The following is a 230,686-nucleotide window of genomic DNA, read 5'->3' as shown; positions in this document are numbered from 1 at the left end:
TACCAGATCAGGTAGAGGGCCATGACCTTGCCCCACTGGAGCCGGAAGCGCTTGTCGAGCAGCAGGATCACGACCACGCCGACGACGTTCCAGATGATCTCGTAGAGGAACGTCGGGTGGAACAGGGTGCCGTCGGGCAGGCCCTTCGGGAACGCCGGGTTCGTGGACTCGATCTGCAGGCCCCACGGCAGGCTCGTCGGCATGCCGAAGAGCTCGTGGTTGAAGTAGTTGCCGAGCCGTCCGAACGCCTGGGCGAGCAGGACGCCCGGCGCGATCGCGTCGATGAGCGTCGAGAAGCGCAGCCCCACCTGGCGGCAGCCGATCCAGGCGCCGAGGGAGCCGAGGATCAGGGCGCCGAAGATCGCGAGGCCGCCCTCCCAGATGTAGAGGAACGACCACGGGTCGCGCCCGGGACCGAAGTAGTCGCTGACGTGCGTGAACACGTGGAACAGGCGGCCACCGATGATGCCGGCCGGCACCGCCCAGATGGCGATGTCGATGATGATCCAGCGTTCGACGCCCCGGGCGTTCAGGCGACGGTTCGCCAGCACGACCGCCGCGACGATGCCGAGCAGGATGCAGATGGCGTAGGCGTGGATGCGGAAGTCGAGCGGCAGCGACCACCCGAAGACGTCGCGCAGCCAGGCGGTCAGGTCGAAGTACTGCCACGCGGTGCTCGGGCTCGGGATGCTCAGGAGGGGCATGGAGGTGCTGTCGCCTTTCGGTGCTGGACGGCCGCGGTGCCGCTGGAGGGTCGGCCCCGCTCACTGTAGCGCGGGAACCGCGCCCGCCAGGAACGCGGACGCCCGTCCTGTGGGAACTGTGGCGTGGATGCGACGGGAGGCGCGGTGCGGGTGACCGACCCCGGTCACCTGCACCGCGCCTCCCGTCCGCGCGCTGGCTGTGTCAGCGGCGCCGAGCGCCGGTGGTCAGGTCGGCCGCGCGGTCCGCGACCCCCTGGACGCCGAGGTCGGCGAGGGCACGGACGAAGGCGGAGCCGACGATCGCGCCGTCGGCGTACTCGAGCACCTCGGCCACCTGATCGGCCGTCGAGATCCCGAGGCCGACGCAGGTGCGCTCCACGCCGGCGTCGCGCAGACGCGACACCACCGTGCGGGCCGCGGTGTCGACGCCGACGCGCGCGCCGGTGACGCCCATCGTCGACACCGCGTAGACGAACCCGCGGCTCGACCGGACGGCCTGCTGCATCCGCGTGTCCGTCGAGGACGGCGCCGCGAGGAACACCCGGTCGAGACCGGTCCGCTCGGAGGCGTCGATCCAGGCACGCCCCTCGTCGGGGATGAGATCCGGGGTGATGAGGCCGGAGGCGCCGGCCGACACGAGGTCGTCGGCGAACCGGTCGACGCCGTAGCGGAGCACCGGGTTCCAGTACGTCATCACGAGGACCGGCACGTCGACCCGGTCGGTGATCCGGTCGACGGCGTCGAAGACCTGCGCGACCCGGAAGCCGTTCGCCAGGCTCTCCTCCGCAGCGCGCTGGATGACCGGACCGTCCATGACCGGGTCCGAGTAGGGCAGGCCGAGCTCGATGACGTCGACGCCGTTCTCGGCGAGGGCGACGGCCGCGTCGACGCTCGTCTGCAGGTCCGGGAAGCCGGCGGGCAGGTAGCCGACGACGGCGCCGGCGCGCTCGGCGTTGGCGGTGTCGATGGTCGCGGCGACCGATCGGGTCGATCCGGGGTTCGTCACAGCTGCACCGCGCTCTCGTCGAGGATCCCGAAGTAGCGGCTGGCGGACGCCACGTCCTTGTCGCCGCGTCCGGACAGGGACACGAGCACGACGCCGTCGGGTCCGAGCTCCTTGCCGAGCTTGATCGCGCCCGCGAGGGCGTGCGCCGACTCGATGGCGGGCAGGATGCCCTCGGTCCGACCGAGCAGACGGAAGGCCTCCATCGCCTCGGCGTCGGTGATCGGCTCGTACTGCGCACGGCCGATCGACGCCAGGTAGGCGTGCTCCGGGCCGACGCTCGGGTAGTCGAGCCCGGCGGAGATGCTGTGGCTCTCGATCGTCTGGCCGTCCTCGTCCTGCATGAGGTACGACATGGTGCCCTGCAGGACACCGGTGCGGCCGAGCGAGATGCTCGCCGCGTGACGACCGGTCTCGAGACCGTCGCCGCCCGCCTCGTAGCCGTGCAGGCGGACGGACTCGTCGTCGAGGAACGCCTCGAAGATGCCCATCGCGTTCGACCCGCCGCCGACGCACGCGGCGACCGCGTCGGGCAGCCGACCGATGCGGTCGAGGACCTGCTGGCGCGCCTCTTCCCCGATCACCTTGTGGAACTCGCGCACCATCTCCGGGAACGGGTGCGGGCCCGCGACGGTCCCGAGCAGGTAGTGCGTCGAGTCGACGTTCGCCACCCAGTCGCGGAGCGCGTCGTTGATGGCGTCCTTGAGCGTGCGCGACCCGGTCTCGACCGGGATCACCTCGGCGCCCAGCAGCCGCATGCGCGCCACGTTCAGCGCCTGGCGCTCGGTGTCGACGGCGCCCATGTAGACGACGCAGTCCATGCCGAACAGCGCGGCGGCGGTGGCGGTGGCGACGCCGTGCTGACCGGCGCCGGTCTCCGCGATGAGGCGAGTCTTGCCGAGGCGCTTGGCGACCAGGGCCTGCCCGAGCACGTTGTTGATCTTGTGCGAGCCGGTGTGGTTCAGGTCCTCGCGCTTGAGGATGATGCGCGCACCACCCGCGTGCTTCGCGAAGCGCGGCGCCTCGGTGATGATCGACGGCCGGCCGGTGTAGTCGCGCTGGAGCTCGTCGAGCTCCTGGCGGAACGCCGGATCGGCCCAGGCCTCGCGGAAGGCGGTCTCGAGTTCGTCGAGCGCGAGCACGAGCGACTCGGGGACGAATCGTCCGCCGAAGTCGCCGAAGTACGGGCCCTGCAGGTCACGGAGTGAGGTCACGGTGGGTCTCCCGGGATGTGCGGCCGTGCCCGGTGCGGGACGGCCGGTGGGGACGGGTCGGTCAGGAGCGCGGGCGGCCGAGGCCGTCCGCTGCGGCGATGAACGACGCGAGGGTGGCGGCAGGGTCGGCGCCCGTGACGAGCGCCTCCCCGACCAGGACGACGTCGGCACCCGCTGCGCGGTAGTGGGCGACGTCGGCGGGACCGGCCACGGCCGACTCGGCGACGCGCACGACCCCGTCGGGGATGCGGTCGGCGAGCGAGCCGAACAGGTCCCGGTCCAGCGAGAAGTCGGTGAGGTCGCGGGCGTTCACGCCGAGGATGCGGGCTCCGGCGTCGAGGCCGCGCGCGACCTCGTCACCCGAGTGCGCCTCCACGAGGACGCGCATGCCGAGCTGCTCGGCGAGCTCGTGCAGCTCGACGAGCTGCCGCTGCTCGAGCGCGGCCACGATGAGGAGCACGAGGTCCGCACCGGCAGCGCGGGCCTCGAGCACCTGGTACGGGTCCGCGATGAAGTCCTTGCGGAGCACCGGCAAGGCGACGCGCGCCTTGACGGCCTCGAGGTCGGCGAGGCTCCCGAGGAACTTCCGTCCCTCGGTGAGCACGCTGATCGTCGAGGCTCCGCCACGCTCGTAGTCGGCGGCCAGGGACGCGGGGTCCTCGATCGCGGCCATCGACCCGCGCGACGGGCTCGCGCGCTTGACCTCGGCCAGGACCTTCACCCGGTCACCGGGGGCCAGGAACTCCAGGGCGTCGAGCGGCGAGGCCACCCGGTCGAGGTCGCGTTCGACGTCGGAGACCGGGCGGTCGAGGCGACGCGTGGCGGCGTCCTCGAGCGCGCCCGCGACGAGGGTCTCGAGCACGTTCGGCACGACTACTCCGCGTGGTGCTTGGCGACGTACTTCGGGCCGTCGACCCCGTAGCCGGCGCGCTTCATGACCGCGCCCACGACGAGCCCGATCACCACGACGGCGGCCGAGGCCCAGACGCCCCACGCCATGTCGAACCAGAAGAACAGCGTCCCGGCCGCGAACCCGATCAGCATGATCACGACGGCGGTCCAGGCGGCGGGCGAGTGGCCTTCGCCGAGTTCTGCGGGCTCAGTGTTGCTCACGGTGCTCCTCGTTCTGCTCCGGCACCGTCGTCCGATCGGCGCCGGTCCGATCCTACCGTGTCGGCCGTGGGCGACTCCCCCAGCGCGCCGTCCGGACCGCCGGTGCCCCCGCGCGGCCGGGCAGCGCCCGGCCCGGTGTCGACGGTGCCCGGCGCGGTCGGGTCGGCACCGGCGCTCAGGTCGTCCCAGTCGGTGATCGCGTCGCGGTGCTGCGGCGCGGCGGCCCGTGCGTCCGCCGCCGCTCCCGCCGTCGCGGCAGCGTACTTGCGCGTCGGGCCCGGCCACGACCGCTGCACGACGAACACGAGCACTCCGAGGAGCACGGCGAGCACCCCGCCCGCGATGCCGACCGCCGGCCAGACCGTCACGTCGACGCGCTCGACCACCTGGCGCACCGCCGCGGTGTCGCTGACGCCGGCGACCTCGCCGACGGCGCCCTTCGACGCGCCCACCGGGTCGGTCAGTGCTCCCACACCGGTCGCGACGACCGCGATGCCGAGCAGCACCTCGACCGCGGCGAGCACGACGCGGAGCACCCGTCCGGCGATCGTCAGCGCCAGGAAGAGCGCCAGGCTCGCGATGGCGAGGGCCGTGTACTGCGGCACCACCGCGGCACCGTCGGCGACGACGCGCGGCACGACCGCCGTCCCCGCGTGCAGGTGCACGGTGAACCAGGTCTGCGTCCACGCGAGCATGACGATGCCCGCGACCGCCAGACCGGCGACGACGACGAGCGGACGGGACCGCGAGCGCTTCACGACCGGACCTCGCGCATGCGGTTGGCGGTGGCGACGGCCCGCAGCGGGGCGGCCGCCTTGTTGACGGCCTCGACGTGCTCGGTGTGCGGGTCCGAGTCGGCGACGAGACCGGCCCCGGCCTGCACCCGTGCGACGCCGTCCTTGATCAGGGCGGTGCGGATCGCGATGGCGAGGTCGGCGTCGCCGGCGAAGTCGAAGTACCCGACCACACCCGCGTACGCGCCGCGCTTCGCCGGCTCGAGCTCGTCGATGATCTCGAGCGCGCGCGGCTTCGGCGCCCCGGACAGCGTGCCCGCCGGGAACGTCGCCCGGAACACGTCGATCGCCGATGCGCCGGGACGGACCGAGCCCTCGACGCTCGACACCAGGTGCATGATGTGGCTGAACCGCTCGACGGTCATGAACTCGGTGACCGCGACGGTCCCGGGACGGCAGACCTTCTGCAGGTCGTTGCGCGCGAGGTCGACGAGCATGAGGTGCTCCGCGCGCTCCTTCGGGTCGGCGAGCAGCTCCTCGCCCAGGCGGACGTCCTCGACCGGGGTGCCGCCACGGGGCCGCGACCCGGCGATCGGGTGCGTGATCGCCCGACCGTCCTGCACCTTCACGAGCGCCTCGGGCGACGCGCCGACGATCCAGAACCGCTCGTCGTCGGTGTCCGCGAGCGCGAGGAAGTACATGTACGGGCTCGGGTTCAGGGTCCGCAGCACCCGGTAGACGTCGAGCGGGTCGGCCGTGACGTCGTGGTCGAACCGCTGCGAGATGACGACCTGGAAGACGTCACCGTCGCGGATGAAGTCCTTCGACCGGGTGACCGCCGCCATGTAGTCGTCGGGCGTGGTCCGGTGCCGGGGCGTCGGCTCGGCGATCTCGAACGCCTCGGCGACGGTCGCGGCGCTCGGCTGCACGAGGTCGGCCTGCATGCGGTCGAGCCGCGCCTGGGAGTCGTGCCACATCGTGTCGGACTCGTCCGTGCCGTCGTTGAGCACGCTCGCGACGAGCAGGACGAGGCCCGTGCGGTGGTCGAGCGCGGCGAGTTCGGAGACGAAGGCGAGCGCCTGGCCCGGCACGTCGAAGTCCGCGGGCGGCACGCTCGGCAGGTGCTCGAGCTGGCGCACGGCCTCCCACCCGATGAAGCCGACGGTCCCGCCGACGAGCGGCGGCGTCCCCGGCACGCGGGGGGTCGCCCAGCGCTCGTGCAGACGGGCGAGCACCTCGAGCGGGGCGCCGTCGAGCGAGTCGACGGCGCGGGACGCCGGGATCCCGGTGTCGATCCAGGCGGCGCGGTCGCCCTCCTGCGTCAGCACGCCGAAGCTCCGGACGCCGACGAACGACCACCGCGACCACAGGCCGCCCTGACCGGCGGACTCGAGCAGGAACGACCCCGGACGACCGTCCGCGAGCTTGCGGTAGACGCCGACCGGCGTCTCGCTGTCCGCGTAGAGGGCGCGGACGACGGGGACGACCCGGTGGTCGGCCAGCAGGCCGTCGAACTCCGGACGGGAGGTCGTGCGCGGCTCCTCGGAACGGGTCGCGGTGCTCATCGGGTCCCCTCCACCACTGCGGTCGCGTCCGCGGTGGCGGTCGCGTCCGGCGCCGCGCCGGGTGCGGACGCGGTGACGGGGTCGAGCGGGTCCACGTCGAAGCAGCGGTGTGCCCCGGTGTGGCACGCGGCGCCGACCTGGTGCACGGTGACGAGCAGGGTGTCGTCGTCGCAGTCGAGCGCCGCCCCGCGGACGTACTGGGCGTGCCCGGAGGTGTCACCCTTGCGCCAGTACTCCTGCCGGGAGCGCGACCAGAAGGTCACCCGTCCCTCGGTGAGGGTGCGGCGGAGGGCTTCCCGGTCCATCCAGCCGAGCATGAGGACGTCCTTCGTGGACTCCTCCTGCACGATGGCGGGGAGCAAGCCGTCCGCACCGAACCGCGCGCGGTCGAGGACCGCGTCCGTGCTGGTGCTGGTGCTGTCGGTCATGAGGCTCCTAGCCTACGGCGGACGGTCAGCGGACCGGGTGCCCGGCCGCGCGCAGCGCGTCCTTGACGTCCCCGATGGTCATCTCGCCCCGGTGGAAGACGCTCGCGGCGAGGACCGCGTCCGCACCCGACTCGACGGCCGGGGCGAAGTGCTCGACGCGCCCCGCGCCTCCCGACCCGATGACCGGGACCGGGGACACGGCGCGCACCGCGGCGATGAGCTCGAGGTCGAACCCCTCCTTCGTGCCGTCCGCGTCGATCGAGTTGACGAGCAGCTCGCCGGCGCCGCGCTCGACGCCCTCGCGCGCCCAGGCGATCGCGTCCAGGTCGGACTCCGTGCGCCCGCCGTGCGTGGTGACGACGAAGCCCGAGGGCATCCGGTCGCTGCGCTTGACGTCGAGCGACAGGACGACCGCCTGCGCCCCGAAGCGGTCCGCGATCTCGCCGACCAGGGCCGGGCGCGCGATCGCGGCGCTGTTCACACCGATCTTGTCCGCACCGCACTGCTGCAGGCGCGAGACGTCGTCGACGCTCCGGACGCCGCCGCCGACGGTGAGCGGGATGAAGACCTGCTCGGCCGTGCGCGTGACGGTGTCGTACATGGTGGCGCGGTTCTCGACCGTGGCACCGACGTCGAGGAAGGTCAGTTCGTCCGCACCCTGCTCGTAGTACCGGGCGGCCAGCTCGACCGGGTCGCCGGCGTCCTGCAGGTCGAGGAAGTTGACGCCCTTCACGACCCGGCCACCCGACACGTCGAGGCACGGGACGACCCGGACGGACACGCCGCCGGCGATCCCGGCGGCTCCCGTCGTCGGGGTGCTCACAGGCGTGCTGCGTGGATCGGGCTGACCAGGATCGCGCGGGCGCCCAGGTCGTACAGCGCGTCCATGATGAGGTTGGCGTCCTCGCGCGGGATCATCACGCGGACCGCCGACCAGTCGCGGCCGTGCAGCGGCGAGACCGTCGGCGACTCGATGCCCGACGCCACTGCGGTGGCCTGCTCGAGCAGGTCCGTCGGGATGTCGTAGTCGAGCATCACGTAGCCGCGGGCGACGAGCACGCCCTGCAGCCGGCGACGGAGGACGTCGATGCCGGGGATGGTCTCGTCGGTCGAGACGAGCAGTGCCGTCGACTCGAGGATGACCGGGCCGAAGATCTCGAGGCCCGCCGCGCGGAGGGTGCTGCCCGTCGAGACGACGTCGGCGACCGCGTCGGCCACGCCGAGCCGGACCGCGCTCTCCACGGCGCCGTCGAGCTTGACGAGCTCCGCGGTGACCCCGTGCCGGGCGAGGAACTCCCCCACCAGACCCGGGTAGCTCGTCGCCACGCGCACGCCGTCGAGGTCCTGCAGCTCGGTGAACCGGCCGGGCGTGCCGGCGAAGCGGAACGTCGAGTCGGCGAACCCGAGCGCGTCGACCTCGTGCGCCGCGGACCCGGAGTCGAGCAGCAGGTCGCGGCCGGTGATGCCGACGTCGAGCGCACCCGACCCGACGTACGTCGCGATGTCGCGCGGCCGGAGGAAGAAGAACTCGACGCCGTTGCGCTCGTCGAGCAGGTGGAGCGCCTTCGGGTCACGGCGACCGGCGTACCCGGCCTCCCGGAGCATCTCGGAGGCGGTCTCGGACAGCGAGCCCTTGTTGGGCACGGCGATGCGGAGCATCAGGGGGTCTGCTTCCTGTTGGAGGTCGGTGACGGCTGCGGGTCGCGACGGCGCCGGAGCGCGCGTGGCGGGTGCCTACAGATGTCGCCAGACGTCCGCCGGGGTGAGCCCCTTGGCGACCATGAGCACCTGGAGGTGGTAGATCAGCTGCGAGATCTCCTCCGAGGTGCGCTCGTCGCCCTCGTACTCGGCCGCCATCCAGACCTCGGCGGCCTCCTCCACGATCTTCTTGCCGATCTGGTGCACGCCGGCGTCCAGTTCGGCGACGGTGCCGGAGCCCTCGGGGCGCGTGCGCGCCTTCTCGGTCAGCTCTGCGAACAGGTCGTCGAACGTCTTCACGGGGACCAGGCTACCGTCCTGCTCGGGTCCGGCGGACGCACCGTCCGGACGGGAGGCACTGCCCGACCCCGCCTCGTCGGCCGGGTCGGTCGTCGGTCGGCCTGCGACGCCGGTCACGCGCGGGCCGCCGCGGCCGCCTCGCGCAGGTCCGCGATGCGCTGCGCCGGCTCCCCGCCGTACACGGCGGAGCCGGCCACGAGCGTGTCGGCGCCGCTCCGCACGGCCTCGGGCACGGTGTCGACCGCGATACCGCCGTCGACCTCGAGCCAGACGTCGAGGCCCGAGGCGTCCACGGCGGCGCGGGCATCGGCGAGCTTGGGCATCACGGACGGCATGAACGACTGGCCGCCGAAGCCCGGCTCCACCGTCATGAGCAGGATCATGTCGTAGGCGTCGAGGTGGTGCAGGACCTGCGTGATCGGCGTGCCGGGCTTCACGGCCACGGCGGCGCGGGCACCGTTCGACCGGATCGCGGCGGCCGTCGCCACCGGGTCGTCGGCGGCCTCGAAGTGGAAGGTGACGCTCGAGGCACCGGTCTCGGCGTACTTCGGCGCCTGCGTGTCGGCGTCCGTGATCATGAGGTGCACGTCGAGCGGCACCGGCGAGACCTCCTGCAGGCGCTGCACGATCGGCAGGCCCAGCGTGAGGTTCGGCACGAAGTGGTTGTCCATCACGTCGACGTGCACCAGGTCGGCGCTCTCGATGCGGTGCAGCTCCCGCTCGAGGTTCGCGAAGTCGGCGGACAGGATGCTCGGCGAGATGCGGATCGTCACCCGGCAACCCTACCGATCCGTCCCCTCGCAGGACGCAACGGACGCGGGTCAGGCGGTCCGGCGGAACAGCGCGACGAACATCGCGTCCGTGCCGATCCGGTGCGGCCACAGCTGCACCGTCCGACCGTCGGCGACCTGCGGGTCCCGCGCCGCGACCGCGCGGACGACGCCGGCGGTGTCGAGCTGCTCGAGCACGTCGCCGTGCCGCGCCATCAGGGCGTCGACCTGGCCGCGGGTCTCGGCGAGGTGCGGCGAGCACGTGACGTACGCGAGCGTGCCGCCCGGCGCGAGTGCCCGGACGGCGGCGTCGAGCAGCTCCGCCTGCAGCGCCGCGAGCTCGGGGACGTCCTCCGGCTGCTTCCGCCAGCGTGCCTCCGGTCGTCGGCGCAGCGCCCCGAGCCCGGTGCAGGGGGCGTCGAGCAGGATGCGGTCGAAGCGCGCGTCGCCGGGCCCGCCGAACCGGCGGCCGTCGCCCTCGACGACGGACACGACGTCGTCGCCCGCCACGGTGGCGAGTGCCTTCCGCACGAGGCCGGCCCGGGCGGGCACGAGTTCGTTGGCGACGAGCGTCGCGCCGGCCTGCGCGGCCTCGGCCGCGAGCAGGGCCGCCTTGCCGCCGGGTCCGGCGCACATGTCGAGCCACCGCTCCCCCGCACGCACGTCGGACGAGCGGGTGAGCGCGAGGGCCGCCAGCTGCGAACCCTCGTCCTGCACGCGGAGTCGACCCGCGGCGACGCCCGGCACGCGTGCGGGGTCGCCGGCCGTCCCGCGGATGCCCACCGGCGAGACCGGCCGGTCGTCCGGCTCGTCGTCGGCGGCCCGGACGGGAGGCTCCTCCCCCGCCGCGTCGTCGGCGCGCGTGTCGTCGGAGTCCGTGTCGTCGGCGTCCGTGTCGCCCGCGGTCGGGTCCGGCGGCCGCACCGCGGTCCGCAGGTCGTCGTCCGTCGCGAGCCCGGGCAGCGCCACGAGCTGCACGCGCGGCGCGACGTTGTCGGCGGCGAGCAGCGCGGCGAGCTCGTCGCGCGAGCGTTCGGCGGCCAGGGCGTCCCGGAGCGCCGCCACGACCCACGCCGGGTGCGACCACCGGGTCGCGAGCAGGGCGTCGCCGCCGCGGCCCGCCGTGACGAGGGGGTCCCACTCGTCGTCGGTCTTCGCGGCGACCTTGCGCAGGACGGCGTTCACGAAGCCGGTGGCCCGGCGGGCGCCGACCTCACGGGTGAGCTCGACGGTCGCCGACACCGCGGCGTGCGTCGGCGTCCGCATGCCGAGGAGCTGGTGCACGCCGAGACGCATGACGTCGAGCACGTCGGACTCGATGTCGTCGACCCGTCGGCCGGACGCGACGCCGACGATCGCGTCGTACCGGCCGAGCATCCGGATCGAGCCGTAGGTGAGCTCGGTCGCGAACGCGGCGTCGCGGGCGGACAGGCCGGCGCGGCGGATGCGGGTCGGCAGGAGCAGGTTCGCGTAGGCGTCGTCCACCTGCACGGCACGGAGGACGTCGAAGGCGACCCGACGCGCGCTCACCGTCCGCGGGCCGCGCTGGCGGTCGTCGGGGCGCCGGACGTGCGTGCCGCTCACGAGAGGACCTTCCCGTCGAGCGGACCGAGCCCGCGGGCCCAGGCCGCGGCGTCCATCGGCTTCTTCCCCGCGGGTTGCACCTCGAGCAGGGCCAGGGGCTCGTCGGCGGTGCCGACGACCAGGCGTCCGTCGACCAGGCCGAGCGCGCCCGGGGCGAGGGGCGGGGCGGAGGAGGGCGTGCCTCCCGACCGACTGCTGCGGAGCAGCTTCACCCGCAGGTCGCCGAGGTGGGCGTACGCGCCGGGCTCGGGGGTGACCCCGCGCAGGTGCGCGTGGACGGCCACCGCGGGTCGGTCGAAGCCGACGTGCCCGTCGGCGATGGTCGTCTTCGGCGCGGTGGTCGGCTCGCCGACCTGGTCCGTGGCGACCGCGGTGCCGTCCGCGAGTGCGTCGACCACGCGCAGGACGGTGCCGGATCCGGTCTCGGCCATCGCGGCGAGGACCTCGCCTGCGGTGGCCTCGGGGTCGATGTCGAACGGGTCGCTGGCGTACACCGGGCCGGCGTCGAGGGCCTCGACGAGCTGGAACACCGTCGCGGCCGTGCGGGTGTCGCCGGCCATCACGGCGCGCTGCACGGGTGCGGCGCCGCGGTACGCGGGCAGGGCGGAGAAGTGCAGGTTGACCCAGCCGAGCCGGGGGGCGTCGAGGGCCGGGCGGCGCAGGAGCGCACCGTAGGCGACGATCACGCCGAGGTCCGCCCGCAGGTCGACCAGCTGCCGGGTCACAACGTCGTCGACGCGGGTGGCCTCGACGACGGGCAGACCGAGTTCCTCGGCTACCTGCGCCACCGGGGTCGGCGTGAGCACGCGCTTCCGGCCCTGCGGGGTCGGCGGACGGGTGAGCACGGCCGCGATCTCGTGGTCCGAGGCCGCGAGACGTCGGAGGGTGGGGACGGCCGCAGCGGGGCTGCCGGCGACGACGAGGCGCATGGGTTCCATCGTCCCACGGTCCGCGCTGTCCGACCGACGCGCCGGTCGTGCGGCTGCGGACGGACCGCGAGGCTCCTGCGTACCGTCTGTGACATGAGTGACGTCACCACCTCCACCAACCGCTACGCCGGGTCGTCGATCCAGAAGGTCGCGCTCGTCGTGGGCATCGTCTTCCTGCTCGTCGGCATCGCCGGGTTCGTCCCGGGCCTGACCACCGGTGAGCTCGGCGGCGCGGGACACGCGTCGATGGGGATGCTGCTCGGCATCTTCCAGGTCTCGGTGCTGCACAACATCGTCCACCTGCTCTTCGGTGTCGTCGGGCTGCTCGCGGCCTCGCGTGCCTCCGGGTCGCGCATGTACCTCGTGCTCGGCGGCGTCGTCTACTTCGTGCTCTGGGTCTACGGCCTGTTCACGGCCGGCACGATGTCCGGCGCGAACTTCGTGCCGCTGAACTGGGCGGACAACTGGCTGCACCTCGTGCTCGCGATCGGCATGGTCGCCCTCGGCGTCGTGTTCCCGCGGGAGCGCCGTCGGCCCGTCGGCGCCTGACCGCCGGTCCCCCTCCGCGACACGCAACGTGGGCGGTTCCCCGCAGCGCAGTACCGCTGCGAGGGACCGCCCACGTTGCGTCCTGCGAGACACGCGCTCGCGGCGGTCAGACCTCGGTGAAGGGTTCCGCGTCGTCGAGCCGCACGCGGAGCGTCGGTGCCGCCCGGCGACGGTTGCCCCCGGGGAGCACCCGTCGCGTCGACGAGCGCCGGATCACCTCGGCCTTGAGCGTCGCCGCGACCTCGGCCCCGTGCGCGTAGGGGAACCGCACGATGGCCCGGACGGTACCCGGCGTCGGGTCGTCCGGCACCGGCACGGGTCCGAGCACGTCGCCGACCGTCGCGTCGCCGAGCGCCTCGACCGCGGCGGTCACGGCCTCGTCCGTGCCGGTCAGCGTCGCAACCCGGATCGCCGGCGGGAATTGCAGGGCACGGCGGTCGACGAGCTCGTCGTGCGCGGGACCGTCCAGCCGCCAGAGCGCCATCGCCGTGGCCAGCTTCCCGCCGATGCCGACGAGGTACACCTCGGCCCCGGGTGCGCCCTTCGCGGCGGCACCGGTCCAGAAGCGGAGGACGTCCTCCTGCACGCGGAGGCCCTCGCGCGCCAGCATCCGCTCGCCGTCGAGCAGGAGCACGCAGGCGTAGCCGCCCGGCACGTCGGGCTCGGCCCCACGGGTGGCGACCACGACGGACGGCCGCGCCGGCACCTCGTCGAGCGGTCGTGTCCCGTCGGCGACGACGATCCGCGTGCCCGGGAAGGCCCGGCCGAGCTCGTCCGCGGTTCTTTGGGCGCCCTGGCCCACCGGCTTCACGGTGCCGTTGCCGCACGTCGGGCAGCGGAAGCCGACCGCGAGGGCACCGCAGAACCGGCACTGCGGCGTCGCGCCCCGGTGCGGCTGGCCGAGCGGTCCCCCGCAGATCCGGCAGTGCGCGCGCTCCCCGCACTCGGCGCAGACCAGGCCGGTCCCGAAGCCGGGGCTCGCGACCTGCACGAGGACGGGGCCGTGCTGGCTGGCCTCGCGCGCGGCGCGCCACGCGGTGCTCGGGATGCGGGCCTGCGCGGCGAAGCCCTCGGCGCCGCTCTGCTGCACGGTCGGGATCACCTTCGGCGTCGGGACGCGGTACGGCGTCACGTCGTCCAACCACTGCAGCTCGACCAGGCGCTGCACGTCCGTGCTGCGGGCGTGCGAGACGAACAGGAGCGCCGCGCCCGACTGGGCGGCGCGGACGAGGGCCACGTCGCGGGTGTGCACGTAGGGCGCACGGGGCTCGACGAACGACGCGTCCCCGTCGTCCCACACCGCGATGAGCCCGAGGTCGGTCGCCGGGGCGTACATCGCGGTGCGGTTGCCGATCGCGACGACCGCGTGCGAGCGGGCCTGCAGCAGCGCCTTCGCCCGTGCGCCGTTCGTCTGCTTGGCGTCGAAGCGCACGACCCGCTCGGCGGGCAGCACGGCGAGGAGCGCCCGCTCGAGGTCGGTGACGTCGCGGAAGTCGGGGACGGCGACCACGGCGGACTGCTCCGTGGCGACGGCGCGTGCCGCCGCCTGCGCGATCGTGGCCGCCCAGCCGGGGACCCACACCGGGGCGGTGACGTCGGCGGGACCGGCGGCGCCGGCGGCGCTCGATCCCGGCGCCGGGGTGAGCGCCACCGGGTGCGGCACGGCGGCGACCGCAGCGCGACCGTGGTCGGCGACCAGGGCCTCCAGGACGCCCTGGGCGTACCCCGTGACGGGCGGCGCGCCGACCGCCGGGGGCGACCACCCGGGGTCGCGGGCGAGCCAGGCCTTCTCGGCGCGCACCTGGCGCGGCGGGACGGCGAGCCGCAGCACGTCGGATGCGACCCCCGCGGCGCGGTCGGCGACCGCCCGCGCGAGCGTCCAGACCTCCGGCGCGAGCACCGGCACCGGCGAGACGACCTGCTCGACCTGGCTGAGTTCGCCGGGCCAGTCCCCCTCGGAGACGACCTCGACGACGTACGCGTCGGACATCCGGGCGCCGGTGCGCAGCGGCACCTTGACGCGCACCCCCGGCACGCAGTCGTCCTCGAGCTCGGCCGGCACCCGGTAGTCGAACAGACGGTCCAACTGCGGGAGCGGCGAGTCGAGGACGACGCGCGCGACGGTGGTCACGCGGTGTGCCTAGACGGCGGCGGCGACGAGTCCTGCGGCGGCGCGGAGTTCCTCGACGCGGTCGAGCTGCTCCCAGGTGAAGCCGGGGAGCTCACGGCCGAAGTGCCCGTACGCGGCGGTCTGGGCGTAGCGCGGCTTGAGCAGGTCGAGATCGCGGATGATCGCGGCCGGACGCAGGTCGAACACCTCGGTGATCGCCGCCTCGATGGTGGCGTCGTCGACGTGGCCGGTGCCGAACGACTCGACGTAGAGCCCGACGGGCTTCGCGCGGCCGATGGCGTACGCCACCTGCACCTCGAGCCGGTCCGCGAGTCCCGCGGCGACGGCGTTCTTCGCGACCCAGCGCAGGGCGTAGGCCGCCGAACGGTCGACCTTCGACGGGTCCTTGCCGCTGAACGCGCCGCCGCCGTGCCGGGAGGCACCGCCGTAGGTGTCGACGATGACCTTGCGACCGGTGAGGCCGGCGTCGCCCTGCGGGCCGCCGATCTCGAAGCGGCCGGTCGGGTTCACGATGACGTCGACGTGCGACGAGTCGAGGTCGACCAGGTCGAGCACCGGGCGGATGACGTGCTCGGTGATCTGCGCGGTGAGCTCGTCGAGCGTGACCGCCGGCGAGTGCTGCGTGGAGAGCACGACGGTCTCGACCGTCTTCGGCACGACGCCGTCGTAGCCGACCGTGACCTGCGTCTTGCCGTCCGGACGGAGGAAGTCGAGCACACCCGTCTTGCGGACCTCGGCGAGCCGCTCCGCCAGGCGGTGGGCGAGCCAGATCGCGACGGGCATGTACTCGGGCGTCTCGTTCGTCGCGAAGCCGAACATGATGCCCTGGTCACCGGCACCCTGGCGGTCGAGCGGGTCGACCCCGGCACCCGAACGGCTGTCGAGCGACTCGTCGACGCCCTGAGCGATGTCCGGCGACTGCGCGCCGATCGACACCTCGACCCCGCACGTGCGGCCGTCGAAGGAGACCTCCGACGAGTTGTAGCCGATGCCCGTGATGACGTCGCGCACGAGCTTCGGGATCTCGACGTAGCCGGAGGTCGTGACCTCGCCGGCGACGTGCACCAGACCCGTCGTCACCATGGTCTCGACGGCGACCCGCGCGTGCGGGTCGGCCGCGAGCAGGGCGTCGAGGATGGTGTCCGAGATCTGGTCGCAGATCTTGTCGGGGTGCCCCTCCGTCACCGACTCGGACGTGAAGAGGCGCAGGTTGGTGCTCGTCACCGCGGTCAGTCGGTGGGCTGCTGCTGCTTGGTGACGGTCAGCTTGTCCTCGTTGATCTCGTGCAGAGCAACGGACAGCGGCTTGTCGTCGATCGTCGAGTCGACGAGCGGGCCGACGTTGTCGAAGAGCGACCCCTCGTGCAGGTCGGCGTAGTAGTCGTTGATCTGACGAGCACGCTTCGAGGCGAAGATGACGAGCGCGTACTTCGACTCCACCTTGGCGAGCAGGTCGTCGATGGGCGGGTCGATGATGCCCTGGGGGTTGGCCATGGGGTCCTCCTCGGTCGGCGGGCGTCGGGGCGCGCGGGTGCGCGCGACGCGGGAGCACCCGTCAGGGCGCAGAGAACAAGTCTACGACCTCGCGTGCCGCGGTGCCGACATCGGAGTTCACGATCCGCACGTCGAACTCGTCCTGCGCGGCGAGTTCCACCTTCGCCGTCTCGAGACGACGCGCCTGCTCCTCGGCGGACTCGGTGCCGCGGCCGATGAGCCGGCGGACGAGTTCGTCCCAGGTCGGGGGCAGCAGGAAGACCAGGACGGCCTCGGGCATGGCGTCGCGGACCTGGCGTGCGCCCTGCAGGTCGATCTCGAGCATCACCTTGTCGCCGGCGTCGAGCGCGCGGTCGATCGGCGGACGCGGCGTGCCGTACCGGTACGAGTTGTGCACGACCGCCCACTCGAGGAGCTCGCGGTCACGGATCATCCGGTCGAACTCGGCGTCGTCGACGAAGTAGTAGTGCACGCCGTCGACCTCACCCGGACGGGGCTTCCGGGTCGTCGCCGACACGCTGAGGTTGACGTCCGGGTACTGCTCGCGGATGTGCGCACTGACGGTGCCCTTGCCGACCGCGGTCGGTCCGGCGAGGACGACGAGCTTCGACGCGCCGCGCTTCCGGCCGCGGGCGGCGAGCCAGTCGGCCAGCGCGGTCCGCTGGCGGCTGCCGAGCCCACCGAGGCGCTTCGACGGCGCGATCCGCAGCTCGCCCATGACCGCCTCGGCACGCGCCGGGCCGATGCCGGAGATGCTCGTGAGCAGGTCGCGGACCCGCAGGGACTTCTCCGCCGGCAGGTCGGCGTCGGTCCAGGCCGCACGCGCGACCTCGAGGGCGCTGCGCTCCCCCGAGGCGACCTGCGCCTTCACGGCGGCGCGGGCGCGACGCGCGGCGACCGCGGCCCGGGCGGCGGCGACGCGGTCGACCTCCGGTGGGTTGCGGTGCGCCGGCAGGTCGCTGCGGTCCGGGACACCGGCAGCGTCGTCAGCGGGTCCGGGGGTCGTCCCGTCCGTCACGCGGCGGCTCCCAGCGCGGCGCGGATGCGGTCCGCGCGGTCCTGCACGAGGGCGGCGACGCCGTCGGGTCCGTCGGTGAGCAACCCGCGCGACTCGTTGACGAGCACCTGCTCGGCGCGCGAGCCGTACCGGGACCGCAGGTCCTCGATCCGGGCCCCCTGGGCGCCGAAGCCCGGAGCGAGCACCGGGGCGGAGCCGATGGCCGCCGCGTCGATGCCGAAGTCGTTCAGGTCGAGGGTGGCGCCGAGCACGAGCCCGACGTCTCCCAGCGGCTGCTCGCCGCCGGTCCGGTTGTCGTCTGCCACGTCCAAGACGATACCCGCCGCGACGGACCGCCCCGCACGCGGCCCCTCCGCGAGCACGGCGGTCTGCAGCACGCGCGCCTCGGGGTTGCTCGTCGCCGCCAGGACGAAGACACCGGCACGGTTGTCGCGCGCGACGTCGACCGTGCCCGCGAGCGAGCCGTAGCCGAGGTAGGGCGACACGGTCATCGCGTCGGCCCGGAACGGCCCGTCGCGGTCGAGCCACGCCAGGGCGTAGTCGTCACCGGTCGACCCGATGTCGCCGCGCTTGACGTCGGCGACGGTCAGGAGGCCCGCATCGCGCGCCCGACGCAGGGTCGCGTCGAGCGCACGGTAGCCGGCCACCCCCGCTGCCTCGAAGAACGCGATCTGCGGCTTCACGATCGCGGCCCGACCGGCGGCCGCGTCCACGAGGACCGCACCGAACGCCGTCAGGCCGGCTTCGTCGCGGCCCAGCCCCCACGCCGCCAGGGTGGCGGCGTGGGGGTCGATGCCGACGCACAGGGGGGAACGCTCCCCCATGGCGGCGGCGAGCCGGACGCCGAAGGAGGGCACGCCTCCCGACTGGGCCGTCGACACGTCGACGGTCACCAGGTGGCGCGCTCGAGCGCGTAGTCCTGCAGACTGCGCACCGAGTGGGCCGTGCCGATCGTCTCGATGGCCGCGACCGCCGCGCCGAGCTGCGCGATGGTCGTGAACAGCGGCTTGTCCGCCGCGACCGTCGCCGCACGGATCTCGTAGCCGTCGGCGCGGCCGGCGGCACCCGAGGGCGTGTTGATGACGATGTCGACCGCGTCGCGTGCGAGCAGGTCGACGACGCTCTCGCCGCCCTCGCTGTACTTGCCGACGAGCGTGACCTCGATGCCGTTTCGCCGGAGCACCTCGGCGGTGCCCTCGGTCGCGGTGATCGTGAAGCCGAGCTGCTGCAGCCGGTGCACGGGCAGGACGACCTGGCGCTTGTCGGTGTCCGCGACGCTCACGAAGACCGTGCCGCTCGTCGGCAGCCCGCCGTACGCGGCGTCCTGCGACTTGAGGAACGCGCGCGGGAAGTCACGGTCGATGCCCATGACCTCGCCGGTGGAACGCATCTCCGGGCTGAGCACCGAGTCGACGACCTGGCCGTCGTGCGTGCGGAAGCGGCGGAAGGGCAGCACGGCCTCCTTCACCGCGACCGGCGCCTGCGGGGGCACCGAGGAGCCGTCGCGCTCGGGCAGCAGGCCCTCGCCGACGAGCGCGTCGATCGACGTGCCGGTCATGATGCGGGACGCGGCCTTGGCGAGCGGGATGCCGAGGGCCTTCGACACGAACGGGACCGTGCGGCTGGCGCGCGGGTTCGCCTCGAGGACGTAGAGCACGCCGGCCCCGATGGCGAACTGCACGTTGAGCAGCCCGCGGACGCCGATGCCACGGGCGATCCGCTCGGTCGCCTCGACGACCCCGCGGATCTCCGCCCTGCCGAGTCCGACCGGGGGCAGGGTGCACGCCGAGTCGCCGGAGTGGATGCCGGCCTCCTCGATGTGCTCCATGATGCCGCCGATGTAGAGCCGGTCGCCGTCGAACAGGGCGTCGACGTCGATCTCCACGGCGTCGTCGAGGAACCGGTCCACGAGCAGCGGCAGGTCCGGGCCGATGATCGCCTGGTCGGCCATCCGGTCGAAGTAGTCGGCGAGGGCGGTCGGGTCGTACACGATCTCCATGCCGCGGCCGCCGAGCACGAACGACGGGCGGACGAGGACCGGGTAGCCGATCTCCTCGGCAACCGCGGTCGCGCTGGCGAGGTCGTGGGCGGTGCCGTTGCGGGGCGCGAGCAGCCCGGCCTGCTCGAGGATCGCGGCGAACTGCCCACGCTCCTCGGCGGAGTCGATCGCGCTCGGGCTGGTGCCGAGGATCGGGATGCCGGCCGCCTCGAGCGGCTTCGCCAGGCCCAGGGCGGTCTGGCCGCCGAGCTGGACGACGACGCCGACGAGCTCGCCGGACGCGGCCTCGGCCTCGATGACCTCGAGGACGTCCTCGGTGGTGAGCGGCTCGAAGTAGAGCCGGTCCGAGGTGTCGTAGTCGGTCGACACCGTCTCGGGGTTGCAGTTGATCATGATCGTCTCGAACCCGGCGTCGCTCAGCGCGAACGACGCGTGCACGCAGGAGTAGTCGAACTCGACGCCCTGGCCGATGCGGTTCGGACCGGAGCCGAGGATGACAACCTTCCTGCGGTCGCTCGGGGCGACCTCGGTCTCGGTGTCGTACGACGAGTAGTGGTACGGCGTCAGGGCCGGGAACTCGCCGGCGCAGGTGTCGACCGTCTTGAAGACCGGGCGGATGCCTGCGGTGTGCCGCGCGTCGCGGGCCTCCTGCTCGGAGATCCCGCGCAGCGAGGCGATCTGCGCGTCGCTGAAGCCGTGCTCCTTCGCCCAGCGCAGCGTGTCCGCGTCGAGCGTCTCGGCGGCGGCCACCTCGGACGCGACCTCGTTGATGAGCACGATCTGGTCGATGAACCACGGGTCGATCTTCGTGGCCTCGAAGACCTCGTCCGCCGTGGCGCCGGCGACCAGGGCCTGCTGCACGGTCACGATGCGGCCGTCGGTCGGCACCTGGGCCTCGGTCAGCAGGGCGTCCTTGTCGAGCTCCGCCGCCGGGGTGTCCCAGTGGAAGCTCGATCCGCGCTTCTCGAGGCTCCGCAGGGACTTCTGCAGCGCCGTCGCGTAGTTGCGACCGATGGCCATCGCCTCGCCGACGCTCTTCATCGTCGTGGTCAGGGTGGCGTCGGCAGCCGGGAACTTCTCGAACGCGAAGCGCGGGGTCTTCACGACGACGTAGTCGAGCGTCGGCTCGAAGCTCGCGGGCGTGACGCGCGTGATGTCGTTCTCGATCTCGTCGAGGCGGTACCCGATCGCGAGCTTCGCGGCGATCTTGGCGATCGGGAAGCCCGTCGCCTTCGAGGCGAGCGCCGACGAGCGGGACACGCGCGGGTTCATCTCGATGACGATCAGGCGGCCGTTCGACGGGTCGACGGCGAACTGGATGTTGCAGCCGCCGGTGTCGACGCCGACGCGACGGATGATGTCGATGCCGATGTTCCGCATGTTCTGGTACTCGCGGTCGGTCAGCGTCAGCGCGGGTGCGACGGTGATCGAGTCACCGGTGTGCACGCCCACGGGGTCGACGTTCTCGATCGAGCAGATGACGACCGTGTTGTCGAAGTTGTCGCGCATGAGCTCGAGCTCGTACTCCTTCCAGCCGAGGATCGACTCCTCGAGGAGCACCTCGGTGGTCGGGCTCGACTGCAGGCCGTCGCCGACGAAGCGGACCAGCTCCTCCTCGTTGTAGGCGAAGCCGGAACCGAGGCCGCCCATCGTGAAGGAGGGCCGGACGACGAGCGGGTAGCCGAGGTCCTGCGCGTACTCCTTGGCCTCCTCGAGCGTGTGCGCGATGTGGCTGCGGGCGACGTCCGCACCGGACTCGAGGACGAGCTCCTTGAAGAGCTGGCGGTCCTCACCGCGCTGGATGGCGTCGACCTTCGCGCCGATGAGCTCGACGTCGTACTTCGCGAGGATGCCCTCGGCGTCGAGCTTGATCGCGGCGTTGAGCGCCGTCTGCCCGCCGAGCGTCGGCAGGACCGCGTCCGGACGCTCGATCTTGATGATCTCCTCGAGCGAGGCGCTCGTGATCGGCTCGATGTACGTCGCGTCGGCGAAGTCCGGGTCGGTCATGATCGTCGCCGGGTTCGGGTTGACGAGGATCACGCGGACGCCCTCGGCGCGGAGGACGCGGCACGCCTGGGTGCCGGAGTAGTCGAACTCGGCGGCCTGCCCGATGACGATCGGGCCGGAGCCGATGACGAGGACGGAGTTGATGTCTGCGCGCTTCGGCATCAGTTGGCTCCCTTGGTGATGTCGGCGGCCGGGGTGGTCGCGGTGGCGGTCGCGGGGTCGAGCGGCTCGCCGGCTCGGCGCTCGCGCACGAGGTCCGCGAACCGGTCGAACAGGTACATCGAGTCGTGCGGGCCGGCCGCCGCCTCTGGGTGGTACTGCACGCTGAAGGCAGGTACGTCGAGCGCGCGCAGGCCCTCGACGACCTGGTCGTTCAGCGAGTAGTGCGAGACCTCGACGCGGCCGAAGCCGGCCGGGGACTCGACGACCTCGCCCAGGGGCGCGTCGACCGCGAAGCCGTGGTTCTGGCTGGTGATCTCGACCTTGCCGGTGGCGGTGTCGAGCACCGGCTGGTTGATGCCGCGGTGGCCGAACGGCAGCTTGTAGGTGCCGAAGCCGAGCGCGCGGCCGAGCAGCTGGTTGCCGAAGCAGATGCCGAAGAACGGACGTCCGGTCTTCAGGGAGTCCTGCAGGAGCGAGACCTGCGCGTCGGAGGCGGCGGGGTCGCCGGGGCCGTTCGAGTAGAAGAGCGCGTCCGGGTCGAGCTCCTGCAGCGCCTCGGGCGTGATGTCCTGCGGCACGACGTGCACCTCGAACCCGCGCTCGGCGAGGTACCGGGTGGTCGACGCCTTCACGCCGAGGTCGAGCACGGCCAGCCGGCCGATCTGCTCGCCGACGGCGGGGACCACGTACGTCTCGGGCGTCGAGACGATCGACGAGAAGCTCGCACCGGCCATGCCCGCCTGGTCGCGCACCAGCTGCTCCTGCTCGGCGGCCGGCAGGGCCGCGTCGGCACCGCTGAACACGCCGCCCTTCATCGCACCCGCGTCGCGGATCCGGCGGGTCAACGCCCGGGTGTCGATGCCGGAGATGCCGACGATGCCGTCGCGCACGAGGTGGTCGTCGAGCGTCGCGTTCGCACGGTGGTTCGACACGACGCGGCTGGGGTCGCGCACGACGTAGCCCGCGACCCAGATGCGTCGCGACTCGGGGTCCTCGTCGTTGACCCCCGTGTTGCCGATGTGCGGCGCGGTCTGCACCACGATCTGCCCGGCGTAGGACGGGTCGGTCAGCGTCTCCTGGTAGCCGGTCATGCCCGTGGCGAAGACGACCTCGCCCAGGGTGCGGCCTCGGGCGCCGTACGCCCAACCGTCGTACCGGGTGCCGTCCTCGAGGACCAGTACGGCCCGTTCGCGTGTCATCAGTTCGTCCCTTCGCCCGCGGTGTGCGGGGGTTCGTGCGTCGTCGTCAGTCCCTGCAGGGCGGCGAGTGCTGCTGCGCCGCCCTGCGGGAACCGGAAGTAGGTGTCGAGGTCCGTCGCTCCTGCGGCGCCGGTCGCCGTCCATCGCAGACGGACCAGTCCCCCGGGCTCGACCACCCGGTCGATGGCCGTCGTCGCGCGGTCGGCACCGCGGACGGCGTCGGCCGCGATCCAGCGGTCGTCGGTACCGGCGTGGTGCAGCACCACCCCGGTGTCGTGGACGGTCACGCCGCCGCGGCCCCGGAACCCGAGTCCGCCCGCCGTGATCCGTTCGAGCGGCTGGTCGGCGCGGGTCGTCGCGACGGTGAACCCGTCCCACGAACCGGCCGCCGGTCCGAGCCCGGACGGGACCGGGACGGGAGGCACGGTGTCCGCCTGTCTCCTGGCCCGCGTCCGCCAGGTGCGCGCCATCGCGACGAACAGCAGTGCGACGAGGGCGAGGATGACCGCGCCCTCGAGCCACCGCAGTGCGTCGCCGGTCATGCGACCGCCGTCCGGGCCGCCGTGGCGTTCGCGGCGACGGTGTGCGCGTCGACCAGCGCACCGTCGACGAGCGTCGGGTACCCCTGGTGGAAGGTCGCGACGACCCGGCCGGGCAGGCGCATGCCGAGGTACGGCGAGTTCTGCGACTGGCCGTGCAGGTCGTCGACCGAGAACTCGCGCACGGCGGCGGGGTCGTACAGCGTCAGCTCGGCGGGGGCGCCCGCGACGACGCCGCGACCGTGGCCCTCGACCTGCCCGATGCGCGCGGGTGCCTCGGACAGCACGCGGGCGACGTCGGTCCAGCCCAGCTGCCCGCTGTCGACCACCGCGGCGTGCACGACGCTCAGCGCCGACTCGAGCCCGACCATGCCGTTCGCGGCGGCCGGCCACTCGCAGCACTTCGCCTCGGCGGTGTGCGGGGCGTGGTCGGTCGCGACGATGTCGATCGTCCCGTCGGCGAGGGCCGCGCGCAGGGCGTCGACGTCCTCGCGCGAGCGCAGCGGCGGGTTCACCTTGTACCGGGCGTCGTAGCCGGGGGCGCCGTCGACTCCCGCGATGAGGTCCTCGGTGAGCACGAGGTGGTGCGGCGTGACCTCGGCGGTGACGTCGATCCCGCGGGACTTCGCCCACCGGATGACCTCGACGCTGCCGGCGGTCGAGACGTGGCAGACGTGCAACCGCGCCCCGACGTGGTCGGCGAGCAGGACGTCACGGGCGATGATCGCCTCCTCCGCGACGGCCGGCCAACCCGCCAGACCGAGTTCCGACGACAGCCGGCCCTCGTTCATCTGCGCGCCGACGGTCAGTCGGGGCTCCTGCGCGTGCTGCGCGAGCACCCCGCCGAAGCCCTTGATGTACTCGAGCGCCCGGCGCATGAGCAGCGGGTCGGCGACGCAGGACCCGTCGTCCGAGAACACCCGCACCTTCGCACGGCTGGTCGCCATCGCGCCGATCTCGGACAGGTGCGTTCCCTGCAGCCCCTGCGAGACCGCGCCGATGGGTCGGACCGTGACGTACCCGGCGTCGTCCCCGAGCGCCTGCACCTGCTCGACGACCCCGGCCGTGTCGGCGACGGGCGAGGAGTTCGCCATCGCGTTCACGGCGGTGAAGCCGCCGGCGGCCGCGGCGCGTGAGCCGGTGAGCACCGTCTCCGACTCCTCGGCGCCGGGCTCGCGCAGGTGGGTGTGGAGGTCCACGAGACCGGGCAGGGCGATCAGCCCGTCCGCGTCGACGACCGTGGCGCCGGCCACGTCGAGACCGGACCCGACCGCTTCGATGCGCCGTCCCTCCAGGCGGATGTCGGCACGCGTGCCGTCGACCAGCTGCGCGCCGCGGATGAGGTGGGCGGTCATGCGACGGACTCCTTCGGTTCGTGCTCGCCGGTCAGGGCGAGGTAGAGCACGGCCATGCGGACCGACACGCCGTTCGCGACCTGCTCGACCACCGTCGAGCGGGGGTCGTCGGCGGCCACGCCGGCGATCTCGAGCCCGCGGTTCATCGGCCCGGGGTGCATGATCAGCGTGCGCTCGGACAGCGCGGCCGCGCGGGCGGCGGTCAGCCCGAAGTGCCGCGTGTACTCGCGGGGGTTCGGGAAGAAGGCGTCGTTCATCCGCTCCTGCTGGATGCGGAGGAGCATCACGACGTCCGGGTCCTCGGCGAGGGCCGCGTCGAGGTCGTGGTGCACGGCGGCCCCGAACGGCCGGTCGACGGCGGGCAGCAGCGTGGGCGGCGCGGCGAAGGTGACCTCGGCGCCGAGCGTGCGGAGCAGCCACGCGTTGCTCCGTGCGACGCGGCTGTGCAGGACGTCGCCGACGATCGTCACGCGCACGCCGTCGAGGCCCTGCCCGCGGCTGGCGCCCCCGTGCAACCGGCGGCGCATCGTGAAGGCGTCGAGCAGCGCCTGCGTCGGGTGCTCGTGCGTGCCGTCGCCGGCGTTCACCACGGGGACGTCGATCCAGTCCGCCTCCGCGAGGACCCGCGGGGCCCCCGACGCCGGGTGGCGCATCACGATGCCGTCGATGCCCATCGCGCCCAGGGTCTGCACGGTGTCCTTGAGCGACTCGCCCTTCGAGACGCTCGACCCCTTCGCGGCGAAGTTGATGACGTCCGCGGAGAGGCGCTTCGCGGCGGCCTCGAACGAGATGCGGGTGCGGGTGGAGTCCTCGAAGAAGAGGTTCACGACGGTCTTGCCGCGGAGCGCCGGGAGCTTCCGGACCTCGCGGGTGTTGACCTCGGCCATCTCCTCGGCGACGTCGAGGATGCGGATCGCCTCGGTGCGGGAGAGGTCGGCGGTGGAGAGGAGGTGGCGCATCAGGCGTGACCTCCCTGCTGCCGCTCGGGCTGGTCGGGCCGCTCGGCCTGGTCGGGCTGCTCGGGCCGCTCGGCCTGGTCGGGCTGCTCGGGCCGCTCGGCCTGGTCGGGCTGCTCGATCACGACCTCGTCGGCGCCGTCCGTCTCCGTCAGCCGGAGGGTGACCCGCTCGTCGGACGCGGTCGGCAGGTTCTTGCCGACGTGGTCGGCGCGGATCGGCAGCTGCCGGTGGCCGCGGTCGACGAGCACCGCGAGCCGGACCGCCCGCGGGCGCCCGATGCCCTGCAGGGCGTCGAGGGCAGCCCGGACCGTCCGCCCGGAGTAGAGCACGTCGTCGACGAGCACGACGACCTTGCCGTCGATGCCGCTCGTCGGGATGGTCGTGCGGTGCGGCGCACGACCGATGCCGTGGCCGAGGTCGTCCCGGTGCATCGTCACGTCGAGCGTGCCGAGCCGCTGGTCGCGGTCCACGGTCCACTCGGGTTCGATGTCGGCCAGGACGCGGTCGAGCCGCTCGGCCAGGACGGTACCCCGTGTCGGGATGCCCAGGAGCACGAGGTCCGAGGCCCCGTGGTTGGTCTCGAGGATCTCGTGCGCGATGCGTGTCAGAGCACGCGTGATGTCGGGCTGTTGCAGGACCGTTCTGGTTCCCACGCCGACCTCCTTCCCCGCCTCACCGGACGGACTTAAAGGACGCTGACGTGGTCAACCCTACCGGGACTCCTGGTCCCCTGCGACCGTCCGACCGGACGGTGCGGCGCCGTGGTCGGCAGCCTTCGACGAAGGAGCGCGGCCTCCGGCGACGGCACCGAGGACCCCGTTCACGAAGCCGGCCGAGTCGTCCGTCGAGAGCGACTGGGCGAGCTCCACCGCCTCGGCGATCGCGACCGCGTCCGGGACCTCCGGGTTGTACCGGAGCTCCCAGACGCCCATCCGCAGGATGCAGCGGTCGAGCACGGGCATGCGTGCGATGGACCAGCCCTGCGCGTGCTCGACGATGACCCGGTCGATCGCCGCACGGTCGTCGTCGACACCGGTGACGATCTGTCGCGCGTAGTCCCAGCTCGAGGCGCGCTCGGGCTGGTCGAGGTGACGGACCGTCTCCGTGGCGAGGACGTCCGCGATCGGCAGCTCGCGGACCTCCGCCACGTACAGCATGTCGAGGGCGCGCTTGCGGGCCTTCGAACGAGCACTCATCCGGCGTCGCCTAGTTGTTGACGCGGCCGAGGAAGCTGCCGTCGCGCGTGTCGATCTTCACGGTGGTGCCGTTCTCCAGGTAGAGCGGGACCTGGATGCGGTGACCGGTCGCGATGATGGTCGCGTCCTTCGTGCCACCCGAGGAGCGGTCGCCCTGGAGGCCCGGCTCGGTCTCGACCTCGGTGACGATCGACGTGGGCAGCTCGATGTAGAGCGGGTTGCCCTCGTTCATCGCGATGGTGACCATCGCCGACTCGAGCAGGAAGTTCTTGGCGTCGCCGACGACGGTCTCCGAGACGGGGACCTGGTCGTACGTGTCGGTGTCCATGAACACGTAGGACTCGCCGTCCTGGTACAGGTACTGGTAGTCGCGGCGGTCGACGGTCGCGGTGTCGATCTTCGCGCCGGCGTTGAAGGTGCGGTCGACGACCTTGCCCGAGACGACGTTCTTCAGCTTCGTGCGGACGAACGCGCCGCCCTTGCCCGGCTTGACGTGCTGGAACTCGACGACCGACCAGAGCTGCCCGTCGATGATGAGAACGGCGCCGTTCTTGATGTCAGTGGTACTCGCCATGGGTCTTCCGTTCGATGGTGTTGTGAAGGTCTCCCGGACGTGCGTCCGGTCCCGGCATCGGCGGGGAGGTGCCCCGGGCCGACGCCCCGTCGAGTGTAGCGGACCGGCGGCAGCGGGCCCGGCGGGAGCGCGCCCGGCGGGAGCGCGCCCGGCGGGAGCAGACCCGGCGGCACCACCGCACGGCCGCCCCGGCGTCCAGGCGCCGACCGGGTCAGCGTCGTCGCCGCGCCCACCAGGCGTCGACGGCCGCCCAGACGAGGAGCACCACGGCCGTCCCGCCGAGGATCCCCCCGGCGGCGCCGGTCGACAGCACCGCGGTCGGCCGGACCGGTGCCGCCAGGTACACGATCGCCAGCACGCCGGCGCCGGAACCGAGCAGGACGAGCAGCACGCGGCGGACCAGGCCGGACACGACCTCGCGGTCGCGGCGGTCCGAGAACAACCGGATGGCGACCGTGAGCTTGCCGGTCTCGATCGCCTCGCCGATCCGGTCGATCCGCCGCGGGAGCTTCCGGACGGTCGACACCACGCCGAAGAGTTCCCGCAGCGCGAGGTCCCGGACGGCCCGGGGCCGGAGCTGGTCCCGGATCTGCCGTCGGGCCAGGTCGCGGGACTCCTCGAGCAGGTCGAAGGACGGCGCGAGGCTCCGGAGGGTCCCCTCGAAGATCGCCAGCGCGCGTGCGGCGGCGACGAAGTCCGGCGGGGGCTTCAGCCGGTACCGGCCGAACACCGCGACGGCGTCGTCCACGGTCTCGACGCCGATGCGCGCGCCCGGGCCGAGCTCGTCGGCCACGAACGCCGCGATGTCGCGCCGGAAGTCCGGCTCGTCCTCGACGTCGCGCACGGGAGCCATCCGCATCACCGCGTCGGCGATCCGCTCGGTGTCGTCCTGGATGTACCCGGCGAGCAGGTCCTGCACCGTCGAGCGCAGGCCGGGGTCGAGGCGCCCGACCGACCCGAAGTCGATGAGCGCCGGCCGACCGTCGGGCAGCAGCACGACGTTCCCCGGGTGCAGGTCGGCGTGGTAGATCCCGTCGAACACGACCTGCCGGAGGAACGCGTCGAGCACCGCCCGCATCGGCGTGTCGAGGTCCTGCCCGGTCCCCGCGGCGCGGAGGGCGCTGAGCGTCTCCCCCTCGAGGAACTCCATCACCATCACCCGGCGTCCGGACAGCTCGCGGTGCGGCTCGGGGAACGCGACCGCGTCGGGTCGCGCGCTCCGGATCTGCGCGGCTCGGAGCGCCGTGAGGTTCCGCATCTCGGCCGTGAAGTCGACCTGACGGACGAGGTCGTCGGCGTACTGCCGGGCGACGTCGGTGACGCCGACCTGCCGTGCCTCGGTGCTGGTCCGTGCCAGGAACCGGACGACACGGAGCGCGATGTCGACGTCGCGGCGCACCGCCACGTCGATGCCGGGTCGCTGCACCTTGACCGCCACCACGGAGCCGTCGCGCAGGGTCGCGCGGTGGACCTGCGCGATGGACGCGGCCGCGACCGGCTCCGGGTCGAACGTCGCGAAGACCTCGTCGACCGGCGCGCCGAGCTCCTCCTCGAGCAACGCCACGACCGCCGCGGGGTCGGCCGGCCGGACGCTGCGCTGCAGGTCGACGAGCCCGTCGGTCCACTCCTCGGGCAGCAGGTCGTCCCGCGTGGAGAGCAGCTGGCCCATCTTCACGAAGCCGCCGCCGGCCTCCTCGAGCGCCATGCGCAGGTGGTCCGCCTGCCTGCGGCGCAGGTCCGCGGTCTCCGGGTCCCGCGAGAAGTCGAGTCGGCGGAAGGGCAGGAGTTCGTGGCGACGGGCGATGGCGAGCAGCTCGGCGAAGCGGCGGGCTCGGGAGCGCAGGCTGCCGGCGTCGACGTCCTGCCGGCCGAGGTCGCTCAGGCGGGGCGGGGTGGGCACCGGACCAGTCTGCTCCCCCGGCCTGCGGGGCACCCCGCTCCTGCACAGCCGGGAGGCGCGGGCTGCGTTCCACAGGTCGGCCCGCCGCGTGCAGGCGGTCGCGTCCAGCGCGCCACGCTCGTGGCATGGACACAGCACTGATCACCGCGACCATCGCCGCGGCCGCCGCGATCTTCGCGGCGGTGATGACCTGGAACGCGGCGAAGCGGACTCGACAGTCGAGTGAACGGACCCACGCCTGGACCCGGATCGTCTGGGCAGCACAACTCCATCCCGGCGACCGCGGATACGACATCTCGCGGTCTGTGCTCAGGAGCATCGCGACCCTACGGTGGGCACCGGAGGACGATCGCGAGTTGGCCAGCGAGCTGTCCCAGGCCGTCGAACCCGTCGAACCCGTCAAACCGGAGGAGTACCCGTGAAGTTCCGACGACCGATCATCGTCCCGACCGACGAACACGCCCGTCGCGCCTTCCGCAACGGCGCGACCCTCGAGGAGTGGGCCGAGTTCCGCCGCACCAACATCATCACCGTGTCCATGCACGTGAAGTGGTGGTGGCGCCGAACCCTGCGCAAGCTGCGGTGACCCTGCGCGAGCTCCGGCGACCCGGGCGGCGGTACCGGCTAGACGCCGACCTCCTGGTACGCCGTGAAGAGCAGGTGGTCCTCCGGCCCCTCGAGCGTGACCGGCTTGCCGACACCGTCGAGGATGATGAAGCGGAGCATGCCGGCACGCGCCTTCTTGTCCCGGCGCATGGTGGCGAGCAGGCCATCCCAGCGGCCGAGCCCGTAGGTGGTGGGCAGCTCGAGCGACTCGAGGATCGAGCGGTGCCGGTCCACGGTCGCGTCGTCCAGGTGCCCGCTGAGCCGTGCGAGCTCCGCCGCGAAGACCATCCCGACGGAGACCGCCGCGCCGTGCCGCCACTGGTAGCGCTCGGCGTGCTCGATGGCGTGGCCGAGCGTGTGGCCGTAGTTCAGGATCTCGCGGCGGCCCTGCTCGGTGAAGTCGTCCGCGACGACCTCGGCCTTCAGGGCGATCGCGAGCTCCACCACACGCCGGAACTCGGGTGTCGTCGGGTCGGTCACCCGGGTGACGTCGGCCTCGATCACGTCGAGGATCTCCGGCACGGCGATGAACCCCGCCTTGACGATCTCGGCGAACCCGGTCAGCACGTCGTTCCGGGGCAGGGTGCGGACCAGGTCGAGGTCGGCCACGACGGCGCGCGGGTGGTGGAACGCCCCGACGAGGTTCTTCCCCTCGTTGGTGTTGATCCCGGTCTTCCCGCCCACGCTGGCGTCGACCATGCCGAGCACGCTGGTCGGGATCGCCACGAAGGCGACGCCGCGCAACCACGTGGCGGCGACGAACCCGGCGAGGTCGGTGACGGCGCCGCCACCGAGCCCGATGACGGCGTCGGTACGGGTGAAGTCGGCCTGGCCCATGACCTGCCAGCAGAACGCGGCGACCTCGACGCGCTTCGCGGCCTCGGCGTCCGGCACCTCGGCGATGAGCGCGTCGAGACCGGCCTCGACGAGGACGGCCCGCAGGTCGTTCGCCCGCGCGCCGAGGGTCGGGGCGTGCACGATGAGGACCTTCGCCACGCGGGGCCCGAGCAGCGCCGGGACCGAGCCGAGCAGACCGTTCCCGACGGCCACGACGTACCCGTCCTCGCCGCCGACGCGGATCTCGGTGGTGCCCTCGGGCAGGTTCGACGCGGTCACGGTGTCCCTCCGGTGGTGGTGCCCCGGGCGGTGCCGGTGGCGCTGGTGGCCTGCTGACCCGTGACCCAGGCGACGACGTCGCGGACCACCTGCGACATGGGTCGACGCGAGGTGTCGAAGGTCGCGTGCGCGAGTTCGGCGTAGGTGGCGGCACGCTCGTCGGCGATGGTCTGCCAGGCGTCGAGCCCGCCCTGCGCGAGCAGCGGACGGTCGCTCCCCGCGATCCGGGCGGCGACGGCCTCGGGCGACACCGTCAGCAGGACGATCCGGGCGCCGACGAGCGCCGCCCGCGTCTCCGGGTGGGTCACCGCTCCCCCGCCGACGGCGATGACGCCTGCCGTGGCGAGGGCGGACCGGACGGCCGCCGCCTCGAGCTCGCGGAACGCGGGTTCGCCCCGCTCGGCGAAGATGCCGGGGATCGGGCCGTGCTCGCGGGCGATGACGCGGTCGGTGTCGGTGAACGGCACGCCCAGCGCCTTCGCGACCCGCTTGCCGACGCTCGACTTCCCGGCGCCCATCGGGCCGATCACGACGACGGGGGCGTCGACGCCCACGCCGTCGGCGGACGTCGCCCCGCCGGCACCGCTCACGACGCGGTGGACGGCTCGGTCGCGTCGGTCCGACGGGAGCGCAGCGTCTCCGGGATGGACGCGAGGTACGCGTCGAGGTTGCGCTTCGTCTCGACGAGGCTGTCCCCACCGAACTTCTCGAGCACGGCGTCCGCGAGCACGAGGGCGACCATCGCCTCGGCGACCACGCCGGCTGCCGGCACGGCGCACACGTCGCTGCGCTGGTGGTGCGCGGAGGCGTCCTCGCCCGTGGCGACGTCGATGGTGTGCAGGGCGTGCGGCACGGTCGCGATCGGCTTCATGCCCGCACGGACCCGCAGGACGGTGCCCGTCGACATCCCGCCCTCGGTCCCACCGGCGCGGTCACTGGTCCGGACGATCTCGCCGTCCTCGCGGTACAGCTCGTCGTGGGCGGCCGACCCCCGGCGTCCGGCGGTCGCGAAGCCGTCGCCGACCTCGACGCCCTTGATGGCCTGGATGCCCATGATCGCGGCGGCGAGCCGTGCGTCGAGGCGACGGTCCCACTGCACGTGCGAGCCCAGCCCCGGCGGGACGCCGTAGAAGAGCACCTCGACGACGCCGCCGAGCGTGTCGCCGTCCTTCTTCGCTGCCTCGACCTCGGTGACCATGCGCGCCGAGGTCTCGGGGTCGGCGCAGCGCAGCTGGTCCTCGTCGAGCCGGTCGACGTCCTCGGGCAGCGGCAGCTCGGTGCCGTCGGGCACCCGCACGGTGCCGACCTGCAGCGTGTGCGCCACGGAACGGATGCCGAGCTCGGCGAGGAACGACTTCGCGACCGCGCCGAGGGCCACCCGTGCGGCGGTCTCCCGGGCGGAGGCGCGCTCGAGGATCGGGCGGGCCTCGTCGAACCCGTACTTCTGCATGCCGACCAGGTCGGCGTGGCCGGGCCGGGGGCGGGTGAGCGGCGCGCTCCGACCGCGGGACATCTCGGTCGACTCGACGGGCTCGGGGTTCATCACCTCGACCCACTTCGGCCACTCGGTGTTGCCGATGCGGATCGCGATCGGGCTGCCCAGGGAGTACCCGTGCCGGACACCGCCGGAGACGTGCAGCTCGTCCTGCTCGAACTTCATGCGGGAGCCGCGTCCGTAGCCGAGCTTGCGTCGAGCGAGGTCGGTGCGGATGGACTCGAACGAGACCGGGACGCCGGCCGGCAGGCCCTCGAGCATCGCGACGAGTTCGGGTCCGTGGGACTCACCAGCGGTCAACCAACGAAGCATGTCGACCATCCTCCCACAGCGTCACGCCGTGCGACGCGGGTCGGCTACTGGTAGTCGGGGTGGGCGCGGAGCCAGGCCTGGAACTGCGCGACGGCAACCTGGTGCTGCGCGTACGTGTCCGAGAACACCGTCTCGCCCGTCTCCAGGTTCACGGTGACGAAGTACAGCCACTTCCCGGTGGCCTCCTGCGTGACCGCCTTGATGGCCACGTCGCCCGGGTTCGAGATCGGCGCCGGCGGCAGCCCCTTGTGCACGTAGGTGTTGTACTCGTTCCCCGCGTCCGCACGCTCGGCGTCGGTCGTCGTCACGGTGTGCGTGTTCCCGGTGCCGTAGGCGACCGTCGCGTCGGACTGCAGCGGCATGTCGATGTCGAGCCGGTTCTGGAACACCCGCGCGACCTTCGGGTAGTCGGCCGCCAGACCCGCCTCCTTCTGCACGAGCGAGGCGAAGACGACGACACGCTCCTGGTCGGCCTCGGCGACACCGGCGGCGGCCAGGCGCTCCTTCATCGTGTCGACCATCGACTGGAAGTACTGCTTCGCCGTCCAGCCCGGGTTGATCGGGTAGGTCGCGGGGAAGAGCCACCCCTCGAGCGTCGTCACGTTGGCCGGCAGGCCGTACGCGCCGACGTCCTTCGCGGCCGCCGAGACCTCTGCCTCGGACAGCCCGGCCTTCGAGACCATGCCCGCCTCGATGTCCTTCAACGCGGTCCCCTCGGGGATGACGATCGAGGCCTGGACGCGGTTGTCGCGGTCCTTGAGCGCCGCGAGCGCGGCCTTCGAGCTCATCTCCTTCTTCAGCGCGTAGGAACCGGGCTGGAACTGCACGTCCGGCGAGGTGAGCAGGAGCTTGTAGAACACCTGCGAGCTCTTCACCACGCCGCTGCGCTGCAGGGTCTTCGCGACGTCCTCGCCGATGTCGCCCTGCTTGATCGTGATCGTGACCTTGCCCGAACCGGACCCCGGGTAGTCGTCCGGTTCCTGCGACCCGCCGAACGCGCCGGCGAGCTGCTGGATCTTGGGCGCCGCGAACGCGTACGCGCCGACGCCTGCCGCGAGCACGAGCGCGACGATCACGATGCCCGCGACGAGCGGACCGCGACGACGCCGCGGCCGCGGCTCACGCGGCGGACGGGAGGACCGCCCGCCGCCGCCACGCCGCCCGCGTCCGCCGTCTCCCGCGCCGCCACCGCCGTGGCTGCGTCCGTCGGACCCGTCGCCGTCCCGGACACCGCCGCCCGCCGCTGCGTCGCGGGGGATCTCGCCGGTCAGGAGCGCCTGGACCTCGGGGTGGAGCTCGTCGTGGTCGACGGCGACCGGCGCGTCGGCGGGCGAGGACGGACGCTCTCGGCGTCCGGTCGCGGTCGGCTCTGCCGCGGTCGCACGGTCCGCGGTCGGCTCTGCCGCGGTCGCACGGTCCGCCGTCGCACGGGCGGCCGCTTCCTCGGCCGCGGCTGCTTCGGCGGCACGGGCGGCCCTGCGGGACTGCGGGCGCTCGTCCGCGGGCGGACCGTCGGGGTCGCGGCGTCGCCGCTCGGCGTCGTTGCCGGGCGCGATGATCGCGTTCCAGTCCAGGTCGTCTGCCACGGGATCCTCGGTCTCTCGGGTCGGGGGCTCCACCTGTGCCCCGTCGGTCCGGGAACGACGGTCTCGCGACCCGCTCCGGGGCCGGTCGGTCAGGGGAGCGTGGCGCCGGGTGCGGCGCTGGACGCTCGCTCGTGGTCGAGCGCGTGTTGCAAGATGATAACAGCGGCCGCTTGGTCGATCACGGCCCGGGACTTCTTCGTGTTCCGACCCGCCTGGTGCAGCCCGCGCTGCGCCGTCACCGTCGAGAGCCGCTCGTCGACCAGCCGGACGGGTCGGTGCGCGGCCAGGCGCTCGGCGAAGGCCCGGGCGTCCGCCGTCGAGGGGGTGTCGTCGCCCGACATCGACAGCGGCAGCCCGACGACGAGCTCGAGCACGTCGTACTCCTCGGCGAGCTCGAGGATCCGGCGCACGTCGGTGGCCTCGGCGCGGGGCACCGTCTCGACCGGGGTGGCCAGCAGGCCGTCCCGGTCGCAGACGGCGACCCCGATCCGGGCGCGCCCGACGTCGATGCCGAGCCGGCGCCCCGGGCGGATGCCCACGGTCAGCCCGCCAGGCGCGCCGTCACGGCACGCAGTGCCGCCGGGAGCGCGGCCGCGTCGGTCCCGCCGCCCTGGGCGAGGTCCGGCTTGCCACCGCCGCCGCCGCCGAGGACACCGGCCGCCTCCTTCGCGAGCGGCCCGGCCTGCACGCCGGCGGCCCGAGCGGCGTCGTTGGTCGCGACGATGACGACCGGCTTGCCGCCGATGACCGAGCCGAGCACGACGACCGCGGCGCCGTCGCCGAGCTGTCCACGCACACCGGTGGCGAGCGAGCGAAGGTCGTCGCCGGACTGCAGGCCGTCGACGGTCTCCGCGACGACGGTCGTCGTGCCCACGGTCGACGCCTGCCGGGCGATGGTCGGCACCCGCTGCTGCAGGTTGGCCGACTCGAACTCGGCGATGCGCTTCTGGGCGGTGCGGAGGTCCTCCATCAGGCCCTGCACGCGCGTCGGCAGGTCTTCACGCGGCGCCTTCAGCGCACTCGAGAGCTGCGAGACGATGGTCCGCTCGACCGCCAGGTCGCGGAATCCCTCGAGCCCGACGAGGGCCTCGACGCGGCGGTTCGTCGAGCCGACGCTGGACTCCCCCACCAGGTTGACGAGCCCGACCTGCGCGCTCGTGGCGACGTGGGTGCCACCGCACAGCTCGCGCGACCACGGGCCACCGATGTCGACCATGCGGACCTCGGCGCCGTACTTCTCGCCGAACAGGGCCTGCGCACCGAGCGCCTTCGCCTCGTCGAGCGGCAGCACGCGGGTCTGCACGGCCAGGTCGGAGCGGATCGCGGCGTTCACGACCTCCTCGATCTCGGACCGGGTCGCGCCGGACACCGGCTGCGACCACGAGAAGTCGAGCCGCATGTAGCCCGACTTGTTGTAGGAGCCGGCCTGCAGCGCCTCCGGGCCGAGCACGTCGCGCAGGGCCGCGTTGACGAGGTGCGTGGCGGAGTGCGCCTGCGTGGCGCCGCGGCGGTACTCCGCGTCGACCACCGTCGTGGCGGCGTCACCGACCCCGACCTCGCCCGAGCGCACCTGGACCGTGTGGCTCCACAGCCCGGCGACCGGGCGCTGCACGTCGAGGACCTCGAGGTCGAAGCCGTTGCCGACGATCGAGCCCTGGTCGGCGTCCTGGCCGCCGGACTCGGCGTACAGCGACGTCTCACCGAGGATCACCTCGGCGATGTCGCCGACGACCGCACGGTCCACGCTGACGCCGTCGACGATGATGCCGAGGACCGCGGACTCCGCCTCGAGTGCGTCGTAGCCGAGGAACACGGTCTCGCCCGCGGCGCGGAAGGCGCTGTAGACGCTGAGGTCGGCGAGGGCGGTCTTCTTGCTCTTCGCGTCCGCCTTGGCGCGGGCGCGCTGCTCGGACATGAGCGTCTCGAAGGCACCGCGGTCCACCTGGACCCCGGCCTCCTCCGCCATCTCCATGGTGAGGTCGATCGGGAAGCCGAACGTGTCGTGGAGCAGGAACGCCGTGTCGCCGCCGATCGACGGGGCGCCGTCCTGCTTGGCGCGCTCGACCGCGACGTCGAGGATCGTCGTGCCCTGCGCGAGCGTGCGGAGGAAGGTCTCCTCCTCCGCGTAGACGATCCGGGCGATCCGGTCGTACTGCTCGGCGACCTCGGGGTACGCGCCCTGCATCGCGTCGCGGGAGGCGGGGAACAGCTCCGGGAAGGTGGCGCCCTCGACACCGAGCAGTCGCATCGCCCGGACGGTGCGCCGGAGCAGACGGCGGAGGATGTAGCCGCGGCCCTCGTTGGACGGGGTCACGCCGTCGGCGACGAGCATGAGCGAGGACCGCACGTGGTCGGCGATCACCCGCATGCGGACGTCGTCCTCGTGCACGGCGCCGTACTCGCGACCCGAGATCGCCGCGGCGCGGTCGAGGACCGGACGGACCTGGTCGATCTCGTACATGTTGTCGACGCCCTGCTTGATGAACGCGACGCGCTCGAGCCCCATGCCGGTGTCGATGTTCTGGTTGGGCAGGTCGCCGGTGATGTCGAAGTCGACCTTCGACCGCACGTTCTGGATCTGGTACTGCATGAAGACCAGGTTCCAGATCTCCACGTAGCGGTCGTCGTCGGTCGCCGGGCCGCCGTCGATGCCGTACGCGGGGCCACGGTCGAAGAAGATCTCCGAGCAGGGGCCGGCGGGGCCGGGCTGTCCGGTGGACCAGTAGTTGGTGTCCTTGCCGAGGCGCTGGATGCGCTCGTCGGGGAGCGAGGAGTGCGCCTTCCAGAACGCGATCGCCTCGTCGTCGTCCTCGTACACGGTGACCCACAGGTCGTCGGGCGAGAACCCGAGTCCGCCGTCCGACTCGGGGGTGGTGAGGAGCTCCCAGGCGTACTGGATCGCCTGCTCCTTGAAGTAGTCACCGAACGAGAAGTTGCCGTTCATCTGGAAGAACGTGCCGTGCCGCGGGGTCTTGCCGACCTCTTCGATGTCGTTGGTGCGGATGCACTTCTGCACGCTGGTCGCCCGGGGGTACGGCGACGGGACGAGCCCGGTGAGGTACGGGATGAAGGGGACCATGCCGGCGACCGTGAAGAGGAGCGACGGGTCGTCGGAGACGAGGGACGCGGACGGGACGACGGTGTGTCCGCGGTCACCGAAGAACTGGAGCCAACGGCGGCGGATCTCTGCGGTCTGCATGGTGCTTCCTGATTCAGGTCGGCGGGAGTGCGTGGAGCGTGGGTGACGCGGTGGTCAGCTGTCGGTGCGGAGTTCGGCCTCGCGCGAGCGGTACCCGTCGGCGACCGCGCCGGTGAAGGCCTTCGTCCGGTCGTTGACGTCCGCGAAGAAGCGTGCCCCGCCCGGGGTGTTCGCGATCCGGTGCGCTGCGGCGAAGCCGATCACGATGCCGACGGCGACGAAGAACAGCTGCTTCACGGTGCCTCCCCTGCTCGCGCACGCTGGCGGTGCGTGCCCAGACGAGTGTAGTGGCGCGACGACTCCGGGAACGCGGAACGGCGGGCCGCCCTCCTGAGAGGACGACCCGCCGTTCGGGGTGATCGGACGATCAGCGAGCTGCGTAGTACTCGACGACGAGCTGCACTTCACAGGTCACGGGGACCTCGGCGCGCTTCGGGCGACGGACCAGGCGGGCCTGGAGCTTCTCGATCTCGACCTCGAGGTAGCCCGGGACCTTCGGCAGGACCTCGAGGTGACCACCGGCGGCGGCGACCTGGAGGGGCTCGAGGGACTCGGAGCGCTGCTTGACGTGGATCATCTGGCCCTCCTTCACGCGGAAGGAGGGGCGGTCGACGAGCTTGCCGTCGACCAGGATGTGACGGTGCACGATCAGCTGGCGCGCCTGCGCGGTGGTGCGGGCGAAGCCGGCACGGAGCACGAGGGCGTCGAGGCGCTGCTCGAGGAGCTCGACCAGGTTCTCACCGGTCAGGCCCTTCGTCTTGCGGGCCTCTTCGAAGACGATGCGGAGCTGCTTCTCGCGGATGCCGTACTGGGCGCGCAGACGCTGCTTCTCACGGAGACGGACGGCGTAGTCGCTGTCCGCACGACGGCGGGTGCGGCCGTGCTCACCGGGGCCGTAGGGGCGCTTCTCGAGGTAGCGGGCCGCCTTCGGCGTCAGCGGGATGCCGAGCGCGCGCGAGAGGCGGGTCTTGCTGCGGGTGCGTGACTTGGTAGACACAGGGTCCTTTTCTCTGTCTGAACTGAATGACTCGACGGGCACCGTGCGCACGAGTACGCGCGGTCCCGGCGACGGGATCCAGAGGGATGAGCCTGTGGGATCGGACGGCTACAGTCCGAACCTCTGCCCCCGTCCCACCGGAGTGGGACTGTGTCCTCGGCGCAGCCGCACACGAGGACCAGGACGTAGGCTCGGCAATGGTAGCAGGATCTCGGGTGGGGACCTACTCGCCGCGGGTGATCTTCCGGAGCCGCTCGACCCGCGGGCCGAGCTCGCGCTCGAAGCCGTTGCCGGTCGGGGCGTAGTACTCGGTGCCCTCGAGCACGTCGGGCAGGTACTGCTGCCGCGCCACGCCGTGCTCGGCGTCGTGCGAGTACACGTAGCCCTTGCCGTGGCCGAGGCGCTTGGCTCCCGGGTAGTGCGCGTCCCGCAGGTGCGTCGGCACCACGCCCATCCGCCCGGCACGGACGTCGGCGATCGCGGTGTTCACGCCGTTGTACGCGGCGTTCGACTTCGGCGCCGTCGCCAGGTACACCACGGCCTCCGCCAGGGGGATGCGCCCCTCGGGCATCCCGATGAGCTGCACGGCCTGCGCCGCCGCGACCGCGATCGGCAGGGCCTGCGGATCGGCCATCCCGATGTCCTCCGACGCCGAGATGATGATCCGCCTCGCGATGAACCGCGGGTCCTCGCCGGCCTCGATCATGCGCGCGAGGTAGTGCAGCGCCGCGTCGACGTCGCTCCCCCGCACGGACTTGATGAACGCGCTGATGACGTCGTAGTGCTCGTCGCCCTGCCGGTCGTAGCGCAGCAGGGCGCGGTCCACGGCCGCGGCGACCGTGTCCGCGTCGACCAGCGGAACCGTCTCGACGCCGTCGAGCGGCGCGTCGCCGTCCTCGTCGTCGTCCTCCGGGTCGCCGGCGCTGGCGGCGACGGCCGACGACGCGGCGGCCTCGAGGGCGGTGAGTGCGCGGCGGGCGTCCCCGGAGGAGAGCCGGACGATCGCCGAGCGTGCGTCGTCGCCGAGCACCACGGACCCGCCGAGGCCGCGGGGGTCCTCGACCGCGCGGTCGACGAGCATGCCGAGGTCCTCGTCGGTCAGGGGCTGCAGGGTGAGCAGGAGCGAGCGGGACAGCAGCGGCGAGATGACGGAGAACGACGGGTTCTCGGTCGTCGCCGCGATGAGGATCACCCAGCCGTTCTCGACGCCCGGCAGCAGGGCGTCCTGCTGGGCCTTGCTGAAGCGGTGGATCTCGTCGAGGAAGAGCACCGTGGTCGACCCGTAGAGGTCGCGGTGGGTGAGTGCCTTCTCCATCACCTCGCGCACGTCCTTCACACCGGCGGTGACGGCGGAGAGCTCGACGAACTCGCGACCGGACTGCCGCGCGATGGCCTGCGCGAGCGTCGTCTTGCCGGTGCCGGGCGGTCCCCAGAGGATCACGGAGACCCCGCCGGGGTTCTCGCGCGTCCCCGTGGCGAGCTGCACGAGCGGACTCCCCCGGCCGAGCAGGTGCTGCTGCCCGGCGACCTCGTCGAGGCTGGTCGGACGCATCCGCACCGCGAGCGGGACGGAACCCTGCGCCAGCCCGGCGCGACCGCCGGTGGTGGGCGCACGCATGCCCGATCTGTCCGCTGCCATGTGTCGATCGTAGGCCGACCCACCGACCTGCCGCGTGCCTCCCGGCCGGGCGCACGACCGGTTCCGCTACGCTCGTCGGCACAGTCGACGAGAGGTCCGATCAGCACCGTGGCACCGAAGAACCAGGCGCGTGACAACCGTGAGGCGCGTGAGCGTCTCCGTCTGTACCAGGCCCGTCAGGGCCTGCACGAGCGGCAGCGTCGCCGTCGTCGGCGGGACGACGTGGTCGGGGTCGGTGTGCTCGTGCTCGTCGCCGCCCTCGCGACCGGGTCGCAGTTGGCGTTCGCCGGTGCGCAGGCCCCCCGCGACACCGATGCGTCCGCGTCGGCCACCTCGACGCCCACGCCCTCCGCCAGCGCCACGGCCGGCAACACGGGAGAGGTGCCGAGCAAGGACATCGCCGATGGGAAGCGCTGGACCGGCACGCTCACCCTGAACGAGGACGTCCGACTGGGGATCGAGCTCGACGGCGCGGCGGCCCCGCAGGCGGCGAGCGTCGAGATCGACCTCATCCGCAAGCAGTTCTACCGGGACACCACCTGCCACCGGCTCGCCGACAGCAAGGGCTTCCGGTTCCTCCAGTGCGGCTCGGCGAACGGCGACGGCACGGGCGACGCCGGGTTCGAGTACGGGCCGCTCGAGAACGTGCCGAGCGACGGGGAGTACCCGGCGGGCACGCTGGCGATCGCCCGAGGCGCGTCGCCGTACTCACAGTCCACCCAGTTCTTCATCGTCTACGGGGACACCACCCTCGACGGGTCGACCGGCGGGTACACCGTCGTCGGCAAGGTCACCAGCGGACTCGACGACCTCGAGTCGCGGATCACCTCGAAGGGCATCCGGTCGGCGGGCTCGGACGGGACCGGGGAGCCGGAGGTCGCGACCACGATCACCGGTGCGACCATCCGGAAGGCCGACTAGCACCCCGGTCGTCGGCGCGTCGTCCACAGGCCGCACGCGCCGCTGGTCCCGACCGCCCTCCTGTGCAATAGGCTGACGACCTGACCGTGCCGACGGGGACGTCGGCGATGCACTACCACGATCGAGGCGAGACCTGTGGGACCTGACGAAGCAACGACCTGGGGCCGGGTCGACGAGAACGGGACGGTGTACGTCCGGTACGAGGACACCGAGAAGGCGGTCGGTGAGTACCCCGACGCCACCCCGGACGAGGCCCTCGCGTACTTCGCGCGCAAGTACGCCGACCTCGAGGGGCAGGTGAAGATCGCCGAGCAGCGTGTGCAGCGCGGCGCCTCGGCGAACGACGTCGCCCGCACCGTGGAGCACCTCCGCACGCAGGTGTCGGAGGCCCGCGTGGTCGGCGACCTGCAGTCGCTCGAGAAGCGCGTGGCCGCCCTGTCCGAGCAGCTCGGCTCGCTCACGCAGGAACAGGCCGCCCAGGCCCAGCAGGCGCTCACCGACGCGCTCGCGTACCGCGCGGCACTGGTGGACGAGGCCGAGTCCCTCGCCGCCGTCGACCCGGCGCGTGCGCAGTGGAAGCAGATCACCGCGCAGCTCGACGACGTGTTCGCCCGTTGGCAGCAGCACCAGCACGACGGCCCGCGCCTCCCGAAGAACGAGGCGAACGAGCTCTGGAAGCGGTTCCGCGCGGCGCGCTCGACCGTCGACCAGCACCGCCGTGCGTTCTACTCGGAACTCGACGCGCAGCACCGCGACGCCCGCAACCGCAAGCAGGAGCTCGTCCAGCAGGCCGAGGCGCTGTCGACCCGTGGGTCCGACGGCATCCCCGCCTACCGGGAACTGCTCGACGACTGGAAGCGTGCCGGTCGCGCCGGCAAGCGCCACGACGACGCCCTCTGGGCCCGGTTCAAGGCCGCGGGTGACGTCCTGTTCGAACAGCGTCACGCCGAGGTCGCGGTGGAGAACGAGGAGTACTCCGCCAACCTCGTCGCGAAGCAGGCCCTCATCACCGAGGCCGAGCCGCTCCTGCAGCAGCGGGACCGGGTCGCTGCCCGTCGCACCCTGACGGACATCCAGCGTCGCTGGGACGAGATCGGGAAGGTCCCGCGTGGCGACGTCCGTCGCATCGAGGACCGGCTCCGCGCCGTCGAGGACCACGTGCGCAGCCTCGAGGACGAGCACTGGAAGGCATCCGACCCGGAGCGCAAGGCCCGGCAGACGGGGCTCGCGAGCCAGCTCGAGGACGCCATCGGCAAGCTGCAGTCGGAGCTCGAGGCCGCGCAGGCATCGGGCGATGCGCGCAAGATCAAGGAGGCCCAGGAAGCCCTCGACGCGCGCAAGATCTGGCTGGACGCGCTCGGCGGCTGACCCGGCAGCAGCGCAGCGCGGTCCGATCCGCTCCCGCACGACGGAAGGCACCTGGCACCACGTGAACACGTGGCGCGAGGTGCCTTCGGTCGTGCGGCGGGTGCTACTGGACCGGCGCAGCCATCCCGAGCAGCAGCCGGATGTCCAGGTCGTCCTGCCGCATCTGCGCCGCGAGTTCGTCCATCGACGAGAAGGCCACCATGCCCCGGACGTACGAGACGAACAGCACCGAGATGGTGTCGTCGTACAGGTCGATGTCGACGTCGAGCAGGTGCGCCTCGATCTGCTTCGCCGGCACACCCTCGAACGTCGGGTTGTTGCCGACCGACACGGCAGCCGGGTAGACCGTGCCGTCGTGCAGCACGCGTGCGGCGTACACACCGTCGGCGGGGACGAACCCCTCGCACGCCGGGTCGAGGTTCGCCGTCGGGTACCCCATGGCCCGGCCGCGCTGGTTGCCGTGCACGACCGTGCTCCGCACCGCGTGCTCGCGACCGAGCAGTCGCGCGGCCTCGGCCACACGCCCGTCACCGAGGAGCTCGCGGATCCAGGTGGAGGACACCCGCCGTTCGTCGGCCGCCCGGACGTCATCACGCAGGTCCACGTCGTCGATGAGCTCGACCCGGAAGCCGTGCTGCTCGCCCAGCCGCCGCAGCAGGGCGACGTCGCCGGCGCCGCGTGCACCGAAGCGGAAGTCGCTGCCGACGAACACGAGTTCGGCGTGCAGGGTGTCGACGAGGATCTCGGAGACGAACGCCTCGGGTGCCCGGGACTGCAGGTCCTGGTCGAAGCGCAGCAGCAGCATCGCGTCGACGCCGATGCCCTCGAGCAGCTCCCGCCGCTGCGCCGTGCTCGTGAGCGCCGGCGGCACGCGGTCCGGGTCGATGACGCTCAGCGGGTGCCGGTCGAAGGTCACGACGGTCGACACCAGGTCGTGTTCGCGGGCGGCCCGTTCGAGGTGCGCGATGACCGCACGGTGACCGACGTGCACACCGTCGAACTTGCCGATCGTCACCGCGCTCGGACCGAAGCCCTGCGCCACGTCGGCGATGTCGTCGTAGAACTGCACGGCCCCGCCCCTACTCGCCGGCCGTGACGGTGGCGTGCGTCGGCTCCGCGGCGGCAGCGCGGTGGTGCTTGCGCAGCCACCACAGGCCGGCGATCGGCAGCACGAGCGGCGCGAAGACGTACCCGAGGCCGTAGTACGACCAGACGGTGTCGTCCGGGAACAGCTGCCGGTCGACCAGGGACAACGTGCCGACGACGAGGACCCCCGCCATCTCGAAGCCGATCGTCACGCAGGCCACGCGGTACCACGCCCGCCCGGGCACGATGAGCGCGATCATCGCGACGATGTAGACGACGGCCGCCACCGCGCTGAGCGTGTAGGCGAACGGTGCGAACGAGAACTTCTCGATGATCTGGACGACGCTCCGCCCGGTCGCCGCCAGGGCGAGGATGCCGTACACGGCGATGAGGACCCGGCCGACGCCGGTCGCGAGGGAGGATCTGTTCACCACGGCGTCGAGTCTACCGACGGCCGACGACGCCCGCGGACGCCGGAGTCGTCACGCACGGGCGGCCGTAGCGACCCCGGGTCAGTTCAGTGCGAACCAGATCTGGTACATCCGGTAGACCATCACCGCGACGGTGAACGCCCCGGCACCGAGGACCACCGTGCTCCACCGCGTGCGGTCGACGAGCGCCCAGAGGATCGCGGCGGGCGGCACCAGGAGCACCGACACCGCGTACACGCCGAACTCGAGTCCGTTGCCCTGCGGCGGGCTGCCGACCGCGGGGAGGACGAGCGAGACCACGCCCTGTGCGACGAGCAGCAGCTCGATGAGCGCGAGCGAGCCGACCGTGTAGTCGTTCGGCTTCCACCCGATCAGCCCGACGACCACGGCGAACAGCCCGGCCACCACGGCGACGGTGAGCTGCACCCACATGAACCACTCGATCACGCGTCTGTCCCTGCGCTCGGCCCCGGCACGGACGGCGCCGGGAAGTTGGTGATGACCCGGAGGAGTCCGCGTCGGACGGAGACGAGGCCCACGAGGCGGTCCCCGCCCTCCGCGACCGCGGCCACCGGACCGTCGCTGTCCGGGTGGTCGGCCGCCACCCGCTTGCCGTCGGTCAGGTCCTTCGCGGCCGCCGCGTCGAGCATCACGACGTCGAACAGCCGCCGGGCGACGTCGGCCGGTCGCTGGAGCGCCCCGGCGACGTCGACGTCGTCGTCCTCGAGGTCGACCGCGTCCGTCACGTCGAACGGCCCGACGGCCGTGCGCCGGAGCGCGACGAGGTGGGCGCCGGTGCCGAGCGCGGCCCCGACGTCACGGGCGAGAGCGCGGACGTAGGTGCCCGACGAGCAGTCGACGACCACGTCGAGGTCGACCACGGTCACCTCGGTGCCGTCCACCGTGATCGTGTGGTCGGTCCGACCGGTGACGTCGAAGCGCGACACGGTCACCGTGCGCGAGCGCAGCACGACCTCCTCGCCCTTCCGCGCGAGGTCGTACGCCCGACGGCCGTCGACCTTGATCGCGCTGACGGTCGACGGCACCTGGTCGATGACGCCCCGCTGGGCGGCGACCGCCCGCTCGACCGCGTCCTCGGACACGTCGGCGTCGAGGACGCCCGTCACGGAGGTCGGCGTGCCGTCGGCGTCGTCCGAGTCCGTGCCGATGCCGAGCCGGATCGTCGCGGTGTAGGTCTTGCCGAGACCGACCAGGTGCGTGAGCAACCGGGTCGAGGGACCGGCGCCGAGCAGCAGGAGCCCCGTCGCCATCGGGTCGAGGGTGCCCGCGTGCCCGATCTTCTTCAGCCCGAGCCGCCGTCGTGCGATCGAGACGACCCGGTGGCTGGAGATGCCCTGCGGCTTGTCGACGAGGAGGATGCCGTCAGGCGCGGTAGCGAGCACCGGACGAGGGTACCAGCGCCGCCCGCACCGGAGCGGGCGCGGGAGACCGCGTCGGAACCTCCTGCGTCAGCAGGCGTCGTTCCACTCGCGACGGGGGTGCTCCGGGTCGGTGACGTCGAGCACCGCGGACGCGGCGATCTTCACGTCGGCACGACGCTCGAGACGGCCGGCCTCCTGCTCGACCCACAGCGACCAGCGCCAGAGGCCCCGGGCGCCCGCTGCGAGGAGCCCCTGTCCGTGCACGACCAGGACGCCCTCGCCCGCACCCGTCGTCCGGAACGGCGTGACGACGTCCGAGCGCAGGACGTCCGCATCGGGCGACGGAGCGGCCGCGGCCATCGCGGAGACGCCGTGCTGCTGGAAGCCCGTGACCAGTGCGGCGGCGACGCGCTCGAGGTCGGTGCCCTCCTGCCCGTCGATGCCGACGACGGTGCGGTTCGTCCCGACCTGCGCGATCACCTCGCCCGCGATCGCAGCCATCGTGTCGGTCTCCTGCGGTGCCCAGCGTGCCATGCACCCACCGTAGGCTGTCGTGGTGAACGCGAGCGCAGCCTCCCGGCCGTCTGTGGACGACACGACGGGCGTGACCCGCCCCGACCTCGCCACCCCACTCGTCGCCTGGTTCCGCGCCGAGGCGCGGGACCTCCCCTGGCGCCGCCCAGGCTTCCCCGCCTGGGGAACGTTGGTGAGCGAGATCATGCTGCAGCAGACGCAGGTGGCGCGGGTGGTCCCCCGACTGGAGGCGTGGCTCACCCGCTGGCCGACCCCTGCGGACCTCGCGGCGTCACCCCCGGCGGACGCGGTGCGCGCCTGGGACCGGCTCGGCTACCCGCGGCGCGCCCTCGCGCTCCACGCGGCCGCGACGGCGATCGCCGAGCGGCACGACAACGTCGTCCCGCGCGACGTCGACGCCCTGCTCGCACTCCCCGGGATCGGCGACTACACCGCGCGGGCGGTGGCGGTCTTCGCGTACGGCGACCGGCACCCGGTCGTCGACGTCAACGTCCGCCGGGTGCTCGCCCGCGCGGTCCTCGGCCACGCCGAGCCGGGCCCCGCGAAGGCGAAGCAGGACCTGCCGCTCATGGAGTCGGTGCTGCCGGCGGACCGTGCCGACGCCGCCGCGACGAACGCCGCGGCGATGGAGCTCGGTGCGCTCGTCTGCGTCGCCCGCTCCCCCGCGTGCGACGCCTGCCCGATCGCCGACCGGTGCGCGTGGCGGGCGGCCGGCTACCCCGAGCACGACGGGCCGCGGGCCCCGAAGCAGGCGCGGTTCGCCGGGAGCGACCGGCAGGTGCGGGGACTGATCATGGCCGAGCTGCGGTCGAGCGACGTGCCGGTGCTGCGCTCCGACATCGACCTCGTCTGGCCCGACGACGCACAGCGGGAGCGTGCACTCACCTCGCTGCTCCGCGACGGACTGGCCGTCGGCGACGATGCGGGTGGGTACACGCTCCCGAGCGAGTGAGCGAGTGAGTGAGTGAGGACTAGGCGCGCGCCTCGTCCTCGTCGTCCTCGTCCTCGTCGTGCTTGTACGGGTCGGCGTCGCCGGCGTACTGGGCGCCGGCCGAGGCGGCCCGCACCTGCGCGTCACGGACCTGGGCCTGCGCGAGCAGGTCCTCCATGTGCGCGGACGTCTCCGGCAGGGCGTCGGCGATGAACTCGAGCGACGGCGTGAGCCGGGCCGTGATGTTCTTGCCGACCTCGCTGCGGAGCATGCCCGTCGCGGCCTTGAGCGCCGCAGCGGAGTCGGCGCGCTCCTCGTCGGAGCCGTACACGGTGTAGAACACCGACGCGTGCTGCAGGTCACCGGTGACACGGACGTCGGTGATGGTGACGAAGCCGAGACGCGGGTCACGCAGGCCCTTGTCGAGCCGTCGGGCGACGACTTCCTTGATGCGGTCCGCCATCTTGCGTGCGCGCTGCGGATCGGCCATGGGGTCCTCCTGTGGAGATGAACGTCGTGCGTGGAACGGGGACGGGCCCCGGCCTCCCGTGAAGGAGGCCGGGGCCCAGGGTAACCGTGGAACTAGTCGCGCGGCTTCTCGACGAGCTCGGTGGTCTCGATCTCGTCACCGATCTGGATGTCGTTGTACTTGCCCAGACCGATACCGGCCTCGAAGTCCGTGCGGACCTCGGTGACGTCGTCCTTGAAGCGACGCAGCGACTCGATGGCCAGGCCGTCGGCGAGCACCACACCGTCACGGATGACGCGCGCCTTGGCGTTGCGCGTGATCGTGCCGGAGCGGACGATGACACCCGCGATGTTGCCGAACTTCGAGGAGCGGAACACCTCGCGGATCTCGGCGACACCCGACTGGACCTCTTCGTACTCGGGCTTGAGCATGCCCTTGAGGGACTGCTCGATGTCCTCGAGTGCGTTGTAGATGACCGAGTAGAAGCGCACGTCGATGCCCTCGCGGGCCGCACGCTCGCGGGCCTTGACGTCCGGACGGACGTTGAAGCCGACGACGATCGCGTTGTCGATCGTGGCCAGGTCGATGTCCGACTCCGTGATCGCGCCCACACCGCGGTGCAGGATGCGGAGCTGGACGCTGTCGTCGACCTCGATGTCCAGGAGCGACTGCTCGAGTGCCTCGACGGCACCGGAGACGTCACCCTTGATGATGAGGTTGAGCGAGTCGACCTTGCCCTCTTCGAGTGCGCGGGTGAAGTCCTCGAGCGAGATGCGCTTGCGGGCCTTGGCCAGCTGGGCGTTGCGCTCGGCGGCCTCACGCTTCTCGGCGATCTGGCGGGCCGTACGGTCCTCCTCGGTCACCAGGAAGGTGTCACCGGCGCGCGGCACCGACGACAGACCCTGCACCTGCACCGGACGGCTCGGCGTCGCGGCCTTGACCGCCACACCGTTCTCGTCGGTCATCGCACGGACCCGGCCGTAGGCCGTGCCCGCCACGATGGCGTCACCGACGTGCAGCGTGCCGGACTGGATGAGCACCGTGGCGACCGCACCGCGACCCTTGTCGAGTCGGGCCTCGATCGCGACACCGCGGGCGTCCTTGTCGGGGTTCGCACGCAGGTCGAGCCCCGCGTCCGCCGTGAGCAGCACCGCGTCCAGGAGGTCCTGGATACCGACGTTGTTGCGCGCCGACACGTCGACGAACATGACGTCGCCGCCGTACTCCTCGGCCACCAGGTTGTACTCGGTGAGCTGCTGCCGGACCTTCGCCGGGTTCGCGCCCTCCTTGTCGATCTTGTTCACCGCGACCACGATCGGCACACCGGCCGACTGGGCGTGGTTCAGCGCCTCGATCGTCTGGGGCATGATGCCGTCGTCCGCCGCGACCACGAGGATCGCGATGTCCGTCACCTGGGCACCACGGGCACGCATGGCCGTGAAGGCCTCGTGACCCGGGGTGTCGATGAACGTGATCGGACGCTCGATGCCCTCGTGCTCGGTGACGATCTGGTACGCACCGATGTGCTGCGTGATGCCGCCGGCCTCGCCCTCGACCACCTTCGAGTTGCGGATGGCGTCGAGCAGGCGGGTCTTGCCGTGGTCGACGTGACCCATGACGGTGACGACCGGGGGACGCTGCTGCAGGACGGAGTCGTCCTCGTCGGCGTACTCGGCGTCGATGTCGATGTCGAAGCCCTCGAGGAGCTCACGGTCCTCGTCCTCGGGCGAGACGATCTGGATCTTGTAGCCCAGCTCCTCGCCGAGGACCTCGAACGTGGCCTCGTCCAGCGACTCGGTCGCGGTCGCCATCTCACCGAGGTGGAAGAGCACCGTCACCAGGTTGCCGGGCATCGCGTCGATCTTGTCCGCGAAGTCCGAGATGCTCGCACCGCGACGCAGACGGACGACCGTGTTGCCGTCGCCGCGCGGGACCTGCACACCGCCGAGCGACGGCGCCTGCCGCATCTCGTACTCGGCGCGCTTCGTCCGCTTCGACTTGCGGGCACGGCTCTTGCCGCCACCGCGACCGAACGCACCGGCGGTACCACCACCGGGGCCACGGCCACGGCCGCCGCCACCGGCGGGACGCGGGCCGCTGAAGGCCGGACGGGGGAAGCCGCCACCGGCACCCGGGGCACCGCCCGGACGACCGCCGGGGCCGCCACGACCGCCACCCTGGCCCGGGCGCTGCCCGAAGCCGTTGGGACGGTTCGCCTGGCCGGGGCCACCGGGACGCGGCGCACCGGGACGCGGGACGCCCGGGCGCGGCGGGGCCGGACGCGGGATGCCGTTGCCACCACCGGCACCGCCGGCGGGACGCTGACCCATGCCCTGGTTGGACGCGAACGGGTTGTTGCCCGGACGCGGCGGGCGCGAGCCCATGCCCTGGCTCGACGCGTAGGGGTTGTTGCCGGGACGGGCGCCCGGCTTCGGGCCACCCGGCTTCGGACCGGCGGCGGAACCCGGCTTCGGGGCACCGCCGGGCTTGACGGCGTCACCCTTCGGCGCGGACGCCTCGGCGGCCTTCTCGACCTCGGCTGCCTTGCGGGCGGCCTCGGCCTCAGCCTGCCGCTGCGCGACCGACTTCGGGGCGGCCGGCGCGGGCACGTCGGCGGCGGGTGCCGCCTGGACCTCGGGCTCGGCCTGGGGTGCGGGCGCCGGGCGCGCCGGACCCGGGCGGGGACCGCCGGGCTTCGGGGCGCTGGACCGGGGGGTGCCGGACTTCGGGGCACCGGACGCCGCAGCGGCGCTCGGGGCCGCCGGAGCGGCGGGCTTCGACGCCGTCGAGGCGCCGGACGCCTGCAGCGCAGCACGGAGCTTGCGCGCGACGGGGGGTTCCACACTGGAGCTCGGGCCCTTGACGAACTCGCCGAGCTCCTTGAGCTTCTCCATTGCGGTCTTGCTGTCGACACCGAGTTCGGATGCGATCTCGTGTACGCGTGGTTTTGCCACTGTTCTCCTTCACGGGTCCCACCCCGCGAAGGGGGCAGGACTCACTGGATGACGGGTCTCACTTCGAGCCGCTCATCAGTTGTCCATAAGCCGTTCAGCCTGTTCTGTCGTGTCCTGGTGTCCGCCCGACTGCTCGGCTGCGAGGCCGTGCAGGTGGTCGAGCACTGCGGACGTGTCGGGTTCGCGATCCAGCCGGAGCGCCCGGCGGAAGGCCCGGCGCTTGACGGCCAGTTCGTAGGCTTCGACGGTCGGGGTGAGCCACGCCCCCCTGCCCGGCATGACTGCCTTCGGATCCGCCACGACACGACCGTCGCTCAGGGCGACGACACGGAGGAGGGAGGATCGGGGAGCACGGCGACGACTGCCGATGCACGTTCTGACGGGAACCACCATACTCCTTGCCTCCGACGACCGCGATCCGGCGCGCCCGGTCGGGTCACGCCACCAGCGGAACACGTCGGGCGGCGGCCACCGCCCGACGTGCTCCGGTGCCCGCCCCTCAGTCGTCCCCGTCGAGGATGCTGTCGGGCTGGATGTCGATGCGCGCGCCGGTGAGCTTGGCGGCGAGACGGGCGTTCTGCCCCTCCTTGCCGATGGCGAGCGACAGCTGGTAGTCCGGCACGAGGGCGCGGACGGCCTTCGTCGAGGCGTCGAGCACGAACGCGCTCGTGACCTTCGCCGGCGACAGCGCGCTCGCGACGAACGACGACAGGTCCGACGACCAGTCGACGATGTCGATCTTCTCGGTGCCGAGCTCCGTCGTCACCGCGCGGACGCGGGCGCCGAGCTCACCGATGCAGGCACCCTTGGCGTTGACGCCGGGCTCGTTGGCCTTCACCGCGAGCTTCGTGCGGTGCCCGGCCTCGCGGGCGATCGAGGTGATCTCGACGACGCCCGAGGCGATCTCCGGGACCTCGAGCGCGAAGAGCTTCCGGACCAGGCCCGGGTGCGTGCGCGAGACCGTGATCTGCGGGCCCTTCGGTCCGCGGCCGACGCTCGTGACGTACACGCGGATGCGGTTGCCGTGCTTGTACTCCTCGCCCGGCACCTGCTCCTCGGGCGGCAGGATCGCCTCGACCGTGCCGAGGTCGACGTGCACCATCTTCGGGTTCGGACCCTGCTGGATCACGCCCGCGACGATGTCGCCCTCCTTGCCGCGGAACTGACCGAGGATCTTGTCGTCGCCGATGTCCCGCAGCCGCTGGTTGATGACCTGCTTGGCGGCGAAGGCGGCGATGCGGCCGAAGTCGCTCGGCTGGTCGACGGCCTCGCCGACGACGTTGTCGTCCTCGTCACGCTCGGGCACGTACACCGAGACCTCACCGGACTTGCGGTCGAGCTCGACGCGCGCCTGCGGGTCGACGTGCTCGTCGTTCTCGGTGCGGTGCTTCTGGTACGCCGTCAGGATGGCCTGTTCGATGATCCGGACGAGTTCGTCGAACGGGATCTCCCGTTCACGCTCCATGAGTCGCAGGACTGCGAGATCGATCTTCACCGAGGTGCCTCCGTTATTCAGCTGAGTCGCTCCTGCGGGTGGAACTGCGCAGAAGTCGGCCACAAGCGTACCCCAGAACCACGAGACGGACTGGAGGCGCGATGCCGGTACCGCCCTCCCTCGCAGGCTCGGTCGGCGCGCCCCGCGCAACGCTCCGCGTCGCCGCCGAGCGGGGCGCGCCAGTCCGTCAGGGGGTCGCGATCAGATCGCGCGGACCGCCTCGAGCAGTTCGGCGACCGGTACGTCGCGCCGCTCGCCCGAGCGGCGGTCCCACAGCTCGACGACGCCGTCGGCGGCGTTCCGCCCGGCCACGACGACCACGGGGACGCCGAGCAGCTCGGCGTCGCGGAGCTTCACGCCCGGCGAGACCTTCGGACGGTCGTCGTACACGACGTCGTACCGCTCACCCTCGAGGGTGTCGATGAGCGTCGTGGCGAGGTCGTAGGCGACCTGGTCCTTGCCGGTCGCGACGACGTGGACGTCGAACGGGGCGACCTCCCTGGGCCAGGCGAGGCCCTTCTCGTCGTTGTGCGCCTCGGCGAGGATCGCGAGGATGCGCGTCACGCCGATGCCGTACGAGCCCATCGTGACGGTCGCGAGCTTGCCGTTCTCGTCCTGCACCTTCAGGTCGAGCGCCTCGGCGTACTTGCGGCCGAGCTGGAACACGTGCCCGATCTCCATGCCGCGGGCGGTCTCGAGCGGGCCGGAGCCGTCGGGCGCGGGGTCGCCCGCGCGGACGTCGGAGACCTCGGCGACGCCGTCGGCGGTGAAGTCACGGCCCATCACCAGTCCGGAGACGTGCACCCCGCGCTCGTTCGCACCGGTGACCCACGCCGTGCCCTCGACGACGCGGGGGTCGACGAGGTACCGGATGCCCGAGTCGCTCTCGGCGCCGAGGACCTGCGGGCCGATGTAGCCCTTGACGAAGACGCCCGGGTGCCGCTTGAAGTCGTCGTCGCCGGCAGCCTCGACCTCGGCCGGGGCGAACGCCACCTCGGCGCGCTTGAGGTCGACCTCGCGGTCGCCGGGGAGCCCGACGACGACGACCTCGCGGGTGCCGTCGAGGTGCGTCAGCGCGAGCACGACGTTCTTCAGGGTGTCGGCGGGGGTCCACGGGGCGCCGTCGCGCGGCGCGACCGCGTTGGCGTGCGCGACGAGCGTGTCGATCGTGGGGGTGTCCGCGGACGGCAGCGTCACGGGCTCCGGCTGGCCGTCGATCGGCAGCGCATCCGGCACCGGCGTGACGTACGCCTCGACGTTGGCCGCGTAGCCGCCGGCACTGCGGACGAAGGTGTCCTCGCCGACACCGATCGGGTGCAGGAACTCCTCGGACTTCGAGCCGCCCATCGCGCCGGCGTCGGCCTTGACGATGACGTACTCGAGGCCGAGGCGGGCGAAGATCCGCTCGTAGGCGTCGCGCATCACCTGGTAGCTGCGCTCGAGCCCCTCGTCGGTGAGGTCGAACGAGTACGCGTCCTTCATGGTGAACTCGCGGCCGCGCAGGAGTCCGGCGCGGGGTCGGGCCTCGTCGCGGTACTTGTCCTGGATCTGGAAGAGCGTGACGGGCAGGTCCTTGTACGAGCCGTACAGGTCCTTCACGAGCAGCGCGAACATCTCCTCGTGCGTCGGCGCGAGCAGGTAGTCGGAGCCCTTGCGGTCCTGCAGGCGGAACATGCCGTCGCCGTACTCGGTCCACCGGTTCGTCGCCTCGTAGGGCTCGCGGGGCAGGAGTGCGGGCAGCAGGACCTCCTGCGCGCCGGCCGCGACCATCTCCTCGCGGATGATGTCCTCGATCTTGTGGCGGACCCGGAGGCCGAGCGGCAGCCACGCGAAGATGCCCGGCGACTGGCGACGGACGTACCCGGCGCGGACGAGCAGCTTGTGGCTCGTCACCTCGGCGTCGGAGGGGTCGTCGCGGAGCGTGCGGAGGAACAGATGGGAGAGCCGTGTGACCACGGACGCAAGCCTAGCGGCGGTGGTCGCGGGACGACGACGGACGGGAGGCACGTGGCGGGGCAGCCAGGCGCCTCCCGTCCGGAAGGGGGTCGGCCCTAGGCCGTGGTGACCACCTGCGGCGTGCCCGGCGCTGCGTCCGGGCCCATCTCGTCCGCGATGCGGTTCGCCTCGGCGATCAGGGTCCGGACGATCTCGTGCTCGGGGACGGTCTTGACGACCTCGCCCTTGACGAAGATCTGCCCCTTGCCGTTGCCGGAGGCGACGCCGAGGTCGGCCTCACGGGCCTCTCCCGGGCCGTTCACGACGCAGCCCATGACGGCGACGCGGAGGGGCACGGTCATGCCCTCGAGCCCCTTCGTCACGTCGTTCGCGAGCTGGTAGACGTCGACCTGTGCACGGCCGCAGCTCGGGCAGGAGACGATCTCGAGCTTGCGCTCGCGGAGGTTGAGCGACTGCAGGATCTGCAGGCCGACCTTCACCTCCTGCGCGGGCGGGGCGGAGAGCGAGACGCGGATGGTGTCGCCGATGCCCTCGGCGAGCAGGATGCCGAACGCCGTGGCGCTCTTGATCGTGCCCTGGAACTCGGGGCCGGCCTCGGTGACGCCGAGGTGCAGCGGCCAGTCCCCCGCCGCGGCGAGCTGGCGGTAGGCCTGCACCATGACGATCGGGTCGTTGTGCTTGACCGAGATCTTGAAGTCGTGGAAGTCGTGCTCCTCGAACAGGCTCGCCTCCCAGACCGCGGACTCGACGAGTGCCTCCGGGGTCGCCTTGCCGTACTTCTGCAGCAGGCTCGGCTCGAGGGAGCCGGCGTTCACCCCGATGCGCAGGCTCACCCCGGCGTCCTTCGCGGCGCGGGCGATGGCGCCGACCTGGTCGTCGAACTTGCGGATGTTGCCCGGGTTGACCCGGACCGCCGCGCACCCGGCGTCGATCGCCTGGAAGACGTACTTCGGCTGGAAGTGGATGTCGGCGATGACCGGGATCTGCGACTTCTTCGCGATGATCGGCAGCGCGTCCGCGTCGTCCTGGCTGGGGACCGCGACGCGGACGATGTCACAGCCGGACGCGGTGAGCTCGGCGATCTGCTGCAGTGTCGCGTTGATGTTCGTCGTCGGCGTCGTCGTCATCGACTGCACGGAGACCGGGGCGTCGCCGCCCACGAGGACCTTCCCGACCCGGATCTGCCGCGACTTCCGGCGCGGGCTCAGGGTTGCGGGGACTTTCGGCAGACCGAGGTTCACTGCTGGCACGGGCGTCACTCTACGCCGTGCCGGTGACCTCACCCGGCGCTGGTGACCAGGTCGGCGCCGCGGTCGACGACGGTGATCAGCGGGGCGTACAGGCGCATCGCCGCCAGGGCCCGTTCGTGGTCGACGTCGCTCGCGCCGGCGCACGCGTCGGCGACGACCGTCACGGTCGCTCCGGCGTCGGCCGCGGCCAGCGCCGTGCTGAGCACGCAGCAGTCCGTGGAGACCCCGGTGAGCACGAGGTGCGGGTGGTCGCCCACGACGGCCCGGAGGCTCGTCCCCCACTTGCCGAACGTCGGTTCCGTCACGACGGGGACGTCCCGGTGCGCGGCGAACGGCTCGGTCAGCGCGTACAGCGGGTCCGCGTCGGGCACGAGCGCGAACGGCCAGTCACGGTAGTACGGCGCCCAGGCGCCCTCCGGCCGCTCGGGTGCGACGAAGCGGGTGAGCACCGTGCGCCCGACGAACCGGGGCAGCAGCCGCGCGGTGCCGGCCGCCGCGTCGTCGTACCGCGGTGCCGCCCAGGGGCTGTCGCCGGAGAAGACGCGCTGCAGGTCGATCGCGACGAGCCACGCCTCCGCGGGCACCGTCACGGTCACGCGCCCGCCTCCTGGCGGCGCACGGAGCCGCGTGCGCCGAGCACCGTGCCGACGAAGCCGACGACGAGCGCCACGAGGACACCGAGGTTCGCGTAGGCCCAGTCACCCGTGCGGCCGCCGAGGCCGAACGGTCCGAGCAGGTACCCCTGCCAGTTGAGCCAGGCGGGCACCCCGTAGGTGTTCGTCACGAGCCCCCACCCGAGCGCGGTCCCCAGCACCACGAGCCCGATGGCCGACCAGCGGATGTCGCCGTAGCGACCGCGGACGTCGTCGAGCTCGGTGTCGGCGTACGCGCGACGACGCAGCAACACGTCGGCCATGAACACCCCGGCCCATGCGGCGACCGGCACGCCGAGGGTGACCAGGAACGCCTGGAAGGGGCTGACGAAGTCCTTCGCGAAGAACACCACGTAGACCGCGCCCGCGACCATGAACACCCCGTCGACGCCAGCAGCGACGGGCCGCGGGATGCGGACGCCGGCGCTCAGCAGCGCGAGCCCGGACGAGTAGATGTCGAGCACGGCGCCACCCACGAGCCCGAGGATCGCAACGAGGGCGAAGGGGATCAGGAACCAGACCGGCAGGATCGTCGTCAGCGCACCGATCGGGTCGATGCGGATCGCGGCGTCCAGGTCCTTCGACGACCCGGCCAGCAGGACCCCGACGACGACGAGCACGGCCGGGGCGAGCGCTCCGCCGAACGTCGTCCACCAGACCACCCCGCCCGTCGACGACGACCGCGGGAGGTACCGGGAGTAGTCCGCGGCGGCGTTCACCCAGCCGAGGCCGAACCCGGTCATCACGAGGACGAGCGCGCCGACGACGTTCTGCGTGCTGCCGGCCGGCAGCGCCCCGAGGGCACCGGGGTCGATCGACGGCACGGCGAGCACGACGTAGACGACCGTCAGCACCGCGGTGACGACGGTGATGACCGTCTGCAGGCGCATGATGACGTCGAAGCCGGCGATGCCCGCACCGACGACGAGCGCGGCCACGACCAGCAGCGCCACGAGCTTCGTCACGACGCCGTCGTCCCAGCCGAGCTCACGGAAGACCGTCGACGTCGCCAGCACGGCGAGCGACGCGAGCGCCGTCTCCCACCCGACGGTGAGCACCCAGCTGAGGAACGACGGCAGCCGGTTGCCCCGCACGCCGAACGCGGCGCGGCTCAGCACCATCGTCGGCGCCGAGCCCCGCTTGCCGGCGATCGCCACGATCCCGCAGAGCAGGAACGAGAACGCCACCCCGACGACCGACACGACGGTGGCCTGCAGGAGCGAGATGCCGAAGCCGAGCACGAACGAGCCGTAGCTCAGGCCGAGCACGGACACGTTCGCGGCGAACCACGGCCAGAACAGGCCCCTCGGTGTGCCCTTGCGGTCGGACTCGGCGATGACGTCGGTCCCCTGCCGCTCCACGGTGCGGACGTCGGGCGCTGTGCTCATTCGCCGAGCGTAGTGCTACCCGAACAGGTTCACCGGTCGCACGATGTCGGCGTAGATCAGGAGCGCGCTCATGCCGGCCAGCAGCACGACGACGACCATCGTCAGGGGCATCGACTTCGCCAGGTCGATCGCGCCCGGGTCCGGCTTGCCGACCAGCACGTACGCCCGGCGCTTCACGGCCTCCCAGAGGGCACCGGCGATGTGCCCGCCGTCGAGCGGCAGCAGCGGCACCATGTTGAGCACGAACAGGCCGATGTTCAGCGACGCCAGCAGGCCGAGGATCGTGTACGCCTTGTCGACCACGGGCACCCCGCTCATCGACGAGACCTCCCCGATCGCACGTCCGACACCGACCACCGACACGGGGCTGTCCTGCGACCGCTCCTGCGCGCCGAACGCGGCGTTCCACACGGCGACCAGGCGCTGCGGCAGGTCGATGATCAGGTGCGCCGACGCCGCGATCTGCGCGCCGGTCGCCGGCAGGACGGCCGCGGGCGACTGCCGCACCAGCGACTGCCCGATGCTCACGCCCACGACTCCGACCCGCTGGGTCTTCGTCGTGCCGTCGGCGTTCTTCGCCGCCGTGCCCTGCTCCGTGACGACGTCGCGCGTGGCGAGCTGCGGGGTGACCTCGAGCGTCCGCCGGACGCCGTCGCGTTCGACCACGACCGTCACGGCCTCGCCGGCCGACCGCTGGAACACCCGGGAGACCTCGGCGATCGTCGGGTCCTGTCGCCCGTCGACCGCGACCACGACGTCGCCGTCGCGGATGCCCGCCTGCTTCGCGGGCGACTCGGCGTCACCGGGTGCGCAGGCCGTCGAGCTGCTCGTCGGCAGGACGCAGTCCACGCTCGACGTGAAGGTCGTGGTCGGGGCGCCGAAGCCGCACAGCAGGACCCCGAACAGCACGATGCCGATCACCAGGTTCATCGCCGGACCCGCGACCATCACGATGATGCGCTTCCACGGGGTGAGCCGGTAGAACGCCCGGGAGTCGTCCCCGCCGGAGTCCGCGATCTGCTCGGCACTCGCCTGGCGGGCGTCCTGCACGAACGCCCCGTACATCCCGGTGTTCGTGATCGCGCTCGGGCGGCCCGACGCGCGGGGCTTGAGCATGCCGACCATCGAGATGTACCCGCCGAGCAGGATCGGACGGATGCCGTACTCGGTCTCGCCCCGTCGGAACGACCAGATCGCCTTGCCGAAGCCGAGCGAGTACTGCGTCACCTTGACGTTGAAGAGCTTCGCGAACGACAGGTGCCCCAGCTCGTGGAGTCCGATCGAGACCAGCAGGCCGACGATGAAGACGACCACGCCGAGGACGAAGAGGAGCACGGATTCGACGGTCACCGCAGCAGGGTACGGGACCCTGCCCATGACGGAGCCGAGCGCGCCCTGAGAGGTCTGCCGTGCCTCCCGACCCCCGGGAGGCACGGATCTCCGCCGGCGCGTCCGTCACCGGACCGCGTGGCGGGGTCGCGACCCTGCCCGCGCCCGCTGGTCGTGTCAGCGGGCCAGCAGGCGGTCCGCGGCGGCGCGCGCCCAGCGCTCGGCGGCGAGGACGCCGTCGAGCGACGGCTCCCCCGAGGTGTGCTCGTCGACCACGCGACGGACGGTGTCGACGATGTCGAGGAACCCGATCGCGCCCGCGTGGAACGCGGCGACGGCCTGCTCGTTCGCGGCGTTGAACACCGCCGGGAAGGTGCCGCCGAGGACCCCGACGTGCTTGGCGAGGTCGACGGCGCCGAACGCCTCGGCGTCGAGCGGCTCGAAGGTCCACGTGCTCGCACGCGTCCAGTCGAGCGGGACCCCGACGCCGGGCACCCGGTCCGGCCAGGCGAGCCCGAGGGCGATCGGGAGTCGCATGTCCGGGGGTGACGCCTGCGCGATCGTCGAACCGTCGACGAACTCGACCATCGAGTGGACGATCGACTGCGCGTGCACGGTCACGTCGATGCGGTCGTACGGCACACCGAAGAGGAGGTGGGCCTCGATCACCTCGAGGCCCTTGTTGACGAGGGTCGCCGAGTTCGTCGTGACGACCAGGCCCATGTCCCAAGTCGGGTGCGCCAGTGCCTGGGCCGGGGTGACGTCCCGCAGGTCCTGCCGGGAGCGACCGCGGAACGGACCGCCGCTCGCCGTGAGGACGAGCCGTCGGACCTCCGCGTCCGCGCCGGACCGGAGCGCCTGCGCGATCGCGGAGTGCTCGCTGTCCACCGGCACGATCTGCCCGGGGGCGGCCGCCCGCTGCACCAGCGGGCCGCCGACGATCAGGCTCTCCTTGTTGGCGAGGGCGAGGGTCGCGCCGGTCTCGAGGGCCGCGAGGGTCGGTCCGAGCCCGACCGAGCCGGTGATGCCGTTGAGGACCACGTCCGCCGCGACGCCGCGGACGAGGCGCTCGGCGTCCGCGGCGCCGAACGCGGTGTCGCGGACACCGAAGCGTGCGGCCTGCTCGGCGACGAGGTCCCGGTTCGAGCCGGCGGTCAGCCCGACGACCTCGAACCGGTCGGGGTTGCGGGCGACGACGTCGAGGGCCTGCGTGCCGATCGACCCGGTGCTGCCGAGGACGACGATGCGGCGCCGTGCCGGGGTCTGCTGCGCGGTGGGTCCCGGCCCGGCGCCGTCCGTCACGGTCAGCCCTTGGCGAGGATGTCGACGACGAAGACCAGCGAGGCGTCCTTCGGGATGCCGGAGCCCTCGGGCGGGTTCGACCCGTAGGCGTCCTCCGGCGTGGTCACGATGAGGACCTGCGAGCCGACCTTCTGCCCGACGAGTCCGGTGACGAAGCCCTTGATGAGCGAGCCCTCGGAGACGGTGAACGTGGTCGGGGCGCCCTTCGACCACGAGGAGTCGAACTCCTTGCCGCCGTCGAGCTGCACGCCCTTGTACTGCACCAGGGCGGTGTCGCCGTTCGCGATGGTGTCGCCCGTGCCCTGCTTGAGGACCTCGACCTCGGTCTTCGACGGGGCCTTCGCACCCGACGGGATCGTGATCTCGGGCTCGCCGTCGGCCTTGTCCTCGACGGTCGGCAGCGCCGGGTCCTGGGGCTGCGGTGCGCCGGTCGCCTTCGTCGGGGTCTGCGCGACGACGTCGGCGACGACGACGATGTCACCGCCGGTGTTGAAGCCGAGGGCCGCCGACTGGCCGACGACCGCCACCCGCTCACCGACCTTCGTGCACGCGAGGAGGGCACCGAAGCCGGTCCCGCCGACCGAGAGCACCTGCGGGTTGCCCTGGTCGAACCCGACCGCGCCGAGCTTCGAGGCGTCGGACGCCTTGTAGACGACGTAGGAGACCTGGGCGAACTCGCCGTCCCGCAGGGCCTTGCCCGACCCCTTCACCACGGTGGTGGCCTGCGGCGTCGAGGCGCTCAGCCCCTTCTCGAACGCGACACCCGGGGCGGAGTCACCGCCCACCGCGGCACCGCTGACCTTGATGCCGTCCGAGGCGGACCCCGGCTCGGGGCACGACGAGATGGGCGTCGCGGTGGCGCTCGACGACGCACTGGGCGAGGTCGAGGCGTCACCCGAGCCGTTCCCGGAGCAGGCGGCGAGTCCCAGCACGACGGCGGGGACGAGGGCGATCGGGAGCAGGCGGAGACGCTTCACGGAGACCTATCCTGCCGCACGGACCTTGGTGACGGGCGTGTGGTGGACGGGGAACGCCACGGAACGCGCGACGAAGCAGAGGCGGCCTGCCTCCGCGTGCGCTGCCTCGGCGTCCTCGACGCGGTCGGCCTCGAGGATCGTGACGACCGGGCGCAGGGTCGCACCGGTCAGCTCCCCCGTGCCGTCGCGGTGCACGTCGAGCGACGCCGACGCCGAGTCCTGGTAGTCGACCACCGTGAAGCCCCGCTGCACGGCGACGTACAGGTAGCTCATCATGTGGCACTGCGCGAGCGCGGCGAGGACGAGCTCCTCCGGGTTCCAGCGGTCGCGGTCACCGCGGAACGCGGGGTCGGCCGACCCGGCGACGTCCTGCTTGCCCGCCGCGGAGATCGTGTGGTCGCGGCCGTAGTCGCGGTACCCGCTCGTCCCCGTGCCCCGGTCGCCGGTCCAACGGACGGCGACCTCGTAGGAGTGGTCGGTCACGGTGCGCTCCTTCGTGCGTGGTGGTCGAGCACCGACCGTCCCGCGCTCGGTGCGTGCGACGTCGCGGCGTGCCCGCTCACTACGATGACGGCATGACGGTGATCCCCGACGTCCGCACAGACCGCCATCCTCTCACCGCCGAGGGCTCCGTCGAGCTCGCGGTGCTCGACCGGAACGGCTTCGACGAGAGCCGGCACGTCGGTGCCGGTGTCGTCGTCGCGGCGGACGGCTCCGTGCTCGACGTCGTCGGCGACGCCGGAGCGAGCATCTACCCGCGCTCGACGATGAAGCCGTTCCAGGCGCTCGCGATCCGACGCGCCGGTGCCGCGTTCAGCGACGAGGAGCTGGTGCTGACGACCGCCAGCCACGCCGGCACAGCGGCGCACCAGGCACTCGCGCTGCACATGCTCGAGTCGTTCGACCACGAGGAGTCCGACCTCGGGTGCCCGCCCGACCTGCCGTTCGACGGGGCGACCGCGCGGATGATGCCCGGCCCGCGTCGCCTCGCGATGAACTGCTCCGGGAAGCACGCCGGCATGCTCGCCGCGTGCCGCGTCAACGGCTGGGACGAGGCCACCTACCTCGAGATGGCGCACCCGCTGCAGCAGCGCGTCCGGGAGACCGTCGAGGAGTACACGGGCGAGACCGTCGACGTCGTCGGGACCGACGGCTGCGGCGCCCCGGTCTTCCCCCTCACGCTGCGCGGCCTCGCCCGCGGCTTCGCCGGGGTCGTCGCGCGACGGGACGCGGACACGGCGGCCCTCGTCGACGCGGTGCTCGACCACCCGTGGGCCATCGACGGCGTCGGACGGGCGAACACCGTGACCATCGAACGACTGCAGGTCCTGGCGAAGTTCGGCGCCGAGGGCGTCATGGTCATGGGCCTCCCGGGCGGTGCGGCCGTCGCGGTGAAGACGCTCGACGGATCGCAGCGCGCCGGCACCGTCGCGGCGCTGACGCTGCTCGAACGCAACGGTCTGGTCGACGCCGCGGGCGTGGCGGACGTCCTGGCGGCGACGAGCGAGCAGGTGCTCGGCGGTGGGGTCCCCGTCGGACGGGTCCGACCGGGGGCCGGTCTGCGCTGAGCCGGTCTGCGCGGAGCCGGTCTGGGCTGAGCCGGTCTGGGCTGAGCCGGGCGTCACGGCGTCGTGCTCCCCGGGACCAGCAGGGGCAGCACGGGGTCGATCGTCGTCGAGCCGCCGTCGTCGTTGTCCTGCGTGCGACAGCCGTGGCGGGTCACCTCGACGAGGTGGTCCCAGCGGCGCGGGAGCAGGTGCAGTCCGGGCACGAGGACGACGGTCGTCCGCGGCCGGCCGCCGCCGTCGAGCCGGACCGCGACGGCGGTCCCCGGGGGCAGCGGGGTGCTCGGTGGTCCGGGGACCCCCGCACCGGAGGCGCGGACGACGTCGTCGGGCGGGCTCCCGGTGGTCGCGCCGCCGTCGAGCTGGGCGCGGACCGCGGTGAACACGCCCTCGGCGAGTGCGCCGGTGCCCACCACCACCACCACGTGGCACGGGGCGGTCGGGGCGGTGGCGACGAGAACCGGGTGACCGTCGTCACGGCGGCCGAGCAGGATGCCGGGGCCGGGTGCGGGGTTGGGGTCGGGTACCGAGCCGCCGTGGTCCCGGACGCCGCTGCCCTCCGACGGCTCCGTGACCGGGTCGACGAGCACCACCGGCGGACCCGTCGACGCGCGTCGGTCGGACTGGACGACGACGACATCCAGCAGGGCGCACCACCCGCCGGCCACGAGGAGCGCCGCACGGCCGGAGCCCGGCAGGTCCGCGACCACGCCGACGAGGGCGAGCACGCCCGCGGTACCGACGAGGCACGAGCGGGCGACGGCGAGGGACACGGTCCGAGCGAACCGCCTCCGCCCCGCTACCGAGAACGGCGGGACGCTCGCTGGGGAGCGGGCGAGCTGGTCGGCCTCCTGTGCAGGAGGGTCAGGTCGGCGGGGAACCGCCGACCGTCACTGCACGAGGAAGAACTGCTCGCCGATGTCCACCCGGGCACCACGCTCGACACGGTACCGCCGGCCCGGCTCGCAGCGACGGATCGTGCCGTCGATGTGCCGGACGACCGTGCCGTTGCCCGAGAACCGGTCCGCGACCCACAGGTCGTCCCCGTCGCGGCCGAGCTCGAGGTGCGTCTTCGACACCGACTTCCCGGGGTCGTGCACGGTGAGGAGCTCGTCGAAGCGTTCGCCGGGCTGCGGGCGGGGAAGACGCCCGAGCAGGCCGGTCCCCTGCACGGCGGTGCGCTCCCCCGTGCTGAAGTGCAGCACGAACGGCGCGGCGCTCGTGTTCCGGTCGACGATGCGGGTCTCCTCGACGTCCTCGGCATCGGACCCGTCGTCCGCACTCGAGGGCACGGCCGCCGAGGCCACGGAGGGTAGCACCGGCCCTGTCGCACCAGGCACCGGCGGCAGCGGCGCCGCGGTGGGGACGGGCGGGACGCCGTCGAGGGGCGGCACCGAGACGGAGGCGGTCGGGACGGTCGGCGAGGCCGGAGCGGGCGGCACCGTCACCGGTGCACCCGGGACCGCGTCAGGCGCGGCGTGCGCGCCGCGGGTCCGGAGGGGCGTCCTCGGGGTGTCGTCGAGCGCGGCCGATCCTGACGTGTCCGGTGCGGGCGCGTCCGTGCGGGGCTCGGGCAGGTCGCTCGGAGGTGCCTCGTCGAAGGTGTCAGCGTGCTCGGGCTCCGAGGGAGCGTCCGCGACTTCCGACGACACGTCCACGTGTTCCGAGGACTCGTCCGCCGGTTCCGACCGGGACTCCGGCTCGGCATCGTCCGCGGGCAGGTGCTCGGCGGCCCAGTCGGGACGGGCCAGCGGCAGCGGCACGACGGGGCCGGTGAAGGCGGCGGTGACCGTCGGTCGGACGGCGCCGCACTCGGCGCAGAAGATGTCGTCGGGCTCGAGCGTGTGTCCGCAGACCGGGCAGGTCGCCGGTCCGCTGCTCGGGGTGACGAGCGGGGTCGGGGCGCGACGCTCGACGAGCGGCTCGACCACGGCGGTGTCACCGGGCTGCGGACCGTCGTCGTCCCGCGGCTCCTCGGCAACGGGAGGCTCGGGTGCCGCCGAGCCGCGACCGACCCACCAGGACGGGCGCGACGGAGCGGGCGGCTGCGGTGCGGCGGGTGCCCAGACCGGAGCGGCAGCCCGGTCGTCAGCGCCCGCGCGGTCCGCGTCCGCCTCGGTCGTGTCCGCCGCGGTCGCCCCCGCTCCGGGCGTCTGTGCTGCGTGTGTCCGAGCGACGGTGCCGTCCGCCGGCAGGGTCTCGTCGGCGACCGGGTACGCGGCCGGATCGAGCGGCGGTTCCGCGTCCGGTGCGACACCCTGCGTCGGGGTCGGCGCGGGCGGTGCCGCGGGTCGGTCGTCGTGGCGGGGGGCGGGCTGCCGGTCCTCGCCGGTCAGCCAGGCACGGGTGGCCGGGTCGAGGGTGGCCTCGGGCAGCCAGGCCTCGGTGGCCGGGTCGGGGTGCCGACCGTGCTGGTCCGGTTGGCGGAGGGGCGGCGGCGGGGTCTCGTCGAGGGGCGCGGCCGGGACGGGCCGACGGTTCGCCGAGACGGTCACCGAGCGCCCGCACTCACCGCAGAAGATCGCGCCGTCCGGCAGCATCGATCCGCAGTGCTCGCATCTGATCACGGTTCGCCTCTGTCCTCACTCGGCCGTCCACGACGCTCGCCGGCCTTCGGACCATCGTAGTCACGACCTCCGCGACGATCCTGGCCGTCCCCACCGAGCCCGGCACCGGCCTCCGGCGTCTCCGGGCGCAGCCGGTCCACCGCTGCCCGCCCACCGCGGCGATGGACCGCGGGGCGACGCAGGGACCGGAGGGACACTGCGGCACGCCACCGCTCGCGTCGGGTGCGCCCTGCTCGGAGGCTCGTGATCGCCTCGTCCGTGGCCGACCACATGCGGTCGGCGGTCCCCGGTTCGACCTCACCGGGCCCGAAGACGCTCCGGTCGGCCAGTGCCGCGAGCCCGATGCCGCCCTCTCCCGGTGCCCCCGTGACGGCCTCGCGTCTCGTGGCCGCCATGACGACGTCGTGCCCGCGGTCGACCAGTGCGTCGCGGTACTCGTCCCAGGCACCGACGACCCGCGCGCGTGGTGTGGGCGCCCGTCGGCGTCGACGACGTCGCAGCCGCTTGCAGAGGACGACGACGGCGAACGGCAGGAGCACGAGTGCCACGAAGCCGAGCGTGGCGAGCACCCACGGCAGGGCGGCGAGGAGGACCTGCAACCAGAGCGGCTGCACGGGAGGCGTGTCCCGGTCGCTCTGGGGCGGGGCCTGCTGGTCCTGGTCCTGCTGCTCGACGGGCGGCGGTGGGACGACGGTCTCCGGCCGCGTGACCGGCTGCGGCGTCTGGTCCTGCTCGTCGGGGATGTCGCGGACGACCGGGTTCGGGTCGATCATCACCCACCCCCACTGCTCGGTGTCCACCTCGACGCGCGCCGTGACGTCCGACCCGCGGAACGTGGTCGTCCCGTCGGTGCCGGAGGACGTCGCGGCTCCCGAGTCGCCGCCGGCGGTGAAGCCCATCACGACCCGGGACGGGAACCCGAGTTGCCGTGCCATGAGCGCGGCGGCGACGGCGTACTGCTCCTGGTCGCCGATCATGACCGGCGCGGTGAGCAGTTCCTCGATCCGGTCGGCGCCGTGTCCCGACCGGCTGGCCCGGTCGTCGCCGACGCCGTGGCTCACGTAGCCCGTCCGCTTGAGCGACTCGATCGCCGCGACCAGCCTGGCACCGTCCGAGCCGCCGTCGGCGGACGTCGCCTCGACCCGCTCCCGCACCGCGTCCGGCACGCCGGTCGGGTTCGGCACGGTGGCCGTGCCCGGACGCGCCGACGCGAGCTGGTCGTCGGTCGGCTGGTCCGGCAGCACCGCGCGCAGGTCGTACCGGGTGTCCGCGTCGACGCCACCCACCACGACGGCCGTCCCGGTGGTGCGGTTGTAGGAGAAGGCGCCGCGGTCCCGGTCGGCGTCCGACCCGCGGAAGGTCACCGTCTCGAGGTCGCCGACGGTGGGCAGCCACACGCCGCGGTACCCCTCGACGGCGACAGCGACTTCGAGGTCGGTGCCCCGGACGCCCCGCACGTCGACCGAGGTCGGGACGCGCTCGAAGGTGCCCGAGGCGGAGGCTCCGTCGTCGCCCCCCACGCGGTAGACCACGCCGTCGTACGTGTCGAGGGTGGCGATCCGCACGAAGCCACCCTCCGGCAGGCCCGTCACCCGCAGCTGGGCGGTGTCCGCCTGGCCGGGCTCCTCGTAGGACCGGAACGCGCTGAGCGGGCTGAGTTCGTCACGCGGGTCGAACGGCTTGACCACGTCGGTCCGCGCGACCGTCCGCCCCACCGACGGCGGAGCCACCAGGCCGAGGCCCGTCGCGACGACCGCGGCCGCCACGATGGTGCCCGTCCCGACGAGGGCGGGTCGCAGCACGGACCGCCACACGGGCACGCGCGCCCCGACCGTCGTCGCCACCGAGACTGCGCGACGCACGTGCCGTGCGGTGAGGGCCCAGACCAGGGCGATGCCGCCGAGCACGACGGCCGTCGCCAGGGCGACGTCCAGTCGGCTGGGTCCGACCACGACCGCGGCCGCGAACAGCACCAGTCCCGGGATGCTCGCGAGCTCCGGACGGGAGGCACGGGTCGCCACGCTCACGCCGACCACCGTGGCGACGAGCGTCGTCACGAAGTACGGCACCAGCAGGGACTCGTAGGACCCGACCGGCAGGCTGACCGTCACGAGCCGCTTCCAGTCGAGCGCCACACCGGCGAACAGGTCGACGAGCCCGGCACCGGTGGGCAGGATCCCGACGGCACGGTCCGGCACCGCCGCCGGGACGCCGGTGAGCGCGAACACCGCGACGGTGAGCGCACCGACCACCGCGGCGGGCAGGCGGGCGAGGGCGCCGGCGAGGGCGACGGCCGTCCCGGCGAGGACCGCGGTCACGCCGGCCGTCACCATCGAGGCGTCGCGGTGGACCGGCCACCAGGCGGTGCTCGCCACCACGAGCACGAGCCAGGTGGCGAGGGTGCCCCCCGCGGTGCGCAGGGCACCGCGCCGACGCTCGGCCCGGCGGTCGCCCCGGCGGTCGGTCCGCCGCGTCCGCAGTCGCGGAGCGTCCTCGGTCGCCGCGCTCACGCCGCTGCCGATCGGTGGAGGGCCTGCCGGAGGTCGTCGAGGTAGCCGATCGTCACGACCGTCAGCCCGGCGACCCGGAGGAAGCGCGGCTGCGCCTCGGGCTCGCAGGTCACCGCGACGACCTCGACGCCGACGGGGAAGCGCGTGGCGGCGAGCCGGAGCGCCGGGAGCCCGACCTCGGAGCCGACCACGAGGAACGCCACCGAGATGCCGGCGGTGTCGGCGCCGACGATCCGCGCGACCTCGGCGACGGGGAGGCACGAGTCGGAGAGGCCGACCGTGGCGAACTCGTCGAGCAGGCGGGTGGGCGTCACGGTGGGCAGGCGGTGCACGGCGTAGACCGGCCGCTTGGCGTACTCCGGCGTCCGTTCGGACACGACGACCGACACCTCGCGCCCGTCCCGGACGGCGCGGGTGCCGAGCGACGCCGCGGCGCTCACCGCCAGCTCGAACTCGTCGTCGTCCGCGAACTCGCCGCGGCCGGTCGCCAGGGCCACCACCAGGTGCGATCGCCGGGTGTCCTCGAACTGTCGCACCATCAGCGCGCCCGACTTCGCCGTCGACTTCCAGTGGATCGTGCGCGGGTCGTCGCCCGGCTGGTACTCGCGGACCGCGTGGAACGCGATGTCCGCCGGCGACAGGTCGGTCGTCGCCTGGCCCTCGAGGTCGCGGACCAACCCGGTGCTCGTCGACGGGATGGCGATGGTGCGCGGGTGGACGATGACCTGTTCCCGCGCCGTCCAGACGACCTCGCGCCGGACGATGCCGACCGGGTCCGCCCGCACACCCGTGACCGGACCGACGTCGAGCACACCGCGACGCACGGTCGGGACCGGCACCTGCTGCTCGAAGACGCCGTTCGGCGCGATCGAGGGGATCGCCACGTCGACCAGGCCGGTGCCGACGGGCACCTCCACCGTGGTCGGGACCGACGGCAGCCGCGCCGGGTTCTCGGCCGTGACGACGACGCCCGCGTCGTCGCCCACCGCCACCCGGTGCTGCGGCAGGCGCATGCGGATGCGCAGACGGGACCGACCGAGCAGCGCGAGCACCGCCACCACGACGAGGACCGTCCCGGCGAAGCCCACCACGACGACCTCGCGCAGTCCGAAGCGGTAGCCCGCGACGAAGGCGACGAGCGTGACGGCGGCGACCGTCCAGCCCAGGCCGGTGACGACGGACGAGACCTCGGCCCACCCGCGGCGGACGAGCCTCCAGGCCGCGGTCCACGCCTTCGCGACCCCGACGACCGCGTCGGCGGCGACCCCGTCCCGGTCCCCCACCAGGCGGGTGCGGACGTTCGTCAGGCCGGCGACCGTGCCCGTCCGCTCGGACACGGCGGTGCCGCGCCGTGAGCGGGTGGCGTCTCGGCGCGAGCGGGTGGCAGCGGGGCGGCGGTCGGTCACGACACCGCTCGGTCGGCGGGCGGCGGGGTCTCGACGAGGAGCTGGGAGACGACGCTGGTCGCGCTGACGCCGTCGAACTCCGCCTCCGCGTCGAGCACCAGGCGGTGCGCGAGCACCGGCACCGCCAGTGCCTTGACGTCGTCGGGGGTCACGTAGTGGCGGCCGAGCACCGCCGCGTGCACGCGCGCAGCACGGATCAGGCCCATCGCTCCGCGGACGCTCACACCGAGGCGGACCTCGCTCGCCCCACGTGTGGCCTCGACCAGGCGGGCGACGTAGTCGGCGATGGTCGGGTCGACGTGCACGGTCCGCGCGAGCGCCGCCATCTCCGTGACCGTCGCTGCGGGGACGACGCTCGCGAGCGGGACCGCGGCGGACGGTGCCGCGGAGGTCTCGAGGAGTCGGACCGTGGCGGCGTGGTCGGGGTAGCCGATCGACGTGCGCATCAGGAACCGGTCGAGCTGCGCCTCCGGCAGGCGGTACGTGCCGGCCTGCTCGACGGGGTTCTGCGTCGCGATGACCATGAACGGTGCCGCCAGGGTGTGGCGTGTGCCGTCGATGGTGACCGCGGACTCCTCCATCGCCTCGAGCAGCGCCGACTGGGTCTTCGGGCTGGCCCGGTTGATCTCGTCGGCGAGCACGATGTTCGCGAACACCGGACCGCGGTGGAAGTCGAACTCCTGCGTGCGCTGGTCGTAGACGCTGATGCCCGTGATGTCCCCGGGCAGCAGGTCCGGCGTGAACTGGATGCGGTTGGTGCTCCCCTGCACGCTCTGCGCCATCGCGCGCGCGAGGCTCGTCTTGCCCGTGCCGGGGACGTCCTCGAGCAGCAGGTGGCCCTCGCTCAGCATGGCCGTGACGGCCAGGCGGATGACGAACGTCTTGCCCAGGAGGACCTGCTCGACGTTCGTCACGATGCGACCGGCGACGTCGGCGAACCAGGCGGCCTGCTCGGGGGTCATGCTCATGCGGGAGGGTCCTCGTTCTCGAAGGGCGCGGGTGGGGCTGCGGGTCCGGCGGCCGGCTAACCGGCGGGCGGGTCGGTCGGGCTCGGGTCCTGCGCCGGCGGCTGCTCGGTCGGCGTCACGGCGACGATCGCGGACCACGGGCCGGTCTTGGTGGTCGGGGTCTGGTCGCTCGTGGTGACGGTCGCCCGGACACGCACGGCGGTCGCTGCTGCGGGGGTGGTCGGCGGCGTCTCGCCGTCCTTCCACTGGGAGCCGGTGACACAGGTCAGGTCGAGGCTGACCCCGCACGTCCACTCGGCCTCGTAGGAGATCGACACGGCGCCGCCCGGGTTCTGGTCGGTCACCGCGATCGGATCGCCCTGCTTCGCCGACACGTCGACGGCGGTCGTGAACGCGGTCGCAGTCTGGCTGGAGGGGCTCGAGCAGAACTGCTGGCTCGGCGATCCACAGGCACGCACCCGGATCGGACCGGAGGCGCCGTACCCGACGCTCGGGACGTCGACCGCGGTGCCGCGGAGCAGGGTCCACCCCGCGCCGAAGTCGACCTCGAAGTGGTCGACGGTCGCCGACGAACGCGCGCCCGAGACCGAGACCAGGAACGCGTTGGCGTTGGACGACGACTGGACGATCGACACCTGGGCCGACGGGGCCGAGTCCGGCGTCGAGTAGGCGGTCGTCGACACCGATGCCGAGTTGCAGAAGTAGCCGTTCGACACGAGGACCGTGTAGGTCTTCGTCCCCGAGTCCTGGCCGGGATCGCTCACCGGGCTGGAGCCGCCGAGCGACCCGGACGGGAAGGGCACGCTGCACGCGACGTTCGACGAACGGTAGACGGCGTAGGACACGGAGGGACCGCCCGCGGACGGAGCTGCGCCCCACGTGACGACCGGAGTCGACCGACCCCCCTGTGACTGGTCCGGCGTGTCGGCCGCCAGGTCGGTGGGCTTGCCGGGGACACCGACGGCGGACCCCGTCGCCGACGCCTCGTTCCACTGCACGGGGCTGCCGTCACGATCGGCCGCGTTCCGGGCCGAGACCCGGACCGTGTACTCGGCACCGCTCTGCGCACCCGTGAACGAGACGCTGGTCGCCGTGCCGGCGTTCCGCGTGGTCGAGAGGCCGGGGCCCTGCACGGAGACGACGTAGTTCGACACCGCGGAGCCGCCGCTCGGCGCTCCGACCGCGTTCCAGGACACGTCGAGCTGGTTCGGCGTCGTGCTGCTCGGTTCGACCCGCAGGCCCTTCGGCGGGGCCGGCACGAAGTCGGCGCTGATCGACGCGGAGGTCGCGGACGGTACCGAGTCCCCCACGGCGTTCTGCGCGACGACCGAGAACCGGTACGACGCCGCGGGGTCGAGGCCGGTCACCGTGCACACAGTCGAGGTACCGCAGTCCTTCGCCACACCCCCCGTGCCCTGGAGCCGGTAGCCCGTGATCGGCGAGTTGTTCGACTGCGGGGTCGCCCAGGTCAGGGTCGCCTGGCCGCCCTGGAACGTGCCCGTCCGGGTCGGCGCTCCCGGCGCGTCCGGGACGTCCTGCACCGAGATCGTCACGTCGCCCCAGACGTACCGGGCGGCGTCGTCCGTCGCGTCGGCGACCTGGTACTGCAGGTGGGCGTCGACGGGTGCGGCGGAGTCGGACACGGACACCTGCAGGCGCGACCGGTCGGCGCTCGGCGACACGCTCACCCCGGCGGGCAGGCCGCCGGAGAGACCACGGATCGCCACGACGCGGAGCCGCTCGTCGGGGAACGGGTTCGTCGGCTGGTCGTTGGTCAGGACGTCGATCGTGGACGACTTCCCGCGCTCGACGACCGCGCGGTCCGCACCGGGCTGCACCAGCGGGCGGGTCGAGCCGACGATCCCCACCTGCACGACACCGGCGCGTCCCGCGTTGGCGTCGTCCGCGACGCCGACGCCGATCGACGCGGTGGTGTCCTTCGACGCGGTGTCGGCGACGCTGATCCGGAGCTGCTGGCCCTGGATCGTCGCGGTGGTGCCCGCACCGGGTCGGCTGACGACGGAGTAGCGGAGCTCGCCGAGGTCGTCCGGGTACGGGTAGTCCGTCAGCTTGGCGAGGTCGATCGTGCGGGAGTCCCCGGGCTGCATGTCGATGTTCGAGCCCGAGAACGACGGCGGCTGGTTGGTGCGCGGGGTCACCTTGATGGGCAGCACGAGCGTCGCCACGCGACCCTTGCCTCCGTTGGCACCCGAGCCGTCGGTGACCTCGAACGAGATGGACGCGTTGCCGTAGTAGAGCTTCGACGACGTGAACTGCAGCGTCGACCGGTCGACCACCAGGTCCTTGCCGTCGGCGTGCGTCGCCTTGACCGTGCCACGGTCGGTGAGCTGGGCGGTCCGGCCGTTCGCGGTGACGACGTACCGGTCGAGCGGGATCCGGACCGTGGCCTCGCTCCGGACCGTCACCGGACCCGCGCTGCGGTCGACCTGCGGCAGTGCGTCGTCGAACCCGGGCACGTGGATGAAGCCGTACGACACGACGTCCGGGTGGTCCGACCGCGCGACCGAGAACGGGATGACCTGCGATGCGTCGGTGAGCTGCACGGTGATGCGTCGGTCGTTCGTCACCCGGGCGGTGTCGCCGTACCCGTCGACGACGCCGACGACGAGCCGCGAGGTCGAGCCCTCGGCGAAGAAGACGTTGCGGAGCACGTCGACGGTCACGCTCTGGCGGCGCAGGATGTCCTGCAGGTCGAGGGTCGTGTCCTCGACCTCCGGACGGAGCGGCGGGGCGTCGCGGTCGACGGTCACGGTGAGGAACGCCGTGCTCGACCCACCGCTCGGGTTCGTCACCGTGTAGAGCACGGCGAAGTCGCCCTCGGTCGCGGCCTTCGGCGGTGTCACGCGGACCTGGGTGCCCTGCAGCACCCGCGCGGTCACCCCGGCGGCGGTCGGCTCGGCGGTCGTCACCGTCAGCTGCCCGCCCTGTGGGTCCGAGTCGTTCTGGAGCACCCGCACGGTCACCGTGCCGCCGGGTCGGATCGTCACGTGGTCGGCCTGCGCGACCGGGTCCGACGCCTGCTCCGCGCGCGGACTGATGCCGACCCGGACGGTCCCGGTCGCACGTGCCCCGAGGGCGTCGACGACCGTGTAGGTGAACTCGTCCGTCCCCGCGGAGTAGTCCCCCGCCTCGTAGGTGAGCGCGTCGGACGTGACGTCACTGACGGACCCCTTGTCCGGGTTGTCGGCCACGCCCACCAGCTGCACCGAGTCGCCGTCGGGGTCGATGCCGTTCAGCGGCACGGTGACCCGCACCGACTGGCCGGCGACCACGCGTGCCGTGACGGTCTCCGGCACGGGCGGGTTGTTGGTCGCGGCGTCGCGCTCGCGGACCGAGATCGAGACGGTCGCGTCGGCGTACTGCCCGTCCGGTCCGGAGACGCGGTAGACGGCCGTGTGGTTGCCCGGCGTGTCCGGCGCGAGGTACCGCAGCCGGTCGCCGGCGACGAAGAGCAGGCCACCGTCGCCCGGCACGTTCTGCACGAGCTCGGGCTGCAGCGTCAGGGGCTCGCCCTCGGGCTGCGAGTCGTTCGCGAGGACGTCGATCTCCGCGACGTCCCCGACCCGGACGGTCGCGGAGTCCGCCTGCGCGACGGGCGGTTGGATGCGGTCCGGCCGCGGGATCTCGACGACCGTGATCGTGCCCGTCGCGGTGGCGAGCCCGTTGGACTCGGTGTACCGGAACGAGACCGGTCCGTCGAGGGGCGCGGTGAGCGTGACCCGGACGACGTGCTGGTCGAGGATGCTCGCCTGGACACCGGCGTCCCGGGGCAGCCCGTCGAGTGCGGTCACCATGAGCACACCGCCCGCCGGGTCCGTGTCGGTCGCGGTGACGTCGGTGTCCTTGGTCGACAGCGTGTTCACGAAGACCGTCTTGGGGGTCGTGATCGGCGGCGTCGACGCGTCGGGCGGTGCGAGCACGGTCACGCGCGCGATGCCGCTCGCGGTCTTCGTGCCGTCGGTGACGGTGTACTCGAGCTGGTGGTCACCGGGTCCCGCGCCCTCGACGCGGAAGGTCCCGGCGTCGTACGACGGGGTGACGGTCAGCCCGGACGACGAAGACACGCTCGTGAGCGTCACGGTCCCGTTCCCGCCGCGGACGTGCTCGAGCGGGTCGACGGTGAACGCCTTGCCCGCGTAGCCCTGCACGGCGAACGGATCCGCGAGCAGCGGGACGTTCCCCGCCTTCGCGACACGGACCGTGACCGACCCGCGTCCGCGGTCACGCCCGTCGCTCACGACGATCTGCACGGTCCGGTCGCCGGTCTTCCCGCTCGCGTTGCGGTAGTCGAGCATGCCGTCGGGCGTCGTGGAGACCTGGTCCCCCTCCGCCGACGCGGACTCGAGGTACACCGGGTCGCCGTCGGGGTCGACCCAGTCCGAGAGCACGTCGGTGACCACGTGGCCGTTCTGGACGACGTCGGCCGAGGTGCTGCGGACCTGTCGAGGCGGTTCGTTCTCGGAGTCCGGCCGGACCGTCACCCGGACCGTGGCACTGTCCGAGCCGCCGTTGCCGTCCGTGATCGTGTACGGGAACGAGACCGTGCCCTTCGCGTCGGCCGCGAGGGTGATCTGCAGCCGCTGGCCGTCGCCGACGATCGCCACGCTGCCGACCGCGTCGTCGACGCTGCCGACCTCGCTGATCACGAGCGGGTCGCCGTTGGGGTCGTGGTCGTTCAGCAGCACGGGCAGGCTCGTGGTCCGGCCGGGACGCGCCCCGAGGTCGTCGTCGACCGCGACGGGCGGCTTCTGGTCCTTGTCGACCTGCGGGTCGTCGTCCGACACCCGCTCCTGCTGCTGCTGGTCGTCCTGCTCGACCAGGTCCGACCAGTTGTCGATCAGCTGGCCGCTGCGGTCGATCGCCCAGGACCGGCCGCTGCGGGGGTCGTTCGCCACGACGGTGCGTCCGTTGTGCACGATCTGCAGGTCGTCCGCGCCGGCGGTCTGCGCGAGCCGCTGCAGTCCGGTGCCCTGGCACGAGTCGGTCGCCTGCCCACCGGCCCAGGCGGCGTAGGTGCAGGAGCCGACGACCGCGGGCCGTGCCGGGCGTCCGGAGACCCCGAGCGCGGTCCGGTCGACGGTACCGGACGCCGAGACGCGCACCATCCCGGCGGACCCCGCGACCACGACGTCCGTCGACGAGTCCGAGGAGTGCTGGAGGGCCGGGGCACCACCGATCGCGTCACCGAGGTCGACGACGTCCCCGTCGACGGCGAGCTGACCCGAGGTGCGGTCGAGGACGGCGACGTGGTCGCCGAAGGAGGCGACCTGGAACTCGTGGGCGCGGTCGAAGCGGACGTCCCACCGGCGGTCGACCGTCAGGTCCGCGCCGACGTCGACGAGCGCCGCACGGCCCGTCCGCGGTGAGTAGACGGCGACGTGTCGGTCGGACGCGTCGAACACGGCGTCCGCGCCGAGGGTCAGGTCCGCCCGGGTCGAGGCGTCGAAGTCGGCGAGGTCGGCAGCCGGCGTCGCCCAGAGCTCACCGGTGTCCCCGTTGCCCACCACGGCGGTGTCCCCGGCGAGGAAGACCTGCGGTGAACCGGCCGGCAGCGTGACGGCGTCGCCGACCGTGGCCGCCGCGACGTCGACCCGCGACACGGTCCCCTTGGTGCCGTCGACGCTGTAGACGTCGGCGCCGCGCTGCAGGACGGACAGGTCGTCGCTCGGCGACTCCACCGCGGTGTTGAGCTCGAGCACGGCGGTGTTGGCCCGACCCACGGCGCCGTACTGCGCCGACGGCACCCACACGGTGCCGTCCCCGAGGTCGACGCGCTGCGTGTGGTAGCCGGTCGACACGACGGCCGCGGTCGCGACGACGGCACCGACGAGCACGGAGGCCCCGACGGACACGGCGGCCGAGCGGTGCTTCGCCAGGTACGCGCGGATCACCCGGCGCCGCCGATCGTGCCGCACTGCTCGGCGCTCGCTGCGCCGGTCTTGCCGTCGCGGTTCACCGCGACCGTGATGCACTCCTCGGCACCGGACTCGCCGGAGACGACGAAGGTCGTGCCGGTCTGCTGGCTCGACACCCCGTCCGAGGAGATCACGTACGTGTCACCCGAGCGGAGTCCCGGATCCTGCCAGCTGAAGGACACCGAGTCCGCCGTCGCCGCGGCGCGGACGTCCGTCACGGCGGGGATCGAACCGGTACCGATCCGCGTGACGAGGAGCACGGTGACCACCGCGAGGGCAGCGACCACGACGACACCGGCGGAGCCAGCCCACAGCAGCGTCGACCGGCTGCGTCGGCGGACCCGTGTCGCGGACCCGGTGCGGTGCACGGTCCCCACGCTCTGGACGCCGACGTCCGACCCGCCCTGCAGGGACCGCCGGTGCCGTCGACGAGCACCGACACGCGACGGCGCCTGCAGCTCCCGCACGACGGTGCGGTCACCGTCGGTCGACGGCGTCGTGACGGCCCACGCCTCGACCGCGACGTCTGCGGCGGTCTGCGGGATCCCGAGCTCGGCCTCGACCTGCTGCAGACCGCGGACGAACTCGATCACGGTCGCCGGACGCGCCGACACCTTGCGCGACATCGCCGTCGCCAGCAGGCGCTCGAGCGACGGCGGGACGTCCGCCCGCCCGGTCGGGCGCACGCCGCCGCGCTCGATGCGGTCCATGAGGTCGGCGGCACCGTTCTTGCCGCCACGGACCTCGAAGGGGCTGCGGCCCGCGAGGAGGGAGTAGACGGTCGCGGCGAGCGAGTAGACCTCGGACTGGATCGTGCCGCGGGACTCGTCGCCGAGGACCTCGGGCGCCGACCACGGGATCGACATGCCGACCGGTTCGTCCGGGTCGGCGCTGCCGATCGTCGCCGCGATGCCGAAGTCGGAGAGCACGGGGTTGCCGTAGGCGGTCCGCAGGATGTTCGAGGGCTTCACGTCGCGGTGCAGGACGCCTTCGCGGTGCGCCGTCTCGAGGGCCGCCCCGATCCGGATGCCGATCGCGAGGACCTCGGACACGGGCACCGGCTCACGGCGGTAGCGCTCGCTGAGCGACGAGGAGCACAGCTCCATCACGAGGTAGGGGCGTCCGTCTGCGGCGATGCTGGCCTGGAACACGGTGAGGATCGAGGGGTGCGTGCTCAGCCGCGCCATGAGGTTCGCCTCGGCCTGGAACATCTGTCGCACCCGGTCGTCCACGACCTCGTCGAGCAGGACCTTGACCGCGACCTGGCGTCGGGGCATGTCCTGCTCGTACAGGAAGACGTCGGCGAACCCACCGGAGCCGAGGACGTGCACCGGGGTGAAGCCGGCGATGACGGGCGGGTCGGACGGCAGGCGTCGTGCCATGGGTGTCCTTCCCTTCCCCGGCCCGTGGTCGGCCGTGTCGATCGTCGCGGCCAGGCCATTCTACGAAGCGAGTCCGACGCCCCGGGGCGGCCCTGACGCCCTGTGGAGGGCGACCATCCCCCACTTCAGGGGGCACGGACGGCGCGCCGGCCCTCAGTGACGGGGCAGGGTGTCCTCGACGTCGCTGTCCTCGGGAGCCGCGTCGACCTGCACGACGACCACGGTCACGTTGTCGCGCCCACCGGCGACGACGGCGTCGCCGACGAGCCGCTCGGCCAGTGCCTGTGCTCCCGGCACCCGGGCGGCGATCCGTGCGATCCCCGCGTCGCCGAGCTCCTTGGTGAGTCCGTCGGAGCAGATCAGGTACCGGTCGCCGGCACGCAGTGGCAGCGTCCACCAGTCCGGCTCCGGCGGCTCGCCGAAGCCCACCGCCCGCGTGATGACGTTGCTGTCCGGGTGCTGCTCGGCGTCCTCGGCGCGCAGGAGCCCGGCGTCCACCATCTCCTGCACGACCGAGTGGTCCACGGTCACCCGGCGGAGGACACCGCCCTCGATGCGGTAGGTCCGCGAGTCGCCGACGTTGAAGACGAGCGCGGCGGGCTGCCCCTGGGCGGCGACGAGGGCCACGCCCGTCACGGTGGTCCCCGCACCGAGCGCGTTGCCACCGGCGGCACGTTCGATGTCGGCGGTGGCGAGCAGCAGGGCCCGCTGGATCGCCTGCCGCGAGGTGAACGCGCCCTCGACGACCTGGTCGAGCCGCCGGACCACCGCGTCGCTCGCACGGTCGCCGGCGAGGTGCCCGCCCATGCCGTCGGCGACGACGAAGAACGGCGCCCCGACCAGGTAGCTGTCCTCGTTGTGGTCGCGTCGCCGCCCGACGTCCGTCGCGGCGCCCCACGACAGCGTGAGGGTGGCGCCCGCGGCACCGGGGACGTCGATGGCGTGCTCGGTGGCTGCTCGGCCGAGTTCGGTCACGGTGTGTGGGTCGCTCTCTGGTGGGGACGGGCCGGTTGCTCGGTCTTCACGGGACCGACGGGAACGGTGGGAGGCCGTCGTCGGGTCCGACCCGGAGGTGCGGCGACAGGACCTCGATGACGTTGCCGTCACCGATCTCGACGAGCGTACCGGTCAGGACGACGATCGAGGCACCCGACGCCATCCGGAACGGCGCGGACCCCGGCGGGCGCACCACGGTGCCGTTCGTGGACCGGAGGTCGTCGACCACGGCGGCCTCTCCGGCCGCGTGCACGAGCAGGTGCGAGGACGAGACCTGGGTGGTCGGCGACGGCACCGTCACCAGCTCGGGTCCGGCTCCGTGCACCACACGGGGCGCGGCGGGACGCCGGCCCACCACGACCGGGCGGTCGAGGCGCACGACACGACCGCCGACCCGGATCGACGGCACGCGCGGGGGCGCGACGGGGCCGGACGGGAGGCGCGTGGGGACCCCGACGGACGGGTCGGCGTCCGGTGAGTGCACCGGCTCGAGCCGCGCCTCCGGGCCCGGGACGCGGTCGCCACTCCGGGGTGCCGACGCATGGCCGTCGCGACGCGGACGGACGACCGTGTCGTCGGGCGACGGCACGGCGGGCGGGCGGACCCCGACCGCAGGACGGATCACGGTGTCACCGAGCGGGTCGTCGTCCACCGCGCGGGCCTCGTCGACCGCGCCGGCCTCGACGTCGGTCCGGCGCGGCCGCAGCACCGTGTCCGCCACCGCGGCGGCCGCCCGGTCGTCGCCCTCCTGCGGGGCGTGCGCGCGCAGCACCGTGTCGTCGTCGTCCCCGCGTGCCGGCTCACCCACCATGGTCAGTCCACCGTAGACGATCCCGTCCGCCCCGTGGCGCTCCCCCACCACGCCGGCTCGTGTCCGGACCGCACGGCGCGGAGCACCAGCCAGGCGAAGGGGTCGTCCGGTCGGGTGTCGAGCGCGTGCCGCGCGCGGACCTCGGCGCGGGCGGAGGACCCGACCGCCCAGGCGCACCACGCTCCGAGCGCGAGCGCGCCCGCTGCACCGATCCCCACGTCGCCTCCGACGGCGCCGTCCGCACGCCACGTCCGCCAGGCCGAGGCACAGCGCGCACCCGCCACCCGCAGGCGCGCACGATCGGGCACCGGGCCACCACCCCCGAGCGCCGGTGGTGTCGGATCGCGGAACGGATCGAAGGGGACGACCGTGCGCGGGTCCGGGTCGTCGCACGCCGCGAGGAACCCGACCAGGGCGAACCGCGTGGCGAGGGCGCCGCACGCCGTCGTCACCACGACCGCACGCCGACGGTCGAGCTCCTGGTCGAGCTCGTGGTCGACCAGCCCGTCCCGACCAGCCGGTCCGCCCGTGGCGGGCGCGACCAGCGAGGCGCAGGCCGCGCGGAGGGTCACCGCCGCCGCGATCTCGCGGGGCCAGCGCACGTGGGTGGAGGAGTGTCCGTCTCTCGTCGAGGTCATGCACGAGATCGTGACGGAGGACGGGCCTCCCGGCTGGCTGCGCTCGTCCACCTGTGGAAGGGGACCACGCCCGCCGGTCCTGTGCAGGATCAGGCCCGCACGGGCTCCAGGCTCTCGGCGACGAGGTCCCAGCCGTCCACGGTGCGTTCCAGCACCACGTCGTGGGCGCGCGCCCAGGCGACGAGCGCGTCGACGTCGTCGACGTCCGCCGCGGTGCGGCCGAGCAGCGCCACCAGGCGCCCCTTGGCGGTCTTGTTCCAGTGGTTGAGCGCCTTCCGACGCCCACCGGCGTCGACGCTCACCACGCGCAGGGCCAGCGCTCCGGACACGGGTCCGAGGGCTCGGTACCCCTCCGACCGCAGGTCGAGGACGAGACCGTCGCCCCGGGTGCCGAGCGCACGCGTCGATGCCTCCGGCCAGTGCTTCGCGAGCCGCAGGGCGCCGAGCCGGGAGTCGTGGGACAACCGGTACGCGGGGATCGCGTCGCCGGCACCGATCGGGCCGAACATCGCCGACTGCACGACGACGTGGTCCGACCACCACCCCCGCGTCCGATCGTCCGCGGCGGACGCGTCGAGGGGGTCGTACAGCACGCCCGTGTACCGCTCGATCGCCGGCATCGTCGGCGCGGTGTCGAGCTCGAGGTTCCGGAGGCGCTCCTCGACCGACCGCGGACCGAGCTTCAGGGCCGTCCGCGCGGTGGACTCCTCGGAACTGACGGAGCGGGCCGCGGTGATCACCGCGGCCCGCTCGTCGGACAGTTCCGGGAAGGACAGCGCACCCAGGTCGAGGGCGCGTGCCGGGTCCCCGCCCTCCCGCTTCGTCTCGGACGGCGGGAGGAGGACGGTCAGTCCGGTCAGGACGCCAGCGCGGCCTGGCGCGCGACGATCGTGACCGTGTCGTGCTCGACCGACAGGAAGCCGTCCTCGGCGTCCGCCGTCACCGTCGAGCCGTCGGCCCGGGTGATGCGGACCTGGCCCTGCGCGAGGGTGGCGAGCAGCGGCTCGTGCCCCGCGAGGATGCCGATCTGGCCCTCCGTCGTGCGTGCGACGACCATGGTGGCGTCGCCCGACCAGACCTCCCGGTCGGCCGAGACGACGCTCACGGTGAGTGCCGCCATGTCAGCGGTTCTCCTTCTGGATCTGCGACCACTTCTCTTCGACGTCGTTGATGCCACCGACGTTGAAGAAGGCCTGCGTCGCCACGTGGTCGAACTCGCCGTCGGCGATCGCGCGGAAGGACTCGATCGTGTCCTTGAGCGGGACCGTCGAACCCTCGACACCCGTGAACTTCTTCGCCATGTACGTGTTCTGCGAGAGGAACTGCTGGATGCGACGTGCGCGCTCCACCGTGATCTTGTCCTCTTCGGAGAGCTCGTCGACACCGAGGATCGCGATGATCTCCTGCAGTTCCTTGTTCTTCTGCAGGATCTGCTTGACGCGCGTCGCGGTCTCGTAGTGGTCGGCGCCCAGGTACCGGGGGTCCATGATCCGCGACGTGGAGGTCAGCGGGTCGATGGCCGGGTACAGACCCTGCGACGCGATCTCACGCGAGAGCTCGGTCGTGGCGTCGAGGTGCGCGAACGTGGTCGCCGGAGCCGGGTCGGTGTAGTCGTCGGCCGGCACGTAGATCGCCTGCAGCGAGGTGATCGAGTGACCACGCGTCGAGGTGATGCGCTCCTGGAGCACACCCATCTCGTCGGCGAGGTTCGGCTGGTAGCCCACCGCGGACGGCATGCGACCGAGCAGCGTGGAGACCTCGGAACCGGCCTGCGTGAAGCGGAAGATGTTGTCGATGAAGAGGAGCACGTCCTGCTTCTGGACGTCGCGGAAGTACTCCGCCATCGTCAGCGCCGACAGGGCCACGCGGAGACGCGTTCCCGGCGGCTCGTCCATCTGGCCGAACACGAGGGCCGTCTTGTCGAAGACCCCCGCCTCCTCCATCTCGCCGATGAGGTCGTTGCCCTCACGGGTGCGCTCACCGACACCGGCGAACACGGAGACACCGCCGTGGTCCTGCGCGACGCGCTGGATCATCTCCTGGATGAGGACGGTCTTGCCGACGCCCGCACCACCGAAGAGGCCGATCTTGCCACCCTGCACGTACGGGGTGAGGAGGTCGATCGACTTGATGCCGGTCTCGAACATGGTGGTCTTCGACTCGAGCTGGTCGAAGGCCGGTGCCTTGCGGTGGATCGGCCAACGCTCGGTGATCTCGAGCTTCTCGTCGGTGTTGAGCACGTTGCCCAGCACGTCGAAGACCTTGCCCTTGGTGACGTCGCCGACGGGGACCGAGATCGGGGCGCCCGAGTCACGGACCTCCTGACCACGGACCAGGCCGTCGGTCGGCTTCAGCGAGATGGCGCGGATCAGGTCGTCGCCGAGGTGCTGCGCGACCTCGAGGCCGATCTCCTGCGACGAGTCACCGATGGTGATCGTCGTGTACAGGAGGTTGTACATCTCCGGGATCGCGTCGTGCGGGAACTCGATGTCGACGACGGGACCCGTGACACGGGCGATCCGGCCGACACCGGGCGCCGACGACGTCTCGACCGCGGTGGTGGCGGTGTCGGTCATGGCTGGTGCCTTCCTGAGGGGTTCTGTCCGCGAGCTTCGCGGACCACTACTTCTTCTTCGACGAGAGGGCGTCGGCGCCGCCGACGATCTCGGAGATCTGCTGGGTGATCTCGGCCTGACGCGCGTTGTTCGCGAGACGGGTGAACTCGCTGATGAGCGAGTCGGCGTTGTCACTGGCGGACTTCATGGCCTTCTGGCGGGCGGCGTGCTCGGAAGCGGCCGACTGCAGCATGGCGTTGAAGATGCGGCTCTCGATGTACACCGGGAGCAGCGCGTCGAGGACGGCGTCGGCGTCGGGCTCGAACTCGTAGAGCGGCAGGGGCTCGCCGTTCGACGGCTCCTCCACGCCCTCGACGACCTCGAGCGGGAGCAGGCGCACGACCTGCGGCTCCTGGGTCGCCAGGCTGATGAACCGGTTGAAGACGATGTGGATCTCGTCCACGCCGCCCTCGGCCGTGTCCTGGAGGAACTTCGACACGACCGCGTCGCCGATCTCCTTCGCCGTCGAGAACCCGGGCTGGTCCGTCCCGCCGATCCACTGCCGCTCGGAGGGACGCTCGCGGAACGCGAAGTACCCGACCGACTTGCGACCGACGAGGTAGAACACGACGTCCTTGCCCTCGCTGCGGAGCAGGGAGGCGAGCTCCTCGCCCTGCTTCAGGACGTTCGAGCTGAACGCGCCGTTCAGGCCGCGGTCCGAGGTGAACAGCACCACGGCTGCACGGGTCGACGACTCGGGCTCGGTGGTCAGCACGTGGTCGACGTTCGAGAACGTCGCCACGGCCGACACGGCACGCGTCACGGCCCGCGAGTACGGACCGGACGCGGCCATGCGCGCCTGTGCCTTCTGGATCCGCGACGCCGAGATCAGCTCCATCGCGCGGGTGACCTTCTTCGTGGTCTTCGCCGACTTGATGCGCTGGCGGTAGACCCGGACCTGTGCCGCCATCTAGCGACGACCCTTGACGATCTGCTCCTGGTCGACGTCCTCGGCCTGGGCCGCGTCGAACGACTCCGAGCCGAGCGTCTTGCCGTCGCTCGTCTGGAAGCCCTTCGTGAAGGCGTCGATCTCACGGTCCATCGCGGCGACGGTCTCGTCGCTGAGCTGGTTCGTCTCACGGAGGGTGGTCAGGACGTCGGAGTTGCGACGCAGGTGCTCGAGCAGCTCGGCCTCGAAGCGGAGCACGTCGGGGACGGGCACCTCGTCGAGCTTGCCGTTCGTGCCGGCCCAGATCGAGACGACCTGCTCCTCGACCGGGTACGGCGAGTACTGCGGCTGCTTGAGGAGCTCGGTCAGGCGGGCACCACGGTCCAGCTGACGACGCGACGCCTGGTCGAGGTCGGACGCGAACATCGCGAACGCCTCGAGCGAGCGGTACTGCGCCAGCTCGAGCTTGAGCGTGCCGGAGACCTTCTTGATCGACTTGACCTGAGCGTCACCACCGACGCGCGACACCGAGATGCCCACGTCGACGGCCGGACGCTGGTTCGCGTTGAACAGGTCCGACTGCAGGAAGATCTGGCCGTCGGTGATCGAGATCACGTTGGTCGGGATGTACGCCGACACGTCGTTCGCCTTGGTCTCGATGATGGGCAGACCCGTCATCGACCCGGCGCCGAGGTCGTCGGACAGCTTCGCGCAACGCTCCAGCAGACGGGAGTGCAGGTAGAAGACGTCGCCCGGGTACGCCTCGCGGCCCGGCGGACGACGCAGGAGGAGCGACACCGCACGGTAGGCCTCGGCCTGCTTCGACAGGTCGTCGAAGATGATGAGGACGTGCTTGCCGCCGTACATCCAGTGCTGGCCGATGGCCGAACCGGTGTAGGGGGCGAGGTACTTGAAGCCGGCCGGGTCGGAGGCCGGGGCGGCGACGATGGTGGTGTACTCCATCGCACCGGCGTCCTCGAGCGCGCCCTTGACGGAGGCGATCGTGGAGCCCTTCTGGCCGATGGCGACGTAGATGCAGCGGACCTGCTTGTCCTCGTCGCCCGACTCCCAGTTGGCCTTCTGGTTGATGATCGTGTCGATCGCGATGGCCGTCTTGCCGGTCTGGCGGTCGCCGATGATCAGCTGACGCTGACCGCGGCCGACGGGGATCATCGCGTCGATGGCCTTGATGCCGGTCTGCAGCGGCTCGTGGACCGACTTGCGGGACATGACGCCCGGGGCCTGGAGCTCGAGGGCACGACGGCCCTCAGCCTGGATCTCGCCGAGACCGTCGATCGGGTTGCCGAGCGGGTCGACCACGCGACCGAGGAAGCCGTCGCCGACGGGGGCCGAGAGGACCTCGCCGGTGCGGGTGACCTCCTGGCCCTCCTCGATGCCGCCGAACTCGCCGAGCACGATGGCGCCGATCTCGTCCTCGTCGAGGTTCTGCGCGAGACCGAGGGTCCCGTCCTCGAAGCGGATGAGCTCGTTCGCCATGACGCCGGGCAGGCCCTCGACGTGCGCGATGCCGTCGCCCGCGTCGGTGACGTGCCCGACCTCGGCCGTGGAGGCCTTCGTCGGCTCGTAGTTCGAGACGAAGTCCTTCAGGGCATCACGGATCTCATCGGGGCTGATGGTGATGTCTGCCATGGGATTTTCCTTGTAGGTTTCCGGGGCCCTGCGGCTCCGAGAGGGTGATGCTGCCCGGTGAGGGACAGTTCCCGTTGTGGACTTGGAGGGGTCGGCTTCGACGGTACGCTCAGCCGGCCAGCTGGAGCCGGAGCTCCGACAGGCGCGTGGACACCGTGCCGTCGATGACGTCGCCACCGACCTGCACGCGCATCCCGCCGACGACCGCGGGGTCGACGACCTGGTTGACGCTGACGTCCTTGCCGTACCGCTCGCTGATGCCGCGGGCGACGCGAGCCGCCTGACCGTCCGAGAGCGGGGCCGCGGTGGTCACCGTGGCGACGAGCTTGCCGGCCTGGTCGGCCACGATGCGCGAGGCGTCGCGGACGATCTCACCGATGCGGCGGCCGCGGGGCTGCTGCACGAGGTGCTCCAGGATCGCGGTGGTCTGCGCCGAGACCTTCGAGCCGACGAGCCGCTGCACGAGCGCACCCTTCTCCGACGGGCTGCCGAGCTTGGTGCCCAGCGCCAGTTCGAGGGCTGCGTCCGAACGGACCGCGGTCTCGAAGGAGAACAGCTCGGCCTCGATCGACGTCTCCGACGACGCGGTGCCGGCGACGGCGCGGATGCCCGCGTCCTCGACACCCGCGAGCAGGTCCGACGGCGAGGACCAGCGTGAGCCGGCCACCGCGGTCAGCACCGCACGCGTCGCCTCGGACTGGCCGGCGAAGACGCGGTCGATGACGACCTTCTTGCCGACGACGTCCGCGGTCGGGTCCGCCAGCAGGCCGAGCAGCTGGGAGGAACCGGCGATCGCACGCCCGGCGGAGAGGATATCGGTGCCCGTGGCGAGGTCGACCGACCCGCCGAGGTCAGCGAGGACCGCCCGCGTGGACGAGAGTGCGGACCGCGTGGCGCTCCGCATGCTCAGCGCTCCCCGGCCGGCTGGCCCTGGGACGCCTCGAGGTCGGCGATGAAGCGGTCGACGACCGCAGCCGACTTCGCGTCGTCCCGGAGGGACTCGCCGATCACACCGGAGGCGAGGTCGAGGGCGAGGGTGCCCACCTCGCTCCGCAGCGACTGGAGCGCGCTCTGCCGCTCGGCCTCGATCTGCGCCTGGGCGTTGGCGGTGATGCGTGCTGCATCGGCCTGCGCCTGCTCGCGGACCTCGTTGCCGATCGCGGTCGCGTCGGCACGGGCCTGCTCACGGATGCGCGAGGCCTCGGCACGCGCGTCGGCGAGCTGCTTGTTGTACTCGTCGAGTGCAGCGGCGGCCTGCTCCTGAGCGGCCTCCGCCTTCTTGATGCCACCCTCGATGGCCTCGGTGCGCTCATCGAGCATCTTCGTGATGCGCGGCGTCACGACGCGCCACATCACGAGGAAGATGATGACGAAGGCCACCGCGGACCACACGATGTCGTACACCGGTGGGATCAGCGGATTGTGGGTCTCCTCCGCCGCGATGATGAGTGCAGTCTGCATCGAGAAGCCTTAGTTGGTGAAGATGAAGTACGTCGCGATACCGATGAAGGCCAGGGCCTCCGTGAAGGCGATACCGATGTACATGAGGGTCGTCAGACGGCCCTGGAGCTCGGGCTGGCGAGCGACGGACTCGATCGTCTTGCCGACGACGATGCCGACGCCGATGGCCGGGCCGATCGCAGCGAGGCCGTAGCCAACCGTCGCGATGTTGCCGTTGATCTCCGCGAGAACGGTCGTTGCGTCCACGTGTTTTCCTTTCGAGTGCGGCCCGACGGATGTCGTGCCGTATGGGGGTCAGAAGGGGTCGGTCAGTGCTCGTCGGCCAGCGCGAGCTGGATGTACACCGCGGTCAGGAGCATGAAGACGTACGCCTGGAGCAGTGCGACGAGGATCTCGAAGAAGCTGAACGCGATGCCGAACGCCAGGGTCCCGATGCCGAACAGCTTGAAGAGGCTGTCGGCGTCGAAGAAGAAGAACCAGGTGGCGGAGAAGAACAGCACCAGCAGGAGGTGGCCGACGACCATGTTCATGAGGAGTCGCAGCGTCAGCGTCACCGGACGGAGCACGAAGGTCGAGACCAGCTCGATCGGCGTCACGATGATGTACAGCGGCCACGGCACCCCGGGCGGGAACAGCGAGTTCCGGAGGAACGTGCCCGGGTGCTTGCGGAGGCCCGCGTAGATGAACGCGACGTAGGCGACGATCGCGAGGATCATCGGCATCGCGATGCGGCTCGTGCCGGCGATGTTCATGAACGGGATCAGACCCGTCAGGTTCATGAAGAGCACACCGAAGAAGACCGTGGCGAGCAGCGGCAGGAAGCGCTTGCCGTCCTTCTCGCCCAGGTTGTCGAAGGTGTTGCGACGGACGACGTCGAACGCGTACTCGATGAAGGCCTGTCCGCGGTTCGGGACCAGCTTCAGCGCACGCGTCCCGACGAACGCGAAGACGAGCAGCACGGCCACCGCGAACAGGCGGATGAGGACGATGCGGTCCATCTCGATCGGGGTCCCGGCGAAGAAGATCGGGTCCGGGAAGAACTCGTTGATCGACGGACCATGGAATTCGGCGGCCTTGCTGCTCCCCGCCGCCACGGCGTTACCCGCGGCGGTGAGGGACAGGGGAAGAGCGTGGGATAGCAGCGCTGTCTCCTGTGTCGGCGCGCGCAGACGTTGCACGCGATGGTGGACGTTGTGGAGGCTCGTCCGCCCCGAGCAAGGCTCCGGACGCGGACGACCAGAAGCCTATCAGGTGCGAGAGCCTTCTCGGGCTCTCAGGCCCGGGGGGTGTCGTTCCCAGCGGCGCCGGAGCCGCTCGGCGCGGACGGGTCCGGGTCGCCGGGCAGGCTGACCCCGATCGGGATGCGGGCCTTCGCCACCGCGACGACGTCGATCACGAGCGACCCGACGACACCGGCGATGATGACGACCGCGAGCACCGGGAAGTCGACCCACGTGCGGTCGCGCAGGGCGATGAGCACCACGAGGAAGAGGACGAACTTCAGCAGCCAGGTGCCCATCACGATGCCGAAGAAGGCGCCCGAGATCATCTGGCCCTTCGACACCCGGAGGGCCACGAGCACGGACACCGCGGTCAGGCCGAGGAACACCACGCTGAGGACGGCGCCGAGCAGGCCGCCGGCGAGGCCGGGCGTGCCCGCGAGGACGAGCCCGACGACTCCCCCGACGACCGCCAGCGCGACGGCCAGGACGGCCGCCCAGACGAGGATCCGGCGGAACACGGGCCGCACGTGGTCGAGGGCGTTCGGTGCGGTCACGAGGGGTCTCCAGGGATCGTACGGTCGTTGGCGGCGCGGTCGAGGGGGTCGAGGCTGGCGTCGACCACGGTGTTCGAGCGGGTGGCCGCCTGCGCGGCGAACTCGGCGCGCTTGCGGCCGAGCGGGGCGAAGGTCGCGACGGCACAGACGGTGAACCCGACGGCGACGACCGTCACGACCCAGTACCACTCGACGAAGAGGAACAGCAGGCAGCCGACGGCGACGGTGGCGGTCCACGCGTAGAAGACGAGCACCGCGTGGAAGTGCGAGTGCCCCATGTCGAGCAACCGGTGGTGCAGGTGCTTCCGGTCCGCGGAGAACGGCGACTTGCCGGCACTGAGGCGCCGGGTGACGGCGAGGCCGAAGTCGAGGATCGGCACGATGAGGATCGCGAACGGCAGCAGGATCGGGATGAACGCCGGCAGGAGCGCCTGGCGGCTCTGGATCACGGCCGGGTCGATGTTGCCCGTGACCGAAACTGCGCTCGTGGCCATGAGGAAGCCGACGAGCAGCGCTCCCGCGTCGCCCATGAAGAGCTTCGCCGGGTGCCAGTTCAGGACGAGGAAGCCGCAGCACGCCCCGACGAGCACCGCCGTCAGGAGGGAGGGCAGGTTGAAGAAGAACTCGGTCTGCACGACGACGCGGTTGATGAAGAACGTGTAGAGGAAGAACACCCCGCCCGCGATGATCGCGACACCGGCGACCAGGCCGTCGAGGCCGTCGATGAAGTTCACCGCGTTCATCACGAGCACCACCGCGAGCACGGTGAAGATCAGGCTCATGTACGACGACCCGACGCCCAGCGTGTTGCCGATCGGGAGCGAGACGATCGCCACGCCCTGCCAGGCGAGGATGCCCGCGGCGATGATCTGCCCGGCGAGCTTGGTCATCCAGTCGAGGTCCCAGATGTCGTCCGCGACCCCCAGGACGACGATGATCGTCGCCCCGGCGAGCACGGCCAGCACCCGCCCCGGTTCGGAGAACACCAGGCGGAAGTAGTCGGTGCCGGCGATCGAGGGGAAGAGGAACCAGGCCGCGAGCAACGAGACGATCACGCCGAGGTACATCGCGATCCCGCCGAGCCGCGGCGTCGGGGTCCGGTGCACGTCGCGCTCACGGACCTTCGGGTACCAGCCGTACCGCAGGCCGAGCTTCCACACCGCCCAGCTGCACACGAAGCTCACGACGGCCGCGATGGCCCCCGCGAGCAGGTAGTACTTCACGTGACGAGGTCGGCTCCGACGACCCGGACGACGTCCTCGTCGGCGATCACCCCGTGCCGGACGATGCGGAGCTTCCCGCCCGTCGACAGCCCGGTGGCGTCGACGATCGTGGAACCGGTGGACGCCGCGTGGCCGTCGTGCAGTCGGAGCGGGCCGCCGTCGAGGTAGACGGACACGCTGTCGCCGAGCATGGCCTCGGCCTGGTCGACGTCCATCGCCGCGGGGTCGCCCGTCGAGTTGGCGGACGACACCGCGAGCGGGCCGACCTCCTGCAGGAGTTCGAGCGCGATCCGCGAGTCGGGCATCCGGAGCGCCACGGTGCCCCGGGTCTCCCCCAGGTCCCAGTCGAGCGACGGCTGGGCGCGCAGGATCACGGTCAGCCCGCCCGGCCAGAACTCGTCGACGAGGTCGCGGACCTGCTGCGGGATGTCCGTCGCCAGCGCCTCGAGCGTCGGCGGGCCCGGGATGAGCACGGGCGGCGGCGACTGCCGCGTGCGGCCCTTCGCGTCGAGCAGCCGCTGGACGGCGCTCGCGCTGAAGGCGTCCGCGGCGACGCCGTAGACGGTGTCGGTGGGGACGACGACGAGCTCGCCCCGTCCGAGTGCGGCACGAGCGAGCCGCATCCCGGTCAGGAGCCCGTCGGGGTCGGTGCAGTCGTATCGGGAGGCCATGACTCGACGATGATAGTGCGCCACAATGGGTGGCATCGTGAACGAGACGCCCGCGCCCCGACTCCTGTTCCTCTTCGACATGGACGACGTGCTCGTCCGCTACGACTGGCGGGTGCGGATGACCGCCCTCGCCGAGTACACCGGGCACTCGTTCGAGGAGATCCGGCGTCGGTGGTGGGACCGCGGCGACGAGGCGCGTGCGGAGGCGGGCCACTTCCCCGACGGCGACGCCTACCTCGCGGCCTTCACCGAGGCGATGGGGTGCGCGGTGCCGGAGGCCGACTGGGCCCGCATCCGCGGCGCCGCGATGACGGAGCTGCCCGAGCGGATCGAAGCGGTGCGCATCGCCGCCGACCACGGTCGGGTCGGTCTGCTCACGAACAACGGACCGCTCGCCGGCCGGTGGATCGGTCGCTGGGCCCCGTCGCTGCCCCCGCTCTTCGGCGAGCACCTCGACACCACGAGCAACTTCGGTGCGCGCAAGCCCGAGCCCGCGGTGTTCGAGCGGGCGCTCGCGCACCACGGCGTGCCGGCCGAGCGTGCGTTCTTCGCCGACGACATGCCCGTCAACGTCGAGGCGGCCAGGAGCGTCGGCATCCACGCGGTCCTCGTCGAGGAGCACACCGACCTGCGCCGGGCGGTGCGTGCCTTCGTCACGGCCCAGGAGCGCGTCACCACCGCCTGAGCGGCACGGGAAGGCCGGACGGGAGGCCCGTCGAGCGTCCGCCTAGCGGGTCGCGGTGGTCGTGCGGTCGCGTCCCGTCAGGTCGACGTGCGTCTCCGGGGACCGGAACCCCCGGCGCGCCAGCACCGCGCGCACGCCGGCACCCTGCTGCTCTGCGTGCTCGATCACGAGCAGGCCGCCCGGCACGAGCAGCCGCCGGGCCGTCTCGGTGAGGGCCCGCACGGCGTCGAGGCCGTCCGCTCCCCCGTACAGCGCGAGCGCCGGGTCGTGGTCGCGGACCTCCGGGTCCACGGGCACCATGTCGTCCGGCACGTACGGCGGGTTCGACACGACGACCGACACCGTGCCGTCGAGCTCGGGCAGCGCGTCCGCGAGGTCGCCCTCGACGAGTCGAACGGTCCCACCGTGGGCGTCCACGTTGCGCCGCGTCCACGGCAGTGCCTCGGGCGACCGCTCGACCGCGTACACCACGGCGTTCGGCACCTCGGTGTCCATCGCGATCGCGATCGCCCCGCTGCCGGAGCCGAGGTCGACGGCCACGGGCGACGGCACCGCGGTCGCGCGGAGCGCGTCGATGCCGAACTGCACGACGCCCTCGGTCTCGGGCCGGGGCACGAAGACGCCCGGTCCGACCGCCAGGGTCAGCGCGCGGAAGTACGCCTGCCCCGTGATGTGCTGGAGCGGTTCACGGGTGACGCGTCGGGCGACCGCGTGGCGGAAGCGCTCGACGTGCTCCGGGGCGATCGCTCCCCCGGTCATCGCCCGGGCCTGCACCGCGCCCCGGGAGGTGTCCGTCGCCCACGCGAGCAGCAGCTCGGCGTCCACTCGTGGGGTCGGGACGCCGGACGCGACGAGCGCCGCGGTCGCCTGTTCGAGCAGGCGATCCGCGGCGGCCGGGACGGGCGTGTCGGACGTGATGCGTGCCTCCAGGCCGGCAGTCAGGCGTCCTGGTCGCCGATGGCGGCGAGCCGAGCCTCTTCGTCCGCCGAGATGGCGGACTGCACGACGGGCTCGAGCGCACCGTTCATCACGCGGTCCAGGTCGTACGCCTTGTACCCGGTGCGGTGGTCCGCGATCCGGTTCTCCGGGAAGTTGTACGTGCGGATGCGCTCCGAACGGTCCATGCCGCGGATCTGCGACTTGCGCGCGTCCGAGGCGATGGCGTCGAGCTCCTCCTGCTGCCGCGCGAGGATGCGGGCCCGGAGGACGCGCATGCCGGCCTCACGGTTCTGCAGCTGCGACTTCTCGTTCTGCATCGCCACCGTGATGCCCGTGGGCAGGTGGGTGATGCGCACGGCGGAGTCGGTCGTGTTGACCGACTGCCCGCCCGGACCGGAGGACCGGTAGACGTCGATCTTGAGGTCGTTCTGGTTGATCTGGACCTCCTCGGGCTCGTCCACCTCGGGGAACACCAGCACGCCGGTGGTCGAGGTGTGGATGCGCCCCTGCGACTCGGTGGCCGGCACGCGCTGCACGCGGTGCACGCCGCCCTCGTACTTCAGGTGCGCCCAGACGCCCTGGGACGGGTCGGTCGCGTTCGACTTGATCGCGACCTGCACGTCCTTGTAGCCGCCGAGGTCGCTCTCGGTCCGCTCGAGGAGCTCGACCTTCCAGCCCTTCGTCTCGGCGTAGTGCGAGTACATGCGCAGGAGGTCGGCCGCGAAGAGTGCGGACTCCTCGCCGCCCTCACCGCCCTTGATCTCCATGATGACGTCGCGGCCGTCGTCCGGGTCCCGCGGGATGAGCAGTCGACGGAGACGCTCCTGGCGCTCCGACAGCTGCTCCTGGAGTGCCGGGACCTCGTCCGCGAACGCCTCGTCCTCGCGGGCGAGCTCCTGGGCGGCGGCGAGGTCGTCCCCCGCCGCCTGCCAGGCCTCGTACGCGGCCTTGATCTGGTTGAGCTCGGCGTACCGCCGGTTCACCTTCTTCGCGCGGGCCGCATCGGCGTGGAGCGCGGGGTCCGACAGCTGCTGCGTCAGGTCCTCGTGTTCCGCCAGCAGCCCTGCCACCGACTCGAACACGCGTTACTCCTGGTGGCCGTTGCCGTGGTGACCGTTGGTCGCCGGCACCGACTTCTGGATCTGGACCAGGAACTCGACGTTCGACTGCGTCTCCTTGAGGTTGCGGAGGACGACGTCGAGCGCCTGCTGCGGGTCGAGCCCCGCGAGTGCCCGGCGCAGGCGCCAGGTGATCGCGACCTCGTCCGCGGAGAGCAGCTGCTCCTCGCGCCGGGTACCGGAGGCGTTGATGTCCACGGCCGGGAAGATCCGCTTGTCAGCGAGGTGCCGGTTGAGGCGGAGCTCCATGTTGCCGGTGCCCTTGAACTCCTCGAAGATCACCTCGTCCATCTTCGACCCGGTCTCGACGAGCGCGGTGGCGAGGATGGTCAGCGAGCCGCCGTCCTCGATGTTGCGCGCGGCGCCGAAGAAGCGCTTCGGCGGGTACAGCGCCGCCGAGTCCACGCCGCCGGAGAGCACGCGGCCCGAGGCCGGGGTCGCCAGGTTGTATGCGCGGCCCAGACGGGTGATCGAGTCGAGGAGCACGACGACGTCGTGTCCGAGCTCGACGAGGCGCTTCGCACGCTCGATGGCGAGCTCCGCGACCGTCGTGTGGTCCTCGGCCGGACGGTCGAAGGTCGAGGCGATGACCTCGCCCTTCACCGAGCGCTGCATGTCGGTGACCTCTTCGGGCCGCTCGTCCACGAGCACGACCATGAGGTGCGCCTCGGGGTTGTTCTTCGCGATGGCGTTCGCGATCGCCTGCAGCACGACGGTCTTGCCGGCCTTGGGGGGCGACACGATGAGACCACGCTGGCCCTTGCCGATCGGCGACACGAGGTCGATGATGCGGGTCGACAGCTTCTGCGGCTCGGTCTCGAGGCGCAGGCGCTCGTTCGGGTACAGCGGGGTGAGGTCCTGGAAGTCGACGCGCGCGGCGGCCTCCTCGGCGGTCTGGCCGTTCACGGTGTCGACCTTGACCAGGGCGTTGTACTTCTGGCGGCCCTGCTGCTCGTCGTTCCGCGGCTGCTTGATCGACCCGACGACCGCGTCGCCCTTGCGCAGGTGGTACTTCTTCACCTGGCCGAGCGAGACGTAGACGTCGCTCGGGCCCGGCAGGTACCCGGTGGTGCGCACGAAGGCGTAGTTGTCGAGCACGTCGAGGATGCCCGCGATCGGGATGAGGACGTCGTCCTCGGTGATCTCCGGCTCGAACTCGTCGTTCTGGCCACCACGACCGCGCTTGCGGTCGCGCTGACGACGGCCCCGACCGGTGTCGGCCTCGTCCTGCTGCTGACCGTTCTGCTTCTGCTGGCCGTTCTGCTGCTGACCGTTCTGCTGGCCGTTCTGCTGGCCGTTCTGCTTCTGCTGACCGTTCTGCTGGCGGTCGTCCTGCTTGGCGTCGCCGGAGCGCTGGTCGTCCTGCTTGCCGTTCTGCTTCTGCTGGGCAGCCTGCTGCTGCCCGCCCTGCTGGTCACCGTTCTGCTGCTCGGTGCCGTCGGCGTTCTGCCCGCGACCACGACCGCGACCCCGGCTGCGACGACCGCGGCGGGAGCCGCCCTCGCCCTGCTGGTCGGACTGGTCGCCCTGGTCGCCCTGCTCCGGGGCGGAGGTGGGCTGCTCGGCGGAGGCGACACGGGCCTCCTGGCCGGCGTCCTGCTGCTGCGCGTCGTCCTGCTGCTGCTCGGGCGCCTGCTGGGCCGCGTCCTGTCCGCCGCGACGGCCGCGACGACGGCCGTTCTGCGCCGCCTCGGCCGCGTCCTTCTCGGCACGGACCTGGTCGAGGCCCGCGAGCAGGTCCTCGGTACCGGTGTGGCCGTGGTTGGTGTGCTCGGCGGCCGACGTCGGCTCCGCGGTGACGGTGCCGCTCGACGAGGCACGGCGCGACCGGCGGCCGCGCGCAGGCTGCTCGGCCTGCTCGGTGCCGGGCTGCTGGGCGTCGTGCTGCTGGGCGTCGGGCTGCTGCTCGGCGGCGGGCTGCGCCGTCTCGACCGGCTGTGCGGAGGCGTCCTCAGCAGCCGGCGACGTCGCCGGGGCGGCCAGCGTCGGCTGCTCCGTGGCGGCGGGCGCTTCGGCTGCCCCGGGGGCCGCTGCCTCGTCGCCTGCCGGGCGCTTGTCCTCGATCGCCGCGATGAGGTCGCCCTTGCGGAGCTTCGAGAGCCCGGTGATGCCGAGCGAGGATGCGATGCGCTGGAGCTCCGGCAGGCGGAGTGCGCGCAGGTCGCTGGGGATCTCCACCGCGGTGGAGTCGTTGACGTTCGTCAAGGTCGGTGTTTCCTTTCGGACCGCAGAACGCGGAGAGTTTCCACCGTCACGGCGCTGGGATGCGCTGCGTCCGTCGTTCAGACGACGGACCGGGATTCGGTGTTCTGAAAGAGAGTGCCCCCGCGCACCGGACCCTGCGCCAGCAGCGGATCAGTCCAGGGCGGATGATTCCTTGCGCCTACGCGGGATCGGCTTCGAGCGCCGAGTGCGGCACCACTGTAGCACCACCGAGGTCCACGGCCAGCATGAGCGCCCGCCAGTCCCCCTGCGCGTGTCGCTGCACGAGGTCGGCGGCCGTCAGGCGCTGCGACGGGTCGCTGCCGAGCACGAGCAGGCTCGGTCCGGCGCCGGACACCACCGCGGCGAGCCCGTGCTGACGGAGGAGGGCGATCAGGGCGTCGGTCTCCGGCATCGCGCTCGCGCGGTACGACTGGTGCAGCCGGTCCTCGGTCGCCGCGAGCAGGAGCTCGGGGCTCTGGATGAGCGCCGCGACGAGGAGGGCCGAGCGGGACACGTTGAACGCGGCGTCCTCGTGCGGCACGCTCGCGGGCTGCAGTGAGCGGGCGAGCTTCGTCGACAGCGTCGAGGCGGGGACGAACACGACGGGCGACACACCGCGGTGGACGAGCAGTCGCTTGACGGCGGGCCCGTCGGCCGTCATCCAGGCGATGGTGAGGCCACCGAAGAGCGCCGGCGCGACGTTGTCCGGGTGCCCCTCCATCTCGGTGGCCAGGGTGAGGAGCGTCGAGGCGTCGAGGTCGACGATCCCCTCGAGCAGGCCGCGCGCCGCCATCAGGCCGGCGACGATGGCCGCCGCGGACGAACCCATCCCGCGGCCGTGCGCGATGGCGTTCACGGCGTGCAGGTCGAGCCCGGGCTGCTCCACCCCGGCGTGTGCGAGCCCGCGACGGACCGCCTGGACGACCAGGTTGGTGTCGTCCGTGGCGACCTCGCCGGCGCCGACGCCCTCGACGGTCACCGTCGCGCCGGGCTCCGGCCGGACGCGCACGACGACCTCGTCGTACACGGAGAGCGCGAGGCCGAGCGAGTCGAACCCGGGGCCGAGGTTCGCCGAGGTCGCCGGGACGCGCACGCGGACCGCCCGTCCGGCCGGTACAGCACTGCGGGCGGTCATGCCCTCCCCCGGTCCGGACGAGCGGTCGGTGCTCACGCGGGGCCGACCAGTCCGAGGACCTCCGCCACCGACTTCGTGTCCACCGGGACGCTCGTCGGGGCGACCTCGCCGCCGTCCGCCGTGCGGAGGGCCCACTGCGGGTCCTTCAGGCCGTGACCGGTCACCGTGATGACGACCTTCGCCCCCTTCGGCACGACACCGGCGTCCGCGCGCTCGAGCAGCCCGGCGACACCGATGGCCGACGCCGGCTCGACGAAGACGCCGACCTCGGCCGACAGGATCCGGTGTGCGGCGAGGATGCCCTCGTCGGTGATCGCGCCGAAGTAGCCGTCGGTCTCCTCGCGGGCGTCGAGGGCGTACTGCCACGAGGCCGGGTTGCCGATCCGGATCGCCGAGGCGATGGTGTCCGGGTGGCGGACGACCTCGCCGGAGACGATCGGCGCGGACCCGGCGGCCTGGAAGCCGAACATGCGGGGCATCCGGGTCGACCGGCCCGCGGCGACGTCCTCGCGGTACCCGCGGGAGTACGCGGTGTAGTTGCCCGCGTTGCCGACCGGCAGGAAGTGGAAGTCCGGCGCGTCACCGAGCACGTCGACGACCTCGAACGCGGCGGTCTTCTGGCCCTCGATGCGGTCGTTGTTCACCGAGTTGACGAGGTGCACCGGGTAGTTCGCCGCGAGATCACGGGCGATGTCGAGGCAGTCGTCGAAGTTGCCCTGGACCTGCAGCAGCTGCGCGTCGTGCGCGACGGCCTGGCTGAGCTTGCCCATCGCGATCTTGCCCTCGGGCACGAGCACCGCCGCGGTGATGCCCGCGTGCGTGGCGTAGGCGGCGGCCGAGGCGCTCGTGTTGCCGGTCGAGGCGCAGATGACGGCCTTCGCGCCGTGCTCGACGGCCTTCGAGATAGCCATCGTCATGCCGCGGTCCTTGAACGACCCGGTCGGGTTCATGCCCTCGAACTTGACGTACACGTCCGCGCCGGTGCGCTCCGACAGGCGTCGCGCCGGGATGAGCGGCGTCCCGCCCTCGCCGAGGGTGACGACGGGCGTCGCCTCGGTGACGTCGAGACGGTCGGCGTACTCGCGCAGGACTCCCTGCCACTGGTGGGCCATCAGGCTCTCCTTGTTCGGTGTGTTGCTCGGGCTCCGCGGACCGGGGCTCAGGCCCCGACGACCCGCAGGACGCTGGTGGTCTCGACGACGACGTCCTCGTTCCGGAGCGCGACGACCGTGGCGGCCAGGTCGGACTCGCGGGCGAGGTGCGTGCCGATGACGAGGGTGGCGGTGCCGGGCGTGCCGTCGCCCGGGTCGGTCGCGGCGGACTGCTCGACGGTCTGCACGCTCACGCCGTGCTTCGCCAGCACGCCCGCGACCGTGGAGAGCACGCCGGGGGCGTCCGCCACGTGGAGCGTGATCTGGTAGCGGGTCCGCACGGTGCCGATCGGGAAGACGGGCAGTGCGGACTGGGTCGACTCCGCGATGCCGGGGCCGCCGATGACGTGCCGACGCGCGGCGGACACCAGGTCGCCCAGCACGGCCGACGCCGTCTCGACGCCGCCGGCACCCGCGCCGTAGAACATGAGGTCGCCGGCCGCCTCGGCCTCGACGAAGACGGCGTTCTTCGCGCCGTGCACGCTCGCCAGCGGGTGCGACTCGGGCACGAGCGCCGGGTACACGCGGGCGCTGACGCCCTCGACGCCGTCCGCGTCGGTCAGGCGCTCGGCGGTCGCGAGGATCTTCACGACGTAGCCGGCCTTGCGCGCGGCACGCACCTGCTCGATCGTCACGTCGGTGATGCCCTCGCGGTGCACGGCGGCCAGCGGCACCGAGGTGTGGAACGCGAGCGAGGCCAGGATGGCCGCCTTCTGCGCGGCGTCGTAGCCCTCGACGTCGGCGGTCGGGTCGGCCTCGGCGTACCCGAGCTCCGTCGCGGTCGCCAGGGCCGCCTCGAAGGTCGAGCCCTCGCGGTCCATCAGGTCGAGGATGAAGTTCGTGGTGCCGTTGACGATGCCCATGATGCGCTCGATGCGGTCACCCGCGAGCGAGTCGTGCAGCGGCCGGATGATCGGGATCGCACCGGCGACGGCGGCCTCGTAGTAGAGCTGCGCGCCGACCTGCTCCGCCGCGGCGAAGAGCTCGGGGCCGTGCGTGGCGAGGAGCGCCTTGTTGCCGGTGACGACGTCCGCGCCGGACTGCAGCGCCTGCAGCACGAGGGTGCGAGCGGGCTCTATGCCACCGATGAGCTCGACGACGATGTCGGCCCCGAGGATGAGCGACTGCGCGTCCGTCGTGAAGAGGTCCTTCGGCAGGTCCACGTCGCGCGGGGCGTCCAGGTCGCGGACCGCGATGCCGACGAGCTCGAGCCCTGCGCCCGCACGGGATGCCAGCTCGTCACCGTGCTCGAGGAGCAGGCGGGCCACCTGGGAACCGACGGAACCGGCTCCGAGCAGCGCGACGCGGACGTTGCGGTATTCGATCATGTGGTGCGCATTCCTGTGGGTCGGGTGTCAGCCCGGTTCGGTCGGGGTCAGCGGCCGGAGCCGGCGACGACCCCCGTGTCGCGGGCGAGCAGGTCGTCGATGGACTCGCCACGGACGAGGATACGGGCTGTGCCGTCGGCGACCGCGACGACCGGCGGGCGACCGACGTGGTTGTAGTTGCTGGAGAGCGACCAGCAGTAGGCCCCGGTCGCGGCCACGGCGAGCAGGTCACCGCGGTGCACGTCACCCGGCAGGTACTCGTCGTGCACGACGACGTCCCCGGACTCGCAGTGCTTGCCGACCACGCGGGTGAGGATCGGTGCGGCGTCCGACGTCCGCGCCAGTCGCGCCGTGTAGTCCGCGCCGTAGAGGGCGGGGCGTGCGTTGTCGCTCATGCCGCCGTCGACCGAGACGTACGTGCGTGTGGCCGACACCCCGTCGTCCGACTCGAGGGCCACCGGCTTGATCGTGCCGACGCGGTAGAGCGTGATCCCGGCCGGGCCGACGATGTAGCGACCGGGCTCCACGGCGACCTCGGGGACGGGGATCCCCCGCTCCGCGCAGGCCTCCGCGACGATGCTCGCGAGGGCCTCGGCGACGTCCTCGGGCGCGAACGCGGAGTCCCCCTCGGTGTAGTCGATGCCCCAGCCGCCGCCGAGGTTGAGCTCCGGCACCGGACCGGACGCCACGAGTTCGGCGTGCACGTCCATCAGGCGTCGCGCTGCCTCGCGGAAGCCGGACTCGTCGAAGATCTGCGACCCGATGTGCGAGTGCAGCCCGACGAAGGCCAGCGAGGGCTCGGCGCGCACCGCGGCGGCCGCGTCGACCGCCTCGGAGAGCGGGATGCCGAACTTCTGGTCCTCGCGCGCGGTGGCGAGGTACTCGTGGGTGCTCGCGTGCACGCCGCTGTTGATGCGGATCCGCACGCGCTGGACCGTGCCGGCCTCGGCGGCGGCACGGGCGACGCGGCCGATCTCCTCGTGACTGTCGAGCACGATCGTGCCGAGTCCGACCTCGACGGCACGCGCGATCTCGGCGTCGGACTTGTCGTTGCCGTGGAAGCCGAGCATCGCCGGGTCGGCACCGCCGGCGAGGGCGACCGCGAGCTCACCGGCCGTGCAGACGTCGAGCCGCAGCCCCGCTTCCGTCATCCAGGCGGCGACCTGCGTCGTGAAGAAGGCCTTCGCCGCGTAGTACACGTGTGCCCGCGTGCCGATGCGCTCGAACGCCTCGGTGAAGGCGGTGCGCACGCGGGCCGCGCGGGCCTGCACGTCGCGCTCGTCGACGACGTAGAGCGGCGAGCCGAACTGCTCGACGAGGGCGGACGCGGTGTTGCCGCCGACCACGAGCTCGCCGTCGTCGGTCCGCGTCGCGGAGGCCGGCCAGATCCGCGCTGTCAGCGCGGAGGCGTCGTCCGGCGTCCGCAGCCGCGGCGGGGCAAGGGGGTTGGCGCTCACGGGACCCGATCCTAGCGAGCCGGGACGAGCCTCCCGGCCGGTGTTACGCCCGCCGGTCAGCCGCAGCTGCCCACGGTCCGGAGGCCCTGCTCGGTGAGCGGCAGCGTGCCGGCCGTGACGCGCACGGTCGCCTGCCGGGCGGTGATGTCGAGCGAGCGGATGCGCAGCTGCTCCGGCAGGAACCGCGCGGTGCAGACCTGGACCGGCACGTCGGTGACCCCGGGGATCGAGTCGACGCCGAGCCCGAGGTCCGGGTTGGTGATGCGGACGTTCCGCGGGGTGATCGTGACGCCGCGGCCGTCGGACTGCGTGGTGACGGCGCCGGTCGCCGCGTAGGAGATGTCGTACCCGAGCACCGCGGTCGACCCGGACAGCTCGACGCCGTCGTCCACCAGGCGGAGTCGCTGGAACAGCGGGCTGTACTTCGCCAGGTCCTTCACGCTCGTCGCGGCGAGGGTCACGTGCCCGTCGACGTCGTGCACGTCCCCCTGCCCGTCGACCGGCACGTCGCGCGCGGTGACGTCGGCGGCGAGCGGCACACCGTCCACCGTCAGGCGGTCGGAGGTGATGTGCACGTCCGCCAGGGTCCCGGCGAGCAGCTGCGGGATGACGATGCCGTCCGCGTGCGCGGTGACCTCGCCGGTCGCACCCTCGGGCAGCGACTGCTCGACCTGGTCCGCGATGATCCGGTCGACGACGCCGCGCAGGACGAACTCGGCGACCACCGCGAGGACGGCGAGCACGAGCACCACGACGACGAGGACGACGGGCCAGCGACGGCGCTTCCGGGTGGGCTCGGTGGCTGCGGACATGCGTCCCACCCTGCCAGGTGCTCCCCGCGGCCCGGCTGGGGGCGGGGTGGGCGCCCGGTGGGCGCGGGCGCGGCGGCGCGGGGTGCGGACGCGACGCTGCTCCGGCCTGGAGGAGCGGGACGGGCCCGCCACGCGCCTCCCGTCCGCCCGTTCCTTCCCATGACGCGCGCGATGCCTGGCGGGATCGGGCGTACCGGGTCGTGCGGAACCGCCGGGTACGCCCCGAACCACTCGGTACCCCCGGAAGTACCCGGAAGGCCGCCGCGGCGCGGGGCGCGACCCTGCCCGGCCTGGAGGCGCGGGTGCGGCCCGCCACGCACGTCACGGCCGCCGCAGGGTCGCGTCCCCGCGACGCGGCGCGTACCGCCCGCGCACAACGAGAAGCGCGTCGCGCCACGCAATTCCGTGGCGCGACGCGCTCGTCGTTGTGCGGGCGCAGCGCCGCGCCCGCGCCGCGCTACATGCGGTCGGGTGCGGTGACCCCGAGGAGGGTCAGGCCGTTGCGGACGACCTGCCCGGTGGCGTCGTTCAGCCAGAGGCGCGTGCGGTGCAGGTCCGTCACGGCCTCGTCGCCGAGCGGGGTCACGCGGCAGGCGTCGTACCAGCGGTGGTACAGCCCGGCGAGCTGCTCGATGTACCGCGCGATGCGGTGCGGCTCGCGGAGCTCGGCAGCCTGACGCACCACCCGCGGGTACTCCGCAAGGGCGCCGAGCAGCGCGCCCTCGGTGTCGTGCGTGAGCAGCGACGCGTCGAACGCCGAACGGTCCACACCCGAGGCGGCGGCGTTGCGCGCGACCGACTGCGTGCGGGCGTGGGCGTACTGCACGTAGAAGACCGGGTTGTCGTTGGTCCGCTTCGTGAGCAGGTCGAGGTCGATGTCGATCGCGGTGTCGCTGGCGAACCGGACGAGGGCGTACCGGCCGGCGTCCACACCCACGGCGTCGACGAGGTCCTCCATCGTGACGATCGTGCCGTTGCGCTTCGACATGCGCATCGGCTCGCCGTCCTTGAGCAGGTTGACCATCTGCCCGATGAGGATCTCGAGGTTCGTGCCCGGCTCGTCGCCGAACGCCGCGCACAGCGCCATCATGCGGCCGACGTAGCCGTGGTGGTCGGCGCCGAGCATGATGAGGTTCCGCTCGAAGCCGCGCTCGCGCTTGTCGAGGTAGTACGCCAGGTCACCGGCGATGTACGCGGGCTGCCCGTCGGACTTGATCACGACCCGGTCGCGGTCGTCGCCGAAGTCGGTCGTGCGGAGCCAGAGCGCGCCCTCGGCCTCGTACATCTTGCCGAGGGACTGCAGCCGCTCGATGGCGCGCTCGACGGCCTTCGACTCGTGCAGCGAGTTCTCGTGGAAGAACACGTCGAAGTCGACGCCGAAGTCGTGCAGCGACGACTTGATGTCCGCGAACATGAAGTCGACGCCCTCGCGGCGGAACAGCTCCTGCGCCTCGTCCCGCGGCAGGTCCGTGACGTCGGTGCCGGCCGGCAGCGTCGCGATCACCCGCGCGGCGATCTCGGCGATGTAGGCGCCGCCGTAGCCGTCCTCCGGGGTGGGCTCGCCGAGCGCGGAGGCGACCAGCGACCGGGCGAAGCGGTCGATCTGCGCGCCGTGGTCGTTGAAGTAGTACTCGCGGGTGACGAGGCCGCCTTGCGCCTCGAACACGCGGGCGAGGCTGTCGCCCACGGCCGCCCAGCGCACGCCACCCATGTGGATCGGGCCGGTCGGGTTCGCGGAGACGAACTCGAGGTCGATGCGGACGCCGTCGTAGAGGTCGCCACGCCCGAACGCCTGCGCCTGGTCGACGATCGTGCGGGCGATCTCGCCGGCCGCGGCGGCCTCGAGCGTGATGTTGATGAAGCCGGGACCGGCCACGTCGACCGAGGCGACGCCGTCGAGCTCGGTCAGCTCGCCCGCGATCTCGGTCGCGAGCTCACGCGGGTTCGTACCGAGGCGCTTGGCGAGCTGCATGGCCGCGTTCGACGCCCAGTCGCCGTGCGCGCGGTTCTTCGGACGCTCGAGGGCCACGTGGGACTCCCCGATCGTCACGGTGTCGGACGCGCCTCGTCGCTCGACGATCCCGGTCAGGATCGACAGGTACGCGGCGGAGAGTTCGGCAGGAGTCACGAGGGTCGAGTCTACCGGGACACCCAGGTGCCTCGCGGGCCGGTGCCGGTCCCCGTGCAGCATCATGTCCGGATGACCACCCGCAGCCGTGCCCGGGCGATCACCGTCGCCGCCCTCACCGTCGCCGCGTCCGCCCTCCTGTCGGGCTGCACCGGCGCCCGCGACACCGCCCCGAGCGCCACGGCGACGCCCATCGGCACGGCCGTGCGGCAGTCCTGCGCCGACCTGCTGCCCGCCGAGGCGCTGGCCGTGTACGGGAAGACCTTCCGGCAGGACACCGACTGGCGTCCGGGCGGGGGCACGCCCGCGGCCACGATCGAGCGCCAGCGCGGGCGGGTCTGCCGCTTCGTCGCCACCGACGACCCGGGCACCACCGTCACGCTCGCGGTCGCGCACCTGCCTGAGAAGTCGCTCACGACCCTCAAGGACGCCCTGTACGAACGCGGCGGCTCCGTCCCGACCTACCGCGTCGAGGGGTACTACGCCCTCGCCGACGGGGTCGGCCGCGCGGACGCCTTCCCCGACCCGTACTGGATCACCACCGAGTCGACGCTCTTCACGGAGCCCGGCGGGGCGCAGCCCGTCGTCGACGCGGTCCGCGCCGTCCTGCAGCCGACCGCCTCGGCGAGCCCGACGGGCTGAGCCGGCCACCGCCGGACGGGAGGCGCGGCGCGATCCCGCACCGCGCCTCCCGTCCGGCGGTCCGCACGACACGGGCGCGACACGCGCTGTCGGGACCGGGTCACCGGACCTGCTACGGTTGGTGTCACCCACGAGCCCCCATAGCTCAGGGGATAGAGCACTGCCCTCCGGAGGCAGGGGCGGAGGTTCGAATCCTCCTGGGGGCACAGGAAACTCCCGCGCAGGACGAGGTGCTCGCTGCGCTCGGTCCGCGTCGCGCGATGTCGCCTGCGGCGGCCGTCACCCGTGGTCGAGCCCGGCTCCTGCGTCCCGATCGGCCGCGCGCGACGTGTTTCCGTGCGCGACACCCGGCGTCAGTAGGATCCGCGCGATGAGCACCGGCACCACCGACACCCAAGCGGAACTCGCGCGCGGCGAGCACGCCCCGGCACCGCGCACCCTGCTGGACGTCCTCGAGGCGACCGCGGCCGCGCACCCCGACGCCCTCGCGCTCGAGGACCCGGCCGGGACGATCGACACCGTGACGCTCCTCCGGCTCGTCCGGGAGCAGGCCGACGACCTCGCCACGCGCGGCGTCCGTCGGGGCGACCGGGTCGGCGTGCGGATCCCCTCGGGCGGCCGCGACCTGTACCTGTCCATCCTGGCCGTGCTCGCCGCCGGCGCCGCCTACGTGCCGGTCGACGCGGACGACCCCGAGGAGCGCGCCGCCCTCGTCTTCGGCGAGGCCGGCGTGGTCGGCGTGATCGGTGCCGGCGGCGTCCTGCGGCAGGACGGCACACCGGACGCGGCGCCCTCGCCGGTCGTCGACCCCGCCGCACGCGCCGAGGCCCCGACGACCGAGGACGACGCCTGGATCATCTTCACCTCCGGCTCGACGGGTGTGCCGAAGGGCGTCGCGGTGACGCACCGGTCCGCCGCCGCGTTCGTCGACGCCGAGGCACGCATGTTCCTGCAGGACGCGCCGATCGGCCCCGGCGACCGGGTGCTCGCCGGCCTGAGCGTCGCGTTCGACGCCTCGTGCGAGGAGATGTGGCTCGCGTGGGGCCACGGCGCGTGCCTCGTGCCGGCACCGCGCTCGCTCGTCCGGACCGGCGTCGACCTCGGTCCGTGGCTCATCGCGCACGGCATCACGGTCGTCTCCACGGTCCCGACGCTCGCGGCCCTGTGGCCGGACGACGCCCTCGAGCAGGTCCGCCTGGTGATCTCCGGCGGCGAGGCCTGCCCGCCCGAGCTCGCGGCCCGCATCGCCTCGCGCGACCGCGAGCTCTGGAACACGTACGGTCCGACCGAGGCCACGGTCGTCGCGTGCGGTGCCCTGATGGACGGCAGCCAGCCGGTGCGCATCGGGCTGCCGCTCGACGGCTGGGACCTGGCGGTCGTCGACGACCGGGGGCAGCGGGTGGCCCCCGGTGGCGTCGGCGAACTCGTGATCGGCGGTGTCGGCCTCGGACGCTACGTCGACCCGGCGAAGGACGCCGAGAAGTACGCCCCCTTCCCCGAGCTCGGCTGGGAGCGGGCGTACCGGAGCGGCGACCTCGTCCGGTACGACCCCGAGGGCCTGGTCTTCCAGGGTCGCGCGGACGACCAGGTCAAGCTCGGCGGCCGCCGCATCGAGCTCGGCGAGGTCGACGCGGCCCTGCAGGGCCTCGACGACGTCGCCGGCGGCGCGGCCGTCGTGCAGCGGACGCCGGCCGGCAACCAGGTCCTCGTCGGGTACGTCGCCCCGGTCGCCGGCGCGACGATCGACACGACCGCCGCGAACGCCCGACTCCGCGAGGAACTGCCGGCGGCCCTCGTGCCGCTGCTCGCCGTGGTGGAGTCGCTGCCGACCCGGACGTCCGGCAAGGTCGACCGGGCCGCGCTCCCCTGGCCGCTGCCCGGAGCCTCCGACACCGCACTGCTGCCGGACACCGTCGCGTGGATCGCCGAGCGCTGGTCCGCGATCCTCGGCGTGCCGGTGACGAGCGTCGACGACGACTTCTTCGCGCACGGCGGAGGCTCGCTGACCGCGGCGCAGCTCGTGTCCGCGATCCGCGAGCGCTTCCCCACGACGACCGTCGCCGACGTCTACGACCACCCGCGGATCGGTGCGCTGGCCGCCGCGCTCGACGACGCCGGCCCGACCGCCGCCGCACGGCGACCGGTCCGCCCGGTGCCGCCGACCACCGGGCTGCTGCTCACCCTGCTCGGCCTGCCGGTCCAGGTGCTCCGGGGCCTGCGGGTGCTGACCTGGACGGCGCTCGTCGCCGCGGTGCTGCACGCGACGACCCTGCCCGTCCTGCCGGTGCTGCCGTGGTGGGCGCTCGTGGTGGCCCTGCTGCTCTTCGTCACACCGATCGGCAAGATGGCCGTCACGGTCGTCCTCGCCCGCCTGCTGCTCGCCGGCGTGCGTCCGGGCGACCACCCCCGCGGCGGGTCCGTGCACGTGCGCGTCTGGCTCGCGGAGCGCATCGCCGAGGCCGTCGACGGTCCGTCCACCGCGGGAGCGCCGTGGATCAGCTACTACGCGCGGGCGCTGGGTGCCCGGATCGGCCGCGACGTCGACCTGCACACCCTGCCGCCGGTCACCGGCATGCTCACCGTCGGCAAGCGCGCGTCGGTCGAGCCCGAGGTCGACCTCGTCGGGCACTGGGTCGACGGCGACCTGTTCCGGCTCGGCCACGTCCGGGTCGACGCGGACGCCGTCGTGCACAGCCGCTCGACGCTCCTGCCCGGGGCGCACGTCGGCGAGGGCGCCGAGGTCGAGGCCGGGTCCGCCGTCACCGGCAGGGTGCCCGACGGGGAGCGCTGGGCCGGTTCCCCCGCGGAACGCGTGGGGTCGGCGCGTCACGGCCGGGAGGCGCGTCCCCCGGCCCGTCGTCGCTGGCTCGCCGCGTACGGGGTCGCGTCGGTCGTCGTGGCCGGCCTGCCCGTCGCGGGCGTCGCGGCGGGCCTGGCGGTCGCCGTCGTGCTCGTCGGGCCGGCCGGCACGCTCGGCACCGCGGTGCTGCGCGGGCTCGCGGCCGTCCCGCTCGCGACGCTCGTCGCGGGCACGGTCTACGCGGTCCTGGTGGTCGCTGCGGTCCGGCTGCTCGCCCTCGGCCTGCACGAGGGCCGGCACCCCGTGCGGTCGCGTCCGGGCTGGCAGGCGTGGTGCACCGAGCGCGTGCTCGACGCGGCGCGCACGCTCCTGTTCCCGCTCTACGCCTCGCTGGTGACACCGCTGTGGTTGCGGGTGCTCGGTGCGCGCGTCGGACGGGACACCGAGATCTCGACGGTGCTCCTCATCCCCTCGCTGACGCAGATCGCCTCGGGCGCGTTCCTCGCCGACGACACGATGGTCGCGACGTACGAACTCGGCGGCGGCTTCGTGCGCATCGGCCGCTCCAAGGTCGGACGACGGGCGTTCCTCGGCAACTCGGGCATGACCGGGGCCGGGCGCTCGGTGCCGCGCGAGGCGCTCGTCGCCGTGCTGTCCGCCGTCCCGAAGAAGGCCAAGCGCGGGTCCTCGTGGCTCGGGTCGCCCCCGGTCCGCCTGCGCCGTGCGACCACCGAGTTCGACGAGGAACGCACCTTCCGCCCGCCGCGCCGGCTCAAGGTCGCCCGCGGGTGCTGGGAGCTCCTCCGCCTGGTCGCGCCGATGGTCTCCGCGGCGATCGCCCTCGGCGTCGCCGGTGCCCTCCTCGCGCTGTGGTCCACGGTCGGCATCGGGTGGACCGTGCTCCTCGCCGGGCCCGTGCTCATCGTCGCCGGCGCCGTCGCGGCGGCCGTGTCGACGCTCGCGAAGTGGGTGTTCGTCGGCCGGATCGAGGCACGCGAGCACCCGCTCTGGTCGTCGTTCGTGTGGCGCAACGAGGTGCAGGACACCTTCGTCGAGACGGTCGCGCGCCCGTGGTTCGCCGAGCAGGCGACCGGCACCCCGGCGCTGGCGGCGTGGCTGCGGAGCCTCGGCGCCCGCATCGGGCGCGGGACCTGGATCGAGACCTACTGGCTCCCCGAGGCAGACCTCGTGGCCATCGGCCACGGGGCGGCGGTCGCGCGCGGCACGGTCGTGCAGACGCACCTGTTCCACGACCGGGTGATGCAGCTCGACACGGTCCGGCTCGACGACGGCGCGACCCTCGGACCGCACAGCGTCGCGCTGCCGGCGGCGGGGATCGGTGCCGGTGCCACGGTCGGACCGGCGTCGCTCGTGATGCGCGGCGAGCAGGTCCCCGGGGGCACGCAGTGGGCGGGCAACCCCATCGCACCGTGGGCGTCCGCGCCGCCGGTGCCGGTCGCGGAACGCACCACCGCCGCCCAGGACGACGGCGTCGTGGCAGACTCGACGGCACCGTGAAGCCGAACCCCGACGCCGACCCGTACACCCCGCACAGCGGCGACCGGCGGTGGAGCGCCCGGCACTACGAGCTCCGCCTCGGCTACCGCGTCGCGACGAACCGCCTCGACGCCACCGCCACCGTGCACGGCCGTGCCGTCGAGCAGCTGGACCGGATCGTCCTCGACCTGCACGGGCTGCGGGTCGACCGGGTCGACGTCGACGGCACCCGCGCGACCAAGGTGTCGACGTCCACGCACAAGCTCACGGTGACGCCCGCGGAGCCGGTCGCCGCCGGGGCGGACTTCTCGGTGCACGTCCGGTACCGGGGCGCGCCGCACCCCCTGCGGAGCCCCTGGGGCCAGATCGGCTGGGAGGAACTGACCGACGGCGTCATCGTCGCCGCGCAGCCGACCGGCGCCCCGTCGTGGTTCCCCTGCAACGACCGCCCCGACGACAAGGCGACCTACCGGATCGAGATCACCGCGGAGACGGGCTACGACGTGGTCGCGAACGGCGACCTCCTCGGGCGCGAGCGCGGTCGGGCGGGCACCACCTGGACCTGGGCGGTGACCGAGCCGATGGCGACGTACCTGGCGACGGTGCAGATCGGGCGGTACCGCACGACCGCGCTCCGCGGTCCCTCCGGCGACGCGCTGCCCGACGTGACCGTGCACCACCCGGCGGACCTCGCGGCCGCCGTGCGGACGGACTTCGGGCGCGTGCCCGACATGCTCGCGCTCTACGCGGACGTCTTCGGTCCGTACCCGTTCTCGTCGTACGGCGTCGTCGTGACCGACGACGAGCTCGAGATCCCGCTCGAGGCCCACGGCCTCGCGGTGTTCGGGCGGAACCACGTCGACGGCGAGCACGGCACCGACCGGCTGATCGCGCACGAGCTCGCGCACCAGTGGTTCGGCAACTCCGTGACCGCGGCGCGCTGGCGCGACATCTGGTTGCACGAGGGCTTCGCCTGCTACGCCGAGTGGCTGTGGTCGGAGCACCGCGGGGGCGACTCCGCGGACACGCTCGCCGACCGGTACCGCGACGGGCTGCTCGCCGGGCCGCAGGACCTCGTGGTCGCGGACCCGGGCGCGGCCGACATGTTCGACGACCGCGTCTACAAGCGCGGTGCCCTCGCGCTGCACGCGGTGCGTCGGACCTTCGGCGACACCGCGTTCACCACGGGTCTCCGCGCGATCACCGCGGAGCACCGGCACGGCTCGGTGGCGCCGACGGACGTGTTCGCGGCGTTCGCTGCGGCGGCGGGCGTGACGGAGCTCGCGGTGCGTCGGGTCACGGGTCCGTGGCTCGACGAGCCGGGCGTGCCCGCACTGCCGACCGGCGGCTCGGCCTAGCGACGGGCGGACCCGGCCGCCGGCGCCCTCGCGGGACGGGCAGGCCGGACCGTCCCACCGCCGGACGGAGCGGGCTGGACCTCGGCCCAGAGGGCGTCGAGGGACAGCCCGACGACCCCGGCCAGCGCGGCGATCGTCGCGAACGACGGGGTCGCGATCCGGCCGGTCTCGATCTTCCGGAGGGTCTCGGGCGAGACGCCGGCGGCGAGGGCGACGTCGAGCATCGAGCGGTCCGCACGCGCCGAGCGGAGCAGCGCACCGAGCCGGCGGCCGCGTTCGAGCTCGTCGGGACTGAGCGGGAGTCGGACCATGCTCCGATGATAGTACCGGCCGGACAGTACCGGTACGATCATCCCGTGATCGAGATCCTCTCCCCCGCCGAGGTCGACCGCGCACGCCGGACCGGTGCGCTCGTCGGCACGATCCTGCAGACCCTCCGTGCGCGCACGGGCGTGGGCACGAACCTGCTCGAGATCGACCGGTGGACCCGGACGATGATCGAGGACGCCGGTGCCGAGTCCTGCTACGTCGACTACGCGCCGTCCTTCGGACGCGGGCCGTTCGGGCACCACGTCTGCACCGCCGTCAACGACGCCGTGCTCCACGGGCTCCCCCACGACCGGGACCTCGCGGACGGCGACCTGCTCACGCTCGACCTCGCGGTGTCGCTCGACGGCATCGCCGCGGACGCCGCCGTCAGCTTCGTCGTCGGCACGGCCGACCCGGCGGACACCGCGATGATCGAGACGACCGAACGCGCCCTCTCCGCCGGCATCGCCGCGGCCCGACCGGGTGCACGGACCGGTGACCTGTCCCACGCGATCGGTAGCGTCCTCGCTGCCGCCGGCCACCCGGTCAACACCGAGTTCGGCGGCCACGGCATCGGGTCGACGATGCACCAGGACCCGCACGTGTCGAACGCCGGACGACCGGGCCGCGGCTACACCCTGCGCCCGGGGCTGCTCCTCGCGCTGGAGCCGTGGGTGATGGCGGACACCGACGAGCTCGTCACCGACCCGGACGGCTGGACCCTACGGAGCGCCACGGGGGCCCGCACCGCCCACACCGAGCACACGATCGCGATCACCGAGGACGGCGCCGAGGTGCTCACCCGACCGGGGGTGTGACGCGGTCCTCGACCTCGACCGGCAGCCCGCCGGCCGCCACCGCGAGCACGGTGCCCGGCGCGGGCCACAGCACGGTGACCGGCTGCACGCGTCCCGCGAAGCGTGCGACCGAGCGCTCGAGGTCGACCGCCACCGCGGTGGGGTCGACACGCAGGCCCCGGCCGTCCCGCTTCAGCACGGCCTCCTTCACGGCCCAGGCAGCGGCTCGGTCGGCGTCCCCGCCGAGCCCTCGTCGTTCGGCCGGCCCGAAGGCGTCCAGCGGCGCGGCCGCGACACGGGCGACCTGCTCGAGGTCGATGCCGAGCGCCACGTCGGTGACGGCGGTCCCGCGGACGACGGCGAGGGCGGTCGCGCCGCCCGTCCGCGCGGTGCTCACGGGCACGGCGCGTCCGGCGGCGGTGGCCCAGGGTCGGCCGTGGTCGGTCGACCCGCAGTGCGGACAGGTGCGCCCCGCGTGCACGGCGGCCACGTCGACGGCCGCAGCGGACGCGACGGCGGCGAGCAGGGCCTCCCGGTCGTCGCCGGACGGGACGATCGTCACCAGGACGGCGGGGGTCGGACGGGCCACGCGGCGAGCGTAGCGGGCGGCCCCGCCGCCGGCGGTCAGGCGTGCGTCAGTGCGATCAGCGCGACGTTCATGGTGCTGTAGGCGCCCTCGGACCGGGTGGCCTGGCGGACGCGACCCCGCAGGACCTCGTAGCGGCCGTCCTGCTCCCGGACGAACCCGATAACGCCGCTCGCCGGCGTCGAGACGCGGTGGTAGCCGTCCTCCAGTGGGACGACCTCTGTGCTCGTCGTGCGCTCCATGGTGCTTCCTTCCGCTCGTCGTCGAACGATGGCCTCCACCATACCCCGGTCCGGGGTACAAGCCCTCCACAAGTCGCCCATCACCGGGGGTTCTCGGAGCATCCACCCGTTGTGTGCGTCGCCTGGATAGCATCGGGGCCACGGCTCCCCCGCGGGGCCGCACCGAGGGTGCCGACGGCGCCCCCGCCGACGGACGGAGGACGGATGCGAGCGGTCCACGACGGATCGAGCACGGACGACACCGGAGCGGACCGGTCACCCCGGCGACCGAGGCCGCGCGCTCGGGGCGGGCGGGCCGCACGGCTCGCCGCCCGCCTCGGGAGCCTGCTCCTCGCCGCCGGACTCGTGCTCGCACCCGCCGCAGCCGCGCACGCCACCGACCCGGTCGACCTGGGCGGTGCGTACGTCGTCGACGAGGCCGGCGTGCTCAGCAGCAGCCAGCGGAGCGAGGTCGAGCGGGCCGTCTCCGACCTGTACGACCGCACGCAGACGCAGCTCTACGTGGTCTACGTCCCGACCTTCACGAACCCGAGCGACCACACCGCCTGGGGCGACGCCCTCATGGAGCGCAACCAGATCGACTCGGACGCCATCGTCCTGTCCGTGGCGGTCGACGACCGGATCGCGGACATCCAGCAGACGAACGAGACCGCGCTGTCCCGCGGGGACGTCGAGTCGGCGTACCAGGACGACGCCGTCCCGCAGCTGCGGAACGGCGACTGGGCGGGGGCCGCGGTGGCCCTCGCCGACGGACTCGTGCAGACCCAGGCACCGGCGGACCTCACGTGGCTCTGGGTCCTGCTCCTCGTGGTCGTCGTCGGTCTCGTGGTCGTCGTGCTGGTCGTCCGCACCCGCAACAAGCGCCGGACGGCCGAGGCCGAGCGGGCGCAACAGGCCTCGCTCGCCGGGCTCGAGCGGAAGGCCGGCGGCGCACTCGTGACGATCGACGACGAGCTCCGCACGGCCGAGCAGGAGGTCGGGTTCGCCAGCGCGCAGTTCGGCGAGGACGCCGCGAAGCCCTTCGCCGAAGCGGTGGCCGCCGCGAAGCGCTCGGTGCGGCAGGCCTTCTCGTACCAGCAGCAGCTCGACGACGAGGTGCCGGACTCCCCGCAGCAGCGGGCGCAGTGGGCGAACGACATCATCGCGATCTGCGAGCGGGCGCACGCGTCGATCGAGGAGCAGACCGAGGCGTTCGACCGGCTCCGCGCGCTCGAGGACGGCGTGGAGGACGCCGCGACGGCGCTCGCGTCGGCGGTGGCCGCGGCGCCGGCCGACCTCGACGCGGCCCGTCGCGCACTCGAACGGGTCCGTGGGCAGTACACCGGCAGGACCCTCGCCACGGTCTCCGACAACGTCGCCCAGGCGGACCAGGTGCTCGGCTTCGCCACCGAACGTTCGCAGGCGGCGACCGCGGCCATCGCCGCGGGCGACAAGGGCGAGGCGGTGATCGCGGTCCGGGACGCCCAGCACGCCCTCGCGCAGGTGCAGCAGCTGACCACCAGCGCGACCGGAGCGGAGCGCACCTTCTCCGAGGCGTCGGCGCGGGCCGAGGCGATGCGCGTCGACATCGAGGGCGACGTCGCCGCGGCGCGTGCGATGCGCTCGGCCGACCCGGCGCTGGCGGGAGCCGTGACCCGCGCCGACACCGTGCTGCGGCAGGGCCTCGACCCGCGCGACCCGATCGCCGCGGTCGACGTCCTGACGCGGGCGAACACGGACATCGACGCCGCGCTGGCCGCGGCACGCGGTGCGCAGGAGCAGCGCCAGCGGGCGCAGCGGGCCCTCGACGACGCCCTGCGCGACGCACGAGCGCGCATCAGCCAGGCGCGGGACTTCATCTCGGTCCGACGGGGCGGTGTCGGGACGACCGCACGGACCCGGCTGTCCGAGGCGGAACGGGCACTCGACGACGCGGTGGACCTCGCGACGACCGATCCCGCCAGTGCCGTCCAGGCAGCGCGTGCCGCGGAGCAGTACGCGGCGGCTGCGATGGACGCGGCGAACGACGACATGGGCGGGTGGCCCGGCCAGGGCGGGGGCGGCGGCAACGGCGCACAGCTCGGCGGACTGGTCACCGGCATCGTGCTCGGCGGCCTGCTCGGCGGCCGCGGCGGCAGCTTCGGCGGCGGCAGCTTCGGCGGCGGGTCCTTCGGCGGGGGCGGCTTCGGCGGCGGGGGCTTCGGCGGCGGCGGGGGCGGCTTCGGCGGCGGAGACGGCGGCGGTGGCGGGGGCGGCGGCTTCTCGGGCGGCGGCCGCTTCTGAACGCCGTTCCACCGACCGCCGCGGCCTGACCCGGCCAGCGGCGCAGCACGACCGAACCAGCACCACAACGGACCTTCCACGAAAGGGAAAGCAATGGCAAAGCAGACCATCTTCGGCCGGATCTCCTCGCTCATCCGGGCGAACGTGAACCAGATCATCGACGACGCCGAGGACCCGCAGAAGATGCTGGACCAGCTCGTGCGCGACTACTCGAACAACATCGCGGACGCCAAGACCGCGATCGCGCAGACGATCGGCAACCTCCGCCTGCTCGAGCAGGACCACGAGGAGGACAAGCGCGCCGCGACCGAGTGGGGGCAGAAGGCCGCGAACGCCTCCGCCGCTGCCGACAAGTACCGCGCGGAGGGCAAGACGGCGGACGCCGACAAGTTCGACAACCTCGCGAAGATCGCCATCGGTAAGCAGCTCGCCGCCGAGCAGGAGGTCAAGGACAACGAGGGACCGCTCGCCACGCAGAACGAGCAGGTCGAGAAGCTGAAGTCCGGGCTCGCGGGCATGGAGCAGAAGCTCGAGCAGCTCAAGGCCAAGCGCGACACCCTCGTCGCACGGCAGAAGACCGCCGAGGCGCAGTCGAAGGTGAACGACGCCATCGGCAACATCGACATCACCGACCCGACGAGCGACCTGAACCGCTTCGAGGAGAAGGTCCGTCGCGAGGAGGCGAAGGTGCTCGGCCAGCAGGAACTGCAGGCGTCGAGCCTCGACGCGCAGTTCGAGAGCCTCGAGGACGTCGGCCGTGACGCCGAGGTGGAAGCCCGGCTCGCCGCGCTGAAGAACGGCGGATCCAGCTCGATCTGAGCCGGTTCCCCGGACGACGCCGGACCGTGCTGACAGACTGAGACGATGCAGTTCCTCGTCGTCGGTCAGTGGCAGGGTTCGGCGTCGTCGCGCGCGATGCGCCTCGGCGACGGAGCGCAGGCCATCGCAGCCGATCTCCCCCGTGCCGCCACCACCGTCGTCGACGTCCCCGCCGGTGCCGGGGACCGCCTCGAGACCGCCGTCGCCCGCTACACGGCGGTCCGCGCGGTCGCCGAACGCGTCGCGGAGGAGGCGGGTGTCGCGAGCGAGCCCGTCCTCGTCGTCGGCGGCGACGGATCGAGCGTGCTCGGCGCCACCGTGCTCGTCCGACCGGGCACCGCGTTCGTCCGCATCGCGGGCTCCAGCGGGTACCGGTCGCTGAACCGCGCGCAGCCGGTGGCGGCGGAGACCGCCGTGCTCCGGCTGCTCGTCGACCGGTCGGACGAGCTGTTCCCCGACCTGCCGACCGTCGACCCGGCGGCCGTCGTCGTCGTCGGCATCCGTGGGACGGACGACGCCGAGCTCGCCGCGCTCGACCGCATCGGCATCACCCACCTCGACGTGGACGCGGCCACCCCGGACGCGGTCGCGGCGGCCGTGGACGCCACCGGTGCCGAGGGGGTCTTCGTCCACGTCGACCTCGACGTCCTCGACCCGGCGGAGGTGGACGGGCTGCTCGAGCCGGTGCCCTTCGGTCTCGATGCCGCCGGGCTCGTGGAGCGCATCCAGGCGGCCACGCGCGGTCGCCGGCTGGTCGGTGCGGCCCTGACCGGGTTCGCGCCCGTCGACCCGGACCGCGCGGTCGACGACCTCGGGGTGATCCTCCGTGCGGTCGGCGCCCTGACGACGGCGTCACGCGCGGCCTGACCGGTCCCCGCACCCGGCGCGCACCGACCGGTCTCCGCGGCATGCACCGTCCGGTCCCCGCGTCCGGCACGCCGGTCCCCGCACCGCACCCGGCCGGTGCACCGTCGCCCCGCGTACGTTCGGGAGCATGACGGACTACGACCTCATCGTGATCGGAGCCGGCGCTGTCGGCGAGAACGTGGCGGACTACGCCCACAAGCGCGGCCTGTCGGTCGCCGTGGTCGAGGCCGAACTGGTCGGCGGCGAGTGCTCCTACTGGGCGTGCATGCCGTCGAAGGCCCTGCTCCGCAGCGGGCACGCGGTCGCCGCCGCGAAGCGCGTGGACGGAGCCGCCCAGGCGGTCACCGGACACGTCGACGCCGCGAAGGTGCTCGCCCGTCGCAACTCGTTCACCTCCGACTACCAGGACGACAGCCAGGTCGCGTGGCTCGAGTCCTCCGACATCGCCCTCATCCGCGGCCACGCCCGCATCACGGGCGAGAAGACCATCGAGGTCGGCGGCGAGGAGTACACCGCACGCGCCGCCGTCGCGGTCGTCACCGGATCGCTCCACCAGCTGCCGGACGTCCCGGGGCTCGCCGACGCACAGCCGTGGGGCACCCGCGAGGGCACCAGCGCCCAGGAGGTCCCGGAGAGCCTGCTCGTCATCGGCGGCGGCGTCGCCGGCTCGGAGCTCGCGACCGCGTGGGCCTCGCTCGGCTCGAAGGTCACCCTGGTCGCCCGGCACGGTCTGCTCGGCGGCATGGAGCCCTTCGCCGGTGAACTCGTCGCCGACGCGATGCGCGAGCTCGGCATCGACGTGCGCACCGGTGTCAGCCCGACACGCGTCGACCGCGACGAGCACGGGCTCGTGACCACGACGCTCGACGACGGCACCACCGTGGTCACGAGCGAGGTGCTCGCCGCGACCGGCCGCAAGGCCCACACCGCCGACCTCGGCCTCGAGACGGTCGGACTGACCGCCGGCGACTGGCTCGAGGTCGACGACACCATGCTCGTGCAGGGCACCGACTGGCTCTACGCCGTCGGCGACGTCAACCACCGCGCGCTCCTCACCCACCAGGGCAAGTACCAGGCGCGTGCCGCCGGCGAGGCGATCGCCGCCCGCGCCCAGGGCCGACCCGTCCACGCCGAGCCGTGGGGAGCCCACGTCGCGACCGCCGACCACGCCGCCGTGCCGCAGGTGACGTTCACCGACCCCGAGGTCGCGAGCATCGGTCTGACCGAGGACGCGGCCCGGAAGCAGGGGGTGAACGTCCGCGCCGTCGAGTACGACCTCGGTGCCGTCGCGGGCTCCGCGCTGCAGGCGGACGGCTACACCGGCCGGGCGAAGATGGTCGTCGACGAGGACCGCGGCGTCGTCGTCGGCGTGACCTTCGTCGGACAGGACGTGGCCGAGATGCTGCACGCCGCCACGGTCGCCGTCGTCGGCGAGGTGCCGATCGACCGCCTCTGGCACGCCGTCCCGGCCTACCCGACCATGAACGAGGTCTGGCTGCGCCTGCTCGAGACCTACGGCCGCCCGGAGTAGGGGTGCGAAACCCGCTCCTCGATTCCCCCGCGTCCCGCGCCGGGTGGTTGTTCGCGACGGCCGTCGGGCTCGCGGTCGGTGTGCCGCTCTCGACCGGGCGCGTCCGGGTCGAGGACGGGTTGGTCGTCTGCACGGGCCTGCCGCGCTGGGTCTTCCGGCGCGGCGGCACGTGCGTCGGCTCCGTGTACCTGACGCGCGAAAACGACGGACCGCGGGTGCTCCGCCACGAGCGCGTGCACGTGGCGCAGTGGCGGCGCTACGGCATGCTCATGCCGCTGCTGTACGCCGTCGCCGGACGGGACCCGCTGCGCAACCGCTTCGAGGTCGAGGCCGGCCTGGAGGACGGCGGGTACCGCTGACCATCCGAACCTGACCGCACCGAGCGGGCCGAAACTGAGCGGGCAGGTTCCGTCACACTCGGTGCGCAGCACCGACCGGAACCCCCCACTCGGCAGACGTGAGCGGCAGGTCCTGCCCACTCGCGAGCAGCCCGCGGCTGCGCCGCGACCTCAGGCCGCGCGACGCCGCGGCACCACGAGGGGCGTGCCGGTCTCCGGGTCGGGGACGACCACGCACGGCAGCCCGAAGACGTCCTCGACCAGCTCGGACGTCAGGACCGCCGCCGGGGTCCCCTGCGCGACGATCGCCCCGTCACGCATCGCCACGAGGTGCGTCGCGTACCGCGCGGCCTGGTTGAGGTCGTGCAGCACCGCGACGACGGTCCGTCCCGCGGCGTGCAGGGCCGAGGCGAGCTCGAGCACGTCGTACTGGTGGGCGATGTCGAGGAACGTCGTCGGTTCGTCGAGCAGGACGATGTCGGTCTCCTGCGCCAGCACCATGGCGATCCAGACCCGCTGCCGCTGTCCGCCGGAGAGCTCCCCCACGCTGCGGTCGGCCAGTGCGACCGTGTCGGTCTGCTCGAGGGCGGCCTGCACCGCGCGGCGGTCGGACCCGGACGACGGGTGCAGGAGGTCCTGGTGCGGGAAGCGCCCGCGGGACACGAGGTCGCGGACGGTGATGCCCTCGGGCGCGATCGGCGTCTGCGGGAGCATGCCGACCCGGCGCGCGACGGCCTTCGGGCGGTAGGAGGTGATGGGGGCGCCGTCGAGGAACACCGTGCCCGCGCTCGGGGTGAGGGTGCGGGCGAAGGCCTTGAGGAGCGTCGACTTGCCGCAGGCGTTCGGTCCGACGATGACGGTCAGCTCGCCGTCCGGCACGTCCACGTCGAGCGCGGAGACCACGACACGGTCGTCGTACGCGAGCGTCAGGCCACGGACGCCGAGCGCCGTCGTCGGGAGCGGTGGCAGATCGATGTTCAGTGCTCGGCCTTGCCGTGCCGCCAGTACCCCATGAACGCGACCTGCTCCCGGTCGAGCCCGACCCCGCGCACCAGGTGCCGACGGAGCTCCTTGACGCAGCCGGCCTCGCCCGCGATCCACGCGTACACGGGCCGCTCGTCGACGGGCGCCGGCACGTCCCAGAGCACCTGCTCGTCCACGTCCACCTCGGAGAGCTCGACACCGGACGGGTCGACTCCGGACCGGTCGACGACGCCGCGAGCGAACGCGCCGGCCACGACGTCCGAGGCCCACGCCTGCACCTGGTCGGTCATCCGGACGCCGTGCGAGGCACCGTTCCGGGCGATCCACCGGACCTCGACCCCGGCAGGCGCGGTCACGGGCAGCCGGTCGGCGTCGGTGGGGACCTCGATGAAGACGTGCCCGACCGCGGTGACGTCGAGCGCCTCGAGGATCGCGCAGATGGCCGGCGCGGCCGTCTCATCGCCGGCGAGCAGGATGCGGGTGGCGCTGCCCGGCGCGAACTCGGCCGCCCCGCTCGGCAGCTCGGCGGGCGACGACGGCACGGCCGGCCCGACGATCCGCAGCTCGTCGCCGACGCGGCACGACGAGACCCAGCGCGACGCCGGGCCGGTGTCACCGTGGGCGACGAAGTCGATGTCGAGCTCGTGGGCGTCCGGGCGGAACGACCGCACGGTGTAGGTCCGCAGCGGGTTGCGCTCCGCGTCCGGCAGGGCACGCCAGGCGCCGTACCAGTCGTCGCCGTCGGGCAGGTCGGTGAACCCGTGCCCGGGGATCGGCAGGACGAGCTTGATCCGCTGGTCGAGCCCGACCGCCGAGAAGTCGGCGAGGGCGTCACCGGTGAGCGTCACCCGGACGAACGACGGGGTGAGCGCGGTGACGGCCGCCACGCGGACGGAGAAGACGCGGTACCGGGCTGCCACGAGAACGAGTATGGCATGCCTCACCTAACCCTTCCAGGGTGGAACGGGGTACCGCCCCCGGGTGCGAGGATCGGAACCGTGCACGAACCCGACGACGAATTCGCGGACCTGGCCGCGCTCGCAGCGGCGAGCGGCGTGGCGGAGCCGCTGCGCGCCTCCCGGCAGGTGGTCCGGACCGACGTCGGTCGCGAGACCGCCGCGATCCGGTGGAACACGGCGGACGGACGGGAGGCGCGGATCACCTACCTGCACGGGCTCGGCATCGACGCGCACAGCTTCGACCAGACCGCGATCGCGGTCGGCGAGCCGGCGGTCGCCCTCGACCTGCCCGGGCACGGCCGGTCGTCGTGGCGGGACGACGCGGACTACGGCGCCACCGCGACGGCACCGCAGGTGCTGGCCGCGCTCGACGCGCTCGGGGTGCCACCCGGCGTCGTCGTCGGGCACTCGCTCGGTGCGATCCTCGCGGCAAGGCTCGCGGCGACGGCGCCGGAGCGGGTGACGGGCCTCGTGCTCGTCGACATGTCGCCCGACTTCGCGCAGCGGGCGGTCGACCGGATCGCCCGGGCGCTCGAGGACGAGACCCCGTTCGCCTCGCTCGACGAGGTGGTCGACCGCGCGGTCGAGGCACGCGTCGGCGACGACCGGGCGGTGCTCCTGCGCGAGGCGCGGCACACCACGCGGCTCGGCGAGGACGGCCGGCTCGTGCGGCGGCACCACTTCCCGCACCTGGCCGGCCGGACCGCGTCGGTCGGCCGGTTCGCCGACGCGTGGCCGGACCTCGACGCCCTGGACGTCCCGCTGCTGCTCGTCCGCGGCGACCGCGGGTACGTCTCACCGAAGCTGCACACCGGGTTCACGGAGCGGCTGCCGGACGCGGAGGTCGTCACCGTCACGGCCCGGCACGCCGTGCAGAACCAGGCACCCCTCGAACTGGCGACGGCGATCCGGGCATGGGGCGAGCGGCACGGGGTGTTGCAGCCGGTGACGTCGCTGCAGCCCGACGGATCGTCGCGCCTGGATGGGTCGATGCACCCGGACGGGTTGTTGCACCCCGTACAGGAATCGTCGCCGGACACCCCCGAGCGCCGGTAACCTCGTGCGAGCGCGACGCGACGACCGTCGACGGCACGCGCCCGGAAGGAACCCACACACCCCATGAGTCCGCTCCTCCCCCGCACCGGGACCCGCACCAGGACCCGCACCGGGACCCGCTCGGCACGTCTCGCCCTGGCCGCCACCGCGGTCGCCGTCGTGTCGGCCCTGACGCTCACCGCCTGCTCGGGCTCCTCGGACGACCGCGGCGGCGCCGACGCCACCGTGCGCGTCGGGCTCGTGCTCGAGCCGACCAGCCTCGACATCCGCAAGCAGTCCGGGGCGGCACTCGACCAGGTGCTCATCGACAACGTCTACCAGGGCCTGGTCGGCCGGACGGCGGACGGGGAGATCCGCGACGTGCTCGCGTCGCGGCACGAGGTCTCCGCCGACGGCAGGACCTACACGTTCACGCTTCGCAAGGGCACGACCTTCCAGGACGGCAAGCCCGTCACCGCCGCCGACGTCGTCTGGTCGCTGCAGCAGGTCAAGGACGACGCCGGCTACGTCGACTCGGCGAAGCTCGCCGGGGTCACCTCGATCAGCTCGCCGTCGGACGGCGTCGTCGAACTGCGCCTGGCGAAGCCCGACTCCGACCTGCTCTTCACCCTGACCGGTCGCGCGGGCCTGGTGCTCGAGCAGGCCGCGCGGAACGACCTGTCCGACAGCGCGAACGGCACCGGACCGTTCGAGGTGTCCTCGTGGAAGCAGGGCGACTCGCTGACCTTCAGCCGCAACGACGACTACTGGGGCACCGAGCCGAAGGTCGCGAAGATCGTGTTCCGGTACATCACGGACCCGTCGACGGCCGTGAACGCGATGGCGAACGGCGACCTCGACGTGCTCAACCCCGTCGACGGCACGCTGCAGGGCCAGCTGCAGGGCAACCCGGACATCGCGCTCCACCGCGGCAGGACGACCGACAAGTACACGCTCGCGTTCAACGACGCCCGGGCACCGTTCACCGACGTGCGGGTGCGGAAGGCCATCCGGCAGGCGATCGACCCGAAGGCGCTCATCAAGGCAGTCGGCGGCACGGGCGTCGAGCAGGGCGGCCCGATCCCCGAGCTCGACCCGGGCTACGAGGACCTCAACGCGATCGACGCGTACGACCCGGCCAACGCGAAGAAGCTCCTCGCCGAGGCGGGGAAGCCCGACCTCGACCTGACGCTCACCTACGCGAACGTCTACCCGGCGACGATCGGCGACGTGCTCAAGTCGCAGCTCGCCGACGTCGGCATCACGCTGAAGGTCGAGCGCGTCGACTTCGCCACGTGGCTGTCGCAGGTCTTCCAGGACAAGGACTTCCAGCTGTCGATGGTCGACCACGTCGAGGCACGGGACTTCGGCAACTGGGCGAACCCGGACTACTACTTCGGCTACGACAACGCGGAGGTGCAGGCGCTGTACGCCGAGTCGCTCGCCGCGACCTCGGAGACCGCGAAGGTCGAGGCGCTCCGCAAGGCCGCCCGCATCGTCAGCGAGGACGCCGCCGGCGAGTGGCTGTACACCGCGACGGAGATCACGGCCGTGCGCAAGGGCGTCACCGGGTTCCCGGTCGACGGCGGGAACTCGCGACTCGACCTGTCGAAGCTGGCGCTCGGGTGAGCCCGGCTCCACGGGACGGGGCGCCGTTCCCCGTAGCATCGGGGACGTGACCCGGTTCCTCGTCGGGCGACTGCTCCTGCTCGTCGTCGGCCTGCTCGTCGCGAGCATCATCGTGTTCGCGACGCTGCGCGTGCTGCCCGGTGACGTCGCGCAGATCGTCGCCGGCACCGAGTCGACGCCCGCGCAGGTGGAGCAGCTCCGGCAGCAGCTCGGACTCGACCGTCCGGTCGTCCTGCAGTACCTCGACTGGATCGGCGGGGTCCTGCGTGGCGACCTCGGACGCTCCCTGGTGACGAACGGCGCCGTCGGCCCGGAGATCGCGCAGAAGCTCGCCGTGACCCTGCCGCTCGCAGGCATGTCGCTCGTGGCGGCGCTCGTGATCGGGGTGCCGCTCGGTGTGCTCGCCGCGGTGCTCCGGCGTCGCGCGGGCGGTGCCGTGATCGGCTTCCTCGCGCAGGCCGTCGCCGCGGTGCCGGTCGTCTGGGCCGGCATGCTCCTCATCGCCCTCTTCGCGGTGACGCTGCACTGGCTGCCGACGCAGGGCTTCCCGCTCGACGGGTGGGACGAACCCGCACGAGCGTTCTCCTCGCTCGTGCTGCCGGCGCTGACGATCGGCGCCGTCGAGGGTGCGGTGATCCTGCGCTTCACCCGCTCGGCGACACTGTCCGTGCTCGACGCCGACCACGTCCGCACCGCCGCGGCCGTCGGGCTCACCCGCACGCAGGCGCTGCTCCGGCACGGCCTGCCGTCGGTGGCGCTCACCGTGCTGGCCGTGCTCGGCGTGCAGATCGCCGGGCTCCTCGTCGGCGCGGTCGTCGTCGAGCAGCTGTTCTCGCTCCCCGGCGTCGGTCGCATGCTCGTGACCGACGTCGGCCGTCGGGACGTCACGAAGGTGCAGTCGGAGCTCCTCGTCCTGACCGGCCTGGTGCTGCTCGTCGGCTTCGCGGTCGACGTCGTGCACCGCGCACTCGACCCGCGGCAGCGGGAGGTGGGCGAGTGATCCGCCGCCTGCTCGCCCGGCCGACGGGGTGCTTCGCCGTGGTCGTCCTCGGGCTCCTCGTCGTGCTCGCCGTCGTGTCGCTGTTCTGGACCCCGCAGGACCCCTTCCGCGCGGACCCGTTCCGGCAGTGGGCCGCGCCGGGTCCGGCGCACTGGTTCGGCACCGACGCCGCGGGCCGGGACATCGCGAGCTACCTGCTCGCCGGCACCCGCACGACCGTGCTCGTCGCGCTCGGGTCCGGGGTCGTCGCGAGCGTCGTCGGGATCGTCCTCACCGCGGTCGGCTCGCTGACCACGCGGTGGGTGCGCGAGGGCACGGCCGTGCTCCTCGACATCCTCGTCGCGTTCCCGACGCTCCTCACCGCGATGCTCCTGACCGCGGTGTTCGGCGGCTCCCTCGGCGTCGTCGTCGTCAGCGTCGGCCTGTCCTTCGGTGTCTCGATCGCCCGCGTCACCCGCGGGGAGATCCGCCGCATCGCCCGGAGCGACTACGTCGTGGCCGCCCGGGCGTCCGGGGTCGGTCCGCTCGGCGTGCTCACCCGGCACCTCGTGCCGAACGCGGCGCCGCTGTTCACGGTGCAGCTGTCGCTCGCGATGGCGACCGCGGTCCTCGCCGAGGCCGGGCTGTCGTACCTCGGGTACGGCGCCGGGTCGGACACCGCCTCGTGGGGCAACCTGCTCGCCGACCTCCAGACCTACATCGGCGTGCACCCCTGGAGCGCCACCTGGCCGGGCGCTGCGATCGCCCTCGTCGTCGCCGCCCTGTCGCTGCTCGGCGACGCGGTGCGCGACGCGACGGACCCGCGCCTCACCACCGGGGACCGCGCGTCGAGCAGCACGACGACCACCCCGGGGGTGACGGCATGACCGACGCGACCACCCACCGGACCGAGCGCGACGGACTCGAGGTGCGCGGACTGACGGTCCGCATCGCGGGGCGGACGGTCCTCGACGACGTCACGTTCACCGTGCCTCCCGGTCGGCGCGTCGGCGTCATCGGCGCCTCCGGGTCCGGCAAGTCCATGACCTCGCTCGCCCTGATGGGGCTCGAGCCCACCGGGGCGGAGGTCACCGGCAGCATCCGCCTCGACGGCACCGAGCTCGTCGGTCTGCGCGACCGCGAGCGCGCACGGCACCGCGGTGCCGGGATCGGCATGGTGTTCCAGGAGCCGGGCACGGCGCTCGACCCCCTCCGCCGCGTGGGTGCGCAGGTCGCCGAACCCCTCCGGCTGCACCGCGGCCTGGACCGTCGTGCGGCGGCCACGGCGGCCGTCGCCCTCGCGGACGCCGTCGGGCTGCCCGATCCGGCCTCGCTCCTGCGCCAGTACCCGCACCAGCTGTCCGGCGGGCAGCGGCAGCGGATCTGCATCGCGATGGCGATGGCCGGCTCCCCCGCCTACCTGGTGGCGGACGAACCCACGACCGCCCTCGACGTGACCACCGAGGCGCGCATCCTCGAGCTGTTCGCGCGGCTCTCGACCGACCGCGGCACCGGCATGCTCTTCGTGACGCACGACCTGGCGGTGCTCGCGCGGATCGCGGACCAGGCCGTCGTGCTCGACCACGGACGGGTCGTCGAGCAGGGTTCCGTCCGTGCGCTCCTCGACGCACCCCGGCACCCGGCGACGGCCGCCCTCGTCGACGCCGCCCGTGCCACCGCGCGACTGACCGGAGGCTCCGCATGACCGACGCGCTGCGCGCCAGCGGGCTCCACCGCACCTACCGGCTGCCGCGCCGGGGACCGTTCGAGCCCGGACCGGTGCGCACCGCGGTGGACGGCGTCGACCTGACGGTCGCCACCGGGTCGCGGCTCGGGATCGTCGGCGAGTCCGGGTCGGGCAAGTCGACGCTGGTGCGCCTGCTCGCCGGCCTGGAGGCGCCCACCACGGGCACCGTGACGGCCGGCGGACGTCCGGTGGTCGCCTCGGCCTCCGCGCGCACCATGCGCTGGTTCCGCCGCGAGACCGGGATCGTGTTCCAGGACCCGTACGCATCGCTCGACCCACGGATGCGCGTCGGGGCGATCGTCGGCGAGCCGCTGCGGGCGCTCCGGGTGCCGGGCCTACACGCCGAGCTCGTTCGTGCGGTGCTCGAGCGGGTCGACCTGCCCGCCGACGCTGTCGACCGGTACCCGCACGAGTTCTCCGGTGGGCAGCGGCAGCGGATCGCCATCGCGCGGGCGGTCGTACACGGGCCGCGGGTCCTGTTCGGCGACGAGCCGATGAGCGCCCTCGACGTGGTCGTCCGTGCGCGCGTGATCGACCTCTTCCGGTCGCTCGCCGACGACCTCGGGCTGACGCTCGTGCTCGTGTCGCACGACATCGGCGTGGTGCAGCGGCTGTGCGACACCGTCGCGGTGCTGTCGGCCGGGAGGATCGTCGAGCAGGGACCGGTGTCGCTCCTCGACGACCCGCAGCACGCGGTGACGCGGGCGCTCGTGGCGGCGGCGCCGACGCTGCCGTAGGCGCGCCGGGCCCCTGCGTCGCCCGGCCCGGGCCGGCCCGGCGGCGGTCGGTCGGCCGGCGCGCGGCCTGCGACGTTGCGCGTGTCGATCGACACGCGTCACGTCGCAGACGCCGCACCTCAGGCCCGCGTCACCACTGCGGCGGGTGGCGCCGCTGCCAGCGCAGCCGGCGTTCGAGCTGGGCGCCGATCGCGAGCAGGACGCGCTCACCGCCCGGTCGCCCGACGAGCTGCACGCCCATCGGCAGCCCGGCACCGTCGGGGTGTCCCTCCTCGGTGACGCCGACCGGCAGCGTGATCGCGGGCAACCCCGACACGTTCGCCATCGACGTCCACGGCGAGTAGGCGCACTGCCGCCGGAAGTCCTCCTCCGGGTCGTCGCCGTACCAGCCGAGCGGCCGCGGGGTCAGCGCCAGGGTCGGCGTCAGCACGGCGTCGAAGGGGTCGAACGCCCGGATCAGGCCGGCCGAGAACGTGTCGAGGGTCGCCGTCGCGTCGAGCACCCGCTCGGCGGTCAGCCGTCCGGCACGTTCGACGAGCCACGCCACGAGCGGGGTCAGCTCGGACCGGTCGAGGCCCGGCACGCGCAGCAGCCCGGCGGCGCTCGACTCCCACGCCGTGCGGAAGGCGTCGGCGTACGGCAGCCGGGGCATCGCGACGTCCTCGACCCCGTGCCCGACCTCGCCGAGCACCCGCACGGCGGTCGACACCGCAGCCCGGGCTGCCGGATCGACCACGACGTCGACGGTCTCGTCCCACGGCGACCCCTCGAGCACCCCGACGACGAACCGGCCCTCGCCCCGGACGGCGGCAGCCGTGAACGGTCCCTCGCCGACCTCGGGGGTGACGAGCGCGTACGGCGACGGCTCCGGCAGCCCGGTCGGCGCCACGAGGGCGTCGAGGAGCATCCCGGCGTCGGCCACGTTCCGCGTGATCGGTCCGGCGACGCTCAGCCCACCGACCCCGGAACGCCCGGGCATCGACGGCACCCGCCCCCGGCTCGGCTTGAGCCCGACGAGTCCGGTGGCGGCGGCGGGGATGCGCACCGAGCCCCCGCCGTCGGTGCCGACCGCCGCGGGCAGGAGTCCGGCCGCGACGGCCACCGCCGTGCCGCTCGACGATCCGCCCGGCGCCCGTGCGGTGTCGTACGGGTTGCGGGTCGTGCCGAACCGGGTCTCGGACGACGAGGACATGCCGAACTCCGGCGACGTCGTCTTGCCGAGGCTCACGGTCCCCGCCGCGGCGAGCGCCGCCACCAGCGGATGGTCGACGGTCGCGGGCGTCACCGGCAGCGCGGTCGAGCCGTGCCGTGTCGGGACCCCGGCCCGGTCGTACAGGTCCTTGTCCGCGGTGGGCAGGCCCCACAGCGATCGGGAGGTCGGGACGAGCGAACCGAGCCGTTCCGCCCGCTCACGCGCGGCGTCGGCGGTGACGGTGACGAACGCCCCGAGGGACGGGTCCAGCCGCTCGATCCGCGCGAGGTAGTGCTCGGTCACCTCGAGCGCCGTCGCGTCCCCCCGGCGGATCCAGTCCCAGAGTTCCTGTGCGGCGAGGTGGTGGAGTTCGAACACGGTCCCCGAGCCTAGGCGGACGCCGGTGCGTCGAGGTGCGCTGCGAGGACGTCCCGCACGCTCGTCCAGCGGTGCGGCCCGTAGCGGTCGTTCGCCACGTGGTGCAGCTCGGCCTCGCCGCTGAACATGCTGACGAAGTACTGCATCCCCTGCCACGCGGGGAACGGTTCCTCGTCCCCGGCGCTCGACAGCCGTCGGCCGATGCGTGCCATCCCGGAGAGGGTGCTCGCGGTCCCGGCCCACTGCGTCCGGAAGCGCGTGCCGGTGAGCTGCGACAGGGTGTCCGCGACGCTCCTGGCCGTCACCCGGTCCCCGGCGACCTCGACGTACCGCGGTGCGTCCGGGTCGAGCGCGGCGAGCGCCGTCACCCGTGCGGTGTCGTCCTTCGTCGTGAAGTCGAGCACCTGGTCGGCGGACGACCAGTACAGGACCGTGCGACGGTCGAACAGGATCATCGGGGCCTGTCCGGTGAGCATGTCGGTGAAGGCACCGTTCAGGACCGAGGTGGCCCGGACGGGTGCGGCGTCGACGGTCGCGGCGAACTCGCGGCGCAGTTCGAAGTTGCGGTTGGTCCCGGGGGTGATCGCCCGGTAGTCGGCGGAGTAGTCCGACGGGACGAACCGCGGCACCCCGGCGGCGACGGCCGCGCGGAGCAGCGCGGTCTGCGCGTCGACGATCACGGACCGGGTGCCGCTCACCGCGGAGACGGCGACGTCGACCCCGGCGAGCGCCGACACGAGCGCGTCGTGGTCGTCGTAGGCGGCGCTGACGACCGACACCCGGTCGGACGCGGCGGCGAGCCGATCTGCGGCGGGCGAGGAGCCCGACCGGGTGAGCACCCGGACGCGCACGTCGGGGTCGTGGTCGAGGAGTGCGCGGACGATGCGCGCACCGAGGTCGCCGGTGGCGCCGGCGACGAGGACGGTGGTGGTCATGTCCCCGACGGTACGCACGTGCGGCGGTCGCGGCACCGGCTTGCATCCTTCGGTGGAGGTCCCGGGATGCGTCCCTCCGCCGGTCGTCCCGGCGGACGGCCGTTCCTAGCGTGGACGGCATGACGAACACCACCGAAGTCCGGCCCGGCGCCGGCACCGTCGTCCCCGAACGGACGGGGGTCGCGGGCCTGGTCGTCCGGCACCCGCTCGCCTCCTTCGCCACCCTGGCGCTCGGCCTCAGCTGGCTCGCCTGGGTGCCGTACATCCTGAGCCCGCACGGTCTGGGCGTGTGGGACCTGCACTTCCCGGAGTTCCTCGGCACCGCGCAGTTCACCGGCGTCCTGCCCGGGGCGCTCCTCGGTCCGCTCGGCGGCGCCTTCGTCGTCACGGCGATCGCCGACGGTCGGCCGGGGCTGCGGCGGTGGGTCGGTCGCCTCTGGCGCTGGCGGGTCGCCTGGTACTGGTACGCACTGGCCCTGGTCGGCGTCCCGGCGCTCATCGTCCTGACGGGCCTGCCCTTCTCGGGCGGGAACGTCCAGGCGCCGACCGCCCTCGCCCTGCTCGCCCTCGTGCCGGGTCTCGTGGTGCAGCTGTTCACCACGGGTCTGTCGGAGGAGCCCGGCTGGCGTGACTTCGCCCTCCCCCGCCTGCAGGACCGCTTCGGACCGCTCGGTGCCGCCGCCGTGCTCGGCCCGCTGTGGGCGCTCTGGCACATGCCGCTGTACCTGTCGGACTGGGGCGGGTGGCCGGACGCACACTGGTCGGAGCCGGTCGTCTTCGCGCTCTTCACGATCACCTTCAACGTCGTCATGACGTGGGTCTTCAACCGGACCGGTGAGAGCCTGCCGGTCGCGCTCCTGCTGCACGTCGGGGTGAACAACACGATCTCGACCCTCTGGGCCGACATGTACCCGGGGATGACCGCCGGCACGATGATGCAGGGGCTCACCATCGTCTCGACGGTGGCCGCCGCGGTCCTGCTGGTCGCCACCCGTGGTCGGCTCGGGTACGACCGCCGGCCGGGAGGCACGGATCGCCTCCCGACGCCGGCCCCCGCCCGCCTCGTAGGATCGAACGATGGCACCCGCTGAAGCGAGTGCGGCTCGCGTCGCCGCCGACTCCCGCACCGCGCGGGTCGGCGGCGACCGTCGCCTCCGTCGGAACGACGTCCTGGTCGCCGTCGCGACCGCCGTCGTCTCGCTCGGACTGCTGCTCGGGCTGCCCTTCCTGGACCGGATCGACCCGGACACCGTCGGTCCACGCCTCGACGCCCCGACGGTCGGCAGCGGGGCCTGGCTGCTCGCCGCCCTCGGGCTCCTCGTGCAGTCCGCGGTCCTGCTCGCCGCGCGACCCGCCCCCCGGGTCTCCCTCGTCGCGGTCGCCGCGGTCCCGGTCATCGCAGTGTCCGCCACCCACGAGAGCAGCGACGTGTTCGGCCTGGCCGCGCTCCCGGTCGTGGTCGCCGTCGTCCTGACCGCCCTGCGCGTCCCGTTCGGACGGCTCTGGCCTCCACTGGTCGTCGCGGCGGGTCTCGTCGCGACGGGCACCGCGGAGAACTGGATCCTCCTGCACGGAGCGCTCTCGGGCCGCCCCGTGTCGGCCGCGGTGCTCGACGCCGCACCGCAGGGGTTCACCCAGGCGGTCGGGGCCGTCGGACTCCCGCTCGTCGTCGCCCTGGTCGTCCGGTCGCGGCGCGACGTGCGGGCGGCACGGGAGGCCGAGGTCGCTGCCCGCACCGCCGAGGCCTCGGCCGTCGTCCGCGAGCAGGATGCCCGCGTCGACGCCGCCGTCTCGCGCGAACGGACCGCGATGGCGCGGGAGCTGCACGACATCGCGGCGCACCACCTGTCCGGCATCGCCCTCATGTCGGCCGTGATCGACCGGCAGATCGACACCGACCCGGCCGCCGCCCACGAGGGCGTCCGCCAGGTGCGGGAGCAGAGCACCGCGGTGCTCGAGGACCTCCGTCGCCTGGTCGGCCTGCTCCGCGACGACGCCCCGGCCGAACGCGCCGTGGAGACCGTCGCCGGGATCGTCGACCTGGTCGAGCGCGCCCGGTACCGGTCCGCGGTGCGCCTCGAGGTCCTGCCGGGCGACCGCGAGCTGGCCGACGGCGTGGGGCCGCTCGCGCAGCTCGCCGCCTACCGGACGGTGCAGGAGGCGCTCGCGAACGCGGCCCTGCACGCTCCGGGGGCCGAGGTGACCGTCACGGTGGACGACCGTGACGAGGAGCGCCTGATGCTCACCGTCGAGAACGGGGCGCCCGCCGCACCGGCGTCGGGGAGCACGGCAGCGGGTGGGAACGGACTGCGCGGCATGCGCGAGCGGGCGGACCTGGTGGGGGCGCGCCTCCAGACCGGTCCGACGGAGACGGGAGGCTGGTCGGTGACGCTGGGACTCGGACGTGAGTCGGCGGAGGTGCCCCGGTGATCCGGGTCCTGGTGGCGGACGACCAGCCGCTGGTGCGGGCGGGGATGTCGGCCCTGCTCGCGGCCGAGCCCGACGTCGAGGTCGTCGGTGTGGCGGCGGACGGCGGCGAGGCCCTCGCGCTGGCGCGGAGCACACGGCCGGACGTGGCGGTGCTCGACATCCGGATGCCGGTGCGGAACGGCATCGAGGTCGCCCGCGAGCTCTGCGCGCCCGACGCCGACCCCGCCGTGCCGGTGTTGATGCTGACGACCTTCGACCTCGACGACCTGGTGTTCGGCGCGCTCGAGGCCGGGGCGTCCGGGTTCCTGCTCAAGGACGCCGAGCCCGACGTGATCGTCGACGCCGTCCGGCAGGTCGCCGCGGGCAACGGCACCATCGACCAGACCCTCACCCGGCGGGTCCTGCGGGAGTTCGTCTCGCGGCGGAGCCTCCAGCCGGTGACCGGCGACCGGGCGTCGGAGGTGCTGACCGCGCGCGAGCGGGACGTGCTGCTGCTCCTCGCGCAGGGGATGTCGAACGAGGAGATCGCGGCGGCACTCGTCGTCGAGGTGTCCACGGTGAAGTCCCACCTGGCGCGGATGCTCCCGAAGCTCGGGGTCCGGTCGCGCCTGCAGGCCGTGGTGTGGGCGTACCAGAACCGGGTGGTGGCGGTCCCCGAGGGGTGAGGGGCGCATGTGGCAGCAGGTCGGATCGGGCGTACCTGATCATTCCGGGCGTACCTGGTCGTCCCGGTTCACCCGGTACGCACGTTCCTCCCCGGAACAGCAGTCGTTCTGGGAAGGAACGGGCGCGTGCTCAGCCGAGGCAGTGCGCCAGGACCGCCTGCTGCACCGCCAGGAGCGCACGCTTGGCCCCGTGACCCACGAAGGCCGGGCTCGCGATCGCGTCGTCGCTGAGCTCGCGACCGCGCACGAACGGCGGACACGGGGCGAACCGGACCCCGGCGGGGGCGAGCGCCAGGACGTCCGCGGTGACCCGGTAGGGCTCGAGAGCAGCGGCGTGCCGACCGGGTCCGTCGGTCAGGACGACGTCCGCGTCGGCCATCGCCCCAGCGAGGTCGTCCGTCCACCGCGCACCCGGCGCGGCCAGCCCTGCGGGGCAGCACTGGAGCAGATCGAACCCGAACAGCCGTGACGCCTCGGCCCAGGCACGCGCGATGTTGCCGTCGGCGCCGACGAACCGCACACGAAGCGAGCCGACATCGTGCCCACGGGTGAGGGCCCACAGGTCCGCGAGCACCTCGCACGGGTGGTTCTCGCTCGTCATCGCGTTGACGACCGGGAGGGTGCCGGCGGCAGCGAGCGTGTCGAGCACCCCGAGGTCCGGGTGCCGGACCACGAGGACGTCGACGAACTGGGCGAGGTACCCGGCGACGTCCTCGAGTGCCTCGTCCTTGTCGAGCGACTCCGGTGGGAAGACGATCGGCTGCATCCCCGCGAGCGAAGCGCCGCGCTCGAACGATGCCCGGGTCCGCAGGCTCGTCGGCGGGAAGAACATCGCGGCGGCTCCGCCCAGGATCGGACCGCTCCCGTCCTGGTACGCGCGAGCGAGGGAGAACACGGCGTCGACGTCGTCAGGGGTCCAGTCGTCGAGTCGCAGCAGGTGACGCATCCAGCCACGCTACGTCTCACGGCCTGCCAGCGCCGCCCGCCGCCCTGATCGCGGACCACACCGCCGCCCGGACACCGTCGGCACCGTCGCGAGCCGGTTCGACGAGGACGGCACGCATGCCGGCAGCGTGTGCACCCGCGACGTCCACCTCCGGGTCGTCACCGACGAGGAGACACTCCGCCACATGGACCCCGAGCGCTGTGGCCACCGCCGCGAAGGCCGCCGGGTCCGGTTTGGCAGCCCCGATCCCCTCCGAGGAGCACACGACGTCGAGGTGCCGGTCGAGGCCGGTGACCGCCAGCTTGTCCCGCTGCTGTTCCTCGGTCCCGTTGGTCAGCAGGCCGACACGGAGGCCGGTCGCACGGATCTGCTCGACCAGCTCCACGCTCCCGTCGAACAACCGCCAGGCCGATCGGTACTCCGCGAGGTACCGGCCGAAGAGCGCGTCCGCGACGTCGGTGTCGTGCGGCGGTGACAGCCCGGCGAACGGCAGCACGTCGGCCAGACGAGTGCGGCGTTGGGTGGCGAAGTCGATCTCGCCCTGTCGCCACCGGTCGAAGTGACGGCGCTCCGCGTCGCCCCAGGCCGCGACCACCGCGTCGGACGCGTCGACACCGAGGCCGGCGAAGAAGCGTCGGACCGCCGTCCCCGAGGCCCCGGCATGGTCGAACAGCGTTCCGTCGAGGTCGAAGACGACCGCGAGGAGCGCGGTCACCCGCCGACCACGGCCACGACGGCGTCGACCGCGGCCGCCACGGCACGCTCGCGCACGACGGGGTCCTCGTGCTCGGACTCGTGGACGAACGCGGTGGCACCACGGACCGCGCCGCAGTAGTCCACGACCCCGTGCTCGAGCTGCGTCCGGAGTGCCTCGGCGTACCCGTGCCGCTCGTACACCCCGGCGTCGTCGCCGGCGATCGGGACGAGGTGCACCGTGAGCCGTCCGAGCCGACGCTCGATCCGTCCGTCGTCCCCGACGCCGAAGGCCCACCCGTTCACGAACACCCGGTCGAGCCACCCCTTGAGCAGCGCCGGGACGGACCACCACCACACCGGGAACACGAGCACGAGGTGGTCCGCCCGGTCGAGCCGTGCTTGCTCGGCTGCCACGTCGGACGCGGGGTCCTTCCCGGTCCGGTACGTGTGCCGGTCCGCCGCGGTGAAGCGCGGATCGAAGCCCTCGGCGGCGAGGTCGGCGAGCTCGACCGGGCCGGACGCGGCGAGGGCGTCGCGGAGGCGCCGAGCCACGGCGAGCGTCAGCGAGTCGGGGTCGGGATGGGCGGTCACGATGAGGGTCGGCACGACCCCATGATGCCGAGGCACGGTGGACGGACACCGACCCGTGGGACGATTGCCGGATGACCGCCACGCTCGTCGCCAAGGACCTCGCCGGCGGGTACGCCGCACGCACGCTCTTCGAGGGTCTCGACCTCACCGTCGCCCCCGGTGACGTGATCGGTCTGGTCGGGGTGAACGGTGCCGGCAAGTCGACGCTGCTGCGCCTGCTCGCCGGGGTCGACGAGCCCCTCGCCGGCACCGTGTCGACGAACCCGCCCGACGCCTTCGTGGGCTGGCTCCCGCAGGAGCACGAACGCGTCGTGGGCGAGACCGTCGCCGCGTACGTCGCCCGCCGCACCGGGTGCGCCGACGCCACCGCCGACATGGACCGCGCAGCCGAGGCCCTGGGCGACCCCGACGCCGAGGACGCCGCGGCCGACCGGTACTCCGTCGCGCTCGAGCGCTGGCTCGCGTCCGGTGCCGCCGACCTCGAGGAACGACTGCCCGTGGTGCTCGGCGAACTGGGTCTGGACGTGACGGCGGACGGCGCAGGCGTCGGACCGGACTCGCCGATGACGGCGCTGTCCGGCGGGCAGGCGGCCCGGGTGGGACTGGCCGCGCTGCTGCTCTCCCGCTTCGACGTGGTGCTCCTCGACGAGCCGACGAACGACCTCGACCTCGAGGGGCTCGACCGGCTGGAGCAGTTCGTCCGCGGCCTCCGCGGCGGCGCCGTGCTGGTCAGCCACGACCGCGAGTTCCTCGCCCGGTCGGTGACGGCGGTCCTCGAGCTCGACCTCGCCCAGTCGTCGCACCGGCTGTTCGGCGGCGGGTACGAGGCGTACCTCGAGGAGCGCGAGATCGCCCGCCAGCACAAGCGGGACGCGTACGACGAGTACGCCGCCACGAAGGCCGACCTCGTCTCGCGCGCCCGGACGCAGCGCGAGTGGTCGAGCCAGGGCGTGCGGAACGCCATGAAGAAGGCGCCGGACAACGACAAGATCCGCCGGAAGGCCGCGAGTGAGTCGAGCGAGAAGCAGGCGCAGAAGGTGCGGCAGATGGAGTCGCGCATCGCCCGGCTCGACGAGGTCGAGGAGCCCCGCAAGGAGTGGCAGCTCGCCTTCACCATCGGCAGCGCCCCGCGCTCGTCGGCGGTCGTCGCCACCCTGTCCGACGCGGTCTACGAGCAGGGCGACTTCACGCTCGGCCCGGTGTCGCTGCAGGTCTCCGGTGGCGACCGCATCGGCATCACCGGTCCGAACGGCGCCGGCAAGTCGACGCTGCTCCGGGCGCTGCTCGGCCGCACCGCGCCGACGACCGGGTCCGCGTCCCTCGGGTCGAGCGTCGCGGTCGGCGAGGTCGACCAGGCCCGCGCGGCGTTCACCGGCGAACAGCCCCTCGCCGCGGCGTTCGAGGACCTGGTCCCCGAGATGACGACGGCCGACGTCCGGACCCTCCTCGCGAAGTTCGGGTTGAAGGCCGACCACGTCGGACGCCCCTCGTCGGCGCTGTCCCCGGGCGAGCGGACGCGCGCTGGTCTCGCCCTGCTGCAGGCCCGCGGCGTGAACGTGCTCGTGCTCGACGAGCCGACGAACCACCTCGACCTCGCCGCGATCGAGCAGCTCGAGCAGGCGCTGGAGTCCTACGACGGCACCCTGCTGCTCGTCACCCACGACCGGCGGATGCTCGACACCGTGCGGTTGGACCGGCGGTGGCGGGTCGAGGCGGGTCGCGTCACCGAGGGCTGAAGAGGAAGGTCGGGCGCGCTCCGCTCAGCGGCCACGCGAAGCGTTGCGCGGGGCGCGCCGACCGAGCCTGCGAGGGAGGACCGTGGCGGGGTCCGCCACGCGCCTCCCGACCGACACCGGTGCCGTCAGTGCGCGGAACGGTGGAACGGGCAGCCGCCGGAGCGGCCGGTGGCCGCGCCGCGGCGCGCGACGCGTCCGCCGGACGCCGGCTTCGTCGGCATACGCCGACGGTCGACGTCGAGCCCGGTGTCGAGCACCTCGAGCCGGGGGTCACCGAGCACCGCGACCGCGGTGGCGAGGGCCGCGACCGCGACCTTCTCCCCCGGGCACCGGTGTCCGGTCGCGACGTCCGCGCCGCCGTGGGGCACGAAGGTCCGCACGGCCTCGACGTCGTCCCAGCTCGTGACGTCGAGCCAGCGCGACGGGTCGAACCGGTCGGCGTCCGACCACGAGCGGTCGTCGGTGTCCGTGCCGAGGACGTCGAGCACCACCCGGCCGCCGGCGCGGACGCGCTCCCCGTCGAGCTCGACGTCCTCGGTCGCCCAGGCGGGCAGCACGGGCACGAACGGCGCGGTGCGGCGGATCTCCTGCGCGAACGCGACGGCAACGGGCCCGTCGACCAGGGAGCCGCGCTCGACGGTCTCCTCGGCGATCCGCCGGCGCCACTCCGGCCGGTCGTGCAGCTCCTTCGCCGCGAACGCCACGAACCGGGCGACGGCGATCGCGGGTCGGATCGAGTTCTGCAGCTCGATGCCGGCGGTCCGCGGGGGCAGCAGCGCACCGTCCTGGTCGCGGTGCCAGGCCCACTCGTGGAGCGCCGTGCCCGCCGCGGGGTGCAGGCGCTCGCCCCGGACGGCCTCGACGAGCCGGGCTGCGTGCCGGTCCGACCAGTGCCGGTTCAGCGCCGCGAGCAGGTACTCCGGCGAGTAGGGCACGCCGAACCCGTCGACGACCTGCGCGAGCTTCGCCGCCCACCGAGTCTTCGCGGCGGGCGTGCCGGGCAGGCCCGCCCACCGCATCACCGCGCGACCGATCGCCCCGACCGCGGCGTCGTAGGCGCTCCGGCGTCCGCCCGCGAGCCAGGCGTCGCGCTCGCGGGACCACTCCTCGGCGAGGAAGGGCGTGAGGCGGCGGACCTGCTCGTCCTCGTAGGCGACGTCGACGAAGGTCGCCTTGCGGTGCCGGTGCTCGGCGCCGTCGAGCGAGTGCACCGACCCGACCCCGAACAGGGTGCGCTGCACGAGCGCCGGCATCGCCCCGTGCCGTCGCGTGCGAGAGCCGTCGTAGAAGAGGTCGACGCCCTCCTCGCCGCGCACGAGCAGTGCGGGCTTGCCGAGCAGCCGGAACGGGACCGCACGGGCGTCCGGTCGCGTGCGTCGCCAGAGGTGCGCGCCGAAGCCGTAGCCGCGGGTCAGGATGCCGAGGGAGTCGTCGATGGCCATGCCGCCCATGCTGCCGACCGCTCGGTGTCCGTCGGGTCAGACGGGAGCGGCCCGGCGTCGTCACGACGCGCCCGCGCGGTGCGGTCGCGGCCGCGATGTGGTCCACTGGTCCAGGGAGGGGTACATGCGACGCAGGACCTGGGGCATCACGATCGGCGCGGTGGCGGCGGCCGCGCTCGCCGCCGTCGGGATCGGTGCGGCGGTGCAGCCGTCGGCCCCCGTCGAGACCGCTGCCGCGCGCAGCACGGCGACCCCGACCCCGACACCGAGCCCCACCCCGACGCTCCCCGCGGTCCCGGCGGCGGCGTCCGAGGCCGAGCTCGCCGCCCTCCCCCTCGCCTTCCACGACGCGGTCGTGCCCGAGCTCCTCGACGGCAGCCACGTCCGGCCGGACAACCGCTGGGAGATCGCCACGCCGAAGCAGCGGCTCGTCGCGCTGTACGCCGACGCCGCGCCCGACGCCCGCCCGGTGGCGACCCTCGCGTCGACCGTGTCCACCATCGACACGCCCGCGGCGACCGCGGTCTGGGGCCGCTCGGCGGGACAGGACGGCGGCATGGTCCTCGTGTCGACGCCCGCCCGGAACCGGACGCCGGGCGACGGCGGTGACCCCACCGCGCCGAGTGCCACCTTCGCGTGGGCCCGTGCCGCCGACTTCGAGATCGCCCCGACGGACCGGATGATCCGGGTCGACGTCCAGGCCTCGACGGTGTCGGTGGTCGCCAGGGACGGCTCCGTGTCGGCGACCGAGGCGGCCCGGCTCGGCACCCCGGACGACCCGACACCGACCTCGACCGCCACCTACGTCGAGGCCGCCTACGTCGACGCCCGCGTGACCTACACGCAGGGCAACCCGATCATCCTCACCGGTGCGCACTCCTCGCGGATCCCGCAGTACGGCGGCAACGCGGCCCTGACCGCCCTGCACTACTACCCGGACCCGACCGGCAGCTCGCACGGGTGCGTGCGGATCTCCGCCGCGATGACGACGACCCTGTCGCAGCTGCCGGTCGGGACGGCGATCTGGTTCAGCTGACCGGCTGCAGGCCGAGGCGCACGACGACCTCGGCGGCCTCCTCGTCGGGCGACCGGTCCGCGGCCACCGTCAGGTGCGCCTCGTCCGGCTGCGGCGGTTCGAGCGTCGCCAACTGCGAGGCGAGGAGCGACGTCGGCATGAAGTGGCCGGACCGGGCGGTCATCCGCTGCTCGATGGTCCCGGTGTCACCGGCGACGTGCACGAACACCACGCCGGGCGCCCGCAGCACGTCCCGGTAGGAGCGCTTGAGCGCCGAGCAGGTCACGACGCCCGGGGTCCCCGTGTCGAGGTGCTCCCGGATCCAGGCCGCGACGAGGTCGAGCCACGGCCAGCGGTCGTCGTCCGTGAGCGGTGTGCCCGCATGCATCTTCTCGACGTTCGCCGCCGGGTGCATGTCGTCGCCCTCGGCGAGGTCCCACCCGAGCTGGTCGGCCAGGGTCGCGGCGAGGGTCGACTTGCCCGAGCCGGAGACGCCCATGACCACCAGGACCCGTGCCTCGGCGCCCGGCATCAGAAGAACACCCCGGCGATGAGCACGCCCACGAGGCCGATGACCGAGATGAGGCACTCGAGCACCGTCCACGTCTTGAACGTCTGGCCGACGGTGGTGCCGAGGTAGCCCTTGACGAGCCAGAACCCGGCGTCGTTGACGTGCGACAGGAAGACCGAGCCCGCGCCGATCGCGAGCACCAGGAGCGAGGTCTCCGGCGTCGACAGGTCTGCGGCGATCGGGGCCATGATGCCCGCCGCCGTCACGGTCGCGACGGTCGCCGAGCCGGTCGCGACGCGCACGAGCGCGGACACCACCCAGGCGACGAGCAGCACCGAGATGCCCGACTCCTGCACGGCGTCGGCGATCACGCCGCCGATGCCGGTGTCGATGAGGACCTGCTTGAACCCGCCGCCTGCGCCGACGATGAGCAGGACCCCGGCGACCGGGGGCAGGGCGTCCTCGAGCGACTTCGCGACCGCGCTCCGGCCCATGCCGCCACCGATCGCGAAGAACACCATCGCGAAGACGGTCGCGATGCCGATCGCGATGATCGGGCTGCCGAGGAAGTCGAGGAGCGAGACCCACGCACCGGCGGCGTCGGGCGCGGTCGCCTCGCGCACCGCCTGGGCGAGCATGAGGACGACGGGCAGCAGGATGCCGACGAGCGCGACCGCGAACGACGGGCTGCGCGGCTCAGTGATCACGCGGGTGAAGTCGCTCTTGCCGTTCGGCAGCGACGCGGTGTCCTGCGTGGCGGGGCCGCGGCGGGCCTCCCGGCCTGCGTGCGCGGGGTCGGACGACCCGGACCCGCGCGACCCGAACATGTCCGGGGCGGGGATGTCGACCCACCGTGCGGCGAACCGGGCGAAGACCGGGCCGGCCAGCACGATGACCGGGATCGCCAGGACGATGCCGAACGCGAGGGTCGTGCCGAGGTTCGCGCCGACGGTCGACACCGCGACGAGCGGGCCGGGGTGCGGCGGGACGAACGCGTGCATCGTGGACAGGCCGACGAGGGCGGGCACCGCGATCTTCATGATCGGGACGTCGCTGCGCTTGGCGACGAGCACGATGATCGGGATGAGGAGCACGAGGCCGACCTCGAAGAACATCGGCAGGCCGATCAGTGCGCCGATGAGCGCCATCGTCCACGGCAGCGCGGCCTTCGACGAGCGCCGCACGAGCGTGTCGACGACCCGGTCCGCGGCACCCGAGTCGACGAGCATCCGACCGAACATGGAGCCGAGGCCGACCAGGATCCCGACGCTCGTCATCGTGGCACCGAACCCCGTACCGAAGCTCGTGACCGCCTTGTCGGGGGCGAGACCGGCCCCGATGCCGACGCCGAGCGCACCGATCGTCAGCGCGACGAACGGGTGCACCTTGAGCCAGGTGATGAGCACGATGATCACCACGATGCCGAGCAGCGCCGCGGTGATCAGCTGTCCGATCGGACCGGAGGGGTCGACGGTCTGCGTGCCGCCGCCCTCGGCGGCCAGGACGGTCAGCCCGTGCAACGTGTCGACCGGCGCGGTTCCTCCGGTGGGTGCGTGAGGCATCGGTGCCCCTTCCTGGAGCCGCCGCTTCGCGGCTCCGTCGCCTTCGTGTGGGTGTCGTGAGGCCCGAGACGGTCGCGCGCAACGCCCGTCCCGAATAATCTGACAAATCAGACTCTACTGCCATGTGCCGCGCGGCACCCGCCCTGCGGCGCAGTCTGCCGCTTCGATGGAGACCGCGTCACACCGGCGCGTCCGACGTCCTGCACCGCACAACCGGAGGAACGATGACCACCGCCCGCGGGCTCCACGCCCACGTGCTCGAGACCCTCGGGCAGCGCATCGTCGACGGGGTGCTCGCCCCGGGGGCGGTCGTCCGGCCGGAGCTGGTCGCGTCCGAGTTCGGCGTGTCGCGGTCGGTCGTCCGCGAAGCCTCGCGCGTCCTGCAGTCGCTCGGCCTCGTCGAGCCCCGGCAGCGCGTCGGCACCCAGGTCCTCCCGACGACCTCGTGGGAGCTCCTCGCGCCGACGGTCATCCGGTGGCGCGGCGCGTCGCCGGCGTACTTCGTGCAGCAGCGGGAACTCCTGGAACTGCGGCTCGGCGTCGAACCCGTGGCAGCGGCCCTCGCGGCCGAGGTGCGGGGCGGACCCGCCGCCGGCGCCGCCGTGCTCGAGGCAGCCCGCGCCATGCTGGACGCCTGCGCGCGCGAGGACAGTCGCGCCTACCTGGAGGCGGACGTCCGCTTCCACCGTGCGCTCCTCACCGGGTCGGGCAACGCCGTCTTCGCCCACTTCGCCGGCACCGTCGAGGCGCTCCTGCGCACCCGCACCTCGGAGTCGCGGGACACGATCACGCGCTGGACGCTCGACGCGGCGGTCCGGCACGAGGCGGTGGCGCTCGCGGTCGTCGCCGGCGACGCCGCGGCCGCGGGCACGGCCGCCACGGCGCTGCTGCGCGTCACGCGCGACGAGTTCATCGCCGAGGCGCCCGGGTCCTGACCCGGTCCGCCGGCGACGGCCCGCCGCCCGCGGGTCGTTCCGGGCGTACCCGGTCGTTCCGGGAGTACCCGGTCGTTCCGGGAGTACCTGGTCGTTCCGGGAGTACCTGGTCGTACCGATCGACCAGGCATGCCCGATCCCACCAGCCACCGCACGGGTGATGGGAAGGAACGGGCGGACAGGAGGCGCGTGGCGGGCCCGGCCCGCGCCTCCCGTGCCGGATCGTGCTGCGCGGACCGGGCGCCGGGTCGTTCCGGGCGTACCTGGTCGTTCCGGGCGTACCTGGTCGTTCCGGACGTACCTGGGCGTCCCGGGAGTACCTGGTCGTTCCGATCGACCAGGTATGCCCGATCCCACCAGCCACCGCACGCGAGATGGGAAGGAACGGGCGGACGGGAGGCGCGTGGTGGCCCCGGCCCCGTGCCTCCCGTCCGCCCGTGGGTCACGACGCGAGACCGTGGCGTCGACGCGAGACGCCGTCCAGGGAGCCGAGACGCCGCACGCCTGGCGGCGTCTCGCCGCGCTCGGCGGCGTCTCGCGGCGACGGCGGAGTCCCGCGCCGCTCCCGGCGTCAGCGCCGGGAGCGGAAGAGCCGCGGCCCGCGCAGACGGAGCCGCATCGTCACGGTGCCGAGCCAGCGGTCGTACTTGAAGCCGACCTTCCCCATGCGGCCGACCTCCTCGAAGCCGAGCCGCTCGTGCAGGCGGATCGAGGCCTCGGCCTGGCGGTCGGCGATGACGGCGATGACCTCCCGGACGCCGGCGGCGCGGCACTCGTCGAGCAGCGCCTCCATGAGCGCCCGGCCGAGCCCCTTGCCACCGGAGGCGGCACCGAGGTAGATCGAGTCCTCGACCACGTGGTTCGACCGGTCGCGGGGGTTCCACGGGTCGACGAGCGCGTAGCCGAGGATCTGGCCCGAGGGGTTCTCGGCGACGAGGAACGGCAGGCCTCGGCGACGGACCTCGTCGTAGCGCTGCTTCCACCGGGCGAAGGTGAAGGCGGACGGGTCGAAGGTCACCGACGAGTTCCGGACGTAGTGCGTGTGGATCTCGCGGACGTCGGGCAGGTCCCGCGGTTCGGCGGCACGGATCGTGTACGTGAACGCCGCCTCGGCGGCCACGGGCGCACGCAGGTGGCGGGGCAGGACACGCCGGCGCTGGTATTCCTCCTCGAGCACGGGACCGAGCCTACTGTCCACCACCCCGACGGCACCGCGGTCAGGCGGGCAGCGTCCAGTCGACGGGCTCGGCACCCTGCGCACGGAGCAGCGCGTCGACCTGCGAGAACGGCTTGCTGCCGAAGAACCCGCGCGACGCACTCAGGGGCGACGGGTGCGCGGACGCCACCACGGGGGTGTCACCGAGGAGCGGCCGGACCGAGGCGGCCTGCGCGCCCCAGAGCACGGCGACGAGCGGGGTGCCACGGGCGACGAGCGCGCGGACGGCCTGGTCGGTGACCGCTTCCCACCCCTTGCCGCGGTGGCTGCCGGCAGCTCCGGCCTCGACGGTCAGCACCCGGTTGAGCAGCAGCACGCCCTGCTCGGACCACGCCCGGAGGTCACCGTGCTCCGGGGGCGTCACGCCGAGGTCGTCGTGCAGCTCCCGGTAGATGTTCGCCAGGCTGCGGGGCACCGGTCGGACGTGCGGGTCGACCGCGAAGGAGAGCCCGATCGGGTTGCCGGGCGTCGGGTACGGGTCCTGCCCGACGACGAGGACCTTCACGTCGGCGAACGGCTGCGTGAACGCGCGGAGCACGTTCTCCCCCGAGGGCAGGTAGTGCCGGCCGGCGGCGACCTCCTCGCGGAGCCAGTCACCCATGCGGTGGACGTCGTCCTCGACGGGCGCGAGCGCCTCGGCCCAGCCGGGGTCGACGAGCTCGGCGAGCGGACGGGGCCGCACGCGCCTAGGCGCCCATGGTGGCGACGGAGACGGTCTCGTCGCCGGCCACGACGCGCCACACGCTGCCGGTGCCGCGGACCTCGAGGGCACCCTCGCCGACGACCAGCGCGGTGTCCTCGTCGACGGCGAGCCCGGCGGTCACGAACTCGGCCTCGGCCGCCGCGATCAGCCGGGCGAGCGTGCCGGCCTGCACGGCGTGCACGTCGATGGTCAGGTCGACGAGCCCGAGGCCCTCGCGCAGCTCGACCTCGTCGAGACCCTCGGAGGCCTCCTCGGGGCAGACCTCGACGCCACCGATGCGCCAGCCGCCCACCAGGGCACGGTCGGCGGCGACCATCGCGCCCGCCGAGTACCCGAGGTACGGCAGGCCGTCGGAGACGAGCAGCCGGATCTGGTCGACGAGCGGCTGGATCGCCTCGAGGTAGTGCGGGGTGACGCCGCCGCCCACCACGAGTGCGTCGACGTCGCTCAGGACGGTCGTGGCGAAGACCTCGCCCGGGGCGACCTCGGTCACCAGGACCTCGGCCTGTCGAGCGCCGCCGAGGGCCTCGGCGATGTCCGCGGTCGACGACGGCGAGGCACCGGAGGCGCCGGCCACGGAGAGCAGGGCGATGCGGGGCACGCTCCGCCCGACCGCGGCGGAACGGGCGGTGGCCTCGGCGAGGAACGGCGCGGCGACGTCCGCGGCGACGAGGGGCCCGCCGCCGACGAGGTGGATGCTCACGACTCGGCCGTCACCGGTGCGAGGGCGCTCCACGGGAAGGTGATCCACCCGTCGACACGGCGCCAGACGTGGTCGGGCTCGAGCACGGTGCCGGGCTTCGAGTAGAGGCAGGCGCTCCGGACGTCGGCTCCGGCGTTGCGGATGATGTCGACGACCAGGCGCAGCGTGCGGCCCGAGTCGGAGACGTCGTCGACCACCAGGACGCGCTTGCCGGCGAGGCTCGGGGCGTCGAGCGCGGGCGACAGGATGACGGGCTCCTCGAGGCGCTGCTCGACGTCCGTGTAGAACTCGACGTTGATCGAGCCGCACTCCTTGGTGCCGAGCGCGTACGCGACCGCGCCGGCGATGATCAGCCCGCCGCGGGCCACCGCCACGACGACCTCGGGCTCGAAGCCGGACGACAGGACGTCCTTGGCGAGCAGCCGAGCGGCGTCGCCGAACTCCAGCCAACCGAGCACCTCGGGCCCGCTCGTCACGGTCACGGTCGAGGGAGCCTGTGCGGCTGACCCGGGTTCGCTGCTGATCGGCATCCGCCCACGGTACCGGCAGGGACCCCGCCGCCGCGACCCGTGCACCACCGCCGCGCGTGCCGGGACGCCCGCGCTCGTTCGACCCGCGCACCGGCAGCGGCCGTTGCACCGACCGGTGCCGCGGTGCCGGGCGGCCGCGCTCAGCTGCGCGGGGTGAGCGGTCCGCGCGCGAGCTTGTGCTGGGCGGACTGGGCGACGGGCCGCACGGTGACCAGGTCGAGGTTGACGTGCGCCGGCAGCTCGACGGCGTGCACGATCGCCGCGGCGACGTCGTCGGCCACCAGCGGCTCCGGCACGTCGGCGTAGACGGCGGCGGCCTTCTCGCGGTCCCCACGGAACCGCGTGAGGGCGAACTCGTCGGTCTTCACCAGACCCGGGGCGATCTCCACCACGCGGAGCGGCTCGCCGTTCAGCTCGAGCCGGAGGGCGGCGACCAGGGCGTGCTCGGCGAACTTCGCGGCGTTGTACCCGCCGCCGTTCTCGTACGCCACGTGGCCGGCCGTGCTCGTCACGGTGACGACGTCGGCCACACCCGCGGTCGTCGCACGGCGGCGGAGCTGCGGCAGGAGCGCGGCGGTGACGCGCTTGGTGCCGATGACGTTCACCTCGAACATCGCCCGCCAGTCGTCGACGTCGGACTCCTCCACGCTCGCCGAGCCGAGTGCGCCACCGGCGTTGTTGACGAGGACGTCGGCGCCGCCGAGCCCGTCGACCCGTTCGGCGAGCGCCGCGACCGCGTCGGCGTCGGTCACGTCGGCCACCAGCACCTGGGCACCGGTCTCCGCGGCGAGCGCCTCGAGCTTCTCCAGCCGACGGGCGACGGCGAGCACCTGCCACCCGTGCGCGCGGAACAGCCGGACGGTGGCGGCGCCGATGCCGGAGCTCGCGCCGGTGACGACGGCGAGGCGCTCGGTGGTGTCGGGACGAGACGGCATGGGTCCTCCAGGGTGTCGGTCTCCCACCGTACCGATCCGGCGAGCGGGCCGGCGCGGCCCGGCCCGGCGAGCGGGCGGGCCCGGCCCGGACCGCCGAGCGTGCCGTCCGGTACCGTGACCGACCATGACGACGGACGCCGCTCCCCCAGCGCCCGCGGCCCCGGCGACGCCGCTCGAGCCCGGCCGCGCGCCCCGCCGCATCCCGATGTGGGACACGGCGCGCTTCGTCGCGGTCACCCTGGTGGTCGTCGGCCACGCGATCCAGCGACAGACGGCCGGCAGCGAGCACGCCCTGGCGCTCTACACGTTCATCTACGCCTTCCACATGCCGGCGTTCGGCGTGATCAGCGGGTACTTCTCGTCCGCAGCCACGCCCACCGCCGCCCGGATGCGTCGGACCTTCACGGACATCGTCGTGCCGTACATCGTCATGCAGACGATCTGGACCGTGGTGCAGGCCGTGGTCGAGGGCGGCAAGGAGTTCAACCCGACGAAGCCGACCTGGACGCTGTGGTTCCTGCTCGCGCTCGGGATCTTCCGGCTGATCCTGCCGTACCTGGCGATCCTGCGGTGGCCGCTCGTCTGGGCCCTGGCGCTGAGCGTCGGCGTCGGGTACCTCGACAACGTCGACTCCACGTTCTCGCTCGGTCGCGCGATCAGCCTGCTGCCGTTCTTCCTGCTCGGCTGGCAGGTCAAGGAGTGGGGCGTCTTCGACCGCTGGTACGAGGCCCCGCGGCGCACCGTCGTCCGGGTCCGCGTCGCGGCCGCGGCGGTCTTCGCCGCGTGGGCCGCGGCGTGCCTGCTCTTCATCCCGCAGTTCGCGGACTTCGACCTGCACCACTGGTTCTTCTACGACGACTCGTACTCGGGCCTGGGCGAGGACGCCTGGTGGGCGGGTGGCGTGCGGCTCGGCCTGGTGCTGCTGGCGACGCTGCTGACGGCGTCGTTCCTGCTGCTGGTCCCCCGCCGCACGGTCTGGATCACCCGCTTCGGCGCCGCGACGATGTCCGTCTACCTGCTCCACACGTTCGTGCTCTACCCGATCCGCGAGTCCGGGATCCTGGCCGGCGAGCACTCCGCCTGGCCGTACGTGCTCCTCATGGTCGCGGTCGCCTGCGCGGTCAGCCTGTTCCTGGCGCAGCCGTTCGTGCGGCGCGGGATGCGGTGGCTGCTCGAGCCGAGGGTCGACTGGCTGTTCCGCCGGGACGTCGCCGGCCGCTGACCCGGACGGGAGGCGCGGCCCACGTCCGGCGCGCGCGTTACGTCGTGCGGCGGGCGCGCTGGTGCCCGGCCGGTCACCTGCGTACCGTGACGGACGTCGCAGCGCCGCACCGGGCCTCCCGGCCGACACCCGCGACCCGACGACCGCCAGGACCCGACAGGAGCACCGATGAGCACGAACGACGCCGCCGCCTGGCGGTTCGAGACGACGCAGGTCCACGCCGGCGCGCAGCCCGACCCGACGACGGGCGCGCGGGCGACGCCGATCTACAAGACGACCTCGTACGTGTTCGAGGACTCGGACCACGCCCGCGACCTCTTCGCGCTGGCGCGGCCGGGCAACATCTACTCGCGGATCATGAACCCGACGAACGACGTCGTCGAGCAGCGGATCGCCGCGCTCGAGGGCGGCACGGGCGCGCTCCTGGTGTCGAGCGGCCAGGCGGCGGAGACCTACGCGGTGCTCAACATCGCGGGTGCCGGCGACCACATCGTGTCCTCGTCGTCGATCTACGGCGGCACGTACAACCTGTTCAAGTACACGCTCGCGAAGCTCGGCATCGAGACGACCTTCGTCGAGGACCAGGACGACCTCGAGGAGTGGCGCCGCGCCGTCCGACCGAACACGAAGCTGTTCTTCGCGGAGACGATCGGCAACCCGCGCATCAACGTCCTCGACATCGCCGGCGTCAGCAGCGTCGCGCACGAGTCCGGGCTGCCGCTCATCGTCGACAACACGATCGCGACGCCGTACCTCATCCGGCCCTTCGAGCACGGGGCCGACATCGTCGTGCACTCGGCGACGAAGTTCCTCGGCGGTCACGGCACCGTGATCGGCGGCGTCATCGTCGACGGCGGCCGCTTCGCCTGGTCGGAGCACGCCGAGCGGTTCCCGGAGTTCAACTCCCCCGACCCCTCGTACCACGGTGCCGTGTTCGCGCAGGCCGTCGGCAACGAGCTCGCCTACGTCGTGAAGGCCCGGGTGCAGCTGCTCCGCGACCTCGGCGCGTCGAACTCGCCGGACACCGCCTTCGCACTGCTGCAGGGCATCGAGACGCTGTCGCTGCGCATCGAGCGGCACGTGTCGAACGCGCAGGAGATCGCCGAGTGGCTCGACCGGCACCCGGACGTCGCGTCGGTGTCGTACGCGGGCCTGCCCACCTCGCCCTGGTACGCCGCGGCGACGAAGTACGCGCCCCGGGGCGTCGGTGCGGTCCTGTCCTTCGAGCTGAAGGGCGGCGTGTCCGCCGGGCGGGCGTTCGTCGACGAGCTGCGGCTGTTCTCGCACCTGGCGAACATCGGCGACGTGCGCTCGCTCGTGATCCACCCGGCGTCGACGACCCACTCGCAGCTGACGCCCGAGCAGCAGTTGACCACGGGGGTCACCCCTGGGCTCGTGCGGCTGTCGGTCGGCATCGAGAACGTCGAGGACCTGCGTGCCGACCTCGAGGCGGGGCTCGCTGCGGCGCGGGCCGTCTCGCAGGAGGGCCAGCGCGCCTGACGCCCCGGCCGGGCGGAGCAGGGGTGACGTAACACGGCGGAGGTGGGGCGCGCCTCCCGGCAGACTGGACGCGATGGACTGGCAGACGATCCCCGAGGACTCGGTCCCGTCCACCCTCGTGCCCGGATCCGAGCTCGGGACGCTCGGCAAGCCGCCCGCCACCGGCGCCTGGCGCCCCGGCGACCACCCCGGCTCGCGGCGGTTCGCCTCGCTCGGCGAGCAGTGGGTGCGCGGCGGCCGCATCCCCTCGGTCCGGGTGGCGTACGAGACGTGGGGCGAGCTGAACGCAGCGCGGGACAACGCGGTCCTCGTCCTCCACGCGATGACCGGCGACTCCCACGTCGCCGGCCCGCCCGGACCCGGGCACCGCACCGCCGGGTGGTGGGGGGACGTCGTCGGGCCGGGGCGCGCGATCGACACCGACCGGTGGTTCGTCGTCGCACCGAACGTGCTCGGCGGCTGCCAGGGCACGACCGGCCCCTCGTCCTTGGCGCCGGACGGCGTCGAGTGGGGCTCGCGGTTCCCGTTCGTCACCGTGCGCGACCAGGTCGCCGTGCAGGCGCAGCTCGCCGACCTCCTCGACATCGACGTGTTCGCGGCGGTGGTCGGCGGCTCGATGGGCGGCATGCACGCCCTCGAGTTCGCCGTCACGCACCCGTCGCGGGTGCAGCGGCTCGCCGTCCTCGCGACGACCGCGCAGACGACGGCCGACCAGATCGCGGCGAACTCGCTCCAGCGCGCGGCGATCCAGACCGATCCCGCCTACAACGGCGGTGACCACCACGAGGCCGACGCGGGCGAGGGTCCGCACCGCGGGCTGTCCCTCGCGCGGCGGATGGCGCTCCTGACCTACCGGGCGCCGGACGAGCTGAACGGACGCTTCGCGCGGTCGTGGCAGAGCGACGTCTCCCCGCTCGGCGACGACGGACGATTCTCGGTGGAGAGCTACCTCGACTTCCACGGCAACCGCTTCACACGACGCTTCGACGCCGCGTCGTACGTCGCCCTCACCCACGCGATGGACTCGCACGACGTCGGCGCCGGTCGGGGCGGGGTCGCGGCGGCGCTCGGTCGGGTGACGGCGCGGACCCTGGTGCTCGGGGTGTCGAGCGACCGGCTGTTCCCGCTCGAGGACCAGCACCGGATCGCGGCCGGCGTCCCGGACACGCTCGACGGCGACCGCGCCGCGGTGCTCGAGAGCGAGTTCGGGCACGACGGGTTCCTCATCGAGCACGAGGCGGTGGGGGCGCACCTCCGGCGGCTCCTGGATTGAGCCGCAGGCGGTTCCGCCCGGTAACGATCCCGCAGCCATCCGAATCCCGCAGCGCGCCGAACACCCCTCAACGGGTGCCCCTCGTGGAATGATGTCGTCGGAGGCCCCTGAAGGGGGCTCGGTTTCCCGCCGAACACCCGCTCCACATCCGCTTGACGTCACCAACCAGGACATCGATGGACTTCATCGCACAGGAACGCGACCGCTTGCTGCGGTCCACCACCCGTGTCGTCGGCGTCACGTGTGCCCTGGTCTCCGTCGTCGGGATCGTCAGTTCGCTGGCCGTCCCCCTCGTGCCGCTCCTCGGCGGCCTCGCCTGCGTCGCGGTCCTCATCGCGGCCCTCCTCGTCTTCGGCACGAACGGATCCGTCTGGTGGACCGCCCTCGCGCTCGCCGCCGGGCTGGGCGCCCTCGCGCTCCTGCTCGTCGGTGCCGACCCGGACGTGCGGACCGTCGTGGCCAGTGCCGTCGTGCCGCTCGCCGCCGGATCGCTGTCCGCACCGCTCATGGCGCAGCGGGGCACCCCGGTCGGTCTCGCGATGACGATCGTCGCGGGCGTCGCAGCGGTCGGCGTGGTCGCGTGGGCGTCCGGCAGCCCCCTGTCCGGTGCGACCGGCGGGGTCGTGCTCGGCTGGGTGCTCGTCGCGGTCGTGTCGGTGTGGATCGCCCGGAGCATCCCCCGGGTCGCCCGGCGCATCATGAGCATCGGCACCGCCCACCGCGCCGAACGCCAGGCCAGCGAGACCGAGGCACAGCGCCGGCAGGGCGCACGCCTCCTCCACGACACCGTGCTCGCGACGCTCACGCTCCTCGCGCACTCGGGCGTCGGCGTCTCCGAGCAGGCCATGCGGGAGCAGGCCGCCGAGGACGCCAGGCTGCTCCGACACCTCCGCCTCGGCGCGACCCCGCAGCCCCAGCAGTCCGGCGACTACTCCCTCACCCGCGAGGAGGAGTCCCCCCTCGGACAGACCCTCGAGTCGGTGAAGCAGCGCTTCGGCCGGATGGGGCTCGAGGTCAGCTGGCACGGCACCGGCCAGGTCCTGCTCCCGTCGCACGTGCTCGACGCGTTCCTCCTCGCGCTCGGCGAGTGCCTGGAGAACGTCCGTCGGCACGCCGGCGTCGGCGAGGCGCACGTCACGATCGTGCACGACCAGGAGACCGTCCGCGCGATGGTGACGGACTCCGGCGTCGGCTTCGACCTCGACGCGGTCAGCGCGGAACGCCTCGGCTTCAAGGAGAGCGTGGTCAGCCGGCTCCGCGAGGTCGGCGGCGACGCCAAGCTGTTCTCCGCCCCGGGATCGGGCACCACCGTCGTCCTGGAGGCACCCCGATGACCCGCGTCCCCGAGGACACCATCAGCCGCGGACTGCCCGGCGACACCGTGCAGCAGGCACCACGGACCCGGCGCGAGGCCCGCGAGCGCTACCGCGGGAGCGAGCGGCGTCAGGCCCGCGGACTCCCCTCGACCTCGACGGGCGCGCGGTCGCTGCGGCAGGCCGCGAAGCCGGGCGCCTCGCTCGGCGCCGGCTACCTCGGGCTCGGCGCGGCGGTCCTCGCCGCGATCGAGGCCGTCGCGGGACTGGTGTTCTTCGTCGCCCGACTGCCCGAGTACGCGAACCCCTGGCTCCCCGCCGCGGCGTGGGCGCTCTACCTGGTCGCCGCGGTCGGCGTCGGGCTGAGCCTGATGACCTACGGCGAACGCCTGACCGGCACCGCGTTCGGCCTGATCTGCGCCGTGCTCGCCTGTGTCGTGACGCTCGACTTCATCGGGATCTTCCCCGAGCACGACATCGCCCACTCGGTCAGCGCGGCCGTCGCCGCGGGCTTCGCACTGCTCCCGGTCGCGGCGCTGCGTCCCGCCCGCGAGGTCGCGGCCGCGATCGCCGTGCTCGGCATCGCCTTCGCCGTCGTCGCCGTCCTCTCCACCCCGATCACGTCGGACACGCTGCCCGGGATCGTGTCCCTGCTCGCCCTGGTGGTCGTCCCCCCGTCGCTCGCGCTCTACGTCGTGCACCGGTTCCGCCAGCTCGTCCAGCGCGAACTCGACCGGGTGCTCGTGCAGAGCAACGTGCAGGCGCCGCAGTTCGCGGTCGGCATGCTCGCCTCGGACGAACTGGCCCGCCTCGACCTGGCCGCGGAGAAGCTCCTCGACGCCGTCGCGAACGGGTCCGACCCACTGCCGCTCTCGGACGCCTCCGCGTCGGTCGCCGCATCCCTGGCCACCGAGCTCCGGCTGCACCTCATCGAGGGGCGCCGGGAGACCTGGCTGTACCACGCGATCACCGAGTCCGACCACCTGGGACGCTCCGTCAGCGTCGCCGACCCGCAGTCGCTCGCCGGGCACCTGACCCCCGCGCAGCGCGACGGGTTGCTGCAGGCGCTCTGGCAGATGGTCGGGGACGGCCGTCCGAACCACCCCGGCTCCCCGGTCGTCTCCGTGACGCTCGGGCCCATCGGCTCGGACGGTCACCCCGTCTCCGACGAGCGGATGGACGTGCCGATCGTGTTCGAGTCCCGCGGGGTCCCCCGCCGCCGACTCGGACCGACGGCGTGGAGTGCCCTGCAGCGCGTCGGCCCGTACACGGACTCCGTCCGCGACGGGGTCCTCCACATCGTGTCCCACTGCGTCGTCGACCGACACCCGACGATGTAGCGAGACCCGCGACCCGCGACGGCACCGCACCAGCACGACCAGCACCAGCACGACCGGCACCGCCGCACGACCAGTCACACCGCACGACCCGCACCACCGACCGGCCGGGCCCGATCTGCCGGACACCCGCTCCACCTGCCCGACCAGAACGGCCCGTCCACCTAGGATCGGCCCCGCACCTCCTTCGAGAAAGGACGCCTGATGGCGACTCCAGAGGAACCGATCCGACTCGCACTCGTCGACGACCACCGGATGCTGCTCGGCGCGCTGACCGAGTGGATCCGCAGCGCCGCGGACGACATCACGCTCGTCGCCGCGGTGACCACCTGGCCGGAGCTCCTCACGAGCCCCGCGTTCCCGGTCGACGTGGTCCTGCTCGACCTCGACCTCAAGGACTCGATCCCGGTCTCGCTGAAGATCTCGACGTTGAAGACGGCCGGCGTCAAGACCGTCGTCATGAGCACGTACTCGGAGCCGAACGTCGTCCGTGAGGCCCTGGCCTCCGGTGCCCTCGGCTACCTCGTCAAGAGCGAGGACGCCGACATGATCGTCGAGGCGATCCGTGCCGCCCAGCGCGGCGAGCAGTACGTGTCCGCGGAGCTCGACCTGGCGATCAACAGCGGCGACGTCGGCGGTGTCCCGAAGCTCAGCGCGCAGGAGCGTCGCGTGATGGCGCTCTACGGCGGTGGCGAGCCCGTGAAGAGCGTCGCCTACCAGCTCGGCATCTCCGAGGAGACCGCCAAGAGCTACCTCAAGCGCATCCGCGAGAAGTACCGCGTCGCCGGCTTCGACGTCGGCACGAAGGTCGCGCTGCGGAAGCGTGCGATCACCGACGGCATCATCGTGCAGGACGGCAGCCCCGTCGGGCTGTAGCGGTCGGTCCGGTACCGGACCACACGACGGACGGGAGGCCCGTGGCGACACCGCCACGGGCCTCCCGTCCGTCGTGTGGACGCGCCTACCGCCGACCGGTCGCCGCGGCCGGGCGCCTCAGACCGTCGGGACCGGCGCGGTGATCGGGCCGGTGGACGGCGAGGACGACCGCAGCGCCGTGCGCCGGTCCGTCCGCCGTTCGACGCCGTAGCTCACCATCGTGACGAGCAGCCCGAGCAGCGCGAGCACGATGCCGAGCCACGCGGGTGCCAGGAAGCCGAACCCGGCCGCGATGACCGCGCCGCCGAGGGCCGCACCGAGCGAGTTGCCGATGTTGAACGCCGAGTGGTTGAGCGCCGCTGCGATGGTGCGCGCGTCACCGGCGACGTCCATGAGCCGCGACTGCACCGCCGGCGGGATCGCCGACGAGGTCGCGCCGAGCAGGAACGCCCCGAGGAACACGCCCCAGACCCACTGCGCCGTGAAGACGGTCACGAGCAGCGCACCGATCAGCGCGAGCATGCCGATGTAGATCGTGCGCTTGACGCTGTGGTCGGCGAGGTGTCCGCCGAGCACACCGCCGACGACCATGCCGAGACCGACGACCACGAGCACGAGCGGCACCGCCGACTCGGGCAGCCCGGTCACGTTCTGCACGAGCGGCGAGATGTACGAGTAGACCGCGAAGAACCCGCCGAACCCGACGGCCCCGAGGCCCATCACGATCCAGACCTGCGGCGACCGGAAGGCCCGGAGCTCCCGGCCGATGGTCGCGTGCGCGTCGGCGGCGCTGCGCGGCACGAAGGCGGCGACGGCGAGGAACGTCAGCACGAACAGCAGCGAGACGACACCGTAGGCGATCCGCCAGCCGGCGTTCTGCCCGATCCAGGTGATCGCGGGGACGCCCACGACGTTGGCGATCGACAGCCCGAGCATCACCATCGCGATGCCCTTGCCGCGCTTGCCCGGACCCATGATCTCACCCGCGACGATCGACGCGATGCCGAAGTACGCACCGTGGGGCAGCCCGGCCACGAACCGGGCGACGAGCACGAGGCCGAAGCTCGGCAGGACCGCGCTCGCGATCGTCGCGACGACGAAGCCGACGAGGAGCACGAGGATCAGGCCCTTGCGCGGGAAGGTCGCCGAGATCGCGGCGATGGTCGGGGCGCCGACCACCACGCCGAGCGCGTAGGCGCTGACGAGCCACCCGGCGTGCGCGACGCCGGCTGCCGGGTCGGCGGCGTACTGCGTCGGCAGGAGCGCCTCGGCGATGTTCGGCAGCAGTCCCATCGCGACGAACTCGGTCGACCCGATGGCGAAGCCGCCGAGCGCGAGGGCGATGAGCGCGAGAGCGCGCTGCGTCGGGGTGGTGAGCGTCATGCGACCTGTTCTCTGACGGGAGGAGCGGAGCTGGGTTCCGGAACGCCGGCCTGCGGACCGGCCGGGCACGCGTGTCACCACGCGCGGGGACCGTTCCTCGTGCGTCGCGCGAGGTCATCGCCCGGTGCGGCTGCGCGCAGGGACGGTCCGGTTCGGCGTCGAACGACCGGACCACGTCCTGGTGCCCCGGTCAGAGCAGTGTAGACCGCTCCAAACCGTCGACGGAAGGCGACTGGCCGAATCGATTCGACGCCTGCCCGACCGCAGGGACCCGGCCGCGTGCACCGGCACGGGCCCATCGCCATCCGCCGAGCGCGGGAACACCGTCGATGTGCGAGACGCGGCGCTCGGTCGACCGGATCCCACTGGGTAGAGTCGCCGCATGACCGGGCGACCTGCCGAACTGTTCGCGTCCCACCCCGTGGCGGCGACGACGACCGCGGACGACGCGACCGCGGCGCTCAGCGAGGTGTTCCTCCCCGTGCAGGTGGAGTCGGCGGACCGCTCCCCCGCCGTCCGCATGCACCTCAACGCACTCCGCGTCGGACGGATCACCTTCGGGTACATGCGCTTCCGCGAGGCCGTCCGGATCCGGACCGCCGAGCCCGTCGAGTACCACCTCGACGTACCCGTGCAGGCACGGATGACCGCACGGACAGCAGGCGGCCCGGCACTGCACGGCTCGGAGCAGACGGCCGGGGTCTTCATGCCGGGGCGCCCGGTGGACCTCGACTGCAGTGACTGGTTCGCACAGGTCGCGGTGATGATCCCGCGACAGGAGCTGCAGACGGAACTGGAGCTCCTGTTGGACGCTCCGGTGTCCGACCCGATCGAGTTCGACCCCGCGTTCGCCCTCGACACCGCGGGCGGCCGCGCCGTGACCCAGGCACTCCGCCTGGTCGAGGAGGCCTCCGGGCGGTCCGACGGCCCGCTCGCCCACCCGCTCGCGGTGCGGGCCCTCGAGCAGGTGTTCCTCCACAGCCTGCTGCTGGGGCAGCCGCACGACCACTCGGCTGCGCTCGCGGTCCCGCGGGGCGGGTCCGGTGCCCGATCGGTGTCCCGGGCCGTCGAACACCTCCGCGACGACCTGGCGCGGCCGTGGACCGTCGGGGAGCTCGCCGCCGCCGCGTGCACGAGCGTCCGGAGCCTCCAGGAGGGATTCCGACGGTCGCTGGACACGACGCCGATGGCGTACCTGCGACGGCTGCGGTTGGAACGGGTCCGCGAGGACCTGCTCACCGCGGCCCCCGACGGCGTCACCGTCACCGAGGTCGCCACGCGCTGGGGCTTCCTGCACGTCAGCAGGTTCGCCGGCGCGTACGGCGAGCGGTTCGGCGAGCTGCCGTCGGAGACGCTGCGGCGCGCTCGGCGTTCCTGACGGTCGTGCCGGTGGGGTGCGACTCTGCGGTCAGGCCGCGCGACGCTCCACGGAGCGGGCGGCCCGGGGTGCGATCTCGGGCACCTCGTCGCGGTGGACCCACCCGGCCGCGCACTCGGTGCAGGTCGCCCAGGCACCGTCACCCTGCTCGTCGGAGTCGATGACGACCGTCTGCAGGTCGCAGTCCGGGCACCAGCCGTCGTGCATCATGTGGCACTCCTCGTCGTCGCAGTCACCGTGGTCGAGCTGCGCAGTGCGGCCCGGTGCGCACCATGAGACACCCGCCCACCGACATCGACGGGATGCCTCCGGCGTGTCGCGTACCTCCCAGCGTGCCTGCACTCGACGCGCTCGTTCGCGTACGCTGCCCGACATGGGGTGGTGGATCGTGACCGGGATCGTGGTGCTCGCAGCGGTGGGCCTGTGGCTGTGGATGCACCACCTGACCGACCTCGGTTCGCGGTCACGTCGCTACGACGGGAGCGACCCCGAGATCGCCGAGGCGCTCCGGCAGGCGGAACGCGACCGCAACAACGGTCGCATGTACCCCTGACGCACGGATCGACGCCGGTCGGCGCGCGCGACGAGTCGAGCGCCACGAATCCGGCGCTACGAGTCGAGCGCCGCTTCGAGCCGCTCGAGCTTGCCGTCGATCTCGCCGGTGTGCCCGGGGCGGATGTCGGCCTTGAGCACCAGCGACACCCGGGTGCCGTACGCGGCGACGGCCTCGGTCGCCCGCTTGACGACGTCCATGACCTCGTCCCACTCCCCCTCGACCTCGGTGAACATCGACGAGGTGCGGTTCGGCAGCCCGGACTCCCGGACGACGCGGACCGCGGCGGCCACGGCGTCGTGCACGGAGCCGTCCGACGCTGCGCTGGGACCACCGGACGGGGCGAGGGAGAACGCGACGATCATGCGTCCATCCTGCCCCCGGCGACGTCCCGCCGCGCCGACCGCGCCTCCCCCGCGTCGGCGCGGCGGTGCGAGGACCCAGGCCCGAGACGCACCAGGACGACGACCGCCCAGACGAGCACCGCGACCTCGAGCAGGTTGCGCACCGTGAGCACGAGGACGATCCACGGCTCGACCGCGAGCAGCTGGTCGTAGTAGCCGGGGTAGATCACCTGCGTCAGCACGGCCATCGGCAGCACACCGATCGCGACGGGCAGGAATCGACGGGCGCTCGGACGACCGGCGACGAGCCCCCACACCACCGGCACCGCGTACCAGCCGACGTACTGCGGCGACCCGACCTTGTTCGTGGCGATGAGCGCGGCGACGAACAGCAGCGCGAGCACCGGCCCGACCTCGGCCCGGCGGGCACCGCGGTGGACGGCGAGGAGTGCGGCAGCCACCCCGCCGAGCACGACCAGGGCCATGAGCGGCGTCGAGAGGGCCGCGGCGGCATGGGTACCAGCACCGGACACCTCGAAGGTCAGGATCTCGCGGTCGTAGTACACCGCTGCGCCCGGCACGCCGAGCGCCGCCGCCCACATGAAGGGCGTGGCGAGCGGCGCCTCGATCTGCAGCGCACGGTCGCTCTGCTCGCCGACGAAGGACAGCAGGTGGGGCGCGCCGCCGTAGAGCACGTCGACCAGGACGACCAGGCCGGTGACGACCGCGGCGCCGGCGACGACCGTCCCACGGTGCCCGCGTCGGAGCAGGAGCAGCACGCCCACCAGGGCGGCCGGCCAGACCTTGGTCCACGCGGCGGCGGTGAACAGGGCGGAGGCCACCGCGGGCCGGGTCACGACGAAGGCGACGCCGACCAGGGCGAGCGCGGTCGCCACGGTGTCGATGCGTCCGAGCGCGATCGGGCCGAGGGCGAGCAAGAAGAGCAGCCACCACCACACGACGCGGACGCCGGACGCGCGGAAGCGCCAGAGGAAGGCGCACGCCACGGCGTCGAGCACCACCATGAGCGCGAGCCACCCGGTGCCGATCGCGGCCGTCCCACCGAGCGCGGCCGCCGCCATGGGCACGATCGCGAACACCGGGTACACCCAGTCGGTGTCGACCCCGACCCACGAGTGGTCGACGCGCCCGACCTCGATCCAGCGCCGGTACGTGATGAGGACGTCGCCCAACGGCTGGTTCGGCACGGTCGTGGCGAGCCACCAGAGCAGGCCGTGCACGAGCAGGAACGCCAGGGCGAACCCGACGACGCCGACCCACCGGGACCTCTGCACCGGACGAGCGTAGCGGGGAACTGCCAGCCACTCCTGAGGAGGACGTGTCACCGTTCTGCTCGTGACCCCCGAACCGCAGCGCCCCCGCAGCCGCAAGCCCCTCGTCTGGGCCGGTGTCGTCCTCGTCGTCGCCGTGCTCGCCGTCGTCGGCGTCGCCGTCGGGACGAACGTGTACTCGTCGAACGAGAACGCGAAGGCGTCGGCGGCACCCTCCGTCGCCGCCAGCCGCGCCCCGTCCACCCTCGACGCCGCGGACCTGTCCGGCGACTGGGCGATCGGCGGTGACTCGGAGGCCGGGTACCGCGTGCACGAGGTCCTCAACGGCTCCGACGTCACCGTCACCGGTCGGACCGACAGCGTCAGCGGTTCCGCGACGGTCGACGGCAGCGCGATCACCGCGGCGACCGTCACGGTGCAGGTCGCGGACATCGCCACCGACTCGGCGCAGCGCGACTCCTACTTCCGCGACTCCGCCCTCGACGTCGCGGCCTTCCCCGAGGCGACGTTCACCCTCACCGAGCCGGTCGCGGACGCCGTGCCGAGCGGCTCGGGCACGACGACCGTCGAGGCGTCCGGCGAGCTGACCCTGCACGGCGTCACCAAGGCCGTCCGGGCCGAGCTCCAGGTCGGCCTGAGCGGCGACGGCGTCGACGTCTCCGGCTCGGTGCCGATCACGTTCTCGGACTTCGGCGTGCAGGCGCCCGACCTCGGCTTCGTCAAGGTCGACGACGCCGGCGCGGTCGAGTTCCTGGTGCACGCGACCCCCGCCTCCTGACGCGACCCCGCGTCCCGACGCGACCCACCGCCGGCGCACGAACCATGTGCGCACGCACCGTGCGACACCGCACGTGTCGATCGACGCGCGCGACGTCGCAGACCCTGCGCCGCACACCGCCCCGCCGGCTACCCCCGCGCGTCGCCCTCGACGACGAGGTCCCGCACCACACCGGGCAGCTGCTCGATCAGTGCCGTCATCGTGAACGGACCGCCGCGGGACGCCCGGCGTGCCGCGAGTCCGTGCACGACCGCAGCCGTCGCGGCGAGGTGCGCCAGGTCCGACGGCGACAGCGACGACCCGTCGGCCTCCGCGGCGCCCTGCCGCGTCGCCACGAGTGCACCGAGCACCCCGCCGAGCACGTCACCGGCCCCCGCGGCGGCGAGCCACGGCGTCGCCGAGGTCGCCACGAGCCGCACCGAGCCGTCCGGGGTCGCCACGTGCGTCGCCGACCCCTTCAGGAGGACGACGCTCCCGGTGCGCTCGGCCGCGCGGAGCGCCGCTGCCGCCGGGTCCGCCTCGACGTCCTCGCGCGAGGTGTCGAGCACGGGCGCGAGCTCCCCCGCGTGCGGGGTCAGCACCGCGAGCGGCCCGAGGTCGACGAGCGGGATCGCGCCGGCGTCGACCACGACGGGAACCCCGTCCTCGGACGCGTGCCCGAACGCCGCCGCCGTCGCCGGGTCGAGCTCGCCGAGCGACCCGGCGGAGATCCCCGACCCGACGAGCCAGGTCTGCACGCGTCCCGTGCCCGAGACCACCTCGGGTCGACGGCTCAGCACGTGGTCGGTCGCCCGTGCGGGACCGACGTACCGGACCATCCCGACGCCGGTGTGGACGGCGGCGTCGACGCCCATGACGGCGGCGCCGGGGTAGCGGTCCGAACCGGTCGCGACGCCGAGGACCCCGCGTCGGTACTTGGTGGACTCGCCGTGCGGGGCGGTGGTCCAGGCGGCGGCGTCTGCGGGGGCGAAGGGGACGGAGTCGTTCACGACCGCCACGTTACGGTGGAGCGCATGAGCCTGTTCCTGCCCGGTCGCGTGGTGGTCTTCGACTACGGGGAGGTGATCAGCAGGACGCCGCACGGCGCGTGGGACACCCTCGTGTCGATGACCGCGGTGCCGGCCGACGAGCTGCTGCCGGTCTACCAGGAGCTCCGGCACGACCTGGACCGCGGCGACCTGTCGGTCCTCGACTACTGGCGGGCCATCGGTGCCCGGACCGGGCGCACCTGGACGGTGACCGACGTCCACCGCTTCTGGTCGGTCGACTTCACGGGGTGGTTCGAGGTCGAGCCGGAGACCCTGGCGGTCGTGGAGGAGCTCCACGACGCCGGTACGCGCCTGGCGATGCTCTCGAACGCCGGCTTCGACTTCGGGGACCCGTACCGGCGATCGCCGATGGGCTCGCTGTTCGAGACGGTCGTCGTGAGTGCCGAGGAGCACGTCCTCAAGCCCGACCCGTCCGTCTACCGCACCACGTGCGAGCGGCTGGGAATCGCGCCCGAGCAGATGGTGTTCGTCGACAACAGGGCCGAGAACGCCGCCGGCGCGGACGCGATCGGGGCGGTCGGCCACCACTACACGTCGCCGACCGCGCTGCGGACCTTCCTGCAGGAGCTGGCGGCACGGACCGCCGAAGGAGCACCCGCGTGACGCACGCCCTGTTCGAACCCATCACGATCCGCGACCTCACCGTCCGCAACCGACTCTGGGTCTCGCCGATGTGCCAGTACTCGGTCGAGCAGCAGGACGGGGTCCCGACGGCGTGGCACCTCGTGCACCTCGGCGGGTTCGCCAAGGGCGGCGCGGGCGCGGTGGTGGTCGAGGCTGCGGGCGTCGTGCCCGAGGGCCGGATCACGCCGCAGGACGTCGGGCTGTGGAACGACGAGCAGCGCGACGCCTTCCGGCCGATCGTCGACTTCCTGCACGCGCAGGGCGCCGCCGCGGGCATCCAGCTCGCGCACGCCGGGCGCAAGGCCTCGACGTACCGCCCGTGGAACGACGTGCAGGGCAGCGTCCCCGCGTCCGAGGGCGGCTGGCAGACCGTCGCCCCGTCCGCCGAGGCCTTCGACGGGTACGCCACCCCGCGCGAGCTCGAACCCGAGGACATCCGCGTCGTCGCACTGGCCTTCGCTGCCGCCGCGCGCCGCGCCGTCGAGGCCGGCTTCGACCTCGTCGAGCTGCACGCGGCCCACGGCTACCTGCTCCACCAGTTCCTCTCGCCCCTGAGCAACCACCGGACGGACGGCTACGGCGGCTCGCTCGAGAACCGCGCCCGTGCGCTCCTCGAGACGGTCGACGCGGTCCGCGCCGAGGTCGGCGAGGGCTACCCGGTGGTGGTCCGCTTCTCGGCGACCGACTGGACCGACGGCGGCCTGACGGTCGACGAGGTCGTGCAGGTCGCCCGCTGGGCCGCCGAGCACGGCGCCGACCTCGCCGACGTCTCGACCGGCGGCAACGTCGCGCGGGCGGCGATCCCGGTCGGACCCGGCTACCAGGTGCCGTTCGCCGAGACCGTCCGCCGCGAGGCCGGCATCGGCACGATCGCGGTCGGGATGATCTCCACCGCGTTCCAGGCCGAGCAGGTCGTGGCGACCGGGCAGGCCGACGTCGTGATGGTCGGGCGCGAGTTCCTCCGCGACCCGTCGTTCGCGCTGCGCGCGGCCGCCGAGCTCGGCGTCGCCCTCGACTACGAACCGCAGCAGTACCACCGGGCCCGCGTCACGGCGTAGGCCGGTCCGCGCGGGGCGACCCGTGCCTCCCGTCCGCGGTCACCGCACCGGGCGGGAGGCGCGGGTCGGCTCCTGTACGTCCTCTCGGCTTCCCCTGCCTCCAGCCGCTACCATGTTCCTCACTGTGGACGATCCTCCGAATTCCTCTTCGCCTTCCCACTCATCCGGCGCTCACTCGGTGAGCAGCCCCTCCTCCCGTGCGTCGGGAGGTGGAGAATGAGTCCCGTCGACGTCGTCATGCTGGTCGGCGGCATCCTGCTGACCCTCGGCACCGGCGTGTTCGTCGCCTCGGAGTTCGCGCTCGTCAACCTCGACCGCGCCGAGGTCGAGGCCCGACGCGACCGCGGCGAGTCCGGCCTGTCCCCCGTCATCGGCGCGCTGAAGGTCACCTCGACGCACCTGTCGAGCGCCCAGCTCGGCATCACGCTGACGACCCTGCTCACGGGCTACCTGCTGGAGCCGTCGATCGCGACGCTGCTCGAGGCCCCGTTCCTCGCGCTCGACCTGCCCGAGGCGATCGTCGAGACCGTCGGCTCGATCGTCGCGCTCGTCATCGCGACGCTGCTGTCGATGATCCTCGGTGAGCTCGTGCCGAAGAACTTCGCGCTCGCGCTCCCCCTGCAGACCGCGAAGCTCGTGGTCCCGCTGCAGATCGCGTTCACCGCCGTGTTCAAGCCCGCCGTGGCCCTGCTCAACGGCACCGCGAACGCCGTCCTCCGCTCGATGGGCATCGAGCCCCAGGAGGAGCTGTCCGGTGCCCGGAGCGCCGAGGAGCTCAGCTCCCTGCTGCGCCGCTCGGCGTCCGAGGGCTCGCTCGAACAGGACACCGCGACGCTGCTGCAGCGCACCATCGCGTTCTCCGAGCTGAGCGCCAGCGACGTGATGACCCCGCGTCCGCGGCTCTCCACGATCCGCGTGTCCGAGTCCGCCGAGGACGTCGTCGCCCTCGCCCGCCGCACCGGCTTCAGCCGCTTCCCGGTCATCGAGGAGGACGCGGACGACGTCGTCGGCATCGTGCACGTCAAGCAGGCCGTCGCGGTCCCGCGCGAGAAGCGCCCGGAGGTGCCGGTCGGCGCGCTCATGACCGAGGCGGAGCGCGTCCCCGAGACGATGCCGGGCGACACCCTGCTCGCCGAGGTCCGCAGCCGCGGCTACCAGATGGTGATCGTCGTCGACGAGTACGGCGGCACCGCCGGGGTCGTCACGCTCGAGGACCTCGTCGAGGAGATCGTCGGCGAGGTGTCCGACGAGCACGACCGCGCGCGCATCGACGTCGTCCGGTCGCGCGGGTGGCTGACGTTCCCGGGCCTGCTCCGCCCCGACGAACTGGCCGACCGCGCGGGCGTCACCGTCCCCGAGGACGGCCCGTACGAGACCGTCGGCGGCTTCGTGATGTCGACGCTCGGTCGACTGCCCGTCGTCGGCGACGAGATCGCCCTCGAGGACGGCGTGTTCCGCGTCGAACGCCTCGACGGTCGCCGTGTCGACCGCATCCGCTGGACCCCGACCCACCCCGACCCGACGCCGACCGGCAGCACCGCCACCGCGCAGCGCCCGGCCACCGGGATCATCATCCCCGCCACGAAGGAAGGCTCCCGATGAGCGCCGCGTCCGTGCACGACGGCCTGGTCCTCGCCGCCGGTGAGTCCGGTCCCGCCGGTTCAGACTGGTGGGGCATCTTCTGGCTCGTCGTCCTGCTGCTCGGCAACGCGTTCTTCGTCGCCGCGGAGTTCGCCGTGATCTCGGCCCGACGGTCGCAGATCGAGCCGCGCGCCGAGGCCGGGTCGAAGGCGGCGCAGATGACGCTCTGGGCGATGGAGCACGCCACGCGCATGCTCGCCACCACGCAGCTCGGCATCACGGTCTGCTCGCTCCTCATCCTGAACGTGTCGGAGCCGGCGATCCACCACCTGCTCGAGGTCCCGCTCGGCCTGACCGGCTGGAGCGTCGAGGTCATCGGCATCGTCGCGTTCGTCTTCACGCTGCTGCTCGTGTCGTTCCTGCACGTGGTGTTCGGCGAGATGGTCCCGAAGAACATCTCGTTCTCGATGCCGGACCGCGCCGCGCTCGTGCTCGTCCCGGCGCTCTGGTACATCGGCCACGGCCTGCACTGGGTCGTCGTCGGCCTCAACTCGGTCGCGAACGGCGTCCTGCGGCTCTTCAAGGTCGAGCCGAAGGACGAGGCCGTCAGCGCCTTCACGGTCGAGGAGGTCCAGACGATCGTCGAGCAGTCGCGTCGCGAGGGCACCCTGACCGACGACGGCAAGCTCGCGATGGCGTTCGAGTTCACGGAGAAGAAGGTCCGCGACGTCGCCGTGCCGATGTCCGACCTCGTCACCCTGCCGGAGGACGCCACCCCCGAGGACGTCGAGCGGGCCGTCGCCCAGCGCGGCTTCTCGCGGTACGTCCTCGTGGCCGAGGACGGCGACCCGACGGGCTACGTGCACGTCAAGGACGTCATCGACCTGCGGCCCGACGAGTTCGACGTGCCGGTCCCGCCGAAGCGCATCCGGCAGCTCATCTCGCTGTACACGGACATGGACCTCGAGGACGCCCTGGCGACCATGCGGGCAGCCGGGCGGCACGTGGCGCGGGCGTTCGACGCGGACGGCCGCACCGTCGGCGTGCTGTTCCTCGAGGACATCCTCGAGGAACTCGTCGGCACCGTCGAGGACGCGACCCGACGGCGGTAGACCCCGCCACGTGGAGAACGGGAGGCGCGGTGCCAGCTGGCACCGCGCCTCCCGTCCGTCCGCTGGTCGCGTCCCGCGGCAGCGCTACCAGCTCACGGGGAGCGGCTTGCCCTCCTCGTAGCCGGCGGCCGACTGGATGCCGACCAGCGCGCGCTCGGCGAACTCGTGCAGCGACGAGGCGCCGGCGTACGTCGCCGAGCTGCGGATGCCCGTGGTGATCATGTCGAGCAGGTCCTCGACGCTCGGGCGCTCCGGGTCGAGGTAGATCGTCGACGACGAGATGCCCTCGGCGAAGAGCGCCTTGCGCGCCCGCTCGTACGGGTCGAGCCGCTCGAAGCGCTCGCGCACGGCCTTCGCGGACGCCATGCCCCAGCTCTCCTTGTACGCCTTGCCCGCGGAGTCGCGGCGGAGCACCCCGGGCGCCTCGAGCGTGCCGGCGAACCACGAGCCGATCATCACCGCCGAGGCGCCGGCCGCCAGGGCGAGTGCGACGTCGCGCGGGTAGCGCACGCCACCGTCGGCCCACACGTGCGCGCCGAGCGACCGCGCGGCCGCCGCGGTCTCGAGCACGGCGGAGAACTGCGGGCGCCCGACCGCGGTCATCATGCGCGTCGTGCACATCGCGCCGGGGCCGACACCGACCTTGATGATGCTCGCGCCGGCGTCGACGAGGTGTGCGACGGCGTCCGCGGTGACGACGTTCCCGGCGACGATCGGCAGGCCGAGGCCGAGCGCGGACACCGTGCGGAGGGCGCGGAGCATGCCCTCCTGGTGGCCGTGCGCGGTGTCGAGGACGAGGACGTCGACGCCGGCCGCGGCGAGGGCCTTCGCCTTCGCGGCGACGTCGCCGTTGATGCCGACCGCGGCCGCGACGCGGAGGCGTCCCTCGCCGTCGACGGCGGGCGTGTAGATGTCCGAGCGGATCGCGCTCGTCTGGCTCGTGGTGCCGACGACCCGGCCGTGGCGCACCACCGGGGCGAAGTCGACCTCGGCCGCCGAGAGCACGTCGTACACGTGCCGCGCGGTGCCGGCGTCGTCCGCGTCGATCGCGGTGGACGCACCGTGCAGCAGGTCCCCGAGCACGGCGTCCGCACCGGCGGTGCCGAGGCGGGCGGCCGGGACGCAGCCGAGGTACTCCCCCGCCGCGTCGCGCACGACGACCCCGCGACCGGCGACCGGCAGCAGCTGCTCGAGCGCCTCGGACACCGTGGTGTCGGCGCCCATGTCGTAGGCGGTGTCGAAGTCGACCGGCTGCTCCTTGACCCACCGGATGGCGGCGGCGAGGTCCTGCAGGTGCATGTCCTGCGGCAGCACGCCCAGTCCGCCGCGACGGGCGAGGGTGGCGGCGAGGCGCGGTCCGGTCACCGAGTTCATGTTGGCGCTGACGATCGGGATCGTCGCTCCCGTGCCGTCGTTCGTGGCGAGGTCCACGTCGAAGCGGCTCGTCACGCCGGAGCGGCTCGGGACGAGGAAGACGTCGGAGTAGGTCAGGTCGTGCGTCGGCCGCGTCTCGTAGAACCTCATGCCCTCAACTGTACGGCTCCGGCGACCCCCGGCAGCCGTCGATCCGCGGGCGTCGGCGGGCGACACGCGCGGACGACGACGGGACCGGCGGCACGCGTCGACGGTCACCGAACGGTCACGGCCGAGCGGCTAGGCTGGCGTCCAGTGCGCGGCAGGGCTGCCCGCACGACACACACGAGCATCTATCGACGGAGAGTGGGCGATCGGCTGTGTCGAGCCAGACGACGGGTACGGACGAGACCGCGGGCGAATTCGGGGCGAACGAGTGGCTCGTCGACGAGCTGTACGAGCAGTACGTCGCCGACAAGCACTCCGTGGACGAGTCCTGGTGGCCGGTCCTCGAGAGCTACCACCGCTCCCAGACCGCCGGCACCCCGGCAGCCGCGTCGGCTCCGCAGTCGCAGTCGACCACGCAGACGCAGTCGACCACGCAGCAGCCTGCGACCGGTGACGCCCCGGCCGAGGCGAAGCCCGCCGGGTCGATCCAGGCGCGGACCACGTCCCGCCAGCCGACGCCGCAGCCGATCCCGGCCGAGGCGAACGACGCCGCGGACGACCACGAGGAGACCCACGAGGACGTCGCGACCCCGCTCCGGGGCATGGCGAAGACCCTGGCGTCGAACATGGACGCCTCGCTCACGGTGCCGACCGCGACGAGCGTGCGGACCATCCCCGCGAAGCTGATGATCGACAACCGGATCGTCGTCAACAACCACCTGCGTCGGGCCCGCGGCGGCAAGATCTCGTTCACGCACCTGATCGGCTGGGCGATGGTCGAGGCGCTCAAGGAATTCCCGAGCCAGAACGTCTCCTACGAGGAGCGCGACGGCAAGCCCTTCGTCGTCACGCCCGCGCACGTGAACCTCGGCATCGCGATCGACGTCCCGAAGAAGGACGGCACCCGCTCGCTCCTCGTGCCGAGCATCAAGCGTGCCGAGACCCTGACGTTCGGGCAGTTCCTCTCCGCCTACGAGGACCTCGTCAAGCGCGCCCGTGACAACAAGCTCACGCCGGCCGACTTCCAGGGCACCACGATCTCGCTGACGAACCCGGGCGGCATCGGCACTGTGCACTCGGTCCCCCGCCTGACGAAGGGCCAGGGCTCGATCATCGGCGCCGGGGCGCTCGAGTACCCGGCGCAGTTCCAGGGCTCGGCGACGAAGACGCTCGTCGAGCTCGGCGTCGGCAAGACCATCACGCTGACCAGCACCTACGACCACCGCGTCATCCAGGGCGCCGGGTCGGGCGAGTACCTCAAGAAGGTGCACGAGCGCCTGATCGGCGAGCACGGCTTCTACGAGGGCATCTTCTCGGCGCTGCGCATCCCCTACAAGCCGATCCAGTGGGCGAACGACATCAACGTCGACCTCGCCCACCGCGTCAACAAGACGTCGCGCGTCCAGGAGCTCATCAACAGCTACCGGGTCCGCGGGCACCTCATGGCGGACATCGACCCGCTCGAGTACCGCCAGCGCACGCACCCGGACCTCGAGATCGAGAACCACGGGCTGACGTTCTGGGACCTCGACCGCGAGTTCGTCACCGGTGGCCTGGCCGGCACCACGAACGCGCCGCTGCGCGACGTGCTCGGCATCCTCCGCGACGCGTACTGCCGGACCGTCGGCGTCGAGTACATGCACATCCAGGACCCGGAGCAGCGCCGCTGGGTGCAGGGCCACATCGAGGTCCCCTACTCGAAGCCGTCGAAGGACGAGCAGCTGCGGGTGCTCGGCAAGCTCAACGAGGCCGAGGCCTTCGAGACGTTCCTGCAGACGAAGTACGTCGGCCAGAAGCGCTTCTCGCTCGAGGGCGGCGAGTCGACCATCGCGTTCCTCGACACGCTCATCCAGCAGGCGTCCGCCGCCGGGCTCGACGAGGTCGCGATCGGCATGGCCCACCGCGGCCGCCTCAACGTGCTGACGAACATCGCCGGCAAGACGTACGGACAGATCTTCCGCGAGTTCGAGGGGTCGTCCCTGCCGGGCTCCGTGTCGGGCCAGGGGTCGGGCGACGTGAAGTACCACGTCGGCACCGAGGGCGTCTTCCGCGCCTCGGACGGGTCGAGCATCCCGGTGACGATCGCGGCGAACCCGTCGCACCTCGAGGCCGTGGACGGCGTGCTCGAGGGCATCGTCCGCGCCAAGCAGGACCGCACCCCGCCCGGCACCTTCGGCGTGCTGCCGGTGCTCGTGCACGGCGATGCGGCGATGGCCGGCCAGGGCGTCGTGGTCGAGACCCTGCAGATGTCGCAGCTCCGCGGGTACCGCACGGGCGGCACGGTGCACCTGGTCATCAACAACCAGGTCGGCTTCACCACGCCGCCGGAGTCGGCCCGCAGCTCGGTGTACTCGACCGACGTCGCCAAGACCATCCAGGCGCCGATCTTCCACGTCAACGGGGACGACCCGGAGGCCGTGGCCCGCGTGGCCGAGCTCGCCTTCGCCTACCGCGAGGAGTTCCACCGCGACGTCGTCATCGACCTCATCTGCTACCGCCGCCGCGGGCACAACGAGGGCGACGACCCGTCGATGACGCAGCCGCTCATGTACAACCTCATCGAGGCGAAGCGCTCGGTCCGCACGCTGTACACCGAGGCCCTCGTCGGCCGCGGTGACATCACTCAGGAGGAGTACGACGAGGCCCACCGCGACTTCCAGGACCGCCTCGAGCGCGCGTTCGCCGAGACGCACGAGGCGCAGACCGGGACGATGCCGGTGATCACCACCGACGACGACGGTGCGGTCGACGGCCTCGAGCGTCCGAGTGCGCAGCGCGACGACACCGAGGTCGAGGTGCACGAGACCGCGATCTCCGAGGAGCTCGTCCGGGCCATCGGCGACGCGCACAGCAACCCGCCCGCCGGGTTCTCGATCCACCCGAAGCTGCAGCAGCTGCTCACCAAGCGCACGGAGATGACCCGCTCGGGCGGCATCGACTGGGCGATGGCCGAGCTCATGGCGATCGGTTCGGTGCTCGTCGAGGGCAAGCCCGTGCGGCTCGCCGGCCAGGACGCCCGGCGTGGCACCTTCGTGCAGCGCCAGGCGGTGTTCCACGACCGGATCAACGGTCAGGAGTGGCTGCCGCTGGCGAACGTCGCCGAGGACCAGGCCCGGCTCTACATCTACGACTCGCTGCTCAGCGAGTACGCGGCCATGGGCTTCGAGTACGGCTACTCGGTCGAGCGTCCCGAGGCCCTGGTGCTCTGGGAGGCGCAGTTCGGCGACTTCGCGAACGGCGCGCAGACGATCATCGACGAGTTCATCTCGTCCGCCGAGCAGAAGTGGGGCCAGCGCTCCGGCCTGGTGCTCCTGCTCCCGCACGGCTACGAGGGCCAGGGGCCGGACCACTCGTCGGCCCGCATCGAGCGCTACCTGCAGCTCTGTGCCGAGGACAACATGATCGTCGCGCGTCCGTCGACGCCGGCGTCGTGGTTCCACCTGCTGCGCCGTCAGGCGTGGGCGCGGCCGCAGAAGCCGCTCGTCGTGTTCACCCCGAAGGCGATGCTCCGGCTGCGCCAGGCCACGAGCCCGGTCGAGGCGTTCACCGGCGGCACGTTCCAGGAGGTCCTCGACGACGACCGCGTGGCCGACCGGGGCGCCGTGCGCCGCGTCGTCCTGCACTCGGGCAAGGTGCACCACGACCTGCGTGCCGAGCTCGACAAGTCCGGTGCGACCGACGTCGCCCTCGTCCGGCTCGAGCAGCTCGCGCCGCTCCCCCTCCGTCAGCTCCTCGACGTGCTCGCCGGGTACCCGCAGGCCGAGGTCGTGTGGGCGCAGGAGGAGCCGGAGAACCAGGGTGCCTGGCCGTACGTCTGCATGAACCTGTCGCCGCACCTGGACGGTCGGCCGCTCTCGGTGGCCGCACGCCCCGCGAGTGCCGCGCCGGCGACCGGGTCGTCGAAGCGTTCCGCGCAGGAGGCATCGGACGTCGTCCGCAAGGCGCTCGGCTGACCGAGCGCACCAGACGAGCCAGACGAGCCAGACGAGGCAGACGAGGCAGACGAGGCAGACGAGGCGCAGCAGCGCCCCGGAACGGACGACTCGCCCCGTGGGAACGGGGCGCGTCGTCCGTTCCGACTACCGGAGCTTCGTGTACCGGACGCCCGACTCGTGGTAGCCGCGCTTCTGGTAGAACCGGTGCGCGCTGTCGGTCGCGGCGGCCGACACCGCACTGAGACGGTGTGCGCCCTGCTCGGCGGCCCACGTCTCGAAGACGTCGATGAGCGCCGAACCGGTGCCGTCCCTCCTGGCCGCCGGGTCCACGACGAGCAGCAGGAGCTGCGCCGTCGGTTCGTCGCTGGCGTAGGACCACGTCACCTGCGCGCCCGCCACCGCGACCGCGCGACCGTCGGCACCACGGACGAGCCACGTGCGGTGTCCCGCCTCCGGGACCAGCCGCTCGAGCCGTGCGCGCATGGCGGGCTCGTCGACGACGTGCCCGAGCAGGCGGACGAGGGCGGTGACGTCGGCGACGTCCGTGTCGGACCAGGTGGTGATCGACTCGGCGGTGAGGGTCATGGGGCCGACCCTACCGACGGCACCGTCCGTGTGACGACCAGTGCGCCCGCGACGGCTAGTGGGTCGCCTGCTCCACGCGGATGCGCGCCAGGATCTCCGACCGGAGCTGGTCCGGCGCGGTCTCCCTGCAGGCACGCTTCACGGTCTCCATGAGGACGACGCCGACGCGGTGCTCGCTCGTGCAGTCCTCGCAGGTCTCCATGTGCTCGCGGATGTCCGCGGCGTCGGCGCCCCGGAGCTCGTCGTGGAGGAACTCCTCGAGCTCGGCCTTGGCCTTCGAGCAGTCGCAGCCGCTCATCGTGCGTCCTTCCCGTCGGTGCGACCAGCGGTCGCAGGTGTCTTCCGGCCGCGTCCACGCATCGTCGCCGTCGACGCTGCGTCCGGGACGATGCCGGTCTCGCGTGCGTGGTCCGCCAGGAGCCCCCGGAGGAGCCGGCGACCACGGTGGAGACGGCTCATGACCGTCCCCACGGGGGTCTTCATGATGTCGGCGATCTCCTGGTAGGAGAAGCCCTCGACGTCCGCGAAGTACACGGCCATCCGGAAGTCCTCGGGGATCGACTGCAGCGCGTCCTTCACGGCGGACGACGGCAGGTGGTCGATCGCATCGGCCTCCGCGGAGCGCGCGGAGATCGACTGCGTGACGCTCTCCGCGCCGCCCAGCTGCCAGTCCTCGAGCTCGTCGATGGTGCCCTGGTAGGGGTTCCGCTGGTTCTTCCGGTACGTGTTGATGAACGTGTTCGTGAGGATCCGGTACAGCCACGCCTTGAGGTTCGTGCCCTGGCGGAACTGCCGGAACGCGGCGTACGCCTTGACGAAGGTCTCCTGCACGAGGTCGGACGCATCGGCCGGGTTGCGCGTCATCCGCATCGCGGCGCCGTACAGCTGGTCCATGAACGGGAGCGCCTGGTCCTCGAAGAGGGAGCGGAGCTCGGCCTCGGACACCGTCTTCTCGTCGGCCGGCTCGGGCTCGGTGCCGTCGAGATCCGCCTCCTCGGACACCGCGTCGAGCTGGGCCTCGGTCTCCTCGACCAGGTCGTGCGGTGCTGCCTGCGGTTCGTCGGTCGTCATCACGGTCGAGTCTAGGCCGGGTCGGCCGTCGAGCGTCGTCCGCACGGGCGGCAGAGCCGTCCGTGTCCGTTCCAGGGTCGCTGTCGCCAATGGTCCTCCCGCTGCGTTCAGTACCCTGGTGAACCGATGGCCGAGTCGACGCATTCCCACCACCCCGATCCGTGGATCGCACCCCGCGCACGCGGGCCGCTGCACGGCGACGTCGCCCTGCCCGGCTCCAAGTCGCTGACGAACCGGGAGCTCGTGCTCGCCGCCCTCGCGGACGGCCCCTCGACGATCCGGCTCCCCCTGCACTCGCGCGACTCCGCGCTCATGGTCGCGGCGCTGCGGCAGCTCGGCGTCGGCATCGAGGAGGTCGAGCCGGCGGGCACGCAGCCGAACCCCCACGGCCCCGACCTCCGGATCACGCCGGCCCCGCTGCACGGCGACGTCGCGGTGGACTGCGGCCTCGCCGGCACCGTGATGCGCTTCCTCCCGCCGCTCGCCGCGCTGGCCACCGGTCCGGTCACCGTCGACGGCGACCCGTACGCCCGGAAGCGTCCGATGGGTGCGGTCATCGGTGCCCTCGCCGACCTCGGCGTGGACGTCACGGACGACGGCGACGGCGCGATGCCCTTCTCGTTCACCGGCACCGGCTCGGTGCGGGGCGGTCGGCTGACGATCGACGCGTCGGCCTCGTCGCAGTTCGTCTCCGGCCTGCTCCTCTCGGCACCGCGGTTCGACGAGGGCCTGCACCTCACGCACGTCGGCGACCGCCTGCCGAGCCTGCCCCACATCGACATGACCGTCGAGGTGCTCCGTGCCCGCGGTGTCCGCGTCGACCAGCCGGCCGTCGGCGAGTGGGTCGTGCACCCCGGGCCGATCGCCGCCCGTGACGTCACGATCGAGCCGGACCTGTCGAACGCGGCGCCGTTCGCGGCGGCCGCGCTCGTGGCGGGCGGCACGGTCCGCATCCGCACCTGGCCGACCGCGACCACGCAGGTCGGGGCCGACCTCGAGACGCTCCTGCCGCTGTGGGGGGCGACCGTGACGCGTGACGGTGACGACCTGGTGTTCGACGGCGGCGTCGGGGTGGCGGGTGGGGCCTCCCTGCCGGGTGTCACGCTCGACCTGACCCGCGGCGGCGAGCTCGCCCCCGCGCTGGTCGCGCTGTCGGCGCTGGCCGACGGACCGAGCGAGATCACCGGGATCGGGCACCTGCGCGGCCACGAGACGGACCGGCTCGCCGCGCTCGCGGCGGACGTGAACCGGTCGGGAGGCTCGGTGCAGGAACTCGACGACGGCCTGCGGATCACCCCCGCTCGCCTCCACGGCGGCGACTGGGCCGCGTACGACGACCACCGGATGGCGACCGCGGGGGCCCTCGTGGGCCTCGTCGTCGACGGCGTCGCCGTCGACGACGTCGGCTGCACGGCGAAGACGCTGCCGCAGTTCCCGGACCTGTGGGCGGACCTCGTGGCGACCGGCACGAAGGGGGCGTGAGACCGTGAGCTGGTGGGACGACGTCGACGGCGACGACACCGACGAGGACGAGGCGTACGGGCAGTACGAGTCGAAGGTGCGCATCCGGCCGAACCCGAAGGGCAACCGCCCGCGCACGAAGGTCCGGCCCACCCACGACGACGCCCCGGTCGGCTGGGTGACGAACGTCGACCGCGGGCGGTTCGGCGTCCTCGTGACGGAGGGCGCGGGGTCGGACGCGGCCGGCGAGCGGGTCATCACCGCGACGAAGGCGCGCGAGCTCGGCAAGAAGTCGGTCGTCACGGGTGACCACGTCTCCCTCGTCGGCGACGTGTCCGGCGACCCCGGCTCCCTCGCGCGGATCGTCAGGGTGGCGGAGCGTACGACGCTGCTCCGCCGCAGCGCGGACGACACCGACGAGGTCGAGCGCGTGATCGTGGCGAACGCCGACCAGATGCTCGTCGTCGTCGCCGCGGCCGACCCCGAACCGCGCACGCGACTGATCGACCGGTACCTCGTCGCGGCGTTCGACGCGGGGCTCGACCCGGTCCTCTGCATCACGAAGACCGACCTCGCGGACCCGACCGACTTCCTCGCGCACTTCGCGTGCCTCGACCTGCGGATCGTGACGAGCCGGTCCGACGACGTGCCGTTCGACGCCCTGCACGAGGTGCTCGACGGCAAGGTCACCGTCACGGTCGGCCACTCGGGCGTCGGCAAGTCCACCCTCGTGAACGCGATCACCGGGTCCACCCGCGCGACGGGCGTCGTGAACGCGGTGACCGGCCGCGGGCGCCACACCTCGTCGTCGTCGATCGCCCTGCGGGTCCGCGACGGCGGGTGGATCATCGACACCCCGGGCGTCCGCTCGTTCGGCCTCGGGCACGTCGAGCCGGCGAACGTGTTCCGCGCCTTCGCCGCACACGCCGTCCCGGTCCGCGAGCCGGCCGACGGCATCCCGCTCGACCAGGCGCACGACTGGGAGATCGTCGACCGCGTGCAGGACGGCGAGCTCGGCCCGACGGGCGTCGAGCGCCTCGACTCGTTCCGGGCGCTCCTGACGGGCATGGGCGGCGAGGACCCCGGCACCGACTGACCCCGGCGGGTGGGCAGCGGGCGCGGCGGGTGTACCGTTGCTCCCCGTGCCTGAAGTTGCAGAGAACAACAATGCGCGCGTGCCGCACCCCCACCACGCCGACCACGCCGCGCGTGCGGACCGCCACGGCGCCCGGACGCTCGCGGTCCTCCGGCCGGAGCACCTCGGCAGCACGCTCCGGTCGTTCGGGTCGCACGTCCTCGTCCCGCTCTTCCTCGCGGTCGGGATGACCCTCGCCTACCTCGGCGCGTTCCACGCCCCCACCCCGCACGAGCTCCCCGTCGGCATCGTCGGTCAGGGGCCCACGGCGCAGGTGTTCGCCCAGACCGTCACCGACGGGTCGGACGGCGGGCTCGTCGCCCACGTGGTCCCGACCACGACCGCGGCCGAGCGCGCCGTGCGGGACCGCGACCTCGCCGCCGTGTACGCACCCGGCACGTCCGGTGCGACGCTCTACGTCTCGACCGCGGCGAGCGAGACCACGGCGTCGGCGGCCGAGAAGGTGTTCCTGCCGATCGCCTTCCGGCAGCACCTGCCGTTCACGGTCGAGGACGTCGTGCCCACGGGCAGCGAGGACACCACCGGCCAGGGCCTGTTCTTCCTGCTCGTCGGCCTGAGCGTCGGCGGCTACGCCTCGGCCATCGCGGTCGCCGCCGCGGCCGCCCGGCTCCGTGCGTTCTGGACCGTGGTCGTCGGCGCCGCCACGGCTGCGGTGGTCGCCGGCATCGGCGTCGTGGTCGCCGGTCCGCTCTACGGGGTCGTCCCGTCGCACCGGTGGGAGGTCTTCCTCGTCGCCTGGCTCTACGACGCCGTGATCATCGCGCTCGGCGTCGGACTGCACCCGCTGCTCGGGCGGTGGACGACGCCGATCCTCACGATGCTGTTCGTGATGCTCAACTTCACGAGCTCGGGCGGCATCTTCCAGCCGGCGTTCCAGCCCGGCTTCTTCGCGGCGCTCAACACGTTCTGGAGCGGTGCCGCGTGGCTCGCCGCGGCGCAGGACCTCGTGTACTTCCCGGCGGCGTCGCTCGCCCGCCCGCTGGTCGTCCTGGCGCTCTGGCTCGTCGTCGCCGTGCTGCTCGGCGTCCTCGTGCACGGGCTCGCCGCCCGACGCACGCGGCTCGCCCGCGAGCGCGCGGTCACCCGGCTCGAGGAGGAGGAGGTCGTGGCCGCCTAGCCGCCGGGCCGAGCCGCTAGCCTGGCCTCCGTGGACCTCAGCGCCGACCTGGACTTCGCCCGCTCGCTCGCCGACACCGCCGACGCGATCAGCCTCGAGCGGTTCCGCGCCGCCGACCTGCACGTGTCGACGAAGGCCGACAGCACGCACGTCACCGACGCCGACCAGGCGGTCGAGCGGGCGCTCCGCGAGCGGCTCGCCGCCGAGCGGCCCGACGACGCCTTCCTCGGCGAGGAGACGACGGCGGACACCGGCGCGGACGCCGTCAGCGAGGGTCACCGGCAGTGGGTCGTCGACCCGATCGACGGGACCGCGAACTACCTGCGGGGCGTGCCCGTGTGGGCGACGCTGATCGCCCTCGCCGTCGACGGACGACCGGTGCTCGGCGTCGTCAGCGCCCCGGCCCTCGGCAAGCGCTGGTGGGCGGCGGAGGGCCTCGGCGCGCACTCCACCGACGGTCCGTTGCGCGTCTCCGGCGTCGCGGAGCTCGCCGACGCGAGCCTCAGCTACAACAGCATCCAGCAGTGGGACGAGGACGACCGGCTCGACGCCCTCGTCGCGCTGTCCCGGAGGGTCTGGCGGACGCGGGCCTACGGCGACATGTGGTCGTACATGCTCGTCGCCGAGGGGGTCCTCGACGTCGCGGGCGAGCCGGACCTCAAGCCGTGGGACATCGCCGCGCTCGTGCCGATCGTCGAGGAGGCCGGCGGCCGCTTCACCTCGCTCGACGGCGACCCCGGGCCCTGGCACGGCAGCGCGCTCGCCACGAACGGCCTGGTGCACGACGCCGTGGTCGAGGTCATCCGCCGCTCGGACGCCTGAACCGTTCCGCGCCGAGCACCGGCGGTGTACCCCGCTTGTCCCCCTCGACGAGCCACCCATCCCCGTGACACCCCCCGTCCGGGGGCACGGGGGGTGTCCCGGGGGGCATGCACCCCCCGGACTGGGGACACGCCCGTCGGACAACGTGCTTACGGACCGGTCGAGGCCGTTCGTCGCCTTTGTTATCGTGCTCACAGGCGACCGGTGGGAGTCGCCCGGATTCCCTAGATCCGGGCTCCGTCCCGCGGGTCGTGCGTTTCGTCCGAAAAACCCTAACCCGAGGGGTGGTCCAGACGATGACTTCATCGTTCCCAGGCGGAACCGAGTGCACCCTCACTCGTCGTCCGCGTTATCTCACCGACAGCCCTGGTGCGCGCTCCGTCGCCGCCTCGCGTCCGTCCGTCGCACCGGTCACCCGCCGTGCCGACGACCGGACCCCGTCCGTCGCCACGGTCACCCGCCGTGCCGTCGACCGGACGCCCTCCGCACGTCCCGTCCCCGGACCCGGAGGCCGGTGAGTCATGGCACTCACCGGTCGCCGTCTCGAGGTCGACCGGATCACGACCCTCGCAGCACTCCCTCGTGAGTCCGCGATGGTCGTCGTCGGCGACCCTGGTTCCGGGCGCAGCAGCGTCCTCGACGCGGTCGCAGACCGCGTCCCCCTCCCCGTCGTGCGGGTCGGTGTCAACGGGAGCGAGTCCCGTTGGCCCCTGGCCGGCGTGACCTCCCTGTTCACCGCGCTCGACGACCCCCGAGCCACCGCCCACATCGCCCACCTGCTGCAGGCGGGCGCTGCCGGGACCGGTGCGCCGTCCGGTCTGGCAGCCGCGCACGACTTCCTCGAGGCCGTGCAGACCCTGACCCTCCCGCCGACGGTCGTCCTCATCGACGACCTCGACCGGATGGACGAGGACAGCCAGGAGCTCATCGCGTTCCTCGCCGGTCGGCTCGCCGGCACGGCGCTCCGCCTGGTGGCCACGGTGCGCTCGGTGTCGTCCGGCAGCCCGCTCGCCGCGCTGCCGATGCTGCGCCTCGAGCCGCTCACGGCCGACGACGCACTCGTCCTCGCCAGGAGCATGGCGCCCGAGGGCGCCAACGACGGGGTCCTCGCGATCCTCGCCGACGCCACCGGGGGCAACCCCGGGGTGCTCCGTGAGCAGTTCGAGGCGCTGAGCCACGCGCAGCTCACCGGAGCGGAGCCGCTCGTGCTGCCGCTGCGCCCGACCGCGACGACCGAGGCGATCGCCGCCTCGACGCTCGAGCGTCTCGACGGTGTCGCCGCCGGTGGCACGCGGACCGACGGCGCCGACGCGGGACGTGATCTGGACGTCCTCGCCCGGCTCGCACTCGTGCCGGTGGCCCGGACCACCGGGTGGGACCGCGACGCCCTCGACGACCTCGCCGACGCGGGGCTCGTGGTGGTCCGCGGACAGTCCGCGACCGTCCGCGACCCGCTCGTCCGGTCGGCGCTGTACTGGCGCATGACCGCGAGGTCCCGCCGGTCCCTGCACACGGAGCTGGCCGCGGCGAGCGCCGACGTCGACCCCCGTGCCGCCGCGTGGCACCGCAGCTTCGTCGACGACGTGCCCGACTCGGTCGCGCTGCTCGAAGCAGCAGCGGCCCACGTCGCCGACGGTGCGCCGCACGCCGCGGTCGCCCTGGCCGAGCGTGCCCTGCACGTCGGCTCGGGGTGCGAGGACGAGCGCGCCGCGCTGCTCCGCGTCGCCGAGGCGATGCTCGCGCAGCGCCTGCTCGGCCTGGCGGCGCGCTACCTCGCCGCGATCCGTCCGTTCCGTCGCCAGGAGGACGAGGTGCGGCGGCTCCGGCTGCTGTACTCGGTCCAGTACCTGCGCGGCGAGACCGTCCACGCGGACGAGCTGCTCGTCCCCGTCGCGGCGGGAGCACCCGAAGCCCCCGCCGTCGCCGGACTCCTGGCGATGGTCGCGAGCTTCCGCGCGGAGACGTGGGACCTCGATCAGGCCAGGGACCTCCTCGCCCGGGTGGAGCAGCTCGGACCGGTGCTCACCCCGCACACCGCGGAGATCGCCGGCGCCGTGCAGTGCCTGGTGGCCGCGGTCGACGGCACCCTGCCGGCCGACACCGAGCTGTACGACGGACTCGCGACCGCGCGGCTCCTCGCGATGTCGGACCCCGCCCTGCTCCTGGTGGCGCACGCCCTGAGCATCGCCGAGCGCGCCCGCAGCGCCCGGCGGGTCTTCGCCCTCGTGCTGGCCCGCAGCCAGGACACGCAGACCGTCTGGGCCGAGGGAGCCCGGTACCTGACGGCGGAGAACGAGCTGCGGTCGGGCAACTTCCGACAGGCCCTCCGCGCGGTGGACGCGTGGGAGGCCGGTGCCGGGGCCGCCCAGCGCGTCCGGGAGCCCTCGCGGGTCGTCGCGATCGCGTGGCGGCACTTCGCCGAGGGACGTTCGTACGAGGCGCTCGAGGTCGTCGACCGGTGCCTGGCACTCCGCTCGACGGCGCTCCTCTGGGGCACGACGGCCAAGCTGCACGCGCTGCGCGGTCGGGTGCTCCTGCTCGACGGCAGGGTCGAGGAGGCCGTCGTGGCACTCGAGGCGGCCGACGCGGTCGGTCGGTCCCTGCGGAACCCGGCGGTGCTCCGGCACCTCGGGGACCTCGTCGAGGGGTACGTCCGCTCCGGCCGGATCGACGACGCCCGTTCGGCGACGGCCCGGCTCGCGGCCGACCACCACGCACGACCGTCGCGCTGGGGTGCCCTGGTGCTCGCACGGAGCCTGGCGCTCGTCGCCGACGACACCACCCGCGAGACCGCACGGCGTCGGGCGCTGGAACTGTTCCAGCCGCACGACTCGCAGTACGAGCGCGCGCGCACGTTCGCCGCGCTGGCGGTCGTCGGCACCGTCGCGGAGCGTCCGCGGCTCGGTGCCGCCGCCGCGGCGGCCTACGAGGCAGCGGGGCTCCGGCGCCCGCTGGCGACGCCCCAGGCCCCGGCCGCGATGCCGTCGTTCGGCGTGCCGACCTCGCTCCGTTCCGGCCCGACGCCGTCCGCGCCGGTCCCCGGGACGCCGCGGAGCGCTCCGGACGCGTCGGCGGTGCTCACGTCGCTGACGGCCGAGGAACGTGCCGTGGTGCAGAAGGTGACCGAGGGCTACCGCAACCGGGAGATCGCGTCGTCGCTCTTCATGTCGCAGCGGACGGTCGAGCTCCGGCTGACGCAGATCTACCGCAAGGTGGGTGCACGCTCGCGCTCCCACCTGGTGGCGCTGCTCACCTGACCGGTCGCGACCCGACCACGCGACGGGAGGCCCGGTGCCGGCTGGCACCGGGCCTCCCGTCGCGTGGTGGAGGGCGTCCGCCCCGGTGCCGGGTTGCGGGAGACCGCACCGTCCGCCGCCGCGTCGCACCGCGACGGCGGTGAACCGCAAGAGCGGGCGGCGGGTGTTGTCGCGACGGTGGCGCCGGGTGAGGCTTCTCCTGCACCGACCGCCGTGCCCTCCCCGGAGGGCCAGCCCGCACCCCGAACGTCCGGTACCCGAACCGTCGTCCCGGGTCCGTCCCCGCCTGATCCGCGGACGGACACGGCCGACGGTCCCGGACACGCGGCAGACCCGACGGCGGTCGGTGCCGCTCCCCTCGACCGACCCCGCGGTCCCCACCCGAACGGACACCAGATGTGCGGCATCATCGCGGCCCGTGTCAGTGACGACGCGACCCCCTTCCTGCTCGACGGTCTCGAGCGCCTGGAGTACCGGGGGTACGACTCGGTCGGCATCGCCGTGCGGACGGCGTCCGGGAAGCTCGAGACGGTCCGCTCGGTGTCCCGCGTCGGCGACCTCCGTGCGCTGGTCGCCGCGCGCGCCGACGCCGCCCCCGCGTCCGACGCCCGTTCCGGTGTCGGCATCGGGCACACGCGCTGGGCCACGGACGGTGCCGTGCGCGAGGAGAACGCGCACCCGCACGCCGACTGCTCGGGGCGCATCAGCATCGTGCACAACGGGACCATCGACAACGCCCACCAGCTCCGTGCCACCCTCGAGCGGCAGGGGCACGTGTTCCGGTCCGACGTCGACTCCGAGGTGATCGCGCACCTCGTCGAGCGGGCCCTGGGCGTCGACCCCGACCTCCTCCTGGCCGTCCACATCGCGGTCGCGCAGCTCGAGGGGTCGTGGGCGATCGTCGTCCTCGACGCCCGGGACGGCCGGATGGTCGCCGCGGCGGACCGTTCCCCGCTCGTCGTCGCACGGTCCGACCGCGGTGACTTCGTGTCGAGCGACGTCGGTGCCATCGCGGAGTGGTGCGAGACCTTCGTCCCGCTGCGCGACGGCGACGTCGTGGAGCTCGGCGAGGCGTGGAGCTGGTCGTCGGAGGGCGTCGCGGTACCGGTGCCGTTCCCGACCGCCTCGCCGTTCGCGCCGAGTGCGCTCGAGCTCGGCGACCACCCGGACCACATGGCGAAGGAGATCGGCGAGCAGCCGGAGGTCGTCGCGGCGCTGCTCGACCGGGTCCGACGGCGGACCGCGGACGGCAGCACCTGGGTCGGGCTCGGCCTGCCGCCGTTCGACCGGTTGGCGGTCGTCGCGTGCGGGACGTCCCTGCACGCCGGGCAGGTCATCGCGGGCACGCTCCGCACGCTCGGCGGCGTCCCCACGGACATCGTCGTCGCGAGCGAGGTGGACCACGTGGTCCTCGCGCCGGGGACGCTCGTGGTCGCCATCAGCCAGTCCGGCGAGACCGCCGACGTCCTCCGCGCGCTCGACCGGCTCGACGAGCGGCACCCGGTGCTCGCGCTGACGAACAACGTGCACTCGTCCCTGGCCCGGCGGGCCGACGCCGTCCTCGACTGCCACGCGGGACCGGAGGTCGGCGTCGCCGCGACGAAGACCTTCACGGCCCAGGTCCTGGTCGGGGTCACCGCCGTGGTGTCCGCCCTCGTCGCCTCGGGTCGGCTCGAGGCGAGCCGTGCGACCGCCCTCGTCGACGAGCTGGCGGAGCTGCCCGAGCGGATGGCCACGGCCGCGGCCGTCGCCGCCGACCGGGTGCCCCTGCTCGCGACCACGGTGCGGGACGCCCCGGGGTTCCTCTTCCTCGGCCGCGGACCCGGACTCCCCTACGCGGCGGAGGGAGCGCTGAAGCTCGAGGTCCTCAGCTACCGCTGGGCCGAGGCGTACCCGGCCGGCGAGCTGAAGCACGGCCCGCTCGCCCTCGTCGACGAGGGCACCCCGGTCGTCGTCGTCGACCACGGTGACCCGCGCCTGCAGTGGGCCGTCGCCGAGGTGCGGGCGCGGGGCGGGTTCGTCGTCACCGTCGGCGGCGAGGGCACCGACCTGCCGGCGCTCCCCCGACGCACCGACGCCGCCGACCTGGCGTGGGGACGCTCGACCGCACCGTGGGGTCCGATCGAGGCCGTCGTGCCGCTCCAGATGCTCGCCCGCGAACTCGCGCTGCAGCTCGGCTGCGACGTGGACAAGCCCCGCAACCTCGCGAAGTGGGTGACGGTCGAATAGCCAGGCACACGCACACCAACAAGCTCACGGTGTTCCTCGCCGTACTGGCGGGCCTCGCGATCGTCGCGACCGTCGTGGTCGTGGTGCTCGTGGTCGTCGACGCCATCACCTAGACGACCACCGGCCGGCGGGTGCACGCCCAGACGTCTCCCCGTCGGGACCTGCGATCCTGGGGCCTTGACCGCAGCAGCCCCGCCCCTCGTGTTCGTCGCCGTCCTGGTCGGCGCCGTCCTGCCGTTCGTCCCCCTGCTCGGCCGGGTCGCGCGGATCGCCGCGACGATCGTGCACGAGGTCGGTCACTGCGTCGTCGTCGTGCCGTTCGGCGGCCGCATCGACCGCATCGACCTGCACCCCGACGGCTCCGGCGAGGCCTGGGTACGTCTCGGCAGGGTGCCCGGCGGCATCCGCTGGCTCGTCCGGGTCCTGAACCTGTTCGCCGGGTACAGCGCCCCGCTCTGGGCGGGCGTCCTGCTCGTGACCGGGGTGCTCGAGGGCTCGCGGTGGCTGCCGGTCGCGGTGCTCGCGGTCGTCGGGCTCGTCGCCCTCGCGTTCGTCCGGAACTGGTTCGGGCTGCTCGTGGTCGTCGGGTTCGACGCGCTCGCGCTGTGGGTCGCGCTCCGCCCCTCGGAGGCGACCGTGCTCGTCGTCGCCGCGGTCGGTGCGGCGTTCGTGGTCGACGGGCTCCGGTCGCTCGTGCACGTCGCCCGGTGGCTCGCCACGGGGGCACGCGTGCAGACGGACTTCCACATCGCCGCCGCCGAGATGCGGGTGCCGGCCGCGCTCTGGTTCGTGCTGTTCGTCGCGGTGAACGGCGTCGTGGTCTGGTTAGCTCGCGAGCCGCTGCTGGCGACCTGGGACACCGTCGCGGCCGGGGTGCGCGCGCTGGTCTGACGCACCGCCGTCGCGCCGTCGCTGCGCGAGCGGGGACACCCGCGGACGTAACCGGACGCCGCACAACGGCACGCCGTCGCGCGGGCTGCGAGAGTACCCGCACGACCCGGGACACCAGGAGGGGACCATGACGGACGACGGCCACGGCTTCGCGACCGAACAGGTGCACGGCGGCTTCCTGCCGGACACCGCGCACGGTGCACGGGTGCCCGCGATCCACATGTCGTCCGGGTTCCTCTTCGAGGACTTCGAGCAGGCCCGCGACCGCTTCGCCGGCACCGACGACGGGTACACGTACACCCGGCTCGGCAACCCGACGAACGCCGACGTCGAGCGCCGCGTCGCCCTGCTGGAGCGGAGCCCCGAGGCGATCCTCGTCGGCAGCGGCCAGGCCGCGGTGACGGTCGCGCTGCTCGGGCTGCTCGAGGCCGGCGACCACGTGGTGAGCGCCCGGAGCATCTACGAGGGCACCAAGGGGCTGCTCCTGCAGAACCTCGCACGCCTCGGCATCGAGGTCGACTTCGTCGCCGACCAGCGCGACCTCGACGCGTGGGCGCGCGCGGTCCGACCGAACACGAAGCTCTTCTTCGCCGAGACGATCCCGAACCCGAAGAACGACGTCCTCGACATCACCGGGGTCGCCGACACCGCGCACCGGGCCGGGGTGCCGCTCGTCGTCGACAACACCCTGGCGACGCCGTACCTCGTCCGGCCGGTCGAGCACGGCGCCGACGTCGTCGTGCACTCCGCCTCGAAGTTCCTCTCCGGGCACGGTGCCGGCCTCGGCGGGCTCGTCGTCGACGGCGGCCGGTTCGACTGGTCCCGCCACCCGGAGCGCTTCGCGCACCTCACGACGCCGGACCGGGCCCTCGGCGGCCAGAGCTACGTCGAGCGGTACGGCAGCCGGGCCTTCGTGGTCTACGCCCGCGACGTCGTCGCGTCCCGGATCGGCCCGTCGCCGTCGCCGTTCAACGCGTTCCTGCTCCGCCAGGGCATCGAGACCCTGTCGCTGCGCGTCGAACGCCACAGCGCGAACGCGCTGGCCGTCGCGTCCTTCCTGGAGCAGCAGCCGGAGGTGACGAGCGTCGACCACGCGGGTCTCGCCTCCAGTCCGTACCACGACCTCGCCCAGCGCTACCTGCCCCGCGGGGCCGGCTCCGTCTTCGCGTTCACGCTCGCCGGCGGCGAGCCCGCGGCTCGCGCGTTCATCGACGCGGTCGAGCTGTTCAGCCGGATGACCCACCTCGGCGACGTCCGCTCGCTCGTGCTCCACCCGGCGACCACGACGCACGCCGGGCGCACCGCGGCCGAGCGGGCGGACCTCGGGATCGGCGACGGGCTGGTCCGCCTGTCGATCGGCATCGAGGACGTCGCCGACCTGCTCCGCGACCTGGAGCGCGGCCTCGCCGCAGCGCGCGCCGTCACCGGCCGGGAGGCACGCCCCGCCCCCGCCTCGGAGGTCGCCTCCCTCGCGCACACGGTCCCGCAGGGCCACGTCGTGGTCGAGGAGGTCTGAGCATGGGCGACCTGCAGCACTTCGGGTACTTCTTCTCGCGGGGCTTCGGCCCGCAGGCGTGGGGTCGGGCCGACTGGGACTGGGGCCACGACTGGACGAAGCCGGCCCTGTACCAGCAGTCCGTGCGTGCGCTCGAGGACGCCGGCATGGACCTCGTCATCGCCGAGGACGCGATCTCGCTCGGCAGCCCGGCGACCCTCGACCTGCGCATCCGGCAGGCGTACGGCGGCCCGAAGCACGACCCGCTGCTCCTCGCGCCGTACCTCTTCGCGGCGACGCAGCACATCGGCATCGCGCCGACCGTGAACGCGGGCATCACGCCCCCGTACCTCGCGGCCCGGCAGGCGGCGACGCTCGCGCACCTGTCCTCGGACCGGTTCGGGCTCAACGTCGTCACGGACACGGGGAGCGCTCGGCACGTCGGTGCGGCCCCGCTCCCCCACGACGCCGCGTACGACCGCGCCGAGGAGTGGATCACCCTGCTCCGTCGGCTCTGGCGCTCGTGGGGCGACGGGTACGTCGGCGACCCCGCCGACTGGCACTTCGCCGACGGCGACGCCCTCGACGCGTTCCACCACGAGGGCGCGTACTTCACCGCGGACGGCCCGCTCAACGCGCTGCCGCTCGACGCTGACCCGGTCGTCGTCTCCCCCGGTGGCTCGGGCCGCGGCCTGGGCTTCGCCGGCACGCACTCGGACGTCCAGCTCGCGCTGGCACCGCTGACGGCCGCCGCGGTCCGCTCCTACCGTGAGAAGGTCCTGACGGCCGCGGCGGACGCGGGGCGGAGCGCCGGCGACCTGCGCGTGCTGTTCGTGCTGAAGCCCGTGCTGGTGCCCTCCGTCGAGGAGGCCGACCGGATCGTCGAGGCGTCACGACACCCGTCCGACGACGACCTGCGCGCCGCGGCCGTCGCGTGGTCGAGCGATTCGGAGACCGACCTGCTCGCCCTCGACCTCGACGCGCCGATCCCGGCCGGTACCTTCGGCGACCACGTGTCGGCCGGGACGATCCGCGGGCTGGTCGGGGACACCCCGGACGCGCCGCTCCGCGAGCTCCTCACGCGGAAGGCCCGGCTCGGTCGGATCAGCGCGCACGAGGGCTTCGTCGGGACGGCCGAGGAGTTCGCGGACTTCGCGGAGGAGCTCGGCGCGGACGCCGACAACGACGGCTTCATCCTGTCCGGTGACCTGCACCCGGCGCAGGTGTACCGGATGACGGGCGACCTGGTGCCGGCGCTCCGGCGTCGCGGGCTCCTCCGCCGCGAGTACGGCGACGGGGGCATGCGGGCGAACCTGTTCGAGTTCTGACCCGCACCCGGACCCGCTTCTCCGCGCCCGGGCTCAGTGCTTCTTGTCCTTCTTCTTGTCCGACTTCTTCTTGTCGGACTTCTTCTTGTCCTTCTTCTTGTCCGACTTCTTCTTGTCCTTCTTCTTGTCCGACTGCTCCTCGTCGGGCTGCTCCTCGTCGAGCTGCTCCTCAGCGGCCTGCTCCTCGTCCGACTGCTCCTCCGCACGGGAAGCGCGCACGTCGGAGGGTGCGAGACCGCCGACGGGCTCGACCACCACGGCGCTCCCGGAGTCCGCGAGCACCTCGACGGGCTGCTCCTCGACGACGGGCGCCAGCGCGTCCTCGACCCGCTCGACCACCAGCTCGGCGCCGTCCTCGGCGAGCCGCAGCAGCGCCTGCGCCGCGCGGACCTTCGTGGTGGTCCTGCGCGCCAGGACGTCCGCGCGCGCTCCCTCGAGGAACGCGCGGAGCGAGCGCTCGACCGTGGAGCGCCCCCGCGGAGCGGACCGGTCGAGGCGGTCGAGCTCTCCCGCGATGCCGGCGACGTCGTCGGCGACCGCCTCGTCGCGCACCGAGGCCACGAGTGCCGCGACGGCCGCAGCCGCCCGCTCCACCGCGGCGGAGTCCTGGTCGAGCACGACGAGCATCTCGAAGACGTCGCCGTACGACACCGTCTCGAGTCGCACCGGCTCGGCGGTCCGGCCACGCAGCACCAGCCGCTCGTCGGGCGTGGGCAGCCACGCGACCACGGCGGCGACGGTCGCGACGGAGCCGACCAGCCGCTCGTACTCCGCCAGCCCCAGACGGTCCTGCTCCCGCAGACGGACTCGGATCGCGATCTCCTGCACCACGCGTGGGCCTCTCGTTCGGGAACGACGCAGGCTCGCCCCGCGTCTGCACCGAACGGTAGTCCTCGACACCCGCAGGAACAGCGAACGCCCCGTCGCCGTCCAGGGGACGACGACGGGGCGCTCAGGCGGGGACCTCCCGCGAGGATCAGCGTGACAGCGGTCCGACGACCGGCGATGGTGGAGATGGGGGGAATCGAACCCCCGTCCATCGCTGCGGTTCGACGTCTTCTACGGGCGTATCCGGATGAGGCGTTCTGCTCGGCCCCGTCCTTTGCTACCGGCTTCTAGGACGACGGGCCCAGTCCCAGTGCAAGTCCCGCACGGCCCTGAGGCGCAACCGTGCAGCAAGTCCTCTGGATGACGCCGGAACTCAGGTTAGAAGACGATCACCTGGCCGACGGACTTCATGTGCTGGGCTGCTTACGCAGCGAGAGCGAAGTCAGTGCGCTTGGAATTGGCACTTGTTGTTTTCCACGGATCGTTCACGAGATGACCGTGGGTCCTCGGCCCGCTTCCCGTCGGCACACAGGCAATGTCGAAACCGATCATCCCCGTACGGGCCGGACGTGCGAGCCGCTGTCACGCTGTTGAGTTGCCAACGCTCCCCGTGAGGAGCGGACCCCAGCCTAGCGGGGTGTGCTGGACGATGCCACCGGCGTTCGCCGAGGGCTCACCCCGCCGCGCTCACTCGCCGAGGCGGTTCCGGGACCGCATGGCGCGCTCGGCCTCGCGCTTGTCGGTCTTCTCGCGCAGCGCCTGCCGCTTGTCGAACTCGCGCTTGCCCTTCGCGACCGCGATCTCGACCTTGGCGCGCCCGTCGTGGAAGTAGATCTGCAGCGGCACGAGCGTGTAGCCGCCCTGCGCCGTCTTGTGCGAGATCTTGACGATCTGCTGCTTGTGCAGGAGCAGCTTGCGCTTCCGTCGCGGAGCGTGGTTGTTCCACGTCCCCTCGGTGTACTCGGGGATGTGCACGGAATCGAGCCACGCCTCACCGGCGTCGATGAACGCGTAGCCGTCGACCAGCGACGCACGCCCCTCGCGCAAGGACTTCACCTCGGTGCCGGAGAGCACCATGCCCGCCTCGTACGTGTCCTCGATGAGGTAGTCGTGGCGCGCTCGACGGTTGGTCGCCACGATCTTCTCGCCGCGTTCCTTCGCCATGGTGGCTCCCTTCGGTGTCCGGGGCCGACCCCGGTGCTGCTGTGCGCAGCCCTACAGCCTAGTGAACACGACGACCGCGGCGCACCTTCCCGGCGCGCCGCGGTCGAGGTGTCCGATCAGACGCGCAGGTACCGGCGGATGGCGATGAAGGCCGACACCCCGGCCAGGAGCACGCCGATGACGATCACCGCGGGCACGACGACGGCCGCGTCCCCCATGCCGATGAACGCCGTGCCGGAGAAGCGCTGTGCCAGGTAGTTCCGGACGAAGAACCAGACCACGGCGACGATCGCCCCGCCGGCCAGGACGGCACCGATCGCCGCGGCGATGACGCCCTCGAGGACGAACGGTGTCTGGATGAACCGGTTCGACGCGCCGACCAGGCGCATGATGCCGAGCTCCCGCCGTCGACTGAACGCCGACAAGCGGATGGTCGTGGCGATGAGCAGGACCGCGGCGACGAGCATGAGCGACGCGATGCCGATCGCCGTGTACGACGACGCGTTGAGCAGGTTGAAGATCGGCTGCAGGTACCCGCGCTGGTCGACCACGCTCTGCACGCCGGCGACCTTCGACAGGCTCTCCACGAGCACGTCGGCCTGCGACGGGTCCTTCAGGTTCACCCAGAAGGTCTCGTTGAGGTACTCGGGCTTGACGAACTCGGTCGCCGGCGAGTCCTTGAACTGCTGCTTGAACCGGTCGTACGCCTGGTCCTGGTCCTCGTAGTACGTCTTCTCGATGTACGGCTTGAGGGTCGAGGACGCGAGCTGTGCCTGGACCTGGTCGCGCTGGTCCTCGGTGGCCTTCGCGCCGGTGCAGTTGCCCGTGGTGTCCGTGTCGGTGCACAGGTAGACGGCGACCTGCGCCCGGTCGTACCAGTAGCCCTTCATCTGGTTGATCTGCATCTGCAGCAGGATCGCCGTGCCGACGAACGTCAGCGAGATGAAGGTGACGAGGACGACCGACACGACCATCGACGCGTTGCGCCGCAGGCCCGAGCCGACCTCGGCCATGACGAGTCCGAGCCTCATCGGATGAGCCCCGGGATGGTCTGGATGCCCGTGGTGTTCGAGACGCCGGAGCCGCGCTGGATGGGGAGCGCCTGCGTCTGGTACCCGCCGGACTGCTCGTCGCGCAGGACGGTGCCGTTCGAGAGCTCGATGACCCGACGCTGCATCTGGTTGACGATGCTGGCGTCGTGCGTCGCCATGAGCACGGTGGTGCCTCCCTGGTTGATGCGTTCGAGGAGCGCCATGATGCCCGCCGAGGTCGTCGGGTCGAGGTTGCCCGTGGGCTCGTCGGCCAGCAGGATCGCCGGCTTGTTGACGACGGCGCGGGCGATCGCGACGCGCTGCTGCTCGCCGCCGGACAGCTCGTGCGGCATGCGCGTGGCCTTGCCGGCCAGACCGACGAGCTTGAGCACGTCCGTCACGGCCTCGCTGATGAAGCCCTTGCTCTTGCCGATCACCTGGAGCGAGAACGCGACGTTGTCGAAGACGTTCTTGTTCGGCAGGAGACGGAAGTCCTGGAAGACCACGCCGAGGTTGCGGCGGAAGTACGGGACCTTGCGGGACGACAGCGCGCCCAGCCGCTGCCCCAGCACGTGGATCTGGCCGCGGGAGGGCTTCTCCTCCTTGAGCACGAGGCGCAGGAAGCTCGACTTCCCGGAGCCGGATGCGCCGACGAGGAAGACGAACTCACCCTTGAGGATCTCGAGGGAGAGGTCGTCGAGCGCAGGACTCGGGTTGCCCGAGTAGACCTTGGTGACCTGGTCGAATTTGATCATGACCGGATCAGGGTAGGTCGGGTCGGTCGGAAGTCAACCGAGGCGCGCGGCTCACCTGCCCCGCGAGGGTGCTCAGGAATCGTCGCCCTGCTTGCGCCAGCGGATGCCCGCGTTGATGAAGCCGTCGAGGTCGCCGTCGAACACGGCCGACGGGTTGTTGACCTCGTGCTCGCTGCGCAGGTCCTTGACCATCTGGTACGGCGCGAGGACGTACGAGCGGATCTGGTCGCCCCAGCTCGCCGTGATGTTGCCGGCGAGCTCCTTCTTCTTCGCGTTCTCCTCCTCCTTCTTCAGGAGCAGCAGGCGGGACTGCAGGACGCGCATGGCCGCGGCGCGGTTCTGGATCTGCGACTTCTCGTTCTGCATCGAGACGACGGTGCCGGTCGGGATGTGCGTCAGGCGGACGGCGGAGTCGGTCGTGTTGACCGACTGGCCGCCCGGGCCGGACGACCGGAAGACGTCGACGCGGATGTCGTTCTCGGGGATGTCGATCACGGCGGTCTCCGGCATGAGCGGGATCACCTCGACCGCGGCGAACGACGTCTGGCGCTTGCCGGCCGCGCCGAACGGCGACATGCGGACGAGGCGGTGCGTGCCGGCCTCGACCGAGAGCGTGCCGAAGGCGTGCGGCGCGTCCACCTCGAAGGTCGCGGACTTGATGCCGGCCTCCTCCGCGTAGGAGGTGTCCATGACGGTCGTCTTGTAGCCGTGCTGCTCGGCGTACCGGAGGTACATGCGCAGCAGCATCTCGGCGAAGTCGGCCGCGTCGACGCCACCGGCGCCCGCGCGGATGGTGATGACCGCCGGACGGTCGTCGTACTCGCCGTCGAGGAGCGTCTGCACCTCGAGGTCGCCCATCGTCTTCTGGATGGCCTTGAGCTCGACCGCGGCCTCGTCTGCCGACTCCTGGTCGTCGCCCTCGTTGGCCATCTCGACCAGGACCTCGAGGTCGTCGATGCGCTGCTCGGTGTCCGTGATGCGGCGGAGCTCGGCCTGCTTGTGGGAGAGCGCGCTCGTGACCTCCTGCGCGTGCTCGACGTCGTCCCAGAGGTCCTGGGCACCCGCCTGCTCGCTGAGTTCGGCGATCTCGCGCTGCAGCCGCTCGACGTCGACGACCGAGCGGATGTTGCCGAAGGTCTCGCGGAGGGCGGACAGCTGCTCGGTGAAGTCAAGTTCGACCATGGTCCCCGATCCTACCGGCGTGGCCGTGCGGCGGCCGACCGTGGCTCGACGGCCGGCTCGACGGACGGGAGGCACGGTGCGCGCCCGCCCCGTCGGTCACCGTCCGAGCAGCGGGGCCCTGGACGCCATCCCGGCGCGGCCCGCGCGGGCGACCGCGTCCGGCAGCGCCGCGAGGAACGCGTCGACGTCGCCCTCGGTCGTCGTGTGGCCGAGCGTGATGCGGAGCGCCCCGCGGGCGTCGTCCTCGGACAGCCCCATCGCGAGGAGGACGTGGGACGCCTCGGGGACGCCGGCCTGGCACGCCGACCCCGTCGACACGGCGACCCCCGCCGCGTCGAGCAGGAAGAGCAGCGAGTCGCCCTCGCACCCGGGGAACGTGAAGTGCGCGTTGCCGGGCAGCCGGTCGACCGGGTCCCCCATGAGCACCGCGGACGGCACGGCCCGGGCGACGCCCGCGACCAGGCGGTCGCGCAGCGCCGAGCCGTCGTGGAGCCCGGCGGCCGCCGCGACCCCGAAGGCCGCGGCGGCCGGCGCGTCCTGCGTGCCGCTGCGGACCTGGCGCTGCTGTCCGCCGCCGTGGATGAGCGGTTCCACCGTCGCCCGTCGACCGAGCACGAGCGCGCCGATGCCGACCGGCCCGCCGATCTTGTGCGCGGACACGCTCAGGGCGTCGAGACCGGACCCGGCGAAGGACACCGGCACCTGGCCGTAGGCGGCGACGGCATCGCTGTGCACGGGCACGCCGGCGGCGTGCGCGAGCTCGACGATCCGGGTGACCGGCTGGAGGGTGCCGACCTCGTTGTTGGCCCAGAGGAACGTGACCAGGGCGACGTCCGAGGCGTCGGCGAGCCGTGCCTCCAGACCGGCGAGGTCCACGCGACCCTGCGCGTCCAGCGGGACCACGTCGACGACCGCGCCCTCGTGGCGCGCGAGCCACTCCACCGTGTCGACCGTCGCGTGGTGCTCCCCCGCGGGGACGACGATGCGCGGGCGGGGCCGGTCCTGCTGTCGCGCCCAGAACAGGCCCTTGACGGCGAGGTTGATGCTCTCGGTGCCGCCCGAGGTGAACACGACCTCCACCGGTTCGGCGTCGAGCGAGTGTGCGACCGCGGCGCGACCGTCCTCGAGGAGCATCTTCGCGCGCTGACCGGCGCTGTGGATCGACGACGGGTTGCCCACGGTCGCGAGCGCCTCCGTGAAGGCGGCGAGCGCCTCGGGTCGGATCGGCGTCGTCGCGGCGTGGTCGAGGTAGACCGACATGACTGCACCTCCGTGGTCGTGCGTTCCCAGGATAGCCGCGGCTCCTCGTACCCTGGTCGTCATGCCCAGCACCGCGACCGACGAGACCCCCGGCTTCCGCCTCGGCGACGGCGACCCCCGGTTCACGGTGCGCTCGGCCACGGCGACCACGGTGACGCTGGTCGTCTGTTCCGCCGACGACGGCCGGACGACCGAGCACCGCCTCGAGCGCGAGGCGGACACCGACCGCTGGACGACCCGTACCCCGGACGTCCGCCCCGGGGACCGGTACCACCTGCTCGTCGACGGTCCGGAGGGTCCCCGCCACGACTTCGACCCGACCCGTCCGCTGCTCGACCCGGCCGCGCGCGGGATCGAGCCCGCGGACCCCACGGACGCCCACCCGCGCTGGACGGGCGTCGTGGTCGACGAGTCGTTCGACTGGGGCGACGTCGGCAAGCCCGACGTGCCGCGCGACCGCGCCGTCGTGTACGAGGCGAACGTCCGGACCCTCACGGCGGCGAACCCCGACGTCCCCGAGCACCTCCGCGGGACGTACGCGGGGGTCGCGCACCCGAGCACGATCGCCCACCTGCGGCGCACCGGCGTGACGACGCTCGAGCTCCTGCCGGTGCAGGCGTTCGACACCGAGGCGTGGCTCCGGGCGGCCGGGCGCGAGAACGCGTGGGGCTACAACACGCTCGGCTTCTTCGCACCGCACGCGGCGTACGCCTCCGCCGATGCCCGTGCCGCCGGCGCGACGGCGGTCCTCCGCGAGTTCAAGGGGATGGTGCGGCTCCTGCACGAGGCGGGCATCCAGGTGCTGCTCGACGTCGTCTACAACCACACCGCGGAGGAGGGCCGCGGCGGTCCGACGACCTCGCTGCGCGGCATCGACGGCGCGAACCGGTACCGCTGGACCGAGGACGACGCCGCCTACTACGACACGACCGGCTGCGGGAACACCCTCGACACCTCGGTGGAGGCGACCGCGGACCTCGTCGTCGAGAGCCTGCGCTACTGGGCGCGCGAGGTGCAGGTCGACGGCTTCCGCTTCGACCTCATGGCCTCGCTCGCCCGCGACGGCCGGCACGTCTTCGACCCCGCGCACCCGCTGCTCGAGCGGATCCGGCAGCACCCGGACCTGCAGGACGTGCTCGTCGTCGCCGAGCCGTGGGACGTCGGACCGGACGGGTGGCGGACGGGCGCCTTCGGCGTCGGCACGAGCGAGTGGAACGACGGCTTCCGGGACACCGTGCGGCAGTTCTGGCTGACCGACATCGCCGAGGAGCGCCGGAACGGCACGCCCCACGCGGGCATCGGTCGGCTCGCCGACGCGATGACCGGTTCGCGCAGCACGTTCGGGCAGGAGCGCGGCCCGCTCGCGAGCATCAACTTCGTCACCGCCCACGACGGCTTCACCCTGCTCGACCTCGTCTCGCACGACCGCAAGCACAACGCCGCGAACGGCGAGGACGGCCGGGACGGGTCCGACGACAACCGGTCGTTCAACCACGGGATCGAGGGGGACACCGCCGACCGCGGGGTCCGCGCGGCCCGGGGACGGTCGATGCGGAACCTGGTCGGGACGCTCCTGCTCTCGGCGGGCGTGCCGATGCTCACCGCCGGCGACGAGCGGAGCCGCACGCAGCACGGCAACAACAACGCCTACGTCGTCTCCGAGGACCTGACGCCCGTCGACTGGACGGACGACGAGGACGCGGAGGCGATGACCGAGGCGGTCGCCGCACTCACCGGGCTCCGCGCCGCGCACCCCGCACTCCGGCCCACACGCTTCGGCGTCGAGGGGCAGGAGACCCCCGGCGCGACGCGGATGTCCTGGTACGGGCCGGACGGGCAGCCGATGACGACCGCCGGGTGGGACCAGCCGATCCACCGCGTCGTCCAGTACTTCGCCGAGTCCACACCGGCACCGGCACCGGACGGGGCGCACGGGCCCGTCGACCGGGTGCTCGTCGTCGTGCACGGCAGCGGCCGGACGCGCGACCTCACCCTGCCGGCGCGTGAGGACGTGAGCGGGTACCGGCTGGCGTGGTCGAGCGAGAAGCACCGCGACCACGAGCGGCTCCGGCCGGGCGGTCAGGTCTTCACCGCGTACGGGCCGGGCATCCACCTGTTCGAGGTCGCGTAGGGCGCTCACCGCGCAGGCGTCTCACGAAGTGCTCGGCTCCCCGGCACGGGCTCCCCGGCGCGCCCGACCGTGCACCGCGGACGCGATCCGGGGAACGTGGACCCGCCAGCCGGGTAGCGTCGGCTCCGTGGCCACCGCAGACCGACCCCGCCGACCGAAGATCGGACGCATCCCGATCACCCAGCTCGCTCCGACGACCCCGAACGGGTTCCCGGGCAAGGCGTTCGACGGCGAGGTGATCACGTTCGGCGCGACCGTCTTCCGCGAGGGCCACGGGATCATCGGCGCCGACCTCGTGCTCGAACGCCCCGACGGCGGTACCCGCACGGTGCCGATGCTCCTCGGCGCGCCCGGCACCGACCGGTACGAGGCGACCGTGCAGGTCGACCACGTCGGCGTCTGGACCTGGCACGTCGAGTCCTTCTCCGACGACTGGGCGACCTGGCTGCACGCCGCGCGACTCAAGATCGCTGCCGGCGTCGACACCGAGGCGACGCTCCTCGACGGGGCCGTCCTGCTCGACCGTCTCGCCGAGGAGACCGACTCCACCGCCGCCGTCCGGGCGGCCGAACGGCTCCGGGACACCGCGCTCGAGCCCGCGGACCGTCTGGCTGCCGTCGACGACCCGCGCATCACCGGTGAGGTCGAGGACTCCCCGCTCACCTCCCTCCGCACCCACTCCCCCGTGCAGCTGCTCGACGTCGAGCGCCAGCGCGCCGGCGTCGGCGCCTGGTACGAGTTCTTCCCCCGCAGCGAGGGCGCGAAGAAGAACGCCGACGGGACCTGGAAGAGCGGGGACTTCCGCACCGCCGCCCGTCGCCTGCCGGCCGTGGCACGCATGGGCTTCGACGTGGTCTACCTGCCGCCGATCCACCCGATCGGCACGACGGCCCGCAAGGGGCCGAACAACACCCTGACCCCGGGACCGGACGACCCTGGCAGCCCCTGGGCGATCGGTGCACCCGAGGGCGGTCACGACGCCATCCACCCGGACCTCGGGACCGAGGAGGACTTCCGCGAGTTCGTCGAGACGGCGAAGAACACCGGGATGGAGGTCGCGCTCGACTTCGCCCTCCAGTGCTCCCCGGACCACCCGTGGGTGCAGCAGCACCCGGAGTGGTTCACGGTGCGCGCCGACGGGTCGATCGCGACCGCCGAGAACCCGCCCAAGCGGTACCAGGACATCTACCCGATCCAGTTCGACTCCGACCCCGACGGCATCGTCGCCGAGGTCCACCGGGTCCTGCGCCACTGGATCGCGTTCGGGATCCGCATCTTCCGCGTCGACAACCCGCACACGAAGCCGCTCTGGTTCTGGGAGCGGGTCATCCGCGAGGTCCGCGACGAGCACCCGGACACGGTGTTCCTGGCCGAGGCGTTCACCCGTCCGGCGATGATGCGGGCGCTCGCCGAGGCCGGGTTCCAGCAGTCCTACACGTACTTCACGTGGCGGAACACGAAGGAGGAGATCGAGGAGTACTTCTCCGAGCTCAGCCACGAGACGAGCGCCTACCTCCGCCCGAACCTGTTCGTGAACACCCCGGACATCCTCACCGAGTACCTGCAGTTCGGCGGTCGCGCCGGCTACAAGGTGCGCGCCGCGCTCGCCGCGACCGGCGCTCCGACGTGGGGCATGTACGCCGGTTACGAGCTCTTCGAGGACGTCGCCCGACCGGGCTCCGAGGAGAACATCGACAACGAGAAGTACGAGTACAAGCCGCGTGACTTCGCGCTGGCCGAGGCCGAGGGCGCGAGCCTCGCGCCGTACGTCACGATGCTCAACCGCTTCCGGCAGGCGCACCCCGCGCTCCGCCAGCTGCGCAACCTCCACGTGCACCACGCCGAGGACCCGGCGATCGTCGTCTACTCGAAGCACCTGCCGGGCGCCTTCACCCGCTCCGGCCGTGACGACACCGTCATCGTCGTGGCGAACGTCGACCCGCACTCGGCGCGCGAGACCACGGTCCACCTCGACCTCGCCGCCCTCGGGCTGCCGACGGAGCAGGCCTTCGACGTCCGCGACGTCGTGACCGGCGAGCGCTGGGTCTGGGGTTCGTCGAACTACGTCCGGCTCGACGCGTTCCAGGAACCCGTGCACCTGCTCGTCGTGGAGGGACCCCACCGATGACCGACCGCGACCCGAAGGGGAACCCGCCGATGGGCTCCGACCGACCGAACCCCGCCACCCCCGCCCGCGGACAGGGACCGAGCGTCCCGCCGGTGCCGCCGCCCCCGCCGCCCGTCACCCGGGTGCGGGCGCCCGGTGCGGTGCCCGCGAACGACGAGGCGGGACCGCGGTACGAACCGCGGGCCTCCGCGCCGGGCGAGGACCTGCCCGGCGCCGCTCCGGCCACTCCGGAGACCCCGGACCGCGGGGTCGAGGAGTCGGCGACCCTCGCCGGTGGGGAGCGCCCGGAGTCGAACGGGGCTCCGACGAGCGGGACCGGCACCGGTGCCCACGTGGCGACGACCCCCGACGCCACCCCGACCCCGTCCCCCAGTGCACAGACGTCCGCCGACGACGGTGCCGACGCGCCGCTGTCCGAGGGCGGCCGCCACGTCGTCCCGACGGCTGCCGAACTGGTCGAGGGCGCGCCCGACGCGCCGGCCGCGGCTCCCGCGGATTCGGCCCCCGCTGCCGGCGCCGCACCGGTTCCGGCCGGCGCGCCCCGTCCGGCCCCGGTCGAGGAGTGGCTCCGCCGACAGGTCGCCGAGGGCCGCTGGTCCCAGCCGCACGACGTCCTCGGCCCGCACCCCGTCGACGGCGGCACCAGCGTGCGCGTGGTCCGACACCTCGCCACCGCGGTGCGCCTGGTCCGCCCGGAGGGCGACGACATCGAGCTCGAGTCCGAGGGCGACGGCCTCTGGGCCGGTGCCACGGCCGACACGCTCGGGCGCTACCGCGTCGAGGCGGACTACGACCTCGACGACGCATCGGACGCGGACGACGCGACCTGGACCACGGACGACGCCTACCGCTTCCCGCCCACGATCGGCGAGCTCGACCTGCACCTCTTCGGCGAGGGCCGCGACGAGCAGCTCTGGCAGCACCTCGGCGCCCACGTGCGCACGGTCGACGGCGTCGACGGCGTCGCGTTCACGGTCTGGGCGCCGCGCGCCACGGCCGTCCGCGTCATCGGCGACTTCGAGGGTTGGGAGGGCCGCACCACCGCGATGCGACGCCTGAACGACCTCGGCGTCTGGGAGCTGTTCTGGCCCGGTGCCCTCGAGGGGCAGCGGTACAAGTTCCAGATCCTCACCGACGGCGGCTGGGTCGAGCGCGCGGACCCGTTCGCGCGCCGCACCGAGGTCCCGCCGCTCACCGCCTCGGTGATCACCGACTCCCGGTACGAGTGGTCCGAGGGCGACCGCGCCTGGATGGAACAGCGCGCGGCGACGACCACGCACGACAAGCCGATGAGCGTCTACGAGGTGCACCTCGGTTCGTGGCGCCCGGGGCTCTCGTACCGCGAGGTCGCCGACCAGCTGATCGGGCACGTGCAGTACCTCGGCTTCACGCACGTCGAGTTCCTGCCGCTGTCCGAGCACCCCTTCGGCGGGTCCTGGGGCTACCAGGTCACGGGCTACTACGCGCCGACGGCCCGGTTCGGCTCGCCCGACGACCTCCGGTACCTGATCGACCGGCTGCACTCCGCCGGCATCGGCGTGATCATGGACTGGGTCCCCGGGCACTTCCCCAAGGACGAGTGGGCGCTGGCGAAGTTCGACGGCCACGCCCTGTTCGAGCACCCGGACCCCCGACGCGGCGAGCAGCTCGACTGGGGCACCTACGTGTTCGACTTCGGGCAGCCGCAGGTGCGGAACTTCCTCGTCGCGAACGCGCTGTACTGGATGGAGGAGTTCCACATCGACGGGCTCCGTGTCGACGCCGTCGCCTCGATCCTCTACCTCGACTACTCGCGCACCGAGTGGCTGCCGAACATCCACGGCGGTCGCGAGAACCTCGAGGCGATCTCCTTCCTGCAGGAGACGAACGCCACCGCGTACAAGCGCTACCCCGGCATCGTCATGATCGCCGAGGAGAGCACGTCGTGGCCGGGCGTCACCCAGCCGACGAGTGCCGGCGGCCTCGGCTTCGGGCAGAAGTGGAACATGGGCTGGATGCACGACTCGCTCGAGTACGTGCAGCGCGACCCGGCGTACCGCGCGTACCACCACGACGAACTGACCTTCTCGTTCGTCTACGGGTTCAGCGAGCAGTTCACCCTGCCGATCAGCCACGACGAGGTCGTGCACGGCAAGGGCTCCCTCTACGGCAAGATGCCGGGCGACGAGTGGCAGAAGCTCGCGAACGTCCGCGCGTACCTGTCCTTCATGTGGGCGCACCCCGGCAAGCAGCTCCTCTTCATGGGCCAGGAGTTCGCGCAGGTCGCCGAGTGGTCCGAGGAGCGCGGGCTGGACTGGTGGCAGGCGGACGACCCGGGACACAACGGCGTCCAGCGGCTGGTCGCCGAGCTCAACCGGGTCTACCGGGAGACGCCGGCGCTGTGGACGCACGACGCCACCGCCGACGGCTTCGAGTGGATCGAGGGCGGGGACGCGCCGCACTCGACGATCGGGTTCCTGCGGAAGGCCGGTGACGAGCGGCTCGCGGTGTTCGTCAACTTCTCCGGCGTACCGGTCGAGCGGCGCTTCGGTCTGCCGACCGCCGGCGAGTGGGTCGAGGTGCTCAACACCGACGCCACCGAGTACGGCGGCTCCGGTGTCGGCAACCTCGGTTCCGTCACCGCCGAGGAGACGCCGTGGGCCGGCCGACCGGCCTCGGCGCACCTCGTCGTGCCGCCGCTCGGAGCGGTCTGGCTGCGGCTCACGGACTGACGCCCCACAGGACCGACCCACCACACGACGGACGGGAGGCCCGGTGCCAGCTGGCACCGGGCCTCCCGTCCGTCACATGGTCGCGTCGCGCGACGGCCGCTCGCGTCAGTACAGCGCGCTCGCCAACCGTCGCCGCGCGACGGCGACCCGGGGGTCGTCGACACCGATCAGCTCGAAGTACTCGACGAGCCGCACGCGCAGTGCCTCGCGCTCCGCACCGAACACCGTCGGCACGAGGTCGAGCAGCCGCCCGAAGGCGTCCTCGACGTGCCCGCCGCTGACGTCGAGGTCGGCGACGGCCATCTGGGCCTCGACGTCCTGGGGCGCCGACGCGGCCGCGCTCCGGAGCTCGTCGGCGGTCCTGCCGTCGAGCCGGGCGAGCAGCGACACCTGCGCGAGCCCCGCGACGGCCATCTGGTCGTTCGGGTCCTGCGCGATCGCGGTCCGGTACTCCTGGACCGCGGCGGCGTAGTCGCCCCGTTCGATCGCGTCGTACGCGGCCTGGTGGTGCGGCGGCAGCGGCTCGGGCTCGGGCTCACCCGCGGGCTCGGCGGCGGACGCGCCGTCGACCGTCACGCGGCCCGTGACGCCGTTCTGCTCGGCGGCGGCGACGACCTGCTCGAACACGTCGCGCACCTCGGCCTCGGGCAGTGCGCCCACGAACAGGCCGAGCGGCCGGCCGCCGATGACCGCGGCGACGGTCGGGATCGACTGTGCCTGGAAGGCCTGCACCAGCTGCGGGTTCGTGTCGGCGTCGACCTTGGCGAGCACCACGCGGCCGTCGTACTCGGCGGTGAGCCGCTCGAGGATCGGCGACAGCTGCTTGCAGGGGCCGCACCACTCGGCCCAGATGTCGACGATCACCGGCACGACCGAGGACAGCTGGAGCACGTCCTGGAAGGTCTGGTCGGTGACGTCGATCACGAGCGACGGGACGGTCAGGTCACCGGCCGCGGGGGCACCCGCCGGGGCTGCCCCGGTCGGGGCGGTCCCGGGCTGGCCGCCCGCCGCCGACGCCGGTCCGGGCTGCGCCGGCCGCTGTGCGCGGTCGACGAGGGACGACAGGTCGACGGCTCCGCGGAGACCGGACGGGGTCGGGGGGACGTTGGTCATTGCACCTCACTCGCTGCGGTCAGGCCCTGCGTGAACCCGAGCAGGACCACCTTCTCATCACTGCCCACCGGCGGCACGGAGAAGAGCAGCTGCACGCTGTACGTGGCGCTGACCCCCTTCGTGCTGGAGTCGACGCCGGAGAGCGCCTTCACGGCGCCCTCGGTGTTGACCTCGGCGCCCTTCGCCGTCGGGGTGACCTTCTCGATCTCGTCGAGGTCGGCGGACACGAGCGCGCCGGCCCCGTCGGTCGCGATGGCGATCGCGCTGTCGTCGGGGACCTCCGACGAGTACTCGATCTTCGCGGTGTCCGGCAACGAGTCGGCCTTCTTGTCCTTGTACGCCTTGCCGATGGTCGACCGGAGGCCGTCGCCGTCGGACGCGAAGAGCGATGCGGACTCGCTGTCGGCGTCCTTCGACAGGACGTCGCCGTACGCTGCCGCGATGTCGTCGGGCGCGATGCGCAGGAGCTTCGTGTCCCCGGCGAGCTGCGCGGCGCCGAGCGACGTCGGTGCCAGGCTCGGGATCTCCGCCGCGGCCTCGAGCGACACGTCGTAGGCGACCTTGTAGTCGTCCCGCGCGCTCTCCTGCACGAGCGTCAGGGCCTGCGGAGCGGTCTTCGCACCGCAGTCCTCGGCCACGACCGTGAACACCGTGCGCGGCCAGCTGTCGGTCTGCTGCGGGAGCGCGACGCAGACCTGCTCGGCGGAGATCGCCGGCGGGGCGTCCACGTCGGCGTCCTTGGCGCGGATGGCGTAGTTCGCCTTCCGGAGCTCGAGCGCGGCGCCGGTGAAGCGCGACTCGAGGAGCGAGGCGTCGAGGTCGCTGTCGGCCTTCGACGCGACCTCGGCGACGCGCTGCACGATCCGGCGGATCTGCTGCGAGGTGGCCGCCGTCGGGGTCGTGTCCTCGGCGGCGCCGGTGGCCGAGGCGGTCGGGGTCGGCGTCGCGGCCGCACCGCCGCCCTGCGGCCAGTAGTCGGACGAGCATCCGGCGAGGCCGAGCGCGCCGACGACCAGGATCGGCACGACGACGAACGGTCGGCGTCCCCGACGTGCACGGGCCGGCACCTGGGCGCCGGCCGCTGCGGCACGACGCGATGCCCGCACGCGCGGCGGACGTGAGCCACCGCTGCGGCGACGGGGACCCCGGCCGCGGCGCTGGTGGAGGAACGCCCAGACGAGCAGCGCGATGCCGCCGGCCAGGAAGAGCCCGCCCGCCACGAGCAGCGGTCCGACCGAGGGCGTCGCGGTGTCGCGCGGCCAGGTCACGGAGACGTCCGTGGGGGCGGCCGCCGAGCCGTCGCTCAGCACGACCATCGACACGTCGGCGGGCAGGCGCACGGTGAACTGACCCGCCCCGTCCCACTCCTGGTACCAGAGGTCGCTGCCGGAGGGGTCGGGCACCGAGTCGCCGCTGCCGGTCGTCCTGCCGACCAGGCGGTCCTGCTCGGCGTCGAAGCGCAGCGTGGTGTGCTTCGCGTCGCCGACCCAGGCCTGCACGTCGCTCGTGCGCCCGTAGGCGGCGAAGACCTTGCCCGAGCCGGAGACGTTGATGCGCTGGTAGCCCGGGTTCGCGGTGAGCGTCGACCCGGGGATGACGGTGACCGGCGCGGACGCTGAGCTCGAGGACTGCGCCACCAGGGACGAGGGCGGGGCGAACACGGTGCGTTGCCCGACCGCGAGCGCGACGAGCAGCAGACCGATGACGAAACTGACGATCGCCAGGACGAATCGCACGGATCTTCTCCCTACCGCGCCGGGGTGGGGGGATCGGCGCGCGAATCAGCGCTCCAGGATAGCGAGGGACCCTGGACGTCGCATCCCTCACCGCTGGTCGCGGTCTCAGTCCCGGTCGGAGGGCCGCCGCTAGGATCGTGCCCGGGCCAGGTGCTGGCCCTCCGCCGACCCCGAGGAGCAACACGTGGCGAACGACGAGGCCGAGTTCGGGACCGAGCTGCGCGGGTACCGCCGCGACGACGTCGATCGCTCCCTGAACGAACTCCGTCGCGAGCTCATCAAGTCGAACACCGACCGCGCCGAGGCCGCCAAGGAGATCCGTCTCCTGCAGGCCCGCGTCGCCGACCTGCAGAGCGAGCTCGACGAGGCCGGCACGCCCACGTACAGCGGACTCGGGACGCGCCTGGAGTCCACGCTCCGGGTCGCCGAGGAACAGTCCACCCGCCTGATCAGCCAGGCCGACATCGACGCCCAGCGACTCCGCGCCTCCAGCCGCAACGAGGCCGAGCGGCTGCTGCGCGAGGCCCGGCAGGAGGCCTCCGAGACCCTCGAGGACGCCCGTTCCCGCGCGACCGACGAACTCACCCGTGCCCGCGCGGAGTCGGCGGACACCATCGAGCGGGCCCGGTCCGAGGCGGGGCTGCTGACGCAGGACGCCCGCAACGAGGCCGCCGCCGTCCGTGGCGCAGCCGTCACCGAGGCCGCGGAGGTCCGTTCCGTCGCGATCCGCGAGACCGACGCCCTCCGTGCCCGCGTCGCACGCGAGACCGCCGAGCTCCGCGAGGACGCGCAGCAGGCCGCCGAGGCTGCACGGACCGCCGCGGCCGAGCTCGACCGCGAGACCGAGCACCGGCGCAGCGTGTTCGAGGCCGACCACACCCGACGCACGGAGGACCTCGCCCGCGAGGAGGAGACCCGCCGCGCCGCGCTCGAGCGCGAGGTCGCCGAGGGTCGGGCGGCGTGGCAGCGCGAACGCGACGAGCAGCAGCGCGCACACGCCCTCACGCTCGAGACCGAGCGCGCCGAGCTCGACGCCGAGGCAGCACGCCGCCGCAGCGAGCTCGACGCCGAGGTCGGAGACCGCCGCCGTGCCCTCGACGAGGAGCTCGCCGCCGCTCGCGCCGGGTGGGAGCGCGAGGTCGCCGAGGCTCGCACGGCACTCGACCAGGAGCTGCAGGCCGCCCGTGCCCAGCTGCGGGTCGACGAGGAGCAGACCCGGACCGAGAACGAGCGGCTCGTGCAGGAGACCGCCGAGCGCATCGCGGCCGAGCTCGAGGAGCACCGCAGCCGCATCGCGCGCGAGCGGGCCGAGGCCGCCGACGCCGCCGAACGCGCCGCGCGGGAGCACGCCGACGAGCTGGCCGCGCGTCGTGAGCGCGAGCACGCGGAGGTGGACACCGAGATCGCCGACCGCCGCGTCGCCGAGCTCGCGGGCCTCGAGGCCGAGCGCACCGCCCTCCGTCAGGAGATCGACACGATGCGCGCCGACCTCGAGCGGGACCGCGACGCGGTGCGCGCCGAGATCGCCCGGGAGCGCGACCAGGCCGCAGCTGCGCTCGAGTCGGAACTCGCCGCCCGACGCGACGCCGCCGAGCAGGAGTACCTGCAGAAGCACCACGAGACGGTGGCCGAGACGCAGAAGTACCTCGACGAGGCGAACCTGCAGCTCGCCGAGGCGACCCGCCGCGCCACCGAGGCCCGGGAGCGCGCCGAGCGGCTCCAGCAGGAGGCCGACGACCTCGAGCGATCGAGCACCGCGCAGGCGCAGGAGCGCGCCCGCACCCTGGTCGCCGAGACGCAGGAGCGGGTGCACCGGATGATCGCCGAGGCCGAGGAGCGCAGCGCAGCCGTCGTAGCCGAGGCCGAGGACCGTCTCGCGGCGATCCGCACCGAGCGCGACGCCGTCGCCGGGTACCTCGAGAACCTGCGCGGCGTCCTCACGCACGCGACCGGCCTGTTCGACGGTCCGGCAGTGGCCGACCCGGCCGACGCGACCGACCCCGACGACGCGACCGACCCCGAGGACGGCGCGCGGCGCTGAGACCGGGCCACCGCACGACGCGAGCCGGACGGGAGGCGCGACCAGCGCCTCCCGTCCGGCTCACGTCGTCGAGGGGCCGATCAGAAGGCCGGAAGCGGGATCAGCCGTCGAAGTGCGTCGGGAGCGGCGCGCTGCCCGGCACCACGAGGTCCGCGACCGCGTCGAGCACGATGCGGACGTACCGCTCCCCCACCCACAGGTGCTTCGCCCCCGCGACCGGCACGACCCGGACGTTCGGAGCGACGGCGAACCGCTCGACGGCCTCGTCCGGCCGCAGGAAGTCGTCGTGCTCCGGCACGAGGGCGACGACGGGGACCTCGACGTCCGCCCACCGTGCCAGTTCCGCCTCCGACGTGCGGTGCAGGGGCGGGGACAGCAGGACGACGCCGGCGACGTCGCCGGACGCGACGTGCTCGAGCGCGTGCTTGAGGACCACCTCGGTCCCGAACGACCAGCCGAGCAGCCACGGCGTGGGGAGGCCGCGCGCCACGGTCTCGTGCACCGCGGCGCGGAGGTCGAAGCCCTCGGACACGCCGTCGCCGAAGACACCCTCCGACGTCCCGCGGGGCGAGGTCACCGACCGGAAGTTGAAGCGCAGCACCGCGATGTCCGCGAGGGCGGGCAGCCGGGCCGCGGCCTTCTTGAGCACGTGCGAGTCCATGAAGCCCTGCGCGGTCGGCAGCGGGTGCAGGGTGACGAGGGTGCCCCGGGCCGGACGTCCGAGCGGCTCGGCCAGCTCCCCCACGAGCGTCAGGTGGTCGTCGGTGACCAGCTCGACGTCCGTGCGCCGTGCCGGGAGCTCCGTGCCGGACCGGACCTCCGTGCGCGTCTCTTCGGTGCTCATGCGATGCTCCAGCAGTGGTTGTGCCAGTGACGCCGCGATGCCAGGTCGGCCTCGTCGCCCAGGACCCCGTCCGCACGCCAGACGACGACGTGCGCGGTCCCCGGGAGCACCGTGCCGCCGCAGCCCGGGCAGACGTACTCCTTCTGCGCGGACGCCGACGAGATCGGCTGCACCGTGTACTCGCGCCCACGACGGAACTCGGTCCGCCGCCAGGAGCTCATCAGCCGGTCGAGACCGGTGTCCTCGTCGACCGACTCCGGCCCGACGCCGCGGGGCCGCCGCGGTCGGTTGCTGCGCGGCACCCCCGGGCGCCGATCAGTACCAGTTGTTGGCGACGCTGTGCGCCCAGGCCCCGCACGGGGTGCCGTAGACGCCGGAGATGTAGTTGAGGCCCCAGGTGATCTGCGTGGCCGGGTTGGTCTGCCAGTCGGCACCGGCGGACGCCATCTTGCTGCCCGGGAGCGACTGCGGGATGCCGTACGCACCACTCGGGTTGTAGGCGTTGACCCGCCAGCCCGACTCCTTGTTCCACAGCGACACGAGGCAGTTGAACTGGTCGGAGCCCCACCCGCGGTCGGCCACCATCTGCTGGGCGATCGCCTGCGCGCTGCCCGGGTCGGGCGTCGCCGCTGCTGCCGCGAGGGTGTTCGAGGGCTCGACCGTCTTGGCCGTGCCGTCCTTCGCCGCGTCGGTGTCCGTCGCGTCGGTGGTGTCGTCGGTCGCGGGCGGTGCGGTGACCTTCGGCTTCGGGACGGTGACGCCGTACCCGTCGCGGGTCAGGTCGAACGCGGCGTACGTGCCGTGCGCGGTGTACTGCTGCGGCTCGACCGGCGCCTTGACCAGCACCGGAGCGGTGACCGCCGCCTGCGCGACGTCGGGCTGCATCGGGTTGAAGAGCGATCCGCCCACGAACCCGAAGACGGCCACGAAGGACAGCACGGGGATGGTGCCCCGGCCGCGGATGACCGAGTTGACGGTGCGCGGTGCACGCTCGACCGGCACGACGGCGCGGCTCTGCTCGACTGCACGACCCTGCTTGACGGCGCGGACGCCGAGCGGTCCACGAGCGGTCACAGCGGGAGCCGGACGCGTCAGGACCGGCCCGGTCGCCGGCGACCCCGCGGTGGAACGGGTGGTCGCGGGCGCGCTCAGCGGGGCGGACGGCAGCGTCGCCGTCTCGACCTGCGGGGTCGCGTGGAGGACCGCGTGCTCCGACGTGCGGAGTCGGTCACGTGCCGCGCGGCGCTCACCGACGACCGGACGGTCGAGGTGCTCGCGGGTACCGCGGTCGGAGCTGAGATCTGCCGTGTGCCTGCCCATGAGTCCGTCCAGGATAACGGAACGGTCACGGGGAGGGAAGCACCGGTCCCCCGCGCGTCGTCAGCGGACCGCGAGCATGACCTCGACGACCGCGTCGAGCAGCGCGTCGACCTGCGCTTCGCGGTAGCCGCCGTGCTTCGGCCGGAAGACGACCGACCGGACCTCGGTCAGGCTCAGCGGCTTGCCGTCGCGGAAGTAGCCGGCCAGTCGCTCGGCGAACGCGTCCACGTCCTTCGGGTGGTACCCGGTGCCGAGGAAGCTCGTCCGGGCGAAGCGCTGCCCGGTGGGGCGCTCGAGGCGCGCGACGACGTCCGAGGCCTTGCCGCGGGCCTCGGCGTACCAGGCCTTCTGCCCGACCTCCGCGACCTCGCGCTCACGCTCCCGGGCGGCGAAGGCGTCCTCGAGCCGTTCGAGCGCGGCGTCGACGTGCGCCGTGGAGTACCCGCCCTTGCGCATCGAGAAGGCCGTGGCGCGGATCTTCGCGGCCTCGATGCCGGGCGCCGTGTCCGCCGCGGTGTACGCACGGCGGGCGTCCTCGAGGAACCGGTCGACCTCGTCGACGTCGTACCCGAGTGCTCGGCGGTCTGCGGTGGGGAAGGTGGTGGCCACGGCGACATTCTGCCAGCACCGGAGCCTGGTGCCACCTGGACGCGCGAACTCGCCGCACAGGCTGCGGAGGGGCGCTCGAGGGATCCGTCAGTGGACGATGACGAGGTACATCACGTAGCCGACGGCCGCCGACGGCAGGATGCTGTCGATCCGGTCGAGCAACCCGCCGTGACCGGGCAGGAACGACGAGATGTCCTTGATCCCGAGGTCGCGCTTGATCATCGACTCGGTCAGGTCGCCGAGCGTCGCGGAGCCCGAGATCAGCACGCCGAGGACGACGCCGGTCCACCAGGGCAGGCCGAGCATGAGCCAGGTGACGAGGATGCCGACGAGGATGCTCGCCGCGACCGAGCCGGCGAAGCCCTCCCACGTCTTCTTCGGGCTGATCCGCGGCGCCATGGGGTGCTTGCCGAGGTTCAGCCCCGTCGCGTAGGCACCGGTGTCGACCGCCACGACCACGAGGATGAACGCGATCACCCAGAGCGGGCCGCCCGGCTGCGCCGACAGCAGCACCACGCAGGCACCGAGCAGGCTCACGTACGCCTGGGCGAACAGGCCGTTCGTCAGGTCGCGGACGACGTGCCCTGCCGGTGGCTTCTCGCGGGCGACGGCCACCTCGACCAGTCGCCAGAGCGACACGAGGACGATGCCGCCGAGCAGCGTGAACAGCGCCGCGACCTGCCCGCCCAGGAAGGCGGCGGGCACGATCGCGACGCTCACCGCGACGCTCGGGATGCGCGGGACGTCTCGGCCCGCGAAGCGCATGGCGCTCGTGAGCTCGTAGACGGCCACGCCGAGCAGGAACGCGGCGACGACCATGAACGACGGCGTCCACAGCAGGAGCGACCCCAGCATGACGACCGCGAACGCCAGGGCGATCCCGATCGCCGCGGGCAGGTTCCGGCCGGTCCGCGCCGTCAGGGCCTCGTTGCGCGCACCGAGGTCGGCCTTCCGCTGCCGGAGCTGCGCCTCGAAGTCGGCGCGTGCCGCACGGGCACGGGCGTCGAAGTCCTGGCGGAGCCCCTTCTTCGCGGTCGACTCGGACGCTGACGGGCGCGGTGGGGTGGGGCGGTCACCGCCCGGCTCGGGGAGACGCATCAGACCTCGAGGAGTTCGGCTTCCTTCTTCTTCAGCGCGTCGTCGATCTGGTCGACGTGCTTCTTCGTCAGGCTCTCGAGGTCCTTGTCGCCACGGCTGATCTCGTCGTCCGAGATCTCGCCCTTCAGCGCGTCGAGGTCGTCCTTGGCCTTGCGGCGGATGTTGCGGATGACGACCTTGTGGTCCTCGCCCTTGCCGCGCACGAGCTTCACGAACTCCTTGCGGCGGTCCTGCGTGAGCTCCGGGATCGTCACGCGGACGATCTCGCCGTCGTTCGACGGGCTGGCGCCGAGGTTCGGGAACGTCGCGATCGCGCGCTCGATCTCCTTGAGGGCCGACTTGTCGTACGGCGTGACGATGAGCGTGCGTGCCTCGGGCGTCTGGAGCGACGCGAGCTGCGCGAGCGGCGTCGGCGTGCCGTAGTAGTCGACCGGGATCTTCTGGAAGAGGGCGGCGTTGATGCGTCCGGTACGGACGGTCGCGAAGTCGTCCTTGGCGACGTCGACGGCCTTCGCCATCTTCTCGGTGGCTTCGGTCAGGACATCACTGATCACGGTGGTTCTCCTTCGGTACTGCGTCGAGTCTAGTCAGCGTGCGGGTCAGTTGCTGACGACCGTGCCGATGCGCTCCCCACGGATCGCGGCGGCCACGTTGCCCTTGCCCTCCATGCCGAAGACGTGCATCGGCATGCCGTTGTCCATGCAGAGCGAGAACGCCGTCGCGTCGACGACCTTGAGGCCCTGCAGCAGCGCGTCCTGGTAGGTCACGTGGTGGAGCTTCTCGGCGGTGGCGTCCTTCTTCGGGTCGGCCGTGTACACGCCGTCGACGCCGTTCTTCGCGACGAGGACCTCGTGCGCGTCGATCTCGAGCGCACGCTGCGCCGCGACGGTGTCGGTCGAGAAGTAGGGCAGGCCCGCGCCGGCACCGAAGATGACGATGCGGCCCTTCTCCAGGTGGCGCTCGGCGCGACGCGGGATGTACGGCTCCGCGACCTGGGTCATGCTGATCGCGGACTGCACGCGCGTGGCGGCACCGGCCTGCTCGAGGAAGTCCTGGAGCGCGAGCGCGTTCATCACGGTGCCGAGCATGCCCATGTAGTCGGCACGACCGCGGTCCATGCCGCGCTGCGACAGCTCGGCGCCGCGGAAGAAGTTGCCCCCGCCGACCACGATCGCGACCTCGACGTCCTGCGCGGCCGCGGCGATCTCCTTGGCGATGGTGCTGATGACGTCCGGGTTCACCCCGAGGGACCCGGCTCCGAACGCCTCCCCCGACAGCTTCAGCAGGACCCGGCGGCGTCCGGTCTTCTCGTTCGTCATGTGGCGCACCCTTCGTCGAATGTCTCGTGGGAATCTACCCGGCCGCAGCCGGTCCGGCGGAGGAGGTCGTGCCTCCCGACCGGGTCCGCGCGTGTCGCAGCGCGCAGAAAACGGGGCCCGGAACCGATGTGGTTCCGAGCCCCGTCACGGGTTCGTTACGCGCCGACCTTGACGCGGGCGAAGCCCTGGATCGTGATGCCGGCGTTCTCGGCGGCCTTCGCGACGGACAGCTTGTTGTCCTTCGCGTAGTCCTGCTCGAGGAGCGCGACCTGCTTGCGGTAGGCGTTGAGGCGACCCTCGACGATCTTCGGGAGGGCGGCCTCCGGCTTGCCCTCCTCGCGCGTGATCGCCTCGACGGTCGCGCGCTCCTTCTCGATCGCCTCCGCCGGGATCTCGTCGCGCGTGAGGTACGTCGGGTTGGCGAACGCGACGTGCTGCGCGATGGAGCGCGCCTCGGCGGCGTCGGAGCCCGAGTAGGCGATGACGACGGCGATCTGCGGCGGCAGGTCCTGGCTGGTCTTGTGCAGGTAGACCTCGAAGGCGTCGCCCTCGACACGGGTGACCGTGCGGAGCGCGAGCTTCTCGCCGAGCGCGGCGGCGGCCTCGTCGATGACCTCGGCGACCGTCTTGCCGTCGAGCGGCGCGGCGTTGCCGGCCTCGACGTCGGACGCACCGGCGGCGGCGACCGCGGCGACGACCTTGTCGGCGAGGGTGGTGAACTTCTCGTTCTTCGCGACGAAGTCGGTCTCGCTGGCGAGCTCGACGACGGTCGTGGCGCCGCCCTCGGTCGACGCGACGACGACACCCTCGGAGGTCGCACGGTCGTCGCGCTTGGCGACGGCCTTCGCGCCCTTGATGCGGAGGAGCTCGACGGCCTTGTCGTAGTCGCCGTCGGCCTCGACGAGGGCGTTCTTGGCGTCCATCATGCCGGCCCCGAGGTCCTCACGGAGCTTCTTCACGTCAGCAAGGCTGTAGTTGGCCATTGACTGGAGTCCTTTCTGGACTGTGTGTGTTCGAGAGAAGGAAGGGGCGCCGAGCCGTGCGGCTCGGCGCCCCCGGTGGTCACTCGGCCGGGGTGGCCTCTGCGGCGGCGGCGGCCTCGGCCGTCGGCTCCGCGTTCTTGTCGGCGTCGGCGATCGGCTCGCCGATCTCCTTGTCGGCGACCTGCGCGTCGGCGTCGTTCTCCTGGACCGTCGCGCCCTCGCCCTGCGTCTGGCCGGCGAGGAGCTCCTGCTCCCACTCGGCCAGCGGCTCGGCCTCTTCCTCGTCGCCGCCGTTGTGGCGGGTCTTCAGGCCCTCGGCCGCCGCGTCGGCGACGATGCGGGTGAGGAGGCCGACGGAGCGGATGGCGTCGTCGTTGCCCGGGATCGGGTAGGTGATCTCGTCGGGGTCGCAGTTGGTGTCGAGGATGCCGATGACCGGGATCCCGAGCTTCTGCGCCTCGTCGACGGCGAGGTGCTCCTTCTTCGTGTCGACGATCCAGAGCGCGCTCGGGGTCCGTGTGAGGTTGCGGATACCACCGAGGGTCTTGTGGAGCTTGTCCAGCTCGCGCTTCTTGATGAGGAGCTCCTTCTTGGTGAAGCCCTTCGTCGTGTCGTCGAAGTCGATCTCCTCGAGCTCCTTCATGCGCGCGAGGCGCTTGGAGACCGTCTGGAAGTTCGTGAGCAGACCGCCGAGCCAACGCTGGTTGACGTACGGCTGGCCGACGCGGGTCGCCTGCTCGGCGATGGAGCCCTGCGCCTGCTTCTTGGTGCCCACGAAGAGGATCGTGCCACCGTGCGCGACCGTCTCCTTGACGAAGTCGTACGCGCGGTCGATGTAGGCCAGCGACTGCTGCAGGTCGATGATGTGGATGCCCGAGCGCTCGGCCAGGATGAAGCGCTTCACCTTCGGGTTCCACCGACGGGTCTGGTGTCCGAAGTGGACGCCGCTGTCGAGCAGCTGGCGGATGGTGACGACGGCCATGCCGTGCCTCCTCGTTTCTCGGCGCACAGCTGTCGGGCCGCGCGCACGGTTGCGGTTGTGTCGGTCGCGACCCGGTGGTCGTGACCCCTGGCGTCCTGTCCGCACGGCCGCCCGCTCGTGGGAGCAGGACCGGTGGCCGGTGGGAACGCGAGTGGACGCGCGAAGTCAGCGCGCTGGAGCGCGCTGCGGTGGCAATGCTAACAGACGGGAGGCGCGGTGCGGGTCCGACCCGCACCGCGCCTCCCGTCAGGTGGTGACGCGCAGCCCCCGCTACTTCGCGGAGACCGTCTCGCCCTCCGCCGTGATGCCCATCTCCTCGAGCGAGCGACCCTTCGTCTCCGGGATCTTCGCGATGACGAAGAAGAGGGAGAGCAGGGCGAACAGGGCGTAGATGCCGTACGTGACCGTCAGGTTGAAGCCGGACAGCACCGGGAACGAGATCGTGACGACGAAGTTCGCGACCCAGTTGGCGGCCGAGCCGATGCCGAGCGCGGTCGCACGGATGCGGTTCGGGAACATCTCGCCGAGGAGCACCCACATGAGCGGGCCCCACGTGGCGCCGAACGACACGACGAACAGGTTCGCGAAGATCAGCGCGATGACGCCCCACGCACCGGGGAGCTGCGGCTCACCGTCGACGATCGACGCCTGCGAGAACGCGATCGCGACCATCGTCAGCGACACGAACATGCCCGACGACCCGGCGACGAGCAGCGGCTTCCGGCCGAGCTTGTCCACCGTGAAGATCGCGATGAAGGTCACGGCGACGTTGACCACCGAGGTGATCGTCGAGATGAGGAAGGACTGCTCCTCCTTGAACCCGACCGCCTGCCAGAGCGTGGTCGAGTAGTAGAAGATCACGTTGATGCCGACGAACTGCTGCAGGACGGCGAGGATGATGCCGACCCAGACGATCGGCTGGAGGCCGAAGCGGTTGCCCCGGATCGAGCCCTTCTTCTCGGTGGCCTCCTTCTCGATGCCGTCCTGGATCTCCTCGAGGCTCGTGTTCACCGTGTCACGCGGCACGATTTTGCCCATGACGTCGCGGGCGTCGTCCTTCCGGCCCTTGGCGAGCAGGAAGCGCGGCGACTCCGGCAGGGTGATGGCGAGCACGCCGTAGACGACCGACGGGACGACGCCGACGAGGAACATCCAGCGCCAGGCGGCGAGGCCGAGGACCTGCTCCGAGGCGCCGCCGGCCGTGACCGCGAAGAGCTGGTCGGAGAGCAGGGCGGCGAAGATGCCGAGGGTGATCGCGAGCTGCTGGAACGACGCCAGACGGCCGCGGATGGCCTTCGGGGAGACCTCGGAGATGTACGCGGGGGCGATGACCGACGCGGTGCCGATGCCGAGACCGCCCACGAGACGCCAGATCACGAGGTCCCAGGTGGCGAAGGCGAAGGCGCTGCCGATCGAGCTGATGAAGAAGAGCACCGCGGCCCAGAACATCACGCGGGTGCGGCCCCAGCGGTCGGCCAGGCGGCCGGCGAAGTAGGCGCCGAAGGCACAGCCGATGAGCGCGGACGCGACCGCGAAGCCGCTGGCGGCGTCGGACAGGCCGAACTCGCCCTTGATCGCGTCGACGGCTCCGTTGATGACGGAGGAGTCGAATCCGAAGAGGAACCCACCGACTGCCGCCGCGATGGCGAACAGGGTGACCTTCCCCTTGAACGCACGGTCCTCGCCGTGCTGGGTGGACGTGTTCGACACGGTGCTCCAGGTTCCTGCCGCCGTGCTGGGTGGCGCACGGTGCCCCGGCGGTCGGCTTGTTCGCCGTCCGAGCGGCGTTGCGTGGTTCCGGAGCGCGCCCGACTGTACTCGCTGGTGGCCGCCGGGGCACATCGGGGTGCGGTGGGCGCGCCGGGGCCGGGTTCGGGTGGTGCGCGTGGGGCCGCACGCGTTCTGCGACGTTCCACGTGTCGATCGACACGTGCGGTGTCGCGGAGGAGGTGTCGCGGAGGAGGTGTCGCGCGGGTCGGGCGCGGCTCCGTCGCTGGGGCGCGGCGTTCCTGCACTGGGTGGGCGGGGCGCGCTGCCGTCCACAGCGCACCCTGCCGTCGTGTCCGAGGTGGTCCCGCTCCGCGATGCTCGGGTCATGCACACGGGAGGTACACGGACCGGACCACGGACGGTCGTCACGGTGGTCGTCGCGGCGGTCGTGGGCGTCGCGGCCGGGTCCACGACCGCCGTGGTCGTCGCGCCGGAGTTGATCGCCCCCGGTGCACCGCGGCTGCTGTCCGCCGCGGTGCCCCCGGACGGTGACCGGCCCGGCGAGACTGCCGCGCCGTGGGTGTGGCCGACCGGAGCGCGCGAGGTCGTCCGGGGCTGGGAGCAGCCGTCGGACGAGTACGCCGCCGGCCACCGCGGCATCGACGTCGACGCGCCGCTCGGCACGACGGCGGTCGCGGTGGCGGACGGCACGGTCACGTTCGCGGGGCCGGTGGCCGGGCGAGGGGTCGTGACGATCGACCACGGCAGCGGCCTGGTGAGCACCCTCGACTCGGTCGACCCCGCGGTCGTCGCTGGCACGACGGTGGCGCAGGGCGACGCCGTGGGCACGGTCGCCGTCGGCCACTGTCCCGCGACCGCGCCGTGCCTGCACCTCGGTGCGCGCGTGGACGGACGGTACGTCGATCCGCTCCCCTACCTGCCGTCGGCCGACTGGCCCGTGCTGCTGCCGGAGTCGGCGTGGCCGGGGTGACCGGGGTGACCGGGGCGACCGGGGCGACCGGGGCGACCGAGGACGGTCAGGCGCGCGGGTGTGCGGTGCGGTAGACCTCCCGCAGCCGGGCGGAGGACACGTGCGTGTAGACCTGGGTCGTCCCGAGGCTCGCGTGCCCCAGCAGCTCCTGCACGGCACGGAGGTCCGCTCCCCCGTCGAGCAGGTGTGTCGCAGCCGTGTGCCGGAAGGTGTGCGGCCCGCTCGGTCCCCCACCAGGCAGTCCCTCGAGGGCCCGGGCGACGATGCGGTACGCGCTCCGCACCCCGAGGCGCGCCCCCCGGTCGCCGAGGAACAGCGCCGACGGCTCCGGCGGTGTCGTCCGGCCACCGAGGAGCGGCCGTCCGCGCTCGAGCCAGGCCTCCAGGGCGTCGCGGGCGGGCACCCCGAACGGCACCACGCGCTCCTTGCCGCCCTTGCCGAGGACCCGCACCGTCAGCCGGGAGCGGTCGAGGTCGACGACGTCGATGCCCACGAGCTCGCTCACCCGGATGGCGGCCGCGTAGAGGAGCTCGACGACCGCGAGGTCCCGCAACGCACCCGCGTCGTCTGTGTCCGCACGGACCGCGAGCTGGTCGAGCACCGTGCGCACCTGGTCCGAGGAGACCACCCGCGGCAGGTGGGCGGCACCCTTCGGCGCGCGCAACCGCACCCCGGGGTCGGTCGCGAGCACGCCGGTCTCGCTCGCCCACCGCGTGAAGGCCCGCACGGACGACGACCGACGCGCGATGGTGGACCGGGCGAGTCCGCGCTGGTCCGCCTCCCAGAGCCAGTCGCGCAGCAGTTCGAGCCCGAGGTCCTGCAGGCCGGTGCTCCCCCGCGCCGCAGCGAAGGCGACGAACTGGTCGAGGTCGTTCGCGTAGGCACGGACCGTCTGGTCGCTGAGCCCCCTGGCATGCCGGACGTGCTCGAGGAACGACTCCACCGCCGCCACGATCCGTCCGTCCGTCCGCTCCGCCACGACCCCAGGGTAGGCGTGTGCGGCGTCACGACCGGGTCCACCCGCCGACGCCGTGCACGACGAGCCCCTGCAGCTCGGCCAGTGCGAGGGCGTCCGCGACCTCGGCGAAGGACATCCCCGAGCGGACGGCGAGCTCCTGCTCCCCCAGCGCCCGCCGGCCCAGCGCGTCGAGCACGCGCAGCACCTCCGGGTCCTCCCGCCCCGGCGCGAGCGGTTCGTCGGCGTGCAGCACGTGCCGACCACCGCGCGGACGGCGTGGACCGACCACCGCGTCGACGGGGTCACGCGGCCGGACCACGAGCTGCGCCCGCCCCTCCACGACCAACCGGTGACACCCCACCGACGCCGGCGACGAGAACGCCCCGGGCACCGCGAAGACCGGGCGGCCCAGCTGCGCGGCGTGGTGTGCGGTGTTGAGCGCCCCGGACCGCGCTCCCGCCTCCACCACCACGGTCGCGCTCCCCAGCGCGGCGATCAGCCGGTTCCGCGCGAGGAACCGCCACCGGGTCGGCCGCGTCCCGGGCGGCGACTCGGCGAGCAGCGCACCCTGCCGCGCGACGTTCCGCAGCAGCTCGACGTTGCCGGCCGGGTAGAGCTGGTCGATCCCGCCCGCGAGGACCGCGGTCGTCGGGGTGCCCGCCGCGACGGCCACCCGGTGCGCGGTGGCGTCGATGCCGTAGGCGCCGCCGCTGACGATCGTGCACCCGGCGTCGGCCGCCGCCGAGGTGATCTCCGCCGTCGCCTCGGCGCCCGCCACGGTGTTCGCCCGCGACCCCACGACGGCGAGGGCCGGTCCCGGCGCTGCTCGTCCGCACCGGGTCCAGAGGACGACCGGGGCGTGAGGTCCGAGGTCGTCCACCCCTGCCGGCCACGCGGCCGACCCGGGGACGAGCAACCGCGCGCCGGTCGTCACGGCCGCCGCGACGACCGCGGACACGTCGCAGCGGGCCAGCCGCGGTCCCCACCGCTCGAGCGCCGAGCCCACGGTGCCGAGGAACGCCACCGGGTCCTCCGCGCCGGGGACCCCGACGTCCGCGCACTCCTCGACCAGGGCGAGCGGACCGTCGTCCTCCGCCGCCCGGACGGACGCCAGGGCACGTTCCGCCCCGAGTCCCTGCACGAGCGCACCGGCGACCGCATCCCCGGGCTCGACCACGGCCGACCACGCCACCCGCGCGGCGGCCTCGACCGGGTCGACGGCATCGGCGGGGCCACCGCCGACCGGCCCGAGCAGGCTGCGGACGGCCGCGAGCAGGTCGACGCCGCCGTTCACAGCGCACTCCGGAGCGCGAGGGCGTCGCGGACGTGCCGGTCGTCCGGCCGGTCCGCGCCCTGCAGGTCCGCCAGCGTCCAGGCCACGCGCATCGCGCGGTCCCATCCCCGCATCGTCAGCGTCCCCAGGTCGAGCGCGTGGTCGAGGACCGCCGTGGCTCCGGGGACCGCACGACCGGGACCGCGGAGCCACGCCCCGGAGACCTCGGCGTTGCGGGTCCAGCCCGTCCCGGCGAGCCGGTCGCGCATCACGGCCCGGGCGGCCGCGACGGCCTGCCTGGCCTCGGCGGTCGTCGGGGTGGCGCCGTCCGCACCGCGGATCAGCCCGGTCGTGACCCGCGGGACCCGGACGCGCACGTCCATCCGGTCGAGGAGCGGCCCGGACATCCGACCGAGGTACCGCCGCACGGCCGCCGGCGGGCACTCGCACGGCAGCTGCGCCGACCCGGCGTTGCCGCACGGACACGGGTTCGCGGCGAGCACGACCTGGCAGCGCGCGGGGAACTCGGCCGCACCCGCTGCCCGGTGCACGGTGATCCGCCCGGACTCGAGCGGCTGCCGGAGTGCGTCGAGCACCGCGCGCGGGAACTCCGGCGCCTCGTCGAGGAAGAGCACGCCCCGCGTCGCCCGGGACACCGCACCCGGTCGTACCGTGCCGGATCCGCCACCGATCAGCGACACCGCGGAGGCGGAGTGGTGCGGGGCCTCCCACGGCGGGCGGGTCGTCCACGACGCCGCTCCGTGCCCGGCGACCGAACGCACCGCCGCGACCTCGAGCGCGGCCTCGTCGTCGAGGTCCGGCAGCAGTCCGGGCAGCCGCTCCGCGAGCATGGTCTTCCCCGCCCCGGGTGGTCCCACGAACAGTGCGTGGTGCCCACCGGCCGCCGCGGTGACGAGGGCACGCACGCCGACGGGGTTCCCGACGACGTCGGCCAGTTCGGCGACGGGCGACCGCTCGGGCAGGGCCGGCGGGACGAGGACCGGCGCGACCTCGACCGGTGGCAGCAGCGCCCCGGCGTCGATGGCCGCGGCGCGGAGCGAGTCGACGGGGTGGACGTCGACCCCGCGGACGAACCGGGCCTCGTCGGCGTTGCCGGTGGGCAGCACCACCCGGTCGACCCCGGCGTCCCGCGCCGTGAGGAGCATCGGGACCACCCCCGGGACCGGACGGAGCCGCCCGTCGAGCCCGAGCTCACCGATGTACACCACCCGCTCGTCGACGTGTGGCGCGACGTCCGCTCCGGCCAGGACGGCCATGGCGATCGCGAGGTCGAACCCGGACCCCCGCTTCGGGACGGCCGCCGGGGTCAGGTTGACCGTGATGCGCCGTGCGGGCAGCGGGGCTCCTGCGTTCGCCGCGGCCGCCCGGACCCGCTCGCGGGCCTCGCCCAACGAGGTGTCCGGCAGGCCGATGATGCTGAAGGCCGGCAGCTGGCTCGTGAGGTGCGCCTCGACCTCGATCCGCCGCCCGGTCACCCCGAGCAGCGCGACCGCGGCGGACCGACCGATGCCGCTCACAGGACACCCGCCACGTGCTCGAACCCGCACCGGTCGCCGTCGACGTGCACCGCGACCGCGTCCACGCGGATCGCCCGTGCGTGCACCCCGGGGTGCGCGGCGAACCACATCGGCACCAGCCGACGCAGCCGGGCGGCCTTCGCGGGCGTGATCGCCTCCAGCGGGTGACCGGTCGTCGTGCCGGCCCGCGTCTTCACCTCGACGAAGACGAGTGTGTCGTCCTGCCGGGCCACGACGTCGATCTCACCCCGTGCACACCGCCAATTGCGTTGCACCACCCGGTACCCCTGCGCGGTCAACCATTCCACGGCGCGGTCTTCGCCGTACCTGCCGAGTGTTCGTCGTTGCATGTCGTCGCCTCCGAACACGACGATCACCGAACGAGGCGTTCCACCGCCGGTGGAGAACACAGACTGTGGAAGAGCACATGTCATGGAATTGCTGTGCAGGAATGACAGGACCCCGGGCGATCCACGATCACCCGGGGTCCTGGAACGGCAGCGTCAGTGTGCGGCTGCGTACGCTTCCTGCACCTGCGTGGAGATACGGCCGCGGCTCGAGACCTCGTACCCGTTCTCCTTCGCCCAGTCGCGGATCTTGGCGAGTTCCTCGGAGTTGCCGCGCTTCGGGGCGGACTTCGGCGCGGAACCGGCGCTCCCACCGGAACGGCGGCCGGAGACCTTGCGTGCTGCGGCGACGTAGTCGGAGATCGCCTCGCGGAACTTGTCCACGTTGTCGTCGGACAGGTCGATCTCGTAGTTGGAACCGTCGAATGCGAATTCGACGGTCCGGCCTTCACCGGCGGTGATGGGCGAGTCGTCGAGGTCGTCGACGAGCTGGACGGTGACCTTCTGTGCCATGTCGTGCTCCTGGGTCGAGGGGTGGGGATCTCCACCACCGTAGCGCGACAATTGCAGGAATGTCACCGGAATGCCCTCGCGTCGCAATTCCCGACACGAAGTCGAAGATCACTCGTCGAGCGCGAGTTCCTTCGGGAGTTCGAGTTCCCGCGAGGTGAGTTCCTCGACGTTCACGTCCTTGAAGGTGAGCACACGGACGGACTTCACGAAACGGTCGGAACGGTAGACGTCCCAGACCCACACGTCGTTCATCGTCAGTTCGAAGTAGAAGTCGTGCTCGGTGTCACGGCGCACGAGGTCGACCTCGTTCGCCAGGTAGAACCGCCGCTCGGTCTCGACCACGTACCGGAACTGCGACACGACGTCGCGGTACTCGCGGTACAGGGCAAGTTCGACCTCGCGGTCGTAGTCGTCGAATTCGTCGTCATCCATCGCCCGCACAGTCTACGGCGACCGGGCCGACGATGGACGACGCGGTCTCAGCCGACGGCGGAGAGCAGGTCGAAGCCGTCGAGGGCCACGGCCGACGCCTGGTGCAGCCAGCTCTTGCGGTGCAGCGCGTGCGCCCCGACGGCCCGGATGCCGTCGTAGTGGGCCGTCGACCCGTACCCCTTGTTCGACGCCCAGGCGTAGTGCGGGGCGTCGTCGTGGGCCGCCACCATCAGGGCGTCCCGCTCGACCTTCGCCACGACCGACGCCGCGGCGACCGAGGCGCAGTCGCGGTCCGCCTTGACGCGGACGACGACCTCGAGCGGCCCGTCCGTGGGGGCGAGACCCGGCGGCAGCGCGCGGGAGAGCCAGTCGGAGGACCCGTCGAGCACGACGACGGCACCGTCGAGCGACAGTCCGTCACCCACCAGTGCGCCGAGGGCTGCCGCGCCGGCCTGTCCCAACGCGGGGACGATCCCCTGCTGGTCGACGACCTCGGCGGCGGTCATCCCGACGGCCGTGCGCGCCCACCGTCGCACCACGGGCACCAGCTCGGTGCGCCGGGGCGCGGACAGGAGCTTCGAGTCGGCGAGCCCCTGGGGCACGCGGCCGACGTCGATCGTCACGGCGGCGACACCGACCGCGACCGGGCCCGCGATCGCCCCGCGGCCGACCTCGTCCATGCCGATGACCGTCACACGACCGGCGCCGAGTAACCGCTTCTCGACCCGGAGCGACGGCCGGACGGCGGTCACTCGTCCTTCTCCTCCACGCCCGCGAAGACCTCGGGGTGGTCGTCGAGCCAGGTCCAGCGGCTCATCGGCCACGAGATGACGAAGGCGCGACCGGTGACGTCGGACAGCGGCACGAAGCCCTTCGACGGGGTGTCGCGGTTGTAGCGGGAGTCCTTCGAGTCGTTGCGGTTGTCGCCCATCACCCAGATGGTGCCCTCGGGGACGGTGACCGAGAACGGGTCGGCAGACGCCGGCGCCCCGCTCGGCAGCAGCGTGTACGGCTCCTTGAGCGGCACGCCGTTCACCGACATCTGCCCGAGGTCGTTGCAGCAGGTCACCTTGTCGCCCGGCAGGCCGATCACCCGCTTGATGAGGTGGTCGTCGCTGTCACCGGTCCCGAGCCCGACCTGGGTGAGCAGGAAGTCGATCGCCTTCGCCGGCTGCGTCGTCGGCGCCACGCTCGGCACCTCGGTGCCGGTGAGCCATCCGCCCGGGTCCTTGAAGACGACGACGTCCCCGCGCTTGAGCGACACGACGTCCGGCACGAGTTCGTTGACGATCACCCGGTCGTTGATCTGGAGCGTGTCCTCCATGGACGCCGACGGGATGTAGAACGACCGGATCAGGAACGTCTTCACGAGGAACGAGACGAGCAGCGCGGCGAGGAAGATGATGACGAGGTCCCGCAGGAACGTCAGGACGCCGTTGCCCTTCTTCTCGGTCTGCGGGCGGCGCCCCGATCCTTGCGTCGTGTCCGTCATCCCAGCTCTCGTTCACACCCACGCTCGAGGAGCGTGCAGGTTCCCACTCACGCTCGACGAGCGTGCAGACCGTTCGCGCCTGGACGGCGCGCACGACGGGAAAGCCCCCCGTCGATGCACAACCGTACATCGACGAGGGGCGTCCAGCGGCACCCGGCTCGCGGGCGCTCACTGTGAAGGCGATCAGGCGTCGCGCTTCTCCTTGATCTTGCGGCGGGCCGCCTTGCCGCGCAGCTCGCGCAGGTAGTACAGCTTCGCGCGGCGGACGTCACCGCGGGTGACGACCTCGATGTGGTCGATGATCGGGGAGTGCACCGGGAACCAGCGCTCGACGCCGACCTGGAAGCTCACCTTGCGGACCTTGAAGGTCTCGCCGAGGCCGTGACCCTGGCGCGCGATGACGACGCCCTGGAAGACCTGGACACGCGAGCGCGTGCCTTCGATGATGTTGACGTGCACCTTGATGGTGTCGCCGGGACGGAAGTCCGGGACGTCGGTGCGCAGGGACGCTGCGTCGACGTGGTCGAGGAGCTGCATGGTCGTTCACTCTCTGCGGACGCGCACGGGTCGCCGCGGATCGGTGGTGGAAGGAAGTGGTGTACCCGGAATCGGCGACTCCCCCGTGGCAGAGTCCAGCCAGGGCACAGCCACCCATCCTGCCACAGGACGGCGGTCCCCGCCAACCGGTGCAGGATGGGAGCATGATCGAACTCCGCACCCCCGCCGAACTGGAGGGCCTGCGCGCCGCCGGTCGGTTCGTCGCCGACGTGCTCGACGAACTGCTCGAGACCGTCGACGTGGGCGTGAACCTGCTCGACCTCGACCGCGTCGCCGCCCGCATGATCGCCGACCGGGGTGCGGTGAGCTGCTACGTCGACTACCACCCGTCCTTCGGCAACTCGCCCTTCGGCAGGAACCTCTGCACGTCGGTCAACGACGCCGCACTGCACGGACTCCCCCACGACCGCGTGCTCGTGGACGGCGACCTCGTCAGCCTCGACTTCGCCGCGAGCGTGGACGGCTGGGTCGCGGACTCCGCCGTCACCGTGCAGGTCGGTACGCCCCGCGACGAGGACCAGCAGCTCATCACGACCGTCGAGCGCGCCCTGGCCGCCGGCATCGAGCAGTTCCGCCCGGGCAACAAGCTCGGTGACGTCTCGTACGCCATCGGCCGCGTCGCGAAGGACGCCGGGTTCGCGGTGAACACGCAGTTCGGCGGGCACGGCGTCGGGCGCACGATGCACGGCGAGCCGCACGTGCCGAACGACGGCCGCCCCGGCCGTGGCCTGAAGCTCCGTCCCGGCCTCGTCGTCGCGATCGAGCCGTGGCTCATGCAGGGCACCGACGAGCTGGTGCAGGACGAGGACGGCTGGACGCTCAAGAGCGTCGACGGCTCACGCGCCGCGCACGTCGAGCACACGGTCGCCGTCACCGACGCCGGTCCCGAGGTCCTGACCCTGCGTCGCGCCCAGCGCGCCGAGGTGACGGACTGACGGACGGGAGGCGCGGTACCGGCTGGTACCGCGCCTCCCGTCCGCCCCGTCGTCGGGTCAGCGCGCGGTGTCGTCGGGCAGCAGGTCCGGGCGGACGCGTCGCGTCCGCTCCACCTGCTGCTCGTGCCGCCACGCGGCGACCCGGGCGTGGTGCCCGCTGAGCAGCACGTCCGGCACCTCGAGGTCACGCCAGACCGCCGGCTTCGTGTACGAGGGGTACTCGAGCAGGCCGTCCTCGTGCGACTCCTCGACGAGCGACTCGGGGTTGCCGACGACGCCGGGCACCAGTCGCCCGACGGCCTCGATCATGGCCATCGCGGCGACCTCGCCGCCGTTCAGCACGTAGTCGCCGAGCGAGAGCTCGACGACCGAGCACCGGGACGCCGCCCACTCGAACACGCGGGCGTCGATGCCCTCGTACCGCCCGCAGGCGAACACGAGGTGGTCGGAGTCCGCGGCGAGGGACCGCGCGATCGCCTGCGTGAACGGCCGACCGGCCGGGGTCGGGACGACCAGGGTCGACGAGCCGTCGTCGCGGAGGACCGCCGACAGCGCCTGTGCCCACGGCTCCGGCTTCATGACCATGCCGGCGCCACCGCCGTACGGGGTGTCGTCGACGGTCCGGTGCCGGTCCGTCGTCCACGAGCGCAGGTCGTGCACGTGCACGTCGAGCAGCCCGTCCACGCGGGCCTTCCCGAGCAGGGAGACGTCGAGGACGGAGAAGAACTCCGGGAAGATCGTGACGATGTCGATGCGCACGGCGGCCTAGGAGATCGTCTCGGGCCGCGAGGTGTCCTCGGGGTCCTCGAACAGTCCGGTCGGCGGCGTGACCGTGACCGTGCCGGCCTCGATGTCGACCGACGGCACGATCGCCGAGACGAACGGCACGAGCACCTCGCCGCGGTCGGGGGTGTCGACGGCCAGCAGGTCCTGCGCCGGCAGGTGGTCGACCCGTGCGACGGTGCCGACCTCGACGCCGTCGCGGAGGACCCGGAGCCCGACGAGCTGGTGGTCGTACCAGGCGTCGTCCTCACCGGTCTCGGCGTCGGCGTCCTGCTCGACCCAGAGGATCGCCCGCGCGAGGGACTCGGCAGCGGTGCGGTCCGCGACGCCCTCGAAGAAGGCGACCGGGTGGCCGTTGTACCAGCGGAGCTCGTCGATGGTCAGGGTCTTGCCCGACCACGGGGAGTCCGCGGGGACCTGGAGTGTGAACTCGGCCCCCGGCGTGAACCGACGATCCGGGTCGTCGGTGTAGAGCTCGAGCTTGATGCCGCCCTTGAGCCCGTGCGCCTTCGTGATTCGACCCACCCGGAGCTGGGTCGTCTCCCTAGGAATCGGTGTCGACCACGTCGACCCGCACCCGCTTGCCGTCGGCGAGAGCCGAGACGAGGGTGCGGAGCGCCTTCGCGGTCCGTCCGGCGCGACCGATCACGCGACCGAGGTCCTCGGGGTGCACACGCACCTCGAGGACCTCGCCACGCGCGGAGGTGGAACTGGCGACGCGGACGTCGTCCGGGTGATCGACGATCCCCTTGACGAGGTGCGTCAGCGCAGAGTCGAGCAAGGAATCAGGCCTCGGTCGTCTCGGCGGCGTCGTCGGCCGACTCGGCCGGAGCGGCGGCGGGGGCCGTCTTCTCCGACTTCGGCTTGAGGACGGCCTTCTTGGCGGTGTCCGCGACGAAGGCCTGCTTCGGCTCGGCGACCTTGACGGTGGACTCGGTGTTGCCCTCGCCCTTGAACTTGCCCCAGTCGCCGGTGAGCTTGAGGAGCGCCGCGACCTGCTCGGTCGGCTGCGCGCCGACGCCGAGCCAGTAGAGCGCACGCTCGGACTCGATCTTGATGACCGAGGGCTCCTCGGTCGGGTGGTACTGACCGATCTCCTCGATCACACGACCGTCGCGCTTGGTGCGCGAGTCGGCGACGACGATGCGGTAGTAGGGCGCACGGATCTTGCCGAGGCGCTTGAGACGGATCTTGACAGCCACAATTACTCCTGTTGCGTGTTGTTGTGGTTGAACCGGAACCGCGGGCGTGGGGGCACGCGCGGTGGAAGCTCGAAGGGAGTCGCGACCTGCTGGATAGAGGGTCGAGCAGACGCGATTCGACCGTTCATTCTTGCAGGTTTCCCGCCGAGAAGCGAGTCAGGACGCGCCGGTGCACCATCGAGTCACGGCGCGAGGCGTCGGACGGCCTCGAGCGCCTCGCTCGTCGCTCGCACCGCGTCGACGCTCCGGGCGTCCCGGGCGCCGCCGACCACCTCGTGCGCGACACCCGCCGCCCGGAGCGCCCCCACCAGGCCGTCGACGCCGTCGGTGTCCGGTCCGGACGCCCGCTCCTGGCCGGCGCACACCACCACGTGGTCGGCCGGGACCGCCCGCTCGCGCCCGTCCTCGTCGCGGATCCAGAGCGCGCCCGGTTCGATCCGGAGGTACTCCTGCACGCCGCCGACCATCCGCACCCCGGCGTCCCGCAGCCGCCCGACCGCGACCCACCGCGAGGTGATGCCGACGCCCTGCCCGAACCGGCCCGACCGGCGGAGCACCGTCACCTGGTCCCCGGGCCGGAGCGACCGGTCCGACGCGGGCAGGCGCTGCGGCACGTCGCCGATGACGTCCGCGGCGACGTCGACGTCCCACCGCTCGGCGAACGCCGCGGCGCGGACGACCTCGTCGGGCGACTCCACCAGGAACGCCGCGGTGTCGACGCCGATGCCTCCCCCGCCGACGATCGCGACGGTGCCCGGTGGGACGCCGTCGCGGAGCGCCGTCTCGTACGACACCACGTGCGGCAGGTCCGCGCCCGGCAGGTCGACCACGCGCGGGACCACACCGGGGGCGAGCACGACGGCGTCGCTGCCGAGCAGGTCCGTGGTCGTGGCCGGCCGTCCGAGGTGGACCGTGGCACCGCGGTCGTCGAGCTCGGCCCGTGCGGCACGGACGGTGGCGGCGTAGTCCTCCTTGCCCGGGATCGCCGCGGCGAGGGCGAACTGCCCGCCGAGGGCGCGGTCGGCCTCCCACAGGGTGACGCGGTGTCCACGGCGTGCGGCGTCCACGGCGGCCGCGAGCCCCGCGGGACCACCGCCCACCACGTCGACCCGCTTCGGCGCGGTCGTCGGACGGGCGGGGAACGCCAGCTCGCGACCGGCACGGGGGTTCACCAGGCAGGAGACCGGCGCACCGACGATCGAGCGGTCGAGGCAGGCCTGGTTGCAGCCGATGCAGGTGTTGACGAGGTCGAAGCGGCCGTCGAACGAGCGCCGCACCAGGTCGGGGTCGGCGAGGAACGGCCGGGCCAGGGCCACCGCGTCGAGGAGCCCGTCGCCGAGCACGGCCTCGCCGTCCCGCAGGTCGGTCATCCGGTTCGACGCGATCACCCGGACCTCCGGGTGGTCCGACGCCCGCACGACCCGGGCGACCCGGGCGGCGTACGCGAGCCACGCCCCGTGCGGCACCGCCGCCTGCACGGTCGGCGTGCGCGACTCGTGCCAGCCGATCCCCACGGAGATGCCGTCGAGGCCGAGCGGCAGCAGGTCCTGCACGAGGGCGTCGACCTCGTCCTCGGTCGTCGACCCCGGCATGAGGTCAGCGCCCGACAGCCGGATCGTGACGGCGAGGTCCGGCACCGCGCTGCGGACGGCCCGCACGACCTCGACCGCGAAACGGCGCCGACGGACGGCGTCCCCGCCCCACTCGTCGTCACGCAGGTTCGTCAGCGGCGACTGGAACTGGTTGACCAGGTACCCCTCAGACGCCATGATCTCGACGCCGTCGAAGCCGATCGCCCGGGCCGCCCGGGCGGCGGCGGCGAAGTCCTCGACGGTCCGGCCGACCTCGTCCGGCGACAGCTCCGTCGGCACGACACCACGGGCCGCGGCCCACGGCAAGGCGCTGGGCGCCACGACGCGCTGGGGACGTCCGTGCCGGTCGACCATCCCGCTGGCGAGTGCGTACCGTCCCGCGTGGAACAGCTGCGCGAGGACGGCCCCGCCCTCCTCGTGCACGGCGTCGACTGCGACGCGGAAGCGCTCGTCCGCTCCCCCGGCGCCGAACACCGCGAAGTCCGGGCCCCCGCGGGCCTCGTCGCTGATCGCGATCCCGCCCGTGACGATGCAGCCCACGCCCCCGGCCGCGCGCTCGCGGTAGAACGCGGCGAGGGCGGCCCCGCCGTCGTCGAGCACCTCGAGCCCGGTGTGCATCGAGCCCATCACCACCCGGTTCCGCAGGTGCAGCGGTCCGAGGGTCCAGGGCGACGCGACGGTCCGGAGCACGTCCGGGACCACGGGCGTCGAAGCGACGGTGCTCATGACACCACTCTGCCCGACGACGTGGTGCGGTCCGAGTTCCTTGTGCCGACCCTCCAACCCGACGGGCAGGATGGCTGCATGGACATCCGCTTCACCGAGTCCCGCCCGTCGACCCTCGGCGTCGAGTGGGAGCTCCCGTTGGTCGACCGCGACACCGGCGACCTCGCGCCCCGTGCCCCCGCCGTGATCTCCGCCGTCCAGGAACGCCTCGGCGACCCCGACCGGGTCACCGAGGAGCTCCTCACGAACACGGTCGAGGTCGTCACCGGCGTGCACGACACGGTCGGCGGCGCGACGCGGGAGCTCGCGGGCATCATCGGCGAGGTGGTCGACGCGGCCGAGTCCCTCGACGCGCAGGTGATGTGCTCGGGCACGCACCCCTTCGCGGTGTGGGACCAGCAGGAGATCACCCCGGACAGCGAGCACTACACGACGCTCATCGACCGGACGCGCTGGTGGGGTCGGCAGATGCTCATCTGGGGCGTCCACGTGCACGTCGGGATCGACGACCGCGACAAGGCGGTGCCGATCATGAACGCGATGCTCGCCTACGTGCCGCACCTGCAGGCCTTCACCGCGTCGAGCCCGTTCTGGGGCGGCACCGACACCGGGTACGCGTCGAACCGGGCGCTCATGTTCCAGCAGCTGCCGACCGGTGGGCTGCCGCCGGACATCCAGGACTGGTCCGGCTTCGAGACCGTCGTCGACGACCTGACGAGGACCGGCGTGATCGAGGGCTTCAAGGACCTGCGGTGGGACATCCGCCCGTCGCCCGGCTGGGGCACGCTCGAGAACCGCGTCTCGGACGGCATCTCGACCCTGCACGAGGTCGGCGCCGTCACCGCGTTCGTCCAGTGCCTGGTCACCGCGCTCTCCGACCGCCTCGACCGCGGCGAGACCCTGCCGTCGATGCAGCCGTGGTTCATCCGCGAGAACAAGTGGCGCGCGGCGCGCTACGGCATGGAGGCGGAGATCATCACGAACGCCGCCGGCGACGAACGCCTGGTCACGGACGAGGTCCACGACCTGGTCGGACGCCTCGACCCGATCGCCGAGCGGCTCGGCTGCCAGCAGGAGCTGCACCACCTGGACACGATGATCGCCGACGGCGCGTCCTACCAGCGGCAGCTCCGGGTCGCGCAGGAGAACGGTGGCGACCTCCGCGCGGTCGTCCGTCACCTGGTGACGGAGCTGCGGGAGTCGCTCTAGACGCCACCACGGAACGGACGGGAGGCCCGGTACCAGCTGGTACCGGGCCTCCCGTCCGTCAGGGGCTCGTCCATCAGGGGGTCGCGACTAGCGGCCCAGGAACTTCTGCAGGCTGGCGAGCTCTTCCTCGCTCGGCGCCTTCCCGCCCTTGGCAGCGCCACCGAAGCCGAAGCCCGACCCGCTCGGCGCCTGCTGCTGCGGCTGCGCCGCCGCACCGGAGGCCAGGGCCGCACGCTTGGCGGGGTTGCCGACCTTCTTCTTCTTGGCACCGCCCTGCTGCTGCTTCTTCTTGCCCCCGTGCATGCCCGGGATGGGGCCCATGCCCGGCATCTGCGGCACACCGCCGCGCGCGACCGTCTTCATCATCTTGGCCGCCTGCTCGAAGCGGTTCACGAGGGCGTTGACCTCGGTCACGGTCGTGCCGGAACCCTTGGCGATGCGGAGCCGCCGCGAGCCGTTGAGGAGCTTCGGGAGCTGACGCTCCTGCTTCGTCATCGACTGGATGATCGCCTCGGTCCGGACGATCTCGCCCTCGTCGAAGTTGTCGAGCGCCTCGCGCATGCCCTTGGCACCCGGGAGCATGCCGAGCATGCCCTTGATCGAGCCGGCCTTGCGCAGCTGCTGCATCTGCGCCAGGAAGTCGTCGAGCGTGAACGAGTCGGTCGCGATCTTCTCGGCGACCTTGCGGGCCTCGTCCTCGTCGAACGCCTGCTGCGCCTGCTCGATGAGCGAGAGGATGTCGCCGAGGTCGAGGATGCGGCTCGCCATGCGGTCCGGGTGGAACGGCTCGAAGTCGTCGAGCCCCTCGCCCGTGGACGCGAACATGATCGGACGACCGGTCACGCTGGCGACCGACAGGGCCGCACCACCGCGGGCGTCGCCGTCGAGCTTCGACAGGACGACGCCGGTGAAGTCGACGCCCTCCTGGAAGGCACGGGCGGTGTTCACGGCGTCCTGACCGATCATCGCGTCGATGACGAACAGGACCTCGTCCGGGTCGACGGCCTTGCGGATGTTCGCCGCCTGCTTCATCAGCTCGGCGTCGACGCCGAGACGACCGGCGGTGTCCACGATGACGGTGTCGTACTGCTGGTCGACCGCGGCCTTGATCGCGTTCTTCGCGACCTTCACCGGGTCGCCGACGCCGTTGCCGGGCTCCGGCGCGAAGACGTGCACGCCGGCCTGCTCACCGACGACCTGCAGCTGCTGCACGGCGTTCGGACGCTGGAGGTCCGCCGCGACGAGCATCGGGGTGTGGCCGTCCTTCTTGAGCCACTTGCCGAGCTTGCCCGCGAGGGTCGTCTTGCCGGCACCCTGGAGGCCCGCGAGCATGATGACCGTCGGCGGCCGCTTCGCGAACTCGAGTCGTCGCTGCTGGCCGCCGAGGATGCCGACGAGTTCCTCGTTGACGATCTGGACGACCTGCTGGGCCGGGTTGAGTGCCTTGTTGACCTCGTCGGAGAGCGCGCGCTCCCGCACCGAGGCGGTGAAGGCCTTGACGACCTCGAGCGCGACGTCCGCGTCGAGCAGCGCCCGGCGGATCTCGCGGACGGTGCCGTCGACGTCGGACGGGGTCAGCCGACCCTTGCTCCGCAGGTTGCGGAAGGTCTCGGTCAGCCGATCGGAGAGTGAGCCGAATTGCGCCATGATCCGTCGATCCTACCGTCCAGCCCGTCGCGGCCCCTGCAGACGCTCGCTCCGGTTGTTGTACTCCGTCCAGGAACTGCCGTACGGTGCTCCTCGTGGGAGAACTCGAGATCATCCGGTGGCCCGGCCTGCTCGACCACGCGGCGGGTGTGGCGGTGCAGCGCGGGTACCGGTCCGACGTGGTGGCCGGACGGTCGCCGGGCGTCGTGGTCCTCTGCGAGCACCCGTCGGTGTACACCGCCGGCCGCCGCACCGAGCCCACCGACCTGCCGACGGACGGCTCCCCCGTGGTCGAGGTCGACCGCGGCGGCCGCATCACGTGGCACGGCCCCGGTCAGCTCGTCGTCTACCCGATCGTCCGGCTGGCGGAGCCGCTCGACGTCCTGGCGTGGGTGCGCGACCTCGAGCAGGTCGTCATCGACGTCGCCGCGGCGGTCGGGGTGACCGCCGTCCGGGTCGACGGGCGGAGCGGCGCGTGGGTCCCGCGCGCGGCCGGGGCGGACCTCGACAAGGTCGGCGCGATCGGCCTGCACGTGGCCGAGGGTGTCACGAGCCACGGCATCGCGATCAACTGCACGAACGCCCTCGACGCCTACGCGGCGATCGTGCCCTGCGGGATCGCCGACGCGGGCGTCACCACCCTGAGCCGCGCCGCCGGCAGGCCCGTCACCGTCGACGAGGTCGCCGCCTTCGTCGGTCCGCGGGTCCAGCAGGCGGTCGACGGCATGCACACCGGCGACCGCATCAGCAGCACCACGCGACAGGAGGTCGCCGCATGACCCTCGCCCCCGACGGCCGACGGATGCTCCGCGTCGAGGCCCGCAACGCCGCGACACCCATCGAGGTGAAGCCCGCGTGGATCAAGACACGGGCGACGCAGGGACCGGAGTTCCGCGAGCTCTCCGGCCTGGTCCGCGACAAGCAGCTCCACACCGTGTGCCAGGAGGCCGGCTGCCCGAACATCTTCGAGTGCTGGGAGGACCGCGAGGCCACCTTCCTCATCGGCGGTTCACAGTGCACCCGGCGGTGCGACTTCTGCCAGATCGACACCGGGAAGCCCGAGGACCTCGACCGCGACGAACCCCGCCGCGTCGCCGACTCGGTCGTGTCGATGGGACTCAAGTACGCCACCGTGACCGGCGTCGCCCGCGACGACCTCGAGGACGGGGGCGCCTGGCTCTACGCCGAGACCATCCGGCAGATCCACGAGCAGTCGCCCGGCACCGGGGTCGAGATCCTGGTCCCCGACTTCAACGGTAGACCCGACCAGCTCGGGCAGGTCTTCGCCGCGCGTCCCGAGGTGTTCGCGCACAACGTCGAGACCGTCCCGCGCATCTTCAAGCGCATCCGGCCCGCGTTCCGCTTCGAGCGCTCGCTCGACGTCATCACGCAGGGTCGCGACGCCGGTCTGGTCACGAAGTCCAACCTCATCCTCGGGATGGGCGAGGAACGCGACGAGGTGGAGGACGCCCTGCAGCAGCTGCACGACGCCGGGACGGACATCGTCACGCTGACCCAGTACCTCCGGCCCTCGCCCCGGCACCTGCCGGTCGCGCGCTGGGTCGCGCCGGAGGAGTTCGTCGAACTCCGCGAGGTCGCCGAGCGGATCGGGTTCGCCGGCGTCCTCGCGGGCCCCCTGGTCCGGTCGTCGTACCGGGCGGGGCGCCTGTGGGCCCGCGCGACGGTGGCGCGCGGGGGCACCGTGCCGCCGCACCTGGCCCACCTGCTCGACGCGGCGCCGGGTCGCCAGGCCGTGTGAGGCGCGTGCGGCGCGTGGGGACGTGCTGACGGACGGGAGGCCCGGTACCAGCTGGTACCGGGCCTCCCGTCCGTCAGGTGGTCGCGCCTACACGCGGCTGCGGACACTCCGGACGATCCAGCCGACGACTGCCAGCAGGATGAGCACGATGCCGATGAACAGCAGGAACTTCAGGGCGGCGACGAAGATCCCGCTGAAGAGCAGGACGAGGCCGACGATGATTGCGATGACGAGCAGTGCGGGCATGGGGCCGACCGTACGCGCGATCAGCCCACGAGGTTCTGCACGAAGACGTGCGGCGTGAAGCCCGTCAGGTCGTTGATGCCCTCGCCCTGCCCGATGAGCTTGATCGGGATGCCGGTCTTCTCCTGCACGCTGAGCACGAACCCGGCCTTGGCGGAGCCGTCGAGCTTCGTGATGACGAGTCCGGTCACGCCGGCGCCCTCGATGAACGCCTGCGCCTGCGCGAGGCCGTTCTGCCCGGTGGTGGCGTCGAGCACGAGGAGCACCTCGGCGATCTCGGTCTGCTTCTCGACCACGCGTTTGATCTTCGTCAGCTCGTCCATCAGGCCGGCCTTGGTGTGGAGTCGACCGGCGGTGTCGATGACGACGATCTCGGTGCCGTCGTGGATCGCCTTCTCGACGGTCTGGTAGGCGACCGACGCGGGGTCCTGCCCGGGCTGCGCCGGCCGGACGACCTCGACGCCGGCGCGCTGCGCCCACGTGGCCACCTGTTCGACCGCCGCCGCGCGGAAGGTGTCCGCCGCGCCGACGACGACGGTGCGGTCGTACGTGCGGAGGAACTTCGCGAACTTGCCGATCGTGGTCGTCTTGCCCACGCCGTTGACGCCGACGACGAGCACGACGGCGGGCCGGGCGCTGAGCTTGAGCGTGGTGTCGAGCTTCGACAGTCGTTCCTCGAGGACCTCGCGGAGCATGCGCTGCAGGTCCGCGGGGTCGGTCGTGCCGTAGCGGTCGACGCGCGCGTGGAGGTCCTCGATGACCTCGTCCGCGATGTCGGGGCCGAAATCCGCACCGATCAACGCGGTCTCGAGGTCGTCCCACGTGGTCTCGTCGATGGTCTTCCGCTGGAACAGGCCGCGGAGACGGGTGGACAGTGACCAGGAACTCGCCATGCTCCCAGCTTAGAGCGCGCCACGGGCGGGCAGTGCCCGGTACCCTTGGGTCCTGAAGGGGAGTACTCCACTTCGGCGCACCCGTCAGTACGGTCTGGGACGATCCAGACCCGGGACGCCGGTCGTGTCGGACCATCTGGTCGACGCGGCGGAGGAGACCTTCAGGCCTCGGCGTACCCACGTGCGCCCATACCTGAAGGACATCCGATGGACGTTCCCCTCTACGTCTGGCTCCTCACCATCGCGGGCATCCTCGCGCTGCTGGTGTTCGACTTCTACTCCCACGTGCGGACGCCGCACGTGCCGCACATCAAGGAGTCCGCGTTCTGGTCGGCGTTCTACGTCGGCCTCGCGATCCTGTTCGGTGTCGGCATCCTGGTGTTCGGCGGCGGCCAGGCCGGCGGTGAGTACTTCGCCGGGTGGTTGACCGAGAAGGCCCTGTCGGTCGACAACTTGTTCGTCTTCCTGATCATCATGTCGAGCTTCGCGGTGCCGAAGGAGTTCCAGCAGAAGGTGCTGCTGGTCGGCGTCGCCATCGCCCTGGTGGCCCGCGGTGTCTTCATCGCCCTCGGCGTCACGATCATCGAGAACTTCTCGTGGGTCTTCTACCTGTTCGGTGCGCTGCTGTTCTGGCTCGCCTGGTCGCAGGCCCGCAGCGGGAACGACCACGGTGCCGAGGAGGGCGACTCCCGGCTCATCCGCATCCTGCGCCGCGTCATCCCGACCACGGACGACTACCACGGTGACAAGCTGACCGCGAAGGTCGACGGCAAGCGCCTCTTCACCCCGATGCTGCTCGTCATGGTCGCGATCGGCCTCACCGACGTGCTCTTCGCGCTCGACTCGATCCCGGCGATCTTCGGTCTGACCCAGGACGCGTTCATCGTGTTCACCGCGAACGCGTTCTCGCTCCTGGGCCTGCGCCAGCTGTACTTCCTCATCGCGGGGCTGCTCGAGCGCCTCATCTACCTCGGGCAGGGCCTGGCGGTCATCCTCGCCTTCATCGGTGTGAAGCTCGTCTTCCACGCCATGCACGTCAACGAGCTGCCGTTCATCAACGGCGGCGAGCACATCGAGTGGGCGCCGGAGATCCCGATCTGGTTCTCGCTCAGCTTCATCGCGCTGACGATCGCCGTCGCGACGGTCGCGTCGCTGGTGGTCTCGAAGAAGCGCCAGGAGCGCGGCCTCACCCCGACGGGCGAGCCGAAGGAGCCGGTGGCGGCCGACGCGGAGTAGTCGCGACGGTCTACGGACGGGAGGCGCGGGGGCCGCCGGCCCCCCCCCCCCCCGCCCGCCCCCCCCCCCCCCCCCCCCCCGCCCCCCCACCACCACCTGGTGCAAAAGCCCG

General features: G+C 72.8%; 210 protein-coding genes, 1 tRNA gene and 1 other RNA gene (1 of these 212 cut by a window edge). 64 read left to right on the top strand and 148 right to left on the bottom strand.

Annotated features, from left to right (window positions below):
• The 14 genes from lgt to AB0N84_RS08965 all read right to left on the bottom strand — a co-directional run.
• Positions 1-704 carry the 5' portion of a prolipoprotein diacylglyceryl transferase gene (gene lgt / locus AB0N84_RS09030; protein ID WP_363545389.1) on the bottom strand. Its footprint begins 292 nt before the window's first position, so only the first 704 of its 996 coding nucleotides appear in the window; its start codon is at positions 702-704; the stop codon falls past the left edge of the window.
• Positions 705-906: 202 nt separating this feature from the next.
• Positions 907-1,671: a tryptophan synthase subunit alpha gene (gene trpA, locus AB0N84_RS09025; protein WP_220456253.1), complete on the bottom strand. Its 765-nt coding sequence runs from the start codon at positions 1,669-1,671 to the stop codon at positions 907-909.
• 35 nt (positions 1,672-1,706) lie between these two features.
• Positions 1,707-2,921, bottom strand: coding sequence for a tryptophan synthase subunit beta (gene trpB, locus AB0N84_RS09020; RefSeq protein ID WP_289458821.1), 1,215 nt, complete (start codon positions 2,919-2,921; stop codon positions 1,707-1,709).
• A 61-nt stretch (positions 2,922-2,982) separates the two neighbouring features.
• Complete coding sequence (gene trpC, locus AB0N84_RS09015) at positions 2,983-3,783, bottom strand: indole-3-glycerol phosphate synthase TrpC (protein WP_182047356.1); 801 nt, start codon at positions 3,781-3,783, stop codon at positions 2,983-2,985.
• A gap of 11 nt (positions 3,784-3,794) precedes the next feature.
• A complete protein-coding gene (locus AB0N84_RS09010) occupies positions 3,795-4,034 on the bottom strand; it encodes a DUF6704 family protein (protein ID WP_182047340.1) in 240 nt (79 codons plus the stop codon).
• Complete coding sequence (locus AB0N84_RS09005; RefSeq protein WP_363545385.1) at positions 4,031-4,792, bottom strand: Trp biosynthesis-associated membrane protein; 762 nt, start codon at positions 4,790-4,792, stop codon at positions 4,031-4,033. The genes AB0N84_RS09010 and AB0N84_RS09005 overlap by 4 nt, the downstream gene beginning before the upstream one ends.
• Positions 4,789-6,333, bottom strand: coding sequence for an anthranilate synthase component I (locus AB0N84_RS09000; RefSeq protein ID WP_363545382.1), 1,545 nt, complete (start codon positions 6,331-6,333; stop codon positions 4,789-4,791). Before AB0N84_RS09000 ends, AB0N84_RS09005 begins: the two co-directional genes overlap by 4 nt.
• Entirely contained in the window at positions 6,330-6,761 is a 432-nt protein-coding gene (hisI, locus tag AB0N84_RS08995) for a phosphoribosyl-AMP cyclohydrolase (RefSeq protein ID WP_289458823.1), read from the bottom strand. The genes AB0N84_RS09000 and hisI overlap by 4 nt, the downstream gene beginning before the upstream one ends.
• 25 nt (positions 6,762-6,786) lie before the next feature.
• Complete coding sequence (gene hisF / locus AB0N84_RS08990) at positions 6,787-7,584, bottom strand: imidazole glycerol phosphate synthase subunit HisF (protein WP_259346219.1); 798 nt, start codon at positions 7,582-7,584, stop codon at positions 6,787-6,789.
• The gene (gene hisG / locus AB0N84_RS08985) at positions 7,581-8,420 is read right to left on the bottom strand and encodes an ATP phosphoribosyltransferase (RefSeq protein WP_182047336.1); all 840 of its coding nucleotides are present in this window, start codon (positions 8,418-8,420) and stop codon (positions 7,581-7,583) included. The genes hisF and hisG overlap by 4 nt, the downstream gene beginning before the upstream one ends.
• A 75-nt stretch (positions 8,421-8,495) precedes the next feature.
• Entirely contained in the window at positions 8,496-8,759 is a 264-nt protein-coding gene (locus AB0N84_RS08980; protein WP_058726551.1) for a phosphoribosyl-ATP diphosphatase, read from the bottom strand.
• 113 nt (positions 8,760-8,872) lie between these two features.
• On the bottom strand, positions 8,873-9,532 hold the full coding sequence (gene rpe / locus AB0N84_RS08975) for a ribulose-phosphate 3-epimerase (RefSeq protein ID WP_069710804.1): 660 nt from the start codon (positions 9,530-9,532) through the stop codon (positions 8,873-8,875).
• Between the two features lie 48 nt (positions 9,533-9,580).
• A complete protein-coding gene (locus AB0N84_RS08970; RefSeq protein ID WP_363545375.1) occupies positions 9,581-11,113 on the bottom strand; it encodes a transcription antitermination factor NusB in 1,533 nt (510 codons plus the stop codon).
• Positions 11,110-12,042 (bottom strand): methionyl-tRNA formyltransferase, encoded by a 933-nt coding sequence (locus AB0N84_RS08965; RefSeq protein ID WP_363545462.1) that lies wholly within the window; start codon positions 12,040-12,042, stop codon positions 11,110-11,112. The genes AB0N84_RS08970 and AB0N84_RS08965 overlap by 4 nt, the downstream gene beginning before the upstream one ends.
• Before the next feature lie 93 nt (positions 12,043-12,135).
• Between AB0N84_RS08965 and AB0N84_RS08960 the strand changes: the two genes are divergently transcribed.
• Positions 12,136-12,591 carry a DUF4383 domain-containing protein gene (locus AB0N84_RS08960; RefSeq protein ID WP_363545372.1) on the top strand — a complete coding sequence of 152 codons (456 nt, stop codon included), beginning with the start codon at positions 12,136-12,138 and terminating at the stop codon, positions 12,589-12,591.
• A gap of 106 nt (positions 12,592-12,697) precedes the next feature.
• Here the strand turns inward: AB0N84_RS08960 and AB0N84_RS08955 are convergent, their stop codons facing one another.
• The 14 genes from AB0N84_RS08955 to AB0N84_RS08890 all read right to left on the bottom strand — a co-directional run bounded on the left by AB0N84_RS08955 (position 12,698) and on the right by AB0N84_RS08890 (position 29,123).
• Entirely contained in the window at positions 12,698-14,722 is a 2,025-nt protein-coding gene (locus AB0N84_RS08955; RefSeq protein ID WP_363545369.1) for a primosomal protein N', read from the bottom strand.
• A 9-nt stretch (positions 14,723-14,731) separates the two neighbouring features.
• Entirely contained in the window at positions 14,732-15,946 is a 1,215-nt protein-coding gene (gene metK, locus AB0N84_RS08950; RefSeq protein WP_069710800.1) for a methionine adenosyltransferase, read from the bottom strand.
• Positions 15,947-15,951: 5 nt separating this feature from the next.
• Positions 15,952-16,215, bottom strand: a complete 264-nt coding sequence (gene rpoZ / locus AB0N84_RS08945; RefSeq protein WP_022906709.1) for a DNA-directed RNA polymerase subunit omega — start codon at positions 16,213-16,215, stop codon at positions 15,952-15,954.
• Between the two features lie 61 nt (positions 16,216-16,276).
• A complete protein-coding gene (gene gmk, locus AB0N84_RS08940) occupies positions 16,277-17,170 on the bottom strand; it encodes a guanylate kinase (protein WP_069711360.1) in 894 nt (297 codons plus the stop codon).
• 59 nt (positions 17,171-17,229) lie between these two features.
• Positions 17,230-18,126, bottom strand: a complete 897-nt coding sequence (gene pyrF, locus AB0N84_RS08935; RefSeq protein ID WP_259346263.1) for an orotidine-5'-phosphate decarboxylase — start codon at positions 18,124-18,126, stop codon at positions 17,230-17,232.
• On the bottom strand, positions 18,123-21,401 hold the full coding sequence (carB, locus tag AB0N84_RS08930; protein WP_363545363.1) for a carbamoyl-phosphate synthase large subunit: 3,279 nt from the start codon (positions 21,399-21,401) through the stop codon (positions 18,123-18,125). Before carB ends, pyrF begins: the two co-directional genes overlap by 4 nt.
• The gene (carA, locus tag AB0N84_RS08925) at positions 21,401-22,600 is read right to left on the bottom strand and encodes a glutamine-hydrolyzing carbamoyl-phosphate synthase small subunit (RefSeq protein WP_363545360.1); all 1,200 of its coding nucleotides are present in this window, start codon (positions 22,598-22,600) and stop codon (positions 21,401-21,403) included. Before carA ends, carB begins: the two co-directional genes overlap by 1 nt.
• Positions 22,600-23,142 (bottom strand): hypothetical protein, encoded by a 543-nt coding sequence (locus tag AB0N84_RS08920; protein WP_363545357.1) that lies wholly within the window; start codon positions 23,140-23,142, stop codon positions 22,600-22,602. The genes carA and AB0N84_RS08920 overlap by 1 nt, the downstream gene beginning before the upstream one ends.
• The gene (locus AB0N84_RS08915) at positions 23,139-24,494 is read right to left on the bottom strand and encodes a dihydroorotase (protein ID WP_363545354.1); all 1,356 of its coding nucleotides are present in this window, start codon (positions 24,492-24,494) and stop codon (positions 23,139-23,141) included. Before AB0N84_RS08915 ends, AB0N84_RS08920 begins: the two co-directional genes overlap by 4 nt.
• Positions 24,491-25,453 carry an aspartate carbamoyltransferase catalytic subunit gene (locus AB0N84_RS08910; protein ID WP_069710795.1) on the bottom strand — a complete coding sequence of 321 codons (963 nt, stop codon included), beginning with the start codon at positions 25,451-25,453 and terminating at the stop codon, positions 24,491-24,493. The genes AB0N84_RS08915 and AB0N84_RS08910 overlap by 4 nt, the downstream gene beginning before the upstream one ends.
• Complete coding sequence (pyrR, locus tag AB0N84_RS08905; protein ID WP_363545351.1) at positions 25,453-26,106, bottom strand: bifunctional pyr operon transcriptional regulator/uracil phosphoribosyltransferase PyrR; 654 nt, start codon at positions 26,104-26,106, stop codon at positions 25,453-25,455. Before pyrR ends, AB0N84_RS08910 begins: the two co-directional genes overlap by 1 nt.
• Before the next feature lie 57 nt (positions 26,107-26,163).
• Complete coding sequence (gene nusB, locus AB0N84_RS08900; RefSeq protein ID WP_289458828.1) at positions 26,164-26,649, bottom strand: transcription antitermination factor NusB; 486 nt, start codon at positions 26,647-26,649, stop codon at positions 26,164-26,166.
• Positions 26,650-26,659: 10 nt separating this feature from the next.
• Positions 26,660-27,223 carry an elongation factor P gene (gene efp, locus AB0N84_RS08895; RefSeq protein ID WP_069710793.1) on the bottom strand — a complete coding sequence of 188 codons (564 nt, stop codon included), beginning with the start codon at positions 27,221-27,223 and terminating at the stop codon, positions 26,660-26,662.
• Positions 27,224-27,434: 211 nt separating this feature from the next.
• Positions 27,435-29,123 carry an AarF/UbiB family protein gene (locus AB0N84_RS08890; RefSeq protein ID WP_363545347.1) on the bottom strand — a complete coding sequence of 563 codons (1,689 nt, stop codon included), beginning with the start codon at positions 29,121-29,123 and terminating at the stop codon, positions 27,435-27,437.
• Between the two features lie 125 nt (positions 29,124-29,248).
• Here AB0N84_RS08890 and AB0N84_RS08885 point away from each other — a divergent pair, with 125 nt between their 5' ends.
• Both AB0N84_RS08885 and AB0N84_RS08880 read left to right on the top strand, forming a co-directional pair.
• Positions 29,249-29,545, top strand: coding sequence for a hypothetical protein (locus AB0N84_RS08885; RefSeq protein WP_363545344.1), 297 nt, complete (start codon positions 29,249-29,251; stop codon positions 29,543-29,545).
• The gene (locus AB0N84_RS08880; protein WP_182048120.1) at positions 29,542-29,709 is read left to right on the top strand and encodes a hypothetical protein; all 168 of its coding nucleotides are present in this window, start codon (positions 29,542-29,544) and stop codon (positions 29,707-29,709) included. Before AB0N84_RS08885 ends, AB0N84_RS08880 begins: the two co-directional genes overlap by 4 nt.
• Before the next feature lie 38 nt (positions 29,710-29,747).
• Here AB0N84_RS08880 and aroB read toward each other — a convergent pair whose 3' ends face one another.
• From aroB to AB0N84_RS08835, 9 genes are all read right to left on the bottom strand, one after another.
• On the bottom strand, positions 29,748-30,845 hold the full coding sequence (aroB, locus tag AB0N84_RS08875) for a 3-dehydroquinate synthase (protein ID WP_363545341.1): 1,098 nt from the start codon (positions 30,843-30,845) through the stop codon (positions 29,748-29,750).
• Positions 30,842-31,435, bottom strand: coding sequence for a shikimate kinase (locus AB0N84_RS08870; protein WP_363545338.1), 594 nt, complete (start codon positions 31,433-31,435; stop codon positions 30,842-30,844). The genes aroB and AB0N84_RS08870 overlap by 4 nt, the downstream gene beginning before the upstream one ends.
• Complete coding sequence (gene aroC, locus AB0N84_RS08865) at positions 31,432-32,652, bottom strand: chorismate synthase (RefSeq protein WP_182048119.1); 1,221 nt, start codon at positions 32,650-32,652, stop codon at positions 31,432-31,434. Before aroC ends, AB0N84_RS08870 begins: the two co-directional genes overlap by 4 nt.
• 44 nt (positions 32,653-32,696) lie before the next feature.
• The gene (gene mltG / locus AB0N84_RS08860; protein WP_363545333.1) at positions 32,697-34,238 is read right to left on the bottom strand and encodes an endolytic transglycosylase MltG; all 1,542 of its coding nucleotides are present in this window, start codon (positions 34,236-34,238) and stop codon (positions 32,697-32,699) included.
• Positions 34,239-34,327: 89 nt separating this feature from the next.
• Positions 34,328-34,777, bottom strand: coding sequence for a Holliday junction resolvase RuvX (ruvX, locus tag AB0N84_RS08855; protein ID WP_069710790.1), 450 nt, complete (start codon positions 34,775-34,777; stop codon positions 34,328-34,330).
• A gap of 2 nt (positions 34,778-34,779) precedes the next feature.
• A complete protein-coding gene (alaS, locus tag AB0N84_RS08850; protein ID WP_363545329.1) occupies positions 34,780-37,437 on the bottom strand; it encodes an alanine--tRNA ligase in 2,658 nt (885 codons plus the stop codon).
• Between the two features lie 54 nt (positions 37,438-37,491).
• Positions 37,492-37,674 (bottom strand): hypothetical protein, encoded by a 183-nt coding sequence (locus AB0N84_RS08845; RefSeq protein WP_069710788.1) that lies wholly within the window; start codon positions 37,672-37,674, stop codon positions 37,492-37,494.
• 130 nt (positions 37,675-37,804) lie between these two features.
• Complete coding sequence (gene rpsD / locus AB0N84_RS08840) at positions 37,805-38,434, bottom strand: 30S ribosomal protein S4 (protein ID WP_066654559.1); 630 nt, start codon at positions 38,432-38,434, stop codon at positions 37,805-37,807.
• Between the two features lie 223 nt (positions 38,435-38,657).
• Positions 38,658-40,052, bottom strand: a complete 1,395-nt coding sequence (locus AB0N84_RS08835; protein ID WP_363545459.1) for a replication-associated recombination protein A — start codon at positions 40,050-40,052, stop codon at positions 38,658-38,660.
• A gap of 129 nt (positions 40,053-40,181) precedes the next feature.
• Here AB0N84_RS08835 and AB0N84_RS08830 point away from each other — a divergent pair, with 129 nt between their 5' ends.
• Both AB0N84_RS08830 and AB0N84_RS08825 read left to right on the top strand, forming a co-directional pair.
• Positions 40,182-40,994: a peptidylprolyl isomerase gene (locus tag AB0N84_RS08830; RefSeq protein ID WP_363545325.1), complete on the top strand. Its 813-nt coding sequence runs from the start codon at positions 40,182-40,184 to the stop codon at positions 40,992-40,994.
• Between the two features lie 135 nt (positions 40,995-41,129).
• Complete coding sequence (locus AB0N84_RS08825; RefSeq protein ID WP_182046818.1) at positions 41,130-42,362, top strand: DUF349 domain-containing protein; 1,233 nt, start codon at positions 41,130-41,132, stop codon at positions 42,360-42,362.
• A 103-nt stretch (positions 42,363-42,465) separates the two neighbouring features.
• Here the strand turns inward: AB0N84_RS08825 and AB0N84_RS08820 are convergent, their stop codons facing one another.
• The 5 genes from AB0N84_RS08820 to AB0N84_RS08800 all read right to left on the bottom strand — a co-directional run bounded on the left by AB0N84_RS08820 (position 42,466) and on the right by AB0N84_RS08800 (position 45,795).
• Entirely contained in the window at positions 42,466-43,431 is a 966-nt protein-coding gene (locus AB0N84_RS08820; RefSeq protein ID WP_363545322.1) for a bifunctional riboflavin kinase/FAD synthetase, read from the bottom strand.
• A 10-nt stretch (positions 43,432-43,441) separates the two neighbouring features.
• Positions 43,442-43,882: a hypothetical protein gene (locus tag AB0N84_RS08815; RefSeq protein WP_363545319.1), complete on the bottom strand. Its 441-nt coding sequence runs from the start codon at positions 43,880-43,882 to the stop codon at positions 43,442-43,444.
• A gap of 78 nt (positions 43,883-43,960) precedes the next feature.
• Positions 43,961-44,326: a hypothetical protein gene (locus tag AB0N84_RS08810; protein ID WP_182046821.1), complete on the bottom strand. Its 366-nt coding sequence runs from the start codon at positions 44,324-44,326 to the stop codon at positions 43,961-43,963.
• Positions 44,323-45,282 (bottom strand): tRNA pseudouridine(55) synthase TruB, encoded by a 960-nt coding sequence (gene truB, locus AB0N84_RS08805; protein WP_363545316.1) that lies wholly within the window; start codon positions 45,280-45,282, stop codon positions 44,323-44,325. Before truB ends, AB0N84_RS08810 begins: the two co-directional genes overlap by 4 nt.
• 66 nt (positions 45,283-45,348) lie before the next feature.
• Entirely contained in the window at positions 45,349-45,795 is a 447-nt protein-coding gene (locus AB0N84_RS08800; protein ID WP_182046823.1) for a hypothetical protein, read from the bottom strand.
• Between the two features lie 172 nt (positions 45,796-45,967).
• Between AB0N84_RS08800 and AB0N84_RS08795 the strand changes: the two genes are divergently transcribed.
• The gene (locus AB0N84_RS08795; protein ID WP_363545313.1) at positions 45,968-46,747 is read left to right on the top strand and encodes an A/G-specific adenine glycosylase; all 780 of its coding nucleotides are present in this window, start codon (positions 45,968-45,970) and stop codon (positions 46,745-46,747) included.
• A 19-nt stretch (positions 46,748-46,766) separates the two neighbouring features.
• Here AB0N84_RS08795 and rbfA read toward each other — a convergent pair whose 3' ends face one another.
• The 12 genes from rbfA to AB0N84_RS08735 form a co-directional block, all read right to left on the bottom strand.
• A complete protein-coding gene (gene rbfA, locus AB0N84_RS08790) occupies positions 46,767-47,216 on the bottom strand; it encodes a 30S ribosome-binding factor RbfA (RefSeq protein ID WP_182046824.1) in 450 nt (149 codons plus the stop codon).
• Positions 47,217-47,308: 92 nt separating this feature from the next.
• Entirely contained in the window at positions 47,309-50,149 is a 2,841-nt protein-coding gene (gene infB / locus AB0N84_RS08785; RefSeq protein ID WP_069710780.1) for a translation initiation factor IF-2, read from the bottom strand.
• A gap of 75 nt (positions 50,150-50,224) precedes the next feature.
• On the bottom strand, positions 50,225-50,542 hold the full coding sequence (locus AB0N84_RS08780; RefSeq protein ID WP_069710779.1) for a YlxR family protein: 318 nt from the start codon (positions 50,540-50,542) through the stop codon (positions 50,225-50,227).
• A 106-nt stretch (positions 50,543-50,648) separates the two neighbouring features.
• Complete coding sequence (gene nusA, locus AB0N84_RS08775; protein WP_069710778.1) at positions 50,649-51,644, bottom strand: transcription termination factor NusA; 996 nt, start codon at positions 51,642-51,644, stop codon at positions 50,649-50,651.
• Between the two features lie 201 nt (positions 51,645-51,845).
• Entirely contained in the window at positions 51,846-53,600 is a 1,755-nt protein-coding gene (locus AB0N84_RS08770; protein ID WP_363545308.1) for a proline--tRNA ligase, read from the bottom strand.
• A gap of 95 nt (positions 53,601-53,695) precedes the next feature.
• Positions 53,696-54,829, bottom strand: a complete 1,134-nt coding sequence (ispG, locus tag AB0N84_RS08765; protein ID WP_069711351.1) for a flavodoxin-dependent (E)-4-hydroxy-3-methylbut-2-enyl-diphosphate synthase — start codon at positions 54,827-54,829, stop codon at positions 53,696-53,698.
• 50 nt (positions 54,830-54,879) lie between these two features.
• Positions 54,880-55,446, bottom strand: coding sequence for an isochorismatase family protein (locus tag AB0N84_RS08760; protein WP_363545305.1), 567 nt, complete (start codon positions 55,444-55,446; stop codon positions 54,880-54,882).
• Positions 55,443-56,891 carry a cytosine permease gene (locus AB0N84_RS08755; RefSeq protein WP_363545302.1) on the bottom strand — a complete coding sequence of 483 codons (1,449 nt, stop codon included), beginning with the start codon at positions 56,889-56,891 and terminating at the stop codon, positions 55,443-55,445. Before AB0N84_RS08755 ends, AB0N84_RS08760 begins: the two co-directional genes overlap by 4 nt.
• 15 nt (positions 56,892-56,906) lie before the next feature.
• Positions 56,907-58,241 carry a site-2 protease family protein gene (locus AB0N84_RS08750; RefSeq protein ID WP_182046828.1) on the bottom strand — a complete coding sequence of 445 codons (1,335 nt, stop codon included), beginning with the start codon at positions 58,239-58,241 and terminating at the stop codon, positions 56,907-56,909.
• Positions 58,242-58,397: 156 nt separating this feature from the next.
• Complete coding sequence (locus AB0N84_RS08745) at positions 58,398-59,522, bottom strand: 1-deoxy-D-xylulose-5-phosphate reductoisomerase (RefSeq protein WP_363545298.1); 1,125 nt, start codon at positions 59,520-59,522, stop codon at positions 58,398-58,400.
• A 2-nt stretch (positions 59,523-59,524) separates the two neighbouring features.
• Positions 59,525-60,499, bottom strand: coding sequence for an FKBP-type peptidyl-prolyl cis-trans isomerase (locus tag AB0N84_RS08740; RefSeq protein ID WP_182046830.1), 975 nt, complete (start codon positions 60,497-60,499; stop codon positions 59,525-59,527).
• Positions 60,500-60,505: 6 nt separating this feature from the next.
• The gene (locus AB0N84_RS08735) at positions 60,506-60,982 is read right to left on the bottom strand and encodes an OsmC family protein (protein ID WP_069710772.1); all 477 of its coding nucleotides are present in this window, start codon (positions 60,980-60,982) and stop codon (positions 60,506-60,508) included.
• A gap of 92 nt (positions 60,983-61,074) precedes the next feature.
• Here AB0N84_RS08735 and AB0N84_RS08730 point away from each other — a divergent pair, with 92 nt between their 5' ends.
• Complete coding sequence (locus AB0N84_RS08730; protein WP_363545294.1) at positions 61,075-62,067, top strand: asparaginase; 993 nt, start codon at positions 61,075-61,077, stop codon at positions 62,065-62,067.
• 53 nt (positions 62,068-62,120) lie between these two features.
• On the opposite strand, the gene AB0N84_RS08725 is transcribed toward AB0N84_RS08730, so the two are convergent.
• The 22 genes from AB0N84_RS08725 to AB0N84_RS08620 all read right to left on the bottom strand — a co-directional run bounded on the left by AB0N84_RS08725 (position 62,121) and on the right by AB0N84_RS08620 (position 89,564).
• Positions 62,121-62,837, bottom strand: coding sequence for a hypothetical protein (locus AB0N84_RS08725; protein WP_363545291.1), 717 nt, complete (start codon positions 62,835-62,837; stop codon positions 62,121-62,123).
• 117 nt (positions 62,838-62,954) lie between these two features.
• Positions 62,955-64,631, bottom strand: a complete 1,677-nt coding sequence (locus tag AB0N84_RS08720; RefSeq protein ID WP_363545288.1) for a zinc-ribbon domain-containing protein — start codon at positions 64,629-64,631, stop codon at positions 62,955-62,957.
• Positions 64,628-67,141 (bottom strand): transglutaminaseTgpA domain-containing protein, encoded by a 2,514-nt coding sequence (locus tag AB0N84_RS08715; RefSeq protein ID WP_363545285.1) that lies wholly within the window; start codon positions 67,139-67,141, stop codon positions 64,628-64,630. The genes AB0N84_RS08720 and AB0N84_RS08715 overlap by 4 nt, the downstream gene beginning before the upstream one ends.
• Positions 67,138-68,547: a DUF58 domain-containing protein gene (locus tag AB0N84_RS08710; RefSeq protein ID WP_363545282.1), complete on the bottom strand. Its 1,410-nt coding sequence runs from the start codon at positions 68,545-68,547 to the stop codon at positions 67,138-67,140. The genes AB0N84_RS08715 and AB0N84_RS08710 overlap by 4 nt, the downstream gene beginning before the upstream one ends.
• On the bottom strand, positions 68,544-69,515 hold the full coding sequence (locus tag AB0N84_RS08705; RefSeq protein WP_182046837.1) for a MoxR family ATPase: 972 nt from the start codon (positions 69,513-69,515) through the stop codon (positions 68,544-68,546). Before AB0N84_RS08705 ends, AB0N84_RS08710 begins: the two co-directional genes overlap by 4 nt.
• Before the next feature lie 56 nt (positions 69,516-69,571).
• Positions 69,572-75,427, bottom strand: coding sequence for an Ig-like domain-containing protein (locus tag AB0N84_RS08700; protein WP_363545278.1), 5,856 nt, complete (start codon positions 75,425-75,427; stop codon positions 69,572-69,574).
• Positions 75,424-76,833, bottom strand: coding sequence for a serine/threonine-protein kinase (locus tag AB0N84_RS08695; protein ID WP_363545275.1), 1,410 nt, complete (start codon positions 76,831-76,833; stop codon positions 75,424-75,426). Before AB0N84_RS08695 ends, AB0N84_RS08700 begins: the two co-directional genes overlap by 4 nt.
• A gap of 153 nt (positions 76,834-76,986) precedes the next feature.
• Entirely contained in the window at positions 76,987-77,808 is an 822-nt protein-coding gene (locus AB0N84_RS08690; protein WP_289458860.1) for a protein phosphatase 2C domain-containing protein, read from the bottom strand.
• 46 nt (positions 77,809-77,854) lie between these two features.
• Complete coding sequence (locus tag AB0N84_RS08685; protein WP_363545271.1) at positions 77,855-78,640, bottom strand: hypothetical protein; 786 nt, start codon at positions 78,638-78,640, stop codon at positions 77,855-77,857.
• A gap of 2 nt (positions 78,641-78,642) precedes the next feature.
• Positions 78,643-79,278 (bottom strand): hypothetical protein, encoded by a 636-nt coding sequence (locus AB0N84_RS08680; protein ID WP_289458863.1) that lies wholly within the window; start codon positions 79,276-79,278, stop codon positions 78,643-78,645.
• A gap of 89 nt (positions 79,279-79,367) precedes the next feature.
• A complete protein-coding gene (gene yaaA / locus AB0N84_RS08675; RefSeq protein WP_363545455.1) occupies positions 79,368-80,129 on the bottom strand; it encodes a peroxide stress protein YaaA in 762 nt (253 codons plus the stop codon).
• Between the two features lie 5 nt (positions 80,130-80,134).
• Entirely contained in the window at positions 80,135-80,398 is a 264-nt protein-coding gene (locus tag AB0N84_RS08670) for a F0F1 ATP synthase subunit epsilon (RefSeq protein ID WP_069710760.1), read from the bottom strand.
• A 1-nt stretch (position 80,399) separates the two neighbouring features.
• On the bottom strand, positions 80,400-81,854 hold the full coding sequence (atpD, locus tag AB0N84_RS08665; RefSeq protein ID WP_182046843.1) for a F0F1 ATP synthase subunit beta: 1,455 nt from the start codon (positions 81,852-81,854) through the stop codon (positions 80,400-80,402).
• Positions 81,855-81,900: 46 nt separating this feature from the next.
• Positions 81,901-82,803, bottom strand: a complete 903-nt coding sequence (locus AB0N84_RS08660; RefSeq protein ID WP_363545267.1) for a F0F1 ATP synthase subunit gamma — start codon at positions 82,801-82,803, stop codon at positions 81,901-81,903.
• Positions 82,804-84,432, bottom strand: a complete 1,629-nt coding sequence (gene atpA, locus AB0N84_RS08655; protein ID WP_066654625.1) for a F0F1 ATP synthase subunit alpha — start codon at positions 84,430-84,432, stop codon at positions 82,804-82,806. It lies immediately after the preceding gene.
• Between the two features lie 109 nt (positions 84,433-84,541).
• On the bottom strand, positions 84,542-85,336 hold the full coding sequence (locus AB0N84_RS08650) for a F0F1 ATP synthase subunit delta (protein WP_363545263.1): 795 nt from the start codon (positions 85,334-85,336) through the stop codon (positions 84,542-84,544).
• 2 nt (positions 85,337-85,338) lie between these two features.
• Positions 85,339-85,893: a F0F1 ATP synthase subunit B gene (locus AB0N84_RS08645; RefSeq protein WP_066654628.1), complete on the bottom strand. Its 555-nt coding sequence runs from the start codon at positions 85,891-85,893 to the stop codon at positions 85,339-85,341.
• Positions 85,894-85,902: 9 nt separating this feature from the next.
• On the bottom strand, positions 85,903-86,139 hold the full coding sequence (atpE, locus tag AB0N84_RS08640) for an ATP synthase F0 subunit C (RefSeq protein ID WP_027465781.1): 237 nt from the start codon (positions 86,137-86,139) through the stop codon (positions 85,903-85,905).
• Between the two features lie 62 nt (positions 86,140-86,201).
• Positions 86,202-86,987 carry a F0F1 ATP synthase subunit A gene (atpB, locus tag AB0N84_RS08635; RefSeq protein ID WP_363545260.1) on the bottom strand — a complete coding sequence of 262 codons (786 nt, stop codon included), beginning with the start codon at positions 86,985-86,987 and terminating at the stop codon, positions 86,202-86,204.
• Positions 86,988-87,166: 179 nt separating this feature from the next.
• Positions 87,167-87,670 (bottom strand): hypothetical protein, encoded by a 504-nt coding sequence (locus tag AB0N84_RS08630; RefSeq protein ID WP_083263595.1) that lies wholly within the window; start codon positions 87,668-87,670, stop codon positions 87,167-87,169.
• On the bottom strand, positions 87,667-88,893 hold the full coding sequence (locus AB0N84_RS08625) for an MraY family glycosyltransferase (RefSeq protein WP_069710755.1): 1,227 nt from the start codon (positions 88,891-88,893) through the stop codon (positions 87,667-87,669). The genes AB0N84_RS08630 and AB0N84_RS08625 overlap by 4 nt, the downstream gene beginning before the upstream one ends.
• Positions 88,890-89,564, bottom strand: coding sequence for an L-threonylcarbamoyladenylate synthase (locus AB0N84_RS08620; protein WP_069710754.1), 675 nt, complete (start codon positions 89,562-89,564; stop codon positions 88,890-88,892). The genes AB0N84_RS08625 and AB0N84_RS08620 overlap by 4 nt, the downstream gene beginning before the upstream one ends.
• A 37-nt stretch (positions 89,565-89,601) precedes the next feature.
• On the opposite strand from AB0N84_RS08620, the gene AB0N84_RS08615 reads away from it, so the two are divergent.
• On the top strand, positions 89,602-90,249 hold the full coding sequence (locus AB0N84_RS08615) for an HAD family phosphatase (RefSeq protein WP_182046845.1): 648 nt from the start codon (positions 89,602-89,604) through the stop codon (positions 90,247-90,249).
• A gap of 42 nt (positions 90,250-90,291) precedes the next feature.
• Here AB0N84_RS08615 and prmC read toward each other — a convergent pair whose 3' ends face one another.
• The 9 genes from prmC to argS form a co-directional block, all read right to left on the bottom strand.
• The gene (gene prmC / locus AB0N84_RS08610) at positions 90,292-91,128 is read right to left on the bottom strand and encodes a peptide chain release factor N(5)-glutamine methyltransferase (RefSeq protein WP_289458936.1); all 837 of its coding nucleotides are present in this window, start codon (positions 91,126-91,128) and stop codon (positions 90,292-90,294) included.
• 59 nt (positions 91,129-91,187) lie between these two features.
• A complete protein-coding gene (gene prfA, locus AB0N84_RS08605) occupies positions 91,188-92,270 on the bottom strand; it encodes a peptide chain release factor 1 (RefSeq protein ID WP_069710751.1) in 1,083 nt (360 codons plus the stop codon).
• Between the two features lie 3 nt (positions 92,271-92,273).
• Complete coding sequence (rho, locus tag AB0N84_RS08600; RefSeq protein WP_289458867.1) at positions 92,274-94,511, bottom strand: transcription termination factor Rho; 2,238 nt, start codon at positions 94,509-94,511, stop codon at positions 92,274-92,276.
• 178 nt (positions 94,512-94,689) lie between these two features.
• A complete protein-coding gene (gene thrB / locus AB0N84_RS08595) occupies positions 94,690-95,646 on the bottom strand; it encodes a homoserine kinase (protein ID WP_289458937.1) in 957 nt (318 codons plus the stop codon).
• Positions 95,647-95,678: 32 nt separating this feature from the next.
• The gene (thrC, locus tag AB0N84_RS08590) at positions 95,679-96,758 is read right to left on the bottom strand and encodes a threonine synthase (protein WP_182046847.1); all 1,080 of its coding nucleotides are present in this window, start codon (positions 96,756-96,758) and stop codon (positions 95,679-95,681) included.
• A 47-nt stretch (positions 96,759-96,805) separates the two neighbouring features.
• A complete protein-coding gene (locus AB0N84_RS08585; RefSeq protein ID WP_069710748.1) occupies positions 96,806-98,125 on the bottom strand; it encodes a homoserine dehydrogenase in 1,320 nt (439 codons plus the stop codon).
• A gap of 47 nt (positions 98,126-98,172) precedes the next feature.
• Entirely contained in the window at positions 98,173-99,582 is a 1,410-nt protein-coding gene (gene lysA, locus AB0N84_RS08580; RefSeq protein ID WP_182046848.1) for a diaminopimelate decarboxylase, read from the bottom strand.
• A gap of 56 nt (positions 99,583-99,638) precedes the next feature.
• On the bottom strand, positions 99,639-100,394 hold the full coding sequence (locus AB0N84_RS08575; protein ID WP_182046849.1) for a DUF2993 domain-containing protein: 756 nt from the start codon (positions 100,392-100,394) through the stop codon (positions 99,639-99,641).
• 457 nt (positions 100,395-100,851) lie between these two features.
• Positions 100,852-102,522: an arginine--tRNA ligase gene (argS, locus tag AB0N84_RS08570; protein ID WP_363545251.1), complete on the bottom strand. Its 1,671-nt coding sequence runs from the start codon at positions 102,520-102,522 to the stop codon at positions 100,852-100,854.
• Between the two features lie 72 nt (positions 102,523-102,594).
• Between argS and AB0N84_RS08565 the strand changes: the two genes are divergently transcribed.
• From AB0N84_RS08565 to AB0N84_RS08550, 4 genes are all read left to right on the top strand, one after another.
• On the top strand, positions 102,595-103,164 hold the full coding sequence (locus AB0N84_RS08565) for a hypothetical protein (RefSeq protein WP_363545248.1): 570 nt from the start codon (positions 102,595-102,597) through the stop codon (positions 103,162-103,164).
• 134 nt (positions 103,165-103,298) lie between these two features.
• Positions 103,299-103,370, top strand: a tRNA-Arg gene (locus AB0N84_RS08560).
• A gap of 164 nt (positions 103,371-103,534) precedes the next feature.
• A complete protein-coding gene (locus AB0N84_RS08555; protein ID WP_363545245.1) occupies positions 103,535-107,482 on the top strand; it encodes a Pls/PosA family non-ribosomal peptide synthetase in 3,948 nt (1,315 codons plus the stop codon).
• Entirely contained in the window at positions 107,479-108,819 is a 1,341-nt protein-coding gene (locus tag AB0N84_RS08550) for a M1 family metallopeptidase (protein WP_363545243.1), read from the top strand. Before AB0N84_RS08555 ends, AB0N84_RS08550 begins: the two co-directional genes overlap by 4 nt.
• Here AB0N84_RS08550 and AB0N84_RS08545 read toward each other — a convergent pair.
• The gene (locus AB0N84_RS08545; protein ID WP_289458874.1) at positions 108,816-109,130 is read right to left on the bottom strand and encodes a helix-turn-helix transcriptional regulator; all 315 of its coding nucleotides are present in this window, start codon (positions 109,128-109,130) and stop codon (positions 108,816-108,818) included. The two genes, AB0N84_RS08550 and AB0N84_RS08545, sit on opposite strands and share 4 nt — an antisense overlap.
• 45 nt (positions 109,131-109,175) lie before the next feature.
• Here AB0N84_RS08545 and map (AB0N84_RS08540) point away from each other — a divergent pair, with 45 nt between their 5' ends.
• Positions 109,176-109,946: a type I methionyl aminopeptidase gene (gene map / locus AB0N84_RS08540; protein WP_289458875.1), complete on the top strand. Its 771-nt coding sequence runs from the start codon at positions 109,176-109,178 to the stop codon at positions 109,944-109,946.
• Here the strand turns inward: map (AB0N84_RS08540) and AB0N84_RS08535 are convergent.
• Both AB0N84_RS08535 and AB0N84_RS08530 read right to left on the bottom strand, forming a co-directional pair.
• Entirely contained in the window at positions 109,927-110,514 is a 588-nt protein-coding gene (locus tag AB0N84_RS08535; protein ID WP_289458876.1) for a 4'-phosphopantetheinyl transferase superfamily protein, read from the bottom strand. The two genes, map (AB0N84_RS08540) and AB0N84_RS08535, sit on opposite strands and share 20 nt — an antisense overlap.
• A gap of 35 nt (positions 110,515-110,549) precedes the next feature.
• The gene (locus AB0N84_RS08530; RefSeq protein ID WP_058729997.1) at positions 110,550-110,753 is read right to left on the bottom strand and encodes a hypothetical protein; all 204 of its coding nucleotides are present in this window, start codon (positions 110,751-110,753) and stop codon (positions 110,550-110,552) included.
• 204 nt (positions 110,754-110,957) lie between these two features.
• Between AB0N84_RS08530 and AB0N84_RS08525 the strand changes: the two genes are divergently transcribed.
• The 5 genes from AB0N84_RS08525 (at position 110,958) to AB0N84_RS08505 (ending at position 116,591) form a co-directional block, all read left to right on the top strand.
• Positions 110,958-113,015 carry a TPM domain-containing protein gene (locus tag AB0N84_RS08525; protein ID WP_363545239.1) on the top strand — a complete coding sequence of 686 codons (2,058 nt, stop codon included), beginning with the start codon at positions 110,958-110,960 and terminating at the stop codon, positions 113,013-113,015.
• A 93-nt stretch (positions 113,016-113,108) separates the two neighbouring features.
• Positions 113,109-113,834, top strand: coding sequence for a PspA/IM30 family protein (locus AB0N84_RS08520; protein WP_182047462.1), 726 nt, complete (start codon positions 113,109-113,111; stop codon positions 113,832-113,834).
• Positions 113,835-113,879: 45 nt separating this feature from the next.
• A complete protein-coding gene (locus AB0N84_RS08515; RefSeq protein WP_363545236.1) occupies positions 113,880-114,701 on the top strand; it encodes an arginase family protein in 822 nt (273 codons plus the stop codon).
• A 127-nt stretch (positions 114,702-114,828) separates the two neighbouring features.
• Complete coding sequence (locus AB0N84_RS08510; protein WP_363545233.1) at positions 114,829-116,232, top strand: NAD(P)/FAD-dependent oxidoreductase; 1,404 nt, start codon at positions 114,829-114,831, stop codon at positions 116,230-116,232.
• Between the two features lie 2 nt (positions 116,233-116,234).
• Positions 116,235-116,591 carry a Fe-S oxidoreductase gene (locus AB0N84_RS08505; protein WP_363545230.1) on the top strand — a complete coding sequence of 119 codons (357 nt, stop codon included), beginning with the start codon at positions 116,235-116,237 and terminating at the stop codon, positions 116,589-116,591.
• A gap of 150 nt (positions 116,592-116,741) precedes the next feature.
• Here AB0N84_RS08505 and AB0N84_RS08500 read toward each other — a convergent pair whose 3' ends face one another.
• Both AB0N84_RS08500 and AB0N84_RS08495 read right to left on the bottom strand, forming a co-directional pair.
• Positions 116,742-117,551 (bottom strand): ABC transporter ATP-binding protein, encoded by an 810-nt coding sequence (locus AB0N84_RS08500; protein WP_363545450.1) that lies wholly within the window; start codon positions 117,549-117,551, stop codon positions 116,742-116,744.
• On the bottom strand, positions 117,548-118,474 hold the full coding sequence (locus tag AB0N84_RS08495; RefSeq protein WP_363545227.1) for a siderophore-interacting protein: 927 nt from the start codon (positions 118,472-118,474) through the stop codon (positions 117,548-117,550). The genes AB0N84_RS08500 and AB0N84_RS08495 overlap by 4 nt, the downstream gene beginning before the upstream one ends.
• Positions 118,475-118,552: 78 nt before the next feature.
• On the opposite strand from AB0N84_RS08495, the gene AB0N84_RS08490 reads away from it, so the two are divergent.
• The 6 genes from AB0N84_RS08490 (at position 118,553) to AB0N84_RS08465 (ending at position 124,640) form a co-directional block, all read left to right on the top strand.
• Positions 118,553-119,569 carry an alpha/beta fold hydrolase gene (locus tag AB0N84_RS08490; protein ID WP_363545224.1) on the top strand — a complete coding sequence of 339 codons (1,017 nt, stop codon included), beginning with the start codon at positions 118,553-118,555 and terminating at the stop codon, positions 119,567-119,569.
• 63 nt (positions 119,570-119,632) lie between these two features.
• Positions 119,633-121,177, top strand: a complete 1,545-nt coding sequence (locus AB0N84_RS08485) for an ABC transporter substrate-binding protein (protein WP_363545221.1) — start codon at positions 119,633-119,635, stop codon at positions 121,175-121,177.
• A 46-nt stretch (positions 121,178-121,223) separates the two neighbouring features.
• Positions 121,224-122,177: an ABC transporter permease gene (locus AB0N84_RS08480; protein WP_363545218.1), complete on the top strand. Its 954-nt coding sequence runs from the start codon at positions 121,224-121,226 to the stop codon at positions 122,175-122,177.
• Positions 122,174-123,043, top strand: a complete 870-nt coding sequence (locus AB0N84_RS08475) for an ABC transporter permease (protein ID WP_363545215.1) — start codon at positions 122,174-122,176, stop codon at positions 123,041-123,043. Before AB0N84_RS08480 ends, AB0N84_RS08475 begins: the two co-directional genes overlap by 4 nt.
• Entirely contained in the window at positions 123,040-123,861 is an 822-nt protein-coding gene (locus AB0N84_RS08470; protein WP_363545212.1) for an ABC transporter ATP-binding protein, read from the top strand. Before AB0N84_RS08475 ends, AB0N84_RS08470 begins: the two co-directional genes overlap by 4 nt.
• Positions 123,858-124,640, top strand: coding sequence for a dipeptide/oligopeptide/nickel ABC transporter ATP-binding protein (locus AB0N84_RS08465; RefSeq protein WP_363545209.1), 783 nt, complete (start codon positions 123,858-123,860; stop codon positions 124,638-124,640). Before AB0N84_RS08470 ends, AB0N84_RS08465 begins: the two co-directional genes overlap by 4 nt.
• Positions 124,641-124,770: 130 nt before the next feature.
• Here the strand turns inward: AB0N84_RS08465 and AB0N84_RS08460 are convergent, their stop codons facing one another.
• Both AB0N84_RS08460 and AB0N84_RS08455 read right to left on the bottom strand, forming a co-directional pair.
• Complete coding sequence (locus AB0N84_RS08460) at positions 124,771-126,210, bottom strand: amidase (RefSeq protein ID WP_363545206.1); 1,440 nt, start codon at positions 126,208-126,210, stop codon at positions 124,771-124,773.
• A gap of 11 nt (positions 126,211-126,221) precedes the next feature.
• On the bottom strand, positions 126,222-127,145 hold the full coding sequence (locus tag AB0N84_RS08455; protein ID WP_363545203.1) for an NmrA family NAD(P)-binding protein: 924 nt from the start codon (positions 127,143-127,145) through the stop codon (positions 126,222-126,224).
• A 119-nt stretch (positions 127,146-127,264) separates the two neighbouring features.
• Here AB0N84_RS08455 and AB0N84_RS08450 point away from each other — a divergent pair, with 119 nt between their 5' ends.
• From AB0N84_RS08450 to AB0N84_RS08440, 3 genes are read left to right on the top strand one after another with little or no spacing between them, the layout of a single operon-like run.
• Positions 127,265-128,236: a type II CAAX endopeptidase family protein gene (locus AB0N84_RS08450; RefSeq protein WP_363545200.1), complete on the top strand. Its 972-nt coding sequence runs from the start codon at positions 127,265-127,267 to the stop codon at positions 128,234-128,236.
• On the top strand, positions 128,223-129,575 hold the full coding sequence (locus AB0N84_RS08445) for a histidine kinase (protein WP_363545197.1): 1,353 nt from the start codon (positions 128,223-128,225) through the stop codon (positions 129,573-129,575). The genes AB0N84_RS08450 and AB0N84_RS08445 overlap by 14 nt, the downstream gene beginning before the upstream one ends.
• The gene (locus AB0N84_RS08440; protein WP_182047569.1) at positions 129,572-130,240 is read left to right on the top strand and encodes a response regulator transcription factor; all 669 of its coding nucleotides are present in this window, start codon (positions 129,572-129,574) and stop codon (positions 130,238-130,240) included. Before AB0N84_RS08445 ends, AB0N84_RS08440 begins: the two co-directional genes overlap by 4 nt.
• Before the next feature lie 130 nt (positions 130,241-130,370).
• Here the strand turns inward: AB0N84_RS08440 and AB0N84_RS08435 are convergent, their stop codons facing one another.
• Genes AB0N84_RS08435 through AB0N84_RS08425 form a run of 3 tightly spaced genes read right to left on the bottom strand, consistent with a single transcriptional unit; the run spans position 130,371 to position 132,488 of the window.
• Positions 130,371-131,186 (bottom strand): ornithine carbamoyltransferase, encoded by an 816-nt coding sequence (locus tag AB0N84_RS08435; protein WP_363545194.1) that lies wholly within the window; start codon positions 131,184-131,186, stop codon positions 130,371-130,373.
• Positions 131,187-131,202: 16 nt separating this feature from the next.
• Positions 131,203-131,901, bottom strand: a complete 699-nt coding sequence (locus AB0N84_RS08430; protein ID WP_363545191.1) for an HAD family hydrolase — start codon at positions 131,899-131,901, stop codon at positions 131,203-131,205.
• Positions 131,898-132,488: an NAD(P)H-dependent oxidoreductase gene (locus tag AB0N84_RS08425; protein WP_363545188.1), complete on the bottom strand. Its 591-nt coding sequence runs from the start codon at positions 132,486-132,488 to the stop codon at positions 131,898-131,900. Before AB0N84_RS08425 ends, AB0N84_RS08430 begins: the two co-directional genes overlap by 4 nt.
• 56 nt (positions 132,489-132,544) lie before the next feature.
• On the opposite strand from AB0N84_RS08425, the gene AB0N84_RS08420 reads away from it, so the two are divergent.
• On the top strand, positions 132,545-134,209 hold the full coding sequence (locus AB0N84_RS08420; RefSeq protein ID WP_363545185.1) for an ABC-F family ATP-binding cassette domain-containing protein: 1,665 nt from the start codon (positions 132,545-132,547) through the stop codon (positions 134,207-134,209).
• A gap of 125 nt (positions 134,210-134,334) precedes the next feature.
• On the opposite strand, the gene AB0N84_RS08415 is transcribed toward AB0N84_RS08420, so the two are convergent.
• Positions 134,335-135,651: a cytochrome P450 gene (locus tag AB0N84_RS08415; RefSeq protein WP_363545182.1), complete on the bottom strand. Its 1,317-nt coding sequence runs from the start codon at positions 135,649-135,651 to the stop codon at positions 134,335-134,337.
• A 124-nt stretch (positions 135,652-135,775) separates the two neighbouring features.
• Here AB0N84_RS08415 and AB0N84_RS08410 point away from each other — a divergent pair, with 124 nt between their 5' ends.
• The gene (locus AB0N84_RS08410; protein ID WP_182047573.1) at positions 135,776-136,687 is read left to right on the top strand and encodes a L,D-transpeptidase; all 912 of its coding nucleotides are present in this window, start codon (positions 135,776-135,778) and stop codon (positions 136,685-136,687) included.
• Here AB0N84_RS08410 and AB0N84_RS08405 read toward each other — a convergent pair.
• Both AB0N84_RS08405 and AB0N84_RS08400 read right to left on the bottom strand, forming a co-directional pair.
• A complete protein-coding gene (locus AB0N84_RS08405; protein ID WP_289458896.1) occupies positions 136,680-137,198 on the bottom strand; it encodes a gluconokinase in 519 nt (172 codons plus the stop codon). The two genes, AB0N84_RS08410 and AB0N84_RS08405, sit on opposite strands and share 8 nt — an antisense overlap.
• A complete protein-coding gene (locus tag AB0N84_RS08400; protein ID WP_363545178.1) occupies positions 137,198-138,739 on the bottom strand; it encodes an SLC13 family permease in 1,542 nt (513 codons plus the stop codon). Before AB0N84_RS08400 ends, AB0N84_RS08405 begins: the two co-directional genes overlap by 1 nt.
• 224 nt (positions 138,740-138,963) lie before the next feature.
• On the opposite strand from AB0N84_RS08400, the gene AB0N84_RS08395 reads away from it, so the two are divergent.
• Entirely contained in the window at positions 138,964-139,674 is a 711-nt protein-coding gene (locus tag AB0N84_RS08395; RefSeq protein ID WP_363545175.1) for an FCD domain-containing protein, read from the top strand.
• Between the two features lie 571 nt (positions 139,675-140,245).
• On the opposite strand, the gene AB0N84_RS08390 is transcribed toward AB0N84_RS08395, so the two are convergent.
• The 5 genes from AB0N84_RS08390 to AB0N84_RS08370 all read right to left on the bottom strand — a co-directional run bounded on the left by AB0N84_RS08390 (position 140,246) and on the right by AB0N84_RS08370 (position 143,761).
• Positions 140,246-140,851, bottom strand: a complete 606-nt coding sequence (locus AB0N84_RS08390; RefSeq protein WP_182047576.1) for a GNAT family N-acetyltransferase — start codon at positions 140,849-140,851, stop codon at positions 140,246-140,248.
• A gap of 40 nt (positions 140,852-140,891) precedes the next feature.
• The gene (locus tag AB0N84_RS08385) at positions 140,892-141,572 is read right to left on the bottom strand and encodes a uracil-DNA glycosylase (protein WP_289458899.1); all 681 of its coding nucleotides are present in this window, start codon (positions 141,570-141,572) and stop codon (positions 140,892-140,894) included.
• A 4-nt stretch (positions 141,573-141,576) separates the two neighbouring features.
• Positions 141,577-142,296 carry a Type 1 glutamine amidotransferase-like domain-containing protein gene (locus AB0N84_RS08380; RefSeq protein ID WP_289458900.1) on the bottom strand — a complete coding sequence of 240 codons (720 nt, stop codon included), beginning with the start codon at positions 142,294-142,296 and terminating at the stop codon, positions 141,577-141,579.
• Complete coding sequence (locus AB0N84_RS08375; protein WP_223246471.1) at positions 142,293-142,826, bottom strand: phosphoribosyltransferase; 534 nt, start codon at positions 142,824-142,826, stop codon at positions 142,293-142,295. The genes AB0N84_RS08380 and AB0N84_RS08375 overlap by 4 nt, the downstream gene beginning before the upstream one ends.
• Before the next feature lie 140 nt (positions 142,827-142,966).
• The gene (locus AB0N84_RS08370) at positions 142,967-143,761 is read right to left on the bottom strand and encodes an SDR family oxidoreductase (RefSeq protein WP_182047579.1); all 795 of its coding nucleotides are present in this window, start codon (positions 143,759-143,761) and stop codon (positions 142,967-142,969) included.
• Positions 143,762-143,885: 124 nt separating this feature from the next.
• On the opposite strand from AB0N84_RS08370, the gene AB0N84_RS08365 reads away from it, so the two are divergent.
• From AB0N84_RS08365 to AB0N84_RS08340, 6 genes are all read left to right on the top strand, one after another.
• Positions 143,886-144,983 (top strand): acyltransferase family protein, encoded by a 1,098-nt coding sequence (locus AB0N84_RS08365; RefSeq protein ID WP_289458901.1) that lies wholly within the window; start codon positions 143,886-143,888, stop codon positions 144,981-144,983.
• A gap of 168 nt (positions 144,984-145,151) precedes the next feature.
• Positions 145,152-146,483: a bifunctional o-acetylhomoserine/o-acetylserine sulfhydrylase gene (locus AB0N84_RS08360; RefSeq protein WP_289458902.1), complete on the top strand. Its 1,332-nt coding sequence runs from the start codon at positions 145,152-145,154 to the stop codon at positions 146,481-146,483.
• A gap of 73 nt (positions 146,484-146,556) precedes the next feature.
• Positions 146,557-147,756, top strand: coding sequence for a homoserine O-acetyltransferase (locus tag AB0N84_RS08355; RefSeq protein WP_363545168.1), 1,200 nt, complete (start codon positions 146,557-146,559; stop codon positions 147,754-147,756).
• Between the two features lie 176 nt (positions 147,757-147,932).
• Entirely contained in the window at positions 147,933-149,090 is a 1,158-nt protein-coding gene (locus AB0N84_RS08350) for an ATP-binding protein (RefSeq protein WP_069710717.1), read from the top strand.
• A complete protein-coding gene (locus AB0N84_RS08345; protein ID WP_182047584.1) occupies positions 149,087-150,409 on the top strand; it encodes a hypothetical protein in 1,323 nt (440 codons plus the stop codon). Before AB0N84_RS08350 ends, AB0N84_RS08345 begins: the two co-directional genes overlap by 4 nt.
• 201 nt (positions 150,410-150,610) lie before the next feature.
• The gene (locus AB0N84_RS08340; RefSeq protein WP_069710716.1) at positions 150,611-151,282 is read left to right on the top strand and encodes a response regulator transcription factor; all 672 of its coding nucleotides are present in this window, start codon (positions 150,611-150,613) and stop codon (positions 151,280-151,282) included.
• Positions 151,283-151,399: 117 nt separating this feature from the next.
• Here AB0N84_RS08340 and AB0N84_RS08335 read toward each other — a convergent pair whose 3' ends face one another.
• The gene (locus tag AB0N84_RS08335) at positions 151,400-152,665 is read right to left on the bottom strand and encodes an MFS transporter (RefSeq protein ID WP_363545163.1); all 1,266 of its coding nucleotides are present in this window, start codon (positions 152,663-152,665) and stop codon (positions 151,400-151,402) included.
• A 382-nt stretch (positions 152,666-153,047) separates the two neighbouring features.
• Between AB0N84_RS08335 and AB0N84_RS08330 the strand changes: the two genes are divergently transcribed.
• Positions 153,048-154,043 (top strand): AraC family transcriptional regulator, encoded by a 996-nt coding sequence (locus tag AB0N84_RS08330; RefSeq protein WP_363545160.1) that lies wholly within the window; start codon positions 153,048-153,050, stop codon positions 154,041-154,043.
• Between the two features lie 30 nt (positions 154,044-154,073).
• Here the strand turns inward: AB0N84_RS08330 and AB0N84_RS08325 are convergent, their stop codons facing one another.
• Positions 154,074-154,253, bottom strand: coding sequence for a hypothetical protein (locus AB0N84_RS08325; RefSeq protein ID WP_182047637.1), 180 nt, complete (start codon positions 154,251-154,253; stop codon positions 154,074-154,076).
• 163 nt (positions 154,254-154,416) lie between these two features.
• Between AB0N84_RS08325 and AB0N84_RS08320 the strand changes: the two genes are divergently transcribed.
• Positions 154,417-154,596 carry a hypothetical protein gene (locus tag AB0N84_RS08320; RefSeq protein ID WP_069710712.1) on the top strand — a complete coding sequence of 60 codons (180 nt, stop codon included), beginning with the start codon at positions 154,417-154,419 and terminating at the stop codon, positions 154,594-154,596.
• A gap of 56 nt (positions 154,597-154,652) precedes the next feature.
• Here the strand turns inward: AB0N84_RS08320 and AB0N84_RS08315 are convergent, their stop codons facing one another.
• A complete protein-coding gene (locus AB0N84_RS08315) occupies positions 154,653-154,961 on the bottom strand; it encodes a thiamine-binding protein (protein WP_069710711.1) in 309 nt (102 codons plus the stop codon).
• The gene (locus tag AB0N84_RS08310; RefSeq protein WP_289458907.1) at positions 154,958-156,235 is read right to left on the bottom strand and encodes a hypothetical protein; all 1,278 of its coding nucleotides are present in this window, start codon (positions 156,233-156,235) and stop codon (positions 154,958-154,960) included. The genes AB0N84_RS08315 and AB0N84_RS08310 overlap by 4 nt, the downstream gene beginning before the upstream one ends.
• A gap of 61 nt (positions 156,236-156,296) precedes the next feature.
• Between AB0N84_RS08310 and AB0N84_RS08305 the strand changes: the two genes are divergently transcribed.
• Positions 156,297-157,010: a YceI family protein gene (locus AB0N84_RS08305; protein WP_363545155.1), complete on the top strand. Its 714-nt coding sequence runs from the start codon at positions 156,297-156,299 to the stop codon at positions 157,008-157,010.
• 128 nt (positions 157,011-157,138) lie between these two features.
• Here AB0N84_RS08305 and AB0N84_RS08300 read toward each other — a convergent pair whose 3' ends face one another.
• Positions 157,139-157,999: an ADP/ATP-dependent (S)-NAD(P)H-hydrate dehydratase gene (locus AB0N84_RS08300; RefSeq protein WP_363545152.1), complete on the bottom strand. Its 861-nt coding sequence runs from the start codon at positions 157,997-157,999 to the stop codon at positions 157,139-157,141.
• 24 nt (positions 158,000-158,023) lie between these two features.
• Between AB0N84_RS08300 and AB0N84_RS08295 the strand changes: the two genes are divergently transcribed.
• The 4 genes from AB0N84_RS08295 to AB0N84_RS08280 all read left to right on the top strand — a co-directional run bounded on the left by AB0N84_RS08295 (position 158,024) and on the right by AB0N84_RS08280 (position 162,434).
• Positions 158,024-158,662 carry an HAD family phosphatase gene (locus AB0N84_RS08295; RefSeq protein WP_363545149.1) on the top strand — a complete coding sequence of 213 codons (639 nt, stop codon included), beginning with the start codon at positions 158,024-158,026 and terminating at the stop codon, positions 158,660-158,662.
• Positions 158,659-159,741 (top strand): NADH:flavin oxidoreductase/NADH oxidase, encoded by a 1,083-nt coding sequence (locus tag AB0N84_RS08290; RefSeq protein ID WP_363545146.1) that lies wholly within the window; start codon positions 158,659-158,661, stop codon positions 159,739-159,741. The genes AB0N84_RS08295 and AB0N84_RS08290 overlap by 4 nt, the downstream gene beginning before the upstream one ends.
• A gap of 216 nt (positions 159,742-159,957) precedes the next feature.
• The gene (locus AB0N84_RS08285) at positions 159,958-161,343 is read left to right on the top strand and encodes a hemolysin family protein (RefSeq protein WP_363545143.1); all 1,386 of its coding nucleotides are present in this window, start codon (positions 159,958-159,960) and stop codon (positions 161,341-161,343) included.
• Positions 161,340-162,434, top strand: coding sequence for a hemolysin family protein (locus AB0N84_RS08280; RefSeq protein ID WP_223246470.1), 1,095 nt, complete (start codon positions 161,340-161,342; stop codon positions 162,432-162,434). The genes AB0N84_RS08285 and AB0N84_RS08280 overlap by 4 nt, the downstream gene beginning before the upstream one ends.
• 84 nt (positions 162,435-162,518) lie before the next feature.
• Here the strand turns inward: AB0N84_RS08280 and AB0N84_RS08275 are convergent, their stop codons facing one another.
• Positions 162,519-163,958 (bottom strand): GuaB1 family IMP dehydrogenase-related protein, encoded by a 1,440-nt coding sequence (locus AB0N84_RS08275; protein WP_182047645.1) that lies wholly within the window; start codon positions 163,956-163,958, stop codon positions 162,519-162,521.
• A gap of 209 nt (positions 163,959-164,167) precedes the next feature.
• On the opposite strand from AB0N84_RS08275, the gene AB0N84_RS08270 reads away from it, so the two are divergent.
• Entirely contained in the window at positions 164,168-167,908 is a 3,741-nt protein-coding gene (locus tag AB0N84_RS08270) for a multifunctional oxoglutarate decarboxylase/oxoglutarate dehydrogenase thiamine pyrophosphate-binding subunit/dihydrolipoyllysine-residue succinyltransferase subunit (protein ID WP_363545139.1), read from the top strand.
• A 126-nt stretch (positions 167,909-168,034) separates the two neighbouring features.
• On the opposite strand, the gene AB0N84_RS08265 is transcribed toward AB0N84_RS08270, so the two are convergent.
• Genes AB0N84_RS08265 through AB0N84_RS08255 form a run of 3 tightly spaced genes read right to left on the bottom strand, consistent with a single transcriptional unit; the run spans position 168,035 to position 169,546 of the window.
• Positions 168,035-168,475, bottom strand: coding sequence for a GNAT family N-acetyltransferase (locus AB0N84_RS08265; protein ID WP_069710707.1), 441 nt, complete (start codon positions 168,473-168,475; stop codon positions 168,035-168,037).
• Positions 168,476-168,530: 55 nt separating this feature from the next.
• Complete coding sequence (locus tag AB0N84_RS08260; protein WP_182047647.1) at positions 168,531-168,773, bottom strand: zf-HC2 domain-containing protein; 243 nt, start codon at positions 168,771-168,773, stop codon at positions 168,531-168,533.
• Complete coding sequence (locus AB0N84_RS08255) at positions 168,770-169,546, bottom strand: sigma-70 family RNA polymerase sigma factor (RefSeq protein ID WP_069710705.1); 777 nt, start codon at positions 169,544-169,546, stop codon at positions 168,770-168,772. The genes AB0N84_RS08260 and AB0N84_RS08255 overlap by 4 nt, the downstream gene beginning before the upstream one ends.
• Before the next feature lie 126 nt (positions 169,547-169,672).
• On the opposite strand from AB0N84_RS08255, the gene aroA reads away from it, so the two are divergent.
• The 10 genes from aroA (at position 169,673) to AB0N84_RS08205 (ending at position 183,302) form a co-directional block, all read left to right on the top strand.
• Positions 169,673-171,028: a 3-phosphoshikimate 1-carboxyvinyltransferase gene (gene aroA / locus AB0N84_RS08250; protein ID WP_363545134.1), complete on the top strand. Its 1,356-nt coding sequence runs from the start codon at positions 169,673-169,675 to the stop codon at positions 171,026-171,028.
• 4 nt (positions 171,029-171,032) lie between these two features.
• Positions 171,033-172,103: a ribosome small subunit-dependent GTPase A gene (rsgA, locus tag AB0N84_RS08245; protein ID WP_363545131.1), complete on the top strand. Its 1,071-nt coding sequence runs from the start codon at positions 171,033-171,035 to the stop codon at positions 172,101-172,103.
• Between the two features lie 46 nt (positions 172,104-172,149).
• Positions 172,150-173,280, top strand: a complete 1,131-nt coding sequence (locus tag AB0N84_RS08240) for a hypothetical protein (protein ID WP_363545128.1) — start codon at positions 172,150-172,152, stop codon at positions 173,278-173,280.
• 30 nt (positions 173,281-173,310) lie between these two features.
• Complete coding sequence (locus tag AB0N84_RS08235; protein WP_363545125.1) at positions 173,311-174,102, top strand: inositol monophosphatase family protein; 792 nt, start codon at positions 173,311-173,313, stop codon at positions 174,100-174,102.
• A 521-nt stretch (positions 174,103-174,623) separates the two neighbouring features.
• Complete coding sequence (locus AB0N84_RS08230) at positions 174,624-177,359, top strand: AAA family ATPase (protein ID WP_363545122.1); 2,736 nt, start codon at positions 174,624-174,626, stop codon at positions 177,357-177,359.
• Between the two features lie 396 nt (positions 177,360-177,755).
• Positions 177,756-179,588, top strand: a complete 1,833-nt coding sequence (gene glmS / locus AB0N84_RS08225) for a glutamine--fructose-6-phosphate transaminase (isomerizing) (RefSeq protein ID WP_363545119.1) — start codon at positions 177,756-177,758, stop codon at positions 179,586-179,588.
• Complete coding sequence (locus AB0N84_RS08220) at positions 179,570-179,701, top strand: hypothetical protein (protein WP_262982029.1); 132 nt, start codon at positions 179,570-179,572, stop codon at positions 179,699-179,701. Before glmS ends, AB0N84_RS08220 begins: the two co-directional genes overlap by 19 nt.
• A gap of 64 nt (positions 179,702-179,765) precedes the next feature.
• Positions 179,766-180,479 carry a M50 family metallopeptidase gene (locus AB0N84_RS08215; protein WP_363545116.1) on the top strand — a complete coding sequence of 238 codons (714 nt, stop codon included), beginning with the start codon at positions 179,766-179,768 and terminating at the stop codon, positions 180,477-180,479.
• A 127-nt stretch (positions 180,480-180,606) separates the two neighbouring features.
• Positions 180,607-181,995, top strand: a complete 1,389-nt coding sequence (locus AB0N84_RS08210) for a PLP-dependent transferase (RefSeq protein WP_363545113.1) — start codon at positions 180,607-180,609, stop codon at positions 181,993-181,995.
• Between the two features lie 2 nt (positions 181,996-181,997).
• Entirely contained in the window at positions 181,998-183,302 is a 1,305-nt protein-coding gene (locus AB0N84_RS08205) for an LLM class flavin-dependent oxidoreductase (RefSeq protein ID WP_363545110.1), read from the top strand.
• A gap of 33 nt (positions 183,303-183,335) precedes the next feature.
• Here AB0N84_RS08205 and AB0N84_RS08200 read toward each other — a convergent pair whose 3' ends face one another.
• The 7 genes from AB0N84_RS08200 to AB0N84_RS08170 all read right to left on the bottom strand — a co-directional run bounded on the left by AB0N84_RS08200 (position 183,336) and on the right by AB0N84_RS08170 (position 189,522).
• Positions 183,336-184,133, bottom strand: coding sequence for a hypothetical protein (locus AB0N84_RS08200; RefSeq protein WP_363545107.1), 798 nt, complete (start codon positions 184,131-184,133; stop codon positions 183,336-183,338).
• A gap of 175 nt (positions 184,134-184,308) precedes the next feature.
• Positions 184,309-184,686: a transfer-messenger RNA gene (gene ssrA / locus AB0N84_RS08195) on the bottom strand.
• Between the two features lie 131 nt (positions 184,687-184,817).
• On the bottom strand, positions 184,818-185,294 hold the full coding sequence (smpB, locus tag AB0N84_RS08190) for an SsrA-binding protein SmpB (RefSeq protein ID WP_069710696.1): 477 nt from the start codon (positions 185,292-185,294) through the stop codon (positions 184,818-184,820).
• A 116-nt stretch (positions 185,295-185,410) separates the two neighbouring features.
• Entirely contained in the window at positions 185,411-186,325 is a 915-nt protein-coding gene (gene ftsX, locus AB0N84_RS08185; RefSeq protein WP_182047800.1) for a permease-like cell division protein FtsX, read from the bottom strand.
• On the bottom strand, positions 186,322-187,080 hold the full coding sequence (gene ftsE, locus AB0N84_RS08180; RefSeq protein ID WP_083263579.1) for a cell division ATP-binding protein FtsE: 759 nt from the start codon (positions 187,078-187,080) through the stop codon (positions 186,322-186,324). The genes ftsX and ftsE overlap by 4 nt, the downstream gene beginning before the upstream one ends.
• A gap of 72 nt (positions 187,081-187,152) precedes the next feature.
• A complete protein-coding gene (prfB, locus tag AB0N84_RS08175) occupies positions 187,153-188,262 on the bottom strand; it encodes a peptide chain release factor 2 (RefSeq protein ID WP_182047802.1) in 1,110 nt (369 codons plus the stop codon).
• Positions 188,263-188,358: 96 nt separating this feature from the next.
• Entirely contained in the window at positions 188,359-189,522 is a 1,164-nt protein-coding gene (locus AB0N84_RS08170) for a cysteine desulfurase family protein (protein WP_182047804.1), read from the bottom strand.
• Between the two features lie 61 nt (positions 189,523-189,583).
• Between AB0N84_RS08170 and AB0N84_RS08165 the strand changes: the two genes are divergently transcribed.
• The 3 genes from AB0N84_RS08165 (at position 189,584) to glgB (ending at position 196,492) form a co-directional block, all read left to right on the top strand.
• Entirely contained in the window at positions 189,584-191,653 is a 2,070-nt protein-coding gene (locus tag AB0N84_RS08165) for a glycogen debranching enzyme (protein WP_363545101.1), read from the top strand.
• 127 nt (positions 191,654-191,780) lie between these two features.
• Positions 191,781-193,781: an alpha-1,4-glucan--maltose-1-phosphate maltosyltransferase gene (locus AB0N84_RS08160; RefSeq protein WP_259346253.1), complete on the top strand. Its 2,001-nt coding sequence runs from the start codon at positions 191,781-191,783 to the stop codon at positions 193,779-193,781.
• Entirely contained in the window at positions 193,778-196,492 is a 2,715-nt protein-coding gene (glgB, locus tag AB0N84_RS08155; RefSeq protein WP_363545098.1) for a 1,4-alpha-glucan branching protein GlgB, read from the top strand. The genes AB0N84_RS08160 and glgB overlap by 4 nt, the downstream gene beginning before the upstream one ends.
• A 105-nt stretch (positions 196,493-196,597) precedes the next feature.
• On the opposite strand, the gene AB0N84_RS08150 is transcribed toward glgB, so the two are convergent.
• Positions 196,598-197,605: a tetratricopeptide repeat protein gene (locus AB0N84_RS08150; RefSeq protein WP_363545095.1), complete on the bottom strand. Its 1,008-nt coding sequence runs from the start codon at positions 197,603-197,605 to the stop codon at positions 196,598-196,600.
• Positions 197,602-199,341 (bottom strand): hypothetical protein, encoded by a 1,740-nt coding sequence (locus AB0N84_RS08145; protein WP_363545092.1) that lies wholly within the window; start codon positions 199,339-199,341, stop codon positions 197,602-197,604. The genes AB0N84_RS08150 and AB0N84_RS08145 overlap by 4 nt, the downstream gene beginning before the upstream one ends.
• Before the next feature lie 184 nt (positions 199,342-199,525).
• Here AB0N84_RS08145 and AB0N84_RS08140 point away from each other — a divergent pair, with 184 nt between their 5' ends.
• Positions 199,526-201,382, top strand: coding sequence for a hypothetical protein (locus AB0N84_RS08140; RefSeq protein ID WP_363545089.1), 1,857 nt, complete (start codon positions 199,526-199,528; stop codon positions 201,380-201,382).
• Between the two features lie 100 nt (positions 201,383-201,482).
• Here the strand turns inward: AB0N84_RS08140 and AB0N84_RS08135 are convergent, their stop codons facing one another.
• The 10 genes from AB0N84_RS08135 to AB0N84_RS08090 all read right to left on the bottom strand — a co-directional run bounded on the left by AB0N84_RS08135 (position 201,483) and on the right by AB0N84_RS08090 (position 210,247).
• The gene (locus tag AB0N84_RS08135; RefSeq protein ID WP_363545086.1) at positions 201,483-202,226 is read right to left on the bottom strand and encodes an alpha/beta family hydrolase; all 744 of its coding nucleotides are present in this window, start codon (positions 202,224-202,226) and stop codon (positions 201,483-201,485) included.
• Positions 202,223-202,528, bottom strand: a complete 306-nt coding sequence (locus AB0N84_RS08130; RefSeq protein WP_182047885.1) for a hypothetical protein — start codon at positions 202,526-202,528, stop codon at positions 202,223-202,225. The genes AB0N84_RS08135 and AB0N84_RS08130 overlap by 4 nt, the downstream gene beginning before the upstream one ends.
• A gap of 13 nt (positions 202,529-202,541) precedes the next feature.
• Positions 202,542-203,546 (bottom strand): hypothetical protein, encoded by a 1,005-nt coding sequence (locus AB0N84_RS08125; protein WP_259346261.1) that lies wholly within the window; start codon positions 203,544-203,546, stop codon positions 202,542-202,544.
• Positions 203,547-203,606: 60 nt separating this feature from the next.
• Complete coding sequence (locus tag AB0N84_RS08120) at positions 203,607-204,155, bottom strand: DivIVA domain-containing protein (protein ID WP_069710686.1); 549 nt, start codon at positions 204,153-204,155, stop codon at positions 203,607-203,609.
• An 87-nt stretch (positions 204,156-204,242) separates the two neighbouring features.
• On the bottom strand, positions 204,243-205,253 hold the full coding sequence (locus tag AB0N84_RS08115) for a phosphatidate cytidylyltransferase (RefSeq protein WP_363545081.1): 1,011 nt from the start codon (positions 205,251-205,253) through the stop codon (positions 204,243-204,245).
• Complete coding sequence (gene frr, locus AB0N84_RS08110; RefSeq protein ID WP_069710684.1) at positions 205,253-205,807, bottom strand: ribosome recycling factor; 555 nt, start codon at positions 205,805-205,807, stop codon at positions 205,253-205,255. Before frr ends, AB0N84_RS08115 begins: the two co-directional genes overlap by 1 nt.
• A 45-nt stretch (positions 205,808-205,852) precedes the next feature.
• On the bottom strand, positions 205,853-206,572 hold the full coding sequence (gene pyrH / locus AB0N84_RS08105; RefSeq protein ID WP_363545077.1) for a UMP kinase: 720 nt from the start codon (positions 206,570-206,572) through the stop codon (positions 205,853-205,855).
• 155 nt (positions 206,573-206,727) lie between these two features.
• A complete protein-coding gene (gene tsf, locus AB0N84_RS08100) occupies positions 206,728-207,555 on the bottom strand; it encodes a translation elongation factor Ts (protein ID WP_069710683.1) in 828 nt (275 codons plus the stop codon).
• A 79-nt stretch (positions 207,556-207,634) separates the two neighbouring features.
• Positions 207,635-208,537, bottom strand: a complete 903-nt coding sequence (gene rpsB, locus AB0N84_RS08095; RefSeq protein ID WP_069710682.1) for a 30S ribosomal protein S2 — start codon at positions 208,535-208,537, stop codon at positions 207,635-207,637.
• 270 nt (positions 208,538-208,807) lie between these two features.
• Positions 208,808-210,247 (bottom strand): sugar porter family MFS transporter, encoded by a 1,440-nt coding sequence (locus AB0N84_RS08090; RefSeq protein ID WP_182047886.1) that lies wholly within the window; start codon positions 210,245-210,247, stop codon positions 208,808-208,810.
• Positions 210,248-210,632: 385 nt separating this feature from the next.
• On the opposite strand from AB0N84_RS08090, the gene AB0N84_RS08085 reads away from it, so the two are divergent.
• On the top strand, positions 210,633-211,238 hold the full coding sequence (locus AB0N84_RS08085; RefSeq protein ID WP_363545072.1) for a M23 family metallopeptidase: 606 nt from the start codon (positions 210,633-210,635) through the stop codon (positions 211,236-211,238).
• A gap of 46 nt (positions 211,239-211,284) precedes the next feature.
• On the opposite strand, the gene AB0N84_RS08080 is transcribed toward AB0N84_RS08085, so the two are convergent.
• The 9 genes from AB0N84_RS08080 to rplS form a co-directional block, all read right to left on the bottom strand.
• Positions 211,285-212,217 (bottom strand): tyrosine recombinase XerC, encoded by a 933-nt coding sequence (locus tag AB0N84_RS08080; protein WP_363545069.1) that lies wholly within the window; start codon positions 212,215-212,217, stop codon positions 211,285-211,287.
• A 25-nt stretch (positions 212,218-212,242) separates the two neighbouring features.
• Entirely contained in the window at positions 212,243-213,490 is a 1,248-nt protein-coding gene (dprA, locus tag AB0N84_RS08075; RefSeq protein WP_363545066.1) for a DNA-processing protein DprA, read from the bottom strand.
• Entirely contained in the window at positions 213,487-215,007 is a 1,521-nt protein-coding gene (locus AB0N84_RS08070) for a YifB family Mg chelatase-like AAA ATPase (protein WP_363545063.1), read from the bottom strand. Before AB0N84_RS08070 ends, dprA begins: the two co-directional genes overlap by 4 nt.
• Positions 215,004-215,357, bottom strand: coding sequence for a YraN family protein (locus tag AB0N84_RS08065; RefSeq protein WP_363545060.1), 354 nt, complete (start codon positions 215,355-215,357; stop codon positions 215,004-215,006). The genes AB0N84_RS08070 and AB0N84_RS08065 overlap by 4 nt, the downstream gene beginning before the upstream one ends.
• Positions 215,358-215,510: 153 nt before the next feature.
• Positions 215,511-215,867: an Lsr2 family protein gene (locus AB0N84_RS08060; protein WP_069710680.1), complete on the bottom strand. Its 357-nt coding sequence runs from the start codon at positions 215,865-215,867 to the stop codon at positions 215,511-215,513.
• A 108-nt stretch (positions 215,868-215,975) separates the two neighbouring features.
• On the bottom strand, positions 215,976-216,299 hold the full coding sequence (locus AB0N84_RS08055; RefSeq protein WP_058730091.1) for a DUF2469 family protein: 324 nt from the start codon (positions 216,297-216,299) through the stop codon (positions 215,976-215,978).
• 47 nt (positions 216,300-216,346) lie between these two features.
• Entirely contained in the window at positions 216,347-217,051 is a 705-nt protein-coding gene (locus AB0N84_RS08050; protein WP_363545056.1) for a ribonuclease HII, read from the bottom strand.
• Positions 217,048-217,791 (bottom strand): signal peptidase I, encoded by a 744-nt coding sequence (lepB, locus tag AB0N84_RS08045; protein WP_182047820.1) that lies wholly within the window; start codon positions 217,789-217,791, stop codon positions 217,048-217,050. Before lepB ends, AB0N84_RS08050 begins: the two co-directional genes overlap by 4 nt.
• A gap of 183 nt (positions 217,792-217,974) precedes the next feature.
• Positions 217,975-218,328, bottom strand: coding sequence for a 50S ribosomal protein L19 (gene rplS / locus AB0N84_RS08040; protein WP_058730094.1), 354 nt, complete (start codon positions 218,326-218,328; stop codon positions 217,975-217,977).
• Between the two features lie 164 nt (positions 218,329-218,492).
• Here rplS and map (AB0N84_RS08035) point away from each other — a divergent pair, with 164 nt between their 5' ends.
• A complete protein-coding gene (gene map / locus AB0N84_RS08035; RefSeq protein ID WP_182047822.1) occupies positions 218,493-219,284 on the top strand; it encodes a type I methionyl aminopeptidase in 792 nt (263 codons plus the stop codon).
• A 57-nt stretch (positions 219,285-219,341) separates the two neighbouring features.
• Here map (AB0N84_RS08035) and trmD read toward each other — a convergent pair whose 3' ends face one another.
• From trmD to AB0N84_RS08010, 5 genes are all read right to left on the bottom strand, one after another.
• Positions 219,342-220,043: a tRNA (guanosine(37)-N1)-methyltransferase TrmD gene (gene trmD / locus AB0N84_RS08030; RefSeq protein WP_363545051.1), complete on the bottom strand. Its 702-nt coding sequence runs from the start codon at positions 220,041-220,043 to the stop codon at positions 219,342-219,344.
• Positions 220,044-220,049: 6 nt separating this feature from the next.
• A complete protein-coding gene (gene rimM / locus AB0N84_RS08025; protein ID WP_259346255.1) occupies positions 220,050-220,619 on the bottom strand; it encodes a ribosome maturation factor RimM in 570 nt (189 codons plus the stop codon).
• Entirely contained in the window at positions 220,612-220,848 is a 237-nt protein-coding gene (locus AB0N84_RS08020; RefSeq protein WP_058730104.1) for an RNA-binding protein, read from the bottom strand. Before AB0N84_RS08020 ends, rimM begins: the two co-directional genes overlap by 8 nt.
• Positions 220,849-220,852: 4 nt before the next feature.
• On the bottom strand, positions 220,853-221,269 hold the full coding sequence (gene rpsP / locus AB0N84_RS08015; protein ID WP_066654835.1) for a 30S ribosomal protein S16: 417 nt from the start codon (positions 221,267-221,269) through the stop codon (positions 220,853-220,855).
• 182 nt (positions 221,270-221,451) lie between these two features.
• Positions 221,452-223,587: an FAD-dependent oxidoreductase gene (locus AB0N84_RS08010; RefSeq protein WP_363545046.1), complete on the bottom strand. Its 2,136-nt coding sequence runs from the start codon at positions 223,585-223,587 to the stop codon at positions 221,452-221,454.
• A gap of 78 nt (positions 223,588-223,665) precedes the next feature.
• Between AB0N84_RS08010 and AB0N84_RS08005 the strand changes: the two genes are divergently transcribed.
• Complete coding sequence (locus AB0N84_RS08005; protein ID WP_363545043.1) at positions 223,666-224,796, top strand: glutamate--cysteine ligase; 1,131 nt, start codon at positions 223,666-223,668, stop codon at positions 224,794-224,796.
• An 87-nt stretch (positions 224,797-224,883) separates the two neighbouring features.
• Here the strand turns inward: AB0N84_RS08005 and ffh are convergent, their stop codons facing one another.
• The gene (gene ffh / locus AB0N84_RS08000; RefSeq protein WP_289459965.1) at positions 224,884-226,443 is read right to left on the bottom strand and encodes a signal recognition particle protein; all 1,560 of its coding nucleotides are present in this window, start codon (positions 226,441-226,443) and stop codon (positions 224,884-224,886) included.
• Between the two features lie 113 nt (positions 226,444-226,556).
• Between ffh and lipB the strand changes: the two genes are divergently transcribed.
• Positions 226,557-227,222 carry a lipoyl(octanoyl) transferase LipB gene (lipB, locus tag AB0N84_RS07995; protein WP_363545446.1) on the top strand — a complete coding sequence of 222 codons (666 nt, stop codon included), beginning with the start codon at positions 226,557-226,559 and terminating at the stop codon, positions 227,220-227,222.
• Positions 227,219-228,202 (top strand): lipoyl synthase, encoded by a 984-nt coding sequence (lipA, locus tag AB0N84_RS07990; RefSeq protein WP_182047836.1) that lies wholly within the window; start codon positions 227,219-227,221, stop codon positions 228,200-228,202. The genes lipB and lipA overlap by 4 nt, the downstream gene beginning before the upstream one ends.
• An 87-nt stretch (positions 228,203-228,289) precedes the next feature.
• Here the strand turns inward: lipA and AB0N84_RS07985 are convergent, their stop codons facing one another.
• Both AB0N84_RS07985 and ftsY read right to left on the bottom strand, forming a co-directional pair.
• Positions 228,290-228,448, bottom strand: coding sequence for a hypothetical protein (locus tag AB0N84_RS07985; RefSeq protein ID WP_182047838.1), 159 nt, complete (start codon positions 228,446-228,448; stop codon positions 228,290-228,292).
• Between the two features lie 20 nt (positions 228,449-228,468).
• Positions 228,469-229,338 (bottom strand): signal recognition particle-docking protein FtsY, encoded by an 870-nt coding sequence (ftsY, locus tag AB0N84_RS07980; protein ID WP_069710671.1) that lies wholly within the window; start codon positions 229,336-229,338, stop codon positions 228,469-228,471.
• Between the two features lie 207 nt (positions 229,339-229,545).
• Between ftsY and AB0N84_RS07975 the strand changes: the two genes are divergently transcribed.
• Positions 229,546-230,574, top strand: coding sequence for a TerC family protein (locus tag AB0N84_RS07975; RefSeq protein WP_363545038.1), 1,029 nt, complete (start codon positions 229,546-229,548; stop codon positions 230,572-230,574).
• The last annotated feature ends 112 nt before the right edge of the window (positions 230,575-230,686 follow it).

It is taken from the genome of Curtobacterium sp. NPDC089185 (assembly GCF_040685235.1).
Taxonomy (GTDB): domain Bacteria; phylum Actinomycetota; class Actinomycetes; order Actinomycetales; family Microbacteriaceae; genus Curtobacterium; species Curtobacterium citri.
The sequence above is the reverse complement of the archived record's forward strand: the minus strand, read 5'-3'. Positions and strand labels throughout refer to the sequence as shown.

What these genes read in the sequence shown, in the direction of transcription:
- AB0N84_RS08010 (WP_363545046.1), bottom strand. Translation starts at nt 223,587, where the DNA reads ATGAGCACCGTCGCTTCGACGCCCGTGGTCCCGGACGTGCTCCGGACC.
- AB0N84_RS08470 (WP_363545212.1), top strand. Translation starts at nt 123,040, where the DNA reads ATGACCGACGCGACCACCCACCGGACCGAGCGCGACGGACTCGAGGTG.
- AB0N84_RS08530 (WP_058729997.1), bottom strand. Translation starts at nt 110,753, where the DNA reads ATGGAGCGCACGACGAGCACAGAGGTCGTCCCACTGGAGGACGGCTAC.
- ftsX (WP_182047800.1), bottom strand. Translation starts at nt 186,325, where the DNA reads ATGAGGCTCGGACTCGTCATGGCCGAGGTCGGCTCGGGCCTGCGGCGC.
- glgB (WP_363545098.1), top strand. Translation starts at nt 193,778, where the DNA reads ATGACCGACCGCGACCCGAAGGGGAACCCGCCGATGGGCTCCGACCGA.
- hisG (WP_182047336.1), bottom strand. Translation starts at nt 8,420, where the DNA reads ATGCTCCGCATCGCCGTGCCCAACAAGGGCTCGCTGTCCGAGACCGCC.
- AB0N84_RS08265 (WP_069710707.1), bottom strand. Translation starts at nt 168,475, where the DNA reads ATGACCCTCACCGCCGAGTCGATCACCACCTGGTCCGACACGGACGTC.
- aroC (WP_182048119.1), bottom strand. Translation starts at nt 32,652, where the DNA reads ATGCTTCGTTGGTTGACCGCTGGTGAGTCCCACGGACCCGAACTCGTC.
- thrC (WP_182046847.1), bottom strand. Translation starts at nt 96,758, where the DNA reads ATGGCCCACCAGTGGCAGGGAGTCCTGCGCGAGTACGCCGACCGTCTC.
- smpB (WP_069710696.1), bottom strand. Translation starts at nt 185,294, where the DNA reads ATGGCGAAGGAACGCGGCGAGAAGATCGTGGCGACCAACCGTCGAGCG.
- AB0N84_RS08115 (WP_363545081.1), bottom strand. Translation starts at nt 205,253, where the DNA reads ATGCGTCTCCCCGAGCCGGGCGGTGACCGCCCCACCCCACCGCGCCCG.
- rpsB (WP_069710682.1), bottom strand. Translation starts at nt 208,537, where the DNA reads ATGGCCGTCGTCACCATCCGCCAGCTGCTCGACAGCGGCGTCCACTTC.
- AB0N84_RS08450 (WP_363545200.1), top strand. Translation starts at nt 127,265, where the DNA reads ATGACGAACACCACCGAAGTCCGGCCCGGCGCCGGCACCGTCGTCCCC.
- AB0N84_RS08465 (WP_363545209.1), top strand. Translation starts at nt 123,858, where the DNA reads ATGACCGACGCGCTGCGCGCCAGCGGGCTCCACCGCACCTACCGGCTG.
- AB0N84_RS08370 (WP_182047579.1), bottom strand. Translation starts at nt 143,761, where the DNA reads ATGCCGTCTCGTCCCGACACCACCGAGCGCCTCGCCGTCGTCACCGGC.
- AB0N84_RS08915 (WP_363545354.1), bottom strand. Translation starts at nt 24,494, where the DNA reads ATGACCGCCCACCTCATCCGCGGCGCGCAGCTGGTCGACGGCACGCGT.
- AB0N84_RS08055 (WP_058730091.1), bottom strand. Translation starts at nt 216,299, where the DNA reads ATGGATGACGACGAATTCGACGACTACGACCGCGAGGTCGAACTTGCC.
- AB0N84_RS08400 (WP_363545178.1), bottom strand. Translation starts at nt 138,739, where the DNA reads ATGCCTCACGCACCCACCGGAGGAACCGCGCCGGTCGACACGTTGCAC.
- AB0N84_RS08205 (WP_363545110.1), top strand. Translation starts at nt 181,998, where the DNA reads ATGGGCGACCTGCAGCACTTCGGGTACTTCTTCTCGCGGGGCTTCGGC.
- AB0N84_RS08325 (WP_182047637.1), bottom strand. Translation starts at nt 154,253, where the DNA reads ATGATGCACGACGGCTGGTGCCCGGACTGCGACCTGCAGACGGTCGTC.
- nusB (WP_289458828.1), bottom strand. Translation starts at nt 26,649, where the DNA reads ATGAGTGCTCGTTCGAAGGCCCGCAAGCGCGCCCTCGACATGCTGTAC.
- AB0N84_RS08295 (WP_363545149.1), top strand. Translation starts at nt 158,024, where the DNA reads ATGAGCCTGTTCCTGCCCGGTCGCGTGGTGGTCTTCGACTACGGGGAG.
- AB0N84_RS08005 (WP_363545043.1), top strand. Translation starts at nt 223,666, where the DNA reads ATGGACATCCGCTTCACCGAGTCCCGCCCGTCGACCCTCGGCGTCGAG.
- rbfA (WP_182046824.1), bottom strand. Translation starts at nt 47,216, where the DNA reads ATGGCCGATCCGCAGCGCGCACGCAAGATGGCGGACCGCATCAAGGAA.
- AB0N84_RS08260 (WP_182047647.1), bottom strand. Translation starts at nt 168,773, where the DNA reads ATGAGCGGCTGCGACTGCTCGAAGGCCAAGGCCGAGCTCGAGGAGTTC.
- AB0N84_RS08065 (WP_363545060.1), bottom strand. Translation starts at nt 215,357, where the DNA reads ATGCAACGACGAACACTCGGCAGGTACGGCGAAGACCGCGCCGTGGAA.
- AB0N84_RS08680 (WP_289458863.1), bottom strand. Translation starts at nt 79,278, where the DNA reads ATGACCTCGACGAGAGACGGACACTCCTCCACCCACGTGCGCTGGCCC.
- efp (WP_069710793.1), bottom strand. Translation starts at nt 27,223, where the DNA reads ATGGCGAGTACCACTGACATCAAGAACGGCGCCGTTCTCATCATCGAC.
- AB0N84_RS08230 (WP_363545122.1), top strand. Translation starts at nt 174,624, where the DNA reads ATGGCACTCACCGGTCGCCGTCTCGAGGTCGACCGGATCACGACCCTC.
- AB0N84_RS08275 (WP_182047645.1), bottom strand. Translation starts at nt 163,958, where the DNA reads ATGAGGTTCTACGAGACGCGGCCGACGCACGACCTGACCTACTCCGAC.
- carB (WP_363545363.1), bottom strand. Translation starts at nt 21,401, where the DNA reads ATGCCGAAGCGCGCAGACATCAACTCCGTCCTCGTCATCGGCTCCGGC.
- tsf (WP_069710683.1), bottom strand. Translation starts at nt 207,555, where the DNA reads ATGGCCAACTACAGCCTTGCTGACGTGAAGAAGCTCCGTGAGGACCTC.
- pyrH (WP_363545077.1), bottom strand. Translation starts at nt 206,572, where the DNA reads ATGACGAACGAGAAGACCGGACGCCGCCGGGTCCTGCTGAAGCTGTCG.
- thrB (WP_289458937.1), bottom strand. Translation starts at nt 95,646, where the DNA reads ATGACCGCCCGCAGTGCTGTACCGGCCGGACGGGCGGTCCGCGTGCGC.
- AB0N84_RS08835 (WP_363545459.1), bottom strand. Translation starts at nt 40,052, where the DNA reads ATGCGTGCGCCCACCACCGGCGGTCGCGCCGGGCTGGCGCAGGGTTCC.
- AB0N84_RS08755 (WP_363545302.1), bottom strand. Translation starts at nt 56,891, where the DNA reads ATGAGCACAGCGCCCGACGTCCGCACCGTGGAGCGGCAGGGGACCGAC.
- AB0N84_RS08210 (WP_363545113.1), top strand. Translation starts at nt 180,607, where the DNA reads ATGACGGACGACGGCCACGGCTTCGCGACCGAACAGGTGCACGGCGGC.
- AB0N84_RS08660 (WP_363545267.1), bottom strand. Translation starts at nt 82,803, where the DNA reads ATGGCGGCACAGGTCCGGGTCTACCGCCAGCGCATCAAGTCGGCGAAG.
- AB0N84_RS08545 (WP_289458874.1), bottom strand. Translation starts at nt 109,130, where the DNA reads ATGGTCCGACTCCCGCTCAGTCCCGACGAGCTCGAACGCGGCCGCCGG.
- atpA (WP_066654625.1), bottom strand. Translation starts at nt 84,432, where the DNA reads ATGGCAGACATCACCATCAGCCCCGATGAGATCCGTGATGCCCTGAAG.
- AB0N84_RS08565 (WP_363545248.1), top strand. Translation starts at nt 102,595, where the DNA reads ATGACCACCCGCAGCCGTGCCCGGGCGATCACCGTCGCCGCCCTCACC.
- AB0N84_RS08410 (WP_182047573.1), top strand. Translation starts at nt 135,776, where the DNA reads ATGCGACGCAGGACCTGGGGCATCACGATCGGCGCGGTGGCGGCGGCC.
- AB0N84_RS08060 (WP_069710680.1), bottom strand. Translation starts at nt 215,867, where the DNA reads ATGGCACAGAAGGTCACCGTCCAGCTCGTCGACGACCTCGACGACTCG.
- AB0N84_RS08670 (WP_069710760.1), bottom strand. Translation starts at nt 80,398, where the DNA reads ATGGCGGCACTCACCGTGAGCGTCGTCTCGGCCGACCGGGAGGTCTGG.
- AB0N84_RS08510 (WP_363545233.1), top strand. Translation starts at nt 114,829, where the DNA reads ATGACGGACTACGACCTCATCGTGATCGGAGCCGGCGCTGTCGGCGAG.
- AB0N84_RS08695 (WP_363545275.1), bottom strand. Translation starts at nt 76,833, where the DNA reads ATGGCACGACGCCTGCCGTCCGACCCGCCCGTCATCGCCGGCTTCACC.
- rpoZ (WP_022906709.1), bottom strand. Translation starts at nt 16,215, where the DNA reads ATGGCCAACCCCCAGGGCATCATCGACCCGCCCATCGACGACCTGCTC.
- map (WP_182047822.1), top strand. Translation starts at nt 218,493, where the DNA reads ATGATCGAACTCCGCACCCCCGCCGAACTGGAGGGCCTGCGCGCCGCC.
- AB0N84_RS08405 (WP_289458896.1), bottom strand. Translation starts at nt 137,198, where the DNA reads ATGCCGGGCGCCGAGGCACGGGTCCTGGTGGTCATGGGCGTCTCCGGC.
- AB0N84_RS08125 (WP_259346261.1), bottom strand. Translation starts at nt 203,546, where the DNA reads ATGGGCAGGCACACGGCAGATCTCAGCTCCGACCGCGGTACCCGCGAG.
- AB0N84_RS08685 (WP_363545271.1), bottom strand. Translation starts at nt 78,640, where the DNA reads ATGGTGGGTGAGCCGGCACGCGGGGACGACGACGACACGGTGCTGCGC.
- AB0N84_RS08920 (WP_363545357.1), bottom strand. Translation starts at nt 23,142, where the DNA reads ATGACCGGCGACGCACTGCGGTGGCTCGAGGGCGCGGTCATCCTCGCC.
- AB0N84_RS08960 (WP_363545372.1), top strand. Translation starts at nt 12,136, where the DNA reads ATGAGTGACGTCACCACCTCCACCAACCGCTACGCCGGGTCGTCGATC.
- AB0N84_RS08150 (WP_363545095.1), bottom strand. Translation starts at nt 197,605, where the DNA reads ATGACCAACGTCCCCCCGACCCCGTCCGGTCTCCGCGGAGCCGTCGAC.
- AB0N84_RS08375 (WP_223246471.1), bottom strand. Translation starts at nt 142,826, where the DNA reads ATGCCGATCAGCAGCGAACCCGGGTCAGCCGCACAGGCTCCCTCGACC.
- AB0N84_RS08445 (WP_363545197.1), top strand. Translation starts at nt 128,223, where the DNA reads ATGGCACCCGCTGAAGCGAGTGCGGCTCGCGTCGCCGCCGACTCCCGC.
- AB0N84_RS08585 (WP_069710748.1), bottom strand. Translation starts at nt 98,125, where the DNA reads ATGATCGAATACCGCAACGTCCGCGTCGCGCTGCTCGGAGCCGGTTCC.
- AB0N84_RS08335 (WP_363545163.1), bottom strand. Translation starts at nt 152,665, where the DNA reads ATGACGCTCACCACCCCGACGCAGCGCGCTCTCGCGCTCATCGCCCTC.
- AB0N84_RS08345 (WP_182047584.1), top strand. Translation starts at nt 149,087, where the DNA reads ATGACCCGCGTCCCCGAGGACACCATCAGCCGCGGACTGCCCGGCGAC.
- AB0N84_RS08455 (WP_363545203.1), bottom strand. Translation starts at nt 127,145, where the DNA reads ATGACCACCACCGTCCTCGTCGCCGGCGCCACCGGCGACCTCGGTGCG.
- AB0N84_RS08520 (WP_182047462.1), top strand. Translation starts at nt 113,109, where the DNA reads ATGGCAAAGCAGACCATCTTCGGCCGGATCTCCTCGCTCATCCGGGCG.
- AB0N84_RS08360 (WP_289458902.1), top strand. Translation starts at nt 145,152, where the DNA reads ATGAGCACGAACGACGCCGCCGCCTGGCGGTTCGAGACGACGCAGGTC.
- AB0N84_RS08340 (WP_069710716.1), top strand. Translation starts at nt 150,611, where the DNA reads ATGGCGACTCCAGAGGAACCGATCCGACTCGCACTCGTCGACGACCAC.
- AB0N84_RS08730 (WP_363545294.1), top strand. Translation starts at nt 61,075, where the DNA reads ATGACGGTGATCCCCGACGTCCGCACAGACCGCCATCCTCTCACCGCC.
- rplS (WP_058730094.1), bottom strand. Translation starts at nt 218,328, where the DNA reads ATGCAGCTCCTCGACCACGTCGACGCAGCGTCCCTGCGCACCGACGTC.
- prfB (WP_182047802.1), bottom strand. Translation starts at nt 188,262, where the DNA reads ATGGTCGAACTTGACTTCACCGAGCAGCTGTCCGCCCTCCGCGAGACC.
- AB0N84_RS08355 (WP_363545168.1), top strand. Translation starts at nt 146,557, where the DNA reads ATGGACTGGCAGACGATCCCCGAGGACTCGGTCCCGTCCACCCTCGTG.
- AB0N84_RS08555 (WP_363545245.1), top strand. Translation starts at nt 103,535, where the DNA reads ATGAGCACCGGCACCACCGACACCCAAGCGGAACTCGCGCGCGGCGAG.
- AB0N84_RS08135 (WP_363545086.1), bottom strand. Translation starts at nt 202,226, where the DNA reads ATGAGCACCGAAGAGACGCGCACGGAGGTCCGGTCCGGCACGGAGCTC.
- AB0N84_RS08575 (WP_182046849.1), bottom strand. Translation starts at nt 100,394, where the DNA reads ATGTCCGCAGCCACCGAGCCCACCCGGAAGCGCCGTCGCTGGCCCGTC.
- glmS (WP_363545119.1), top strand. Translation starts at nt 177,756, where the DNA reads ATGTGCGGCATCATCGCGGCCCGTGTCAGTGACGACGCGACCCCCTTC.
- AB0N84_RS08515 (WP_363545236.1), top strand. Translation starts at nt 113,880, where the DNA reads ATGCAGTTCCTCGTCGTCGGTCAGTGGCAGGGTTCGGCGTCGTCGCGC.
- lipA (WP_182047836.1), top strand. Translation starts at nt 227,219, where the DNA reads ATGACCCTCGCCCCCGACGGCCGACGGATGCTCCGCGTCGAGGCCCGC.
- ftsY (WP_069710671.1), bottom strand. Translation starts at nt 229,338, where the DNA reads ATGGCGAGTTCCTGGTCACTGTCCACCCGTCTCCGCGGCCTGTTCCAG.
- AB0N84_RS08395 (WP_363545175.1), top strand. Translation starts at nt 138,964, where the DNA reads ATGACCACCGCCCGCGGGCTCCACGCCCACGTGCTCGAGACCCTCGGG.
- AB0N84_RS07985 (WP_182047838.1), bottom strand. Translation starts at nt 228,448, where the DNA reads ATGCCCGCACTGCTCGTCATCGCAATCATCGTCGGCCTCGTCCTGCTC.
- AB0N84_RS08320 (WP_069710712.1), top strand. Translation starts at nt 154,417, where the DNA reads ATGGGGTGGTGGATCGTGACCGGGATCGTGGTGCTCGCAGCGGTGGGC.
- carA (WP_363545360.1), bottom strand. Translation starts at nt 22,600, where the DNA reads ATGACACGCGAACGGGCCGTACTGGTCCTCGAGGACGGCACCCGGTAC.
- AB0N84_RS08525 (WP_363545239.1), top strand. Translation starts at nt 110,958, where the DNA reads ATGCGAGCGGTCCACGACGGATCGAGCACGGACGACACCGGAGCGGAC.
- AB0N84_RS08420 (WP_363545185.1), top strand. Translation starts at nt 132,545, where the DNA reads ATGACCGCCACGCTCGTCGCCAAGGACCTCGCCGGCGGGTACGCCGCA.
- hisI (WP_289458823.1), bottom strand. Translation starts at nt 6,761, where the DNA reads ATGACCGACAGCACCAGCACCAGCACGGACGCGGTCCTCGACCGCGCG.
- ftsE (WP_083263579.1), bottom strand. Translation starts at nt 187,080, where the DNA reads ATGATCAAATTCGACCAGGTCACCAAGGTCTACTCGGGCAACCCGAGT.
- AB0N84_RS08705 (WP_182046837.1), bottom strand. Translation starts at nt 69,515, where the DNA reads ATGAGCATGACCCCCGAGCAGGCCGCCTGGTTCGCCGACGTCGCCGGT.
- AB0N84_RS08315 (WP_069710711.1), bottom strand. Translation starts at nt 154,961, where the DNA reads ATGATCGTCGCGTTCTCCCTCGCCCCGTCCGGTGGTCCCAGCGCAGCG.
- AB0N84_RS08285 (WP_363545143.1), top strand. Translation starts at nt 159,958, where the DNA reads ATGAGTCCCGTCGACGTCGTCATGCTGGTCGGCGGCATCCTGCTGACC.
- AB0N84_RS08650 (WP_363545263.1), bottom strand. Translation starts at nt 85,336, where the DNA reads ATGCGGAGCGCCACGCGGTCCGCACTCTCGTCCACGCGGGCGGTCCTC.
- AB0N84_RS08365 (WP_289458901.1), top strand. Translation starts at nt 143,886, where the DNA reads ATGACGACGGACGCCGCTCCCCCAGCGCCCGCGGCCCCGGCGACGCCG.
- aroA (WP_363545134.1), top strand. Translation starts at nt 169,673, where the DNA reads ATGGCCGAGTCGACGCATTCCCACCACCCCGATCCGTGGATCGCACCC.
- AB0N84_RS08645 (WP_066654628.1), bottom strand. Translation starts at nt 85,893, where the DNA reads ATGCAGACTGCACTCATCATCGCGGCGGAGGAGACCCACAATCCGCTG.
- AB0N84_RS08170 (WP_182047804.1), bottom strand. Translation starts at nt 189,522, where the DNA reads ATGTCGGTCTACCTCGACCACGCCGCGACGACGCCGATCCGACCCGAG.
- AB0N84_RS08485 (WP_363545221.1), top strand. Translation starts at nt 119,633, where the DNA reads ATGAGTCCGCTCCTCCCCCGCACCGGGACCCGCACCAGGACCCGCACC.
- AB0N84_RS08910 (WP_069710795.1), bottom strand. Translation starts at nt 25,453, where the DNA reads ATGCGCCACCTCCTCTCCACCGCCGACCTCTCCCGCACCGAGGCGATC.
- AB0N84_RS08255 (WP_069710705.1), bottom strand. Translation starts at nt 169,546, where the DNA reads ATGACGACCGACGAACCGCAGGCAGCACCGCACGACCTGGTCGAGGAG.
- AB0N84_RS08350 (WP_069710717.1), top strand. Translation starts at nt 147,933, where the DNA reads ATGGACTTCATCGCACAGGAACGCGACCGCTTGCTGCGGTCCACCACC.
- AB0N84_RS08885 (WP_363545344.1), top strand. Translation starts at nt 29,249, where the DNA reads ATGGACACAGCACTGATCACCGCGACCATCGCCGCGGCCGCCGCGATC.
- AB0N84_RS08965 (WP_363545462.1), bottom strand. Translation starts at nt 12,042, where the DNA reads ATGCGCCTCGTCGTCGCCGGCAGCCCCGCTGCGGCCGTCCCCACCCTC.
- AB0N84_RS08780 (WP_069710779.1), bottom strand. Translation starts at nt 50,542, where the DNA reads ATGGTGGTTCCCGTCAGAACGTGCATCGGCAGTCGTCGCCGTGCTCCC.
- AB0N84_RS08165 (WP_363545101.1), top strand. Translation starts at nt 189,584, where the DNA reads ATGCCCAGCACCGCGACCGACGAGACCCCCGGCTTCCGCCTCGGCGAC.
- AB0N84_RS09000 (WP_363545382.1), bottom strand. Translation starts at nt 6,333, where the DNA reads ATGAGCACCGCGACCCGTTCCGAGGAGCCGCGCACGACCTCCCGTCCG.
- AB0N84_RS07975 (WP_363545038.1), top strand. Translation starts at nt 229,546, where the DNA reads ATGGACGTTCCCCTCTACGTCTGGCTCCTCACCATCGCGGGCATCCTC.
- AB0N84_RS08330 (WP_363545160.1), top strand. Translation starts at nt 153,048, where the DNA reads ATGACCGGGCGACCTGCCGAACTGTTCGCGTCCCACCCCGTGGCGGCG.
- AB0N84_RS08415 (WP_363545182.1), bottom strand. Translation starts at nt 135,651, where the DNA reads ATGGCCATCGACGACTCCCTCGGCATCCTGACCCGCGGCTACGGCTTC.
- AB0N84_RS08435 (WP_363545194.1), bottom strand. Translation starts at nt 131,186, where the DNA reads ATGCGTCACCTGCTGCGACTCGACGACTGGACCCCTGACGACGTCGAC.
- AB0N84_RS08280 (WP_223246470.1), top strand. Translation starts at nt 161,340, where the DNA reads ATGAGCGCCGCGTCCGTGCACGACGGCCTGGTCCTCGCCGCCGGTGAG.
- AB0N84_RS08620 (WP_069710754.1), bottom strand. Translation starts at nt 89,564, where the DNA reads ATGGCCTCCCGATACGACTGCACCGACCCCGACGGGCTCCTGACCGGG.
- ffh (WP_289459965.1), bottom strand. Translation starts at nt 226,443, where the DNA reads ATGGCGCAATTCGGCTCACTCTCCGATCGGCTGACCGAGACCTTCCGC.
- AB0N84_RS08800 (WP_182046823.1), bottom strand. Translation starts at nt 45,795, where the DNA reads ATGGCACGCTGGGCACCGCAGGAGACCGACACGATGGCTGCGATCGCG.
- AB0N84_RS08085 (WP_363545072.1), top strand. Translation starts at nt 210,633, where the DNA reads ATGCACACGGGAGGTACACGGACCGGACCACGGACGGTCGTCACGGTG.
- alaS (WP_363545329.1), bottom strand. Translation starts at nt 37,437, where the DNA reads ATGCAGACCGCAGAGATCCGCCGCCGTTGGCTCCAGTTCTTCGGTGAC.
- atpD (WP_182046843.1), bottom strand. Translation starts at nt 81,854, where the DNA reads ATGACCGACACCGCCACCACCGCGGTCGAGACGTCGTCGGCGCCCGGT.
- lepB (WP_182047820.1), bottom strand. Translation starts at nt 217,791, where the DNA reads ATGACGGACACGACGCAAGGATCGGGGCGCCGCCCGCAGACCGAGAAG.